Annotated in this window: 182 protein-coding genes, 4 tRNA genes and 1 pseudogene; 102 read left to right on the top strand and 85 right to left on the bottom strand. The window is 44.1% G+C overall.

The features are described from left to right. The first annotated feature begins 188 nt into the window (after positions 1-188). On the top strand, positions 189-725 hold the full coding sequence (locus tag DWZ03_RS03230; RefSeq protein ID WP_117681681.1) for a UpxY family transcription antiterminator: 537 nt from the start codon (positions 189-191) through the stop codon (positions 723-725). A 43-nt stretch (positions 726-768) separates the two neighbouring features. Next, entirely contained in the window at positions 769-1,251 is a 483-nt protein-coding gene (locus DWZ03_RS03235; protein ID WP_120128793.1) for a UpxZ family transcription anti-terminator antagonist, read from the top strand. A 19-nt stretch (positions 1,252-1,270) separates the two neighbouring features. Here the strand turns inward: DWZ03_RS03235 and DWZ03_RS03240 are convergent, their stop codons facing one another. The 3 genes from DWZ03_RS03240 to DWZ03_RS03245 are packed head-to-tail and all read right to left on the bottom strand — an operon-like array spanning position 1,271 to position 2,310. Further along, positions 1,271-1,684 (bottom strand): N-acetylmuramoyl-L-alanine amidase, encoded by a 414-nt coding sequence (locus DWZ03_RS03240; RefSeq protein WP_120128795.1) that lies wholly within the window; start codon positions 1,682-1,684, stop codon positions 1,271-1,273. Between the two features lie 3 nt (positions 1,685-1,687). Further along, entirely contained in the window at positions 1,688-1,795 is a 108-nt protein-coding gene (locus DWZ03_RS19920) for a smalltalk protein (protein WP_151874538.1), read from the bottom strand. A 32-nt stretch (positions 1,796-1,827) separates the two neighbouring features. Then, positions 1,828-2,310, bottom strand: a complete 483-nt coding sequence (locus tag DWZ03_RS03245) for a DNA-binding protein (RefSeq protein WP_120128798.1) — start codon at positions 2,308-2,310, stop codon at positions 1,828-1,830. A gap of 213 nt (positions 2,311-2,523) precedes the next feature. Between DWZ03_RS03245 and DWZ03_RS03250 the strand changes: the two genes are divergently transcribed. Next, a complete protein-coding gene (locus DWZ03_RS03250; RefSeq protein WP_117681711.1) occupies positions 2,524-2,742 on the top strand; it encodes a DUF4248 domain-containing protein in 219 nt (72 codons plus the stop codon). Positions 2,743-2,899: 157 nt separating this feature from the next. Here DWZ03_RS03250 and DWZ03_RS03255 read toward each other — a convergent pair whose 3' ends face one another. After that, entirely contained in the window at positions 2,900-4,717 is a 1,818-nt protein-coding gene (locus DWZ03_RS03255) for a DUF3987 domain-containing protein (protein ID WP_120128801.1), read from the bottom strand. A gap of 19 nt (positions 4,718-4,736) precedes the next feature. Continuing rightward, positions 4,737-5,348: a BT4734/BF3469 family protein gene (locus DWZ03_RS03260; RefSeq protein ID WP_229081911.1), complete on the bottom strand. Its 612-nt coding sequence runs from the start codon at positions 5,346-5,348 to the stop codon at positions 4,737-4,739. A gap of 121 nt (positions 5,349-5,469) precedes the next feature. Between DWZ03_RS03260 and DWZ03_RS03265 the strand changes: the two genes are divergently transcribed. From DWZ03_RS03265 to DWZ03_RS03330, 14 genes and pseudogenes are all read left to right on the top strand, one after another. Next, complete coding sequence (locus DWZ03_RS03265; RefSeq protein WP_120128804.1) at positions 5,470-5,625, top strand: helix-turn-helix domain-containing protein; 156 nt, start codon at positions 5,470-5,472, stop codon at positions 5,623-5,625. A gap of 155 nt (positions 5,626-5,780) precedes the next feature. Then, positions 5,781-7,592: an aminotransferase class I/II-fold pyridoxal phosphate-dependent enzyme gene (locus DWZ03_RS03270; RefSeq protein WP_117681708.1), complete on the top strand. Its 1,812-nt coding sequence runs from the start codon at positions 5,781-5,783 to the stop codon at positions 7,590-7,592. A gap of 96 nt (positions 7,593-7,688) precedes the next feature. Further along, complete coding sequence (locus DWZ03_RS03275) at positions 7,689-8,333, top strand: GNAT family N-acetyltransferase (RefSeq protein WP_120128806.1); 645 nt, start codon at positions 7,689-7,691, stop codon at positions 8,331-8,333. Positions 8,334-8,620: 287 nt separating this feature from the next. Beyond that, positions 8,621-8,747: pseudogene (locus DWZ03_RS20440) on the top strand (LicD family protein); the annotation flags it as partial. Positions 8,748-9,171: 424 nt separating this feature from the next. Further along, positions 9,172-10,668: a flippase gene (locus tag DWZ03_RS03285; protein WP_130080418.1), complete on the top strand. Its 1,497-nt coding sequence runs from the start codon at positions 9,172-9,174 to the stop codon at positions 10,666-10,668. Between the two features lie 57 nt (positions 10,669-10,725). Then, the gene (locus DWZ03_RS03290; RefSeq protein ID WP_120128815.1) at positions 10,726-11,451 is read left to right on the top strand and encodes a LicD family protein; all 726 of its coding nucleotides are present in this window, start codon (positions 10,726-10,728) and stop codon (positions 11,449-11,451) included. A gap of 20 nt (positions 11,452-11,471) precedes the next feature. After that, positions 11,472-12,194 (top strand): glycosyltransferase family 25 protein, encoded by a 723-nt coding sequence (locus tag DWZ03_RS03295; RefSeq protein WP_133303139.1) that lies wholly within the window; start codon positions 11,472-11,474, stop codon positions 12,192-12,194. Position 12,195: 1 nt separating this feature from the next. Next, entirely contained in the window at positions 12,196-13,185 is a 990-nt protein-coding gene (locus DWZ03_RS03300; RefSeq protein ID WP_165859845.1) for a glycosyltransferase family 2 protein, read from the top strand. Then, positions 13,178-14,464, top strand: coding sequence for a hypothetical protein (locus DWZ03_RS03305; protein ID WP_120128823.1), 1,287 nt, complete (start codon positions 13,178-13,180; stop codon positions 14,462-14,464). Before DWZ03_RS03300 ends, DWZ03_RS03305 begins: the two co-directional genes overlap by 8 nt. A 47-nt stretch (positions 14,465-14,511) precedes the next feature. Continuing rightward, positions 14,512-15,474, top strand: coding sequence for a glycosyltransferase (locus tag DWZ03_RS03310; protein WP_120128826.1), 963 nt, complete (start codon positions 14,512-14,514; stop codon positions 15,472-15,474). A 72-nt stretch (positions 15,475-15,546) separates the two neighbouring features. Next, positions 15,547-16,290 (top strand): glycosyltransferase family 2 protein, encoded by a 744-nt coding sequence (locus DWZ03_RS03315; protein ID WP_229081913.1) that lies wholly within the window; start codon positions 15,547-15,549, stop codon positions 16,288-16,290. A gap of 171 nt (positions 16,291-16,461) precedes the next feature. Continuing rightward, positions 16,462-17,097 carry a sugar transferase gene (locus DWZ03_RS03320; RefSeq protein WP_117681131.1) on the top strand — a complete coding sequence of 212 codons (636 nt, stop codon included), beginning with the start codon at positions 16,462-16,464 and terminating at the stop codon, positions 17,095-17,097. Between the two features lie 37 nt (positions 17,098-17,134). Beyond that, positions 17,135-17,350, top strand: a complete 216-nt coding sequence (locus DWZ03_RS03325) for a hypothetical protein (protein ID WP_117681132.1) — start codon at positions 17,135-17,137, stop codon at positions 17,348-17,350. Positions 17,351-17,541: 191 nt separating this feature from the next. Continuing rightward, positions 17,542-18,678, top strand: a complete 1,137-nt coding sequence (locus DWZ03_RS03330; protein WP_016273867.1) for an acyltransferase family protein — start codon at positions 17,542-17,544, stop codon at positions 18,676-18,678. Between the two features lie 80 nt (positions 18,679-18,758). Here DWZ03_RS03330 and DWZ03_RS03335 read toward each other — a convergent pair whose 3' ends face one another. From DWZ03_RS03335 to DWZ03_RS03345, 3 genes are all read right to left on the bottom strand, one after another. Beyond that, entirely contained in the window at positions 18,759-19,202 is a 444-nt protein-coding gene (locus DWZ03_RS03335) for an Hsp20/alpha crystallin family protein (RefSeq protein ID WP_005827646.1), read from the bottom strand. A 246-nt stretch (positions 19,203-19,448) separates the two neighbouring features. Further along, positions 19,449-19,916 (bottom strand): hypothetical protein, encoded by a 468-nt coding sequence (locus tag DWZ03_RS03340; RefSeq protein WP_120128832.1) that lies wholly within the window; start codon positions 19,914-19,916, stop codon positions 19,449-19,451. 35 nt (positions 19,917-19,951) lie between these two features. After that, complete coding sequence (locus tag DWZ03_RS03345; RefSeq protein ID WP_117681135.1) at positions 19,952-21,253, bottom strand: GNAT family N-acetyltransferase; 1,302 nt, start codon at positions 21,251-21,253, stop codon at positions 19,952-19,954. A 205-nt stretch (positions 21,254-21,458) separates the two neighbouring features. Here DWZ03_RS03345 and DWZ03_RS03350 point away from each other — a divergent pair, with 205 nt between their 5' ends. From DWZ03_RS03350 to DWZ03_RS03380, 7 genes are all read left to right on the top strand, one after another. Beyond that, complete coding sequence (locus DWZ03_RS03350) at positions 21,459-23,117, top strand: DUF6377 domain-containing protein (protein WP_008664452.1); 1,659 nt, start codon at positions 21,459-21,461, stop codon at positions 23,115-23,117. A 249-nt stretch (positions 23,118-23,366) separates the two neighbouring features. Continuing rightward, on the top strand, positions 23,367-26,369 hold the full coding sequence (locus DWZ03_RS03355; protein WP_098032344.1) for a SusC/RagA family TonB-linked outer membrane protein: 3,003 nt from the start codon (positions 23,367-23,369) through the stop codon (positions 26,367-26,369). Between the two features lie 14 nt (positions 26,370-26,383). Further along, entirely contained in the window at positions 26,384-27,874 is a 1,491-nt protein-coding gene (locus DWZ03_RS03360; RefSeq protein WP_009038353.1) for a RagB/SusD family nutrient uptake outer membrane protein, read from the top strand. A 19-nt stretch (positions 27,875-27,893) separates the two neighbouring features. Further along, a complete protein-coding gene (locus DWZ03_RS03365; protein ID WP_016273861.1) occupies positions 27,894-29,390 on the top strand; it encodes a SusF/SusE family outer membrane protein in 1,497 nt (498 codons plus the stop codon). A 13-nt stretch (positions 29,391-29,403) separates the two neighbouring features. Next, positions 29,404-31,209, top strand: a complete 1,806-nt coding sequence (locus DWZ03_RS03370; RefSeq protein ID WP_120128834.1) for a glycoside hydrolase family 66 protein — start codon at positions 29,404-29,406, stop codon at positions 31,207-31,209. Between the two features lie 34 nt (positions 31,210-31,243). Continuing rightward, positions 31,244-33,742, top strand: a complete 2,499-nt coding sequence (locus tag DWZ03_RS03375) for a glycoside hydrolase family 31 protein (protein WP_120128837.1) — start codon at positions 31,244-31,246, stop codon at positions 33,740-33,742. Positions 33,743-33,763: 21 nt separating this feature from the next. Then, positions 33,764-35,917 carry a glycoside hydrolase family 97 protein gene (locus DWZ03_RS03380; protein WP_005837230.1) on the top strand — a complete coding sequence of 718 codons (2,154 nt, stop codon included), beginning with the start codon at positions 33,764-33,766 and terminating at the stop codon, positions 35,915-35,917. Positions 35,918-36,260: 343 nt separating this feature from the next. Here DWZ03_RS03380 and DWZ03_RS03385 read toward each other — a convergent pair whose 3' ends face one another. The 6 genes from DWZ03_RS03385 to DWZ03_RS03410 form a co-directional block, all read right to left on the bottom strand. Beyond that, complete coding sequence (locus DWZ03_RS03385; RefSeq protein ID WP_057281038.1) at positions 36,261-37,928, bottom strand: long-chain fatty acid--CoA ligase; 1,668 nt, start codon at positions 37,926-37,928, stop codon at positions 36,261-36,263. A gap of 115 nt (positions 37,929-38,043) precedes the next feature. Next, a complete protein-coding gene (locus DWZ03_RS03390) occupies positions 38,044-39,495 on the bottom strand; it encodes a potassium/proton antiporter (protein WP_005827676.1) in 1,452 nt (483 codons plus the stop codon). A 94-nt stretch (positions 39,496-39,589) separates the two neighbouring features. Then, positions 39,590-40,897 carry a sensor histidine kinase gene (locus DWZ03_RS03395; RefSeq protein WP_005827678.1) on the bottom strand — a complete coding sequence of 436 codons (1,308 nt, stop codon included), beginning with the start codon at positions 40,895-40,897 and terminating at the stop codon, positions 39,590-39,592. After that, positions 40,887-42,257: a sigma-54-dependent transcriptional regulator gene (locus tag DWZ03_RS03400; RefSeq protein WP_117703290.1), complete on the bottom strand. Its 1,371-nt coding sequence runs from the start codon at positions 42,255-42,257 to the stop codon at positions 40,887-40,889. Before DWZ03_RS03400 ends, DWZ03_RS03395 begins: the two co-directional genes overlap by 11 nt. A 308-nt stretch (positions 42,258-42,565) precedes the next feature. Further along, complete coding sequence (locus tag DWZ03_RS03405; RefSeq protein WP_120128839.1) at positions 42,566-43,303, bottom strand: hypothetical protein; 738 nt, start codon at positions 43,301-43,303, stop codon at positions 42,566-42,568. Next, entirely contained in the window at positions 43,278-44,084 is an 807-nt protein-coding gene (locus DWZ03_RS03410) for a metallophosphoesterase family protein (protein ID WP_034525553.1), read from the bottom strand. The genes DWZ03_RS03405 and DWZ03_RS03410 overlap by 26 nt, the downstream gene beginning before the upstream one ends. Positions 44,085-44,368: 284 nt before the next feature. Here DWZ03_RS03410 and DWZ03_RS03415 point away from each other — a divergent pair, with 284 nt between their 5' ends. The 4 genes from DWZ03_RS03415 to DWZ03_RS03430 are packed head-to-tail and all read left to right on the top strand — an operon-like array spanning position 44,369 to position 52,051. Next, positions 44,369-46,687, top strand: coding sequence for an ABC transporter permease (locus DWZ03_RS03415; RefSeq protein WP_120128842.1), 2,319 nt, complete (start codon positions 44,369-44,371; stop codon positions 46,685-46,687). Positions 46,688-46,716: 29 nt separating this feature from the next. Continuing rightward, positions 46,717-47,400, top strand: coding sequence for an ABC transporter ATP-binding protein (locus tag DWZ03_RS03420; protein ID WP_008664472.1), 684 nt, complete (start codon positions 46,717-46,719; stop codon positions 47,398-47,400). Between the two features lie 21 nt (positions 47,401-47,421). Continuing rightward, complete coding sequence (locus DWZ03_RS03425) at positions 47,422-49,725, top strand: ABC transporter permease (protein WP_120128845.1); 2,304 nt, start codon at positions 47,422-47,424, stop codon at positions 49,723-49,725. Between the two features lie 22 nt (positions 49,726-49,747). Next, positions 49,748-52,051, top strand: a complete 2,304-nt coding sequence (locus tag DWZ03_RS03430; RefSeq protein WP_120129102.1) for an ABC transporter permease — start codon at positions 49,748-49,750, stop codon at positions 52,049-52,051. Between the two features lie 129 nt (positions 52,052-52,180). On the opposite strand, the gene DWZ03_RS03435 is transcribed toward DWZ03_RS03430, so the two are convergent. Next, entirely contained in the window at positions 52,181-53,536 is a 1,356-nt protein-coding gene (locus DWZ03_RS03435; RefSeq protein ID WP_005837216.1) for an MATE family efflux transporter, read from the bottom strand. A 118-nt stretch (positions 53,537-53,654) separates the two neighbouring features. Here DWZ03_RS03435 and DWZ03_RS03440 point away from each other — a divergent pair, with 118 nt between their 5' ends. The 3 genes from DWZ03_RS03440 (at position 53,655) to DWZ03_RS03450 (ending at position 56,151) form a co-directional block, all read left to right on the top strand. Then, positions 53,655-54,302: an HAD family hydrolase gene (locus DWZ03_RS03440; protein WP_005827705.1), complete on the top strand. Its 648-nt coding sequence runs from the start codon at positions 53,655-53,657 to the stop codon at positions 54,300-54,302. A 69-nt stretch (positions 54,303-54,371) separates the two neighbouring features. After that, a complete protein-coding gene (panB, locus tag DWZ03_RS03445) occupies positions 54,372-55,193 on the top strand; it encodes a 3-methyl-2-oxobutanoate hydroxymethyltransferase (protein WP_034523185.1) in 822 nt (273 codons plus the stop codon). Beyond that, entirely contained in the window at positions 55,174-56,151 is a 978-nt protein-coding gene (locus tag DWZ03_RS03450) for an MFS transporter (RefSeq protein ID WP_120128848.1), read from the top strand. The genes panB and DWZ03_RS03450 overlap by 20 nt, the downstream gene beginning before the upstream one ends. Here DWZ03_RS03450 and DWZ03_RS03455 read toward each other — a convergent pair. Beyond that, positions 56,127-56,498: a diacylglycerol kinase family protein gene (locus DWZ03_RS03455; RefSeq protein WP_005827712.1), complete on the bottom strand. Its 372-nt coding sequence runs from the start codon at positions 56,496-56,498 to the stop codon at positions 56,127-56,129. The two genes, DWZ03_RS03450 and DWZ03_RS03455, sit on opposite strands and share 25 nt — an antisense overlap. A gap of 16 nt (positions 56,499-56,514) precedes the next feature. After that, positions 56,515-58,734, bottom strand: coding sequence for a RelA/SpoT family protein (locus DWZ03_RS03460; RefSeq protein WP_005827714.1), 2,220 nt, complete (start codon positions 58,732-58,734; stop codon positions 56,515-56,517). Between the two features lie 105 nt (positions 58,735-58,839). Here DWZ03_RS03460 and DWZ03_RS03465 point away from each other — a divergent pair, with 105 nt between their 5' ends. Both DWZ03_RS03465 and purT read left to right on the top strand, forming a co-directional pair. Next, on the top strand, positions 58,840-60,357 hold the full coding sequence (locus DWZ03_RS03465; protein ID WP_119957893.1) for a DUF4301 family protein: 1,518 nt from the start codon (positions 58,840-58,842) through the stop codon (positions 60,355-60,357). Between the two features lie 138 nt (positions 60,358-60,495). Beyond that, positions 60,496-61,662 (top strand): formate-dependent phosphoribosylglycinamide formyltransferase, encoded by a 1,167-nt coding sequence (gene purT, locus DWZ03_RS03470; protein WP_005827720.1) that lies wholly within the window; start codon positions 60,496-60,498, stop codon positions 61,660-61,662. 69 nt (positions 61,663-61,731) lie between these two features. Here purT and DWZ03_RS03475 read toward each other — a convergent pair whose 3' ends face one another. Both DWZ03_RS03475 and ispE read right to left on the bottom strand, forming a co-directional pair. Beyond that, positions 61,732-62,226 carry a PepSY-like domain-containing protein gene (locus DWZ03_RS03475; RefSeq protein WP_005827722.1) on the bottom strand — a complete coding sequence of 165 codons (495 nt, stop codon included), beginning with the start codon at positions 62,224-62,226 and terminating at the stop codon, positions 61,732-61,734. A gap of 83 nt (positions 62,227-62,309) precedes the next feature. After that, a complete protein-coding gene (ispE, locus tag DWZ03_RS03480) occupies positions 62,310-63,143 on the bottom strand; it encodes a 4-(cytidine 5'-diphospho)-2-C-methyl-D-erythritol kinase (protein ID WP_016273799.1) in 834 nt (277 codons plus the stop codon). Between the two features lie 297 nt (positions 63,144-63,440). On the opposite strand from ispE, the gene dnaB reads away from it, so the two are divergent. Then, on the top strand, positions 63,441-65,012 hold the full coding sequence (dnaB, locus tag DWZ03_RS03485; RefSeq protein ID WP_022402387.1) for a replicative DNA helicase: 1,572 nt from the start codon (positions 63,441-63,443) through the stop codon (positions 65,010-65,012). Positions 65,013-65,169: 157 nt separating this feature from the next. Here the strand turns inward: dnaB and DWZ03_RS03490 are convergent, their stop codons facing one another. After that, the gene (locus DWZ03_RS03490) at positions 65,170-69,642 is read right to left on the bottom strand and encodes a translocation/assembly module TamB domain-containing protein (RefSeq protein ID WP_022402388.1); all 4,473 of its coding nucleotides are present in this window, start codon (positions 69,640-69,642) and stop codon (positions 65,170-65,172) included. A gap of 204 nt (positions 69,643-69,846) precedes the next feature. Between DWZ03_RS03490 and tsaD the strand changes: the two genes are divergently transcribed. The 19 genes from tsaD to DWZ03_RS03585 all read left to right on the top strand — a co-directional run bounded on the left by tsaD (position 69,847) and on the right by DWZ03_RS03585 (position 86,846). Next, a complete protein-coding gene (gene tsaD / locus DWZ03_RS03495; RefSeq protein WP_005827731.1) occupies positions 69,847-70,869 on the top strand; it encodes a tRNA (adenosine(37)-N6)-threonylcarbamoyltransferase complex transferase subunit TsaD in 1,023 nt (340 codons plus the stop codon). 13 nt (positions 70,870-70,882) lie between these two features. Further along, entirely contained in the window at positions 70,883-71,350 is a 468-nt protein-coding gene (locus DWZ03_RS03500) for a CinA family protein (RefSeq protein ID WP_022402389.1), read from the top strand. A gap of 121 nt (positions 71,351-71,471) precedes the next feature. Further along, a complete protein-coding gene (rpmB, locus tag DWZ03_RS03505) occupies positions 71,472-71,732 on the top strand; it encodes a 50S ribosomal protein L28 (protein WP_004291052.1) in 261 nt (86 codons plus the stop codon). Between the two features lie 20 nt (positions 71,733-71,752). After that, a complete protein-coding gene (gene rpmG / locus DWZ03_RS03510) occupies positions 71,753-71,941 on the top strand; it encodes a 50S ribosomal protein L33 (protein WP_002560155.1) in 189 nt (62 codons plus the stop codon). 14 nt (positions 71,942-71,955) lie between these two features. Next, a complete protein-coding gene (locus DWZ03_RS03515; RefSeq protein ID WP_005827735.1) occupies positions 71,956-72,114 on the top strand; it encodes a DUF4295 domain-containing protein in 159 nt (52 codons plus the stop codon). A 251-nt stretch (positions 72,115-72,365) separates the two neighbouring features. Next, positions 72,366-73,325, top strand: a complete 960-nt coding sequence (gene ftsY, locus DWZ03_RS03520; RefSeq protein ID WP_005827738.1) for a signal recognition particle-docking protein FtsY — start codon at positions 72,366-72,368, stop codon at positions 73,323-73,325. Then, positions 73,322-74,620: a 30S ribosomal protein S12 methylthiotransferase RimO gene (gene rimO / locus DWZ03_RS03525; RefSeq protein ID WP_005837204.1), complete on the top strand. Its 1,299-nt coding sequence runs from the start codon at positions 73,322-73,324 to the stop codon at positions 74,618-74,620. Before ftsY ends, rimO begins: the two co-directional genes overlap by 4 nt. Positions 74,621-74,698: 78 nt before the next feature. After that, positions 74,699-74,971, top strand: coding sequence for an HU family DNA-binding protein (locus tag DWZ03_RS03530; RefSeq protein ID WP_005827742.1), 273 nt, complete (start codon positions 74,699-74,701; stop codon positions 74,969-74,971). 26 nt (positions 74,972-74,997) lie between these two features. After that, positions 74,998-76,179, top strand: coding sequence for an HU family DNA-binding protein (locus DWZ03_RS03535; RefSeq protein WP_005837202.1), 1,182 nt, complete (start codon positions 74,998-75,000; stop codon positions 76,177-76,179). 193 nt (positions 76,180-76,372) lie between these two features. Beyond that, positions 76,373-77,368 carry an AAA family ATPase gene (locus DWZ03_RS03540; RefSeq protein ID WP_005827745.1) on the top strand — a complete coding sequence of 332 codons (996 nt, stop codon included), beginning with the start codon at positions 76,373-76,375 and terminating at the stop codon, positions 77,366-77,368. A gap of 168 nt (positions 77,369-77,536) precedes the next feature. Further along, a complete protein-coding gene (locus tag DWZ03_RS03545; RefSeq protein ID WP_005827747.1) occupies positions 77,537-78,406 on the top strand; it encodes a DUF58 domain-containing protein in 870 nt (289 codons plus the stop codon). Between the two features lie 7 nt (positions 78,407-78,413). Continuing rightward, complete coding sequence (locus DWZ03_RS03550) at positions 78,414-79,493, top strand: hypothetical protein (RefSeq protein ID WP_035448568.1); 1,080 nt, start codon at positions 78,414-78,416, stop codon at positions 79,491-79,493. 95 nt (positions 79,494-79,588) lie between these two features. Beyond that, positions 79,589-80,572 carry a vWA domain-containing protein gene (locus tag DWZ03_RS03555; protein ID WP_117681144.1) on the top strand — a complete coding sequence of 328 codons (984 nt, stop codon included), beginning with the start codon at positions 79,589-79,591 and terminating at the stop codon, positions 80,570-80,572. Positions 80,573-80,652: 80 nt separating this feature from the next. Beyond that, positions 80,653-81,681: a VWA domain-containing protein gene (locus DWZ03_RS03560; protein ID WP_022402392.1), complete on the top strand. Its 1,029-nt coding sequence runs from the start codon at positions 80,653-80,655 to the stop codon at positions 81,679-81,681. After that, positions 81,678-82,388: a tetratricopeptide repeat protein gene (locus DWZ03_RS03565; protein ID WP_044468212.1), complete on the top strand. Its 711-nt coding sequence runs from the start codon at positions 81,678-81,680 to the stop codon at positions 82,386-82,388. Before DWZ03_RS03560 ends, DWZ03_RS03565 begins: the two co-directional genes overlap by 4 nt. Before the next feature lie 21 nt (positions 82,389-82,409). Beyond that, the gene (locus DWZ03_RS03570; RefSeq protein ID WP_016273794.1) at positions 82,410-84,254 is read left to right on the top strand and encodes a BatD family protein; all 1,845 of its coding nucleotides are present in this window, start codon (positions 82,410-82,412) and stop codon (positions 84,252-84,254) included. A 10-nt stretch (positions 84,255-84,264) separates the two neighbouring features. After that, complete coding sequence (locus DWZ03_RS03575) at positions 84,265-85,110, top strand: tetratricopeptide repeat protein (protein WP_022402395.1); 846 nt, start codon at positions 84,265-84,267, stop codon at positions 85,108-85,110. Between the two features lie 249 nt (positions 85,111-85,359). Beyond that, a complete protein-coding gene (locus DWZ03_RS03580; RefSeq protein ID WP_085929906.1) occupies positions 85,360-85,635 on the top strand; it encodes a DNA-binding protein in 276 nt (91 codons plus the stop codon). A gap of 80 nt (positions 85,636-85,715) precedes the next feature. Beyond that, positions 85,716-86,846: a universal stress protein gene (locus tag DWZ03_RS03585; protein ID WP_005827758.1), complete on the top strand. Its 1,131-nt coding sequence runs from the start codon at positions 85,716-85,718 to the stop codon at positions 86,844-86,846. A 584-nt stretch (positions 86,847-87,430) separates the two neighbouring features. Here DWZ03_RS03585 and DWZ03_RS03590 read toward each other — a convergent pair. The 7 genes from DWZ03_RS03590 to gyrA all read right to left on the bottom strand — a co-directional run bounded on the left by DWZ03_RS03590 (position 87,431) and on the right by gyrA (position 97,338). Then, positions 87,431-88,372 (bottom strand): hypothetical protein, encoded by a 942-nt coding sequence (locus DWZ03_RS03590; RefSeq protein ID WP_133303141.1) that lies wholly within the window; start codon positions 88,370-88,372, stop codon positions 87,431-87,433. A 119-nt stretch (positions 88,373-88,491) separates the two neighbouring features. After that, complete coding sequence (locus DWZ03_RS03595) at positions 88,492-88,974, bottom strand: hypothetical protein (RefSeq protein ID WP_133303143.1); 483 nt, start codon at positions 88,972-88,974, stop codon at positions 88,492-88,494. A gap of 14 nt (positions 88,975-88,988) precedes the next feature. Further along, positions 88,989-90,836 (bottom strand): major capsid protein, encoded by a 1,848-nt coding sequence (locus DWZ03_RS03600; protein ID WP_120128855.1) that lies wholly within the window; start codon positions 90,834-90,836, stop codon positions 88,989-88,991. A gap of 28 nt (positions 90,837-90,864) precedes the next feature. Further along, complete coding sequence (locus tag DWZ03_RS19890) at positions 90,865-92,565, bottom strand: hypothetical protein (RefSeq protein ID WP_165859846.1); 1,701 nt, start codon at positions 92,563-92,565, stop codon at positions 90,865-90,867. After that, entirely contained in the window at positions 92,562-92,870 is a 309-nt protein-coding gene (locus tag DWZ03_RS03620; protein ID WP_120128864.1) for a D-Ala-D-Ala carboxypeptidase family metallohydrolase, read from the bottom strand. The genes DWZ03_RS19890 and DWZ03_RS03620 overlap by 4 nt, the downstream gene beginning before the upstream one ends. Before the next feature lie 667 nt (positions 92,871-93,537). Continuing rightward, complete coding sequence (locus tag DWZ03_RS03625) at positions 93,538-94,779, bottom strand: tetratricopeptide repeat protein (protein ID WP_005837195.1); 1,242 nt, start codon at positions 94,777-94,779, stop codon at positions 93,538-93,540. 30 nt (positions 94,780-94,809) lie between these two features. Beyond that, the gene (gene gyrA / locus DWZ03_RS03630; protein WP_005827761.1) at positions 94,810-97,338 is read right to left on the bottom strand and encodes a DNA gyrase subunit A; all 2,529 of its coding nucleotides are present in this window, start codon (positions 97,336-97,338) and stop codon (positions 94,810-94,812) included. 301 nt (positions 97,339-97,639) lie between these two features. On the opposite strand from gyrA, the gene DWZ03_RS03635 reads away from it, so the two are divergent. The 5 genes from DWZ03_RS03635 to DWZ03_RS03655 all read left to right on the top strand — a co-directional run bounded on the left by DWZ03_RS03635 (position 97,640) and on the right by DWZ03_RS03655 (position 105,053). Further along, on the top strand, positions 97,640-100,168 hold the full coding sequence (locus DWZ03_RS03635) for an ATP-dependent Clp protease ATP-binding subunit (protein ID WP_005837192.1): 2,529 nt from the start codon (positions 97,640-97,642) through the stop codon (positions 100,166-100,168). A 111-nt stretch (positions 100,169-100,279) separates the two neighbouring features. Continuing rightward, a complete protein-coding gene (gene htpG / locus DWZ03_RS03640) occupies positions 100,280-102,328 on the top strand; it encodes a molecular chaperone HtpG (protein ID WP_120128867.1) in 2,049 nt (682 codons plus the stop codon). Between the two features lie 181 nt (positions 102,329-102,509). Then, a complete protein-coding gene (locus DWZ03_RS03645) occupies positions 102,510-104,807 on the top strand; it encodes a patatin-like phospholipase family protein (RefSeq protein WP_120128870.1) in 2,298 nt (765 codons plus the stop codon). Positions 104,808-104,882: 75 nt separating this feature from the next. Further along, a tRNA-Arg gene (locus DWZ03_RS03650) sits at positions 104,883-104,956 on the top strand. A 23-nt stretch (positions 104,957-104,979) separates the two neighbouring features. Then, positions 104,980-105,053, top strand: a tRNA-Arg gene (locus DWZ03_RS03655). Between the two features lie 494 nt (positions 105,054-105,547). Here the strand turns inward: DWZ03_RS03655 and dapA are convergent. Together dapA and ligA are read right to left on the bottom strand one after the other, a co-directional pair. Continuing rightward, positions 105,548-106,441 carry a 4-hydroxy-tetrahydrodipicolinate synthase gene (dapA, locus tag DWZ03_RS03660; RefSeq protein ID WP_005827769.1) on the bottom strand — a complete coding sequence of 298 codons (894 nt, stop codon included), beginning with the start codon at positions 106,439-106,441 and terminating at the stop codon, positions 105,548-105,550. A 103-nt stretch (positions 106,442-106,544) separates the two neighbouring features. Next, complete coding sequence (gene ligA / locus DWZ03_RS03665; RefSeq protein ID WP_120128873.1) at positions 106,545-108,542, bottom strand: NAD-dependent DNA ligase LigA; 1,998 nt, start codon at positions 108,540-108,542, stop codon at positions 106,545-106,547. 89 nt (positions 108,543-108,631) lie between these two features. Between ligA and trmD the strand changes: the two genes are divergently transcribed. Further along, complete coding sequence (trmD, locus tag DWZ03_RS03670; protein ID WP_120128876.1) at positions 108,632-109,309, top strand: tRNA (guanosine(37)-N1)-methyltransferase TrmD; 678 nt, start codon at positions 108,632-108,634, stop codon at positions 109,307-109,309. 93 nt (positions 109,310-109,402) lie between these two features. Here the strand turns inward: trmD and DWZ03_RS03675 are convergent, their stop codons facing one another. The 5 genes from DWZ03_RS03675 to DWZ03_RS03695 form a co-directional block, all read right to left on the bottom strand. Next, on the bottom strand, positions 109,403-110,314 hold the full coding sequence (locus DWZ03_RS03675; RefSeq protein ID WP_120128879.1) for a dihydroorotate dehydrogenase: 912 nt from the start codon (positions 110,312-110,314) through the stop codon (positions 109,403-109,405). After that, positions 110,302-111,078: a dihydroorotate dehydrogenase electron transfer subunit gene (locus DWZ03_RS03680; protein ID WP_005827777.1), complete on the bottom strand. Its 777-nt coding sequence runs from the start codon at positions 111,076-111,078 to the stop codon at positions 110,302-110,304. The genes DWZ03_RS03675 and DWZ03_RS03680 overlap by 13 nt, the downstream gene beginning before the upstream one ends. A 117-nt stretch (positions 111,079-111,195) precedes the next feature. After that, positions 111,196-111,657 carry a helix-turn-helix domain-containing protein gene (locus DWZ03_RS03685; protein ID WP_005827779.1) on the bottom strand — a complete coding sequence of 154 codons (462 nt, stop codon included), beginning with the start codon at positions 111,655-111,657 and terminating at the stop codon, positions 111,196-111,198. Positions 111,658-112,565: 908 nt separating this feature from the next. Beyond that, positions 112,566-113,585, bottom strand: coding sequence for a DNA polymerase III subunit delta (gene holA / locus DWZ03_RS03690; protein WP_044467575.1), 1,020 nt, complete (start codon positions 113,583-113,585; stop codon positions 112,566-112,568). Positions 113,586-113,627: 42 nt separating this feature from the next. Then, the gene (locus tag DWZ03_RS03695; RefSeq protein WP_005837181.1) at positions 113,628-114,404 is read right to left on the bottom strand and encodes an AMP nucleosidase; all 777 of its coding nucleotides are present in this window, start codon (positions 114,402-114,404) and stop codon (positions 113,628-113,630) included. Positions 114,405-114,468: 64 nt separating this feature from the next. Between DWZ03_RS03695 and DWZ03_RS03700 the strand changes: the two genes are divergently transcribed. Further along, on the top strand, positions 114,469-114,918 hold the full coding sequence (locus tag DWZ03_RS03700; protein WP_044467574.1) for a type I restriction enzyme HsdR N-terminal domain-containing protein: 450 nt from the start codon (positions 114,469-114,471) through the stop codon (positions 114,916-114,918). Positions 114,919-114,948: 30 nt separating this feature from the next. Here the strand turns inward: DWZ03_RS03700 and DWZ03_RS03705 are convergent, their stop codons facing one another. The 10 genes from DWZ03_RS03705 to DWZ03_RS03750 form a co-directional block, all read right to left on the bottom strand. After that, positions 114,949-115,839: a CblA family class A beta-lactamase gene (locus DWZ03_RS03705; protein ID WP_120128881.1), complete on the bottom strand. Its 891-nt coding sequence runs from the start codon at positions 115,837-115,839 to the stop codon at positions 114,949-114,951. Positions 115,840-115,976: 137 nt separating this feature from the next. Next, the gene (locus DWZ03_RS03710; RefSeq protein WP_120128884.1) at positions 115,977-119,090 is read right to left on the bottom strand and encodes an efflux RND transporter permease subunit; all 3,114 of its coding nucleotides are present in this window, start codon (positions 119,088-119,090) and stop codon (positions 115,977-115,979) included. A 25-nt stretch (positions 119,091-119,115) separates the two neighbouring features. Next, complete coding sequence (locus DWZ03_RS03715; RefSeq protein WP_120128887.1) at positions 119,116-120,219, bottom strand: efflux RND transporter periplasmic adaptor subunit; 1,104 nt, start codon at positions 120,217-120,219, stop codon at positions 119,116-119,118. Positions 120,220-120,244: 25 nt separating this feature from the next. Beyond that, complete coding sequence (locus tag DWZ03_RS03720) at positions 120,245-121,678, bottom strand: efflux transporter outer membrane subunit (RefSeq protein ID WP_120128890.1); 1,434 nt, start codon at positions 121,676-121,678, stop codon at positions 120,245-120,247. A gap of 93 nt (positions 121,679-121,771) precedes the next feature. Beyond that, a complete protein-coding gene (locus tag DWZ03_RS03725; protein ID WP_098032345.1) occupies positions 121,772-122,554 on the bottom strand; it encodes a porin family protein in 783 nt (260 codons plus the stop codon). A 25-nt stretch (positions 122,555-122,579) separates the two neighbouring features. After that, on the bottom strand, positions 122,580-123,746 hold the full coding sequence (locus tag DWZ03_RS03730; protein WP_098032341.1) for a PCMD domain-containing protein: 1,167 nt from the start codon (positions 123,744-123,746) through the stop codon (positions 122,580-122,582). Positions 123,747-123,891: 145 nt separating this feature from the next. After that, complete coding sequence (locus DWZ03_RS03735; RefSeq protein WP_005827804.1) at positions 123,892-124,731, bottom strand: zinc ribbon domain-containing protein; 840 nt, start codon at positions 124,729-124,731, stop codon at positions 123,892-123,894. Between the two features lie 5 nt (positions 124,732-124,736). After that, entirely contained in the window at positions 124,737-125,831 is a 1,095-nt protein-coding gene (locus tag DWZ03_RS03740) for a Nif3-like dinuclear metal center hexameric protein (RefSeq protein ID WP_044469177.1), read from the bottom strand. A 307-nt stretch (positions 125,832-126,138) separates the two neighbouring features. After that, positions 126,139-126,939: an ABC transporter permease gene (locus tag DWZ03_RS03745; protein ID WP_120128892.1), complete on the bottom strand. Its 801-nt coding sequence runs from the start codon at positions 126,937-126,939 to the stop codon at positions 126,139-126,141. 11 nt (positions 126,940-126,950) lie between these two features. Then, the gene (locus tag DWZ03_RS03750) at positions 126,951-127,574 is read right to left on the bottom strand and encodes an ATP-binding cassette domain-containing protein (RefSeq protein ID WP_005827815.1); all 624 of its coding nucleotides are present in this window, start codon (positions 127,572-127,574) and stop codon (positions 126,951-126,953) included. Positions 127,575-127,666: 92 nt separating this feature from the next. Between DWZ03_RS03750 and DWZ03_RS03755 the strand changes: the two genes are divergently transcribed. From DWZ03_RS03755 to DWZ03_RS03765, 3 genes are all read left to right on the top strand, one after another. Next, positions 127,667-128,203: a ferredoxin domain-containing protein gene (locus DWZ03_RS03755; protein WP_009038385.1), complete on the top strand. Its 537-nt coding sequence runs from the start codon at positions 127,667-127,669 to the stop codon at positions 128,201-128,203. A 138-nt stretch (positions 128,204-128,341) separates the two neighbouring features. Further along, entirely contained in the window at positions 128,342-129,457 is a 1,116-nt protein-coding gene (locus tag DWZ03_RS03760; RefSeq protein WP_005837171.1) for an agmatine deiminase family protein, read from the top strand. Between the two features lie 40 nt (positions 129,458-129,497). Next, the gene (locus DWZ03_RS03765; RefSeq protein ID WP_005827821.1) at positions 129,498-130,385 is read left to right on the top strand and encodes a carbon-nitrogen hydrolase; all 888 of its coding nucleotides are present in this window, start codon (positions 129,498-129,500) and stop codon (positions 130,383-130,385) included. Positions 130,386-130,411: 26 nt separating this feature from the next. Here DWZ03_RS03765 and DWZ03_RS03770 read toward each other — a convergent pair whose 3' ends face one another. The 3 genes from DWZ03_RS03770 to DWZ03_RS03780 all read right to left on the bottom strand — a co-directional run bounded on the left by DWZ03_RS03770 (position 130,412) and on the right by DWZ03_RS03780 (position 133,746). Continuing rightward, on the bottom strand, positions 130,412-130,792 hold the full coding sequence (locus DWZ03_RS03770) for a GtrA family protein (protein ID WP_005827823.1): 381 nt from the start codon (positions 130,790-130,792) through the stop codon (positions 130,412-130,414). Between the two features lie 21 nt (positions 130,793-130,813). Then, positions 130,814-132,571 carry an aspartate--tRNA ligase gene (aspS, locus tag DWZ03_RS03775; protein WP_009038388.1) on the bottom strand — a complete coding sequence of 586 codons (1,758 nt, stop codon included), beginning with the start codon at positions 132,569-132,571 and terminating at the stop codon, positions 130,814-130,816. Between the two features lie 131 nt (positions 132,572-132,702). Continuing rightward, the gene (locus DWZ03_RS03780; protein WP_005827827.1) at positions 132,703-133,746 is read right to left on the bottom strand and encodes a diacylglycerol/lipid kinase family protein; all 1,044 of its coding nucleotides are present in this window, start codon (positions 133,744-133,746) and stop codon (positions 132,703-132,705) included. Positions 133,747-133,953: 207 nt separating this feature from the next. Between DWZ03_RS03780 and spt the strand changes: the two genes are divergently transcribed. The 3 genes from spt (at position 133,954) to DWZ03_RS03800 (ending at position 137,077) form a co-directional block, all read left to right on the top strand. After that, positions 133,954-135,141 (top strand): serine palmitoyltransferase, encoded by a 1,188-nt coding sequence (gene spt, locus DWZ03_RS03790; RefSeq protein ID WP_005837169.1) that lies wholly within the window; start codon positions 133,954-133,956, stop codon positions 135,139-135,141. A gap of 99 nt (positions 135,142-135,240) precedes the next feature. Next, complete coding sequence (locus tag DWZ03_RS03795; protein WP_009038390.1) at positions 135,241-136,047, top strand: M48 family metallopeptidase; 807 nt, start codon at positions 135,241-135,243, stop codon at positions 136,045-136,047. A 343-nt stretch (positions 136,048-136,390) separates the two neighbouring features. Next, the gene (locus tag DWZ03_RS03800; RefSeq protein ID WP_120128894.1) at positions 136,391-137,077 is read left to right on the top strand and encodes a hypothetical protein; all 687 of its coding nucleotides are present in this window, start codon (positions 136,391-136,393) and stop codon (positions 137,075-137,077) included. Here DWZ03_RS03800 and DWZ03_RS03805 read toward each other — a convergent pair. The 12 genes from DWZ03_RS03805 to DWZ03_RS03860 form a co-directional block, all read right to left on the bottom strand. Then, complete coding sequence (locus DWZ03_RS03805; protein ID WP_120129104.1) at positions 137,055-141,407, bottom strand: hypothetical protein; 4,353 nt, start codon at positions 141,405-141,407, stop codon at positions 137,055-137,057. The two genes, DWZ03_RS03800 and DWZ03_RS03805, sit on opposite strands and share 23 nt — an antisense overlap. Then, positions 141,404-143,446 (bottom strand): hypothetical protein, encoded by a 2,043-nt coding sequence (locus tag DWZ03_RS03810; RefSeq protein ID WP_120128896.1) that lies wholly within the window; start codon positions 143,444-143,446, stop codon positions 141,404-141,406. Before DWZ03_RS03810 ends, DWZ03_RS03805 begins: the two co-directional genes overlap by 4 nt. Before the next feature lie 13 nt (positions 143,447-143,459). Then, positions 143,460-143,855: a hypothetical protein gene (locus DWZ03_RS03815; protein WP_022402415.1), complete on the bottom strand. Its 396-nt coding sequence runs from the start codon at positions 143,853-143,855 to the stop codon at positions 143,460-143,462. Between the two features lie 18 nt (positions 143,856-143,873). Further along, positions 143,874-144,164 (bottom strand): RyR domain-containing protein, encoded by a 291-nt coding sequence (locus tag DWZ03_RS03820; protein WP_117990468.1) that lies wholly within the window; start codon positions 144,162-144,164, stop codon positions 143,874-143,876. 159 nt (positions 144,165-144,323) lie between these two features. Continuing rightward, positions 144,324-144,998 carry an ABC transporter ATP-binding protein gene (locus DWZ03_RS03825; protein WP_117990467.1) on the bottom strand — a complete coding sequence of 225 codons (675 nt, stop codon included), beginning with the start codon at positions 144,996-144,998 and terminating at the stop codon, positions 144,324-144,326. 37 nt (positions 144,999-145,035) lie between these two features. Continuing rightward, the gene (locus DWZ03_RS03830; protein ID WP_005837160.1) at positions 145,036-147,393 is read right to left on the bottom strand and encodes an ABC transporter permease; all 2,358 of its coding nucleotides are present in this window, start codon (positions 147,391-147,393) and stop codon (positions 145,036-145,038) included. 23 nt (positions 147,394-147,416) lie between these two features. Then, on the bottom strand, positions 147,417-149,816 hold the full coding sequence (locus tag DWZ03_RS03835; RefSeq protein WP_120128899.1) for an ABC transporter permease: 2,400 nt from the start codon (positions 149,814-149,816) through the stop codon (positions 147,417-147,419). 18 nt (positions 149,817-149,834) lie between these two features. After that, the gene (locus DWZ03_RS03840; RefSeq protein WP_120128902.1) at positions 149,835-152,150 is read right to left on the bottom strand and encodes an ABC transporter permease; all 2,316 of its coding nucleotides are present in this window, start codon (positions 152,148-152,150) and stop codon (positions 149,835-149,837) included. Positions 152,151-152,308: 158 nt separating this feature from the next. Further along, positions 152,309-154,684 (bottom strand): ABC transporter permease, encoded by a 2,376-nt coding sequence (locus DWZ03_RS03845; protein WP_120128904.1) that lies wholly within the window; start codon positions 154,682-154,684, stop codon positions 152,309-152,311. Between the two features lie 11 nt (positions 154,685-154,695). Then, positions 154,696-157,101: an ABC transporter permease gene (locus tag DWZ03_RS03850; protein WP_120128906.1), complete on the bottom strand. Its 2,406-nt coding sequence runs from the start codon at positions 157,099-157,101 to the stop codon at positions 154,696-154,698. A gap of 13 nt (positions 157,102-157,114) precedes the next feature. Beyond that, complete coding sequence (locus tag DWZ03_RS03855; protein ID WP_120128908.1) at positions 157,115-158,365, bottom strand: efflux RND transporter periplasmic adaptor subunit; 1,251 nt, start codon at positions 158,363-158,365, stop codon at positions 157,115-157,117. Positions 158,366-158,534: 169 nt separating this feature from the next. Next, positions 158,535-160,022 carry a TolC family protein gene (locus DWZ03_RS03860; protein WP_057089394.1) on the bottom strand — a complete coding sequence of 496 codons (1,488 nt, stop codon included), beginning with the start codon at positions 160,020-160,022 and terminating at the stop codon, positions 158,535-158,537. 218 nt (positions 160,023-160,240) lie between these two features. Between DWZ03_RS03860 and DWZ03_RS03865 the strand changes: the two genes are divergently transcribed. From DWZ03_RS03865 to DWZ03_RS03880, 4 genes are all read left to right on the top strand, one after another. Then, positions 160,241-161,614, top strand: coding sequence for a sigma-54-dependent transcriptional regulator (locus DWZ03_RS03865; protein ID WP_035448543.1), 1,374 nt, complete (start codon positions 160,241-160,243; stop codon positions 161,612-161,614). Further along, a complete protein-coding gene (locus DWZ03_RS03870) occupies positions 161,611-162,576 on the top strand; it encodes a sensor histidine kinase (RefSeq protein WP_120128910.1) in 966 nt (321 codons plus the stop codon). The genes DWZ03_RS03865 and DWZ03_RS03870 overlap by 4 nt, the downstream gene beginning before the upstream one ends. A 261-nt stretch (positions 162,577-162,837) precedes the next feature. Further along, entirely contained in the window at positions 162,838-164,148 is a 1,311-nt protein-coding gene (locus DWZ03_RS03875) for a tyrosine-type recombinase/integrase (protein ID WP_120128912.1), read from the top strand. A gap of 2 nt (positions 164,149-164,150) precedes the next feature. Beyond that, positions 164,151-164,624: a helix-turn-helix domain-containing protein gene (locus DWZ03_RS03880; RefSeq protein WP_120128914.1), complete on the top strand. Its 474-nt coding sequence runs from the start codon at positions 164,151-164,153 to the stop codon at positions 164,622-164,624. A gap of 146 nt (positions 164,625-164,770) precedes the next feature. Here the strand turns inward: DWZ03_RS03880 and DWZ03_RS03885 are convergent, their stop codons facing one another. Beyond that, positions 164,771-166,432 (bottom strand): hypothetical protein, encoded by a 1,662-nt coding sequence (locus DWZ03_RS03885; RefSeq protein WP_120128916.1) that lies wholly within the window; start codon positions 166,430-166,432, stop codon positions 164,771-164,773. A gap of 159 nt (positions 166,433-166,591) precedes the next feature. Next, entirely contained in the window at positions 166,592-166,885 is a 294-nt protein-coding gene (locus DWZ03_RS03890) for a helix-turn-helix domain-containing protein (RefSeq protein ID WP_120128918.1), read from the bottom strand. A 172-nt stretch (positions 166,886-167,057) separates the two neighbouring features. On the opposite strand from DWZ03_RS03890, the gene DWZ03_RS03895 reads away from it, so the two are divergent. From DWZ03_RS03895 to DWZ03_RS03935, 9 genes are all read left to right on the top strand, one after another. Then, a complete protein-coding gene (locus tag DWZ03_RS03895) occupies positions 167,058-167,363 on the top strand; it encodes a hypothetical protein (protein WP_120128920.1) in 306 nt (101 codons plus the stop codon). A 34-nt stretch (positions 167,364-167,397) separates the two neighbouring features. Then, positions 167,398-167,730: an SH3 beta-barrel fold-containing protein gene (locus tag DWZ03_RS03900; RefSeq protein ID WP_119958441.1), complete on the top strand. Its 333-nt coding sequence runs from the start codon at positions 167,398-167,400 to the stop codon at positions 167,728-167,730. 119 nt (positions 167,731-167,849) lie between these two features. Then, positions 167,850-168,437, top strand: coding sequence for a tyrosine-type recombinase/integrase (locus tag DWZ03_RS03905; protein ID WP_120128922.1), 588 nt, complete (start codon positions 167,850-167,852; stop codon positions 168,435-168,437). 345 nt (positions 168,438-168,782) lie between these two features. After that, complete coding sequence (locus DWZ03_RS03910) at positions 168,783-169,460, top strand: zinc ribbon domain-containing protein (protein WP_073349128.1); 678 nt, start codon at positions 168,783-168,785, stop codon at positions 169,458-169,460. Between the two features lie 3 nt (positions 169,461-169,463). Next, positions 169,464-170,885 (top strand): zinc ribbon domain-containing protein, encoded by a 1,422-nt coding sequence (locus DWZ03_RS20150; protein WP_243634941.1) that lies wholly within the window; start codon positions 169,464-169,466, stop codon positions 170,883-170,885. Positions 170,886-170,907: 22 nt separating this feature from the next. After that, positions 170,908-171,723 (top strand): hypothetical protein, encoded by an 816-nt coding sequence (locus DWZ03_RS03920; RefSeq protein WP_120128924.1) that lies wholly within the window; start codon positions 170,908-170,910, stop codon positions 171,721-171,723. A 93-nt stretch (positions 171,724-171,816) separates the two neighbouring features. Next, positions 171,817-173,136, top strand: a complete 1,320-nt coding sequence (locus DWZ03_RS03925; protein ID WP_120128926.1) for a leucine-rich repeat protein — start codon at positions 171,817-171,819, stop codon at positions 173,134-173,136. Positions 173,137-173,145: 9 nt separating this feature from the next. Next, positions 173,146-173,367, top strand: a complete 222-nt coding sequence (locus DWZ03_RS03930; RefSeq protein ID WP_120128928.1) for a hypothetical protein — start codon at positions 173,146-173,148, stop codon at positions 173,365-173,367. A gap of 1 nt (position 173,368) precedes the next feature. Beyond that, complete coding sequence (locus DWZ03_RS03935) at positions 173,369-173,911, top strand: hypothetical protein (protein ID WP_119958447.1); 543 nt, start codon at positions 173,369-173,371, stop codon at positions 173,909-173,911. A gap of 435 nt (positions 173,912-174,346) precedes the next feature. Here DWZ03_RS03935 and DWZ03_RS03940 read toward each other — a convergent pair. Both DWZ03_RS03940 and DWZ03_RS03945 read right to left on the bottom strand, forming a co-directional pair. Continuing rightward, positions 174,347-174,421, bottom strand: a tRNA-Pro gene (locus tag DWZ03_RS03940). An 86-nt stretch (positions 174,422-174,507) separates the two neighbouring features. Then, positions 174,508-175,215, bottom strand: coding sequence for a tRNA1(Val) (adenine(37)-N6)-methyltransferase (locus DWZ03_RS03945; RefSeq protein WP_005825467.1), 708 nt, complete (start codon positions 175,213-175,215; stop codon positions 174,508-174,510). A gap of 171 nt (positions 175,216-175,386) precedes the next feature. Here DWZ03_RS03945 and lon point away from each other — a divergent pair, with 171 nt between their 5' ends. Genes lon through DWZ03_RS03960 form a run of 3 tightly spaced genes read left to right on the top strand, consistent with a single transcriptional unit; the run spans position 175,387 to position 180,127 of the window. Then, on the top strand, positions 175,387-177,867 hold the full coding sequence (lon, locus tag DWZ03_RS03950; RefSeq protein ID WP_005825468.1) for an endopeptidase La: 2,481 nt from the start codon (positions 175,387-175,389) through the stop codon (positions 177,865-177,867). Continuing rightward, the gene (gene tgt / locus DWZ03_RS03955; RefSeq protein ID WP_120128930.1) at positions 177,864-178,994 is read left to right on the top strand and encodes a tRNA guanosine(34) transglycosylase Tgt; all 1,131 of its coding nucleotides are present in this window, start codon (positions 177,864-177,866) and stop codon (positions 178,992-178,994) included. The genes lon and tgt overlap by 4 nt, the downstream gene beginning before the upstream one ends. Beyond that, complete coding sequence (locus DWZ03_RS03960) at positions 178,991-180,127, top strand: LptF/LptG family permease (RefSeq protein WP_005825471.1); 1,137 nt, start codon at positions 178,991-178,993, stop codon at positions 180,125-180,127. The genes tgt and DWZ03_RS03960 overlap by 4 nt, the downstream gene beginning before the upstream one ends. Positions 180,128-180,400: 273 nt before the next feature. Here DWZ03_RS03960 and DWZ03_RS03965 read toward each other — a convergent pair whose 3' ends face one another. Further along, positions 180,401-180,901 carry a thioredoxin-like domain-containing protein gene (locus DWZ03_RS03965; protein ID WP_005825473.1) on the bottom strand — a complete coding sequence of 167 codons (501 nt, stop codon included), beginning with the start codon at positions 180,899-180,901 and terminating at the stop codon, positions 180,401-180,403. Between the two features lie 276 nt (positions 180,902-181,177). Between DWZ03_RS03965 and serB the strand changes: the two genes are divergently transcribed. Together serB and DWZ03_RS03980 are read left to right on the top strand one after the other, a co-directional pair. Beyond that, entirely contained in the window at positions 181,178-182,407 is a 1,230-nt protein-coding gene (gene serB / locus DWZ03_RS03975; protein WP_005837143.1) for a phosphoserine phosphatase SerB, read from the top strand. Positions 182,408-182,535: 128 nt separating this feature from the next. Continuing rightward, a complete protein-coding gene (locus DWZ03_RS03980) occupies positions 182,536-183,822 on the top strand; it encodes a DEAD/DEAH box helicase (protein WP_044467634.1) in 1,287 nt (428 codons plus the stop codon). A 36-nt stretch (positions 183,823-183,858) separates the two neighbouring features. Here the strand turns inward: DWZ03_RS03980 and DWZ03_RS03985 are convergent, their stop codons facing one another. From DWZ03_RS03985 to DWZ03_RS04000, 4 genes are read right to left on the bottom strand one after another with little or no spacing between them, the layout of a single operon-like run. Beyond that, complete coding sequence (locus DWZ03_RS03985; RefSeq protein ID WP_005837141.1) at positions 183,859-184,659, bottom strand: DUF4738 domain-containing protein; 801 nt, start codon at positions 184,657-184,659, stop codon at positions 183,859-183,861. A 37-nt stretch (positions 184,660-184,696) separates the two neighbouring features. Next, positions 184,697-186,010 carry a UDP-glucose dehydrogenase family protein gene (locus tag DWZ03_RS03990; protein WP_005825480.1) on the bottom strand — a complete coding sequence of 438 codons (1,314 nt, stop codon included), beginning with the start codon at positions 186,008-186,010 and terminating at the stop codon, positions 184,697-184,699. Positions 186,011-186,013: 3 nt separating this feature from the next. Continuing rightward, positions 186,014-186,562: a dTDP-4-dehydrorhamnose 3,5-epimerase gene (gene rfbC / locus DWZ03_RS03995; RefSeq protein ID WP_016273757.1), complete on the bottom strand. Its 549-nt coding sequence runs from the start codon at positions 186,560-186,562 to the stop codon at positions 186,014-186,016. Positions 186,563-186,566: 4 nt separating this feature from the next. After that, positions 186,567-187,985 (bottom strand): capsule assembly Wzi family protein, encoded by a 1,419-nt coding sequence (locus DWZ03_RS04000; protein WP_057258612.1) that lies wholly within the window; start codon positions 187,983-187,985, stop codon positions 186,567-186,569. 233 nt (positions 187,986-188,218) lie between these two features. Between DWZ03_RS04000 and DWZ03_RS04005 the strand changes: the two genes are divergently transcribed. Both DWZ03_RS04005 and DWZ03_RS04010 read left to right on the top strand, forming a co-directional pair. Beyond that, positions 188,219-189,373, top strand: coding sequence for an SPOR domain-containing protein (locus DWZ03_RS04005; protein WP_120128932.1), 1,155 nt, complete (start codon positions 188,219-188,221; stop codon positions 189,371-189,373). A gap of 50 nt (positions 189,374-189,423) precedes the next feature. Further along, the gene (locus tag DWZ03_RS04010; RefSeq protein ID WP_005825486.1) at positions 189,424-189,957 is read left to right on the top strand and encodes an FHA domain-containing protein; all 534 of its coding nucleotides are present in this window, start codon (positions 189,424-189,426) and stop codon (positions 189,955-189,957) included. Between the two features lie 101 nt (positions 189,958-190,058). Here the strand turns inward: DWZ03_RS04010 and DWZ03_RS04015 are convergent, their stop codons facing one another. Both DWZ03_RS04015 and DWZ03_RS04020 read right to left on the bottom strand, forming a co-directional pair. Further along, entirely contained in the window at positions 190,059-191,507 is a 1,449-nt protein-coding gene (locus DWZ03_RS04015; RefSeq protein ID WP_120128934.1) for a tagaturonate reductase, read from the bottom strand. A 39-nt stretch (positions 191,508-191,546) separates the two neighbouring features. Continuing rightward, positions 191,547-192,608, bottom strand: coding sequence for a substrate-binding domain-containing protein (locus DWZ03_RS04020; RefSeq protein ID WP_044467637.1), 1,062 nt, complete (start codon positions 192,606-192,608; stop codon positions 191,547-191,549). Between the two features lie 233 nt (positions 192,609-192,841). On the opposite strand from DWZ03_RS04020, the gene uxaC reads away from it, so the two are divergent. Then, positions 192,842-194,248: a glucuronate isomerase gene (uxaC, locus tag DWZ03_RS04025; RefSeq protein ID WP_044468856.1), complete on the top strand. Its 1,407-nt coding sequence runs from the start codon at positions 192,842-192,844 to the stop codon at positions 194,246-194,248. Positions 194,249-194,290: 42 nt separating this feature from the next. Here the strand turns inward: uxaC and DWZ03_RS04030 are convergent, their stop codons facing one another. Continuing rightward, the gene (locus tag DWZ03_RS04030) at positions 194,291-194,980 is read right to left on the bottom strand and encodes an HAD family hydrolase (protein WP_044468857.1); all 690 of its coding nucleotides are present in this window, start codon (positions 194,978-194,980) and stop codon (positions 194,291-194,293) included. A 207-nt stretch (positions 194,981-195,187) separates the two neighbouring features. Here DWZ03_RS04030 and DWZ03_RS04035 point away from each other — a divergent pair, with 207 nt between their 5' ends. From DWZ03_RS04035 to DWZ03_RS04075, 9 genes are all read left to right on the top strand, one after another. Then, positions 195,188-196,570: an MFS transporter gene (locus DWZ03_RS04035; protein WP_087332424.1), complete on the top strand. Its 1,383-nt coding sequence runs from the start codon at positions 195,188-195,190 to the stop codon at positions 196,568-196,570. An 82-nt stretch (positions 196,571-196,652) separates the two neighbouring features. Continuing rightward, complete coding sequence (locus tag DWZ03_RS04040; protein ID WP_025835841.1) at positions 196,653-197,456, top strand: MBL fold metallo-hydrolase; 804 nt, start codon at positions 196,653-196,655, stop codon at positions 197,454-197,456. 93 nt (positions 197,457-197,549) lie between these two features. Beyond that, positions 197,550-197,622, top strand: a tRNA-Lys gene (locus tag DWZ03_RS04045). 251 nt (positions 197,623-197,873) lie between these two features. After that, positions 197,874-198,431, top strand: coding sequence for an NAD(P)H-dependent oxidoreductase (locus DWZ03_RS04050; protein WP_005825500.1), 558 nt, complete (start codon positions 197,874-197,876; stop codon positions 198,429-198,431). 139 nt (positions 198,432-198,570) lie between these two features. Next, entirely contained in the window at positions 198,571-200,826 is a 2,256-nt protein-coding gene (locus DWZ03_RS04055; RefSeq protein ID WP_120129106.1) for a bifunctional alpha,alpha-trehalose-phosphate synthase (UDP-forming)/trehalose-phosphatase, read from the top strand. Positions 200,827-200,831: 5 nt separating this feature from the next. Continuing rightward, complete coding sequence (locus DWZ03_RS04060) at positions 200,832-202,622, top strand: glycoside hydrolase family 15 protein (RefSeq protein ID WP_005825506.1); 1,791 nt, start codon at positions 200,832-200,834, stop codon at positions 202,620-202,622. 196 nt (positions 202,623-202,818) lie between these two features. Continuing rightward, positions 202,819-204,315, top strand: a complete 1,497-nt coding sequence (locus DWZ03_RS04065) for a 4Fe-4S binding protein (protein ID WP_009038428.1) — start codon at positions 202,819-202,821, stop codon at positions 204,313-204,315. Positions 204,316-204,336: 21 nt separating this feature from the next. Then, entirely contained in the window at positions 204,337-205,737 is a 1,401-nt protein-coding gene (locus tag DWZ03_RS04070) for an aldo/keto reductase (RefSeq protein ID WP_009038429.1), read from the top strand. A 1-nt stretch (position 205,738) separates the two neighbouring features. Further along, positions 205,739-206,155, top strand: a complete 417-nt coding sequence (locus DWZ03_RS04075) for a DUF1893 domain-containing protein (RefSeq protein WP_005825513.1) — start codon at positions 205,739-205,741, stop codon at positions 206,153-206,155. A 24-nt stretch (positions 206,156-206,179) separates the two neighbouring features. Here the strand turns inward: DWZ03_RS04075 and DWZ03_RS04080 are convergent, their stop codons facing one another. Both DWZ03_RS04080 and DWZ03_RS04085 read right to left on the bottom strand, forming a co-directional pair. Beyond that, positions 206,180-207,880 (bottom strand): lipid A phosphoethanolamine transferase, encoded by a 1,701-nt coding sequence (locus tag DWZ03_RS04080; protein ID WP_120128936.1) that lies wholly within the window; start codon positions 207,878-207,880, stop codon positions 206,180-206,182. After that, on the bottom strand, positions 207,867-209,060 hold the full coding sequence (locus tag DWZ03_RS04085; protein ID WP_120128938.1) for a BamA/TamA family outer membrane protein: 1,194 nt from the start codon (positions 209,058-209,060) through the stop codon (positions 207,867-207,869). The genes DWZ03_RS04080 and DWZ03_RS04085 overlap by 14 nt, the downstream gene beginning before the upstream one ends. A 208-nt stretch (positions 209,061-209,268) precedes the next feature. On the opposite strand from DWZ03_RS04085, the gene DWZ03_RS04090 reads away from it, so the two are divergent. From DWZ03_RS04090 to DWZ03_RS04100, 3 genes are all read left to right on the top strand, one after another. Further along, positions 209,269-210,555: an NAD(P)/FAD-dependent oxidoreductase gene (locus tag DWZ03_RS04090; protein WP_120128940.1), complete on the top strand. Its 1,287-nt coding sequence runs from the start codon at positions 209,269-209,271 to the stop codon at positions 210,553-210,555. A 56-nt stretch (positions 210,556-210,611) separates the two neighbouring features. Beyond that, a complete protein-coding gene (locus DWZ03_RS04095) occupies positions 210,612-211,049 on the top strand; it encodes a DoxX family protein (RefSeq protein WP_044468852.1) in 438 nt (145 codons plus the stop codon). A gap of 138 nt (positions 211,050-211,187) precedes the next feature. Continuing rightward, positions 211,188-211,742 carry a DUF3332 domain-containing protein gene (locus tag DWZ03_RS04100; RefSeq protein ID WP_005825518.1) on the top strand — a complete coding sequence of 185 codons (555 nt, stop codon included), beginning with the start codon at positions 211,188-211,190 and terminating at the stop codon, positions 211,740-211,742. Positions 211,743-211,823: 81 nt separating this feature from the next. On the opposite strand, the gene DWZ03_RS04105 is transcribed toward DWZ03_RS04100, so the two are convergent. Continuing rightward, positions 211,824-214,133, bottom strand: a complete 2,310-nt coding sequence (locus DWZ03_RS04105) for a BamA/TamA family outer membrane protein (protein ID WP_120128943.1) — start codon at positions 214,131-214,133, stop codon at positions 211,824-211,826. Between the two features lie 143 nt (positions 214,134-214,276). Here DWZ03_RS04105 and DWZ03_RS04110 point away from each other — a divergent pair, with 143 nt between their 5' ends. Beyond that, on the top strand, positions 214,277-215,038 hold the full coding sequence (locus DWZ03_RS04110) for a TrmH family RNA methyltransferase (RefSeq protein ID WP_008664596.1): 762 nt from the start codon (positions 214,277-214,279) through the stop codon (positions 215,036-215,038). Here DWZ03_RS04110 and DWZ03_RS04115 read toward each other — a convergent pair. From DWZ03_RS04115 to DWZ03_RS04140, 6 genes are all read right to left on the bottom strand, one after another. Further along, a complete protein-coding gene (locus DWZ03_RS04115) occupies positions 214,986-215,321 on the bottom strand; it encodes a hypothetical protein (RefSeq protein WP_005837115.1) in 336 nt (111 codons plus the stop codon). The two genes, DWZ03_RS04110 and DWZ03_RS04115, sit on opposite strands and share 53 nt — an antisense overlap. Further along, a complete protein-coding gene (locus DWZ03_RS04120; protein WP_016273746.1) occupies positions 215,318-216,244 on the bottom strand; it encodes a DUF4296 domain-containing protein in 927 nt (308 codons plus the stop codon). The genes DWZ03_RS04115 and DWZ03_RS04120 overlap by 4 nt, the downstream gene beginning before the upstream one ends. After that, positions 216,241-216,873, bottom strand: a complete 633-nt coding sequence (locus DWZ03_RS04125; protein WP_120128945.1) for a lipoprotein signal peptidase — start codon at positions 216,871-216,873, stop codon at positions 216,241-216,243. Before DWZ03_RS04125 ends, DWZ03_RS04120 begins: the two co-directional genes overlap by 4 nt. 2 nt (positions 216,874-216,875) lie before the next feature. Then, entirely contained in the window at positions 216,876-217,256 is a 381-nt protein-coding gene (locus tag DWZ03_RS04130) for a TraR/DksA family transcriptional regulator (protein WP_004290962.1), read from the bottom strand. A gap of 33 nt (positions 217,257-217,289) precedes the next feature. After that, positions 217,290-220,778 (bottom strand): isoleucine--tRNA ligase, encoded by a 3,489-nt coding sequence (gene ileS / locus DWZ03_RS04135; protein ID WP_120128947.1) that lies wholly within the window; start codon positions 220,776-220,778, stop codon positions 217,290-217,292. Between the two features lie 492 nt (positions 220,779-221,270). Continuing rightward, positions 221,271-222,077 (bottom strand): hypothetical protein, encoded by an 807-nt coding sequence (locus DWZ03_RS04140; RefSeq protein ID WP_005825533.1) that lies wholly within the window; start codon positions 222,075-222,077, stop codon positions 221,271-221,273. Positions 222,078-222,124: 47 nt separating this feature from the next. On the opposite strand from DWZ03_RS04140, the gene DWZ03_RS20350 reads away from it, so the two are divergent. Continuing rightward, complete coding sequence (locus DWZ03_RS20350; protein WP_005837113.1) at positions 222,125-222,253, top strand: hypothetical protein; 129 nt, start codon at positions 222,125-222,127, stop codon at positions 222,251-222,253. A gap of 41 nt (positions 222,254-222,294) precedes the next feature. Here DWZ03_RS20350 and DWZ03_RS04145 read toward each other — a convergent pair whose 3' ends face one another. From DWZ03_RS04145 to DWZ03_RS04165, 5 genes are all read right to left on the bottom strand, one after another. Further along, entirely contained in the window at positions 222,295-223,827 is a 1,533-nt protein-coding gene (locus DWZ03_RS04145) for a carbon-nitrogen hydrolase family protein (RefSeq protein WP_005825535.1), read from the bottom strand. 192 nt (positions 223,828-224,019) lie between these two features. Then, a complete protein-coding gene (gene xylE, locus DWZ03_RS04150; RefSeq protein WP_005837111.1) occupies positions 224,020-225,507 on the bottom strand; it encodes a D-xylose transporter XylE in 1,488 nt (495 codons plus the stop codon). A 114-nt stretch (positions 225,508-225,621) separates the two neighbouring features. Further along, positions 225,622-226,938, bottom strand: coding sequence for a xylose isomerase (gene xylA / locus DWZ03_RS04155; RefSeq protein WP_005825539.1), 1,317 nt, complete (start codon positions 226,936-226,938; stop codon positions 225,622-225,624). Between the two features lie 105 nt (positions 226,939-227,043). Next, positions 227,044-228,522 (bottom strand): xylulokinase, encoded by a 1,479-nt coding sequence (locus tag DWZ03_RS04160; RefSeq protein WP_005825540.1) that lies wholly within the window; start codon positions 228,520-228,522, stop codon positions 227,044-227,046. 47 nt (positions 228,523-228,569) lie between these two features. Further along, entirely contained in the window at positions 228,570-229,301 is a 732-nt protein-coding gene (locus DWZ03_RS04165) for an NUDIX hydrolase (RefSeq protein ID WP_005825541.1), read from the bottom strand. Between the two features lie 398 nt (positions 229,302-229,699). Between DWZ03_RS04165 and fabD the strand changes: the two genes are divergently transcribed. Continuing rightward, positions 229,700-230,587, top strand: coding sequence for an ACP S-malonyltransferase (gene fabD / locus DWZ03_RS04175; RefSeq protein ID WP_005825542.1), 888 nt, complete (start codon positions 229,700-229,702; stop codon positions 230,585-230,587). Positions 230,588-230,686: the final 99 nt, after the last annotated feature.

Here is a 230,686-nt window from a genome sequence, read left to right on the forward strand (position 1 = left end):
GTGTGCATATAACTCATTCGTTTATAGTATCTTATCTGTAAGATAAGTGTACCAGAACAAATTTGGAATAAAAGGAATACTAAAATCCGTTATATTTTATGGTATTCACTTGTAAATGATTGAATTTCAGTTTGATGCGAGAAATTCAAAGCCCCGGAAGAATATCCTTCTATAAGAAAAACAGGAGAATGGAGCAGGAGAAAGAGACCGAAATTTGGCATGCCATGCGTGCCACCTACCGCAGAGAGCTGGATGCTATCCGCCTGCTCGAAAAGGAGAAATTAGGCTGTTTCGTCCCTATGAGATACGAAACTGTTGTCAAGCGGGGAAAGAAAATCCGTGTTCAAGTTCCCGTTATACGCAATCTGGTCTTTGTCCATGCACGTCCTTCAGAGGTGAAGCGTGTCAAGTCTCTGGTCACCTATCTGCAATACATCAACGACCGTTGCACCGGCAGCAAAATCATTGTTCCCGACGAGCAAATGAAACGCTTCATTGCCGTTGCCGGCAGTTACAGCGACCATCTTCTCTACTTCAAGCCCGAGGAGGTGAATCTGAAGAAAGGCACCAAGGTGCGTATCACGGGCGGTGAATTCGAAGGGCAGGAGGGTATCTTCTTGAAAGTGAAAGGTGCACGCGACCGTCGTGTTGTCATCGAGGTGCAGGGTGTTATCGTTGTGGCCATGGCCACCATCCATCCCGACCTTATCGAAGTAATCAGCTGACTTTAATCGTTTTAATTTTTAATTCTTAATTCTTTAATAGTCTATGTCTCTTTCCGAACAAGCGGTCACTCTCCAGTGCCTCGCACACGAACTGATGTATTTAGGTACGGACGGCAGTCCGGTGTATAGTGACGACTTGTCACGTCGTAATGGCGAAGTCTATCGCCTGGCTACGGCATTGTATGCCTCGCGCACAAAAGGTGCCAATCCGGAAGAAACGGCCAACATCTACCTCGCGCTCTTGATGGGTTACAACACCTCTTTCATCGACCACGGTGAGAAGCAGGAACACATACAGCAGGTGCTGGACCTCTGCTGGGACATCCTCGACGCGCTTCCCCCGTCGCTGCTGAAACTGCGTCTGCTCACCGCCTGCTACGGCGAGGTGTTCGACCAACCGCTGGCCGACGAAGCACAAGCCATTATCAATTCCTGGGATTCTGCCACGCTTTCCGTCGAACAGCAGGAGGCGATTGCCGAATTTCGCAATGTGATGGATAATCCGTATCCGTGGGAGTACGTGTGATTGAAAAATAGGGAGCCTTTTACAGCCCCCTATACTCCTTTTCTGCATCGAAACACGGACAATCCTTTTGCGGATTCAAATCATGGTGCCCCACAATCAGTGCGTGTGGAAAGACCCGTTTCAACTCTCGCAGCAGTGCCAGCAACGAAGCCTTCTGTTCCAGCGTGCGGGTATCGGCAGGACAACTTGCGGCATCCAGCCCCCCTTCATAGCAGATGCCGATGGAGTGGCGGTTGTGATGGAGGCAATGTGCACCGATTTTCTCCAACGGGCGACCGCGGTGAATCTCGCCGTCACGGGTGACGTAGAAATGATACCCGATATCCTTGAACCCACGGTGACGGATGTGGTCTCTCCGGCAATCTTCAAAGCCCAGGCTCACGCCCTGAGGCGTGGCCGAGCAATGAACAACAAACAGTGTAACGGTACGCATACGCTACTTGCAGGAACTGAAACCTAAGGCCCCCGCAATAGCGGTTGCCACAGTGATGATTACTTTGAGGACAATGCCCCACACGGATTTTGATTTTTTCGTTTCTCCCATAGTGATTAGTAATTAATAATTTGTAATTATTTTCACCCCAGCGGATTCTCTCCCTGGTCCCCGTCCGAACCTCCGCCCGGATTACCGCCACCGCCTTCGGTGGTACCTCCGTCGGGATTGTAGACTGCCGCCTCCTTCATCTGGCCTTCCAGGTTGATCTGTGCGTTGCTCAACTCCCCCGTGGCACGGGCACGGAGCTTCAGACCCTTCACATTGTCCGCCAGCGTGAAGTCGGCAGCCGATGCCGCCCCTTTCCTGCTGACAATGCCTACGGAGAAGATGGCGAGGTCGTCCAGCTTTACATTCTTGCCGTCAAGGATAAGCTCCTTGATGCACGAAATCATGTCGGTAAGGACACCCTTGACGACACCGGCGGAGTAGGGGGTGTTGTGGTTTGCCATGTGCTTTGCCAGACGTTCGGTGTCATACGTCTCTTCGATGACGGGACGCGCATACCAGAGGCCTTTCAGTGGGCTGTTCTCGCCCGTCATTTGATACTTTTTGTAACGAATCATAAACAATTGAAATTTAAAAGTTAAAAATTAAAATCGGATGTTCTCGGGTTGAATTCAACAATGCAAAGATAAGGGGGTGCCCATAGGCATTTACGGGTTATCGTAGGTTGGTGTCGGTTATGGTCGGTTATCTCCGGTTATTTACCTTCCAGGGTTTGAACATGTCGTGTTTTATGGCTATATTTGTAAGAAATAAATCAAGATACAAGAACCATGAACTCTTTTGTAATCCGTACCTACGGGCGTACCGAACTGGCCCTGCTCTATAGTCCCCATCTTTGCCCCGACGCCGCTTTCCGTAAACTGCGGCAGTGGATTGACCTCTATCCGGGTCTGCGTGAGAATCTTCTGTTACAAGGCGGATCCGCCCGCTCGCGCAGCTACACACCCGCCCAGGTGGGGCTGATAGTGGCTGCGCTGGGCGAACCCTGAAGCTAGGGTTTGCGGACACAGAGTGGAGGTTTACGAACACAGTATAGAGGTTTACTCTGTGCCTTGGTGTTTAAAGGGTGTAAGGTGCAAAAGTGCACCGCCTTCCTTACACACACACGCACACACATACGTGTGTATGCGCGAGGTGCGGCCGGTGTCATGCTTGCGGTTTCCGATAGACACCCTTGTCATCTGTCTTCTCCACCAGTCCGTTCTTGCAGAGCCTTTTCAGCCAGCTGGTGGCAGTCTCGAACTTGATGCCCATCTCTTCTGCCTTCTGCAGATAGGAGGAGCGGGTGAACTCTTCGCCCATGCAGCCTATCAGCTCGTCACGGTCGGCATTGCCGCGGCTGACGACTTCGTTGTTGGGCAGGAAGGAGAGTATGTGGGTGCTGTGTCGGTAAAGGCTTTCGGCTAGTGCCAGCACGGCATGGAAGTCATCGGGAGTGATGGTGAGGTCCCACAGACTGACGATGCGGTCCTTGATATTGTCTGCGGCGGTACCGGGGTCGGGCGAGACGCAGGGAGAGGAAGTGATTGCCCCCCGCTCTTGTGCGCGAAGCATGGCCACCACCTCCATTATGCGGCAGATGTTGATGGCGAGACGCGCCACGCTGCCGGACATCTCGTTGCCGTTGGCAAGTCCGGAGCGGACGAAGAGGGAGGAGAAGATACGGTTGAATTCATCCTTCTGTCCGTCCGTGAGGCGCAGGGTGAAGATGCCGTTCATAACAATCTCCTCCCGCTTCTCTTTCCACTCCCTGCCCAAGGCCCTGAAGGTCTCCTCGAGGTCGTGGTCGTCTTTGTCGAACTGGCTCTGCCAGCGGTGTATGGCGGGCATGTAGTAGAACAGTTCGCGGGAGAATAGTCCGTTCTCGGAACTGGGAATCAGTGGTTTTACTTGTGCCGGAGTGCCGGAAAGCAGTACGGAGAGGTAGGTCTTCTTCACTTCGAGGTATTCCTGGTTGGTGCGTCGGTTGTAGGAGAGGCGGTCGTGGTCGAAGGCCTTGCGCATGGTGTCGCTCCAGTGTCCGTATTCCGAGCCGATGGCGGCGGAGATGGTGTCCGCCTCGCTTTCGCATATCAGTCCGGTGCCGTCGGAGTCGATGATATTTTGCAGGATGCCGGTTCCGGTGTTGTTACCGGAGATAAGGAACATCTTGTTGAGCGGCATTTCGGGTATTTCGGCTTTGCCGCGCTCTTTGCCCATGGCGTCGTATGCGGCTTTTTCGCGGCGGTAGCTCTTCATGCTTTCAGTGACGGCCTGGCGTATTTCGTCGTGGATGGGTTCGGCCAGCAGCCGCACCAGCGAGAGGATGCCTTTGCCTGCTGCCGGCAGCGCCACGACGAAGGTCTGCAGGCTGGGAGACACCATCTTGCCTCCGTAGGAGCTGCGTACGTTGCGCCCCATGCCGGCCCCCAGTACGGTGAGGGCGCCCAAGAGCAGCACGTCGCGCTGCGCAGGTGAAGTGCCCGCCTTCAAAATCTCCTCCAGGGGATAAGGCCAGCCGGAGTGCCCGTCGAAGGTGGGCAGCGAGACGCGCGGGTCGCTGCCCGGCATTTCGGAATTTTCTTCCTCCTTACACGTACACGTGTGTGTGTGAGGAGAAGGTTGCACCTTTGCACCTGCACCTTTTTGCGAAGCAGTGTCTTTTTGAGCGAATGTAGTGTATGTGTCGGACGGAACATCGGAACGTAGCTTTACGCCGCACAGCTCGGCCAGGTGGAAGGCGGTGCCCAGGTGGACGTTGTTCCGTCCGTTACGCAGGGCGTTACTGAAGAGCTTGTCGGCGGCACGTCGGTCGTACTTGGGCGATAGGCTGCACAAGGTCAGGAAATCCTGCCGTCCGACCTCTCCACAATCTGTGGCAATGGCAAAGGCAAGTTGGATGTACTCTTGATAGGTTGGGGCTATGTCGGCTCCGGCACCTCTGACGGCTTCGGTCAGCAGATGCAATGAAGATAATGATTCCATTGTTTTAGTAATTAGTAATTTATAATTTCATCAGCGCCCCCTCATCGTGGCAGAGGAAGCACGCCCGTACCACGTCCTTTCCCGACGTGTCCACCCCTTGTCCGGGTTGCGTGTTTTCGGCGTCGTACATGCAGTGGACGTAGTTCATGGCCCATTGTATCCCCTCGGCAGGATTTTGTCCGTGCGGGCAGGGAACGAATGCCTTTACCCCCCTTCCGGTGGGGCTGACGAATACCAGGGCGGGACAGAGATAAGGGTCATCGAACAGTCTTTGCCGCAGGGCTTCGGCTTCGGCGAGGGATTGGAGGTGGTCCACATCCACTACCACCAGTCCGGAGGTCTCCGTCAGGCAGTCGCTCCGTCGGCGGGTGAATACGCCGCAGGGGGTAACGTAGGGGAGGTTCTCTTGCTTCAGTCGTCGGCAGGCTTGTGTGTCGCCGCTTTCTACAGCCATGCGCACTTGCCCGGTAAGTTGCTTTAGTTGTTCGTTTGTGGTGATGATTTTGTAAACTTCTTGTAAGTCAGTTGTTTTGTAGGGAGTCAGTGTTGCAGGCTTCACTACTTTTCCCGTCTCATCGTCCTTCACCGGTGATATGGGTGCGAGGAAGAGAGACATTCTGAATTCATTCATTATTGCTTTTTGTTTTAAAATTTCCGGTGAAGTTAGACACTCTTTTTCGTAAGGTATTACACCTCTACTGTAACCTTGATACACTATTTGTGTTATTTTTAATTATATTAAACTTAAAATTATGAATTGTTTGATTGAACATTCGCTGGACTCCCTTCTGTGGGGAGAGAAAATCGAGTATGCACGCATGCAGCTGCACATCACGCAAAAGGGGCTTTGCGCAGCCGTACACATGAGCCTCAGTACGTATCAGAAGATTAAAAAAGGGCTGGTATAAGACACGACCGTGTCCTGAAACTCCTTGATTATCTGCAAGAAGCCATGACGGAAGAAGAATTCCGCGAGTTTTGGATGGGGATGGCGGGAGGATAGAAAAACTACTCAAAATCTTCGATAAAGTACATAGAATTCTATTAAATAAGAACTGAATTTATGCAAGTTATTATATTGGCTGCCGGATTGGGCCGCCGCTTGGGAGAGTTGACAAGCAATAACACTAAATGTATGGTAAAGGTCAATGGGATACGTCTCATTGACCGCCTACTGGAACAATTATCGCAGCTCTCCTTGCAACGTATAGTACTGGTTATTGGTTACGAAGGCAAGAAGTTGCGTGACTATCTCGGTACCAGCTATGGTGATATACCTTTGGTATATGTGGAGAATCCCATATACGACCAAACCAACAATATTTATTCACTGGCTCTTGCTAAGAAAGAATTGGCTGAAGATGATACACTGCTGGTGGAGTCGGATATGATATTCTGTGTGGATATATTCAAGCGGATGATAGAGGATAACCGTCCCAATCTGGCCGCCGTAGCCAAATTTGAGAGTTGGATGGACGGTACGGTAGTTCTGCTGGATAAGGATGAAAACATAGTGAACTTTATTCCTAAATCGGCATTCGATTTTAATGACATTAGCCGTTATTACAAAACGGTCAATGTATATAAGTTCAGCAAAGGTTTTTCCAAAGAAAAATACATCCCTTTTCTGGAAGCCTATAGCAAAGCAATGGGAAATAATGAGTATTATGAATCCGTGCTCCGCGTGCTGGCCATGCTGGACAAAACCGGCTTGAAAGGAATACCACTCAAAGAAACGGAAAAGTGGTATGAGGTGGATGATATACAGGATTTGGATATTGCCGAAACCCTATTTGCTGAGTCCGGAGATAAACTGCCTCGCTATCAACAGCGTTATGGCGGTTACTGGCGTTTTCCTCATCTACTGGATTTCTGCTATCTGGTAAACCCGTTCTTTCCTCCGGAAAAGATGAAAAACGAACTGCGTGCCAACTTTGATACATTGCTCACTGAATATCCATCGGGAATGAATGTGAATGCACTGTTGATGGGCAAATATTTCAATATCAGACAACAATATGTTTGTGTGGGCAACGGGGCAGCCGAACTGATAAAAAGCCTGATGGAACACTTGAAGGGAAACGTTGGAGTGATTTATCCTACATTTGAGGAGTATCCCAATCGGAAAGAAACGATGAACATCGTAGCCTATATTCCGCAGAACAAGGATTTCTCCTATACAAGTGAAGACATCCGCCACTTTTTCGGAAATAAGGATTTGGAAGCCTTGTTAATTATCAATCCGGATAATCCCTCGGGAAATTTATTATCAAAAGACGAAGTGATGGTTCTCTTGGAATGGAGTAGGGAACGTGGCATTCGTCTTATTATTGATGAGTCTTTCCTCGATTTTGCCCGTAGTGGAGAAAATATATCGTTACTCAACAACCCGATGTTGGCGGATAATCCTCATTTGGTTGTCATTAAGAGTATCTCTAAGTCGTACGGGGTTCCGGGACTGCGTCTTGGAATGGCAGCGACTTCGGACATGGAGCTGATAAATAAAATGCGGAAGGATGTTTCTATCTGGAATATCAACTCATTTGCAGAGTTCTACATGCAGATTTATGGAAAGTATGAAAAGGATTATCAAAAGGCTTGCCGGGACTTCATTGCTGAACGCGAACATTTTTTCCGGACTCTTCAAGATATTGATTTTCTTCGTGTGATTCCCTCGGAAGCAAATTACTTTTTGTGTGAAGTAATAGGGCGTTTTACATCCCACGACTTGACGGATATACTCCTGAAAGAACATAATATCCTAATAAAGGATTGCGGGACAAAGAAGGCATTTCAAGGAGGAAATTACGTGAGGATAGCGGTGAGGGGAAGAGCGGATAACGAGAGACTGGTGGAAGCGATGAAAAGATTGTGAAAAAGTGGAAAATACTGGCAGAAACAGGTAAGACGCCTTTTTTGGACGCTTACGGGATAGGAATAGTATATCCAAAAGTACTTTATCTACAAAAATATGAAATACGAAATTAAAATCTGTGACGAAGAATTCTTAGTTAATCGTGCTCAGGAATTCTCGGATTTATGTGTGAAAGCATTTGAAGAGCATAAGGACAGGGATATCCAAATGCCCCCTTGTTCTATGACTCCTTCAAAATGGCTGGAATGTATAAAAGGCTGTATTTGTTTTTATATTGAAGACAACAATACAATTATAGCCTTCAAACTTGTCTGCCCTAATCACAATACTAAAATTGCAGAAGGAAGAATCAGTGCCATCGCTCCTCAATATAAAGGTCAACATTTTGGTTATAGGCTATCTACTGTATGTATGGAAAAACTACAAGAGATGGGGATGAATATCTATGTAACTGGTACAAGTATCAAAGCAACACATGTTATTGCCTTTCACAAGAGTTATGGATGCAAGGTGGTTGGAATGGCATCGTGGCCCAAGACAAACTATTATTCGGTGTGCTTTCAAAGGGCTCTACGTCCTGAATTTGAGATAAGCGATGAGGAAGCCGAAAGAAGATTTAAACGTTCAGCTTGGCTCTGCAAATTGAGATATAACGAAGATGGGAGCAGAACTGCATGTGGAGTGGTTTTGTCTTGTCTCCCACCTGCATTAATAAGATGTATTAAACGATTATTTGTATAGTACCGGTTGTATATTACAAGCATTTTTTGAATTCTATAACTACACGAAAATATAAATATATGATGAAAAGAATACTAAAGAAGGTATTACCCATATCTTGGTGCATCAAGTTGCATAACTTGCTTTTATATGTAGAAGCTTGTTTTTTTCGTATGTTTTGTGGTAAAGACACACAATGTACTGCTCATTCTCTGCGTTGTGAATCAGACAAACATTCAAGAAACTATCGGTATGACGTATTAGGAGGCAATATCCCTATATGCTGCGCTTCACATTTAGTGGAATTGATGTTTTGGATAGACAAGGTTTTGCGATGCCATGGGGTTTCTTATCATATAAATTACGGAACTCTATTGGGAGCTGTCAGACATCAAGGAGGCATTATCCCTTGGGATACAGATGTGGATATTAGTATTGATAAGAATGATATGAGTCATATTTATAATATACTGACCTCACAAGCGCAAGAAAGCGGGACTCCTTATCGCATAGCGATAGAATATACAGAACTCTATGGAGATGTGATAAAAATGTTTTTTTCACAGACAAATACTTTGCATGTGGATTTGTTCTGTTATACAATAAACGGAAATGAAGTGGACTACCATGATTTCAAGGCTGCTAAAGATGAAATATTCCCATTGCGAGAAGTCTCTTTTTATGGTAGAAAAGTTTATGCTCCCAATACTTTGTCTCCACTGAATATTTATTATGGAACAGACTGGAACAAACATTATTATGCACAATGGGGGTTGTTTACGAACAAAAGAATGCTGACAGAAGAGAAGCGGACTCCTGCAATAATTGATTATAACTTGATTCATGAATATTGAAATCAATGGAAAAGGGTAGGCAGTCTGTTTCTTTAGTCAAGAACTCCATCTATAAGGGATTACTGAATATTTTCAACTTGATTGTTCCCATAGTAACTATTCCTTATATATATAGAGTGCTTTCGCCGGAGGCTATGGGGAATTTTGAATATGCCAATACTTTGTTCTGTTATTTCAATCTTTGTGGAGCATTGGGTATATATACTTATGGCATAAGGGAGATAAGTCGCATAAGAGATGACAGCGAGAAAGTGAATGAAATTTATTCGTCCTTATTTTCCATTGGAATATTTAGTAATCTTTTCGTATGTGGTATTTTTGTAGCATTAGCATTTGGTGTCTTTCATGATACACCGCTGTTTCGCTTAATGCTGGTTTTCAGTTTGAGTATAATAGCTAATATTTTTTATACAGAATGGATAAATGAGGCATTCGAAGACTTCCGCTTCATTACTATAAAAACAGCTATCATACGTTTGCTCTATGTTGCTGCAATTTTTCTTGTAATCAAAACACCGGATGATTTATGGAAATATGCTGCTTTGATTGTAGTTTCCAACTTTTTAAATTATATATGTAGCTTTATTTATTCTAAACGGTACACTCATTTCAAATTACTCTCTATCCGTTTTTCTCGGTACGATTTGCAGAAATATCTTCCTGCTTTATTCTTTATATTAATTTTGAAGAATAGCAATATGTTTTATACTGTACTGGACCGCATAATGTTAGGTAGCTTTGAAGGCAGTCAAAGCGTAGCCTATTATTCTGTGGGGCAGCGGATAATGGAGATGATACGTGCTTTATTGATTACAATAACCTATGTGTCTTTACCCCGGCTTTCTTATTATCTAAGTAATGATGTCTCGCTCTATCGGGATAATTTGCAAAAATTGGTTCGTGTGGGCTTTTTACTGTCTTTACCCTTGTCTGTGGGTTTATGCTTGTTGGGCAAAGATATTGTGACATTATTTGCCGGTGAGCAATATCTTGCAGCCGTTTATCCACTTAGTGTGTTTGCTGTCCGAATAGTCACTCTTTTAATAGAGAATATTACAGCGACACAGATATTGTTTCTGCACAACAGAGAAAAAATAGTAGTAATTATCAATATTGTATGGGGAATAGGAAATTTAGTTTGCAATTATTTCTTGTTTCGTTGGGGTGTACTTTCCCCTATGACAGCAATACTTTCGACTTTATGTATGGAATTTGGGGTGCTTGTTACTGAATTCTATTATATAAAGCGATATTTACATATTCAAGTTTTGATATTCTGTAAACAGACCTTACGATATTTCTTTTTTGCATTATTGTTTGTCCCTGTAACATACGGAATTAAACACTACTCAACAAATGAATGGTTAAGTTTTGCGCTTTCTATCATTAGTTGCATAATGCTATATAGCTTGTGTCTTCATCTATCGAAAGATGAGATTTTTCAAACGATAGTTCAAAAAGTTAAGAATATAGTTGTCTCTCCGTTTATGTTGCGTAGTTAATCGGACTTGACCTTTAAGACTTTTCTGTGATATTAATTGAATAAACATACTAAAACAATGAAAGATTTCAGCTTTATCTATCGATTGGCAGATAGATTCCATGCAAATAAGGTATTACGTTTCCTATTTTTGAAGCCGTATAGAAAATATAAATATCATGTATCTTTATATAAAAAGAAAGCATTTCATGAGCGTGCTCATACGGTATTGACACTCTTTTATGAGGCATTGAAAGATATTGATTGTTTATGTTGGCTTGATTTTGGTACTCTAATCGGAGCTGTCCGTGAAAACGGTTTTATTGCACACGATGATGATATTGATGTGGGTATGTTTCTAAAAGATCGCCCCAAGAATTTAGAGAAACATCTGGCAAGACATGGCTTCAAAAGAAGTCGCCATATTATGGTAGATGATGGTCAAGAAGCTTTGGAGGAAACTTATACATTGCAAGGAGTTTCTATTGATATTTTCTATTTTCATCTATCAGAATATGGCAATAAGATGTATTGTTATGAATTTGTGACAGATCCAGATAGATTGCCACGTGAGTTTATGGATGAGGTGGGAGGTTTTTGGACTATGAAAGATACGTTTCCATATCAAGGGTTTAGTAATCACAGTTTCTTAGGACTTACAGTGAAAATTCCATCGAATTATGATGAACATCTGAAAGCACATTATGGGAATTATATGGAACCTGATTCTGATTGGGATTCATTTTTCAAAGCACAAAATACAGCATTAATGAAAGATAAAATAGGTACATTAATTTGGAAATAAGATTCCAAAAGGCTGGAAAAATGAGAACATACATCATCAATTTAAAGCGTTCTGTAGATAGACGAATCTACATGGAAGGACAATGCCGAAAACTTCCATTTTTGAATGTAGAGTATATTAATGCTGTGGACGGGAGGAACATGAGTCCGGACGAACGGACAGCAGCGTTTGATGAAAAGGAATTTGAGAAGCGCTACTCGGTAAAAGTCCGTCCGGGCGAAATAGGCTGTACGCTCAGCCACCAGAAATGCTATAAGAAGATTGTGGAGGAACGTCTTCCGTATGCCCTTATATTGGAAGATGATATTTCTTTGTCTGTGGATATTAAAGCCGCATTGGAAAAAATAGGAGAGATGATGCAGACAGACATTCCTACGGTTGTTTTATTGTCGGGGTGGTATTGGTATGGCAATATAACTCATCTGGAAGGAGAGTACAAGCTGGCTAATGTGTATGATGCTTTCTTGACTCACTCGTATGTGATAAACCTCGCTGCGGCAAAGCTTTTGATAGAGACACGCCCTTATATCACTGCGGATGACTGGTATTACATCCGTCATAAAGGTGTGAAACTGCAAGCTGTTTTACCACACCTGATAAATCAGCTATGGGATGGTGATTTGACAACCACTGTCAATGTAGAGCCAGGCAGAAATAAAAGTCTGAAATGGAAATTACTCAATTTACCACGTTTGTCAACAATGAAGTTTTTAAAGTTTATAGGACATTTTGAAGAAGCATAATATGATTAAGGTATCCGTTATCATTCCGGTTTATAATGTAGAAAAATATATAGAGCATTGTGCACGTTCTTTAATGGAACAAACATTAATGGATATAGAATATATTTTTGTAGATGATTGTACTCCCGATCACAGTATGGAAATTCTTCAACGGGTTCTGACAGATTATCCTGAACGGCTGGAAAACATACGGATAATTCATCACACACAGAATTCCGGTTCAGCAGCTGTAAGAAATACGGGATTACAGATAGCCCAAGGAGAGTATATCATACATTGTGACAGTGACGATTGGGTTGAACCGGATATGTATAAGGCAATGTATGCCAAAGCTAAAGAAACGGATGCGGACATTGTAGTTACAGATTTTTATTATGAATGCGCAGACCACACTTCTATTCAAGAGCAAAACTATCCGGACAATCCTTTGTTTTGTGTAAAAAAAATGTTGGCTGGAGAGTTACACTGTGGTACTTGGAATAAATTGGTCAGAAAAGCAATTTATGTAGAGAATAATATATCTTTTCCTGATGGTGTGAATATGTGGGAGGATGTATTGACAACCATCTCGCTTTGCTTCCATTCTGCGAAAATTGTGTATTTGCCTAAAGCTTATTATCATTATGTACAGTTCAATGCAAACTCATATACGCAACGTATGTCTGAAAAATCTCTCCGAAACCAGATAGAAGCAATAAAAAGGCTTGAAATCTTTTTATACGATAATGATTTAGAAGAACTGAATCATGAGCTGTGTTATATGAAATTGACTGTAAGACTATGTCTGTTGTTAAATAGCAAAGGGGAACAACAAAAAAAATGGAGTGATTTATATCCGGAAGCAAATGCTTGTATATTGACCTATAAAGAAATGTCCGGTTATTGGCGTATCGCATTGAAACTCGCATCTTGGAGGATGCTTTTTGCGTTTAATGTGATGGCTTACGGGAGTAGATGGATAAAGATTTGTTTGGCTAAAGTTTATGCTTGAATTTAAAAAGATAGTTACTCTGAAAGAGATAGCATGTGTGGCTACTGTATTTTGCTATGTTTTTTCATTTTATATAATCGGTCCCATCACCAGTTCTGTCATTATAGCCGTCCCTTTTCTTTATCTTTACCTGCATGACAAGGCTTATTTCCATCAAGATGTTTACTCGGTACGTACTTTATCATTTCTTACCCTCATTATTTTTGCAGGATTAGCATATAGTGCTTTACATGTCACTTTTGACTATTCTTATGTGAAAACAATGTTCGGACAGATGATTCATTTATCAATGGGTATCGTTATTGTGACCGAGTTGAGAAGACGCTATCATATAACTGCTTTTGACATTGAGAAATATATTGTATATGCATTTTTCGTACAGTCCATTATAGAAATAGTAGCTTCGGTTACCCCTCCTTTTGCCTCGGCTTTGCTGCCTTTCAATAGGGCTTATGAATTGCAAACAAATGAAGCGGGAAGACGGGGACTGGCATTGGCAGCGGGAACCGGGTGGAGTTTGGGGCTTGCCTTTGGATTGCTATATATTATTTATGTAAAAAGATATTTGTTGGATGGAATCAATGTATATAAAATCATAACAGGGGTTGTTCTTTTGGCAGGAACAATGTTTGCCGGCAGGACTGGCTTTGTCGGTGCACTGTTTGGTGTCATTCTGTTTTTTCTAAATGCCAATCGTGGAGGAATTTACAAGATACTTATAATAATAAAGATACTTCTGTTTATAGTGGTTACTTGTCTATTATTTTATATTTTATTCCCTGCTATATCCATACACTTGGTCGAGAATGTGTTTCCCTTCGCTTTCGAGCCCTTTTATAAGCTATTTTATAATGATGAGTTTTCTACCGGTTCTACGGATCGATTGCAAGAAATGTGGGAGGTAACTATTACTCCTATAGAAGTGCTAATCGGTACCGGATATTTTACAGATCCATTGACTGGTTCCTATTATAAACATATAGACATCGGCGTTATGCGTAATTTGTTTTATTGGGGTATTGTAGGATATATGGTGCTGATTTTATATCAACTTTTTCTTTTGAGCCCGATAAAAGTAATATCTGAGGATAAAAAGTATAAGTGGAATGTAACAATATACAGATTGTGTTTAACTACTTATTTATTTTTGATGGAATTTAAAGCCATGACTATCGGCTTTAATAAGATGGCTGTTTCCATCGTATTTTTATTGGGCTATTTTTATTATTGCGAATATCAGGAACAGAAACATGAATCCTTCTTCTCTCGAAGAAGATAATTAATAACTGTGTTCGTCAAAATAGGGACTAATCTTTATTCTTTCTCATGAATCTCCTTATTTCAATTATTATCCCATGCTATAATAGCGAGCGTTTCATTGCTCCTACTGTTGAGATGCTGATCCGGCAAAATATATCAGACTGTGAGTTGATATTGGTAAACGATGGTTCGAAAGACAATACGTTATCCATCTTGCAACAATATGAAGCAACTTATGAAAATATCCGTGTGATAGACCAACCTAATCAAGGGGTATCTGTTGCCCGCAATAATGGTATGCTTGCAGCACGAGGTAAGTATATCTATTTTTTGGATAGCGATGATACACTGACCGATGGAACCCTCAGCTATTTTAAGCAAGTGGTGACGGAACATTCCGATTGCAAAATGTTTCTATTTGGTTATGAAACGCGTAGAAATGGTATATTATGCAAGAGCTATGTATTCCCTAAATTTAATGGGTTGACTCTCTCCGGACCTATATTACAACATAATTTCTTGTCAAAGAAATTATGTTGTCATATATGCAGTTGCATATATGACAAGGCTTTTATATTAGAAAACGAATTAACACTGAAACCGGGACTCAAAATAGGAGAAGATGTACTTTTTCTTATGCAATTAATGTTCAAGGTTGATAAAGTATATTACTCGGCAAGACTCTCTTTTATTTACCAGATACGGGATGATTCGGTAATGCAGGGATATAAATCATATAGCAATGCTCAATACGAAGCGTATACGGAACAACGAAATTTTTTACTTCCCATTGCAAACCAAGATAATTCTATCCGTAAATACATAAATTTCTTTTTACTATTTTCTTACGTTTCCAATTTGCGGTATTATTTATGTTCCAATGTGAAGAGCAAAGAACTGAATGCGCGTTTCATCTCTGATGGAACTATTCGTTATAGGAAAAATTTTATAGGGAACATTCCCTACGGGATTGTTATGAAAATGGTGATGTTTGTACCCGTCAGATTAATCTTAAAATTACTGAAATAGTGATGTTTGATATTGTACATGTGTCATAAAACACAAGTATCTGAAAAAGTCGAATTTATAAAATTATTTTTGATGGTTTCAATTATTATTCCTACTTATAATTCTTCTTTTTTTATTTCCCAAGCTATCGAGTCCGTATTGGTACAAACATATAAGGATTGGGAAGCATTAGTAATTGATGATTGTTCCACAGATGATTCGGCCAATATCATAAAGTCTTATTGTCAGAAAGATGAGCGTATTAAGTATTTAAAAACAGAATATGCTTCAGGCTCTCCTACATTACCACGGAATATTGGAATAAAGAATTCGCAGGGACGCTATATTGCTTTTTTAGATAGTGATGATATATGGTTACCCAATAAGTTAGAAACACAATTGCATCTGTTTAGTGACAATAAAACAGCCATTGTCTATTCTAATTATGAAAAGATTGCAGAAAATGGACAACGTAATAGCCGAATTGTAGTAGCGCCTTTTACAATGGATTATCAACATCTACTTTTAGGAAATGTAATAGGTTGCTTGACTGCAATTTACGATACGGAAAAAGTTGGAAAAGTATATTTTTCAGATTATCCGCATGAAGATTATATAATGTGGCTCTCTATATTGAAGAAAGGATATATAGCTCGGAATACGAATACAGTGACTGCATTATATCGTGTAAGATATAACTCTGTTTCATCAAATAAACTAAAAGTAATTTCATGGCAATGGGAAATTTATAGAAGTGTGGAAAAGTTAGGATATTGGAAATCTGTACTTTTTTTTATTAGTTATGCCTATAAAGCATTTAGGAAATCGTTAGTTTAAATAAGTCTTGATTTTCACACTGCTTAAGAATCATCTGTTTAAATAATATTTTAGGGATATTTTATAGTCTCTGCCTTACTTGATAATCGTTGCATAAAGTACATCTAAGAGGTTTTAAAGTGTTTTCGACTACCCGCTAAAGAATTAACTATTAAGTATTGTAAATCATATATGGAAATTATTGAAAACGACAGCCATTTCATCCCCGATGGCATGAATGGCTTCGAACGCAATGTAAAGCGTATAATGGACTGCTTTCTTGCATTTTGTGCCCTTATCGTATTCTCACCTCTGTTCCTGTTCTGCTACATTGCCGTGAAGCGCGAGGACGGAGGACCGGCTATTTTCAAGCAAGAACGTATAGGTAGATTCGGGCGTCCTTTCTACATCTATAAATTCCGTAGCATGACGACGGATGCCGAGAAGCATGGTCCTGCCTTGTACAACACCGGTGGTGACCATCGACTGACCAAGATAGGACGTTTCCTGCGCGACCATCATTTGGACGAACTTCCCCAGTTGTGGAACGTGTTTCGCGGTGACATGGCTTTTATCGGTCCTCGTCCCGAGCGGAAATTCTATATAGACCAGATTATGGAAAAAGATCCCCGATACCGTTATCTCTATCAGATCCGTCCGGGAGTGACTTCGTATGCCACCCTTTACAATGGCTATACCAATACGTTGGAGAAGATGCTCCGCCGTTTGCGGTATGACTTGTTTTACCTGGAGCACCGCTCTTGGGGATTTGACTTCAAGATACTTTTTATGACGTTCATGAGGATAACGTTTGGGAAGAAATTCTAAGAAATAGTTTATAATTGAACATTGATGAAAGAAAGATATGGACGTAAACTATAAAATTATTGATACCCGGCGTATTATGGATTATATATCTTCTTGCCCGGAGGCTGTTCTCGTAGAGGATATAATCCGTCACTCTGGTGCTGATAAGTTACGTGTCTATCCCGCTCTATTCGAGTTGGAGCAAAGCGGATGGCTGGAAGTGACGGAGAGGGAGGAACTGGGCGCCCCCATGATGGTGCGTCAGCAAAGATAATGACAGGTAACAGCGGTTACTGTTTTAGGCGGCAGCCGGGATTGCTTCGAAAGAGGTGGTTCCGGCTGCTTTTGTTCACTGCTTGATGCTTCATGAAAATATAGTAAATTGCATTTTGGTTTCTGAGAACATGAAGCACTTGGAAAAAAATCTTATCTTTGCACGCGAATAAATAAATATCTTATACCAAAATGAATACACAGACTACTTATCTTGCCTCGAAACCGCATTATGAGATTCTTGACGGACTTCGTGGCGTGGCGGCTGTCATGGTTATTATCTTCCATCTTTTTGAAGCACATGCAGGCGGCAGTCATCTTACTCAAATTATCAATCATGGCTATCTGGCAGTGGATTTCTTTTTCATGCTTTCCGGTTTTGTTATCGGTTATGCTTATGATGACCGTTGGAACCGGATGACCGTGGGCACTTTCTTCAAACGCCGTATCATTCGCCTGCATCCTATGGTGATTATGGGAAGCATTGTGGGCGCTGCCTTTTTCTATTTTCAGGAGTCGCCTTGTTTTCCACCTATCGAGAATACGTCCGTTGGAACCATGCTGCTGGTAATGTTACTGGGCTGTACTTTGCTTCCCCTTCCGCTGAAGTTTGACATTCGTGGCTGGACGGAAATGCATCCGTTGAATGGCCCGGCGTGGTCGCTCTATTATGAATATATCGGTAATATTCTGTATGCGTTGTTTGTACGCAAGTTCAATAAGGTGGCCCTGTCGGTGCTGGTATTTGTGGCAGGGTGTTTTACGGTATACCGTTGTCTGACTGCTCCTGCCGGCGATATTGTGGGTGGTTGGGCCTTGAACTGGGAACAGCAGTATGTGGGTATGGTCCGGCTGATGTATCCGTTTTTCGGCGGATTACTTCTGTCACGCCTCGGCTGGCTGATACGGCTTGAAAAGCGTGCTTTCTGGTGGTGCAGCCTGCTGATTGTGGTGGTTCTTTCCATTCCCCGTATCGGAGGTGAGGACGGCTACTGGATGAACGGGCTTTACGAGGCTTTCTGCATTATCTGCGTCTTCCCGGTCATTGTTTCAATGGGAGCGGGCGGCAAGGTGACCGGTAAGCGCTCTACTGCCGTATGCAAGTTCCTGGGAGACATTTCCTATCCGATTTATATTACCCATTATCCATTGGTATATACTTATACGGCTTGGGTATGCAACAATAACGCTACAATGGTGGAAGGTATCCCTTATATGATACTTACTTTCGTGGGAGCCGTTGTCCTTGCTTATGCTTGTTTGAAACTCTATGATGAACCGGTGCGCAGGTGGTTGACAGACCGTTTTCTGAAAGGGAAAAAGAAATAGTTCCGCATAGCTATGGATATAAAAAATCTCCCGTTGCATTATCTTGTGCAGCGGGAGATTTTCTTTTTAATGGTCGGGCGTTATTTTACGTCGATGAATTTCTTGGCCTTTTCTTTTTCTGCTTCTGTAAACTTAGGCAATGTAATGTTCAACACGCCGTTTTCTACATGGGCACCAATCTTTTCCTTATCGACATCGTCCGGAAGAATCATGGTTTGCTGGAACTTGGTGTATGAGAATTCGCGGCGCAAGTAGCGGCCTTCCTTCTTTTCGTCCTTGTTGTTCTCTTCCTTGCTTTCTGTTTTCTTTTCCATGCTGATGACCAGGTTGTTTTCTTCGTCGATGTGAACGTTGAAGTCTTCTTTTGTCATACCGGGAGCAGCCAATTCAACTTTGTACTCTTTTGCTGTTTCGAATACATTGATGGCAGGGGCGGTGGCATTTGCTTTTACCATCCAATCATTGTCAAAGAAATCATTAAAAATACTCGGTAACCAATTTTGGTTTCTTCTTACAGGCATCATAGTTATAGTCTCCTATTGTTTAAGTTAAACATGCTATTTAGTTTTGAACTCCGGTTCTTTGTCTTCGGGTGTCTGCCTTTTGGGCTTTTCACCGTCCGTTTCTTGAACCGTCGTTCGCTAACTATATTGCAAACCTTATGCCAACCGGTTTTTGTTGACTCTATTGACTATTTGTCATTAAAAATCTGACTTATTTGCTTGTTTAATGCCATTTTGCTATCTTATTTATTTAAAATTGATAGATTTTTAGACTAATTTAAAACGCATTCTCCAACGCTTGGCTTCTTCGTTCCAATCGTGGCTGATGATTTTGAAGGTTCCGATTTCTGATGTGTTTTCTACATGTACTCCAATGCAGAGACATTCGTCGTAATCGCCTACTTTCACGACACGTACCGTTTCCGAAGCATCATCGGGCAGGCGTTCCAAGTCGAAGCGTCCTTGAGCTTCCTCTTGCGTAATGAATTCTGTTGTGATGGGCAGCTGTCGGGCGATTACCTCGTTTACGACCTCTTCCAGCTTCTTTATTTCTTCTTCCGTGGGGCAGGCGGCAAGACGGTAGTCCAGCTTGCTTTTCTTCCGTTCTATGTGTGCTGATATGGAGCGGCCGCAACCGAATAACCTTATCATGGTTTGGTTGATGATGTGCTCCGTTGTATGCATAGGAGGGTACTCCTGCTTGTTGTGGTCATTGAGATGAGGTTGTTGTTCCATGTATAATTTCAATAGTTGATATATAATTTGATATTTTATCGTTTGAGGTTGGCCAGCACTTCTTCTTTCAAGATGCTGTATATATGTATGTCTGTATATTCTCCAGAAGCCAGCAGTTCTCCGCAACGTTCTGTTCCCTCATGGATGAAACCGAGGCGAACCGGTACCGCGTTACTGGCTGCATTGCCCACGGCACAGCGAATTTGTATCCGCTTTATCTCTTTTTCTTGTACGGCCCACAGACACAGCTTGCGGACACTTTCAGTAATGATGCCCCGGTGCTGGTATTCCGGCAGTAGCCAATAGCCGAGTTCTGTACGGTGGTTGTCGAAATCGGAGAAATGGAAACCTATCAGTCCGCAGATTTCATGCTGCTGGTTCCAAATACCGAATATAGGTTCATTTCGTTCGGCAGGAGCAGATAGTACCTGACGTAAAAAAGCTTCTTCATCAGCTGTTGTGCGCATATTATCCACAAATGGCAGCCATGTTCTTAAGTAATCCCGGTGTGTGTCGATGGCATGGTAGATGGCTGCGGCATCTTCTATTCTGATTTCCTGCAGATAAATGTCCGGAAGGATGGGGAAGGAAATGGGAGAGGAGAGGATATGCACGTCCCTTGATTGGGAAAGCTGTATCCTTTCCCTGATTTTTCCCCAGGCATGTGTATCGAACAGACAGCTTTCACGCATGGTGTGATACATCTCCTTGAACCGGGACATGGGGATAGTGAAGCTCAATAAGTCCGCTTCGAAGTATGGGCGGACGGAGGGGTCGAAGAATCCCAGGAAAGTGCGTTTCCCTTGTTTCCGGTTTTCAATGATGGTTTGGGTAATGACGGAGCAACAGCCGGAGCCGAATGGGGCTGCCACGGCATCCGATGCATTGTTGTCGAAGAAGGTCCATGTCGCCAGTCCGGATAGAATGTCGGGAGTTGGCAGGAACAGCAGTCCTTCCACTTCATCAAAGGAAGGTATCTTGTCTATGCGGGCAAAATGCAGATAGGTTTTGTCAGTTCTGGAAATCTGTAGCTCATTGACAAAATCTACCACCATTTCGGGAGTCTTCTTGTATTTCTCTTTCAAGGAGACAAAACCCGGGACGCGCTCGGGCATTTCTGTAAATCCGGTATAGAACTTGCCTCCTCCGCAGGTGATTGTTTCGTTGCTGAGACTGACGGTTTTGCCGTCTCTGACTTGTTTCATGCATTTGAAGAGACAACCGGTTACTTTCTCTGTAGATGCCCCCATTCGGTCTGAATACCAAAAGGCGATGGGGAGTTCGGCGTGTTGGCCGAAAGCTTCCTGATAATTGGCAATAAATGTGTGTATATTCATGATGCTCGGATGATATTATGATATGGTCTTTCTTTGGATTTTCCGTAAAGGTAATTCAATATTTTGATTCTTTTGCTTGCAGTATGCCTTTTTATCACTCTGCTTTCGAGCTTTTAATGATAGTAGAATAGGTTTTTATGGTATTTTAATTACTTTTGCATGAGGATTCTCAAAAAGTATTGCCTTTAACTAATCGGAAAGCCGGATGAAAAATATAATCATATTCTTGTGTCTTTGTACCATCTGTATGTGCCGCCTTCATGCTGCAGACAGCAGCCGGGCGGATTCTTTGCTGCTGAAACTGGACCAGGCGATAAAGGAGCGTCCCATATATATGGAGCAGAAGGAGCTGAAACTGGTGGAATTGAAAAGACAGTTGCATCGGCAGATACCGGATGAAGAACGTTTTGCCATTCTTGGCACATTGCTGGATGAGTACCGTTCGTTCAATACGGATTCTGCATTGCACATGGCCGAGGAAAGGGAACAGATAGCCATACGTCTTGGAAACCGGGAATACATAGACAATGCCCGCATGAATAAAGCAGATGTTTTGGGAATGACCGGTATGTATAAGGAAGTTATGGATTTGATGCGGAATATCCATATAGACCGGTTACCGGTGGATATCCATCCATATTATTACCATATCTACCGTACGGTCTATGGCCTTATGGCCGATTATGCCGTGACGGCATATGAAAAGAAGCTTTATACGGAGCTTACGGACAAATATCGTGATTCGTTGCTGTTGGTCAATAAAGATAATCTTCTGATACATACCTTGATTCAGTCCGACCAGTATAATGTACGCAATGAATATGACAAGGCCATCCGTTTGCTGACGGATTATCTGGCGCTGCAGAAGGACTATGAACACGACGTTGCGATTTGTGCCTATACTTTATCAGAGTCTTACCGGCTGAAAGGGGACAAAGAGAAGGAAAAGGAATACCTGATTGTATCTGCTATGGCGGATATGAAAACCGCTGTCCGTGAATATATCTCTTTACGCAAGCTCGCCGTACTGCTTTACCAGGAAGGAGACATCGAGCGTGCCTATTCTTATGTAAAGATATGTATGGAAGATGCAGCCGCCTGCAATGCCCGGTTGCGCAAGCTGGAGATTCTGGAAATCTTTCCTATCATTAATGATGCTTACCAGCAAAAGACGGAGAAGCAGCAGGAGCAGATGAAATGGGCACTGGTATCTATCAGCCTGCTTTCACTTTTTCTGTTGCTTGCCATATTTTATGTATACAAGCAGATGAAGAAAGTGGCTGCCGCCCGCAGGGAAGTGATTGACGCCAACAAACGGTTGAAGGAGCTGAATGATGAGCTTCACCTTTCCAATGCACAACTCAAGGAGGCCAACCACAGCATTGCCGAAAACTCCTATCTGAAGGAGGAGTATATCGGCCGTTATATGGACCAGTGCTCGGTCTATTTGGAAAAGATGGACAATTACCGCCGGTCGCTGGGAAAGATTGCCGCTACCGGAAATGTGGAGGAACTCTACAAGAACATCAAGTCTTCTAAATTCATAGAGGGGGAATTAAAGGAATTCTATACCAACTTTGATAATACCTTCCTGCAGCTGTTTCCTACTTTTGTAGAAGACTTCAATGCCCTGCTTGCCGATGATGAGCAAATATCCTTGAAAGCCGGCGAACGGATGAATACAGAGTTGCGCATCTTTGCATTGATACGTTTGGGTATTACTGACAGCGTGAAGATAGCCCAGTTCCTTCGATATTCTGTTACCACCATTTATAACTATCGTACGAAGGTTCGCAACAAGGCTGCCGGTGACCGCGACTTGTTGGAACAGGAAGTGATGACAATTGGCAAGTCGAAGAACTGAGAATAGGGGTTTTGAAGCTTGGAAGTGTCTCTTTTACGCTTATATTTTCACTACTTTTTTAGTTGGGCAATAATTTTATATATTATTGGTATATAGTGGTTTAAGCCTTTTTGAATGATGTAAACCACTACTTTTTTACTCTTTCCTCCACTATTGGCTTCTCTTATCTGATACATTTGCATTGTTCCTCTTCGGAAAGAGTGACACATGTGATTTATGTTTTTATTATTAACTTTAAATTCTTATATTATGCAAAAGTACAAAATGCCAATCAGCAGGCTACGGATGATGGTTTGTCTGATAGGAATGTTACTTCCGATGTGCATGTTCGCACAGCAAATTACAGTACAAGGTGTAGTGAAAGACCAGACCGGTGAAACGGTTATTGGCGCCAGTGTAATGGAAAAAGGAACCACAAATGGGACAATAACCGGTATTGACGGTGATTTCTCTTTGAACATGTCTCCGAACGGTACTCTTGTCGTTTCATTTGTAGGCTATAAGACTCAAGAGGTGCAGGTGAAGGGACAGAAACAGCTTCAGGTAGTTTTGTCTGAAGATGCCGAAATGCTGGATGAAGTGGTGGTGATAGGGTATGGCACCATGAAGAAAAGCGACCTTACAGGAGCAGTGTCCTCCATCGGTAACAAGGATATCAAGGATTCCCCCGTATCCAATTTGGGACAAGCCATCCAGGGAAAAATCTCAGGTGTGCAGATTGTAGATGCCGGTAAACCGGGAGACAATGTATCCATCAAGATTCGTGGTTTGGGTTCTATCAACAACTGCGACCCGCTGGTCGTGATTGACGGAGTGCCTACCGACTTGGGCTTGTCTTCCTTAAATATGGCCGATGTGGAACGTTTGGATGTATTGAAGGATGCTTCGGCCACAGCCATCTACGGTTCCCGGGGAGCTAATGGAGTTGTGATGATTACCACCAAACGCGGTACGGAAGGAAAAGGAAAACTTGCTGTATCTGCCAATTACTCTTTCCAGAATGCTACGAACGTACCTTCTTTATTGAACGCGGCGCAGTATGCCGAGTTGAGTAATGACATGATGGTGAACAGTGGACGCAATCCTAATCCGGAATGGGCCAATCCTTCTGAATTGGGTGCAGGTACCGACTGGATGGATGAATTGCTCCGTACGGGTGTGATGCAGAACTATACGGTAAGTTATTCCGGCGGTAACGAGAAATCCCATTATTATGTGTCCGGTGGTTTTCTGGATCAGTCCGGTATCGTGAAGAGTGTGAATTACCGTCGCTTCACATTCCAGTCCAACAGTGATGCGCAAGTCTTGAAATGGTTGAAGTTCTCCAATAACATTACGTTCAGTGCCGATACGAAGAAGTCGGGCAGCTATAATATAGGTGATGCGCTGAAAGCGCTCCCCATTTATCCGGTGAAGAATGAAGATGGCAGTTGGAGTGGTCCTGATGGTAACTCGGAATGGTATGGCAGCACGCGCAACCCCATTGGACCGACGGAACTGAACAAGAGTCAGACTGATGGATATAACTTCCTGGCCAACCTGACGGCAGAACTTACTTTTACCAAATGGCTTAAGTTTAAAAGTACTTTCGGCTATGATGCCAAATTCTGGTTCATAGACAACTTTACCCCCAAGTATAACTGGAAACCCACTCCCACAGAGGAGACTTCACGTTATAAGAGCGATAACAAGTCGTTCACTTATTTGTGGGACAACTATTTCCTATTCGACCATACTTTTGCAGAAAAACATCGTGTGGGATTGATGGCCGGTATGTCTGCCCAATGGAACACCAACGACTACCTGAATGCGCAGAAGAATGTGTTTATGTTCGACAATGTGCACGAAATGGATAATGGCGAGGAAATGTATGCCATCGGTGGAAACGAGACAGAGTGGGCATTGCTCTCTTACATGGCACGTGTCAACTACTCTTACGAAGACCGCTATTTGCTGACTGCAACCATTCGTCGTGACGGTTCCAGCCGTTTCGGTAAGAAACATCGCTGGGGTACTTTCCCTTCCGTATCTGTGGCATGGCGTGCCTCTCAGGAAAAGTGGTTTCCAAAAAACGACTATATCAATGACCTGAAAGTGCGTGCGGGATACGGTGTGACCGGTAGCCAGGCAAGTGTTGGAAACTACAGCTATCTGGCATCCTACAATACTAGTGTATATCCTTTCGGCATTTCGAGCGGCAATCAGACAGCGCTGGTTTCTTCTACTCTCGCCAACCCGTATATCCATTGGGAAGAGGTGGCACAAACCAACATCGGTTTTGATGCCTCACTGTTCAATTCACGCGTTATGTTCTCGTTCGATGCTTATCTGAAGGAGACGAGAGACATGCTGGTAAAGGCGTCTATCCCCATCACATCGGGATTTGAAGATACTACAACCACGTATACCAATGCCGGAAAAGTACGTAATCAAGGTATTGAAATGAGTCTGCATACCATCAATCTTACCGGTGAACTGGGATGGGAAACGAACCTGACCGCCACTTACAACAAGAATAAAATTAAGGATTTGAACAGCGACGTTCCTTATTACATTAACCAAATCAATAACTCCTATGTAACGATGCTGACAAAGGACTATCCCATTAATGTCTTCTACGGCTATGTTACGGACGGAATCTTCCAGAACCAGTCTGAAGTGAATACACATGCCGTGCAGCCGGGAGCTGAGCCGGGTGATATCCGTTTCAGGGATTTGAACAACGATGGTGTCATCAATGATAGTGACCGTACCGTCATCGGTAACCCGAACCCAAGTTGGCTGTTCTCCATGAACAATAGCCTTTCCTATAAGGGTTTCGAACTTTCTGTTTTCTTACAAGGTATAGCCGGAAATAAGATATACAATGCCAACAATATCGACAATACCGGTATGGCAGCTGCCTATAACCAGACTACCGACGTACTGAAGCGTTGGCAAGGAGAGGGGACCAGCAATTCGATGCCGCGTGCCGTGTTCGGCGACCCCAATCAGAATACACGCGTGTCGGACCGCTTTGTGGAGAATGGTTCTTATCTGCGTTTGAAGAATATCACACTTTCATACACTTTCCCGAAGCAGTGGTTACAGAAAGCCCAGATTGAGAATGCACGCCTTTCCCTATCTTGTGAGAATGTGGCTACCATCACCGGATATTCCGGTTTCGACCCTGAAGTGGGTATTAACGGAATAGACCAGAACCGTTACCCCATTTCCCGTACGTTCAGCTTAGGATTAAACTTTAACTTTTAATGATTGACTCGGATATGAAAAAGATAACAAATTTACTATATATGCTGGCAGTATTGCTGCTGGCTTCCTGCAGCGACTTTCTGGACAAGTCTCCTAAAAATACGGTTGACCCGGAAACGACGGTGACCGATGATGTGGCCATTGCTCTGACCAATGCCTGCTATCGCACCCTTCAGTCTTCCAATATGTACAACCAGCGTATCTGGACACTGGATATTGTGGCGGGTAACAGTCTGGTGGGTGCCGGTGGCGGTACCGACGGCCTTGAAACGATACAAGCTTCTAACTTCATAACGCAGAGCGACAATGGCATGGCATTGTACATGTGGCGTTCTCCCTGGGTGGGGATAGGACAATGCAACATTGTGTTGAATAGTCTTCTGGAGGCTGAAGCCGTGTCAGAGAAAATCAAGAACCGCTGTCTGGGAGAGGCTTATTTTCTCCGTGCACATTATTACTATGTATTGGTACGTCTGTACGGTGGTGTTCCACTGCGTTTGGCTCCTTATAATCCGGGAGAACCGACAGACATTGCACGCGCTACAGTCGAAGAGACTTATGCCCAGATAATTTCCGATTGTAAGAATGCGGTTGACCTGCTTCCTGCCAAGTCTTCTTACGACGACGAGAACGTGGGACGTGCCTGCAAAGATGCAGCTTTGGCCATGTTGGCAGATATTTATCTGACGCTGGCTCCTAATCATACGGAATATTATCAGGAGGTGTCTGATTTGTGTGATGAGATAACAAATTTGGGGTATGACCTTTCTTCCTGCAAGTATGAGGACAATTTCGATGCATTGGTCAATAACGGGCCGGAATCTTTGTTCGAGGTCCAGTATTCGGGCAATACGGAATATGATTTTTGGGGAAACAATCCGCAGTCTTCCTGGCTTTCTACTTTCATGGGTCCCCGTAATTCGGACTTTGTTGCCGGCAGTTATGGCTGGAACCAGCCTACAGAAGAATTTGTGGGTCAATATGAGAGCGGTGACAAACGTAAGGATTTGACCGTGCTTTATGCCGGATGTCCGGATTTTGACGGTAAGGCTTACAAAAGCTCTTATTCCAATACGGGATACAATGTACGCAAGTTTCTGGTGTCGAAAACGGTTTCTCCGGAATACAATACCAATCCTGCCAACTTCGTGATTTATCGTTATGCGGACGTCCTGCTGAAGAAGGCCGAAGCTTTGAATGAAATGGGACGCCCTGACCAGGCTGCCGTGCCTTTGAATATTGTACGTAAGCGTGCCGGACTGCCGGAGGTTTCGGGCTTGTCACAGGAAACCATGCGTGAAAAGATTATCCATGAGCGCCGCATGGAACTAGCTTTCGAAGGGCATCGCTGGTTCGACATGATTCGTGTCAACAATGGAGAGTATGCCATTAAATTCCTGCATTCCATTGGAAAGAGCAACGTGAACAAGAACCGCTTGCTGTTCCCTATTCCGCAGACGGAGATGGATGCTAATACCTTAATGGTGCAGAACCCGGGTTATTAATTAATTTAATCAGAAGAATATGAAGAAATATATTTCACACCTTGTATTTGCCTTACTGGGCTGTGCAGCCTTATCTGCTTGTGTAGATGATGATTACATGGAATTGGATAAAGGACAGAATGAACTTGTACTGACGGCCAGCAAGACGGAAGTTGTTTTGAATGAGCAGGCACATGCCGATGATGCCCTGGAGCTTTCCTGGACTACGGGAACCAATTATGGGACGGGTAATAAAATTTCTTATACGCTGGAATTGGCCAAGACCGGCAGTGATTTTGCAGATTCTTATGTAGCTGTGGAGAATGCCGTACAAGAATACTCATGGAAAAAGAGCGTGGAGGAATTGAATGACATCCTGCGCAACCATTTTGGGGCAACTGCCGGGGAGAACATTTCGTTGGAAGCGCGCTTGACAGCTACTGTAACGGAACGGGACGAAAAACAGGTGTCTACCACTGCTTTCAGTGTTACAGCCTATAAACCGCTCACATCCACCCTTTATCTGATAGGTAGTGCCACTCCGGGCGGCTGGAGTGCCGATGATGCGACAGAGATGACCCGCAAGGACAATGGTATCTTTACATGGACGGGCCGGCTTGTGGCCGGTGAATTTAAGTTCATCACGACCTTAGGCTCATTCCTGCCCTCTTACAACAAAGGAACAGATGGATTGCTGGTTCTTCGTAGCAGTGATGACCAGCCGGATGAACCTTTTGTTGTCGAAGAAGACCATAATTACATCGTCGAGGCCAATCTGTTTACCGGTGTTCTTACATTGACCCAGACAGAGACGTTGGCACCTGCCTACGACCAGCTTTATTTTGTGGGTAACGCTACGGATTGGGGATTCGTGAAGATGAAACAAGATGTGCTCGACCCATACTTGTTCCGCTTCGGCAAGTTCTTTGAAGTGGGCAAAGGAGGGGAATTCAAGTTCGGAACCTCCGATGGAAGTTGGGAGAACATGTATAAGGCCAAGAATGCCGATGCTGCTTATACCGATACAGAAGTGGTGTTTGTGAAAGGGTTCGACCCGGACAATAAATGGGTGCTGAAAGACGGGGAATGCGGCAAGGCCTACAAGATTTGCATGGATATCCGTAGTGGTAAGGAACGCATGATGATGAGCGAATTTACTCCGTATGAGATGATTTATATGGTAGGTGATGCTACTCCGGCCGGTTGGACGATTGGTGATGCTACGCCGATGCAGACAACGGATAATCCGTATGTGTTTACTTGGAAAGGTACGCTGAATGCCGGTGAGTTGAAATTTACTTGTGATAAGCAGGAAGATTGGAATGGAGCCTGGTTCATGCCGGCTGTAGCAGACAAACAGCCTGCAGGAGAAACAGAACCGATGCTTTTCCTTGATAAATCAGACGAAGCGTTCAAAGCGCAATATCTGGACGTGATGGTAGGCGGCATCGACCAGAAGTGGAAGATTACGACAGCAGGTTCCTATCTGATTACTTTGAATCAGCTGGAAGAGACAATTTCAATCGTGAAACAATAGGTATCTACAATAGATGAAGAAGATAGTTTATACAACACTGGTAGCCTTGCTGCTGGTTGCATGCAGCAAGGAGAGTGATGATACCGGCAGCGGTACCGGTGGAGGCGGAGAGAGTGGAGGGGTTACGGAAGTAACCCCAGTCACCTCGGACTTGACGGTCAACCTCACTACCGACAAGGCATGTTACCGGCCGGGCGAGAGTGTTTCTTTTACAGCTGACGCCCTTCCTGCCGGAGCTAAAATCCGCTACCGGACAATGGACAAGGTTGTATCGGAGCAGGCTACTGCCGGTACTACTTGGACTTGGACTGCTCCGGCAACCGATTATACCGGTTATCTGGTGGATGTGTACCGTACGAAAGAGAATGGAACAGAGGTTATTCTTGGTACTATTGCCGTAGATGTATCCAGTGACTGGACACGTTTTCCACGTTATGGTTTCGTTGCCACTTTTGATGCTTCGAAAAAGATGGATGGAGTGATAGAGAAGGAGATGGCTTTCCTGAACCGTTGCCACATTAACGGAGTACAGTTTCAGGATTGGCACAACAAGCATCATTGGCCGTTGGGCGGTACGCGTGAGCATCTGGACGAGGTCTATAAGGACATTGCCAACCGGGAGGTCTATACCGAGGTAGTGGAGAAGTATATCTCTACACAACACAGCCTGGGCATGAAGTCCATGTTTTACAATCTATGTTTCGGAGCTTTGGACGATGCCGTTTCCGACGGGGTAAAGGAAGAATGGTACATATTCAAGAACACGGGACGCATGGATAAGGATTCGCATGACTTGCCCTCCAGTTGGAAAAGTAATATCTTCCTGCTCAATCCCGCCAATACGGAATGGCAGGCATATATTGCCCAGAAAAACGATGATGTTTATGCCAATCTGGACTTTGACGGTTATCAGATAGACCAACTGGGAAACCGGGGTGACCGCTATGACTATGATGGCAATAAGGTAAATCTGCCTAAGGGATATGCCTCGTTCATCGAAGCCATGAAACAGAAGCATCCGGACAAGCGTTTGGTGATGAATGCCGTCTCCAGCTATGGAGCTTCCCAGATAGCTGGTACGGGTAAAGTGGATTTCCTTTATAATGAAGTATGGGGCGATGAGGCAGGCTTCAAGGATCTGCACACCATTATCAAAGCGAACGACCAGTATGGCAACCATGCCTTGAAAACGGTGTTTGCCGCATATATGAACTATGACAAGGCAGGTAGCAGTACCGGTGAGTTCAATACACCGGGTGTGCTGCTGACGGATGCTGTGATATTTGCTTTGGGAGGCTCTCATTTGGAATTGGGTGACCACATGCTATGCCGCGAGTACTTTCCAAGCACGGCTTTGCAGATGAACGATGTACTGAAAACAGCCATGATTCGTTATTATGACTTTATGACGGCTTATCAGAACCTGCTTCGTGATAAAGATACGGAGGCGGAGATTTCCGTTTCTCTGAACTGTACGGATGCTGCGCGGAATCTTTCTCTGAATGCATGGCCGCCGCAGAAGTCTGCCATCACTGTATATGCCAAGAATGTAAATGGCAGGCAAGTCATTCATCTGCTCAACTTCCTCAATGCGGATAACTTAAGCTGGAGGGATTTGAACGGAACAATGCCCGAACCGCGTCTGGTGTCCGACGTGCCGTTGAAGATGAATGTTTCCGGTAAAGTGAACAAGATATGGGTTGCATCGCCCGATTTCCATGCCGGTGCTTCGCAGGAACTGTCATTCGAACAGAAGGACGGCACGGTTACCTTTATCTTGCCCTTGCTGAAGTACTGGAGCATGCTTGTGATGGAATAAGAGTATCCAATAAAGGAACAAACAGATTATAGTAATGAAGAAATATATATTTTTATTTTTTGCCGTCTGTGCATTTTCAGTATATGCGAATGCACAGAACCGCACCGGAGACTGCACTTCCTATACCAGTGACGACCGGAGTGTGACCTTCTATTTAAATGACAGTTCTGCCATACAATTACGTCTGTGTAGCCAGTCTACGGTACGTATATGGTTTTCTCCCGACGGTAGTTTCCAGCGGAATAATCCTTCCTTTGCCGTCGTCAATGAGGACCTGGAGGATGTCGGTACCGTCCATGTGGACGAACAGAATGCCTGCTACGAGATTTTTACCCCTAAACTCCGTATCCGGGTAAACAAGTCTCCGTTTAACTTACAGATATTCGACAAGTATCAGAAACTGCTGTTCAGTGATTATGCCGATAAGGGGCATATCAGTAACGGGCAGCGCAAATTGGAATACAAGACCCTCCGTCGTGACGAACACTTCTTCGGCTTGGGAGAAAAGACCGGCAAGCTGGACCGTCGCGGCGAAGCCTACAAGATGTGGAACAGTGACAAGCCTTGTTATAGTGCCGTTGAGGACCCGCTCTACAAGAGTATTCCGTTCTTTATGAGCAGTTATCGTTATGGTATTTTCCTGGACAATACGTATAAAACCGAATTTAAGTTTGGTACGGAAAGCCGCGATTACTACAGTTTCGAGGCTCCTGGGGGAGAGATGATTTATTATTTCATCTTCGGGAAGGATTATAAGGAAATCATGAAACAATATGTCGACCTAACGGGAAAACCCATAATGCCTCCTAAATGGGCATTGGGCTTTGCACAATGCCGGGGACTGCTGACGAGCGAGAAATTGTCTTATGAAATAGCTGAAGGCTATCGTAAGCGTGGAATTCCTTGTGATGTTATTTACCAGGACATAGGCTGGACACAGTATTTGCAGGATTTTGAGTGGCGGAAAGGGAACTACGAGAATCCGAAAAAGATGCTTGCAGACCTCAAGGATATGGGCTTCAAGGTGGTGGTTTCGCAAGATCCGGTCATTTCACAAGCCAATAAGCGGCAATGGGAGGAAGCCGATAGGTTAGGGTATCTGGTAAAGGACTCCACCAACGGCAGGAGTTATGACATGCCCTGGCCCTGGGGTGGTAATTGTGGAGTAGTGGACTTCACCCTTCCTGCTGTGGCAGACTGGTGGGGAGCTTATCAGCAGAAGCCCATTGATGATGGCATTGCCGGTTTCTGGACTGATATGGGTGAACCTGCCTGGAGCAATGAGGAGCAGACGGAACGCCTGGTGATGAAACACCATTTGGGCATGCATGATGAGATTCACAATGTTTATGGTCTTACGTGGGATAAGGTGGTGAAGGAGCAGTTTGAAAAACGGAATCCTAACCGTCGCGTATTTCAGATGACACGTGCCGCTTTTGCGGGCTTGCAACGCTATACTTTCGGCTGGACCGGTGACTGTGGAAACGGTGATGACGTGACGCAGGGCTGGGGACAGATGGCCAATCAGATTCCGGTACTGTTGTCTGCCGGTTTGGGAATTATTCCTTTTACTACTTGTGACATTACCGGTTATTGCGGAGATATAGAGGATTATCCTGCGATGGCTGAACTTTATACGCGGTGGATACAGATGGGCGCTTTCAATCCCCTGAGCCGCATTCATCATGAGGGCAACGTGGCTGTGGAGCCGTGGCTGTTCGGCGAAGAGGCCGAGAAGAATGCCAAGGCAGCCATCGAATTGAAGTATCGTCTTTTGCCTTATATCTATACGTATGCCCGCGAAGCACACGAAACGGGGTTGCCTCTCATGCGACCGATGTTTCTGGAATATCCGGCAGATATGGAAACGTTCTCAACGGATGCCCAGTTCATGTTTGGCAGCGAACTGCTGGTTGCTCCGGTGGTAAAGAAAGGAGCGCGAAACAAGAATGTGTATCTTCCTGAAGGAACTTGGATTGACTACAACAACAAACACACAGCATATAGCGGTGAGCAATGGATGACGGTGGATGCTCCCCTCAATACTATTCCTATGTTTGTAAAGCAGGGAAGTATCATGCCTCAAATGCCGGTCATGAACTATACGGATGAGAAACCGGTCTATCCGGTTACGTTTGAGATATTTCCTGCTGCAGCGGGCAGTGAAACTACCTTCTCGCTTTATGAAGATGCAGGAACTGATTTAGGATATTTGCGTGGAGAGTTCATGCGCACTCCTATTACTTGCCAGACTACCGACACAGGCTATACGCTGAAAGTAGGTACACGGACCGGTGAGAAATATAGCTTACCCGGCCAACGAAATCTGATGTTCTGCATCTATACGGAACAGATGCCGAAAACAGCTTTGCTGGACGGTCAGAAAATCAAGAAAACGAATGTCGGAAAGCTGGAAGAAAATCGGGAGACAGAGTTTACGATAACTGCCTGGTGTCCCGACAAGAAGCAGGGGACCTGCCTGCTGAGGTTGCCGGATGATGGAAAGGAACATATCATTGAGTTTATCTATTAACACAAAAAACATATCATTATTATGAAGAAATTTGTACTTAGCGCGGCTTTGCTTTTTTCTGCCCTGGCGGGGAATGCTGAAGGCATTTCATCCCCTTCGGGCATGGTGAAGCTGGATTTTGAACTGACAAAAGACGGGAGACCAGCCTATCAGGTGGATTATAAAGGGGCTCCTGTCATCAATCCCAGTACGTTGGGATTGGAACTGAAAGGAGCTACCAGCCTGATGGATGGTTTCAAAGTAGTAAGGACTTCTACTTCCACTTTCGATGAAACCTGGCAACCGGTGTGGGGGGAAACAAAAGATATCCGCAACCACTACAACGAATTGCTGGTAGAACTTGAACAACCGTCTACCACTCGTTTTATGAATATCCGTTTTCGGGTATATGATGACGGCGTGGGATTCCGTTATGAGTTTCCGCAACAGAAGAATCTGGTTTATTTTGTGATAAAGGAAGAGCATTCCCGGTTTGCCATGACCGGCGACCATACTGCCTGGTGGATTCCGGGAGATTATGATACCCAGGAATATGATTACACGGAGTCCAAACTCTCTGAAATCCGTGGACTGCTGCAGGGAGCTGTGAGTGACAATGCATCACAAACTGTCTTTTCGCCGACGGGTGTCCAGACTTCCATACAGCTTAAAACAGCTGATGGAGTGTACCTTAACCTGCACGAGGCAGCCTTGGTAGACTACTCTTGCATGCATCTCAACCTGGATGACAAGAACCTCGTTTTTGAATCCTGGCTGACTCCGGATGCCCAAGGAAATAAAGGGTATATGCAGTCTCCCTGCCATACTCCCTGGCGTACGGTCATAGTCAGTGATGATGCCCGCGAGATACTGGCCTCCAATTTGATTCTCAATCTGAATGAGCCTTGCAAGTATGACGATACCTCCTGGATTAAGCCGGTGAAATATGTCGGCGTATGGTGGGAAATGATTGCAGGGGGAAAGCCCTGGGCATATACTTTTGACCTCCCTTCTGTGAAACTGGATGATACGGACTATTCCAAGGTGAAACCGAACGGCATTCATCCGGCCAACACGGCTAATGTGAAGAAGTACATAGACTTTGCTGCCGAACACGGTTTTGACCAGGTATTGGTGGAGGGTTGGAATACGGGTTGGGAAGACTGGTTCGGTAATTCCAAGGATTATGTTTTCGATTTCGTGACTCCTTATCCCGATTTTGACATCAAGTATCTGAATGAATATGCCCATTCCAAGGGCGTCCGTCTGATGATGCACCATGAAACATCGGCTTCCGTCCGTAACTATGAGCGGCACATGGAAGCTGCCTACCGTCTGATGAATAAATATGGATATAATTCGGTAAAGAGTGGCTACGTAGGCAATATGATTCCCCGTGGCGAGCATCACTATGGACAATGGATGAACAACCATTACCTATACGCCGTGACCGAAGCTGCCAAACACAAGATAATGGTCAATGCCCATGAAGCGGTACGTCCGACTGGTTTATGCCGTACCTATCCCAATCTGATAGGCAATGAATCTGCCCGAGGCACGGAGTACGAGGCTTTTGCTGGTAACAAGCCCTTCCACACAACGGTACTTCCGTTTACCCGTTTGCAGGGTGGTCCGATGGACTATACGCCCGGTATCTTTGAAATGGACATCAATAAGTTGAATCCGAACAGCCATACGCATGCCAATACTACCTTGACGCGTCAGCTGGCACTTTATGTCACTATGTACAGCCCTCTACAAATGGCTGCCGACCTTCCTGAGAATTATGAGCGTTTCATGGATGCTTTCCAGTTCATCAAAGATGTGGCTGTGGATTGGGACGACAGCCGCTATCTGGAAGCTGAGCCGGGACGTTACATCACTGTTGCCCGTAAGGCAAAAGGTACGAATGACTGGTTTATCGGTTGTACCAGCAGTGAGCACGGACATGCTTCAACTCTGAAACTGGACTTCCTGGATGCAGACAAGCAGTATATTGCAACCGTCTATGCCGATGCAAAAGATGCCGATTATAAAACAAATCCGCAAGCTTATGTTATCCGTAAAGGTATCGTTTCTCCCAAAACGGTCTTGAAACTGAAAGCTGCTTCCGGTGGTGGCTATGCCATCAGCATCATGGAGGTGAAAGATAAATCTGTATTGAAGGGACTGAAGAGGCTTTCCGGGAATATCTGATTTACGGGCATAAAAAAAGGAGTACCGCTGTACTCCAACCTTTGTTAACCTTAAATCTAATACTATGAAAAACACATTGCAAAGATACGTACTTTTGATAAATCTGCAAATTATCCAACTAAAAAAGTATGTTTTATAACACTTATTAGCCGTTTATTCCTTTGCTTCTATTTTTGTTAACAAAAAGGATGCGAATGTGTCAAAAGCACATGAAGACTTTTATAATGTTATAATATTAGGCGCGGATTACGCGGAATAATGCGGATTCAATAAACTAAATCCGTGAAATCTGCGTCATCCGCGCCTAAAATAAAGCGTTAAAGAAGGTTTTGACACATTCCCCTTACCCTTTTACTTCCTGATACATAAATCTTTTAATGCTCTTCTTTGCCGTTTTCTCGAACTCCTCGAAGTGTATCTTGACTTTTGTTATCTGGCAGTAGGCCGGTAATTGCAGATTCAATTCATTCCGATTGTCCTCCATAACCTTTTCGATGTCCGATTGTTCCATACCATGGGCGAATGCATCGTCAAAATCCGGATAGATAAGAGCCACGAGCTTGTCTTTCTGCAATACGATCAGTGATTCGGACACATAGGGCATGTTGTTCAGTTTGCTTTCAATCTCCTCGGGGTAGATGTTCTGACCACTGGCTGTGAGCAACATGTTTTTGCTGCGTCCGCGGACAGTGACATATCCTTCGGTATCCATCGTTGCAAGGTCGCCGGTGTGCAGCCAGCCGTTTACATCGATGATTTGGGAAGTCGCTTCGGCATTTTTGTAATAGCCCAGCATCAGATTGGCACCTTTACAGATTATTTCTCCTGCCACGTTCTGAGGGTCGGGAGAGTCTATCTTTACTTCCATGCGGCTGGTTGCCTTGCCACAAGAGGCCAGTTTCAATGTTTCCCAGCGGCTGGAACAAATGATGGGGCCGCATTCCGTCATTCCGTATGCAATGGTATAGGGGAAGCCTATCTGCTTCAGGAAGCGTTCCACTTCGGCATTGAACGGTGCTCCTCCGATGATTATTTCATCGAAATTACTGCCGAATACTTCCATTGCCTTTTTGCGCATGTCGGCCTTGATTTTATCGTTGACAATGGGCATCCGCAACAGCAGCTTGCCTATTTTATTGTCTATCCGGGGCAGGATGTCCTTCTTGATAATCTTCTCTACGATAAGCGGTACACACGAAATGATCCGTGGCCTGATTTCGGAGAATGACTGTGCAATAATCTTGGGAGACGGCATACGGGTAAGGAAATACAGATGGGCGCCTGCGGAAAAACCGTATAGAAAATCGTACACCATACCAAATACATGTCCCAGAGGCAGCATGGATACAATATGGTCGCCCGGACGTACGGGAAGCATCTCATGGCAATATGCAACATTGGACCAAAGGCTGCGATAGGGGAGCATGACCCCTTTGGAATATCCCGTGGTGCCCGAAGTATAGTTGATGACAGCCAGTTCTTCGGGTGATTCCTCCTTGCGGTAGCTGATATGCTCGGGACGGAAATTCTTGGGGAAACGTGTGCCATAGAGGACGTTGCGATGTTCGAAAGCCTCCATCAGCTGCTCGTTGCGGCAAACTACCGGAGTGAAGTCCGTCAGCAGTACGATACCCATCAGCAGGGGCATTGCCTCTTCATTGAGGTTTTCCCATGCCCGGTCGCCGACAAACAGCAGCTTGGCTTCGGAATGATTGACGATGTTGTGGATATTGTCGGCCTTGAACTCATGCAGAATGGGAACAATGACAGCTCCATAGGTAACTGTAGCCAGAAAAGCGACTGCCCAATGTGCACTGTTACGTCCGCAAACGGCAATCTTGTCACCGGGCCTGATGCCGGCGCTTTCCAATACGATATGGAATTTGGCTATTTTCCGTGCTACATCTTTGTATTGCAGTGTAATTCCTTTGTAGTCTGTCAGGGCGTTGCGATCCCAGTTTTTAATAATGCTTTGTTCTATATAATCGATGAACCCTTGTTCTTGTTCCATTCAGCTGTTGCACACTTTAGTTAAAACTGCGCAAAGATAGGTCTTATAGTGATGCAAAGCAAATAGTTTCCGCTTTTTTCTTGCCCTGAAACGGATAGAAACTTATCTGTAATTCTTATTCCTTGCTATTTTCCGAAATAAGAAGCAGCTTGTCACCGGCATGAAGTTTTAATGTTCCGTTCGGAATGAGGTACTCATCGCCACGTTTTACAATCATCACCAGTGTGCCTTTGGGCAGGTTCATGTCTTTCAGGGTGTCTGCCTGCTCCAGCATTTCTTGTGTAATGGTCATGTCGTGCAGGTTGGAGTCAATCTCTTCGGGCAGTTCAACTCCGAAATCATTTCCGGTCTTTTCCAGCGGGGTGGAGAGGCCCAGCAACCGGGCTACCCAGGAGACTGTGGTACCCTGGATGACCAGTGAGACGATGGTTATGAAAAATACGATGTTGAAGATGACATGGGCACCGGGCACATTAGCCACCACGGGATAGGTGGCAAAGATAATGGGTACTGCGCCACGTAATCCTACCCACGATACGAATAGCCGTGACTTGAGGGTGATTCTCTTGCCAAAAGGCAGCAGGCAGAGAAAAACACTGAGAGGACGTCCCACGACAATCATGAAGACGCCGATGAGCAATGCCACGACTGCAACTTCCAGCATCTCATGGGGGTTGACAAGCAGACCGAGGCAGAGGAACATGATGATTTGGAAAAGCCAGGTCAGTCCATCCATAAAAGTATAAATCTCTTTCCGGTGCATGATTTTGTTATTGCCTACCATCATTCCGGCGATATACACGGCCAGGTAACCGTTGCCTTTCAGCAGGTCGGTGATGGAGAAGGTGAAGAATACAAAGGACAGCAACAGGATAGGATAGAGTGCCTGGTTGTCTATATTCAGCCGGTTCAGCATAAGGATGGCCAGCTTTCCGAGGAAATAACCGGTTGCGGCACCGACAATGAACTGTATGGCAAAAGAGCCCAATATCTGGGGAACTCCCATTCCGGAGGACTGGATGAATTGAATCAGCACGATTGTCAGCATATATGCCATCGGGTCGTTACTACCGCTTTCCAGTTCCAGCATGGGGCGCAGATTATGCTTCAGGTTCATTTTTTGTGAACGCAGAATGGCGAATACAGAGGCTGAGTCGGTAGATGACATGGTGGATGCAAGCAAAAGGGAGGTTATCAATGGCAGGTGGATGTTGGTCCAGCTCATGCCGGACAGCCACCAGATAAATAATCCGGTAAAAAGGGCCGTGAGCAGCACTCCTGCAGTTGACAAAACAATGCCGGGAGTCAATATGGGCTTTATCTCCGTAAACTTGGTGTCCATGCCACCGGAGAACAGAATGATGCTGAGTGCAACCATGCCGATGAACTGTGCTTCCTTGGCGTTGTGGAACTGCAATCCCAATCCGTCACTGCCGAACAGCATGCCGACGACAAGAAAAAGCAATAATGCAGGCACTCCGAAACGGTAGCCGGTCTTGCCGACAATGATGCTGACGAAAAGTAATATGGAACCTATAAGTAGTATGTTTCCTGCTGTAAATATCATAAATTCTATGCTATATAGTTTGAAATGTGATGTTTCTTATGTCTAATAGTACAAAGATATGCATTGTGTTTAACAAATACAAATCTAAAATAGTTCAATTGAACTTTAAAATAAAGGTGGTTTCTTTACCGGGCAATAAGGATAAATTTCCGCCGGAAAGCCTCATTATTTGCCGGGAAATACTCAATCCAATACCGCTTCCACCCTCTTTGGTCGTAAAGAAGGGGATAAATATGTGTTCGGCAATGTCATTGGGAATGGCAGGTCCGTTGTTGGAAATTTCTATCAGTATGGCTTCCGCTTCATTGCAGTAGGCACGTATGTTGATATGTCCTTCTTTATCTGTATTTTTATCCGATTCGATGGCTTGTATGGCATTTTTCAGTAAGTTGATGACTACTTGTGATACCAGGTTCTCATCGGCATATAGAATAAGGTCGCTTGGCGCGATGTCCGTATGAAAGGTGACCCGGACATCGGGGTGCTGGTGACGGGCGAGTTCGACCATCCGCTCGATAAAACTTTTTACATAGAACAAGGATGGTTCGGGGGTGGGAATACGGGTGAATTTCCGGTATGATTCCACAAAAGAGAGCAGGCCCTTGCCCGTGCTGCTGATAGTCTGCAGGCCGTTTCTGATTTCTTCTTTGGAAACTTGCGCTTCGGTCAGTCCCAGCAGTGTATCGCTTAGGGAGGTTATGGGAGTGACGGCATTCATTATTTCGTGCGTCAGTACGCGGGTAAGCCTAATCCAGGAATCTATTTCCTTTTCATCCAGCTCGTTGTTGATGTCGTTCAGGGCGAGGATGCGAAGATGCTCTTTACGGACTGTAATGTCGCTGACGCGGACAGACATGTTTACAGTGCCTCGTTCGTTGTTGAAAGGCATTTGCAATTTGTCTCCCGGGCGGCAATTGGCAAGAAGGGACGAAAGACGCGGGTCCACGCGGTTCAGCTGGCTGACGTGGGTAAAGACATTGAGGCCCAGCAAACGGAGGGCTTCGCTGTTTTTCTGATATACGGCACCATTGTCGTTCAGGACAAGGATACCGGTATTCACGCAGTCCAGGATGAGTTCGTAGTACTTTTCTTGCTGGGCTGTTTCACTTTTCACATTATAAAGTATATGGGCAACCCGGTTCAATGCACGGTTCACGAGGCGTGCGTCGGCAGTGTTTTCCGTTTCGGAGAAGTGGATGGCATTGTCGTTGTTTTCGATGGCGTCGAGCATGAAAAGCACCTTCCGCACATGATGGCGGTATAGCTTCTGCTGCCAGTACAAGGCTATGGGAAGCAGCGCAGTGCAGAACGCGCCCCAGAATACGTCGACAGTCCACATCACCCCTGCAAGGAGCGCTACTGCCAGACTGACGGCAACGCGGAATGAATAATTAAAGGCCATACTTCTTCATTTTGTTGTACAACGTCTGGCGGGTGATACCCAGCTGTGCGGCGACGGCAGAGAGATTTCCGCTACATTTGTCGAGCGTCTTCCGTATCATCTGCATTTCCATTTCTTCGAGCGTGGATGCGGCTGCTTCGGGAGTGCCGGTTCGCCGTGCCAGCTGGAACAGTTCTGCGGGAAGGGTTTCGTTGTCACAGATAATAATGGCTTTTTCGATGGCATGTTCCAGTTCGCGGATATTGCCGTACCAGGGGTGGAGCGTAAGCTTCTCGCAGGCGCCGTCCGTCAGCTTGACGGGGGGCTTGTCATATTGCTTGCAGAAGCGGGCGATGAAAAGTTCTGCAAGGGGGATGATGTCTTCGGGCCGCTCGCGCAACGAGGGTATCTCGAGGTGTATCGTATTGATGCGGTACAGCAAGTCCTCGCGGAATTCGCCTTTTGCCACCATCTCGGGCAGATTGCGGTTTGTGGCGCAAATCAGCCGTATGTCTACGGGAATGGGAGTGTTGCTGCCTACACGGACAATGCTGCGGCGTTGGATGGCGGTCAGCAGTTTGGCTTGCAGGTGGTAGGGGAGATTGCCTATTTCATCGAGAAAGAGGGTGCTGCGGCTGGCTGCTTCGAACTTGCCGGCACGGTCGGCATGGGCATCGGTGAAAGAGCCTTTCACGTGGCCGAACAGTTCGCTTTCGAAAAGGCTTTCGGTGACTGCACCCATATCCACACTTACCATCTCCTGCCGGTTGCGCGGTGAAAGGGAGTGAATTTCGCGTGCCAGCATCTCTTTACCGGTACCGTTCTCGCCCGTAATAAGGATATTGGCATCGGTAGAGGCCACTTTTTCCACCAAGAGGCGAAGTTGCTGCATGGCGGAGCTGTTTCCCCAATACATGTTGCGGATATCCGCAAGCAGGTGGTTGTTTTCTGCCGTACGTCTGGCATTTGGGCCGTTGGCCGGAGATTTTGTTTCAGAAGCTGATACGGCATTCAGTAAGGTTTCCACCAGTTTCTGATTGTTCCAGGGTTTCACGACGAAGTCTGTGGCTCCTTCCTTGATTCCCCGTACGGCAAGGTCAATGTCGGCATAAGCGGTAAACAGCACTACGGGCAGGGTGGGACATAGCTTCTTTATTTCATGGAGCCAGTATAGTCCCTCGTTGCCGGTGTTGATGCCCGAGGTGAAGTTCATGTCAAGAAGAACCACTTGCCATGACTTTTCCCGCAATACGCTGGGCAGGGTTACGGGAGAGGGAAGTGTGATTATCCCTTCAAAATATGGCTTTAACAAAAGCTGCAAGGCGGTAAGTACGCCTCGGTTATCATCGACAATCAGGATGTTTCCGTTTTTTTTTGCCATAAACTATTTCTGTTTTCTGCAGGCAAAGTTAATGATTTATCTGTATTATATTCGGTAAATCTCTCAGTTTTCAAAGTATTAAGATTCTCCTTCTCATTTAGCAAATCCTTATGCCGCTTTATTTTATATTTTTGCTTACTAAGAATTAATCGTCCGACAGTTGTTGAATTATCGTCCGACAGCTGTCGGACGATAATTCAACAACTGTCGGACGATAATATAACGATTATGGGACGAATAGATTTAAGTAAGATAGAAATTAGTTTGTAGCAACTTCAGTAAGAGCTCATGGCGGTACTGAAAAAAAATTATAGCAGTTGCAGTTTGATGCCAAATGACAAGCTCAGATAATCCTTGGGTTTCAGATACTTGTTGGTGAAGGCGCTGACTACATATAGGTCACATGTACTTATTTCATAGAAGAAAGTGATTTCTTTGGCCGTGAACCGTCGTTGCGGGTCGATGTCGTAAGTGATGCGCTGTCCTAAGAATGCATGGATGCGTACCTTAGAGGAGAAACCATAATATCCTTTAGGGTAGCGTTCCGGTTCATTGACCCAGAACTCATCGCCGAATACCGTGTTCAGATACATACCGCAAGCCAGCGGTTCTACAGAAAAACGGCTCTGTTTTATTTGCAGGCTCCAGGGAAGGTAGTTCTGCTTGACGGTGAATGTCAGCTTGGTACGTTTGGAGTCATATTTGGGCAATACTCCGAAGAATACGTCTGTTTCCCATTGGTTTCTTCTGCCGTAATCCCATCCGGTACCGAATGACAGCAACCCCATATTGCCGGCAAACTGAATTTTTGTGTGCGTCGGAATCAGGGCCTCCCAATGCCTGCGGTAGCGGTGTACGCGGCGGTCATAACGGTTCTCCCTGGTTCGGCTTTCAATGACGGCATCCGGTTGCGGGTCCATCCATACAGTATCGTGTTCTATGATGAAGATGGTATCTCTCTCTTGTGAAAAAGCAGAAAAAGAGCATACCGACAAGAAGACGACGGCGCATGCCAGGTGATTAATAATATGCCACTTCGCGTTCATATCCGTCGGGGGTTATGGTGAATATATAGTAATTGCGGTTCTTCATGCAGTCGCTCATGTAATACATTATCCCATCTTCAAAGAGGTCTTTCTCGAAACGATGGTGTTCGTGTGCGGATGTACAGAACTGCAGTCCGGGAAATTCCTTGATGTAACGCTGGAATACGTGTGCCACATTATTGTTGAACTCGTTGCAGAACGGGCGTATATGCATGGACACAACGGTTTTATCGAATTCCTCTTCACGGTCGCGTATCTGTGCGGCAAGAAACTCGAAGTCGGGAATGGGGCGGGAGTAGTCGAATTCGATGGCGTTGGTATTCAGGCAGACAAACTTTACCCGTCCTGCAATGAAGGAGAAATTGGGGTCTCCGAATATTGCACGATAAGTCTCTTCGCCCGTGCCCAGGCAGTCGTGGTTGCCGAGAAGTACCACATAGGGTATCTTGAGTTTGTTCATAATGTCCCGTTGCCAAAGGAACTCGTCTGTTACACCGAAGTCACTGACGTCTCCGCCATGAATGACGAAATCTATGTCGTCCCGCTTGTTGAGGTGGCTTACAAAGTCGTCGGTCTCGTCATACCAGCGCTGGGAATCACCCATTGTTACGAACCGGATTGTTGTCTTGTTCTGGCAGTTCTGCTCTATTTGGGCAATGTTGTGGGCATTGACATCGGTTTCACCGCTGATGTGTACATCGTAAGGGTGATAATCTATCATGTCGCAGCCGGCTATAAGCAGGCATAGGAATGAAGGATATAAGAGTTTGGGGAATTTCATGTGCAGGTGCTTCATTTAATGTTTATACTCTATCTTTAGAAAACTGTGGGCAAAGGTAAAGTTTTCATTCTTATGGATTCTTTTCTAATTTCCCTTTTTTTTGTTCTATGAGGCTGAACAGAGATTCGGCCTCTGTCTAATTTTTAGACGGGAGTGTCTAAAAATTAGACACCTTTGTCTTCTTCTGAAATACGATATGCGCTGATAATCAGGTTTGTGCATTCTTTGGCACGCTTTCTGCAATATGAAAAGCAAGAAAATAAATCTAATAAACGATAAACGGAATGAAACAAATCTATTATGTAATTCAGACTTTACTGCGGGGACGCGGTTCGAATATCATCAAGGTCATTTCTTTGGGATTGGGATTGACGATGAGTATTCTGCTTTTCTCCCGCGTGGCATATGAACAGAGTTTTGACACTTGCTTTAAGGATTATGACAACCTTTATCAAGTGTGGTCGGTGTTCACCACTAATGGCGAGCGGCACGAGCCGCAAGAACAGAACAGCGGTCCCGTGGCGGGAGCCATTCTCGAGAACTTCCCCAAGGAGGTGGAGGCTGCTTGCAGCGTAGGTCGGTGGCCGGCGTCGAAGCCGCTCTACAACGGTAATGTGCGTTTTAACGACTTGAAGGTGGTGGCCGATTCGCTGTTCTTCCGCACCATGGGTATCGGGGTACTGAGCGGTAATCCGGAGCGCGACCTTGTGCAGCCCGACGTCATCTTCTTGAGTGAACGTTTTGCAAAGAAGATTTTTGGCGACGAAAGCCCCATCGGAAAGCAACTCAGCTACGACCACCAGCTGACCTTGACCGTGAGGGGGACGTATGCCACCATCCCCGAGAATGCCACGATGCATCCCGAGGGAGTGATTTCGATGCCCACGGCATGGAGCCGCAATTGGGGAAACTATTCGTGGAGCGGTGGAGACAGCTGGACGGAGTACATCCGTTTCCGTCCGGGTGCCGATTGTTCGGTAGTGAACAAGCGCATCGACGCGATGATTGAAAAGTATCGCCCGGCAGAGGATAAGAAGACATTCGGCTACACCGCCTTTGTACAGCCCATCCGCGATACTTACCGCGACTACGAGGACGTGCGCCGCATGACGGGCATCATGAGCATCCTCGGCTTTGCCATCCTCTTCATTGCCACGCTGAACTATGTGCTTATCTCCATCTCCTCGCTGGCGCACCGCGCCAAGGCGGTGGGCGTGCATAAGTGCAGCGGTGCAGGTGGGGGCACGGTGTTCGGGATGTTCCTGCTGGAGACAGGGATTATCATCTTCTGTGCTTTGCTGCTGATGGCGGTGTTGCTGCTCAACTTCCGCGACTTTGTGGAAGACACCACTGCGGCGAAGCTTTCCATGCTGTTTGCGCCGGAGCGCATCTGGGTGCCGGTATCGGTAGTGGCGGTGCTGTTCGTGGTGGGCGGCATGCTGCCAGGGCGGCTCTTTGCCGGCATTCCCGTGTCGCAGGTGTTCCACCGCTACACTGAGAGCAAAAAGGGGTGGAAGCGGCCTTTGCTCTCCATCCAGTTTGCGGGTGTGGCGTTCATCTGCGGATTGATGTGCGTGGTGATGATGCAATATCGCTATGTGTTGGACAAGGATATGGGCTATAATCCCAAGAACTTGGCGGTGGGCGAGCTTTACATGGACGACGAGGCTTCGCGCGATGCGGCCTACCAGTTCTTCAAGGGTTTGCCATACGTGGAGGAGGCGAGCAGTGCCAACGCTACGCCTATCTATGGTTACAGCGGGAACTTTGTCTATGACGATGCCGGCAATTCGCTCTTTTCCACCCGTTTCTCCTATTATATGCTTGAAAATTATCCGGCACTGATGGGCATGACCTTCAAGGCAGGACGCATGGCGCACGAGAAGCATGAAGCCATCGTGAACGAGACTTTTGCCGAAAGGATGCACTGGGGCGACGACGTGATAGGGCGCAGCATCAATATGGGCGAAGGCGAAATATACAAGGTGGCAGGCCTGCTGAAGGATTTCCAGATGGAAACTTTCACTAACGGGAAGAGGCCTTTCATGGCTGTACCCAACAAGGCTTTCTATGGCACGGTACACATCCGGCTGAAAGAGCCTTTTGCCGACAATCTCCGGAAGCTGAACCACGAGGCGAAAGAGGCGTTCCCCGACAAGACGGTGGACTTTGAGGGCTATGAACAGGTGATTGTGGAACAGTACAACAGTGTCCGCGTGTTTCGTAACGCCACGCTGCTTGCAGCCGTCACCATGTTCTTCGTCATGCTGATGGGTCTGATAGGTTATACCACCGACGAAGTACGCCGCCGCAGCAAGGAGATTGCCATCCGCAAGGTGAACGGCGCGGAAGCGGGCATGATACTGGAACTGCTGTCGCGCGATGTGTTCTATGTGGCAGCCCCGGCGGTGCTTGTCGGCATTGTTGCTTCGTGGTATGTCAACGGCATCTGGATGAACCAGTTCGCAGAAAAGGTTTCGTTCGGCTGGGCGGTGTATGTGCTGCTTGCTCTTGCAAACCTGGCGGTTATCATCGGTTGCGTGCTGTGGAAGTCGTGGCGGATAGCCAATGATAATCCCGTGAAGAGTATAAAGAGTGAATAAATTCAATAACAATATAAACATTAGACATTATGATTGAGATTAACAACATCAGCAAAGTATTCCGTACTTCGGAAGTAGAGACAGTAGCATTGAACCACGTCAGCCTCGATGTAAAGGAGGGGGAGTTTGTAGCCATTATGGGACCGTCAGGTTGCGGCAAGTCCACCTTGCTGAACATCCTCGGGCTGCTGGACAATCCTACGGAGGGCAGTTACAAGCTGCTCGGTCAGGAAGTAGCGGACTTGAAGGAAAAGGAACGTACCCGTGTGCGCAAGGGCAAGCTGGGATTCGTGTTCCAGAGCTTCAACCTGATAGACGAACTGAACGTCTACGAGAATGTGGAACTTCCCCTTACGTACCTCGGCGTGAAGGCAAGTGAGCGCAAACGCATGGTAGAGGATATTCTGAAGCGGATGAACATCAGCCACCGTGCCAAACACTTCCCGCAACAGCTTTCCGGCGGTCAGCAGCAGCGTGTGGCGATAGCCCGTGCGGTCGTAACCAATCCCAAGCTGATACTCGCCGATGAGCCTACCGGTAACTTGGACTCCAAGAACGGAGCTGAGGTGATGAATCTGTTGACAGAACTGAATAAAGAGGGTACTACGATTATTATGGTGACCCACAGCCAGCACGACGCCTCGTTTGCACACCGCACGATACATCTTTTCGACGGTAGTGTGGTGGCAAGTGTGGCAGCGCAGGATTTGTAACGGACTTTTAAAACAACTTCCATGAGACAACTATATTACACTCTCCAGACATTGATACGAGGAAAAGGCTCCAACCTCATCAAGATTGTTTCCCTGGGACTGGGGTTGGCAGTCAGTATCCTCATTTTTTCCCGTCAGGCATTCGAGCTCAATTATGATACCTGCTACAAGGACCATGAGCGTTTGTGTCTTGTCAAAACAGTATGGTATTACAACAACGAGTATCATCCTTCGCACATAACTCTTGGACCGGTGGCTGGTACTATTGCCGAAAACCTGCCTGACGAGGTGGAGAGTGTTACCGTCACCCAGCAATGGTGGAGCAATTCGGCTTGGTTTGCCAATGAACGCCGTTTCCAGACCAATGCCATGACGGCCGATTCTTGTTTCTTTGCCACTATGGGCATTGATGTTGTCAGTGGAGACCCTCGCGAGCTGAATAATCCGGAGGTGGTCTTCATCAGCAGGGAGCTGGCCGGCAGCATGTTTGCCGATAAGAATCCCATCGGGCAGACGGTGGTCTATAACAAACAGATGCCAATGACCGTGAAGGGCATTTTTGAAGATTTTCCCGAAAACTCCAGTTTCTATGGAAGTGGTGTCGTGATGTCTCTGGCTACCTCCTTCAAGCATCATTGGGGATACTGGGGGTGGGGAGGTGGAGACAGCTATATGTCCTTTGTCCGTCTGCGCCCGGGGGTGCAATTGGACGATGTGAACACCCGAATAGAGAAACTTGCCGAGCAGGTGCGCAAGAGCGATGATGTGTTTATCAGTCTGGTTCCGATAAAGGACTACCGTATGGAATTTGGTATCAGTACCATGCGTATGGTATGGATTCTGTTGACGCTGGGAACCGCCATACTTTTTATTGTGGCGATGAATTATGTGCTTATTTCCATCTCAGCCATGAACCGTCGTGCCAAAGCTATAGGCGTACATAAATGTAGTGGGGCAAATACGGGAACTATTTTCGGTATGTTCTTATGGGAGACCGGAGTCATCATGCTTTCTTCCTTGCTGCTCGTAGCGCTGCTTCTATTTAATTTCCGTGAGCCGTTGGAGGACATGCTCGACGTTAGTCTTGCCGGTCTTTTCTCTTGGGAAAACATTTGGGCACCGCTTTCAGTGATAGTCATTTTGTTTATGATAGGCGGCATGTTGCCCGGGCAGCTTTTTGCCCGCATTCCGGTGACGCAGGTTTTCCGCCGGTACACCGAAGGCAAGAAAGGCTGGAAACGTCCGCTCTTGTTTGTGCAGTTTGCCGGTACCTCTTTTATTTTCGGCTTGTTGGGGCTGGTGCTTATGCAGAGCCATTACATCACCAATAAAGAACGTGGATTCGATTACCACCGGGTGGCTTATGCTTCGGGCGTATCCTTTGACTCGGATGCGGAAAGCGATGCAAATCGTAGTGTGATGCTTTCTTTGCCTTATGTGGAAGATGGAGCTTGTAGCGGTAATCTTCTTACAGACGGATTGAGCGGAGAAGGGGTTACGACTGATAACGGGCAGTGGATGAGCATGCGTTGGGTGGAATTTGGCAAGGACTATGCCCCGTTTATGAAGTTGGAATTTGCGGAAGGCAAGAATATGGATGCCCCTGGGCAGATATTGGTCAATGAAACATTTTTGAAAATGATGCATTGGGAAGATAAACCGATAGGCAGGCAAGTGCGCAACGGCGATCGCATAGCGGGCAATATTGTAGGTGTACTGAAAGACTTTGCTACATCCAATGCCGCTTATGTGGCGGTGCAACCTATGTATGCAACTTATCTTGACCGATTTTCCGGAAACATCCAATTACGTCTGAAAGAGCCTTTTGACGATAACCTCAAGCGTTTGAATGAAGACATGGAAAAGCTGTTTCCTACCCGTGACATTGTATTTTCCTCGTTTCACAAGGTCATTGACGACCAGAACAGTACCGTCACGGATTTCCGTAATGCAGCTTTACTGGCTGCCATAACCATCCTTTTTGTTACGTTAATGGGGTTGATTGGCTACATCAATGACGAGATACAACGCCGCAGCAAGGAAATTGCCATCCGCAAGGTGAATGGTGCGGAAGCGTCATCCATTCTCCGGCTTTTCTCGAAGGATATATTCTGGATATCCTTGCCGGCCGTTTTTCTTGGAGGGCTGGGAGCCTGGTATATAGGCGGTGTCTGGATAGAGCAGTTTGTGGAGGGAGTGGATTTTGGTATCTGCGGATTCTTGCTTATTGCATGCATTGTACTATTGTTCATCATCGGTTGTGTAGTATTCAAGGCATGGCGGATTGCCAATGAGAATCCGGTAGACAGTATTAAGAGTGAATAAAGAATAACTTCAGGAAATTATGATGAGTAGTCACATTTATTATACATTGCAAAGTTTATTGCATAGACAGGGGACCAATGCCATTAAAATCGTATCGTTAGCATTGGGACTGTTGATGTCCGTATTCCTATTTGCGCGGATTGCATTCGAGTTGAATTTTGATAGCTTTTATCATGATCCGGATAACCTTTATATTGTGAAGACGGGTTGGATGAAGAATGGTGTATTGGAAGGAGGAGAGAGTTTCTACACCATTATTCCGATTCCTGGCATTATAGCTGAAGAATTTTCAGATAAGGTGCAAGGGGCTACGGTCAGTTGTTCACTATTCGATGACGATTATAAGTTGGGTAACCGTCCGTTGGAATTGAAGACAGTGATTGCTGATACGCTCTATTTTTCTGTTCTCGGTTTGGATGTAGTGAAAGGAAATCCGCAGGATTTAGCGAATCCAGATGTAGTTTTCCTTTCAGAAACGGCAGTACGGCAGGTATTTGGTGATGAAAATCCCATAGGTAAGACTGTGTCATACGATTTCTGGGGGCATGAAGCTACTTTGCTTGTTAAAGGCATCTTTCAGGATGTTCCTCCGAATACTTCTTTGTATAAGCGTCCCGAAGCAGTTGTGTCTTTCTCGAATATAGAGAAGTACACGCAGTGGGGAATGGGATGGCAGAGTGGTGGGAATTATGACGGTTTCGTTCGGTTACGCAGTCCGCAGGATGCCGATTGGTTGAACGAACGGATATCAGCGGCTGTCGCACGTCACTTGCCATCGGATAGCGGGCTGGAGCTGTCGGTCCATATTGTACCTATCCGCAGTGTGCATCTGGGTGAAGCGCAAGTCCGCAAAATGGTTTGGATTATGTTTTTCTTGGGTGTTGTGTTGCTTTTCACCACGACGTTGAATTATGTATTGATTTCCATTTCTTCATTGACACAACGCGCCAAAGCGATAGGCGTACATAAATGCAGCGGCGCATCAGGTGGCAGTATCTTCTGTATGTTTCTGGTGGAAACGGCGATAGTAATAAGTGCGGCGTTGTTGGTAGTCGGAATATTGGTCTATGTCTTCCATGAGCGGATGGAGGAATTGGCGGCGGTCCCTCTTGCCGTATTGTTCGATTGGCAGCATTTATATGCACCTTTGGCGGTAGTGGCGGTCTTGTTTGTTTTTGGAGGATGCTTGCCTGCCATGCTTTTTGCCCGTATTCCCGTGACGCAAGTATTCAGGCGTTACACTTCCGGCCGCAGGGGATGGAAGCGGGTATTGCTTTTTATACAGTTTATGGGTGCAGCATTCATTGTAGGTATGATGCTGATGGTGTTTTTGCAATACCGCTATATGGTAGGGCGCGACCGTGGTTGGCGACCGGAACGTGTAGTATCTATCTTCCAGAGAAAAGTGAATGCTGAGCTATTACGTACACAACTTCGTAACTTGCCTTATGTAGAGGCGGTTGCCTCGGCCGAACGCTCTATAACGGGCTTTGGAGCCAATCGCCCGATACTCGACGCCCAAGGCAACGAGATGTTTTATCCGCGTAATTCGTGGTTCGATAGTGATTACTTGCCTTTCATAGGTTTGAAACTGAAAGAGGGACATAACCTGACTGGGAAACACCAACTGCTGGTCAACAGCACGTTCTGTGAGAAAATGCATTGGACGGATAGTCCTATTGGCAAGCAGGTGAATGATTATGGTACAGTGGTAGGTTTGTTGGATAGTTTTGCATTTGTCGGCTGTATCAACGACAGTGAAGCCGTTATGATAGAATGGTTTGAAGGCACAGCCTTTTGTCTGGAGGCCCGCCTTAAAGAACCGTTTGATGACAACCTGCGCCGATTGAACGAGGATATGAGCCGTCTATATCCACAAGATGACCTTGTATTTCGTTCTATGGAGCAAATGTTGGACAATTATGCCGAATCTGTGCGTGTCTTCCGTGATGTCACTTTATGGGCATCTGTCACCATTCTTTTTATCATTTTGATGGGGCTGGTGGGATATGTGGATGATGAAATACGTTTACGTTCCAAAGAGATTGCCATTCGTAAGGTGAATGGAGCGGAAACATCCGGTATATTGCGATTGCTGTCGCGTGATGTGCTTTGGATTTCCATACCGTCTGTAGTGCTTGGAACACTTGTAGCTTACGAGGTAGGGCAAATCTGGATCAGCCAGTTTAGTGATGTGGTGCTACTGCCTATCGTCGGATATATCAGTATCGGCTTTTTGTTGCTTGCATTTATCGTGGGATGTGTAGTGATGAAATCATGGCATGTTGCCAATGAGAATCCGGTAAATAGCATCAAGAGTGAATGAAATATCCCGAAATACTTGACATCGGCTTCTGGATGCTGTATCTTTATAAAGTGATTTTATAAACACTTCAATTTTAAATTAGCGTAAAAGGAGAGGTATGGCTTCTCCTTTTCTTTTTCCTATAATCTTTTAATCTTTCGTAAATCTGCTCTTGACAGATAACCGGGTATTATATATCCACAGTGCCACCGCCGCCGTCACAAAAGCAAAGAAGTCCGATACCGGCATACATATCCAGATGCCGTCCAGCCCAAAGTAATGCGGGAATATCAGTAGTCCCGGCAACAAATACAGTAATTGGCGTGTCAGCGACAAGAAGATACTGATTTTCGCCTTCCCGATGCTTTGGAAGAAATTGCCGATGACAATCTGTGCACCTACCAGCGGGAATATGGCTACGGCAATGCGTACGCCTCTGGAAGCAATATCTATCAACTCTTCATCACTGGTAAAGATGGCAGATATGGCATGGGGGAACAATTCGCAGATAAGGAAGCCTGTACTGGTGATACATACTCCGGCAATGATGGTCAGGCGCAGGGTAGCCTTCACACGGTCGTGCTTTTGCGCACCGAAGTTATAGCCTACAATCGGTTGCATTCCCATCGTCAGCCCCAATACAATCATTACATAGAGTACCAGCAGTCGGTTGATAATGCCATATGCCCCGATGGCCATATCGCCTCCGTACTGTTGGAGGCTGTTGTTTACGATAATCACAATGACACATGCCGTGACGTTCATCAGAAACGGTGACATACCGATGGATAATATACTACTGATGATACGTTTCTTCATCTTCCAGAACCCCCGTTGCAGACGTACCACACTTGTCTTTTGCAGGAAATGGCTCACTACCCACACCATGCCGATGAACTGCGAGATGACCGTTGCCGTTGCAGCTCCCCGTATTCCCCAGTCAAATTGGAAGATGAAAATGGGAGCGAGGATTATGTTGCAGACTACCGTTACCATAGACGTGAGCATCGCTTTCTTGGGATATCCCGTGGCACGCATGATATTGTTTAGGCCAATCATGGTATAAGTGACGGGGGTACCCAGTAATATCACCTGCATAAAGTCGCGGGCATATGGCAACGTATCATTGCTGGCACCGAAGAAGCGCAGGATGTCATCCAGAAAGATGAATGAAACACTGCCGAATATGAATGCGTTGACCAGGCAGAACATCAGTGTGTTTCCCAATACTTCCGTTGCTCCGTCCAGGTCTTTCTGTCCCAACCGGATGGACGAAATGGTGGAGCCACCTGCCGATACCATCGTACAGAAAGCCACGACCAGATTCATCAGAGGGAAAGTAATGGCGAGTCCGGCAATGCCCATAGGACCTACGCCATGACCGATGAAAATGCTGTCGATGATGTTGTACAACGAAGTAATCGTCATGCCTATAATGGCCGGAATGGAGTACTGCACAAGCAGTTTGCCAATACGTTCGGTTCCTAATATATGCGCGTTGTTCATTTGATATGAGTCAATTAAGGAGCACAAAGGTATAAAATATTTGTTTGATTCGCAGATTATTCCCACCTTTGTACGCTATAATGTTTTGGTATTAACAGATTTAGGTAAAAGAAAGTTTATGGACACAACAAAAGCAACCGCCGTACTTTTTGATTTTGACGGCGTGGTGGTAGACACGGAAACACAGTACAGTCACTTCTGGCATGAAATGGGAAAGCAGTATTTGGGTATGGATGATATTGAAGGCAGGGTGAAGGGCCAGACGCTGGTCTATATTTATGATACCTTTTTTCCGGGCATGGCGAAGGAACAGGCCGAAATTACCGAACGGCTGAACCGCTTTGAACAGGAAATGTCATTCGACTTTATTCCCGGAGTGCTTGACTTCATTGCCGACCTACACCGGAATGGGGTGAAGACTGCCGTAGTGACCAGCTCCAACGAAGCGAAGATGGCAGCTGTCTATCGGGTTCATCCCGAAATAAAGACTCTTTTCGACCGTATCCTTACGGCCGAGATGTTTACGGCTTCCAAGCCTGCACCGGATTGTTTTCTGTTGGGTATGGAGGTTTTCGGCACAACTCCCGACACCACATATGTATTCGAGGATTCTTTCAACGGGCTGAAAGCCGGCATGGCTTCAGGAGCTACCGTTATAGGGTTGGCAACCACCAATTCCCGTGAAGACATAGCTCCGTTGTGTCATTATGTATTGGATGACTTTCAGGGATTCACTTACGATAAATTAACTCAATTGCACAAGTAATCAGAAAAAGGATTACCTTTGCGCCGAAAATTAAATTGAGTAATTGTAAATTGCCAAATTGTAAATACTATCATGGGTTATATTTCAGACGACACTCGTAAAGTGACTACACATCGCCTTATCGAAATGAAGCAGAGAGGCGAAAAGATATCAATGTTGACATCATATGACTATACTATGGCGCAGATTGTGGACGGTGCCGGGGTAGACGTGATTCTGGTGGGAGATTCCGCTTCCAATGTAATGGCAGGCAATGTCACCACGCTTCCCATCACGCTCGACCAGATGATTTATCATGGCAAATCCGTGGTTCGCGGTGTGAAGCGTGCCATGGTCATTGTCGACATGCCTTTCGGCTCTTATCAGGGCAACGAACTGGAGGGATTGGCTTCCGCTATCCGTATTATGAAAGAAAGCCATGCCGACGCCCTCAAACTGGAGGGAGGCGAGGAAATCATCGGTACGGTGAAGCGTATCCTCAGCGCCGGTATTCCCATCATGGGACATCTCGGACTGATGCCCCAATCCATCAACAAGTATGGAACATATACGGTCCGTGCCAAGGATGATGCCGAAGCCGAGAAACTGGTACGCGATGCGCATTTGCTGGAAGAAGCCGGATGCTTCGGACTGGTATTGGAGAAGATTCCTGCCGCATTGGCTGCCCGCGTGGCAAGCGAGCTGACTATACCCGTTATAGGCATCGGTGCCGGTGGCGATGTGGACGGCCAGGTGTTGGTGGTTCAGGATATGCTGGGTATGAATAACGGTTTTCGTCCCCGTTTCCTGCGTCGCTATGCCGACCTGCATACAGTGATGACGGATGCCATCAGCCGTTATGTATCCGATGTGAAGAATTTAGATTTCCCGAATGAGAAAGAACAGTACTAACAAACTCATGACACTCAATTTTTGGCGGATGTGTACGGCAAATCTGTTGCTGTTCATATCCGTCTATATGCTTTTCCCTTTGCTTCCTTTTGTGATGGGAGAGCAGTTGGGTGTTTCCGTCGGGCAGGCGGGCAGCATGTTTCTGGTCTTTGCGGTGGCCATGTTTACTGTCGGTCCTTTCCATGCCTATCTGGTCGATGAATATAAAAGGAAACACGTGCTCCTTTACTCCGCACTCATTATGCTGGCGGCTGTTCTGGGATATGCCTTTGTGGATGGTTATACGAAATTTCTGCTGCTTGCCGCTGTGCAGGGAGCATGTTTCGGGCTGGCAACCACAGCGGGCATTACGGTGGCCATCGACATAACGACTTCCGCGCGCCGCAGCGCAGGAAACATGGTATATGCATGGGCTGCACGCTTGGGCATGCTGGTGGGTGTTGTGTTGGGCATTGGAATGTATAAGATGTATGGTTTCCGTATGGTGACCTATCTGTCCGTAGCGGCCGGACTGGCTAGCATATTTTTCGCATCGAGGGTATATGTGGCTTTCCGTGCTCCGATAGGCGTGTCGTTGTGCAATATGGACCGCTTCTTATTGCCGCGTGCATGGGTACCTGCCATCAATGTGCTACTGATTGCTTTTGTACCGGGAGCGTTGCTGCCACTGATGTTTGTGGGCGATTACTGGTCATTGGCGGCATTGGCTGTATTGGTGTTCATTACAGTCCCGTTCATGAAGATGTTCGTCAAGCTGTCGCACCATTGCCAGCGTGGAACGGCAAACACCACTTGTCATTTGTCTATGGAGGCAGGGCTGCTGGTGGGCATGACTGTGGCTTGCCACCTGATGGACAAAGCGCAGATATACCATGTGGCGTCTGTTGCTGCTATGCTTGCCGTATTTTTCTTTGTACTGCTGACCTATCCTTATTATAAGAAGAAGCGGGTGAGGTAAGGGATAAATACAATCAATCCTATAATGGCCGCCGTTGCAGCACATACCAGTACTGCTCCGGCGGCTATGTCTTTTACTTGCCCTGCCACGGGATGCTGTTGGGGAGACACCAGGTCGACCAGCTTCTCAATGGCGGTATTGAACAGTTCGGCTGCTATCACCACTCCGATGCAGAGAATGATTATCATCCACTCCATGCGGGTAATGCCTAAAACGAATCCTGCAATGACTACCACAGCCGTAGCTATCAGATGGAAGCTCAGGTTCTGTTCTTTTCCTATGCAACACCGGATACCTTTCCAAGCATATCCGAAACTGCGCAACTGCTTTTTAAAGTCGTACTTCATGGATTATAGTTGTTGCTTAATTCCTTGAAACCTGTTTCACTCCCTTTACTGTTCTCAGTTTCTTGACAAGTGCTTCCAGATGTCCCGTATCGCTCACCATGATGGTCAGTGTTCCGGAGAACAGCCCGTCATGCGAGTCAATGCCGATGCTTCTCAAAGTAATACCCGTTTCTTTGGAAATGATGGAAGTGATGTTGGTCACGATGCCGATGTCATCGTGTCCCACTACGCGCAGGGTGATGGGGTACTGTGTACCTTGTGACTTTCCGGCCCAGCGTGCCTTCACGATACGGTAGCCGAAACGTGAGTGCAAATCACTGGCATTGGGACAATCGCAACGGTGTATCTTGATACCTCCCGTCACACTGACAAAGCCGAATACATCATCTCCATAGATGGGATTGCAGCAGCGTGCCAACTTGAAATCCAATCCTTTCAGATTTTGATCAATGACCAGTACATCTTCTTTGGTACCTATCTCTTCCGGTATGCCTTGTTGAAGGTTATAGCCTTCAGCACTGCGGTAGACAATATCGTCGCGCGTATCATTTTCCCGTCTTTGCTGTTCCTGGTATTTGTCTATAATCTCGTTGACATCCAGTTCTTCATCGGCTATGGCTTGATAGAAGTCGGTCACTATCTTGAAACCGAGGCGCTTGATGAGGCGCATCATGGTTCCTTCATCATACTCTATCTTCCGGTTCTTGAACTTGCGTTCCAGGGTTTCCTTAGCGAAGGCGTGCTGGCGTGCAGCCATTTCCTTCAATGCCTGGCGTATTTTGGTGCGTGCCTTGGAGGTGGTTACGATGTTCAGCCAGTCCTGCTTGGGCGTCTGCGTATTCGATGTCATTATCTCCACCTGGTCACCGCTATGCAGCATTTGCTTCAGCTGTACATTCTTGCCGTTCACTTTTGCACCGATACATTTGCAGCCCAGTTTGCTATGGATGTGGAACGCAAAATCGAGCACGGTGGAGCCTTTGGCAAGTTTGAACAAATCACCTTTGGGGGTAAATACAAATACCTCGTCTTCGTACAAATCCAGTTTGAACTGGTCCATCGTTTCCAGTCCGTTGCTGTCCGAGCTCTCTAAGGCTTCGCGTACGGAAGTCAGCCATTCGTCAAGACCAGATTCACCTTTCACTCCTTTGTATCGCCAATGGGCGGCCAGGCCTCGTTCGGCAATATCATCCATGCGTTCGGTACGTATTTGTACTTCCACCCATTTGCCTTCGGGGCCCATCACGGTGATGTGCAGTGATTCATATCCGTTGCTTTTAGGTACGGACAGCCAGTCGCGTAGCCTTTTCGGGTTAGGCTGGTACATATCTGTTACGATGGAGTAGGCCTGCCAACATTCCAGTTTCTCCTTTTCCAGGCAAGAGTCCAGGATGACGCGGATGGCGAACAGGTCATACACGCCTTCGAAGGGGCATTTCTGCTTCTTCATTTTCTGGTAGATGGAGTGGATGGACTTGGTGCGTCCTTTGATATGGAACTTCAGTCCGGCTTCTTCGAGCTTCTTCTGTACCGGTGCAATGAAGGCGGCAATGTACTTGTCACGCGATGCCTTGGTCTCATTCAGTTTTTCCTTGATATGGTAGTAAACTTCCTTTTCTGTATATTTCAATGAGAGGTCTTCCAGTTCCGACTTCAATTTGTACAGACCCAGCTTATGGGCAAGGGGCGCATAGAGATAAGCCGCTTCGTTGGCTACCTGCCGACGGGCTTCATCGTTCTTGCAATCTTTTATCTGCCGCATGATGTTTACGCGGTCGGCAATCATAATGAGAATGACACGCATGTCCTCAGCGAAAGTCAGCAACAAGTTGCGGAAATTCTCGGACTCGATGGTAGGACTTTTGGAATAAAGTTCGTTTACACGTATCAATCCCCGGATGATGCCTGCCACATCCTCGCCATAGATTTGCTCCACTTCCAGAGCGGTGCAAGTGCCGCAGCGCACGGAGTCGTGCAGCATGAGCCCCAGGATAGAAGCACGCTTCATTCCGATTTCTTCCGCTACAATGACAGCCGTCTGCATATCTTTGATGACGGGATTCAAACCGAATATATCACGCTGGATACGGTTGTTCTGTATAGTATTGACAAGATGTGTTTTCAGCTTTTTGCAGTCCCCCTTCTGGAGGGTTTCTCCGGAAAGTTGCAACAGTTTGCGGTAGAGCGAGAAGAGTAAATCTTTCTCTTTGATAGTGAAAAATTCATCAGTTTCCATAATCGTCCGTATTTTATGCTTCAAAGGTAAGTTTTTTCTTCATTTTCTTGACGGCAGTTCTGCTTTTTTTGTATTTTTGGGCATGAATTAATAAAACAAGATATTATGATAACACCGCAAGACAAAGAGTTGCTCGAAAATAAAGGCATCTCCGAAGAACAAATAGCTGAACAGTTGGCTTGTTTCGAAAAAGGTTTTCCATACTTGAAGCTGTCTGCCGCCGCTTCTGTAGAAAAGGGTATACTGGCTCCGGATACGGATGAACAGAAGAAATACCTGGATGCCTGGGAGGCATATACACAAACCGATAAAGTGGTGGTGAAGTTTGTGCCTGCTTCGGGTGCTGCCAGCCGTATGTTCAAGAACTTGTTTGAATTTCTCGGGGCAGACTATGACACTCCCCAGACAAACTTTGAAAAGACTTTCTTTGAGAAAATAGAGAAGTTTGCCTTCTATGATGACTTGAATACCGCTTGCCAGAGGACTGCCGGAAAGGATATACCGACTTTGGTTGCCGCTGGAAACTACAAGGCGGTTGTTGCTGCCTTACTCGAAGGGGCCGGACTGAACTATGGTGCTCTGCCCAAAGGATTGCTTAAGTTCCATAAGTATGAAGACGGTAGCCGCACGCCGCTGGAAGAGCACTTGGTAGAAGGAGCATTGTATGCTGCCAATAAGAACGGTAAGGTGAATGTGCATTTCACGGTTTCGCCCGAACATCGTGCCTTGTTCAAGGCTTTGGTAGACGAAAAGGCTGCCGCTTATGCAAAGAAGTATGGGGTGGATTATAACATCTCTTTTTCGGAACAGAAGCCGAGCACCGATACCATTGCCGCCGATATGGAAAACAAACCCTTCCGCGACAATGGCAAATTGTTGTTCCGTCCCGGCGGTCATGGCGCCTTGATTGAAAACTTGAATGACCTTGATGCGGATATTATCTTCATAAAGAATATAGACAATGTGGTACCCGACAAGCTGAAAGGTGACACCGTATTATATAAGAAACTGATTGCCGGTGTACTGGTAGCGTTACAGCAGAGAGCGTTTGCTTATCTGCAGTTGCTTGACAGCGGTAAGTATACACACGAGCAAATTCTTGAAGTTCTGCAATTCCTGCAAAAACAACTCTATTGCAAGAATCCGGAGACAAAGAATTTGGAAGATGCCGAGTTGGTTATATATCTGAAAGAGAAGCTGAACCGTCCGATGCGTGTTTGCGGTATGGTGAAGAACGTAGGCGAACCGGGTGGAGGTCCGTTCCTGGCATACAACAGTGACGGTACTATCTCTCTGCAGATTCTGGAAAGTTCGCAGATTGATATGGACGACCCGGAAAAGAAGGAAATGTTTGAAAAAGGTACCCATTTCAATCCGGTGGATTTGGTTTGCGCCGTACGTGACTATAAAGGACATAAGTTCAATCTTGTGAAGTATGTGGATAAAGCGACGGGGTTCATCTCCTATAAGTCCAAGAACGGCAAGGACCTGAAAGCGCTTGAACTTCCCGGTTTGTGGAACGGAGCCATGAGTGATTGGAACACAGTATTTGTAGAAGTGCCTCTGACTACATTCAATCCGGTAAAGACGGTGAATGACTTGTTGAGAGACCAGCACCAATAAGAGGATTTACTATTAGACGATTTACGATGTACGATTGGGATTGCTTTGGCTTGTGGCGGTTTATTGTCTAAAGTAACTCTAATCGTACATCGTACGTCGTCAAATCGTAAATATATAAAATTGTAAATAAAAGAATTGATGAAAAAGATTTTATTGTTAGGTTCCGGTGAGTTGGGCAAGGAGTTTGTTATTTCTGCCCAACGTAAGGGCCAGTATATCATTGCTTGCGACTCGTATGCCGGAGCGCCTGCCATGCAAGTGGCAGATGAATGTGAGGTATTCAGCATGCTCGATGGAGATGCTTTGGAACGTGTAGTACGCAAACACCAGCCGGATATTATTGTTCCGGAAATTGAGGCTATCCGTACGGAACGTCTGTATGATTTCGAGAAAGAAGGCATTCAGGTAGTGCCCAGTGCACGCGCCGTGAACTTTACCATGAACCGTAAAGCCATACGTGACCTTGCAGCTAAAGAGCTGGGATTGAAGACTGCTAAATATTTTTATGCCAAATCTTTGGATGAACTGAAAGCTGCTGCTGAAAAGATAGGTTTCCCGTGTGTGGTGAAACCGCTGATGTCCTCTTCCGGTAAAGGCCAGTCTCTCGTAAAGAGTGCCGACGAACTGGAGCATGCCTGGGAGTATGGCTGTAATGGTAGCCGTGGAGACATCAAAGAACTTATCATTGAAGAGTTCATCAAGTTCGACAGTGAGATAACACTGCTCACCGTAACACAGAAGAATGGTCCGACCTTGTTCTGCCCGCCTATCGGCCATGTACAGAAGGGTGGGGACTATCGTGAAAGCTTCCAGCCTGCCCATATTGACCCTGCCCATCTAAGGGAGGCGCAGGATATGGCAGAGAAAGTGACCCGTGCCTTGACCGGTGCCGGATTGTGGGGAGTGGAATTCTTTCTCAGCCATGAGAACGGTGTCTATTTCTCCGAACTCTCTCCACGTCCGCACGATACGGGTATGGTAACCCTGGCCGGAACCCAGAATCTGAATGAGTTTGAATTGCACTGTCGTGCGGTGCTTGGTCTGCCTATCCCTGGCATCAAGCAGGAGCGTATAGGAGCCAGTGCTGTCATCCTTTCTCCGATAGCCAGTCAGGAACGTCCCAATTATCGTGGCATGGAAGAGGTTACGAAAGAAGAGGATACTTATCTGCGTATTTTTGGTAAGCCTACTACCCGCGTAAACCGCCGTATGGGTGTAGTGCTGTGTTATGCACCTCTTGACAGTGATCTTGACACGCTGCGCGACAAAGCGAAGCGTATTGCTGATAGGGTAGAGGTATATTAATGATTAGTGATGAATGATTGGTGATTTGTTGATGAATGGATACCATCAACAAATCACCAATCGTCAGTATTAATCATTGAAAAAGAGTCCGGGATAAATCTCTCCTCCAAGTTCTGTTACATCGAGGCTTTGTAATAGTTTTCCATCCGGAGCATAGAACAGTTGGAATTCTTCATCGGAATTGTATTGTTCCACCTCAATTATTATCACTGTGGGATGTTTGGGAAAGGTGATGATTCTTATATCCCTTAATCTCATGCCGGTCATTGTACTGCTCATGAATGCTTCTGCCACGGGAGCCGGCACTTTTTCCAGTGACTCTACATCCGTTTCAGTCATAACCCACTCCGCTTGTTTATTGAACCAGACATCAATTTCCTGACCATCTGCAATAAATTCTGCCACGTAGCAACCGGCCATTTGCTCCCATTCCACATCCGTTGCTTGAGGATAGAGCGTTTGAAAAGCTGTTTGTATATTTGCAGGAAGACGTCCTTCCGCAAAAGCGGACACCGACAGCAAGGCAAGTAGTCCTGCCAGAATACAGAATTTGAACTTTTTCATAATCAAGGTTGTTTTGAGTTTTCTGTAAGAACAACCTTGTTGTATTTTTGTTTCCGGAAATCAGTATATTGGTTGATGCATTTTTAAATATCAGTGAACTGGCCTTTGTATACAAAAGTTTTTTCTCCGAAATCCACTTCCGGTAATACGGCATCTTCCTTGAATAATCCGTAAACAGATGACCCCGAACCACTCATGGAGGCATATACAGCTCCTTGCCGGTACATCTCTTCCTTGATTTCTCCAATAGCCGGGAATTGGGGGAATACGCTTTCTTCAAAGTCATTGACCATTCGTCCGTTCCATTCTTCTACGGGAAGTTGGGCAATTTCTTTCAGGGACATTTCCGGATGATGCGGTTTTATTTTTGCAAAGGCATCCCGTGTAGAGACGAAAATGTCCGGCTTCACCAACCATATCCGATATCCTTTCAGTGAGAGGGGAAGGGGAGAAAATATGTTTCCGATACCTTCTGCGTAAGTCGGACGGTTTTTGATGAAGAAGGCACAATCGGCACCCAGCTTGGCGGCATACTCTTCCAGAGTGTCATCCGGCAGTCCGAGTTCAAACTTATTATTCAGAAGCTTCAGCATGAAGGCTGCATCGGCCGAACCGCCACCCAGTCCGGCTCCCGAGGGAATATGCTTGAAGAGATGAATATCTACCGGAGGAAGGTTGAACCGGTCATCCAGTAACTTGTAGGCTTTCACTACCAGGTTACTCTCTGCTTCTCCCTCAATTTCCAGACCTGCTTGATGCAGACGGAACTTTCCGTTTCCTTCGTTCAAGATATTGATTTCCAAAGCATCTTCTATGGGAACCGGATAGAAAATGGTTTCCAGATTATGGTATCCGTCCGGACGCTTTTCTGTGATATTCAGTCCCAGGTTTATTTTGGCATTTGGAAAAGTCAGCATGGCGTTGAAAATTAAGAATTAATAATTTAAAATTAAAAGGAGAAGCTATTGGAGTGCAGCTTCCGAAGACAAAGTTAGTGATTTCTGTTCATAGTAGATTGAAAACTTAACAATGATTTATTTACTGCTTATAAATAAATTCGCTTATCTTTGCCATACGAGCGAAGATAGGCTGCACCTCAACATAACTTTTTCATGCAAGCATGAAAGTTATGTATTCGGTTTGCACTATCTTTGCTTTCCCTTTCTAAAAGGGAAATTCATTTAATTTTTAATTTTCAATTATTAATTCTTAAAGTGGCAGAACAAAGAAGAACATCCCGTACTCCGAAAGGAAAGGCACCACAGCCCGTAACAGACTACGGACGTATCCAGCCGCAAGCGCCGGAGCTGGAAGAAGCAGTCTTGGGAGCCTTGATGATTGAGAAGGACGCTTATTCGCTGGTAAGTGAAATTCTTCGTCCGGAGTCATTCTATGAGCATAGGCATCAGTTGATATATTCCGCTATTACCGATTTGGCTGTAAATCAGAAGCCGGTCGACATCCTCACCGTGAAGGAGCAGCTTTCCAAGCGGGGAGAACTGGAGGAAGTGGGCGGACCGTTCTATATTACCCAACTCAGCAGTAAGGTGGCATCTTCTGCGCACATCGAATATCATGCCCGTATCATTGCGCAGAAAGCTTTGGCACGTGAATTGATTACTTTTACCAGTAATATCCAGAGCAAGGCTTTCGACGAGACGCTGGATGTGGACGATTTGATGCAGGAGGCCGAAGGAAAACTGTTCGAGATTTCCCAGCAGAACATGAAGAAGGATTATACACAAATTAATCCCGTCATTGCCGAAGCCTATGATTTGATTCAGAAAGCTGCTGCCCGTACCGATGGTTTGAGTGGCTTGGAAAGTGGGTATACCAAGCTGGACAAGATGACTTCCGGATGGCAGAAGTCCGACCTCATCATTATTGCAGCCCGTCCTGCCATGGGTAAAACGGCGTTCGTACTTTCCATGGCGAAAAACATTGCCGTGAATTTCCGCAATCCCGTAGCGCTGTTCTCGCTTGAAATGAGTAACGTGCAGCTGGTGAACCGTTTGATATCCAACGTGTGCGAGATTCCGAGTGAGAAAATCAAGAGTGGTCAGTTGGCGGACTATGAATGGCAGCAGTTGGATTACAAACTGCGTGACTTGCTGGATGCTCCGCTTTATGTGGACGATACGCCTTCTTTGTCGGTATTCGAACTCCGTACGAAGGCACGGCGTTTGGTACGTGAGCACGGAGTAAAGATTATCATCATCGACTACCTTCAGCTGATGAATGCAAGCGGAATGTCTTTCGGTAGCCGTCAGGAAGAAGTTAGTACCATTTCGCGCTCATTGAAAGGTTTGGCCAAGGAGCTGAACATTCCTATCATCGCTCTGTCGCAGTTGAACCGTGGTGTGGAGAACCGTGAAGGCGAGGAAGGCAAGCGTCCCCAGTTGAGTGACCTTCGTGAATCCGGTGCCATCGAGCAGGATGCCGATATGGTTTGCTTCATCCACCGTCCCGAATATTACAAGATTTATACTTCTGCCGATGGCAGTGACTTGCGCGGTATGGCGGAAATCATCATAGCAAAGCACCGTAACGGTGCCGTGGGGGATGTGCGTCTGAGGTTTATCGGACAGTACACCCGTTTCCAGAATCCCGAGGATGATATGGTTATTCCACCTCCGACGGAGGGTGGAGGAGCTACATTTGGTTCACGTATGAATGCGCCTATCGGAAGTACGGCAACACCGCCACCTCCATCGGCTGCTGATTTTCCGCCACAGACGGACAACCCGTTTGGAGGTGTGGGGGCGGACGGGCCATTGCCTTTCTGATGTATTTTTATGGCTACACCCTTTGCCTTGAATGCCTATACTATCGTAGAGTGATGGCTACACCTTTAGGTACAAAGGGTGTAGCCATTTAAAATGCTGTATTCGGGCCTATTTGCTTATTCTAAAACCTTCAATGTGGACAGTAAGAACGTCAATCTTATTTTTGCTCCCTTTTCCGTTTTGATTGTGCCTCGGGCATCTGCTGTTCTGTGTTTATTTTATCAGTGGATAGGGTATCTTGCTTTATTTCTTGTTCCTTTCTCAGCCGCTTGAGTTTCCATCTGTTCCAGAAAAGGAGCTCACTCCATTTGTTGAAATCCTTTTTGAAGATAATGCCAATACCTTGTGTTGTCAGATTTGTCCGGGTGTAGTAGCGGTCGTTCGTTTCGTTGTACGCTTTCAGGCGGATGTCTCCGGAACGGTTGACGAGCCATTCCGCTTCAAAGTCTCCCACAAAATTGGTATTTGCCATCGGATTATCACGATAACCAAAATTACCATTGATAAGTAGTCGGTTATTCAATAATTGTCCTGAAAGCATAGTCTCGAACTCCATGTCTGTCCAGCCTCTTTCACCGGTACTGAAATTGGTGCCGAAGTTCCAGTTATTGACATCGAGAATGTTCGATAAAGCGTTATTCAACTGTCCGGAAAGGGTGGATGAAACAACACTGGACATCATATTCGAATTCTGGGTGGCTCCTAAGTTTTCCGGGGTATAGAACTTGCCGATAGCCAACAGATAGAGTATCTGCATGTTCATTTGCTCGTCGGTAGGAATATAGTTACGGACAATGGCCTGCACTTCATCGCGTTCGTTGGGCAGTTCGATGTCGAATTTTACATCGGGTGAAGTCAATTGTCCGGTAAGGTCCATCATACAGTTCACTTTTACATTTGTCTGGCTGATGTAGCCGGAGGTTGCCTCGTTGGGCATTAGGTCATTTAAGGATGCTGAGTTGACCGTATAACCTGCTTTTATGTCCAGAGTGGCATCCAGTGGCGAGCCGTTGAATGTAATGGAACTTCCATCCCTGATAATAAAGTCCTTTCGGATAACCTCTTGCAGACTGAATTTATAGACTCCCTGGCTTATCCGGTAACTGCCAAACATCTTTACATCTCCTTTATTGAAGAACTCAGTACGGATATTTCCAGTTCCCCGTCCACTGATATAGTCGCCAGCGATAGGGTCCATGATAATCTTCATGGTAGCGTCGGGAGTGGCGTCTATCAAGAGATTCAGCCGGATATCAGTGTCGCTCTCTCTTTCTTCCTCGATTTCCTTTTGGGCAATTTCGTAGTCGGAAAGGCGGATAGAGTCTTGTACGGCACGGCGTGGTGTCTTGTCCACAAACTTGATGAACTGGTTGCTGACTGCTGTAGATACGTTATCTTTTATATAGGTAAAGGTAGTGTTGCGATTGGTAGTCATTGCAACATCAATGTTAACGCCATCTTGGGCATTACCGGCAATAGTGGCATTTCCCGTACCGTAGACGGTGCCGTAGAAGGGATAGTCCGGTGATTCTTTGGTATTCATCACCAGCATGTCGTTGACATTGAAATTGAAACGGTACTCCAGGTTCTTAAAATGCTGATAGTGCAGATAGCCGCTCATACTTCCTTGATGCCCTTGCGTGTCGAAAATGCGGTTGTTGCGGAAGGTCAACCCGCCGGGCTCGATGTAGATGCTGTCTTTGACGGAGAAAGTGGTGTTGAGCACGTCTACCTTCATAGAAGCATCGCCGAATACACGCCCTTCCATGGTGAGAGCCTTGAATTTGCCATAGAAATGTACATGGCCGGTAGCACGTCCGTTGAATTCGGGCGTGATGCTACTCATATAATGATGTATAAACTTCAAGTTGGTACCGTCCGCTTCAATTTGGAGATCCAATGAACTAGTGGGCTTCAAAGGATAGATATAGCCATACACATGGCTTTTGGCAATATCTTTCTCCCGGATATGGGCATCCAGATAGATGCCCTTCACGTCGTGGTGCCATTCTCCGTGTATGTTGGCATCACCCAGCAAGCCTTCGTTCAATCCGAGGTTGCGGATAAACAAGTCGGTGCTCATGACGGGGTTTTCCAATACTCCGCTGGCGAAAGCCGGACCGGTGGCTTCTCCTTTGAAATTGACTCCGAGGTCTGCAATGTCGAACACATAACCGATGTTGATTTCCTTCAAATCCAGACGTACTGTATCTTCGGGTTGTGGTGAAACGATACCATTGATACGCAAGTGCCGGTCTTTATGGCTGAAGTAGAAATCATTGACATACACTTTGCCGGAGTCGAGTACCACTTGGGAGGGATGTATATCCCATAGCGTATCGTTCAGTATCACGTTGGTGGGCTGGACATCAATGACGGTTTTTAAGGGGGGAAGTTTCCTCTTGTTTTCATTCGCTTCGTTCTGTTCACGGATGAAGTGGGCGACGGCGGCGAGTTTCCCGCTGTAGGTTACAGTGCTACTGTTACCCCAATTCAGCGTGGTCTGTATGTTATTGTTCCGGGCTTGCGCTTCTAAAGCTATATTGACAGCGCCGTTTGATTTGCGGTTGCTGAAGCGTAGGCGTGTATGGAACTGGTCACCGGGATTCTCGCAAAGGAACATTCCGGATTCGATGAATTTGTTTCCATAACGGAGACGGGGAAAATAGCCTTCTACGCGGAGCCGCTGTGCCTTGTCATTGAAGTATCCCTTAATGGTGGAATGGGTATATACTTTTACCGGAATCTGAAAGACGGTGGAGAACAGTTCCGTATTGTAAATGTGCATGTCAAAATGGAAATTGTTCTCTGTCTCTATGGGTTTCTTGTCTGGCAGAATCAGGGCGGGGATATAACGTCGCATGATATTCAGTACACTGGCAGGCAGGGTACGATAAGAGTAGTCACCTTCTATGCTACCTTGGAGAAAGTTGGATTGGATGGTCAGCCGTTTCTGGCCTTCGCTTTCTCTTATGGCAGATATCTTCAGATTGTCCAGGAAGTATTGTGTTTCCGGAGCTGCGAATAGTAAGCTGTCAACGTTGATTTCACCGTTCATCTCGTCAATGGAACCGCCGGTGAAGTCTGCCTTGACTTTGACTGATATTTCCGTATCTTCATAGTTGGGTGTAAGATGTAGGGCATGAGGACGAAATTTGTCGATGCTTGCCTGAAAGTTGAAAGTCGGTACCCGACTGGCGGTATTGATGGTGCCGTTCAAAATAACAGAACCATTGGTGTCATCCAAGGCGACTTTTCCCGTGAAGCCTCCCTGCTTGTATTCTCCATCCAGGGTGATATTTTCGTAATTGTAGTCGCTGTAATCAATGGAGGCAACCAGCCCTTTCAGCAGTACGGACGGGTATTGGTTTTCGTAATGGTTGCTGTTGACATCTAGATTGAAAGTTACTTTACCCAGTTTCTTGTTGCCCAGCATCTTGCCTAGCTCAAACTCTTTGGTTTTCACTGCACCGGAATAGGCAAAATAACCTTTATCTTTGTTAGAACTTAGTTTTACGTCAGTTTGGATGGTTCCGATGTCAGTGCGTACTTGTCCGTAAGTTACGAGGTCTGTGAAGTAGCCCGAGACTTCTCCACGGAAGGAAACCGTTCCTAAGTGTTGCAGGACGGGAGGTACTCCATTGTAGTTCTTGCTGAAATTCCGGACAAAGAAGGCAATTCCTTCCGGGTCTGCGTACAAATTGGACAAATTACCGAATACATAAGCATTTTCCGGATGGGAAAGGTCTTGTAGAGATACGTCTCCCCTCAGATAAAAATGATTTCCGACAGAGACGGAAAGGTGCGGGCAATTCAGTTGATTGATGGTGCCGTCCGTCTGTACCTCTACTTGCAATTTTTCCTTGAAAGAACCAAAAGCCGGAACAAAAGCCGATAAATCCTGCAAGGCGATTTGAGAGGGCAGCAAATGGAATGAGAAACGGACATCTTGGGCAAGATTGTCAAACGCCCCCAGACTGTCATAATCCATGTGTATAGTATCCATTGCCAAAGAGGTGTTGGGGAGGTCGATAGCGAAATTTTCGATTTTCATCCGTTGGTCATTGCCGATAACCTTTAGACTTAGTTTCTTCAATTCAAATCCGGAATGTTCTTCTTCGATGCTCAGACGCTTGATGGCGGCATTGATAGAATCATTTTGTAATGCTTTTAGGGAGATGTTTGCAATAATGTTACGTAAACGGAGATGCTGTGGATTGAATTTTCCCGGAGTCTCTTTCTCGGACAGCACATCATACGAAACCTTTCCGCGGCGTATCAGTAAGGAATTGATACGGAGATCCAGGTTGTTTTTCTTTTGAACTGTATCTTTGGATGCGAATGCGTCGAGTACAAACTGAAAATTAGGTTTATCCTTGGGAGTCTGCTTGCTTAGATTGATGTTAAAGCCGAACAATTGTATGTTACTAATGGATATTTTGCCGCTGAATAGGGGGAGAATATCGAATTTGGCAGAAAGACGGGTCACTTTCAGCATTTCCTTGCCGGATTGGTCGTCCAGGAGCAGGTCGTCGATGATGATGCGGTTCAACAATCCTATGTTTATTCGCCCGATGGAAATCTTGCTGTCCAGTATGGAAGCCAGTTCATTGGCAACAAATACAGACATTTGTCGCTGAACGGATGGAATGTTCAGCAACAATATGGTACCAATGTACAATCCCAATACAATACCGAGTACCCAGCGTACTGTTTTTTTTAGCTTTCTGATAGGCGGTTAATTTTTATAATCAGCCAACAAAAATATGAAATAATACGTTATGAATCGTACTTTTATCACTACTTTTGCAGCGTTTAAACGTAAATAAACATTATGAGTACAATAATCTTGGGAATAGAATCTTCTTGTGATGACACTTCTGCAGCTGTCATCAAAGATGGTTATCTGCTTTCGAATGTGGTGGCCAGCCAAGCTGTGCATGAAGCATACGGTGGGGTAGTGCCTGAACTGGCTTCCCGCGCGCACCAACAAAATATAGTTCCGGTAGTGCATGAGGCATTGAAACGCGCCGGAGTAACCAAAGAGGAATTGAGTGCTGTGGCCTTTACGCGTGGACCGGGATTGATGGGATCATTGTTGGTGGGGGTATCTTTCGCCAAAGGGTTCGCCCGTTCATTAGGCATTCCAATGATTGATGTTAATCATTTGACCGGTCATGTGTTAGCTCATTTTATTAAAGCAGAAGGTGAAGATAATGTGCAGCCGGAATTTCCTTTCCTCTGCTTGCTGGTTTCCGGTGGAAACTCACAGATTATCTTGGTGAAAGCCTATAACGATATGGAAATTTTGGGGCAGACTATTGATGATGCCGCCGGTGAAGCCATTGACAAATGCTCGAAGGTAATGGGATTGGGATATCCGGGTGGTCCGATTATTGACAAACTGGCTCGGCAAGGTAATCCTAAAGCCTTCTCGTTCAGCAAACCGCATATTCCAGGGTTGGATTATAGTTTCAGCGGACTTAAGACCTCGTTTCTTTACTCTCTGCGCGACTGGATGAAGGACGACCCCGATTTCATCGAACATCACAAGACGGATTTGGCGGCATCACTGGAAGCTACCGTTGTAGATATCTTGATGGATAAGTTGCGCAAAGCTGCCAAACAATATAAAATAAAGGAAGTGGCTGTTGCAGGAGGCGTTTCTGCCAATAACGGATTGCGTAATGCTTTCCGTGAGCATGCCGGGAAGTATGGTTGGAAAATATTTATTCCGAAGTTCAGCTACACAACGGATAACGCTGCCATGATTGCCATTACCGGATACTTCAAGTATATGGATAAGGATTTTTGTCCGATGGAAGCACCTGCTTATTCACGCGTAACTTTAGGATAATATATAATAAGGTATGAAGTTGGAAGAAAAGGTAGGAGAGCTGCTGAAAGCAAAGAAATTGTCCCTTTCCACCGCAGAAAGTTGTACGGGTGGAGGGATTGCCGCTCTGATTACTTCCGTTCCCGGCAGTTCGGAATACTTTAATGGTAGTATAGTGGCGTATTCCAATGAAATAAAGATGTCTTTGTTGCATGTATCTGCCGAAACATTGGAAAAATATGGAGCAGTAAGTCGTGAAACTGTTACAGAAATGGTGAAAGGTGCGATGAAAACGCTGAAAACAGATTGTGCAGTGGCTACTTCCGGTATTGCAGGTCCTGGAGGTGGGACTCCGGAAAAACCAGTGGGTACGGTGTGGATAGCTGCTGCCTATAAAAATGAAATAGTTGCCATGAAGCAGGAGGGGGACGAGGGAAGAAAGGGAAATGTGGAAAAAGCAATTCAAAATGCCCTTTTGTTGCTTTGTGAGAAGCTGAAATGAGGAAAAAATGCTATCATACAGTGAATTATTTTAAGAAAAACTTGTTTGGTAACGATAAAAGTGCTTACTTTGCGCTCTGTTTGAAATAGGCAAAAAAGAAAACTATAAAATTAAGATAGAAATGTCAAAGATTTGTCAAATTACCGGAAAGAAGGCCATGATTGGCAACAATGTTTCACACTCAAAGAGAAGAACAAAGAGAACCTTTGATTTGAACTTGTTTAACAAGAAGTTCTACTATGTAGAGCAGGATTGCTGGATCAGCCTTAGCATTTGCGCTAATGGTTTGCGCATTATTAATAAGAAAGGACTGGACGCTGCTTTGAAAGATGCGGTAGCTAAAGGTTATTGTGATTGGAAAAGCATTAAAGTTATTGGCTAAAGTAGAGGAGAATACTGATTATGGCAAAGAAAGCAAAAGGTAACAGAGTACAGGTGATTCTGGAATGCACAGAACACAAGGATAGCGGTATGCCGGGTACTTCTCGTTATATTACGACGAAGAACAGAAAGAATACCACAGAGAGATTGGAGTTGAAGAAATACAATCCGATTCTGAAGAGAGTGACAGTACATAAAGAAATTAAATAATAAATCTATAACTTATGGCAAAGAAAGCGGTAGCAACCTTGCACGAAGGAAGCAAAGAAGGACGTTCTTATACAAAGGTTATCAAAATGGTGAAGTCTCCTAAGACTGGTGCTTACATCTTTGATGAACAGATGGTCCGTAATGAAGATGTTCAGAACTTCTTTAAGAAATAAGATAAATACAGTGGCTGTAAAGCGCTGATGACTTATAAAGATCCCCCTTGTCGGTATTTCCGGTAAGGGGATTTCTTTTTAAAAAGAGGACGAAGTTTTTAATATTCGTCAGTTTTGTTATATCTTTGCTGAAAATGCGAAGATAGGCTGCACCTCGGCATAAAAAATGAACGGGTTCATTTTATTCTGCATCCGGTTTGCACTATCTTTGCAGGGAATGCGAAAACAGGTTGCATAAAAATAATTAGTGTATGGGATTTTTTAGTTTTTTCTCCAAGGAAAAAAAGGAAACATTAGATAAAGGATTATCTAAGACCAAAGAAAGTGTGTTTGGCAAGATTGCGCGTGCTGTGGCAGGAAAGTCAAAAGTTGATGATGAAGTATTGGATAATCTGGAAGAGGTGTTGATAACTTCGGATGTGGGCGTGGAAACGACACTGAAAATTATTGAACGTATCGAAAAGCGTGCAGCAGCCGACAAATATATGAATGCCACTGAGCTGAATCATATTTTACGTGATGAAATCGCAGCGTTGCTTACAGAGAATAATTCGGAGGATGTGGATGACTTTGAAGCACCGATTGCGAAGAAACCATACGTCATTATGGTAGTGGGCGTCAATGGTGTAGGGAAGACTACTACGATTGGCAAACTGGCTTATCAGTTCAAGAAAGCCGGAAAGTCTGTTTATCTGGGTGCTGCCGATACTTTCCGTGCTGCTGCTGTGGAGCAGTTGGTGATATGGGGTGAACGGGTAGGTGTGCCTGTTGTAAAGCAGAAAATGGGTGCTGACCCGGCTTCTGTCGCTTTTGACACACTGAGTTCCGCAACTGCCAATAATGCCGATGTGGTAATTATAGATACGGCAGGACGCCTTCATAATAAAGTCGGTTTGATGAATGAACTGACGAAAATCAAGAATGTGATGAAGAAGGTTGTTCCTGATGCTCCGAATGAGGTGTTGCTTGTGTTGGATGGCTCAACCGGACAGAATGCATTCGAACAAGCCAAGCAGTTCACTCTGGCAACGGAGGTTACGGCAATGGCTGTTACAAAGTTGGACGGAACAGCCAAGGGTGGCGTAGTCATCGGCATTTCAGACCAGTTTAAAATTCCGGTTAAATATATTGGATTGGGTGAAGGAATGGAAGATTTGCAGGTGTTCCGTAAAAAGGAATTTGTTGATTCACTGTTCGGGGAGAATGCATGAAACGGAAGACTATAGATATCATCACTTTAGGATGTTCTAAAAACCTGGTGGATTCGGAACATTTGATGCGTCAGTTGGAGGAAGTGGGATTCCATGTGACACATGATGCGGAAAGACCGAAGGGACAGATTGCCGTAATCAATACTTGCGGTTTCATCGGTGACGCCAAGGAGGAATCCATTAATATGATTCTGGAATTTGCGCAGGCCAAGGAGGAAGGAAACTTGGAGAAGCTTTATGTAATGGGTTGCCTTTCGGAACGTTATCTGAAGGAATTGGCCGTTGAAATTCCCCAGGTGGATAAATTCTATGGTAAATTCAATTGGAGAGAGTTGCTGCAGGATTTGGGAAAGGCCTATCATGACGAGCTGCACATAGAGCGCACATTGACCACTCCCAAGCATTATGCCTATTTGAAGATATCCGAAGGGTGTGACCGTAAATGTTCTTATTGCGCTATTCCCATCATTACGGGAAGGCATGTGTCGCGCCCGATGGAGGAGATACTTGACGAGGTGAAGTATCTGGTTGCACGGGGTGTAAAGGAATTCCAGGTTATAGCCCAGGAGTTGACCTATTACGGAGTAGATTTATATAAGAAGCAAATGTTGCCCGAGCTTGTTGAGCGGATTTCGGATATTCCCGGAGTGGAGTGGATACGCTTGCATTATGCCTATCCGGCACATTTTCCGGCTGATTTATTCCGTGTGATGCGCGAGCGTGACAATGTATGCAAATATATGGATATTGCCCTGCAACATATCAGTGACAATATGCTGCAAAAGATGCGTCGCCATGTGACGAAGGATGAGACGTATAAGCTGATAGAACAATTCCGTGAGGAGGTTCCCGGTATTCATCTCCGTACTACACTGATGGTGGGGCATCCAGGAGAAACTGAAGCCGATTTTGAGGAGCTGAAAGAGTTTGTCCGTAAAGTGCGTTTCGATAGAATGGGGGCTTTTGCGTATTCGGAAGAAGAAGGGACGTATGCCGCTGCTGAATATGAGGATTCTATTCCCCAGGAAGTGAAACAAGCGCGCTTGGATGAGTTAATGTCTATTCAACAAGGCATTTCAGGGGAGTTGAGTGCGGAGAAAGTAGGCAGGCAGATGAAAGTAATCATTGACCGGCTGGAAGGCGAATATTATATTGGACGTACAGAATTTGATTCTCCCGAAGTGGATCCTGAGGTTTTGATTGAGCGTGGAGACAGGGCGTTGCATATAGGTAACTTTTACCACGTAGAGATAGTAAATTCCGATGATTTCGACCTTTTTGGACGAATAATTTAAAGATTTTTCCTTATCTTCTTGCATATGTGAAGAAGATTTGCTAATATAGCACCGTAGTTCAATTTAAAGGCTTACATTTTGAATAACAAAGAGTTTACTTCTGAATTGTCGCGGAGGTTAGGGTACACATTGAAAGATACTTCTGAGCTGGTTGCTTCATTGCTGGCAGATATGACACGGCAGTTGGAGGAGGGGAATATTATCTCTATACAAGGGTTCGGTACATTCGAAGTGAAAAAGAAGGCAGAGCGTATATCTGTGAATCCGACTACAAAGCAACGTATGCTGGTGCCTCCCAAATTGGTGTTGACCTATAAGCCGAGTACATTGTTAAAGGATAAGTTTAAGTAACCGGCTTTTAAAAAATCTCCCGTATTATGAATGAGAAACTGAACATACAAGACCTGATTGACACGCTGGCTGAAAGGCATGGCATGAGCAAGAAGAATGCGGATAGTTTTGTGAAAGAATTCTTCCAGCTGATTGAGGAGTCTTTGGAGAAGGACAAATATGTGAAGATACGAGGTTTGGGGACTTTCAAGCTGATAGATGTCGGGAGTCGTGAAAGCGTTAATGTGAATACGGGGGAAAGGTTTGAGATACAAGGGCATACAAAAGTGTCGTTTACACCGGAACCGGCTTTGAAAGATATTATCAATAGACCATTTTCGCATTTTGAAACTGTAGTTTTGAATGACGCTACGGTGCTTGAGGACACCCTGCAGGAAAATGACAGTGAAGATGATGAAGATACTGAAATCAAAACTCCGGAACAAGAGGTGGAGGAGAAGGTTGCCTTAGTGGAAGAAGCCACGATAGAAGAACCTTTGGTGGAAACTGTAGTCGAAGAGCCGTTAGTTGAGCCCGAACCGGAAGTTGAAGAGGAGAAACCGGAAAAAACTGAACCTGAAGCAATGCCTGAAAATATAGTTGCTGTTGAACCGGAACCGTCTGAGCCAGTGATAAAAGATACGGCAGATTCTTCGACTATGAAATATTTTATAGGCATCGTTGTATTTGTAGTGTTGTTGTGTGGTGGTGCCGTAGCTTTCATGTATTATCCGGACTTGCTTGACAAACTTACTGCAAAGCCTCTTGTAGAAGAGGTTGCAGACTCGGATGTGAAGGAATCTGTTACTGAAAAGGTGGATGTCCCTGCCGGTCAAGACAATATTGCCTTGACAGACAGCATTGTTTCAAAAGATGTTGTAGTTCCTGCCCGGACAGATACTGTGGCAGAAACTGTTGCTACAACAACTCCTGCGCTTACAACAACTCCAAAGGAAAATGTACAGGCACAGTCTCCCGCTCCTAAAAAAGAGCAGAAAAAGACAGTTGCACCGTTTGAACCGGATTCTGTGGGGTATACGATTGTGGGAACAGAAACCACTTATACCATCAAGGAAGGGGAAACGCTGACTAGGGTAGCGCTTCGTTTTTATGGGACAAAAGCTCTTTGGCCTTATATCGTGAAGCATAATCCCGGCGTAATCAAGAATCCGGATAATGTACCTTATGGTACCACTATCAAGATACCGAAATTAGCCAAGAAGCAGTAAAAAATTACTGCTTCTTTTTTGTTAAATACTAAACTCTATGAAAGTAGTTTAATCTAAAAGGTTTCGCATAGTTTTTTAATAAAAATTAGTTGGTATGGTTAATTTATTCCCGTACTTTTGGGAGCGAAAAAAATAATTGCCGGTTCAAAACCGGATAAATGAAGAAATTAAACATTAAAAAATAGATTGATTTATGGCTGAAACAATTGACATCCGCGAACTGAATGAGCGGATTGAAAGACAAAGTGCTTTCGTTACCAATCTTACCACAGGTATGGACCAGGTCATTGTAGGACAAAAGCATCTGGTAGAGTCGTTGTTAATTGGTTTGTTGTCCGATGGACATGTGTTGTTGGAAGGTGTGCCCGGTTTGGCAAAGACTTTAGCTATCAAGACGCTTGCTTCGTTGATTGATGCGCAATACAGCCGCATTCAGTTTACGCCTGACTTGTTGCCTGCCGACGTAATAGGTACAATGGTTTACAGCCAGAAGGATGAAACGTTCCAAGTAAAAAAAGGTCCGGTCTTCGCAAACTTTGTTTTGGCTGATGAAATCAACCGTGCTCCGGCCAAAGTACAGAGTGCTTTGCTGGAAGCCATGCAGGAACGTCAAGTTACTATCGGCAATGAAACTTTCGGGTTGCCCAAACCATTCCTGGTGCTTGCCACACAGAATCCTATCGAGCAGGAAGGTACTTATCCGCTGCCCGAAGCGCAAGTGGACCGTTTCATGCTGAAAGTCGTAATAGACTATCCGAAGCTGGAAGAGGAGAAACTGATTATCCGTCAGAATATCAATGGTGATAAATTTGAAGTGAAGCCCATTTTGAAGGCAGACGAAATTATTGAAGCTCGTAAAGTGGTTCGCCAGGTGTATCTGGATGAGAAAATAGAAAAATATATTGTTGATATTGTATTTGCTACCCGTTATCCGGAAAAATATGATTTAAAAGAACTGAAAGACATGATTGGTTTCGGCGGTTCGCCCCGTGCTTCCATCAACTTGGCCTTGGCTGCCCGTAGCTACGCGTTCATCAAGCGTCGCGGTTATGTCATTCCGGAGGATGTGCGCGCTGTGGCACACGACGTACTTCGCCACCGTATCGGCTTGACTTACGAGGCGGAAGCCAGCAATATGACATCTGATGAAATCGTCAGCAAGATACTGAACAAGGTTGAAGTGCCCTAACGCATAATAGAGGTTTTCGTAAACTTGAGGTTTACAATCCTATACCTGAGGTTTAGCGTCGTAAACCTTAGGGTTGAGTACCGAAAACCTCACCCCTTTTCATAGGGAAGTTTCTGTTATAAACTAAATTGCGCTTGTGTGCTTAAATGAGATTATTAAAATAAATCAATGGAAACAACAGAACTTTTGAAGAAAGTCCGTCAGATTGAGATAAAGACGCGCGGATTGTCCAACAATATCTTTGCCGGGCAGTATCACTCTGCCTTCAAGGGTAGAGGTATGGCATTCTCCGAGGTGCGCGAGTATCAGTTTGGCGATGACATACGCGACATTGACTGGAATGTGACCGCCCGCTTCAACAAGCCTTACGTCAAGGTGTTTGAGGAGGAGCGCGAATTGACAGTGATGTTGTTGGTAGATGTTTCCGGTAGTTTGGAGTTCGGTACGGTAAAGCAGATGAAGAAGGATATGGTGACGGAAATTGCCGCTACACTGGCATTCTCTGCCATTCAGAATAATGACAAGATTGGTGTCATCTTCTTTTCGGACCGGATTGAGAAGTTTATTCCGCCCAAGAAGGGACGTAAGCATATACTTTACATCATCCGCGAACTGATAGATTTTCATGCGGAAAGCCGGAGGACGAACATCCGTTTGGGATTGGAATATCTGACGAATGTGATGAAACGCCGTTGCACGGCATTTGTCTTGTCCGACTTCATCGACCAGGAAAGTTTCAAGAACGCCATGACCATTGCCAATCGTAAGCATGACCTGGTTGCCGTTCAGGTGTACGACCGTCGTGTGGAAGAATTGCCACCCGTGGGACTGATGAAGATTAGGGATGCCGAGACGGGACATGAGCAGTGGATTGACACCTCCTCGCGTGCCGTGCGCCGTGCCCATCATGATTGGTGGGTGAACAAGCAGGCGGAATTGAATGAAACGTTTACCAAGAGTAATGTCGACAATGTGTCGGTACGTACCGACCAGGATTATGTCAAGGCATTGATGAATTTGTTTGCGAAACGAAATTAATCGGAAAATGAAAAGATATTTATTTCTGATAGCGTTATTGATAGCATGGTCGGGAAGGGTAGTAGCCCAGTCGGTAACGGTAGATGCTACGATTGACTCTTTGCAGATTCTTATTGGAGAGCAGGCAAAGATAAAGCTTCAAGTATCTCTGGATGCCGATAAGCGTGCCATATTCCCGGTATATACCGATACGCTGGTGAATGGGGTTGAAATTATTGATGTGGCCAAGCTGGATACGCAACTGCTGAATGATGGCCGGCGTGCATTGATAACTCAAGAGTATACAGTTACCTCTTTCGACTCGGCTCTTTATTATCTGCCGCCTATGGAAGTGACAGTGGATAATGAGAAGTATCGCTCCAAAGCGTTGGCCTTGAAAGTATATTCGGTGAATGTCCCGTTAGATCCGGAGAATCCGGAACAGTTCTTCGGTCCCAAAACAGTGATGCAAGCGCCTTTTGCCTGGGAAGACTGGTATGGTCTTATGGCTTGTGGTGCGCTGATTATCCCGATAGGGATATTACTTGTCTATCTGATAATGCGCTTCTTCGACAATAAGCCTATTATCCGTAAGGTGAAGGTAGAACCTAAGCTGCCTCCCCATCAGTTGGCTATGCAGGAGATAGAACGTATCAAGAATGAGAAGGTATGGCAGAAAGGGGAACCGAAGGAATATTATACGGAATTGACTGATGCTCTTCGTACATATATAAAAGACCGTTTTGGTTTCAATGCTTTGGAAATGACTTCTACGGAAATCATAGATAAGTTGCTGGAAATGAAAGATAAGGAAGCTATATCAGATTTGCGTGAATTGTTCCAGACTGCTGATTTGGTGAAATTTGCCAAGCATAATCCATTGATGAACGAAAATGACGCTAACTTGATTAATGCCATTGACTTTATTAATGAAACCAAGGAGAAAGAAGAGGAGAATGCCAAGCCGCAGCCTACTGAGATTACCATTATCGAGAAACGTTCTTTGCGTACCAAGATTTTGCTGGGAGCGGGTATTGTGGTGTTGGCTGTAGCTCTTGCCTGTTCATTGATATATATCGGATTGGAGTTGTATAATTATTTTGCTTAATGCTGGAAAAGTGACTTCAATCGGATATACATGAGTGAAAAATGAAGGATGTTTGGAGCGAAGCTGAATTGTAAATCGTTAAATCGTACATAAATATGGTTTTTGCCAATATTGAATATTTATTTTTGCTGCTGTTGCTTATACCTTATATAGTATGGTATATTATGAAGCGGAAGAGTAGTGAAGCTACGCTTCAGATTTCGGATGCCCGTGTGTATGCCCATACCCCTAAAAGCTATAAGAACTATTTGTTGCATGTACCGTTTGTATTGCGGATAATTGCCTTGATACTGATTATTCTTGTTTTGGCACGTCCGCAAACCACCGATAGCTGGCAGAACAGTGAGATTGAGGGTATTGATATCATGCTTGCTATGGACGTTTCTACCAGTATGCTGGCCGAAGACCTGAAACCTAATCGGTTGGAAGCGGCGAAGGATGTGGCGGCAGAGTTTATTAACGGACGTCCGAATGACAATATAGGTATAACTTTGTTTGCTGGAGAAAGCTTTACGCAATGTCCGTTGACAGTAGACCATGCCGTATTGTTGAACTTGCTTAAAGATATGAAGTGTGGGCTGATTGAAGACGGAACGGCAATCGGTATGGGTATTGCCAATGCCGTTACCCGTTTGAAGGATAGCAAGGCAAAGTCGAAAGTCATTATTCTGCTGACGGACGGTGTCAATAATAAAGGTGATATTTCTCCTTTGACGGCTGCTGAAATAGCCAAGAGTTTTGGCATTCGCGTTTATACTATTGGGGTAGGAACCAATGGTATGGCTCCTTATCCTTATCCGGTAGGCGGAACAGTGCAATATGTCAATATGCCCGTCGAAATTGATGAAAAGACTTTGACACAGATTGCCGGAACAACGGAAGGTAACTATTTCCGTGCCACCAGCAACTCGAAGTTGAAGGAAGTGTACGAGGAGATAGACAAGCTGGAGAAAACAAAATTGAATGTAAAAGAATACAGCAAGCGCCAGGAAGAGTACCGCTGGTTTGCGTTGGCTGCTTTCTTGTGTGTATTACTGGAGGTACTGTTACGCAACTCTATATTGAAGAAGATACCGTAAAAACGGAGAATGTCTTTTAGTGTATCAGTCATTGCGTAGCCAAATTGTAAATTGTAAATTGCTAAATTGTAAATAAAAAGATGTTTCGATTTGAAGAACCTGCATATTTGTACTTGTTGCTGCTGCTGCCTTTATTGGCGGCCTTCTACTTGTACTCCAATTATCGGAGGAGGAAAGCCATTCGTAAATTTGGTGACCCTATACTGATGGCACAGCTAATGCCGGATGTTTCCAAATACCGTCCGGATGTGAAGTTTTGGTTGGTTTTTGCGGCTATCGGGTTGTTCACGGTACTGCTGGCACGTCCGCAGTTTGGTTCCAAACTGGAGACGGTAAAACGCCAGGGAGTGGAAGTGATGATTGCGTTGGATATATCCAATTCCATGCTGGCACAAGACGTACAGCCAAGCCGCTTGCAGAAGGCAAAACGGCTGGTGGCGCAGTTGGTAGATAAGATGCAGAATGACAAGGTCGGTATGATTGTTTTTGCAGGTGACGCATTTACCCAGTTACCTATTACGAGTGATTATATTTCTGCCAAGATGTTTTTGGAGTCCATCGACCCTTCGCTGATTTCCAAGCAAGGTACGGCAATTGGAGCTGCAATAAATCTGGCTGCCCGGAGTTTTACACCTCAAGAAGGAGTGGGACGTACTGTTATTGTCATCACCGACGGTGAAAACCATGAAGGTGGTGCCGTAGAAGCTGCTAAGGCTGCTGCAGAGAAAGGTATCCAGGTCAATGTATTAGGGGTAGGTATGCCCGAGGGTGCCCCCATTCCAATAGAGGGTACTAATGATTATCGTCGTGACCGTGAAGGTAATGTAATCGTTACTCGCTTGAATGAGCAGATGTGTCAGGAAATTGCTCAGGCAGGAAATGGTATTTATGTGCGCGTAGACAATACCAATGGTGCACAGAAAGCGATTAGTCAGGAAATCAACAAGATGGCAAAGGCAGATGTGGAAACACAGGTGTACACGGAATTCAATGAACAGTTTCAGGCAGTGGCATGGATTATTCTGCTGTTGTTACTGACTGAGATGTTGATATTGGAGCGCAAGAATCCTCTGTTCCGCAACATTCATTTATTCTCTAATAAGAAATGATGCGTATGTTACAGAAAAAATATATTGGAATAGTTTTGCTGCTGTTAGTGGCAGCTTCAGCTTCTGCACAGAAGGCGGAACGCGATTATATCCGTAAGGGAAACCGTTTTTTTAAGGATAGCGTATATGTGGATGCAGAAGTGAACTATCGGAAGGCTTTGGAGGTAAACCCGAAGTCAACGGTTTCCATGTTCAACCTGGGAAATACATTGACCCAGCAGAACAAGCTGCAGGAAGCGATGGAGCAATATGTGGGAGCTACCAAGATAGAAAAGGACAAATCGAACTTAGCACAGATTTATCATAATATGGGAGTCATCTTTCATTCTCAGAAGGATTATGCAAAGGCGGTAGAAGCCTATAAGGAGTCGTTACGCAATAATCCGAAAGATGATGAAACGCGCTATAACCTTGCTTTGGCACAGAAACAATTGCAAGACCAGCAGCAGAACCAGGATCAGAATCAAGATCAGGATAAACAGGACCAACAGAAGGAGCAGGATAAACAGCAGGATCAGCAGAAAGACCAGCAACAGAATCAAGACCAGCAACAACAACCTTCTCAGCCGGAAAAGAAAGATAATGAGATGTCTAAGGAAAATGCCGAGCAGCTGTTAAACTCTGTCATGCAAGACGAGAAGGATGTGCAGGATAAAGTGAAAAAGCAGCAGGTACTTCAAGGAGGTCGTCTGGAAAAAGATTGGTAACAAACATAATAGGAATAATATATGAGAAAAATAGTTTTCTTATGGATAGCACTGATTGCAGTCAGTATGAATGCCTTTGCCGATGGCAAGGTATCGTTTACTGCGTCCGCTCCTGACGCTGTGGCGGTAGGAGACCAGTTCAGACTGTCGTATACGGTGACTACACAAAAGGTAAGGGACTTTCGTGCTCCTTCTATGAAGGGATTTGATGTGTTGATGGGGCCCAGCCGCTCGCAACAGAGTAGCGTGCAGATGATTAATGGGCAGACGACTTCAACCAGCAGTATTACATTCACTTATATTTTAATGGCGACTGCAGAAGGTGATTTTACTATTCCAGGAGCCACTATCACTGCTGATGGTAACCAAATGGTTTCGAATTCTGTACAAGTAAGGGTTCTTCCGGCAGATCAGGCTGCTAATGGAGCTTCTGGAAATGGTGGCAAACAGAGTGAGGGCACTGCCAGCCGCGCTTCTTCCGGGACATCTGTATCGAATAGTGATTTGTTTATTACAGCTACTGCCAGTAAGATGACGGTGTATGAACAAGAGGCTTTTCTGCTGACATACAAGATATATACCTTGGTGGACTTACGTATGTTTGATAATGTGAAATTGCCTGACTTCAAAGGATTCCATTCTCAGGAAGTAGAATTGCCTAATGACAGAAGATGGGGATTGGAGCATTATAAAGGTAGAAATTATCAGTCTACAATCTATCGTCAGTTTGTGTTGTTCCCGCAACAAGCCGGTAAGCTGACAATTGATGCAGCACGCTTTGATGCTTCCATTGCAAAGGCTACACAAGTTGCTGATCCGTTCGAGGCATTTTTCAATGGAGGAAGCAATTACGTAGAAGTTAAAAAGACAATTTTGACTCCGCAACTGACAATTGACGTAAAGCCCTTGCCGGCAGGTAAGCCAGCCGATTTTTCGGGAGGAGTGGGAGAGTTCAATATAACTTCTTCTATCAATAGTACAAATGTCAAGACCAATGATGCTGTTACTGTCAAACTTGTCATTTCTGGTACCGGTAATCTGAAATTGCTCTCTAATCCGGAAGTTAAATTCCCCGAGGATTTTGAAGTATATGATCCGAAGGTGGACAATAAATTCCGTCTGACAAATTCGGGCCTCTCCGGTAGCAAGGTCATTGAGTATCTGGCAATTCCTCGTAATGCGGGAACTTATAAGATTCCTGCCGTAAAGTTCAGTTATTTTGATATTAATTCCCGTTCGTATAAAACGTTGACTACGGAAGAGTATGAATTGCATGTGGAAAAGGGAGCAGGCAATGCTGCTCAGACTATTGCAAACTTTACAAGCAAGGAAGAGTTGAAAGTATTGAACGAGGATATTCGTTTTATCAAGCAGAATAATGTTACTCTGTCTCCCAAAGGTGATTTCTTCTTCGGTTCGTTGACGTATTGGTTACTTTATTTGATACCGGGTATTGCATTCATTACATTCTTTATCATCTATCGTAAGCAAATAGCAGCCAATGCAAATGTAGCAAAGATGCGTACCAAGAAAGCCAATAAAGTGGCGGTGAAACGTATGAAGCAAGCTGGTAAATTATTGGTTGAGAATAAGAAAGATGCGTTTTATGATGAGGTTTTGAAGGCTCTTTGGGGGTATATCAGTGATAAACTGAACATTCCGGTATCCCGTTTGTCTAAGGATAATATCGAAGAGGAACTTCGTAATTATGGTGTGAATGATGCGTTGATAAAGGAATTCCTCGATGCATTGAATAACTGTGAGTTTGCCCGCTTTGCTCCGGGTGATGATAACCAGGCTATGGATAAGGTATATTCAGCTTCTTTGGAAGTTATCAGTAAAATGGAAAACTCGATAAAACATTAATCAGGAGGAAATGGTAATGAATAAAATATTGTTTTTTACTCTTAGTCTAGTGATGGCAATTACTGCCTATGGGCAGAATTCTGCATCTGTAGATACATTACAGACTGCTAGTGACTCTACATCCGTCGGTTCACATGCGGAATTCTCTGCTGCAAGGCAAGAAAGCAATGTGACAAAGGCTGAAGGTGACAGCGCTTATATACGGAATGATTATGCTTCTGCCATTCAAATATATGAGAATCTGTTAAAGAAGGGAGAGGCTGCAGAGGTCTATTATAATCTTGGCAACAGTTATTATAAGGCAGATGATATAGCAAGAGCTATATTGAATTATGAGCGTGCCTTGTTGTTGGAACCTGGTAATGCTGATATTCGTGCAAATTTGGAGATAGCACGTTCTAAGACAATCGATAAGGTAATCCCAATTCCTGAGGTTTTCTTTGTATCTTGGACTAAATCGTTGATTAATTGTCTTAGCGTAGACGCATGGGCTAAGTTGGGGATTGTGTTCTTTGTACTATTACTCGTTTCGTTCTATCTCTTTTTCTTTTCAAAACAGATTACGGGAAAGAAAGTGGGATTTATTGCAGGAATAGTATTCCTGGTTCTTGTTATATTGAGTAATGTGTTTGCTGCTCAGCAAAAAGGCGAACTGATGGAACGTAACGAAGCTATAGTGTTGGCACCTAGTGTCACAGTGCGTAGTACTCCCAGTGAAAGTGGTACAAGTCTGTTCATTCTTCATGAGGGACGTAAAGTTGAGATAAAAGACAACTCTATGCGTGAATGGAAAGAAATTCGTTTGGAAGATGGTAAAGTAGGGTGGGTTCCAGCTTCTGCCATAGAAGGTATTTAAATTTTCCCTGTATTCTAAAAACAGCTCGTATAAACCCGATAATTCTGCTTTATACGAGCTGTTTCTGTCTATTTTTAGGAGCTTTTTCTCTGTACTTATAATTCTGCATACTTGAAAATGATTATTTTTTGGAGAGGCAATATTCTTTTTGAAAAAAGATAAAGAAATAGTTTGTTTTATCCTTTTTTTTCCTTAAGTTTATAGCGTGATAATAAAAAGTACAGAGTATTAACCATTAAATTTATGAATATGAGAACAATAACATTTAATGAATTACGTAAGATTAAAGACTCATTGCCTAGTGGTAGTATGCATAGAATAGCCGATGAACTTGGACTGAATGTTGACACTGTAAGAAATTTTTTCGGTGGACACAATTTTAAGGAGGGGAAAAGTGTTGGGATTCACTTGGAACCTGGACCAGATGGTGGATTGGTTATGATTGATGATACTACTGTTTTAGAGCGAGCTTTAAAAATTTTAGATGAAATGGCAGGTAAGACTGAAGAAGCTGTTCGAGCTTAAGAAGAGAAAGTTAGATAGAATCCCAATTGCTGACAACAATTGGGATTTCTTGTTTGTTTTAATCTCAAAATCAATGATATATGGAAGATAAATTAGTTACTTTGGCAATCTTAACGTACGCGAAAGCTCAAATATTGAAAAATGTTCTTGAAAATGAAGGTATTGAGACTTATATTCACAATGTAAACCAGATACAACCGGTTGTTTCTTCTGGCGTACGTGTACGTATTAAGGAGAGTGACTTACCTCATGCTCTGAAAATTACTGAAAGCTCTGCGTGGTTATCTGAAGAGGTAGTGGGGGGGAAGTCACCTAAACTGGAGAAGGTTAGTAATAAAGTGCTGATTCCAGTGGATTTTTCCAATTATTCTTTGAAGGCTTGCGAGTTCGGTTTCAATTTCGCTCAGAATATAGGTGCAGAAGTTGTTTTGCTACATGTTTATTTTACTCCTATATATGCAACTTCTTTGCCATACGGAGACGTATTTAACTATCAGCTAAGTGATGAGGAGAATGTAAGGAGTATCTTACAAAAAGTTCATGCTGATTTGAATGCATTATCTGATAAAGTAAAAGAGAAGGTAGCTTCCGGCGAGTTTCCAGATATTAAATATACTTGTGTTTTGCGTGAAGGTATTCCTGAAGAAGAGGTACTCCGCTATACCAAGGAATATCGGCCACGCATTATCATAATGGGAACTCGTGGTAAAAGTCAGAAGGATATTGATTTGATCGGCAGTGTAACGGCTGAAGTGATTGAACGTAGCCGTGTACCGGTATTGGCCATTCCTGAAAATACTCCATTCAAGCAATTTTCTGAAGCTAAGCGTATTGCATTCATTACTAATTTTGATCAACGTGATTTAATAGCTTTTGATTCGCTAATAAATAATCTGAAATCATTTAAATTTTCAGTGTCTCTGATACATCTTTCAGATGTTCAGAATACATGGAATGAAATAAAACTGGCTGGTATTAAGGAATATTTTCAAAAACAATATCCACAATTGGAAATATACTATGATGTGGTAAAGAACGATAATCTGCTTAGTAGTTTAGACAGTTATATCAAAAGTAATCATATTGATATTATAACATTAACTTCTTATAAAAGAAATATATTTTCGCGCTTATTTAACCCTGGCATTGCCAGAAAGATGATTTTCCATTCTGATACACCATTGTTGGTAATTTACGGAAGACCGAATTAGGTGTTGAATATAGGTATATATGGTTTCTATTCAATATCAGCAGAATGTTTAATACAAATAAACACTTTACAGTTGTGATTAACAAATAAAAACAATTACAACTATAATAATACAGTGGTCTGTGAGTTTGCGTATATAAGACAAGAAGGTACTGAAAGCGATGAGGTAAATCGCTTTCCCTTCGGGCAAACTCATGTAGGCTTCGCCAAATATCCAGAGACTTTAAGGAATTCTGATTTTTATGCTCGCTGTGCTCGCGCGTTCTTCACTGCGTTCATCACTTGGACGATTCTTCTTCCTTCGGACTTGAATCGTTTTAAGTAAATCGGCCAAATGGGGTCGCAAGCGACAGGGTGTTTAGCAGCGAAGGGAGAGAGAAGATTTACGGAAAATTGCTTACGCGTTGCAGACATCAAGCTTTTAGGATGGCAGTACTATAGCCTTCGGCTCTGATTTCAGTCCTAACGTCCCGAAATTCAGTGGGTGTATAACCACGCTACGCGCGGTTGCCAGAAATTACTCCAAGCAACAAAACCCGACGCGCATCACTGCGAACCGGGTAAACACATAACAAACAAAAAGTTCTACCAAGGTAAAAAATTTCCTATAGTATTACCAATAGACGTACCATAATGAACAGCCTTATCAGAATCGTAATATTTATACTTTTTACCTTCATTACGAGAACGATACCAATCCTCAATACTACGAGAACGAGCACGTTCACGATTAAATTTAGAAGCTTCGAGCTCAAATTCAGCATTTGAATGGTTAGAAGCATTAGAAGCACGAATAAAAGAATCAGCAGTAGCTTCAGCTATCTTATTAGAAATACGCTTACCTTTTACCTCTGCATAAGTCAATATTTCATCAGCAAGAACTTTCTTGGCTTGATTATAATTCAAATGTCCATGAGACATCTGATTATAATACTCGGCAGCTTTAGCACTCAAGTCAGCCTGCTGCTGTTGGTCAAGATACTTGTTAAGGACAGTCTTAGCTTCAGCATCAAGCAACTGGGTAGTACCTTGAGCCTGGAGAAGACGTCCAGCAAAAGCCATATTATCAAGTTCCTGCATTTCCTTAGAATAACCAAGCTGGGCACGAGCCAAACCAGTAGCTTTCAGATACTCACGGGTTTCTTTCGTCATTTTAGACCAATCAACATTGGAAAGAGCCTGCATAGCCTGAGCATCCGCAAGGTTCTTCTGTCCTTGTAACTGTGAAACCTGGGCTTGCTGAACCTGGGACTGAAACACAGAACCGATAGCCTGCTGAACACCGGAATAATCAGCCTGGAAAGGTTGCATGACAGCAGAACCAGCAGAAGAGGCAGAAGCACCAGTACCAACAGATTGTGCAGTTCCGGCAGAACCACCATTCATCATCAGATAAGGATTTAAACCAGCTTCCTCGAGACGTTGACGTTGCGCGGAGGCAGTATTATATGCGTTTTCCTTATTCCACATACTTTCCTGGAAATCGCGCTGCTGCATAGCCATACGTTCATTAAACTGGTTATTCATCTGGTTTATCCTATAGTTCATCTGATTGGTCTCCCGGACATTTTGTCTATTCTGTGAATTCTGAATCGCAGAAGAACCAATGCCAAAAAGACCACCAGCGATTGAACCAAGAAGACCCATTATTCAGAGGAAGCAGCACCAGCGGAAGCAGCAGCCGCCTTTTCTGCTTCTTGTTTAACATTTTCAGCATCAATCAATTCTTGTGCTTGAGACTCAAGATTTTCAGCATAAGCCGACAATTCCTTAGACCAGGCAATAATCTCAGAAGGAGCTTGAATATGTCGGGAACGAACCGTTGCCAAAAGGTCATCATCAGACATTTTATCCATAATCTGTTGAATCTGAGAAGCAGATTGTTTACTTTGTCCGAACTTGGAAGCAACAGCAAGACCAGCACGGGAAGCCAAGTCCTTAGTATGAAGAATCAAGCGAACATCAGAAGTATAACGCACCGGACGAGTCTCATCAGATTCATCGATTTCTACACGAAGTTCCTCCGTAGAATCAAACTGGGGAGCAACTGCAAAAGCATCCGGCTCAACATTGGGAATAGATTCGGAACCTTGTTCCAAACTTTTCAAAGAATTAAACTTTCCAATCATAATTAAAACAAAATTTAATAAGGTACACCATCACGAGACAAATTACGCGCAACATAGCAACCGATATAAGAATTAACTAAAAGTTGGTCGGTATCCCAAGTAGAGTCAGCATTAACACCAAAAATAGGGTCAAGAACAGCAGGGTTAACCTTGAAGAATTTATAATTCAAGACAACACGAGTATTCTCGTTAACATCTCCTTCTTGATAACCAAAACCAAACCATCCAGAAAGAAGAGACTCGGTAACAGGAGAAACCCAAGACTTAAGAGTCGTAGTAAACGCACCATTGACAACATCGAGTTTTGTCTTCCAGTTGAAATAACGAGGATTATACCCAGCATTAAACAGGTTAACAATAGACGCTTTAGGAGAATTGAAAATTTGTGTCATAGGAAGAACCTCCATACCTATATTATCAAACTCCGGAATCGGAAGAGACTCGGCATCAGTTACAAGCAACTGACCGTCTTGCCCAGTAATCGTATAATCAAGCAAAGGCACAGCATGATAAATACACATAACGACACAATGCTCATTAGTCATATAAGTAAATGAACCATTACCAGTACCGACACCTTTACCAGCAATAACAGCAGTATCACCTTCAGAAGCAAGATTATTGTTCACAACTTCGCTAATATCAAGATTACGGGAAATACCACCAATATAAGTACACATATTGGAGAGAGCTTGAGGTAAGTTCACACCAAAATGTTTACGAATCTGCTCACGATAATCGGAATCACCAGACTGACTGATTTCTTTCCAACGTTGAAGTGCTTCAGCTTGACGAAGAGCAAGAACTGTAAACTTAGAAGCAATATCCTTTACATTAGTAGTAAAATAAGAACCAGCATTTATAGTCTGACCGGAAGACAGATGAACACCAATAGGAGAAGTAGCAATCCCAGAAGTCATAACAGTCGCAGTTCCAACAGGATGAAGAGTACCAGAGGTATCAGCAACCTGGAGATTAATACCTTCAGAAGGAAGGTCGATTACAGCAACATCACCAAACTGAGAATTCGGGAGAACACCCATTAACATATCCTTATTCCAATTACAATACTTAAGGTCAAACATAGTATCAGATTTCCAATAATCTGAAGAAGCTTCAGGAAGTGCAGAAACCAAAGAAGGAGAAACACCAGAAAAATAATCCACATTATAAGAAGAAGGATTCGCATTCTCCCACTGAGACCAACGGAAAAAATCCTGGTATATCTTTTGATAAGCCAATAAGGGGAAAATATTTACAGTATTATTTTGAATAAACTGCTGAGTATAAGTAGAATTATCGTCAGCATATTTCAAAGAAGTAGACCACCAACGAGAATTAGAATTAGGATGAGAACGGATAAAGTTCCCATAACCAAGATAATTTAATAACTTATAAGACAAATCAGCGCGATAAAAACCGAAAGCATTTACTAACGCAGAAGAATTACCAGGAGAAAAATAATCACCAGCCAAAGAATAAATAGCAGAAGAAAGAGAATTCAAACCCAACGAAGGCAAATAAGTACCTAAAGCCAAATTCTGAGTCAAAGACAAAGCCTGAATCTGGTTGATATCCTGCATTTGTGTCAATACAGACGGTGCAGACTTCCAGAGAAGACGCAACGGAACAGCATAAAAATCAAAATATTCACGCAACCGAGTATAAGCAGAAGTTTCAACTGGCTGAGTACGAGTAAAATACTCAATATTGAATTTGTACTTATCACCAGGCATAGAAATATCCCAGTAGACGGGAAGAAGCTCACCAACCTTCGCAGTAAATGCATTTTTACGTCCAATGTCAAATCCAGAACGGTGAGGGTGGTTCTGGAGATTGGACATTCCAATGTAAGAAGCCATAAAAAAAATAGTTAAGGTTTAAGTATTATCAATCTTGATACGAAAAAATACCGAATGAATCGTTAACCTTCTTATGTTTAACCTTATCTCGACATTTCATCAATGACGCAGCAGCCAAACGACGAACAAGAGGGAGAGATTTATAAGGTAATTCATTATCAAATACAGATTTATCATAGCGAAAGGAGTAGTTACGAAGCTCAAAGTCAAGCAAATCCTTATCATTAGAGTCTTCCAAAGTCTGATAAAAATCAACAAGACGATTATAATCGTAACGGCTCCAGAATTCGACTATCTTCTCGGAGAGGACTCGTAGAGCTCTTTGGAATCCAATTCTTGACGAAGAGCCTCCGGCATATCGTCCAAGTCCGGAGAGGGATGAGCCATCTGATATGTATATTCGTAAACTTTTCGCAATTCCGAGAAAAAAGCGGTATAATCGGGTTGTGCGATGAACAGTTTCCAAATCAACACCATCATACAAACGACATTCAGACAAAATGAGAATATCACTATGCGGTAAATTTTCTTTAGGTGAGAGAACATTTCGTTCGTCATTTCTTTTTCCATAATTGTCTACATAATTTAAATACTGTTTACAAAAAGATAATATACTTTGCTTGGAAGACTCGTTAAAAGGGTCACAACTCAAATCAGCACATCCGCTACGAATGACTCGTTCGGGCGCTGTGAACGCAGCAGAAAGTAACTGGTAAACGTTCGATGAAGATTGACGAATAGCATCCGAAAATCTGGGGAATAATCGAAGGAGATACGACCATGAAGGCTTAATTGTCCGAAAATAGCCATCGCGTTCAACGCGGACTCCATTAAGGCACTTATCGGTAACTTCATCAATTTCGGTAATTCGTACCTTTCGAGGAAAGAGATTTGACTCTGTAAATCCAATGGAATGGAAGGATTTAGGTCGCACCACTTTTGGCATCTGAGTATAAAAGTCGGGTAAAGAGACAAAGCTATTAACATACGACGCAACATACGGTGCTGCGAATCCTCGCGAGAGTGACGCATCACAACGTCCGTAAGACCAAGCTTTAGATACATTTTCAAGAACAGTTTGCGAGAATCGCTCGGAATTGGAAAACAATAACAGATGCCAATGCGGGCGGTAACTCGTGGGTCCATATTCTGATACAGCGTAGTAACGTAGTTTTTCATCGGGGTAGTAACTTCTTAAACGTTTTAAAAATAAATCAAGGTCACGATTACAAACATAAGGAATTCTATTTGGAACATTATGCTTAACTTTGTTAAGAATAGATAATAATTCCTTGGGAGTCATAGGGTAGGAGAACGCTACATCGGGGTCTTTGAATGTACGCTCGACGGTAGAGTTCTTTAACTTGACAGAAGCGGAACGAGGAACGCTGCGAAAACCAAACAAATAAGTATTAGGGTCACGAGCATCCAAGTCATTAATATCGGGAACAACGGAAACATCCGCAATATCATCCGTACAAGTTTCAACAACCGAAACTTCCAAAGTAGGAAGGAAACAAGGAGCATAAGTAAGAGTAACAAAATATACATAACGAAACTGAGCAGAATAAGAAGTAAGCAGATTAGTCTGAATACCGGAACGACGGAGAATACAAGAAGGACAGGAACCACAAGAAACAACAACGGGCTCATGTGTATATCTGTTGACAACCGTACGAGGGTTCTGACAACGAGTTACTAACTTATTCTGTAATTCCTTGGTAATCATTTTCTATCAGTAAAATCTAATTCCATTTGACGAGACTTACGGTCACGAGCAAAAGAAATATGAACAAAAGTTCGATACTTTATAAGTTGGTCAAATACAAAACCAGAATTTTTAATTTTCAAAATAAAACCATCTACTGAAGAATCAAGAGGTTTTAAATCAACAGCATCACCAGTCAAATGCTGAGAATTATTAGAGCCTCCACATGCTTCATTTTCAGAAATAGAACGAAGAGCGGAAGTAACAGCAAACCTAACATTATTCCGAAGAAGCCATCCAATGAATTTCATTAATTCTGCATTCATAGCTTACGAAAATATTTGTGCAATAGACGTAAGAAGACTAACAGCAGCTGCAATAATTGCAGACCAGATTTTAGATTTAGTTTCACTTTTCATCAGAAATAGCTTTAAAAGTTGAACACTGAGAAATGATAATCACACAGTCGGGACGAAGATTAGAAGAAAAAAACTCGGAAACTTCATCAACCGACACAAGAACGGTTTCGTTCTGATTAGGATTTACCTTTGATTGAATAGAACACAAATAATACTTTTCCATAATACACAAAAAAAATTAACGTTGAACAATAGAAATATCTAATAGTGTCCAGTTGTTTACTGAACAAAAAACAGAAGCAATGTATTTAACGTCATTGAGAGACGCATAGGGAAAGGAACGACGAACCGTATAATTACCGGAAGTCAGAAAATAAGCGCGAATCAACACGCAACGAGTGTCGGGAGTTAAACGTTTCATGATATCTGCTTTTGAATTACAAAGGCAAATATATAGAATTAAAATCAAGAAGTGATTAATATCAGCATTATGTTTAATATAGCGCTGGAATAATTTAATCTAATTTTAATTTCTTCTCTCCCTCACTTAAGAAATAACATTCTTTACTTAATGATATAACAATAATAAAAGCCTAATTAATAATTTAATTAGGCTTTTATTATTATGAAAGTATTACATCAACTTTTCAATTTCTTCGAATTCAGGGCCCATTTGCAAATTATAATACACTCTATACAGACCATTTAACCACAAATCTTTTTGATCAGGTTTCAGTTCTCTTGCCTTTTCATAATAAGGTTTTGCCTTTTCATAGAAAGTCTTCAGAGTAGCCTGGTCTTCTTTATACTTCGGATCATTAATATCTGTAGTTGCTTTTTCTGAGAAATCTTGTGCTTGTAAGCAGTAAATCAAGCCTAAATTAGAGTATGCTTCTGCATAATTAGGATCTACTTCTATAGTTTTTTTATAGAATTCAATAGCTTTATCATAGTCCTTCATATTGTGATAAAGGTAGCCTTTTACATACAAATAGAATGTATTGTTAGGATCTTTAGCCAACATATCATCAGCAAACTGCATAGCTTCGTCATATTTGTTGTTATTGCTATAATAATCAATCAAGTGACCGAAGAAGAATGAATGTTCAGGATATTTCTGGATACCTTCTTTTAAAGAAGCAATCCATTTAACAGTATCACCTTCAGCTTTCAATGCAGTAGAGATAAATTCCATTGCGTATTTCCCAACTTCTTTATCATCTTGCGCATAAGGAGCATACTTCAAAATACTAGGATAATCTTCCATCTTAGCAGCTGCTAAACTTGCATAATATGCTATTTGGGGTAATACAGTATCTGTTTGTAATAGATTTTCCTTTTCAAACATCGGGTTGATAGCAATATCAATGTATGTTGCAAAGAAATCTAATGCTTTTTTATTGTCTTCATTGGCTGCATCGCCTTCTTTCTGTGAGGCCAAATTAAAGAATTGGATACCGCCATTGATCAGATTACCGCGTTCTGCTAAAATTGTAGCAGAATTAGATTTTCTATATTTATTCTTGATTTTGCCCTTTTCATTGGGAATTTGTGCCAATTCGTCACATTTGAAGTAGAATTTACACATGTTCAATGCGCTATTATATACCTGAAGAGTGTCATAAGGTTTTCTCAGATAGGCATTTTCCATTTCTTTCTCACTTCTTTTTCTTTGGATAAGACCTGCTACATCCCACGTTTCGGCATTGTCCTTTGTTTCGGGATTGGTTAAAGCCTGATTTATCAGTTCCTCTGCTTTGGCAAAGTCAGGATTTACTCCGTTAGCAATACTTTTAGCCTCTTTTACGTTCTTTTCTTGGGCGAAAGTAAAGCTTGCGACAAGTAGTAAAACCATTGAAAATAATACTCTTTTCATGATTGTAGAAAATTTAAATTAATATTATGTCTATTCTTCATTTTCATTGTTTACCTCGTTCTGAGGGCTTTCAAGGGTATTTTCTTCCCCCTCCTCTATAAGTTCCTCTTCATTTTCTGAAGTGACTTTACATACAGAGCCGATTTCGTCATTACGTTTCTCAAGGTTGATTAGACGCACACCTTGTGTAGCACGTCCCATGATACGAACATCGGCGACTTTCAGACGGATGGTAATACCGGATTTATTAATAATCATCAAGTCATTTTCATCTGTAACAGACTTGATAGTTACTAATTTACCCGTTTTATCGGTGATATTCATTGTTTTCACACCTTTACCTCCACGATTGGTCTTGCGATAATCTTCAATATCCGAACGTTTGCCATATCCTTGTTCCGATACAACCATAATTGTTTCCGCTTCAGGATCTTTGATGCATATCATACCTACTACTTCGTCTTGACCGTCTTCATCCAATGTCATACCACGTACACCGGTGGCAGTACGTCCCATAACGCGCACAGCACTTTCATGGAAACGAATGGCACGTCCGTTACGGTTGGCAATGATGATTTCATTGTCGCCGTTTGTCATACGCACTTCGATTACACGGTCGTCTTCACGGATAGTGATAGCATTTACACCATTTTGGCGAGGACGTGAATACTGCTCAAGCAATGTTTTCTTAATGACACCATTCTTAGTACAGAACAATACATAATGGCTGTTGATAAATTCTTGGTCGTTCAAGTTCTTCACGCGCAAATAGGCGTTTACAGCATCGTCAGAGTCGATATTCAACAAATTCTGGATGGCACGACCTTTCGAATTCTTAGTACCTTCGGGGATTTCGTATACCTTCAGCCAGTAACACTTACCTTTCTGTGTAAAGAACATCATGGTATTATGCATGGTTGCAGGATAAATATGCTCTACAAAGTCTGCATCGCGGGTTTCGGTACCTTTGGAGCCTACCCCACCACGGTTTTGCGCACGGAATTCGCTCAGCGGTGTGCGTTTGATGTATCCCATGTGCGAGATGGTGATAATCATTTCATCATCTGCATAGAAGTCTTCCGGATTGAATTCTTCTGATGAATAGACAATTTCCGAGCGACGTTCGTCACCATACTTCTCTTTTACTTCAATCAGTTCATCTTTAATGACTTTGCGGCAGAGTTCGTCATTGACAAGGATTTCTTCCAAATAAGCAATCTGCTTCTGAATTTCCTCATATTCGGCGTGCAGCTGGTCTTGCATCAATCCTGTGAGCTGACGCAAACGCATTTCAACAATGGCACGTGACTGAATTTCACTGAGTTGGAATCGCTCCATCAAACCTGATATAGCATCATTCGGGGTTTTAGCAGCACGGATAATCTTGATTACTTCGTCGATATTATCAGATGCAATGATTAATCCTTCCAGAATATGTGCACGTTCTTTGGCCTTGCGCAAATCATACTGAGTACGGCGGATGACTACGTCGTGTCTGTGCTCAACGAAGTGTTTTATCAAATCTTTCAGATTCAACAGACGTGGACGGCCATGTACCAATGCAACATTGTTCACACCAAAAGATGTCTGCAGCATTGTCATCTTGTAGAGCTTGTTGAGTACAATGCTGGCATTTGCATCACGTTTTACATCAATAACGATACGCATACCTTCACGGTCGGATTCGTCATTAGCATTGGCAATACCTTCAATTTTCTTTTCGTTGGCCAGATCGGCTATATTCTTAATCAATTCAGCTTTGTTGACACCATAGGGAATTTCTGTCACAACGATTTTATCGTGCGTCGAACCAGTCTCAATTTCGGCTCTAGCACGCATTATGACACGTCCGCGTCCCGTGAGATAGGCTTCGCGAACACCGCTCATACCGTATATATAGCCTCCGGTCGGGAAATCAGGAGCTTTGACATACGTCATCAGCTCTTCTATATCGATGTCATTGTTTTCGATGTATGCAATACAAGCGTCAATAACCTCAGATAGATTATGGGTCGGCATATTGGTAGCCATACCTACGGCAATACCAGATGCACCATTTACCAAAAGATTCGGAATACGGGCCGGCATGACGGTAGGCTCTTGCAAAGAGTCATCGAAATTGTTCTGCATGTCAACAGTCTCTTTCTCAAGGTCTGTCATCATGTCTTCACCAATTTTTCGCAAACGACACTCTGTATAACGCATGGCAGCAGCACTGTCACCGTCTACTGAACCGTAGTTACCTTGTCCATCTACCAACATGTAACGCATTGCCCAAGGCTGAGCCATACGTACAAGAGCTCCGTAAACGGACGAGTCGCCATGAGGGTGATATTTACCTAATACTTCACCTACAACTCTGGCTGATTTTTTATAAGGTTTGTCGGAGGTATTTCCTAATCCCATCATTCCGAAAAGAATTCTTCGGTGAACGGGTTTAAAACCATCTCTAACATCCGGAAGGGCACGTGAAACAATGACCGACATAGAGTAGTCAATGTACGATGACTTCATTTCCTCCTCGATGTTAATCTTTATAATTCTGTCTTGTTCAAGCATTTAAAAAGATTATTAATTATACATTTTCGGGTTCGTGAAAAACCACGCTAAAGTACTGCTTTTTTACGATATACAAAAGTTTTCCTCCATAAACTTTGTTGCCTGCAACATAAATATGGAAGTACTCCCTCCATTCCTCACCAAATTGCTATTAATATATAAGGTATAAAGTGGAAAAACAGATTTGAAATTTATGGCACGGGATTTGTATACTATTAAATCAGTTAAATATGATACGCTGAATTAATAAATGCGTATCTTTGTCGTGGATAACCTTTTTAATTGAGGAGAATTATAAAATATGAACAATCAATTTTCACAAAGAGTTTCAGACATAATTACTTATAGCAAGGAAGAAGCCAATCGATTGAGAAATCGCTATATTGGTCCGGAACACCTTCTGCTCGGCATGCTGCGTGATGGCGGAGGAAAAGCTATTGAAATATTGTTGAAACTTGATATAGATTTAAAACGAGTAAAAAGTCGTCTGGAGGGTTTCCTAAAGGATGCCGAGGACGATACTCTCTTGCCGGACGCTGAAGTGCCCTTGTCCCCGATGACGGCTAAGATATTGAAGATGTGTATGCTTGAAGCGCGTTTGCTGAAAAGTGCAACTGCCGATACGGAACATGTATTGCTGGCTATCTTGAAAGATGGCGACAATCTTGCTGCAACTGTTTTGGAAGAACACCGGGTGGATTATCAGGCTGTATTTGAACAGCTTTCGATGAAATCGACCAATCCGAATGCGGGAATGGGATTCACCGAGGATGATGAAGAGGATGAAGAAGATATGAATATGTCCCGCTCCTCCCGTACTGGGGGAGCTGGTTCGGCTTCGGCTGCACAGGCTGCATCCAGAAAGCCGTCCAATGATACTCCTGTGCTGGACAATTTCGGCGTAGACATGACGCGGGCTGCCGAAGAAGGCAAGCTGGACCCGGTTGTGGGTCGCGAACGCGAGATTGAACGTCTGGCGCAAATCTTGAGCCGCCGTAAGAAGAACAATCCGGTGCTTATCGGTGAACCTGGAGTCGGAAAATCTGCCATCGTAGAGGGTTTGGCATTGCGTATTGTGCAAAAGAAAGTTTCGCGCATTTTGTTTGAAAAGCGCGTGGTGATGCTTGATATGGCCTCTGTGGTGGCGGGAACAAAATACCGTGGTCAGTTTGAGGAACGTATCCGCTCTATCATCAACGAGTTGCAGAAAAATCCGAATGTCATCCTTTTCATCGATGAAATCCATACGATTGTAGGTGCCGGTGCTGCTGCCGGTTCCATGGATGCTGCCAATATGCTGAAACCAGCTTTAGCGCGTGGTGAAATCCAGTGTATTGGAGCTACCACTCTCGATGAATACAGAAAGAATATCGAGAAAGACGGTGCTTTGGAACGTCGTTTCCAAAAGGTGATTGTAGAGCCTACCACAGCTGAAGAAACGCTTCAGATATTGAAGAATATCAAGGAGAAGTATGAAGACCATCATAACGTGAGCTACACGGATGAAGCCCTGGAAGCATGTGTCAAGTTGTCAGCACGCTATATAACCGACCGCAACTTCCCGGATAAAGCTATTGATGCTTTGGACGAGGCGGGTTCGCGTGTGCATTTGACGAATATTAATGTTCCGAAAGAAATTGAGGAACAGGAAAAGCTGATTGAAGAGGCACGTAGCCTGAAGGCTGAAGCTGTAAAGTCACAGAATTTTGAGCTGGCTGCCAGCTACCGCGACCGTGAGAAGGAACTTTCTGTCCGCTTGGAGGAGATGAAGGTTGAGTGGGAAGCCCGTTTGAAGGATGACCGCCAAACGGTAGGTGAAGAGGAAATAGCCAATGTTATTTCAATGATGTCCGGTGTACCCGTACAGCGCATGGCGCAGGCAGAAGGACTTAAACTGGCCGGAATGAAGGAAGAACTACAGGCGAAGGTGATAGCTCAAGATGCTGCGATAGAGAAACTTACCAAAGCAATCTTGCGTAGCCGTGTAGGGTTGAAAGACCCGAACCATCCCATCGGAACCTTTATGTTCCTTGGCCCTACTGGTGTGGGTAAGACGCATTTGGCAAAGCAATTGGCAAAATATATGTTTGGCTCTGCCGATGCCTTGATACGTATCGATATGAGCGAGTATATGGAGAAATACACCGTATCTCGTATGATTGGTGCCGCTCCGGGATATGTGGGCTATGAGGAAGGCGGCCAGTTGACTGAAAAGGTGCGTCGCAAGCCGTATTCCATTGTCTTGCTGGATGAGATTGAGAAAGCCCATCCGGACGTGTTCAACATCTTGCTCCAGGTACTGGATGAAGGTCGTTTGACTGACAATTATGGCAGAACCATCGATTTCAAGAATACGGTTATCATTATGACCTCCAATATCGGTACGCGGCAGTTGAAGGAATTTGGCCGTGGCGTAGGTTTTGCGGCGCAAAACCGCACGGATGACAATGAACATTCGCGCAGCGTGATACAAAAGGCTCTGAACAAGACCTTTGCTCCCGAATTCTTGAATCGTTTGGATGAAATCATTACTTTCGACCAGCTCTCTTTGGAGGCCATCACAAAGATTGTGGACATTGAGCTGAAAGGTTTGTACGAACGGGTTGAAGCAATTGGTTACAAGCTGGTTGTGGAGGATGATGCAAAGACATTCCTTGCTTCGAAAGGGTACGATGTACAGTTTGGTGCGCGCCCATTGAAGCGCGCCATTCAGAACCACTTGGAGGATGGACTTTCCGAGCTGATAGTGGCGGAGGAGTTACAGCCGGGTGATACGGTAAACGTATCAGTAGACAAAGAAAAAGACGAGCTGAGCATCAGGAAGGCATAAGCTGTTCTTTATAAAAACCGTCAAAATGTCAGTCCTTATGGGCTGGCATTTTTTTTGTGCTATATCTGCCGGAATAATTAAAAATATAAATCTAAAAAATATAAATGTAGTATGCAAAAAGGTAATATTGGGGTAACTACTGAGAATATCTTCCCCGTCATTAAAAAGTTCTTGTATAGTGATCATGAAATTTTTCTCCGTGAGTTGGTTTCTAACGCGGTTGATGCTACACAGAAGCTGAAAACACTCTCCTCTATCGGTGAGTTCAAGGGTGAAGTTGGCGATTTAACCGTACATGTCTCGCTGGGAAAAGATACCATTACGGTGTCCGACCATGGTATAGGTCTTACGGCTGAAGAAATAGACAAGTATATTAACCAGATAGCTTTCTCTGGCGCCAATGACTTCCTTGAGAAATATAAAAACGATGCCAACGCCATCATCGGCCATTTTGGATTGGGTTTCTATTCGGCTTTTATGGTTGCCAAGAAAGTCGAAATCATCACTAAATCCTATCGGGAAGGCGCCCAGGCTGTAAAGTGGACATGCGATGGCAGTCCGGAGTTTACGATTGAAGACACTGATAAGGCAGAACGTGGTACGGATATCGTTCTTTACATAGACGATGACTGCAAGGAATTCCTTGAAGAAGCGCGCATTTCCTCTTTGTTGAAGAAGTATTGCAGCTTCCTCCCTATCCCGGTTGCATTCGGCAAGAAGAAAGAATGGAAAGACGGCAAGCAGGTTGAAACTGCCGAGGATAATATCATCAATGATTCCAACCCGTTGTGGACGCTGAAACCCAGCGAATTGAAAGATGAAGATTATAAGAAGTTCTACCGTGACCTTTATCCTATGTCCGACGAACCTTTATTCTGGATTCATCTGAATGTGGATTATCCGTTCCACCTTACCGGTATTCTGTACTTCCCCAAAGTGAAGAGCAACATCGAGTTGAACAAGAATAAGATTCAGCTCTATTGCAACCAGGTATATGTGACGGATTCGGTGGAAGGTATTGTTCCCGACTTCTTGACCCTGCTGCATGGTGTGCTCGATTCACCGGACATTCCATTGAACGTTTCCCGTTCTTATTTGCAGAGCGATGCCAACGTGAAGAAGATTTCTACATATATCACGAAGAAGGTGTCAGACCGTTTGCAGTCTATCTTCAAGAATGACCGTAAACAGTTTGAGGAAAAGTGGAATGACTTGAAAATCTTCATCAACTACGGAATGCTTACGCAGGAAGATTTCTATGATAGAGCCAAGGATTTTGCCCTTTTCACCGATACAGACAGCAAATATTATACTTTCGAAGAGTATAAGACGTTGATTAAAGATAACCAGACGGATAAGGATGGAAATCTGATTTATCTGTATGCCAACAATAAAGATGAACAATACAGCTACATAGAGGCCGCTACGAATAAAGGATACAATGTGCTGTTGATGGATGGACAGCTGGACATTGCGGTGGTGAGCATGTTGGAACAGAAGTTCGAAAAGGTTCGCTTCACTCGTGTAGACAGCGATATTATTGATAATCTGATTGTCAAGGAAGACAAGAAGAATGAAGCGTTGGAAACCGGCAAGCAGGAAGTTCTTTCTTCCATCTTCAAGAGCCAGTTGCCCAAGATGGATAAGACGGAGTTCAACATCACGGCGCAGGCTTTGGGCGAAAATGCCACTCCTATCATGATAACTCAGAGCGAGTACATGCGCCGTATGAAGGAAATGGCGAATATCCAGGCTGGAATGAGCTTCTATGGCGAAATGCCGGATATGTTTAACCTGGTATTGAATTCAGACCATAAGCTGGTAAAAGAAGTTCTGGCAGATGAAGATAAGGAATGTGCTGCTGCCGTTGCTCCGGTTCAGGCAGAGATGGATGAAGTGAACAAGCAGCGTACTGACCTGAAAAAGAAGCAGGAAGGCAAGAAAGATGAGGATATACCGACTGCCGAAAAGGATAAAGTGAATGAGCTGGATAAGAAGTGGGACGAACTGAAAACACAGAAAGAAGGCATCTTCGCCGATTATGCTGCCAAGAATAAGGTTGTCCGTCAACTGATAGATTTGGCACTGCTGCAGAATGGTATGTTGAAAGGTGAAGCTTTGAACAACTTTGTCAAGAGAAGCATTGACCTGATAAAATAAGCCCCTTTAAATTTGCATTTAATATATGCAAGGGTATTGTGATTCTTCAGAGTCGCAATACCCTTTTTTTATTCATTTTCACCAATCAAGGTGTGATTTTCTTCGTTGAATACGGCATTTTTGGAAACTATTGTTTATATTTGGGGCAATGAACATTTATCTTACTCGGAATCGCATAGTTATGAAAAGAGTTTTATTGTTTTTTTCGTTTCTTCTATGTACCCTTATTTTACAAGCCCAGAAAGTGGGACTTGTATTGAGTGGCGGTGGAGCAAAAGGCATGACTCATATAGGCATTATCCGGGCTTTGGAAGAGAATAATATCCCCATTGATTATATAACCGGAACCTCTATGGGAGCTATCATCGGTTCTCTGTATGCTATGGGGTATTCCCCGGACGATATGGAGGCGCTGTTGCGCTCTCCCGACTTTAAGCGTTGGTATTCGGGCAAAGTGGAGCCTAAATACGAGTATTATTTTAAGAAGAATCGTCCTTCACCGGAATTTTTTAATATCCGTTTTGCTTTTAGGGACTCGCTGCATATGAAGCCCCAGATACTTCCCACAAGCATGGTCAACCCCATACAGATGAACCTGGTATTTGTGGAATTGTTTGCACGTGCTACGGCTGCATGTGGCGGTAATTTCAACAAACTGTTTGTTCCTTTTCGCTGTATAGCATCCGATGTGTACAATAAAAAGCCATTGGTATTGAGTAAAGGGGATTTGGGAGATGCGGTACGTGCTTCCATGAGCTTTCCATTTGTCTTCAAACCGATAGAAATAGACAGTACGCTTGCTTATGATGGCGGCATTTACAATAATTTCCCTACGGATGTGATGCGGGAGGATTTTCATCCGGATGTCATTATTGGCAGTGTGGTAGCGGCCAATCCCGGTAAGCCGAAGGAGAATGACCTGATGAGCCAATTGGAGAATATGATTATGCAGAAGACCGATTACTCCATTCCGGACTCGTTGGGCATAGTCATGACCTTCAAGTACGATGATGTCAACCTGCTGGATTTTGACCGTCTGCAGGAATTGCACGATATAGGCTACAACCGTACTCTTAATATGATGGATTCCATCAAAAGCCGTGTTCACCGTAGGGTGAATGCTGATAATGTGCGTTTGAGGCGCCTTGTCTTCCGGAGTAACCTGCCTCAATTCCGTTTTCGGGATATTATTATTGAAGGGGCGAATGCCCAACAGCAAGCCTACATCAAAAAAGAGTTCCATGATGAAGAGCATGAAGTCTTTACTTATGAAGACTTGAAGCGCGGGTATTTTCGTTTGCTGGCAGATAATATGATTTCGGAAATAGTTCCTCATGCTGTGTATGATTCGGAATCCGATTTGTATGAGCTGCATTTGAAGGTGAAGATGGAGGATAATTTTTCCGTGCGTCTGGGGGGCAGTGTCTCTACCACGAGCTCAAATCAAATCTATTTGGGAATAGGATATCAGAACTTGAATTATTATTCCAAGGAAATCACTTTTGACGGTCAGTTGGGTAAGATTTATAATAATGCCCAGTTGATGGGTAAGATTGATTTGCCTACCAACATACCTACGTCCTTTCGTTTTATTGCTTCAATCAGTACCTTCGATTACTACAAGAAGGACAAGCTGTTTTCCAGGAATGACAAACCTTCATTCAATTCAAAGGACGAACGTTTTGTGAAGTTGATGGTTGCCTTGCCGTTTTTGGCCAATAAGCGTGCGGAGTTCAGTCTGGGATATGGCCAACTGGAAGATAACTACTTTCAATCCAGTGTAATAGATTTCGATAAGGACCGTTCGGACAGAAGTACCTACAAACTTTTGGGAGGTTCCATCGGTTTCTATGGGAGTACCCTGAATACGCGGCAATACGCGACAAAAGGCTATCTGGAGAAACTGATAGCCCAGGTATTTACCGGGAGGGAAAGATTTGAACCGGGGAATCCGCAAGAAGGGTACAGTCCTTCTCCGCAAGAGCGGCAATCATGGTTACAAATCTCTTATATGAAAGAGGCATATCACACTATGGGGCCGAAATTCACCCTGGGATGGATGGCAGAAGCACTATATTCATCGAAGAATTTCTCTGAGAATTATACGGCAACCATGATGCAGGCAGGAGAATTTGCACCGACTCCGCATAGTAAACTGATGTACAATGAAGCTTTTCGTGCCAACCAGTATGTGGCTGCCGGTATCAAACCCATATATGTTTTGAACGACATGTTCCAGTTCCGGACAGAATTTTATGGCTTTACACCGATTTTTCCGATAAAAAAGAATGCATTGAATAAAGCATATTATGGAAAAGCATTCTCCCGCTTTGAGTATATGGGAGAAGTTTCTGTTATTTGTCATTTGCCCTTCGGAGCCATCTCTGCTTATGTAAATCATTATAGCTCACCGAGAAGGGAGTGGAATGTGGGGATGACCATCGGCTGGCAGTTGTTTAATTATCGCTTTGTCGAATAAATTTCTTCAAAAAAAGTTTGTATATCGTTTGCTAATTCGGAAAAAGTACGTATCTTTGCACCCGTTAAACAAAGAGGCCGCGTAGCTCAACTGAATAGAGTAGCTGACTACGGATCAGCCGGTTACAGGTTTGAATCCTGTCGCGGTCACAAGTTTTCATAATTTTTTTAAGGGTCGCGTAGCTCAACTGAATAGAGTAGCTGACTACGGATCAGCCGGTTACAGGTTTGAATCCTGTCGCGATCACAAAGAACCTCCGCAAGAAAACTTGCGGAGGTTCTTTGTTTTTACAGCAATGGCATATAGTTGATGTTCTCCCCTTGTATGGCACTGGCGCGTGTTCTCCATAATGAAACAAACTGTTTCCCTTAACTAAACACTTTGTTTCATTATGGAGAACACTTTGTTTCCCTTGACAGAACACTTTGTTCCATCATATAAAAACAAAGTGTTTTTCTCTGCTGAAACAAAGTGTTCAGTGTTGTGAACTAATAGATTAGCTGAAATAATAGTCTTGTCTTGATTGAGCTAGAGATGTCTTTTTCTCGATTTAACCAGATGTCTTTTTGCTTTATAACGTAATCAGTAGACTGTTTTGGGATTATTGTACTGATAAATATAGTCACATAGGAAAAAAAGAAGGAGTTAATTCCGTGTTTCCACAAAATTAACTCCTTGCATATCTGATATTAATATGTTGTATACTGGAAATTAATATCCTATAGGGGCGGTATAAGACCTTAGCATTTGATGTTCAATTCATCCAGAATCTTGCGCATGGCTTCGAAAGTAGTGATTCTGGTCGGCACCAATGGCAGGCGGAGCTTGTTCTCAATCATTCCCATTACATTCAGCATGGCTTTTACTCCGGCAGGGTTGCCGTCTACAAACAGAAGCTTGAATAATTCGGCAAATTTGTGGTGAATGGTCAATGCATTGGCATAGTCCCCTTGCAGTGCCAGACGTACCATACGGCTGAACTCACGTGGGAACGCGTTTCCGATGACCGAGATAATGCCGACGGCCCCCAGGGTAATCAGAGGGAAGGTGATGCCGTCATCGCCCGAAATAACGTCGAAATTGGCCGGTTTGTTTTTGATGATGTCGTCCATCTGCGTGATGTCGCCCGAAGCTTCTTTGACGGCTATCACATTCTTGAAATCACGTGCAATGCGCAGGGTTGTTTCTGCCTTCATGTTCACGCCGGTACGACCGGGGACATTATAAAGCACAATCGGCAAATCCGTTGCTTCAGAAATGGCCTTATAATGCTGATATATACCTTCTTGCGATGGCTTGTTGTAATATGGAACGACGGATAGAATGGCATCTACTCCGGTGAAATCGTCATTTTTCAGTGTTTCCACTATGGCCCGGGTGTTGTTTCCACCTACGCCCAGCAGGATAGGAATTCTTCCGTTCACTCGCTCGATGACCATTTTCTTGATTTTCTTTTTCTCTTCTTCAGTCAGAGTCGGAGTTTCTGCCGTGGTGCCGAGCACACATAAAAAGTCGGTATTGTTTTGAAGTTGATAGTCTACCAAACGCATCAACGCATCGTAATCAACGCTTTCATCCTCTTTAAATGGAGTAATCAGCGCTACCCCCATTCCTTTCAATCTTGTCTGTATCATGAGTATTATAAAGTAATCTCTAATTAAATGACTCGCAAAAGTACGAATTTTTTCGATTTACCCTACAAATATAAGCCATAAAAAAGCTTTTTGTGGAAATTTGTTAGGATAGCAATGCCAAAAACTCATCTTCGCTCATAATCTTTACTCCCAGTTTCTGCGCTTTCTCCAGTTTGGCAGGTCCCATATTTTCTCCGGCCAGGATAAAGCTGGTTTTGGAGGAGATACTGCCGACGTTTTTCCCACCGTTCTTTTCAATCATCTCTTTGTATTCGTCCCGTGAGTGGTGGGTGAATACGCCGCTGATGACGATGGACTGGCCCGCCAGTTTGTCGGTGTATCCGCTGAGGTCTTCTTCCGTCCGGTGGAGTTGCAGGCCGTTCGATTTCAGCCGTTCCACCAGCTCTCTGTTGGCAGGATTGGAGAAGTAAGTTATAATGCTCTGCGCTATTTTTTCACCGATTTCATCGATGTTTTTCAGCTTTTCGAGGTCTGCGTTTTCCAGCTCTTCGATGTCCGTAAAGGACTTGGCTATTTTCTTGGCAACCGTTTCTCCCACGAAGCGTATGCCCAGTGCAAAGAGCACTCTTTCGAATGGCACTTCTTTACTTGCCGCAATACCGTTGACTATGTTTTCTGCTGATTTTTCGCCCATCCGTTCCAGGTTCTTGATGTCGTCGGTTTTGAGCCGGTATAAATCTGCAGTATCCTTTATCAGCCCCAATCGGTAGAACATGTCTACGGTTTCAGGTCCCAGTCCGTCTATATTCATGGCTTTGCGGCTGATGAAATGCTCTATTTTCCCTTTAATCTGCGGAGGACAAGCGGTTTCATTGGGGCAATAGTGGGCTGCTTCTCCCTCATAACGTATCAGTTTGCTGCCGCATTCGGGACAATGGGTGATGAACTTCACTTTTTCACCGATAAGCATACTGCGGGCATCCTTATCGACACCGGTTATTTTGGGGATGATTTCACCGCCTTTTTCCACATATACCATGTCGCCTATGTGCAGGTCCAGTCCCTCGATAATATCTGCATTGTGCAGGGAGGCACGTTTCACAACGGTGCCGGACAGTTGTACGGGGTCCAGATTGGCAACCGGAGTCACTGCGCCAGTGCGTCCTACCTGGTAGGTGACCTTGTTCAAGCGTGTCAGTGCCCGTTCTGCCTGGAATTTGTATGCGATGGCCCACCGGGGGGACTTGGCTGTGAATCCCAAATTCTTTTGTTGTCTCAAGCTGTTGACTTTTAGCACAATACCATCAGTAGCCACCGGAAGGTTCTTACGCTCCGTGTCCCAATAATTGATGTATTCGAAGACTTCCTCCAGGCTGTGGGCTTTTCTGGTGTGCTCTGATGTTTTAAATCCCCAGCCGGCGGCGGCTTGCAGATTCTCGTAATGGCCGTCGCAGGGCAATTCCTCTCCCAATAGATAGTAGAGATAAGCATCCAGCTTTCTGGATGCTACGATGGCGGAATTCTGCAACTTCAAGGTACCGGAAGCAGCGTTGCGCGGATTGGCGAAAAGCGGTTCCTCACGTGCTTCCTTTTCCCGGTTCAGTTCTTCGAAAACCACCCAGGGCATCAGGATTTCCCCTCTGATTTCGAATGATTTAGGATAATCCCCATGGAGGACCAGTGGAATCGTTCGGATTGTCTTTACATTGTCCGTCACGTCATCGCCCTTTTCGCCGTCGCCACGGGTGACGGCACGCACCAGTTTGCCATCCTCGTAAGTCAGCGAGATGGAAGTACCGTCATACTTCAGCTCGCAGCAGATTTCAAAATCCTCATTCAACGCTTTCTTTACCCGTTCGTAGAAGTCGGTCACTTCACTTTCGGAATAAGTGTTTCCCAATGAAAGCATGGGATATTTGTGTGCCACTTGTGTGAAGTTCTTATTCAAATCACTTCCTACACGCATCGTGGGCGAATTATCATCTTGGTATTCAGGATGTTCTTTCTCTAAGTCTTGTAGCTCGCGCATCAGGTCGTCAAACTCCTTGTCGGATATTTCAGGAGCATTCAGCACATAATAATTGTAGTTGTGCTGGTGTAATTCCGCACGGAGCCGGTCTATTTTTTCTTTTACAGTCATAGGGTTTCCGGATTGTTTGAACGCAAAAATACGGGTTTCTCCCCGAATATTTGTACTTTTGCAGCTTGAAATAGCTAAAATAAAGTTATATGCGTATTGACATTATCACAGTTTTGCCGGAGATGATTGAGGGATTCTTCAACTGTTCCATTATGAAACGTGCTCAAAATAAAGGGCTTGCAGAGATACATATCTATAATCTTCGTGATTATACGGAAGATAAGTACCGTCGTGTAGACGATTATCCGTTTGGCGGCTTTGCCGGAATGGTCATGAAGATAGAGCCGATAGAGCGGTGTATCAACGCCTTGAAGGCCGAGCGGGATTACGACGAGGTTATCTTTACGACCCCCGATGGTGAGCAGTTCAATCAGCCGATGGCAAATACTCTTTCCCTTGCCCAGAATCTCATCATTCTCTGCGGGCATTTTAAAGGGATAGATTACCGGATTCGCGAGCATCTCATCACCAAGGAAATCAGTATCGGCGACTATGTGTTGACTGGTGGAGAACTGGCGGCGGCTGTCATGGCAGATGCCATCGTCCGTATCATTCCGGGAGTGATTTCCGATGAGCAGTCTGCACTTTCAGATTCTTTTCAGGACAATCTGCTGGCCGCACCGGTCTATACACGTCCCGCTGATTACAATGGATGGAAGGTTCCGGATATTTTACTCTCCGGACATGAGGCCAAGATTAAGGAATGGGAGCTGCAACAGTCGTTGGAAAGGACCCGTAGATTGCGTCCGGATTTGTTGGGAGAGTAAGTTTACTGATGTAAATAAAAAGAAAAAGGACATTCGTCAATGAATGTCCTTTTTTATGAATATATATTGCGAATGGCAATCTCTTGTTATTCTTTATACCTCGAGTGCACCAATAATATCCTTTATAGACTGATAACCGTGTCTGTCAAGATAGTCATTTATTCCTTCTACCACTTTCACTGTAACCGCCGGATCAATGAAGTTTGCCGTACCAATCTGGATGGCAGAGGCACCTGCAAGCATGAATTCCACAGCATCTTTCCAGTTCATGATACCTCCCAAGCCTATGACGGGGATTTTTACCGCTTTGGCTACTTGCCATACCATACGTAAGGCAATGGGTTTCACGGCCGCACCGGACATGCCACCGGTTACAGTGGAGAGTATCGGACGCCTGCGTTCCGCGTCTATAGCCATTCCCAGCAGGGTATTGATGAGGGAAACACTGTCTGCACCGCCATTTTCGGCTGCGCGGGCTATTTCAGTGATGTCGGTAACGTTCGGGGAGAGCTTTACGATAAGTGTCTTTTTGTAAACTGAGCGCACGGCTTTCACCACTTCTTCGGCGCCCTTGGCGGTAACACCGAATGCCATTCCTCCTTGCTTCACGTTGGGGCAAGAGATGTTCAATTCTATGGCAGGAATTTTGTCAAGTTCATTAATGATTGCGGCTGTTTCGGCATAGTCTTCGATGGCAGAACCCGAAACATTCACAATCATGTTGGTCTGAATGTCCTTGATGCGGGGATAGATGTGTTCAACAAAGTAATGAACACCCTTATTTTGCAGTCCCACAGCGTTTAACATACCCGAAGGAATCTCTGCCATGCGCGGATATGGATTGCCTTCACGTTTGTGAAGAGTGGTTCCCTTTACAATAATACCGCCTATTCGCGATAGTTCGATGAAATCGGCGAATTCTTCACCATATCCGAATGTTCCGGATGCAGTCATCACCGGATTATTCATTTGTAATTCACCAATATTTACACTTAAATCTGCCATAATAGTTTGTTTATATTAAAAACCGGACCTTCTTTACATACGCACAAATGACCTTCCGTGGTATTTTCTACACAGCATAGACAAGCGCCTATGCCACACGCCATCATATTTTCCAAAGATACTTCGCAACTGATGCCTTTACTTTTGGCATACTTTGCTACTGCCATCATCATCGGTTTGGGGCCGCAAGTATATATCTGCTCAAAGCACACCTTATTTAATATGGAGTGTTGTGTTACGTATCCCTTCTCTCCGTGGCTGCCATCTTCGGTGGTGGTATACACCTCGCCATAGGCGGCAAATTGTTCCAATTGAAGCAAATCTTTGTCACTTCTGGCACCCAGCAGGAATGTTGGCTTGCAACCTTTCTTGGCGAGCTGTTCGCCTAAATATAACATAGGAGCTGTACCTACACCTCCACCTACCAATAAGAGCTTGTCTGAGGGCTTTTCAGGCATTGTGAAGCAGTTTCCCAACGGAAGCACTACATTGATTATATCGCCTGCTTTTGCTTCTCCTAATCGCTTGGTTCCGTCGCCTACAAGTTGGATTAAGAACCAGACCTCGTTCCGTTGTCTATCTACATAATTGATGGAGATGGGGCGGCGCAAAAAAGTGGTAGGTGAGCCGTCCACGCGAATCTCTGCAAATTGTCCCGGAAGCATTTCCGGAAGTGGGGATGGAGAAGTCAGCTTCAACAACACGTAGTTGGCATGCAAGCGGAGGTTCTCTGTCACTGTCAGATCTAAAATATACTTTTTCATATCTATAAAGAGGGATGTTTTTCTTTCGGGTGCAAAGATAGTGTAAACCGAGTGCAGAATAAAATGAACCCGTTTCTTTTTTATGCCGGGGCGTTAGTCTATTTCCATTCTCATTCCTTAATTTTCCGGTTTGAAAGTCTCGTAGGTATTGTCATCAAAGAAAATTCTTATTTCTGTGATTTTTCTGGGAGGTCTTTCTTTGTAGATAATCTCTTGTTTTACAATCTCTTTAGGCGATTTTAGGGCTGTCTCTAATGCAATTTCCTTGCGATTTTTAGATTCTTCCGGCCCGTTGGACAGATTTTCCGGATTCTCGGCGAATAAAGGATAGTCGAATCCATCGTTTTCGGGTGAATCCGGATTATTACTCATATTACCTTTTCCGGTAAGCAGCCACTCCAAGTTTATGTCGTTGTATCGTTGATGCAATCGGAGAATGACTTCCGTACTTGGATATTTGTTACGCGGACCCAAGATGTGAGAAATGGTGGCTTGGGCCACGCCGATACTCTCGGCAAAAGCTCCTGCTGTCAGTTTCTCCCGGTCCATAACCATTTTGAACCTGTCTTTTATACTCATGGTTTATGTGTTATTACAATTGTACATGTTATTTATTGGATTACAAAAGTAAAAAAACGACATCACAAAAGCAAATTAAAAATGTAATATTTTAAAGTTCACAAATGAAATACTGTTATTACAATATTCATCATTACAAATGCTATAATACAAATTACGAGTAAAATAGGTGTTTATCGTAAGTTTAATAAAATAATATATTTGTCTAGTTATTAGCATATTATATAGTTATTTTTTGATGGTAAATGCTGTATTACATTTGTTTGTCGCTCATTTTATATAATATATAATTTAATAATTTGATTAATCGTCGTATGTAATTGATATATACATATTTATTGCTTATAATTATATGGGTTAACCCCTACTCTATTATTTTTGTAAACCATCAGTTTGCGATATTAAATATTACTTATTACATTTGTGTTTTCAAGTATAATATTACATATGTTATAATACACCCGTCATATAGATATTTATGTAATGTATTAAATTCACAATAGTCAATTATCCTAGTTGTGTATTACAACTATTGTACTCTTGAAAAGTGTAACAGATTTCATATATGACGATTTAAAGCTGAATTGCTCCATCTCTTCTTTTTACTAAAGGAGAAAAGATGTGACATAAATAAGAAAATAAGATGCTTTATTTATTTTCTAGTCTTCAAGACTTAAATCCTTGCTTTATTTCTGTATAATTGGTCGATTCGTTATAAAAACACGATTCTCAGAGCTTATAAATGAACGTAATTTGCTGTAAATATGATTATTATCTCCTATTTTACTGTCTATGCTAAGGACCGAAATAGAAAAAGGGGGATAAATCCCCCTAAAAATGACATAATGATATCAAATCAGTCTGTTTTATGCTTTTCCCCTTTTATGGAAAAGGATGCTGTATGGAAGTTAATGTAGAATCTTAAAGACCAATTCCCGGAGGATATCTCCATCGCTTAGGGAGGAATTTCCTACTCCTTTGGATTTGGCATCTGCATATCGAATTTCTCCGATTATCTGCATGGTCTTTACTCCGCTGTAACGGCGCATGGCACTTAGGTATTCGCGCGACTGCCAGGGAGTCTTTAATCCTATGAAACTGGCAATACCCTGCTCCGTCTTTTCGGGTGCATAATAAGTCAACATCAAGTTGGAGAAGAAGCCGAAAAGTAAAGATAAAGTCATCTGGATAGGGTTTGTTTTCGGATTTTCTTCAAAATATTTTATTATTTTATTGGCCTTTAGTATGTCTTTTTCTACAATGGCACTGCGAAGTTCAAAGTTATTATAATCCTTACTGATTCCGATGTTACGTTCTATCTGTTCGGGGGTGACGCGTGTCTGACCTTTTGGAAGAGTTATAATCAGTTTTTCCAGTTCTCCTGTAAGGCGGCTGAGGTCCGTACCTACGAAATCGGCAAGCATGGAGGTGGCTTTAGGATCCAAGTCTACACCTTTGCGCTTCATGTATGAGGTGATGAATGCCGGTAACTGGGCATCCTTCACCTTCTTGGATTCGAATAGAACTCCCACCTTCTCTATTTCGGCCGCCAGCTTCTTTCTTCTGTCCAGCACCCCATGTTTGTGGCATAGAACAAGAATGGTGGAGTTCAACGGTTTTTGCAGGTAGTATGAAAGCTCCTCCATGTTGCGGATGGCCTGCGCTTCCTTTACGACTACGACCTGGCGTTCGGACATCATCGGATAGCGCTTGGCCGCATTGATGACAGTGGCTATATCGACATCTGCACCGTAGACTACGGTCAGGTTGAATTCCTTTTCGGTGTCAGTGAGAACGTTGTCTACAATATAGTCGGAGATGAGGTCTATGTAATACGATTCCTCGCCCATGAGATAGTAGACGGGGCGGTATTGCTTGGCTCTCAACTCTTTTAGAATATCATCACAGGTTGTTTCTTGTTTTGCCATATAATAAAGTAAGTGCTATACGAGGGGATGTCCCGTAACGGATTACCAGTCGAACTTCAAGTGTTTTACGGTTTTCTTTTCATCAATAATCATGCGCAAGGATGCGATGCCGATTTCAACATGCTCCTTTACATAATTCTGGGTCACCAGATTGTCGCTTTTATCGGTTTTTACACCTTCCGGAATCATCGGTTGGTCTGAAACCAGCAGAAGGGCTCCCGTGGGAATATGATTGGCAAAACCGCAGCTGAATAGGGTTGCTGTTTCCATATCGACAGCCATGGCACGGGTTTTCTTCAGATATTCTTTGAATTCCTCGTCATGTTCCCAAATGCGGCGGTTGGTGGTGTATACGGTACCGGTCCAGTAGTCACGGGCATAATCGCGGATGGCAGAAGAAACGGCACGTTGCAGCATAAATGCCGGGAGTGACGGGACTTCAGGTGGGAAGTAGTCGTTGGAGGTACCCTCGCCACGGATGGCGGCAATGGGAAGGATGAGGTCCCCTATTCTATTTTTCTTGTCTATACCGCCGCACTTACCCAGAAACAGACATGCCTTGGGCCTGATAGCACTCAGCAAGTCCATGATAATGGCGGCATTAGGACTTCCCATACCAAAATTAATGATGGTCATTCCTTCTGCACTGGCAGATATCATGTTGGCATCTTTACCGAGAATGGGAACATTGAACTTTTCTGCGAAAATCTCTACGTACTTGTTGAAGTTGGTCAACAGAATGTACTCTCCAAAATCCTCCAGGTTACGCTTTGTGTAACGGGGCAGCCAATTGGCTACGATTTCTTCTTTTGTTTTCATAAGATTTCATTAAATTTGTGTTCCCAAAAGACGGGAACCATTATTTAACTTACAAATGTAGTAAATGTTATCGTTAAACCTACCAGCATTCGATGCTAAAATTGCCGCAAGGAACGGAAAAAATGTTATTTTCGATATAATCCGTCGTCGTTATGTCGCCTTGACCCCTGAAGAATGGGTGCGGCAGCACTTCGTCCACTTTCTTCTTGCTCACAAGGGGTATCCGCAGGCGCTTATGGCAAATGAGGTGCAGGTACAGCTGAACGGTACAAAGAAACGCTGTGATACAGTGCTCTATCGGCGCGACCTTACCGCCCGGATGATTGTGGAATACAAGGCGCCTGAAATAGAAATCACCCAAAAGGTTTTCGACCAGATTACCCGCTACAACATGGTGCTGAAAGTGGATTATCTGATTGTCAGCAACGGGCTTCAGCATTATTGTTGCCGCATAGATTACGAGCACAACAGCTATACTTTTCTGCAGGATATACCCGAGTATCAAAACTTATAGGAGGAGCTACCAATAGCCCCCTTGCCTCTCTCATCTCATCGCATCATATACCATGCGTGATATGCGGGCGATGATGTTCGCATTGTCCTCATCTGTCTCGTATGAGTCCATGACGAAGGCGGCAATGTAGTATTTCCGGCCGTCGGGAAGGATAACGAGGCCGGCATCATTATCTGCAGTTTTCATACCGTCGGCATTGCGGTCGGAAGAGCCGGTCTTGTGTCCTACCACGGTTTTGGCTGGCAACATACCTTTCAGTTTGTTGGCACCGGTTTCAGTATCTATCATGGTCTGCCACAAGAAGTCTTTCAGCTCCTTGTTGGAGAACAACTCTTTTTCATCGGCCGTTCTCAGTAGTCGGGCCATAGCGGAAGGAGTACTCCAGTTGCGGTATACAGCCTCGAAGCTGGAGTGCATGCCGTCTTCTGTTTCCGAGAGGTTGAAGGAGTCGATACTCAACCGGTGGATATAGTCATTGATATGTTTGATGCCTCCTGCATATTCTATCAAGATGTCGCAGGCATTGTTGTCGCTTTGGGAAATGCTGTATTGCATCAGTTCCCTAAGCGTAATCGTGAAATCCTGGTCGGGAAACTTCTTCCGCAGGGGGCTGTAGGTATTGGGCAGCATTTGGGATGCCTTTATGGAAACAATGCTGTCCAGACTGATGCTTTGCTTATCCATCTTGTCCAGTACGGCCAGTGCCACATGGAATTTGAATACACTGAGCAAGGGGAAGTGTACATGGTCGTTATACCGGAGCATGTCTCCTTTGTCTGTCCATACGGCTATACCAACGGTGGCTTTCTTGCCATTGAGCAGACTGTCAATCCGGTTTTCAAGTTCAGACATTTGCTGCGCCCGGACGACGGTAGCTATACAAGTGAATAAGGTAAGTATGGCGATGAAATATGCTTTCATAACTTCAATTTCTTTAAGAGGCAATTCGCACGCAAAGATACAACTTTTAGCAGCAAGTTGCTAAAATGAGTTATGGATTATGGGTTATAAATGTGATAGCTTATACCCCATAATCCATAACTTGTAGCTCATCCTCCCTATTGTTTCTTACTGAACCTCTCCTGCAACTTCTGCATCAATTCGTAGAAATTCGGGATATAGACCGTGGCGAGCAATGTGTTCAGCGCCATACCAAATACTACGGCAGCTCCCAGTGCAATACGGCTTCCCGCCCCTGCTCCGGTGGCAAAAAGCAACGGCATAACCCCGAATACGAATGCAAGCGATGTCATCAGAATAGGCCGCAGACGGATATGCCCTGCCTGGAATGCCGCATCACGGATTGAATTGCCTTGTGCACGGAAGTCACGTGCAAACTCCACAATCAGAATACCGTTTTTGGCAGACAAGGCAACCAGCAGGATGATGCCGATTTGTGTGTAGATGCTGACCGGAGTACCCATGACATAGCATCCCAGCATGGCACCGAGCAGCGCCACCGGAAGTCCCATTACGGCGGCCACCGGACTAGTCCAGCTTTCGTATTGTGCGGCGAGCACAAGGAAGGCAACCAGCAGCGCCATGACGAATACGACGGTCGTAGTGGTTCCTGCCTGCGTCTCCTGATAGGCCACCGAAGTCCATTCGTAGCCGAACTCATCTCCGAGATGCTCCTTGATTAGACTTTCCATTTGCCGGATACCCTCTCCCGAACTACTGCCCGGAGCCACATTGCAGGTCACGGCTGCTGTGGAGTACATGTTGTAGCGGTTTATCTGGTCCATGCCAAGCTGTTCTTCCACCCGGGTGAAGGAAGAGAAAGGTACCATTTCGCCCGATGCATTGGGAACGCTCAGTTTCAGGACATCGTCGATGACACGCTGGGCACGGTCACCTGCTCCCAGCTTCACTTGGTAGATGTGGCCGAACTGCACATAATCATTGACGTAGGCCTCTCCCATATAGTAGCCCAGGGCGGTGAATACGCTATTTAGCGGAATGCCCATCAGTTGCACCTTGTCGCGGTCGATATTCAGGAAATATTGTGGTACGTTGGCCTGGTACTGGCTGCTGACCGATGCCAATGCCGGATAATTGCGGTAGTGCTCCATCAAGGTCTCTACGGCACGCTGCATCTCGGTGGCACCGAGGTTGTGGCGGTCTTCCAATTGGAGTTGCAGGCCTCCGGTGGCTCCCAGCCCGGGGATGGCAGGTGGAACCATGGCAAATATCTCTGCTTCCTGGATGCCGTACACTTCCATATTGAAGCGTTGCACTACGGCTTCAGCCGTATGTTCCTTTCCCTTGCGTTCATTCCAGTTTTTCAGTACGATGAAGTAAGTGGCCGCATTGCTTTGCTCTCCACCTCCCATCACGGAGAAGCCGGATATGCCGATGTAGTCCTTTATTTCGGGGTAAGAATCGAGAATCTTATTTATCTGCTTTCCTACGGCTTGGGTGCGCTCCAGGCTCGATGCAGGGGGAAGCTGTACCACTGCGAGGAAATAGCCGTCATCTTCTTCCGGAACAAATGTGGACGGCCATTTGACAAACAGCAGGACAGCAATCAATGTGAAAACCGCATATGAAACGATGGAAGCGACAGGGCGTTGGAGCAGGTACTCCACTATCCGGTCGTAGACTCCTTGTGTCTTGTCGTACAGATGGTTGAACCCCCGATATAGGGGATTTTTGGAAGGCCGGGTAGGTTGCAGCATCAAGGCACAGAGTGCCGGAGTAAGGGTCAGTGAGTTGAATCCGCTAAGTACGGTGCTGGCTGCAATGGTCAAGGCAAACTGTTTATACAGTTGTCCTGATATGCCGCTGACGAGTGTTGTCGGGATAAATACGGCAAGCAGCACCAGCACTACCCCGACAATGGGTCCGGTAATCTCTCCCATCGCTTCGGTCACAGCCTGGCGGGAGGTGTAGCGCCCCGTGTCCAGCAGACGCGTGGAGTTCTCCACCACCACAATGGCATCATCCACCACGATGGCCACGGCAAGTATCAGTCCGAATAGTGTCAACGTATTGATGGAGAAGCCGAACAAGGACATGACGGCCAGTGTGCCGATGAGTGATACCGGAATAGTGATGCAGGGAATGACGACCGCCCGCCAGTTCTGCAGGAACAGGAAGATGACGAGAACTACCAGCAGGGTTGTTTCAAGGAACGTCACCATCACTTCGTCTATGGAAGCATGAATGACATCCGTAGTGTCCAGGGTTACATTGTATTGTATGCCTGCAGGGAAATTTTGCGAGAGTTCCTGCATTTTTGCCTTTACTCCTTTGGAAACGTCCAGCGAGTTGCTGCCAGGTTGCTGATAGATAGCGATGGCAGCGGTGGGTTTCCCGTCCAGTTGGGATACTACGCTGTAAGAGGCCGAGCCCAGGTCGATATGCGCCACGTCGCGCAGACGGAGTATCTTCCCTCCGGTTTCGGTACGCAGGATAATGTTGCCGAACTCTTCGGGTGAGGTAAGGCGCCCTTTTACGGTCAGGCTGTATTGATAGGCATTTTTATTGTCTGTGCCGATGGGTTGCCCTACGTTACCTGCGCTGACCTCCACATTCTGTGATTGGATAGCTTGGTATACATCGGCCGGCGAAAGATAGCGGATGCGCATGGCGGCAGGGTCGAGCCAGATACGCATGGAGTAGTCCCCTGCTCCCATCACATTGACGGCGCCTACACCGGGCACGCGTGTTAACTGGTCTACGAGATTCAGCTTGGCATAGTTGCTGAGGTAAAGTCCGTCGTAGTCTTTGCTGTCCGACGTCATCGTGAGGAACATCACGATGTTCGATGACTGTTTCTGTACAGTGACGCCTTGCACCACAACGGGAGTAGGCAGTGACGACTGGGCCACGCTTACCCGGTTCTGGACCTGCACGGTAGCCATATCAATGTCCGTGCCTACGGCAAAAGTAATGGTAAGCGAGTAAGCGCCCGATGAGCTGGAGTTGGAGGACATGTAAAGCATTCCGTCCACTCCGTTGACTTGCTGCTCGATGGGGATGCCGACGGTTTGTGCCACCGTCTGCGCATTGGCTCCGGGATATACGGCACTGACTTGCACGGTGGGTGGTGTGATGTCCGGATATTGGGCAATGGGCAGGATGCCCAGTGTGACCAGTCCTGCTACGACGATGAGCAGTGCCAATACAGTAGCAAAGATAGGACGGTCTATGAAGAATTTTGAAAACATAGGCTTTGGTATTAATCAATTCATATTAGTTGTCAATGGGATGTACTTTCATTCCATCCCTTACCTTCATCAGTGCTTTGGTGACATAACGTTCCCTGGGAGTGATGCCTGCCCTTATCTGGCGCAGGCTATCCCCTATCAGTTGTCCGGTTTCTATATGGCGGTAGCGCACTATATTCGAATCGTTGACTACGTATATGTATTTCCCCAACTGGTCGGTGCCGATGGAGGCATCCGGCAGCAGGATGGCCTGCTGTTGCTCTCCGTAGGGCAAGGTGATGCTGACGTAGAGGCCGCTTTTCAGGAGTCCTTTAGGATTGTCGAGACGGGCGCGGATGTTCAGAGTTCCGGTGTTCAAGTCTACGTTGGGCGAAAGATAATCCAGTTGTGCAGGATAAGTGAGAAGCCCGTCTTTGCCCAGGCTGACGGTTACTTGCCGGGGAATACTGTCTCCTTGCTGCATCAGCATGGAGAGCCATTGGTTGTCTGCTACATTGAAGTACGTGTACAAATGGTCGTCTTTGTAGATGGTTGCCAGTGTGACGGGCTGCACGCTGCCGCCTACATAGCCTCCGGCATCCACCAGGTTACGGCTTACGGTGCCGTCGAAGGGGGCACGGACGGTGCAGTAGCTCAGATTGGTGCGTGCCGTGTTCAGGGCTGCTTCCGCATTGCTCACTGCAGCCTGCGAGGTTGCCACGTCGGATTGTGCTTGCAGCACTTGTATACGGCTTACAGCATCGCTTTTCACGGCCTCCTGCATACGTGTGTAGTTGTTTTGGGCGTATTCCAGGTTGGCGCGGGCAGTGTTGAGTTCTGCTTCTGCCTGCCGCACATTGTCTTGATAGACTGTCGGTTCGATGACAAAAAGCACTTGTCCCTGGCGTACCCGGCTGCCGGGAGCGTAAGAGATGGTCTGTAAGGTTCCGCTGACTCTGCCTACCAGGTCTACGGTCTTTTCAGAAGTCAGGTAGCCCGGATATTCTTTTGTCAGCGTGATGTTCTGCACTGTCGGACGGGCCACGCTTATCTCGGGAATGGGCATCGTTTGTGCCGTTTCTTTCCTTCCCCCGCATCCCGTTGCCAGCAATGGCAGGATGAGCAGGGTGATGTACATTTGATTTTTCATATACGGTTCGGTTTAGTTTATATTCTTATTTCTGATTCATTTCATATCCGCCTCCCAATGCCTGGTATAAGGCTATCAGATGCAGCAAGGAGCTGCCTTGTGCCTGCACCAGTTGATTTTCGTATGTCAGGAGTGAGCGTAGTGCGTCCAGTACGTTCTGGAAGGGAGTAAGCCCTTGTTTGTACAAATCGAGGGAGAGCTTTAGCGTTTCTTCTCCCTGGTTGCATACTTCGCGCATGGCAACAATCTGTTGGATGGAGTTGCGGTAGGAGTTCATGGCATTATCTGTTTCCTGCACGGCGGTAAGCACTGTCTGGTTGAACTGGTGAATGGATTCATCGAGCTGGGCACGTGCCAGACGGGTAGCGTTCACCAGTTTGGTACCGCTGAATAAGGTCCAGCTGATGCTTGGAGCAATTTCAAATGTCATACTGTTCCGTTTAGTCAAGTCCTTCAAGTCATGGGAGGAATAGCCGATGGAACCTTTCAGGAACACTTGCGGCAGCCAGTCACTTTGGGATGCGCCAAGTGTTGCCGCCTGCGCGTTGACTTGGCGTTCGGCTTGCCGTATATCGGGGCGGCGGAGCAGCAGGTCGGCAGGAATACCGATGCCTATGGGTTCCATATAGTCGGGCAGTTTGCCGGGCTTCTCCAATATGGGGCGGATATGCTGGGGGTAAGTACCGAGTAAGATTGCGAGTGTCGTGATGTATTGATTGATGCCTGCCTCCAGTTGTGGGATGGAGGCTTTGGTACTGTAATATACGGATTTGGCTTGCGAGACGTCCAGCTTGGATACCAGTCCGGTTTTGTAGCGTACTTCGGTGATGTTGAGTACGGCTGCCTGGGTATGGCAATTGTGGGTCACTACACTTAGTTCTTGCTGCAGTTCGCGGAGTCCGATGTAGGCAGAGGCTATCTGGGCACAGAGGGAAATCATGACGGAGGTATATTCCTCCTTGCTTGTCATGAAGGTTTCCCGCTGTGCCTTTACCCGTTGGCGGATACTTCCGAATACGTCCAGTTCCCAACTGGCGTTGAGCGAGGTGCTGTATGCACCGGTAATGGATTGCGGAAGTGCGTTGACATTGCTGCTGCTTTGCTGCCGTGCCCATCCTCCGTCCAATGAGATGGAAGGGAAAAAGCTGCCGCGTTCTATCCGCAGGTTGGATTTAGCCATATCCATACGGTCCATGGCAGAAAGTACGGAATAGTTTTGAGTGGAGGCTACCGTAATCAATGAATCCAGCATCGGGTCATCGAATGCTTTCCACCACTTGTCGTCAATGGGGGGTATCTGTTCGCTGAACAGATTATCATCTCCGGGAATGGCATGGGAGGCGTCCCTTCCCCAGCCTTGTGGGAGTGGCTTCTCAAGATAGCGGTTGGCTTTCTGTGCCATAGCCGCAGGACATAGGCATAATATGAGCAACGCAGTGCTCCAAGCTTTTATATTCATAAATAAAGGTTTAGGTGGTTATCTTTTTATGGGATTGATAACAACCTAAACCTTTATTTGTTTATGAGTATTTACTCGGTATACCCGAGTATCTTAGAAGGCATACCCGAAACCCACATTCAAGTAGATGGGATACATGGCAAAGGTAATGGTATTGAAATCCTTCTTGAAAATATCATTCAATCCCCATGTAAGGTCGGCAAATACACTCAGATGTTTGAAGGCACGCCAGTCTACGCCTGCCTGCACGCCCCAAGCGAACTTGCGCAAGTCATCCGAAAAGTCGTAAGTGGCAATGGCACCGTCGGAGAAGTTGACTTTCTTTCCGGTAGGATTACCTTCACGCAGATAACCTTCATATACATATCCGGAGAATTCCTCATCCATCAGGTAGGATACATATGCACCTGCTTTGGCTCGCAATCGTGAGTTGACTTTATATGCTCCAAGTACGGGGACAGTAATGTAGGCATTGCGTACTTTGGTTTTTACTCCTCCCGTCCAGTTACCTTTCAAGCGGTTACCGTCATTTCCTATGATTTCCATGCCATAGTTCTTTACTGTCGCTTTGGTAATCATATTTTTGGTTTCCAGTCTTACACCGGTTATTACTCCCCATTTTTTAGTTTTTCCCAACCACTTGATGGCATTTCCTTCCAGCATAAGAGCTAAAGTAGGATTGTAGGCATCGATACTCCGTATTTCTACGGGCAATGGAAGCGGAGAAGTACCACCGATGCTGACACCGGCTCTTATCTCATATTCCCATCCGTGCAGGGCAGCGTTTATAAGCGTACGATTCTGATTCTCTTGAGCGTATATGGCAGTTTGCATACAACCTACCAATGCGATGAATGCTAATATTTTCTTTATCATGTTGTATTCCAATTCTACAGGGTTCTTATTCGAAAATCAGTTCCACGTCATCCACTAAAAGGGTACTTCCGGGCGCACCTTCAAAAGTTGCCCCGTCCTTGCTGGATGCAAAAATGATACTTAGTTTATATTTTCCTTTTGCCAGTTTGGTTTCATCTATTTCTTTTCCATATCTCTGATAGTCAAAAGGAATGTCGAAAGCTTCCCAATCATCGGTTTCGTGGGGATTGGATATTAGAGCTAAAGCTACCATACTGGGATGTTCATAGTTCTGGTTTGGCAGATTTCCATCCAATATTACTTCCGTAACTTCTCCTGCTTCGTTGTAACTTTCGCCTTCATAAAAGATTGCATAGATGTTCATCACATCTTTACGGTCGGTGTATCCGCCGTTTTCATAAAAACGTTCACCGGCTTTGTACTTGTACCAACCTTTTAGACGTGAGGGCTTATAACAGAAAGGAGTGCCGAAATGTGTGGCTTTCAATGGGCTGGTGAGAGCATTCGTCATATCAAACTCACCGATAAACAAATTTCCGGCAGCTATCGGCATACCTACCATTGCTCCCAGAGAGCCGGTAAGCCGAGTTTCTAATTTGGCACACTTTCCGTTTTTACCATTGTCATATTGTGACGTAGGGTAATTTTCAGTAGCTGATGAACTGGCTGCCCAGTTGAATCCTTCATTTCCACTGGCCCATGTCAGTTCCAATCCGTCTTGTTCTTCATAGAACTCCTGATATTTGTATTTGGGGTTAATTCCATTGATAAGTCGTATGTCTTCAAAATGGAATTCATTTGGGATGTCTGATACCGATTGTTCGCGTACACCGATGGAATATACTCGCTGCCAAGCCTTGTTCTCGGAAGTTACGGTATACTTTACCCTTTTTCCGTCAGAGAAATCGTGTTCACTACCACTTTCCGGACTAATGGTAGCGCCCGGCGTCAACTCAAACAGGGGGGATAGTTTGTTTAAAGGAGTGCCCTCTTTTACTTTTACTAATATGGGGTAGGCCTGCAGATTATCATTGTAAGACGGATTTAAATTGAAACGAGCGCTTGCCAGTACATCTTCTTCAAAAGAGATGCCTGTTATATCAGCTTCAGCATTGGGTGCTTCATCTTTTATGCACGATGCCATCAATATTCCGAAAAGTGAATAGAGTATGAATAATTTGTTTAGTCTCATGCTTTTTAATTTAATTCTATTAATTTTTCAAGCAACAAAACTACTTCTTTTTTCTCTAATAGCAGGTTTTTATGAGCTTATTTAACAAAAAAACGGCAATAGGTGCTTTACTATTGCCGTTTTATATATAGAAAATGTTCTATTTTTAATTATCTGAGCCGATATGTACGATTTTTCTTTTGGCTCTTACTGGCTTTTCCTTTACAACTTCCACTTTCTGTTCGGGAGTTATACCTGCTAATTCCGGGTCAATCATGATACGGCCACAATATTCGCAAACGATAATTTTCTTGCGTGAGCGGATGTCCAATTGTCTCTGGGGCGGAATCTTGTTGAAGCAACCACCGCAAGCATCACGCTGTACGTATACAATACCCAGTCCATTGCGTGAATTCTTACGGATACGTTTGAAGGACTGAAGCAGACGGGGTTCAATCTTTGTTTCCAGTTCTTTGGCTTTGTCTCTCAGCTTCTCTTCCTCTTGCTTGGTCTCGGAGATGATTTCGTCCAGTTCGCTCTTCTTTACGTCGAGGTCTTTTTGTCTTTCTTCCAGAGCAGCAGTGCTTTCTGCTACTTCCTGAGATTTTTCTTCCTCTTGTGCGGCAAATTCCTTGATACGCTTTTCGCAGAGTTCGATTTCCAATGTCTGGAATTCGATTTCCTTGCTTAAGAAGTCATATTCGCGGTTGTTGCGTACGTTGTCCTGCTGGTCTTTATATTTAGCTACAGAAGCCTTTGCGGTTTCAATTTCAACTTTCTTTCCTGCAATGGAGGATTTCAACTCGGCAACTTCTGCCTTGATTCTGTCTATACGGGTACTCAGACCGGCTATTTCGTCTTCCAAGTCCTGTACTTCCAGTGGAAGTTCACCTCTCAACGTCTTGATTTCATCGATTTTGGACAGCATTGTCTGCAATTGGAACAAAGCTTTCAACTTCTGTTCTACGGTTAATTCCTGAGGATCTTTTTTTGCTTCTTTAGCCATTTTACTTACATGTATTTTATGGGGTTTGTATTCACTTTGGTCATCTGAACCTCAAAATGAGGAAACAAATCCCGGATTATTGTATAAAATATTTCTTTCGTATATTGCTCACTTTCATAATGCCCTATTTCAGCCAATAATATATCGGTATCATGTCCGAAATAGTCATGGTATTTTATCTCGCCGGTGATAAAGACATCTGCACGGTTGCGGATGGCAAGCGGCATTAGGAAAGCGCCGGCGCCGCCACATAATGCAACAGTCTGTATTTCCCGCCCGAGGAGTTTGTTATGTCTGAGACACCCTACTTCGAAGGTTTTCTTTATCCGTTTCAGGAATTCAAGTTCTGTCTCCGGTACTTCCAATTCGCCAATGACACCGGCTCCGGCTTGTGGCCATGAGTTTTGCAAGGGATAAATATCATAGACCGGTTCTTCATATGGATGTGCCGCAAGCAGTGCCTTGACAGTTGCCGCTTTTTTGTAGGCGGGTATGATTGTCTCAATACGTACTTCACGTTCGGTATGCAGCTCCCCTATCGCTCCACAGTATGGGGTGGCACCTTCCCGGGCTCGGAATGTCCCCTCGCCTTCCATGTTATAACTGCACAAATCATAGTTGCCGATATTGCCGCATCCAGCGTCGAACAAGGCTTTCCTCACGTCTTCCGCTTGGGCGGTCGGTACAAATGTAGTCAGCTTTACCAGCGCATTTTCCTTGGCTTCCAGGATACGGACATTCTTCAAACCGATTTTCTCGGCAATCTTGAAGTTCACTCCTCCCGGTGCATTATCCAGGTTAGTGTGCGCAGCATAAACAACGATGTCATTCTTGATGGCTTTCAAGATACAACGTTCCACATAATCCTTGCCCGTGATGGATTTATACCCTTTGAAAATGAGAGGGTGATGTGATATAACCACATTATATCCCAATGCAATGGCTTCATCCAGTACAACTTCAGTAACGTCAAGACACAACAAAGCCCCTGTTGCTTCCGCATCTGTCAATCCGATTTGCAGGCCGGCATTGTCAAATCCGTCTTGCAATGGCAGAGGCGCGAACCGTTCAAGGGCGCTTACTAATTCCTTAATTTTCATTGTGAACAGAAAATTTGGTTGCAAATATACGAAAAAGCAATGGATTAAAAAGAATTCCGGTTAAAAAAAGTCTTGTAGACTCACGGCTTTTTTGTTTAATGGAGTTATTGGGAGTTAGAATCCAATAATTCTGTTTTACTTTCTTTATAGAATGTCATGGGGACTCATTGTTATCAGGTACCTGGTTCAACCGGTAAGTCGGATATGATTCATACGGTATGATTGATAATTGAGTCATAAAGATAGCATGAATCATTTATATAGTGTGTAGGGCTAAGGTATTTTTAGAGTTATCCCATCGTTGAATTTATTTCTGCTCCTTCTTCTCCACCATCACCGGCAGTAGCTTGCCGTAGGCGTCGAATGACTTGCGGGAAGCCAGGGAGATTGTAATCATCAGTGACAGCATGGAGGCGGTAAAGGTGATGACCATAATCATCATCTGATATTTGATGGCCACATTCGGGCTGCTGCCACCCAATATCTGGCCAATCATGGTTCCCGGAAAAGCAACCAGCCCCATCACGGATATATTGGCAATCAGCGGACTGAAGGATTTGATGATGGCTTGGCGGATGAAAGGTGCCTGTGCTTCCGCTTTTGTAGCACCATTGCCGAGAAGATACCGGTAAAGCTGTTGTTCCCGTTTCAGTCCACTATAATAGGTGTTGAGGGCTATGACGTTACTGGATAGCATGTTGCCCATCAGTATGCCGAAAATAGGGATGAAATACCGGGCGCTGAATACGTTTTCCACTCTCAGTACTATTCCGATAAAGTACAAGCCTACACATACTACACTGCATAAGAAACCTGCGGATATGGGCAGGAGCAGAATCTTCCTCTTCAATTGCGTTCGTGCCAATGCCGTCTGCGATGCTACAAATATCATGACAATTACCCATAGAAAGTTTATCCACGGGTTATCCCATAAAAAGAGGTAGTTCAAGTATATGCCGATGAAGAACAACTGGACAATCATGCGTGCCGTACCTATCACAGTAGCGCGCAACAGTCCGGTCTTGAACTTCCAGATGTAAAACAGCGGTATTAATAATAGCAATAATCCGATGCCCAGGCTGAGGTATGATATATCTATGGTTCCCAATAGTGTGTATGTTATTTCATGATTATATGTCGGTCACATCCGTTGGCGAATCTTTTGTCATGGGATACGGTCAGTATGGCACTTCCATTTTCTGTCTGCCTGCGGAAGAAAGAGAGTACTTTTTCCGCGGAACCGGAGTCGAGAGCGGAAGTCGGTTCATCGACAATGGTCAGTGGTTTGCCAATCATTGAGGCTACGGCTATCATCATCCGTTGGCGTTGGCCTCCGGATATTTCGTTCACCCGTTTGTAATATAACTCTTGTTCCAGACCCAAATCCTCGAAACATGCAAATAAACGGGTTTCAGAAAAGGGTGTACCCCGGTTTGCCTTTAAACCGAAGGGCAATTGTACCATGTCCTTTACCCATTCCAGCGGCAATGCCAGTTCTTGTGGAATCCATGCAGTCTGCTTACGGACAACGTCGACGTTTCCTTTATCCAGCAGAATGCCGTTCAAGACGATGCGTCCTTCTTTTAACGGAGTAAATCCAAGTATGGCATTCAGCAGTGACGACTTTCCGCATCCCGAAGGGCCGGAGATACTGGCTATCTCTCCCCTTTCCAATTGCAGGTTGAAACCCGAGAAAAGTATATCGTTGCCGTAGGCGATACTGGCATTTTCTATTTGCAGCATGGTGTTCCTTTAATCTTTCTGTTCTGCAAAGATAGTGCAAAAAAATATTTGTGCTATCTTTGACGCACTAATTAATTCAGGAAAGAAAGACTATGATACAGAATGAACGGGATTGCCGCCACGAACATGTGCTTGACGTGGCAAGGCAAATGCTGACTGCTGCGCGCACGGCACCGAAAGGAAAAGGTATTGATGTGATTGAAGCTGCGCTGGTTACGGGTGAAGACATTAAGAAGCTGTCTGAAAAGATGGTCGCTATGGTTGAAGAGCACGGTATGAAGTTCTTTCTCCGTGATGCGGACAACATTTTGCAGGCTGAATGTGTAATTATAATAGGTACGCGCGAGCAGACGCAAAGTTTGAATTGCGGACACTGCGGTTTTCCCACTTGTGCCGGTCGTCCGGAGGGAGTACCTTGTGCTTTGAATACGGTGGATGTAGGGATAGCTGTAGGTTCGGCTTGTGCCATGGCTGCCGATTTGAGGGTGGATACCCGTGTCATGTTTTCTGCCGGACTTGCCGCTCAGCGTTTGGATTGGCTGAAAGGATGCAAGACTGTCTTTGCCATTCCGGTGAGTGCATCCTCCAAGAATCCATTCTTCGACCGGAAACCGAAGGAAGATAAGTGATAATTGACGAGTAGAGGTTTACAATCATAGAGTAGAGGTTTAGAAGTCTGAAGTAGAGGTTTGGCAATTCTAAACCTAAGGTTTATTCTCCCTCTCTCTGCTAACTTAAAAAGTAACGAATTAGAAAAGATAAATAATATGGGATATTTTGTAGGACTGCCGCTGGGTGGTGCCGCAGAGAAGGACTGTCAGGTGCGTTTTGGCAAGAATATGACTTTTCAGGTAGAGACACGTGCTCCCCACTTGCCTGCCGAATGGGCTTTGCAAAGCGGCATACAGCTTACATGGCCCCATGCGGGTACAGACTGGACCTATATGTTGGACGAAGTGCAGGAATGTTTTGTAGCCATTGCCCACGAAATAGCCGCCCGGGAGACATTGCTGATTGTAACCCCAGAACCGGATGAGGTGAAGAAACAGATTCTCGGCAGGGTGAATATGGAAAATGTCCGTTTCCTGAAGTGTGAGACGAATGATACTTGGGCACGCGACCATGGAGCCATCACCCTACTGGATGCTGACGGTGTATCTCTGCTCGACTTTAAGTTCAACGGGTGGGGATTGAAGTTTGCATCCGATAAGGATAATTTGATTACGCGTCGTGCGGTGGAGTCGGAAGTGATGAAAGGAAAGTATGTAAATCGCTTGGGGTTTGTCCTTGAAGGCGGTTCCATCGAAAGTGACGGCATGGGTACGTTGCTCACCACCTCCGAATGCCTGCTTTCGCCTAACCGGAACGGACAGATGAACCGGGTGGAAATTGAGGAATATCTTCGTTCCGTTTTTCACCTGCAACGTGTTCTTTGGCTGGACCACGGTTATTTGGCAGGTGACGATACGGACAGTCATATAGACACGCTGGCCCGTTTCTGCCCTGCCGACACGATAGCCTATGTACAATGCAAGGATGCGGATGATGAGCATTACGAAGAACTGCATCGCATGGAGGAGCAACTGAAGACTTTCCGTACGTTGAAGGGGGAACCTTACCGTTTGCTGGCTTTGCCCATGGCCGATAAGATAGAAGAGGAAGGGGAACGGCTTCCTGCCACTTACGCTAATTTCTTGATTCTGAATGATGCAGTGCTTTACCCCACCTATCGCCAGCCGGAGAATGATGCCCGCGCGGGGGAAGTGTTGCGGGAGGCTTTTCCCGGTTATGAAATTATCGGGATAGATTGCCGTGCTTTGATTAAGCAACACGGCTCTTTGCATTGTGTTACCATGCAATATCCCGTAGGGGTGTTGAAGTAATGTCGATTATACATAGTAAAACAATAAACCATAGAATAAGATGACAAGAAAAATAAAAGTAGGTATTATCCAGCAGGCCAATACCAAGGACCTCAGGACTAATTTAATGAATTTGGCCAAAAGTATAGAGGCATGTGCGGCGCATGGGGCTCAATTGGTTGTTTTGCAGGAGCTGCATAACTCTCTGTATTTCTGTCAGACGGAAAACACGCAGTTGTTCGACTTGGCAGAACCGATTCCCGGTCCTTCTACGGGATTCTATTCAGAGTTGGCTGCTGCCAACGATATTGTGCTGGTCACTTCTCTGTTCGAGAAACGCGCTCCCGGATTGTATCATAACACAGCGGTTGTTTTTGAACGTGACGGCAGCATTGCCGGGAAATACCGGAAGATGCATATTCCTGATGACCCCGCCTATTATGAGAAATTCTATTTTACTCCCGGTGATATAGGCTTCGAACCTATTCAGACATCTTTGGGCAAATTGGGAGTTTTGGTGTGCTGGGACCAATGGTATCCGGAAGCAGCACGTCTGATGGCGCTGAAGGGAGCTGAAATACTGATATATCCTACGGCTATCGGTTGGGAAAGCAGTGATACGGATGATGAAAAGGCGCGTCAGCTCAATGCTTGGATTATTTCCCAGCGTGGACATGCTGTGGCCAACGGCTTGCCGGTTGTTTCAGTGAACCGTGTGGGACATGAGCCGGATCCTTCCATGCAGACCAATGGTATCTTGTTTTGGGGAAATAGTTTTGTGGCCGGACCGCAAGGCGAGTTCCTGGCCCAAGCAGGAAACGAACGGCCGGAAAATATCGTTGTAGAGGTGGACTTGGAACGTTCGGAAAATGTACGCCGTTGGTGGCCTTTCCTGCGCGACCGCAGAATTGATGCCTATGCCGGATTGACAAAACGATTTCTTGACTGATAACGACGGGGATCTCTGGGGGAGAACTAACGGAATGTCACCCGTTTGTTCATCAGGAAATTGACACTTCCGTAGATGAATAATCCCAGGAACTGGGCAAGGTATTCGTTGCAGTCCAGTCCCTCCACCAGCCCTATGAGGAAAAGGAATTGCGCTCCGTAAGCCATTCCGAAAGCTATAGAAAAGAGCAGCACTTGTCGCCAAGTGTTGCTCTTTTTTTCTGTAGGGAATATCCAATACTTGCACCAGATGAAGTTGTGTATCTGTGCAAGTATATATGCGGTTACATTGGAGAGCATATAGTTGATGTCCAGTTCGTCCATCATTACCCAAACGGTAACAGCCATAATCAAGGCATTCAGCGTGCCGATTACCGCAAAACGAAAAATGCGTGCAGACTCTTTCACTCTCCTACTCTGTATCTGCTTTTACTCTTTCACTTCAACAGTCAGATTCAGTTCGTCCAGCTGCTTCTGGTCAATAGCCGAAGGTGCATCCAGCATTACATCGCGTCCACTGTTGTTTTTGGGGAATGCAATGCAGTCGCGGATACTGTCGAGACCTGCGAAGATGCTGACCCAACGGTCCAGACCGTATGCCAGACCACCGTGAGGAGGTGCACCGTATTTGAAGGCATTCATCAGGAAGCCGAACTGCTCCTGAGCCTTCTCGGGAGTGAATCCGAGAATCTCGAACATTTTGGCCTGCAACTGTGCATCGTGGATACGGATGGAACCTCCACCCACTTCAATACCGTTGCACACCATGTCGTATGCATCGGCACGGACAGCTGCCGGGTCTGTATCCAGCAAAGGAATATCTTCGTCTTTCGGATGGGTGAACGGGTGGTGCATAGCCATCAGGCGGCCTTCTTCATCGCTCCACTCAAACATCGGGAAGTCAACCACCCAAAGGCAGACGAACTTGTTCTTGTCGCGCAATCCCAGTTGGTTACCCATTTCAAGGCGCAACTCGTTCAGTTGCTTGCGGGTCTTCATGGCGTCGTCACCGCTCAGAATCAGAATCAGGTCACCCGGCTTGGCGTTGAAAGCAGCCTTCATTTCCTGCAATACTTCCTGCGCATAGAACTTGTCGACACTTGATTTTACGTTGCCGTCTGCCTCTACGCGCGCGTATACCATACCTTTGGCACCGATTTGCGGTCTTTTCACGAATTCGGTCAGTGCATCCAGCTGTTTGCGTGTATAGTGTGCGGCGCCTTCTGCGCAGATACCGCCGATGTAGGCGGCATTGTCGAATACCGGGAATCCGTGTCCCTTCATGATGTCCATCAGTTCCACGAACTTCATGCCGAAACGGAGGTCGGGCTTGTCGCTGCCGTAATATTTCATGGCGTCTGCCCATGGCATGCGCATGAACGGCTCGTTCATCTCTACGCCACGGATTTCCTTGAACAGATATTTGGCCATGCCTTCGAAGAGGTTGATGACGTCATCCTGCTCCACAAAAGACATTTCGCAGTCAATCTGTGTGAATTCCGGCTGGCGGTCAGCACGCAGGTCTTCGTCACGGAAGCATTTGGCTATCTGGAAGTAACGGTCGAAACCGGAAACCATCAACAACTGTTTCAGTGTCTGCGGGCTTTGAGGCAAGGCATAGAATTGTCCCGGGTTCATGCGTGAAGGAACGACGAAATCGCGTGCACCTTCGGGTGTGGAGCCTACCAGAATCGGAGTTTCCACTTCGATGAATCCCTGGCTGTCCAGGTATTTGCGTACTTCAATTGTCATTTTATGGCGAAGCTCCAGATTGCTGCGTACATTGGCACGGCGCAGGTCTAGATAACGGTACTTCATGCGGATATCGTCGCCACCGTCCGTATTTTCCTCGATGGTGAAGGGAGGGGTCAGCGATGAGTTCAGAACATCCAGTTCCGATACGATGATTTCAATGTCTCCCGTCGGGATATGCTGGTTTTTACTGAAACGTTCGTTGACGGTACCCTTAACCTGGATTACGAATTCACGGCCCAAGCGGTTGGCACGCTCGCAAAGTTCGGCATTCACCTCTTCGTTGAACACTAATTGGGTAATTCCGTAACGGTCGCGGAGGTCAATGAAAGTCATGCCTCCCATCTTACGGCTGCGCTGTACCCAACCTGCCAGCGTCACTTGCTTGTTAACATCGGAGATACGGAGTTCTCCGCAGGTGTGTGATCTATACATCTTTTTATTTACTGTTTGACGATTTACTTATTTACTATTTTGAACATGCAAAAATACATAAAACATATTATATGGCGCATCAAAAGGGGAAAGTTATTTTCAGAAACTCCTTTAGTACCTTTTTTACAACATTACATTTTTGTCAGTTTCTTGAATTGCCTTTTGCCTTTATCCAGTATCATCTTGTTTTTATGGGCGATGTCTTCCACAAAAGCATCATTAATTTGTTTCAGTCCGTTGATATAGTCTTGTGCCCGCTGCAAGACATTCGAAGTGTCTTTTTCCGCATCCCGGGGAACAATGACCTGCAGTCCTTTCTTCATAATCTTTACATCTACATTCTCTCCCATCATCATCGGGTCGCCGTCAAAGTGGACTACCCCTGGTTTAGAACGGTGAATACGGAGTGTCTGGCAACGGAACGTCTTAATCCGGCTGTTCTGGTCAATGGTCTTGTTGAAGAGCTGGAAAGAGAGCGACGGTACATCGAGCACAGTGAACGGCTCGAGTATGGTGACGTCCAGCAGTCCGTCGTTCAAGGTGGCTTGTGGGGCAATATACGCATTGTTTCCATATTGCGATGCGTTTCCGCAGGCTATCAGGAACGCCTTGTATCGCAGGGTGCTGCCGTCCATTTCCAGTTCATAGGTTTCCGGACGGTACTTCAGGCTTTCGAGCAGAGTCTTTTCCAGATAAGTGAGTGGTCCTCTCCTTCCCGCCTTGGAGAATTGCAGGCTTACAAATGCGTCGAATCCCACGCCGCAGGTGCAGAAGAAAGGCACATCGTTGATTTTTCCGTAGTCAATGATGTCTATCAGTCCGTCATTGATGATGTCGATGGCCTTTTTCGGCTCCATCGGAATCTGCAGATGGCGGGCAAGTCCGTTGCCGGAACCGCAGGGAATGATGCCCAAAGCGGTTTTTGTATGTACCAGTGAGCGGGCTATCTCATTGATGGTGCCGTCTCCTCCTATGGCGATGACGGCATGTGCATCTTCTTGTGCCTTCTGTGCCGCTATCTCTACGGCATGGCCTGCCCGTTCGGTATAAATCACTTCTTGTGCATACCTTTCCTTATCCAGCTTTTCATCGAGCCACTTCAGTATCTGCTCCTTACTCTGAGTGCCGGATATGGGGTTTATGATAAATGCTATTTTCTTCTTGTTTTCGTTCATGCAAGGGTTGTTGCTATGCAGGTTTTCCAACTGGCAAAAGTAATATAAATATCTGAAAAATTAACCACATAATTCTTTTTAAAATAAGTATAAGTAGTTTTTTTAATGTAAATAGAACATATACCGACATATTTTGCTATCTTTGCCCCCTGTTTTTTAAGACTTGTATTTAATAGAATTAAATATTCATTATATAAAAGATATTTCATGGGTTTACTACAAGACAAATTTGCGAAATACGACCTGCCGCAACAGTTTATGGCAAAAGGCGTATATCCTTATTTCCGCACAATTAACAGCCATCAGGATACAGAGGTAATGATGGATGGTAAAAAGGTTCTGATGTTCGGCTCTAATGCATATATGGGACTGACATATGACAAGCGTATCATTGATGCCTCGATAGCTGCCACAGAAAAATATGGCACCGGCTGTGCAGGTTCCCGCTTTCTGAACGGAACACTCGATATACATGTTGAACTGGAGAAGGAATTGGCTGAATTCGTAGGAAAAGATGAAGCACTCTGTTTTTCTACCGGATTTACTGTAAACGAAGGTATTATTCCTGCTGTTGTGGGCCGTGGGGATTATATCATTTGTGATGACCGTGACCACGCTTCCATTGTAGACGGCCGCCGTCTTGCATTTGCCACTCAGTTGAAGTACAAGCATAACGATATGGAGGCTTTGGAAAAAGAACTCCAGAAATGCGAACCGGATGCTGTAAAGCTGATTGTTGTGGATGGAGTATTTTCCATGGAAGGTGACTTGGCCAATCTGCCCGAAATTGTCCGCCTGAAGAAGAAATACAATGCCAGCATTTACGTGGACGAAGCTCACGGCTTGGGTGTATTCGGAAAACAAGGCCGTGGTGTGTGCGACCATTTCGGTGTTACCGAAGATGTAGACCTGATTATGGGTACATTCAGCAAGTCATTGGCTTCTATCGGTGGTTTTGTTGCTGGAGACAAGGCGGTAATCAATTGGCTGCGCCACAATGCCCGTTCCTATATATTCCAGGCAAGTAGCACACCTGCTGCTACGGCTGCAGCCCGCGAGGCGCTTCACATCATCAAGTCCGAACCTGAACGCATCCAACGTCTGTGGGACATCACTAACTATGCCTTGAAGAAGTTCCGCGATGCAGGCTTCGAAATCGGTGAGACAGAATCTCCTATCATTCCTCTCTATGTGCGTGATACAGAGAAGACATTTATAGTAACGAAGCTGGCTTTTGACGAGGGTATCTTCATCAACCCCGTTATTCCACCTGCATGTGCTCCACAAGATACACTGGTGCGTGTAGCGTTGATGGCTACCCATACGGTCGAACAAGTGGATTATGCTGTAGAAAAATTGACTAAATGTTTCAAGGAATTGGGTATCATCAAGTAAACTTGATTTAAACAGATATTCGGAAAACCGTTTAATAATGATTAGGCGGTTTTTTTTATAGACAAAGCGAAGTAGGATTAAAATTAAATCGTAAAGTACATGAAAAAGAACTTCTTCATCATTACTGCTGTAGTATGCGGAATGAGTTGTACCACCACTGCCTATGCGCAGTTCAAAATCGGTGGAAAGAAAATCAATGTGACCAAAGTTGTCCAAGCCGGTACAGATGCCGTCAAGGCCATTTCATTGTCCGATGCTGACATTGCAGCGATGAGCAAGGAATATATGGAATGGATGGATACGCACAATCCGCTGACAAAGCCCGATACGGATTACGGCAAGCGTCTGGAGAAGCTGACCGGAAATATCAAGGAAGTGGACGGCTTGAAGGTGAACTTCGGTGTTTATGAAGTAATAGATGTGAATGCCTTTGCGTGCGGTGATGGTAGTGTACGCATCTGTGCCGGACTGATGGACATCATGACGGATGATGAAGTGATGGCAGTTGTCGGCCACGAGATAGGTCACGTCATCCATACGGATTCCAAAGATGCGATGAAGAATGCTTACCTTCGTTCGGCTGTGAAGAATGCTGCCGGTGCGGCAAGTTCTACGGTATCCAAATTGAGTGATTCTGAACTGGGTGCCATGGCCGAGGCATTGGCAGGTGCTCAATACTCCCAGAAGCAGGAGACGGAAGCGGATGATTACGGCTTTGAATTCTGCATCAAGAATAATCTCGATCCGTATGCCATGTACAATGCTTTGAACAAATTGCTTGAACTTTCAGCGGAAGCACCGAAGGAATCCAAGTTCCAGAAGATGTTCTCTTCTCATCCGGATACAGCCAAGCGCGTGGCACGTGCCAAGGAGAAAGCGGATGAATATATGAAGGATAAGAAATAACTATCCGTTGCTTACTATGATGAAGTGGGATCAGAGGTTTCTCTGAATCCCACTTTTTTTGTGCCGAGACTATGATATGGGCTTCTGAGGGAGCTAATGGGATAGTTCGTTAGTTCACAGTGCTGAACACTTTGTTTTAGCTATAGAAAACAAAGTGTTTTTCTATTTGAAACAAACTGTTCTTTTAAGGGAAACGAAGTGTTCTCTTTAATGAAACACACTGTTCGGTTAAGGGAAACACTTTGTTCTGTTTGGTAAAACTTCTTTTATTTACTTATTTGCTTTTAAATTAGAATAATTTTAGTATGTTTGCCACATTATTTATGAAAAACATGACTTTTGTATGAAAAAACAAGACTTCCTCTTTGTTTTTGTTCTGGTGATAATATTCCTGCCATTCTTTGTGAGTGAATCCATCTACGATTGGTATAAGTCTTTCAACGCTGCACATGGCATGGTGATGAGTTTCATTAAATTTGGAATTCTTGCTACACTGGGTGAGATGCTGGGACTTCGTATCAGTGCCGGAGTCTATAACCGAAAAGGATTTGGCGTACTGCCGCGTGCCGTAGTGTGGGGACTGCTGGGAATGGGTATCAATGCGGCCATGATAATCTTCTCGAAGGGTGTACCGCAATTCATGGAATATATGGGAATGGCAAATGCCGCCGCCATTATAAACGGGGAATTCTGCCTGGACAAATTATGGATAGCCCTCGCCATTTCAGTTGCTATGAATACCATTTTCGCTCCGGTATTCATGACATTCCATAAGATTACGGATACGCATATCCTGGATTGTGGAGGTTCGCCTCGCAGCCTCCTCACTCCTATCCCGATGACCCGCATCATTACGCATCTGAATTGGGATGCACAATGGAATTTTGTCTTCAAGAAAACAATTCCTTTCTTCTGGTATCCGGCACACACCATCACATTCCTCCTGCCGGGAGAAATGCGGGTGCTGTTTGCAGCGATATTGGGTGTGGTGCTCGGGGTATTGCTGGCTATTGCGGCTCGGATGAAATAATCCGGCCTATATATTCTCGAATGATTTCAAGCAAGTCTTGCGGATAAGGTATAAAGAACTTCTCTATCATTTTCGGATACTGAGGTACAAAGGGTTTGGGTATCATTGTGACAAGGGTATCCAATTCTGCCTTCCGTTGCTCTTCAGTCTCTGAGACGGCGTAGCGGATAGTCCACCAGAACAAGAAAGTCTGGTTAAGATACCCTTTTGGGGTGATGACTTGCAGTTGCTTGTAGCGCTCGGACTGTAACATGATTTTAATTCTTTTCTCCTGCTCTTTCTCACTGATGGAACATAGAATGTCATACCATTCATCAAACTCCTGACGCAAGCAGGCGACAAATGCCCATTCGGCAATTCTATATTTGGTAAATTCTGGAATCTTCTTTAGAAGTACGAAGATATGTCCTATATTCAATTCGCCTTTATATAAACCTTTGACTTTTGTATAGTCTTCAATGGAAGTGATTGTGTGTAAAAGGGAGTAATATATTTCCGGACTCATCGGCACATGGTGTTCATCAATGAATTTCAGAGTATTCTGAAGCACCAGTTTTTTGTTTGTTCTGTTGTTGGCCATGCGGCTGATGACATTGTTCCAGTAGATTTGTGTGCGTGCAATGGAAATATGTAAATCATCTTCCATCTCTTTTATACGGCTTTCGGCTTCTTCGAAGGTCATGCCGCGTTCCCGCATTTGATAGCATATGTCCTTCATAATTGGATAATGTTCGACAAATAGGTAGGGTTTAGGAATGACGGCTCCTACCTTTTTCAACATACAATATGAATCGTAATTGATAAAAACCTTTTTACTGATTGCTTGCTCTTGCAGCCGTTGGGCGTTTTCCTTATCATTCTGACGGAGCAATGCCTTCATGCAACAGAAGATAATTCCTCCATCATATACGCCCACGTCCAGCAGACAATACACATATTCCAGAATAGTGCTTTCTTTAATTTTCCACCCTTCCGATGTATAAATGGGAAAAGGCTGCGGAACGTTGTCTTGTGCTCTTCCGGCATAGTATCGCTGGATAAGCATTTGCTTCAATATATCCTTTGGCGCATCCAGACTTTTCATTATTTCCTCATTTATAATCAGTTGTATTTCTTCCGGAGGAAGTGAACCTTGGGTGTGGTTGGTCAGGTGATAGAGTAAATGTTTATGTGTATAACTGTTCTGTTGTACGGTGTATTTTTCGGACATCCGCTTTATCATGTCCACTTTTTGTTCATAATAGGGATATATGAACCGGTTATTGATAATGATATTCAAGATATTGGCATCAGGATGATTGAGCAGTGACTTGTCCAGCCGGTTCTCGAAGAAATCCCTTGCGACTCCTCCTTCTTCCGGAGTCTTTACCTTATTGAACATTTCGGAGACAACGTAGGGCGAATGATTCAAAATCTGTTGTTCTTCCGGAGTAATACAATCGGGAGTTTCTCCGAACAGTGCCTGATACGCCTCTTCATAATTTGATATTTTCAGAATGAATTGTACGATTGTTCTTATATTTCGAGATTCATCGCCGTTTTGGGGACGATGTCTCTTCATATGTGCCTTGATTTCCTTTAGGGTCATGCGTTGGTATAGGATACCTTGTGTGTGCTGGCTCGGGTAATCCAGTAAAGACTGGTCTGCTTCCAGTAAATGGTATTTATGGAACAGTTCCTCGCATTCCTTAATCCCGCTATAAGTGGAGGTCGTATCCAATAAGTCGTTCAGGTAGATTTCACCCACTTTCAGTTTGGTCTTGTTTTCTTCTTCTTGCTGCTCCAACCTTTCCATAAAAGTGTTGAAGATTCCTTTGGCTTGCTCAAAATTTTTAGCCTTTTGGAGCATAAAGTTCAATGAGTAGCCATCACAGTTATTCCCCATACGGTTCCATAAATCATAGGCATAAGAGGACGGTATGTTTTCGAGTGCTCCATTCAACACTTCGGTCTTGTTCAGGAACATACTGGTATCCTCTTTTTTGTCGACAGACAGTTCTGTCAGTTCGTTGAAGAATGCAACCAGCTTTTCCGGCTGGCTGAATCTTTTGAAAACTTCCAGCCAGGTGTAGGGAGCAATAAAGTTGAAGAAAAAGACTGCATCGTCGTGGGGAACTACCCCTTTATCATTCTTCTGCAAGAAGTTCTTGATGTCGTGTATGTCAGCCAGAGTCTGTGCTTTATGCATAAGCTGCCTGGCGAAATTACGTATTCTTTTCTCTTTCAGTTCTGTCAGATAAGTCTCATTGTTGCTTTCCTGCCCATGGGCGCTCTCTGCAGAATCGGAGAAGAAATCATCTATGTCGTCATCATCGGCACTTGGGGAAGCTTCGTATATAAAGGAAGCGTTGAGGTATATTTCTTTGGCTTCGTCCATGTCGAGGAACCGTACCAATTCTGTCTGAAATTCAATATACGAGTTTTCTATATACTTGTCTTGCATTTGCCCTTGTTCATTGAGCAAATCCTTGTGTACAATGTCCTTATCTTGTTGTGTCTGCAGTCTGGGCAAAAGCCACCGCAGCACATTCAGCTCTCTCCTATTATATTTTTTTGTTAATTTCCAAATATGGATGGCCTCTGCATTGGTAGGAGCAAAATTGGCTATATTGCCAATATAGGCGTCCACCCAATCAATGGAAACGCCTTCCGGGTTTGTTCCCAGTTCCTTACTTGTATATAGCGTTTGTTCGTTTTTATAAATGCGGCTTACAACATCATTGATGATATACTGTTGGAGTTCGGGGGCATTTACCGAACAGTTTTTCACCCGATGCAGGATCTTGGTTGTATTTTTGAAAAAGTTCGGTCTGTCTTTGTAGTAGATATAGCGGAATATGCCCTTTATGGCTTTCTTTTCAGTTGCCAGTAGGTCATCGGACGGTTCACTGCTATAGTACTGGAAAACCTGGGTTACTATGATGTCTTCAACTTCAAATGTGTCCTTTTCAATGTCCTGATAATAAATCAAATCATCTACTTTGCCTGCCAATTCACAGATGGTGCTTCTGTCGGCCTTTTCGTAACTGTTCTCATAGGTGAATTTGAGGAAATCGAGCAATAGGTCTATTTTATTGCGGCTTCTCTTTTTCCACATCCACAAACATTTTATGGCGTGGCAGAGTTGTCGAAGCATGGATTTCTGCAGGTTGCTTAAATTGCTGTTCTGGAACTGGTTGTTATATCTGGTCTTGATTCTGTCTATGTCGAAAAACAAGGAACCGATAGTCATGCCGGCTTCGGGTCGGAGTTTAAGATAGCCGTATGTCCTAAGCTCGCGGGCATATTCATTTATTTTTTTGAAGGATAAAGGTTTGATGCCCACTTCGACTATGGCCGGAGGAACCATTTCATTGAAAGTAAGCATGGATTTCACTTCCTTGAAGCTATAGCTTGTAGTGGCAATAACCTTGAAGTCCGGATTGCCGATGTGAAGGATTTCCGATAACTTGCGAAGTAATTCTCTGTCAATGGGTATCGGCTTTTCATTCTCTTCTTTCCAAAACAACAGCTGCAAATCGTCCAGTAGAAGAATCTTTTTGCCATGCTGGAATTGGGATACAGAAAGCCGTTCTAACTGTTCTTTGGTCGTATCGGCATTCAAAATGACCACATAATATTCCTGAGGGAGCTTTTTCAGCATTCGGCAAACGGCAATAGTCTTTCCCGAAGTGGATTGACCGGTGACGATGATTGTCTTGTTTGTGCTGTCAAACTCCTCTTTAAGTTTGTTGTCTACTTCCGGACGGATAAAATAGTAGTCCAGGTTGCCTCTGCGACGGTTGGCTTGGCTGTTGGGAATAATTTTATCATACTCCATCTTATGGCAAGAGATTGCGCAAAAGGGATTATTGAGAAAACTTTCACGATCCTTGACCAACGCGTCCCTTAGCTGCTCCAGCGTATTGCACTGCTTCTCATACCGCTCGATAACGGTATCGTCGTCCAGGTGCTTTTGCATGTATTCCGCATAGAAGTCTTTCCATAAAGTAGTGTTTGTCCAGTCTTCTTGGGTGTATTCCAATGTCGGATTCTGATAGAAATAGATATGTTTGTTGGATGCATTTTCGATGGCAACATTAAACTCTCCGATGGTCTTGGAGCGTATCCAGTTTCCGGCGAAGAAGATGATGACGTCACATTGCCTTATCTCTGAATTTATGATTTCCTGCGTATCGCCTTTAGCTATATCGTTGTCTCCATTTTTTTCGTGCCGGTGCACTACAATATTGAGTTCGCTGTTGTTTCTTTCCGTCAGGACTTTTTCCATTAAATCCCTTTCTTTCTGAAAACTCAGCGAAGAGGCTATAAATACATGGTATGTTTTCATAATATAGTGTTGGTTACTTTCCATGTGTTGTTGTTTATGACTAACGGAATGCCGGCTGTGATACATCTGTCATACGCTTTTGAGCTTTCCTTCAATTCATCATACGGACGTATATCGGGATGCACAAAGCGTTTCTTTTTGAAGATATCTCCCATTTCCTTGCTGCCATAGATTAACTCTTCTTCTTCGGCGGTGGGTTTACGGAAGCCAAGCAGCAGTTTCTCCATGTTCCAACGGTTATGTTCGACTTCGGCAAGCAATGATATCTGGTCGTTGTCCAGTTTCACGTAACCATCCGTAATACCTATGGAGCGTAGCTTGGGACCAATGGAATATGCACTGTACAAGTTGGACCACTGAAGGGATACGGACAGTTTGTTCCATGAGTCTTTCAGCTCATTGTCAGGTGGGCATGATTGAGGCACATTTCCATATTTATTCTTGAAATCGTATATATAATTGATGATTTGTCCCTCCCTCCGGCTTTTTTTGTCCAGGTCGTAACAGTTGTCCAGCATTCCAAAAGGAAAAACATGGGAATATTTATGAATCGCTTCATCTTTCTTTTTACTGTTAAGCATATTGAGCAGTGCACTGGAGGTTTCCTGACGGACAAAAACTGGGATATTTTCATCATATACATCGTCCGGCAGATATAATCCCATTGCCATGCTTTGAGGAGGATAATTGAGGCAGACGGCAATCGTCAATACCTGGCCTGAGTCATGTACCCATTCTTTAATCAGATTCTGGATGGCAGGAGTTTCCGCACGGCCTTTGATAAATTCGAATTCCACATCCAGAAAGTCTGCATCTTTTCCTTTAAAACGGGTGGGAAGGACAAATCTCTCGTGCCTTTCGTCCTTGCTCATGTCGTAATAATGGGTAGACGATATCTCGAAATAATGGCGGTATCGTCCACAAAAGAAATTCATTTCCCGGTCGGCATTTTCATCAATGAAGGTAATGACACTTTTTATGTTCTTGTCCCGGCAGAAGTTTGGAAAATGCAACAGATGGGCAGCTTCCACTCCTATTGCCACTCCCATACGGCTCATACCGATGATAACAAGATGAACATGTTTTTCGCTTTCGTAGGTTATTGCCTCACGGTCGAGAGGAGGATATTCAATACAGTTCTCCCCTTTTCCATATCGCCGGCTTACCAATATCTTTTGGGCCCAGCCCTCGTAGAAGTTAAAGGGATGGAATTCTATATATTTTCTCCATTCGGCAGACAAATCGGTCAGTTGGAAAGCGGCAAAAGTAGTCTGATATTCGAAAAGGACGGTGAATGGTATGAGGGAACATTTATTGCATCGTTTATGAATGTCAACTATCTTTTTCAGGCAGTCTATGTTCAGTGAGTCATGGTCATGTTCGTCTCTCTCTCCGATAAGGAATACTTCGCGCGCTTTGGTAGTATAGAGTTTTTCCAACTCCTCGATAGAGTCGCGCCGGGCACGCAGCACCACAATTCTTTTTTCGTTTTTGGCATCCAGTTCCGTATGGATTTTGCTACGGATTTCTTGTGCCGGTTGGGTACTCTGAATCAGAATATGGCAATTCCCATAATGTGTGTCATCGCAAATTTGCTGGATAAGAGTGGGGACCATGTTGTCAAAACCGATAATGACGATGTGGTTTTGCAAAGGGTAAACGATATCGCCTTCACGATATCGCTCAACTCTGCGTTCCAGCATATTGGAGATTACGGATATCAATAATCCGCAGAACAAAATTAATCCCAGCACTACGACCAATAGAGAGAACCAACGCAGATAAGGTGGTACTTCCACAATATTCCCCGGATCGATGAACAGACAAATCAACTGAAGCAAACGCCCCATAGGTACGTCTTTATCAATACCGGTCCATTCTTCAAGAGACGGCTCAGGAAAGATAAATGCAAAACTTACCAGATATATCAATAAGAAAACAGTTACTATGACTCCGAAAAGCCAAGCAAGCTGCCTCCATCCTTTTCCGGAAAAAGAGCGGTCAAAATGAAGGGCAAAAAGTCTTGTTAGCAGATTCATATTCGTTTTGTCATTAGGCAGTTTCCTTTTTTTCAGTTTCTTGTTTCAATTCTTTTCTGATATTCTCTTTCAGTTTATTGATTTCTTTCTCATCGTTATTGATAATCTCCCGTTTTTCTTTTTCCTGGTACAAGGATGCAAGAATGTTTCTTTCTTGTTCCAGATTCAGTGAGAATACATCTATTAATCTCTTGATACATAGAAAAAAACAGATGCATACGCTAAGGGAAATGATGGCATGGAGTGTCATCAGGTAGGTCATTCCACGCGATGGAAAGAATTGAATAAGGTTTTGGAATGTAGTGCATGTCACAATCAATGCTGCAACCAGAAAGAGAATGATAAAGGCAGGAATAACGAATTTCCACCAGTGCCGGATAGGATAATATTTGTTCTCACTCGTCCTCATAGTACTATAGATATTGGATTATTGTTTCTTCTGTATGTCGAATCCCAGTTTCATAATCAGCTTCAGTGTCTGTATGGCTGTTTGCCGGTCGTATTCCCGTTCTGAGTCCGGTAACTCTTCGTATGGTACAAGTCCGGGATGTGTCTTTAATTCATCATTGCGTGTCTCTCCGTATTTCCATCCTTCTTTCACTCTTCCCAAAGCCCATACTTCATGCACATTGCGTGCCATGGCTTCTGTGAGTTCTGTCAAATTATCCGGTAAAGTGATATTTTCTGCGTTCAAAGGGGACGGTGTGTATGTTTTCATTTTCTGTTATTTAAAATGTGGAAGTAAAAAGTTTATTGGTAGCAATATTAGGCATTTCGGACGACAGAAACAAAAAAAAGGAAAGCTATTTCCAAAAAAACATGCAGATTACAATGGAAAAAACATTGCAACCTGCATATAAATCGGGAGAAGCGTGAATTATAAGTTAGCTTCCGTCACTACCTGCCCGTCAAACAGATTGATGATACGTCCGGCAAATCCGGCATCATGTTGTGAGTGTGTCACCATGACAATCGTAGTGCCTTCCTTATTCAGTTCATTCAGTAGTTCCATTACCTCTTTTCCGTTCTTTGAATCGAGGTTACCGGTAGGCTCATCGGCAAGTATCAGTTTAGGGTTTGATACGACTGCACGGGCGATTGCCACGCGTTGCTGTTGTCCGCCGGACAGTTGTTGCGGGAAGTGCTTGCTGCGGTGCATGATTGCCATACGCTCCATAGCGGTTTCCACCCGGCGCTTGCGTTCGGTGGCAGGAATGCCCATGTAGAGTAGCGGCAGTTCGATGTTCTCGTATACATTCAGCTCATCAATCAGGTTGAAACTTTGGAATACAAAGCCGATGACTCCTTTACGCAAGTTGGTACGTTGGGCTTCTGTATATTTGGATACTTCCGTCCTATTCAAGTAATATTCTCCGGATGTAGGATTGTCCAACAGACCGAGGATATTCAGTAAAGTGGATTTTCCGCAGCCTGAAGGTCCCATGATAGCAACAAACTCCCCTTCTTTCACTTCAATGTTTACGTCGTTCAAAGCCAGAGTCTGTACTTCCTCGGTCTTGAAAATCTTCTGTAAGTTTACTGTCTTAATCATAATGCTTTGTTTTTATGGGTTATAAATATATTATTTCTTACTCGGATTTGATGCAGTCAATCGGATTTGTTTTGTTCAGCAAATAACTTTGCAGACACACTGTGACGGCAGATATTATCCAGACAATACATAGTGGCAATAGAAAGTCCATAACGGTGAAGGGGGCTTTATAGGCAAACTGTTCATGCCAATGGTGCATGAGCCAATAGACAATGGGGACAGCTAGAATATATGCAAGCAGAATTTGCAGGCAGAATGGTTTATTCAGCAACAGCACGATTTGTCGGGATGTTGCTCCATGAATCTTGCGAATGCTGATTTCGCGGATACGCTGGCGAGTGGCATACCATGAAATGCCGAATAAGCCGAAGCAGGTCAATATCAAGCCAATCAGAGAATAGGCGATAAGGAGTTTGGAGAGAGACAAGACTTTACCATTGCGTTTCATAAAGTCTTGGTGCATGTCTGTGTATTGAAATATCTCCCCTTCATTCATCTTTTCCCATATTTGGGCTATTTGATGTAGTGTTTCTTGTTTATTGCTTTCAATCAGCTTAATCTGCAGATAGTTGGCACCCGACATTCTCTCTGTAGGTGGAAGGTAAAGTATGACCGGGGTAATTTCATTTTCCAATGAACTGAACGGGAAGTCCTCTAATACACCGCCGATGATGTATAAAGAATCGGCAGACTGGTCAAATTCTTTCAAAGGTTTTCCAATGGCATTTATTCCTGCTGGAATCAGCATTCTGACATAGCTTTCGTTGACCAGTGCAGGATAGGCATATTGTTTTTGCAGTTGTTCGGGAGCGTTGCCGGACAAGAGTTTGAACCCCATCGTTTTTACCAGATTGGCATCACTATACAGCATTAATAGGTAGGAACTTTTTTCCGTACCGTCGGCTTGTTTGATGGATAGCTCACGTATCCATGAATTCAATATGGAGCCTTGTGACAGGGCGATGGACTCTATTCCTTGTACATGTTTCTCCAGCTCTTCTTTAAGTATTGTAGCCGGTGCGGCATTGAAATCTCCTATTTCAATCCGATTTTCGTAACAGTAGGCCCGTTCCTTGATGAGATTGATTTGTTCATTGGCAACGAGAGTAGCGAATATCAGCCCTATAGAAATGGAAAACTGAAGAATGACCAGCAAAGCTATGAAACGTTGTTTCTTTTTACCTCCGTAAAGTGTCTTGTATTCGCTGAATGAGAGTTGTGAAAGTCTATGGCTGATATACCAGGCAGGGACAATGGACATAACTAGTACAAAGAGCACTAACAAGGGTAGCATCTGTAGGCTGAAAAAGAAATGTACGTTTAAATGGGATGCAAATAATCCATTGAAAAAAGACAGACAGTCGTTGATGATGAGTAAAGATAATCCGAATGCCAGCAGCACAGTGAGGAATGCATCACCAAACAGTTGGATGCGGATATCCTTCAAGCTGCTTCCCATCAGTTTCTCCACATGTATCATTTTGAGCTGTTGCAATACACGGCTCAGGCTCATGTTGGTATAGTTGCAGCAGGCTATGATAAGTACCAACAAGGCGGCAGCAAGGCTGATATACAATAATTGCACATTACTTTGATTGATATACGGCAGAGGTTGTTGTGTATCGTAGTCCGGTGTAGTAAAGTAGATGTCGGACAGAGGGTCGACGTAATATTGTGTCTTTTCCGGAATCAAAGTGGGAATCTTGTCGTGGTTGATTTTTTCGGTAAACTGTTGGGCATCGGTATTTGGAATTAGTTTCAGAAACGTCATTCCACCCCAAAAGTCTTTGTTATTCCCGGTAATCATGTCGAATTGGAGCAATGATTGTGACCGTGACTTTAATATGGCTGCCACTTCATAACTTTGGGTATCAGTCATGGTTTTTATTTCCAGCAATTCTCCTAATGGATTTTTATCTCCAAACAGTTTATGTGCAAAAGCTTCACTGAGTGCTACTTTGCCCGGTTGTTCCAATACTTGCTTTAAACTACCGGCAATGGGATGATAGTGGAAGAAATGTTGCAAAGTAGTATCGGCAGATATAAAGGTTATATCGTGGTAAATCTCCCCTCCATATTTACAATATTGTGGAACCAGAGAATTGATACGCAGGTAGTCTTCCACTTCTGCATATTTTTCTTTCAGCATAGGGGGAATATTGGCATCAGCATAGGCCACCTTGCTTCCGTCCTGCATCGGATTATCCTGACGCAGACAGAAAATACGGTTCTTGTCCCGATTGCCACTCTCTATATTGTAATCATGTACATAATAGGTGAACAGCAAGTTTGTACATGCTAGCCCTATAGCCAGACTGACTATAGAAATGAAGAAGAAAACTTTGTTTCTCCACCAACTGCGGGTAATTATTTTTAGGATTGTAAGTATGGTCATAATCTTTAGGTAAATATATTTTCTTATTCGTTTTTAATGACTTCTGCCGGATTTGTCCTTGCTATTTTCAGAATACGGAAAATAATAGTCAGAGTAGTAATGACAGCTACGATTATGAAGATTGAAATCCAAAATAGCGGGCCGTCATTAAAGAATACGATATACATGTTTTTCCATAACTGCAGTATGGCATAACATAAAGGAAATGCCATTGTTGCCGAGAGTACAAGCTGATAAATATACGTACGGGCAAACAATATGATAATCTGTTTCAATCCTGCACCATTTACTTTACGGATTGCCACTTCCTTTTGTCTGCGTTCCGTATCCAGTGTGATTGCCGAATAGACGCCTAATAAAGTGATTATAAGGCTGACAAATGAGAAGAATAAGATTATCCCTTTCATGTTGTTCTCGATGGCTTGCGCTTGGTGAATGTCTTCCTGCAAGGTCGAAATGTGTAATTGTATACTTGGTGGAAGATTCTCTTCCAGCATTTTCTTAACGAAAGCCTCTACTTCTTCTGCTTTTCCGGGTACACACTTCAAATAGCAATGACCTACATAATATTTGAAATCACAAGGCAGAAAGACGAAGCCCTGGCTCTGATTGTAAGTGTCGGCTACAAAATCGGAACAAATGCCGCATACCGTGTAGCTATCTTGATAATTGTACAAGGTGGTTCCCAGTAAATCCTTCTTCATACGTTCTGCCAATTTACGGTCTACTACCATGTCACTATTTGTCTTCAGGGCATGCCCGGAGAGAATAGGGATATTCATAAACTCGAAAAAGTTATTAGGAACATTCATTATATTGACTTCAAGGCTACTTTCCCGGTTATCTTTTTCTGTCTGCATGCTTGTTCCCGAAATACCTTTCAGATAATTAATATCTGTCAGCATTTTATCTTTTATATCCGGATGCTGACTGATGCGCTCTATGAGAGCAAGCTTTTCGTCATTTTTTAGAAAACGGTAATCCATAGGAATACTGATGATTTCGGACTTTTCTTTTTCTGTCAGTGTGTTGAACAGTGTGGAACCGGTCTTGTTAGCCTGCAAATATAAAGCGACTGTAAAGACTATGAATAACCAACAGATGAAAAATTGGATACCCAAAAGACAATTTCGTATCTTCTGTTTGTGGCGTTTGGATTTGTTCTTGTAAATACTTGACTGGATGGAGGCATGCTTCATCCTCCATACGGTAAACAAGCAGAGTAATAAGCATAGCAAAATAATGCCTGCCATATATTCTATTGTCTGTATCAATAATAGGTCCCGTTCAATGACTAATGTGAAATCAAATAAAGAGAATGAAAGGTAGGGGTTAAATATTTCTATCAGACAGAAAGTCAATAAGAAGGTTATGAACGAAATGATAATGGCTTGGGTAAAAAGTAACCAGAATAGTTTGTTGCCATTACTTCCATTCACTTTACGAATGCCGAACTCGTGCGAACGGTTCAGATAACTCCCCGTCAAAAAATGAAAAAAGTTGAGTAGACCAGTCAGTAGAATCAAAAGGCCGACAATGAATGTGATTCCGGCAAAGTAAGGGGCAACGGATTTCTCCCGAAAAAGTTTTCCGAAATTCGAGGCTGATACGGTATTTTTCTCATTGAATATTGTGTGCTTCAAGTCCATTGCACGGAAACTTGCTTCGAGTTGTGCGGATGTTTTGCCCGGACGAAGAAGAGCAAAAGTAAGTCCACCGGTCATACTGTCTCGTCCATCGAATTGTATAAGTCCTTCGCTATCGTTCAAGATTAACATATCAATCTTTTGGAGAAAGCTAAGGCTGGTATTCAATGGAATATCTTCTATTATCGCTTGTATGGTATAGATGGTACCTCCTGTTCGTGGTGTGGTATCAGGTGAAGAGAAAAGCCGTTGTGCTAAGGTCATTCGCTTTCCTATCGGATTCTCTCCGAGACCAAATATCTTGTGTGCCAGAGAGCGTGTCAGTATCACGGCATTGGGAGTTTGCGATGCTACAGCCCATGAACCTTGTAATACTTCCGGGGTGAACACGCTATGGTAGGCTGTATCTACTTCCATAGCATATAAATCTTCGTAAGGCAGTTCTTCCTTGTCGATAGTTTCCACATTGTAGCTACGTGGGCGGGGATAGGCAACAAAAGTAAATGCTTCTACTTCTTGGAATTGCAATTGGCGCAGACTCTCAAACAACGTAGCGGGAGTTCCGGAATAAAGTTCTTCTGCTGGAGTGTATAGGTTTATGTCTGCAATGCGTTCCCAATGGGTAAAGCACTTGTCGGTAGAATTTATATAGCGGCTGCAATATAGGCAGATACTGAAACAAAGTATGCCTACCGACAGTCCGATGATAGAGATGATATTCTGTGCCTTGTACTTTAATAGGTTTCTGAATGCTGTTTTAATATAATGTCTTATCATAATAGTATCATTATTGTATTATTCGCTTTTGATGACTTCCGCCGGATTCTGTTGTGCTGCCTGCCATACTCTCCACCCGATACAAAGTAAGATAATAATAGCTATGCCTGCAAAGATGGTAGTATAAATCCATAGATTAATGCTTGTACGCCTTACATAGCTCTCTAACCAATGGTTCATCAATACATAACCTATTGGGAATGCTATAGTAGAAGCAAATATTAATAATAACATGTATTCTTTGATAAACATTGTCATGATATTTTTAGCTGTAGCTCCATTTACTTTGCGCACGGCAATCTCTTTACGTCGTTGTTCACAACTTAGCGTAATCAATGAAAAGATGCCGAATATGGTAATCAGAATACATACCATTGATACGAAAGATATTAATTTCATCAATACTTTTTCTGATTTTAGATATTCTTCGTAGCCTTCTTCTACATTCACGAATTTATATCTTGTAGTGGGATAGGATTGACTGAACAAATTCTCTATCTCATTCTTTAATTCTTTCCATTTGCCTTCATGGAACTTTACTAATATATCCCCTCTTCCACCCCAAAATTTATGAGAGAAGCCATGATTCCCAATCAGCATTATTGGATTTACGGGTATGGTAGGAGCCGTTATATGAAAATCCCTTACGATGCCAATAATCGTTTTGACATTTCCTTCATTCAAATAAAGTTTTTTTCCGATGGGATCGGTCATACCTAAAAACTTCACAGCTGTTTCATTTAATATTACCTTATCCGTTTCTTCTTCTTTCATTGCTTCTCCTTCTATAAGGTCAAGATTGTAAAAATCTATAATTTCTTTTCCTTCGATTATACTTTGTATCTCAAATCCTTCTGCTCCTTCAATTCTACCGTCCCAATCTTTGATTTGCAAACTTAAACCGACGGTGCGTGGGAAGAGTCCGTGGTGTCCTTTCAATACTTCGGAGGTACAAGGTATTTGAGCTATTTTTTCTGCAATTTCGTCATAATTGTCATGAGGATAAATAAGTGGAAAAGCTGCAATATTATGGCGTTCCCATCCCAAATCAGTATGGGTGAGGTGATATATCTGTTTCAGCAGAATACTCATACCAAAAAGGAAGAGTATACTGATAAATATCTGGAATAGGATACTACATCGATAAATAAAGAAGCGTTTATCTTTTCTTTGTTTTACTGTACGACGCAGTGCAAAGGGAAGTAACAGAATGAGTGACAATAATAAAAGTCCGATGAAATAGAGCAGCGATTCATAATAGATGTTTCCCGTAATGCCGGACATTTCTCTGAATATTGGTAAAGTAATCTCTACCAATGCCATGCCTATTACTCCTGCAAGTAAAATCATAGTGCCGTATTCAATCATGAAAAGTGCAAGAATGCCTCTGATTGAAGACCCACACATCCGTCTTAATTCCAATTCTTTATTACGGATGTTGAGTCGGGTTATAAACAAAGACAGATAGTTGAAGAGTGAACATGAAATGACCAGCCCACCTATGATAGAAAAAAATATCAGATATAGGAATTTGATAGATTTCTTTTCATTTATTTCGGAATAATGGTATTGAGTAAGGGGCATTAGTCCGACACCTTCAAATAGTTTATTAGGGTCTCGTGAATCTCCCTTATATTCGCTGGCATTAAGCTTTCTTTGGAAATTTTCGGCTGAGATACCTTTTTTGAGTTTTGCGCAAATTTGAAAGCTTGCATGGCCCCAATAATCTTGCCATTGGTGGAAATAGGCACCTCGTCCCCAACAGCCGAAAGCGAGATTGCTATGTTGCAATCCTTCCAATATAGCTTCAATGGTTACAGTGTTGTCAGCAACAGTCAGCTCCTTACCCAACACGTCAACACTTCCAAAAAGCTTCATTGCCATGTCCTTTGTTAAAGCTATCTGTGAATCATTATGCAGAAAGTCCATATTTCCGGCTAAAAGAGTAATTCCGAACATTTTCATAAAACATGAATCTGCCAATAGCATTGATGTGTTAATAGTGGGACTACCTTCAAGTTTTAGTTCAGTATCATCCCATATCATATACGCACAAGCATCTTCCACTTCGGGAAAGTTTTTCTTCAAGATATTCGATGTTGGATAGGGCATTCTGGTTGAATAACCTGTATCATTGAGCAAATCTTTTTTGTAAAGCAGGTAAAAGCGGTCGGCTCCATCAAACTGACAGTCATAGGTCATTTCGTAATGTATCCATAGATTGGCAAGTGCGAAGCAAGCAAAGCCTATTGCCAGTCCAACAATGGAAATGATACTTTGAGTCTTGTATTTCAGCAGGTTTCTAATTGCTACTTTCAGATAATGTATAATCATGTTTTCTCTTTTTATTTGTCTTCAATAGTCTTTCGTTATAATCTTAATTCAAATATTATGCCAAATAGTTAAGTGTTTTATAATTAGATTATTAAATCTTGTAATGCCATACTGTATCTGTGCGATATAGCACATGTGTTGTGCGAAAATACACGCTTTTATTCACTCTTTATTACTTCTGCCGGATTCTGCCGTGCAACCTTTTTTACTTGATAAACCAATGTTAATATGGAAATTAATGATATGATGATTGCTGCAACAATGAACAACCAACTGCTGATGTTGGCTTTGTAGGCAAAATCTTTCAGATAAATGGTTATTCCCCAATAAGATATAGAAATGGCAATCAAAAATGACATTGCTAATATGATAATGTATTTTTTGAGTAATAACAATAAAATTTCCTTATGTGTAGCGCCATGTACTTTTCGTATAGCTATTTCCCGGTATCTTTGCTGTATGTCAAATAAGGACAATCCAAACAAAGCTATTGAGGATATTAAAATGGCCATAAAGGCGAAAAAGGAATAGGTAATGGTTATTTGCTTGTCTGACCTATAGAGATTCTCAACTTCCTGTTTTGCAAAAGTATAATTGAAGGCTCCATCAGCATTGTCGTTGTGTAGGCTTTCCAAGAAGGCAACGGCATCTTTTTGATGTCCTGGAGCAATTTTAGCTTGCAAAGGAATTTGTGAAAGATATGTTTCACCGTATATAAAAGCTATAGGAAGAACCGGTTGGGATAAATGTCCACAATAAAAATCTTCGACGATACCTATAATCTGATAAGGGCTCAAATCCCTACGCGGCCATAAAGGTTGTTGAGGTTCCAGCCGGGCATTGATTGTGCTTCCGAGTCCGAAGAGTTGCATGGCTTTTTGATTGAGAATCAGTTTGGCTTCACCTTCATGGTCGATGTCGGCATCCCATAAACGTCCCTGGGATAAACGGAAGCCATGAAATTTTATTTCTTCTTCTGTAATGGGAATGCAATACAATTGTTTGAAATTGGTTTCTCCGAGCTTACGGAAAAGTACCGGAGATTCGGTGAAATATTCATAGGGGGATAAAGAGTAATTCCATGCCGTGAATAAAGGAGAGGCATTCATTGCAGTGGATATATTTTCTTTGGAGGCTTTGCGCAGGGAGGTCTGTTTCAGATATTCTGCTTCAGTGGTAGGCTGTTTGCGTTCATAGCGTTCAAAATAGACTTTAACGATAGAGCCTGTGTCATAGCCTAAATCTATGTGAGTCATTTCATACAGTTGTTTAGCGAAGAACATGGAAACAACTATTAGAATGAATGCCACGGTATACTGAATACTCAGATAGAGGTTTCTTACAACAGACGATTTTTCACCACTGCCTATTTTCCGTAATGAATGGATAGGCGTGTTGTATTTGAATTTAAAAAACGGATAGATTGAAGCTGTCAATGGCAGCAAAATCAGGATAGCTATGGTTATTCCGATGTCAAATATACCATTAGGCTGTTGAATGACATCAAAATATTTATTTAAGGGAAAGGTGGAAATTTCGACAAAGAACCAGGCTATAAACAATGATACAAGTGTCAGACAGAAATTCTCGATATATAGTTGGGAGAATAGCTGTGCTGAATTGTTTCCAAAAACTTTCTTTAGTCCGAATTCTTTGCTTCGTTTCAATAATACAACCGTATAAAGACTCATAAAATTGAAGATGCCTACAATTAAAATTAGTACAGCAACAAGTGCCAATAGATGTAGCTGTGGTAAATTCCCCCTTTGCAGCATGTCCTGCCAAACATCAATGGCTGGATGAAAATACACTTCACGCATGGGAAGCAGTTGATACCTGAATTCAACATCCGCAGTACGTGGAGATTGCCGGAACGCTGCATGCCGTGCATTTATCTTCGTAAAGGAAGCCCCTTTATGAATTAATGCCATTTTCATCGGGAAACGGAACTCCCAATCCTCCTGCAATGTTTCAGGAACAAGCAAGTCGAAATGAAGCGAGCGTTTCCCTCCGTCTTTGCTGATAACTCCGGTCACCGTAAGAGGGTCACCGGTAGAGTATTCAATGGTTTTGCCGATAGGATTTATGTTCCCGAAGAGTTTCTCACTCAGCTCTTCTGTGATAAAGGCGGTTTGTGGAGACGCCGCCCATGATTCGGCTTTTCCATATTTCATGGGAAAATCAGTCACTGTTAGAAACAAGCTGTCTGCTACAATCGTTTCTACATCAATATGTTTTTCTTCCTTTATGATATAGTCTTTATTGAACCATACGAAAGTGGACATCGCTTCTATGTCTGCATCTTCGAGGGGCCCTCCGATAACTGCCGTTTTATTGTTGTCATCTTTGTATTCCTGCACCATGATGCCTATCCGGTCTTTGTTGGGACTATAACAATCTACATCATTTTCCTGCTTCACGTAGCGGAATATAATAATGACACAAGCCAAGCTCAGTGCCAGTCCGATAATATTGATTACCGTATATACTTTAAACCTACTTAATGTTCGGATATATAATAGTATGAGTTTCATATTCGTGTCTTTTATTCGTTTTTCATAATGCTTGCCGGATTGATGTTGGCAGCCTTGCTGATTTGCCCAATAATAGTCAACAAGGAGATGGCAGTTGTTATGGCTACTGCTATGGCAAACAAGTCGAATGTCAAAGGGGCTTTGTGGGCAAAATCCTGCAAATAGAGGGTAATGGCAATCCATGACAAGGGTATGGATAGCAAAGTGGCGACTCCCATGACCGAAAGATACTTTTTGATGAGCAAGGGATAAATATCCTTTGCTTGCGCACCGTTCACTTTGCGTAAGCCTATCTCACGGTAACGTTGCCGAATATCGAACAAGGATATTGACAATAATCCCAATGAAGAGATAAAAATGGCTATTCCGGCAAAGAGCGTATAAATGTTCACCACTTGACGGTCTTCACGATACATCTTTTGGAGCTCATCTTCTATCAGCGTATATTCAAAGTCGGTTCTTCCCGTAGATTCTTCGTATAAGCGGCGCAGGAAATCAATGACTTTGGCTTTATTCTCGTGCTTATACGAGGCTGTAACAGTATAAATTCCGCCTATGCTTGCATCGTGATAATAGATGACAACCGGTTGGGTGGATTGTGAAAGGTGCCGAACATTGAAATCCTTTATGACCCCTACTATCTCGCAAGGTGGATTGTAGAAATCCGGTAAGCTGCTTGAGGCGTAGTGTGGTTCTTCAGGTTGCAGCTTGTCTTTGGTGATGTCTTTTATTCCATAGACTCTTTTAGCGGTTTCGTTGATAATTACCTTGAAACTGTTTTTGGTGAACGCTTCATCTATGGAGTCGTTCCATAGGCGCCCCTCTACAAGCTGAAAATCGTATATTGCCATGGAATGGCTCGTTAAATGTGCGCGCAATGCCGGATGGAAACCGTTTTCGGCTCTGTTGAGCGCAAAGCTGTCAAAACGGAAGTCAGTGAACAGCAAGTTGTTTCCTCTGCTCCAATGCTCAAACAGAGTGCTTTCACTCATTCGTTTATTGACCAAAGCATTACTTATATATTGTCTTTTTCCTTCATCCAATCCATCCTCTTTAGTTGTTTTATAAAGACCTAATTTATCGACATACATCCGGCAAGTTATCACATCGTGCGAGCGGAAACCAAGGTCAGCGCAGAGCATATATTCCAACTGCCGCACAAAAAATAGAGAAACGGTTATTATAAAGATAGTTACGACATATTGAAAACACAGTAATATCATACGTGACCGTGTGGAAAAGCGTGAAGATGCCAGCTCGCGTATGGAGTTGACGGGCTTGCTGCATGTGTATTTCAAGAACGGATAAACAGTAGTCAGCAATGGCAATCCTAAAAGTACGATGGCAGAGACCTTCCGGTCAAAGCCGGAGTCTGTTGTGGTAGGTATATAAAGTTCATGGAAAAAGAAAAACTTGGTTATTTCTATTAAAGCCCAGCAGAGGAGTAATGCCAGTCCCGTCAATAAGATGTTCTCGGCATATATTTGCAGGAAAATGTCTGTCCTGCCTGCACCGAACACCTTTTTCACCCCGAACTCTCTTGACCGCTTGGACATGATGACAGTGTAGATGTTGATGAAGTTCAGCAGCCCTATGATGCCTACCAGGAAGGCTACTACCATCAATACCCGGACATAGCTTTGGTTGCCATATTGATAGTTCTTGTTTTCTTTTCCGTGGTCTTTATCGTAATATAAATCTTTCAAAGGCAAATACTGATAGCGTACTGTCTCATAAGTGCTCCATTTGCTGCGGGGGTGTTCTTTTGAATACTTTTTATTCAGCAGTGCGATGTCTGTATCCGGTGCCATCAGCATGGCGTATATAGGGTCGAAAAAAAGGAATTCGTCCAATTCATCCGACATGAATATATCCGGCATCCATGATGTCTTGGTATCGGGGTCGTCCACCACTCCTATAATAGTGAATTTATTCCCTTTTGTGTTTTTGAAAGTAGCGCCTATGGCATTCTTTCCTCCCAGCTTCTTCATCCAAAAAGAACGGGTGATGACAACATCCCTCGGGCGGACTATTCTTCCGCTTCCGGCAATCACCCTATATGGAAAGATTTTGAAGAAGGTGCTGTCTACAGAAAAAGCGTTCGCTGCAATTTCTTGTTCTCCGAACAGAACGGGCATATCCGATATTTGATAAATCACCGTAAATTGTTCTACGGCAGGATCCTTTTCCAATCCCGACCGGTAGCCTCCCAAGAAGTTTTCACCACTGCTGGTAGAGGTTTTTATCAGGCAAATACGTTTATATTCAGGGAAGCACCGGTTCACTGTATTTTCTTGGTGGATGTATCGGGTTACGGTGAGTACGCAAGCCAAACTGCACGCCAATCCCAATACATTGATAAGGGTGTATGCTTTGAATTTCAGCAATGCATTGATGGCTAAGATTATTTGTCTCATAGTGCGCGTTGTTTTATTTCAGTATCAATTCTTCCGCCTCGCCAAAGGTATCATATCCCGTTGTAATTACCCAATCTCCGGGCTGCAAACCTTCCGTAATCTCGTATTGTTGCGGGTTTTGGCGACCGATGCCAAGCGGCACACGCACGGCTTTTGTCCTTGTGGCGTTCAGTTTGTAAATCCATTGTCCGCCGGTACTCTGGTAGAAGTTGCCGCGCGGGATGATGAGCGCCTCTTCCGGCTGGCCTAACTCAATCTGTACCCGGAAGCTCTTGCCTACACGTACGTTGTCGGGCATGTCACCGGTGAAGACGAGGTCTACGTCGAACGTGCGGTCTTTGACTTCGGGAACCACTTTCGTGATGCGCAACGGGTATTTTCTTCCCTGATAATTGATGGTGGCAGGCAATCCGGTGATAATGCGGTCGATGTAGTATTCGCTTAGGGAAGTATGCACTTTATATTGGTCCAGCACCTTGATTTCCGCAATGCTTTCGCCGGAAGCGACCTGCTGTCCCGGAGTCACCTTGACAAAGCTGAGCTGGCCGGCGACGGGAGCTTTCACCACCAGGTTGCCGAGTCGTTCGCAGGCGCGTTCATACTTCTTCCGTTCCCGTTCGCGGTCGTTCCTGATGAGGTCTTTGCGGATGACGGTGACGGCAGAGTCATGACGGAGGCTTTCCCTTTGAAGATGGGCATTTTTCACTTTATAGTTGTATTCGTCCTCGGAAACTTCGAGCTGCGCCTTGCTCTTGATGCCCATGCGGTACTCCTCCTTGTCAAGGGCAAAACTCTTGCGCAGGCGGTTGAGGTCATAATCGGTCTGCAGGGCTTGTTGTTGCAGGTTCAGGCTTTTCTGCTCCATTTCAATTTCTTTTTCGCGGTAGGTGATAAGTTGCTTTTCCCAGTCGTCGCGCTGGTCTTCAATGCTGCGCAGCAGGTCGGGGTTTTCCATGACGAGGATGGTGTCTCCTTGCCGGAGCAGGCTCCCCTCCTCTCCTATGATGCGTTCCACGCTTCCGGTTTCACGTGCATTGACCTTGATGGTAAGGATGGGCTGAATCACTCCCTCCACATCTACATATTCCATAAATTTGCCGTTTTTGACTTCGGCTATCTGTATGTTGTCTTGCTCGATACGCAGTTTGCTGGGACCCAGCGAAAGGGTGACTACATAAATCAGGAAGGCAAGGAAGGCAACGCCTCCCGCCAGATAGTAGCGGTAACGGATGTACCAGGGTTTCTTTTCAAGTTTTATATCCATAATGCAATATTTTATATACTCTTTTTTTACTTTTCAGATACCCCCTTCAGAAGTTCTTCTGAATAAGGGTTCCGAGTTTTACTAAAACTTCACCGGAGATTTAGTAAATCGTCACCGGAGTTTTAGTAAATCTCCGGCCAGCTTTTACTAAAACTATTCCACGATTTTATTACTGTATAGATTCTTCATTAGTAACCCTTTCCAAGTCTTCTGCCAGTGGCCTCTCTTTTTCAAAGTCATATAGCGTGATGCTTCTCAGTGTATAGTACAAACTCCAATAGTTGTACAAAGCCGTTATATAGCTTCTCCGGGCCGTATCTTTTTCCGTGATGGATGCATTGAGGTCGAGTACCGAGGACTTGCCGAGCAGATAGAGTTTTCGGGCTACTTCGGCGCGTCGTTGGGCTGTATGGTCCGTGCGGGCGGCTATGTTTACCCGTTGCGCCTGCAGGTTGAATTGCTTTACGAGTTTCCGCACGTTCAAGTCGAAATCCGTCTTGTCCTGCTCTACCTGCGTGTAGACAAGGTCGCGGTTGGAACGCGCTACGCGTACCTGTCCCCTTCCGCGCCCCCAGTCCAGGATGGGGAGGGTAATGCCCAGGCTGACGTACTGCTGGTCCAGCGGATTCCGGTAGGCATCTTTCAGCTTGTCGGCAGTTTGTGTCAAGCCGAAGCGCAGGTAGATGTCTGCTTTCAGTCCGGCATTGGCCTTGGCGCGCGACACGGCACTCTCGCTTTCCACCTTGCGGCGTAGCATGTTCTGTATCTCCGGACTGTTTTCGTTGGCAAGCATCAGCGCGGCATCCAGGTCGATGTGCAGGTCGGGCACGCGGTTGTCTATTCTCACCTTTATAAGGAGGTCTTCTTGGATGCCGAGGTAGGAACGGAGTTCCTGCATGCAGTTTTCCACTTCGATGCGGGCATTCATGCAGTTGGTTTCTTCGGTCAGTTTGTTGAGTTCGAGTTGCAACATTTCGTTTTCGCTGATGGTGCCGATGTTATATCGTCCTTGCGCATATATATATAAGGTGTCGGCATTGGCGTAGTTGGCGTTGGCTATTTCGTAGTTGCTTTGTGCTTTGGCCAGGTTGAAGAACTTCTCTGTGGCATTGGCGGCAACAAGCTCAAGGGTTTCTACGTAGGTTTTCTTGGCTTCGCGATAACGGATAGGTTCGATGCGCCGGTCCCACTTCAGGCTGTTGTAGCCAAACAAGGACTGGCTGTATCCGATGTTGACGGGTGAAGTCTGCCAGGAATAGGTGTCACTGCTGAAAAGGTCGAGGCGCTGCGCAGCCGTTTCAATGAAAAAGGTTCCTCCGGTCCACGGCACGTTTTGTGTCAGGCTCAGTGTCAGGTCAGTGCTCAGCAGGTTCTGCTCTATGAACTTGACGTTGCCATCGCTTTGGGTCACTTTGTTGATAGCACGGTCCAGATAGGGATTGGAAGTAAGCTTGAGCGTCGGCAGGTAGTTGGCACAGTAGTATTTGTAGTTCCAATAAGCGGAACGGAAGCTATGGCGGGCATTTTGGGCGTCGGGCGACTGCTGGCGGGCCTGCTCGATGGTTTCTTCCAAAGTCAGCTCCAACGTGTGCTCTTGGGCAACGGCACTCGACGTCAGACTGAATGTAATAAGCAATAAAAATATATTCCGGTGCATAGTTGTTTTCTTTACTCTATAAAGTTCAAATTCTATGCCATAAGTATAAGTTATTGTATTATAAGTGTTTGTTGTGGTTCGAAGCTTTCCAAACGTGTGCAGTTGCGCACAAAAATAGTGCGATAATGCACGCACAACACATGGATATTATACTTATCTTTGCCCGTACAAGAGATGTGGGATTGTGTAGGCCTTGCCTGCACGAAAAGAAAACAGATATGGAGCAGTTTGGTAAAATATTGATTGTAGATGATAACGAGGATGTCCTTTTTGCGCTGAACCTTCTTCTCGAACCCTACGCCGAGAAGATAAAAGTGGCAGTGACTCCCGACCGCATCGAGCATTTTATGACCACTTTCCGTCCGGACATTATTCTGCTGGATATGAATTTCAGCCGTGATGCCATCAGTGGTCAGGAAGGTTTCGACAGCTTGAAGCAGATTCTGAGTATCGACCCGCAAGCAGTGGTCATCTTCATGACTGCCTACGCGGATACGGACAAGGCAGTGCGTGCCATCAAAGCGGGGGCTACGGATTTCATTCCCAAGCCGTGGGAGAAGGAAAAATTGTTGGCGACCCTTTCTTCGGGCATGAAGCTGCGTCGTTCGCGGACCGAGATAAATCTGCTGAAGGAGCAGGTGGAAGTTCTGAGCAATGCCACAGCGGGAGGCTCCGAAGAGGTTATTATCGGTGATTCTCTTGTCATGCAGCAAGTCTTCTCTACAGTGGAGAAGTTGCGCGATACGGATGCCAACATACTTATATTGGGTGAGAATGGAACCGGAAAGGATGTGATTGCCCGCCTGCTGTACCGCAATTCTCCCCGCTATGGAAAGCCGTTTGTCACGATAGACCTCGGCAGTATTCCCGAACAGTTGTTCGAAAGCGAGTTGTTCGGCTACGAGAAAGGCGCCTTCACCGATGCACGGAAAGCGAAAGCTGGACGTATGGAAGTGGCAACCGGCGGTACGCTTTTTCTGGACGAGATAGGTAACCTTTCCCTGCCCATGCAGGCCAAATTGCTGACTGCCATCGAAAAGCGTTGTATCAGTCGTTTGGGAAGTACGCAGGCTACGCCCATTGATGTGCGGCTCATCTGCGCCACCAATGCAGACATCCGTCGGCTGGTGGACGAAGGAGACTTCCGCCAAGACCTGCTGTATCGCATCAACACCATCGAGTTGCATATTCCACCTCTGCGGGAACGCGGAAACGACATCCTCCTGCTGGCAGAGTATTTCCTGCAACGGTATGCCCGCAAATATCAGAAAGAGATGCGCGGGCTGACCCGGGAGGCGAAAAACAAGTTGTTGAAATATGCCTGGCCGGGTAATGTACGTGAGTTGCAGCATACAGTGGAACGTGCTGTCATATTGGGAGACGGTTCTCTGCTTCGTCCGGAGAACTTTATGTTCCAAGCTTCTGTTTCCCGTCAGAAGAAGGAAGAAGAAGTCCTCAACTTGGAGCAATTGGAACGGCAGGCTGTGGAACGTGCCATGCGGCTCAGTGAAGGAAATGTGACCCGTGCCGCCGAATACTTGGGCATTACTCGCTTCGCCTTGTACCGGAAACTTGAAAAACTGGGCTTATGAAACGATATTCATTGATTGTGGCACTGCACATCATCGGCATAGCCTTCCTTTCGGTCGGCGTTTATCTGCTGGTGGATGCCGGACTGTGGTTCAGTGCACTGATGGCTTTTTTGATATTGCTGGCGATTGCCGTTCATCTGTACCGCCTGCAGATGATGCAGGTGCGCATGATGCGCCATCTGGCAGAGAGCCTGCGCTATGACGACATGATGCTGTCGTTCCGTTCTCCCTACAAGAACCGGTCTATGGAGGATATGGTGGACGAGCTTTCCGAAGCGATGAGGAATTTCCGTACCCGCGTGCTGGAACGCAATGAGATGGAAGCGTGGCAAAAGCTGATACGTGTGCTGACGCACGAAATAATGAATTCAATCACTCCCATCATCTCCCTCTCCGAAACCTTGAGCGAGCGGGAAATGTCGGAAAAGAACTATCCCGTCATGCGGCAGGGAATGCAGACTATCCACCGCCGTAGTAAGGGGTTGTTGGAGTTTGTGGAGAATTACCGGAAGCTGACAAGACTTCCCGCCCCCGTCCGTCGTCCGGTTGCCGTCCGCGAGCTGTTGCAGGATTTGCAGAAGCTGTTTTCGGAAGAGTATATCCGGATAGAGCTTCCGGAGGCCGACCGCATACTCCAGATAGACCGGACACAGATAGAACAAGTACTGATTAATCTGATTAAAAATGCCAAAGAGGCATGTAGCAGGAAAGAGCATCCCCGGATAGAAGTGAAGATGCTACCCGCCCTCTCGTGGCAATGCCTAATCACTGTCAATGACAATGGTGAAGGCATTCTGCCGGAAGTGCAAGATAAGATTTTTGTACCGTTCTTCACCACCAAGCCTTCCGGTTCGGGCATCGGGCTCAGTTTATGTAAACAAGTGATGAACCGGCATGGAGGGAATATCACGGTGCAGTCTGCTGTGGGAAAAGGGAGTTGCTTTACGCTGCTATTTGGATAAGTGGGAAAGAGGGTATATACAAAAATAAGCTACTGAAAAATCAGTAGCTTATTAATTTCTGTCGGGGTAGCGGATTTAGAAATTATTATTTTATCATATTAATCACTCATAAATATTCTTGCCTATTTGTATGTAAACCATTGGTATATAGATGTATATTTTATAATTAGGATAAGATAGGATTGTTTGGTAATCAACAGTATTTGTTATATCTTTGCAAATACAGAGAAAAATACAGAGAAATATAAATAAGAAAATTCAATGGGAAATGTTTCTTCAAAAATAAATTCAGTCTTGAACTTGGCATATTATAAGGGTAATATAGTATTCTCCTATGCTTATTTCGGAAAAACATTCCGTTATAATGCTTTCAAAGTTCCTAAAGACTGCTTCAATGCTAAGACCAAACATCTTAAACAACAAGATGATTTGTATGATTATTTGTTTGAGATTGAAAGAATTGAAAATTTGGCAAAGTCCGTCAATACAGCAATAATTGAATTAATGAAGGATAAATCTTCCAACTTTTCTCTAACAAAAAAGTTAGTGGACGAATGCATTCTTCGTTTGGAAAAAAGTAAATTGAAAGCTAATTCGCAAAGTGGACTTATTACAGATTTTGAAGAATGGATAGAAGCATACAAAGAAAAGAAATACAAAGAAGAAGTTTTAAAAGGACGAGAAGGACGGAAAAATCACCCTTCTTCAAAAGATTATACTTCAACTAAGAATCTATTGATTGATTTTGAATATGACAACTATTCAAGACCGATTCAACCCCAAGATATTGATGAAGATTTCCTTTTAGAATTAATAGAGTACTGTTACCTTCCTCGTGAAAGTACTAATACACATAAATACAAAACTGAGGGAGAAATGGTGAACAAGACAATACAAAAACGCTTAGATTCATTGTTTACTTTTTTGGTTGGTAAATATGGTGCTGTTCCTAATGGAATAAAAAAACCTCATTTAGATATTGAAAAGAAAAAGGTAATTCGATTGGATAGAGAGGAATTGAAAGAGTTAGAAAACCTTGATATAAAAGAGGAGCGATTTGTTAAAGTCAGAAACTATTTTCTATTTTTATGTTATACGGGATTACGGTTTGGGGATTTTGCTAAATTAGATAAGACTTATTACGATAAAGAAAACAATGAACTCGTGTTAACTACCAATAAAACAAATATCAATTGTCGAATTTACTTATTTGATAAGGCAAAAAGAATTGGAGAAAAGTACAATTTTTCATTTAAAGGCTATACAAATCAAGCACTAAACCGTGCTATAAAAGAAATGTTGCAACATTATAATCTCTATACCAATGTAATTACAGTTGACTATATGCAGAAGGAACGAAAAACAATAGAATTGCCTAAAAATGAATTTATCTCATGCCATACGGGGCGCAAAACTTTTATATCAATTATGATAGAGTATGGACTTGACACTTATGACTTAATGTCTATGACGGGACATAAAAAAATTGATACTCTAAAATATTACATTGATTTATTTGGAATAAAAAAGAGAGAAAAATTAAAAATGATAAATGCAGAATTGGAAAAATAGTTATGAAAAGGAAAACAGGCAAACTTGAAGATGATTTGAAACCATTGTATGAAAATTTGTTGGATTTAGTTTTAAAGTCTAACCCCTCCGATTTTGGCTCATCGACATTCACTTCGGGGTATTTCGTTCTTGAAGATAAACTGTCTGAACTTACTACGGAGCAAAAAATAGAACGTTGTAAACATGTATGTGAATTTTCAATCAGTTTATTATCTGCTTCCCAAAGATTATTATTGGAAATAGTGGATGAACAATCTAAAGAGTTGACACGAAAAATGTCCGCACCAATTACTGTTGAAAAGAAAAAGCAAACATTCAATAGTAAGGAGGCTCAAGAAATTACGGGAATAAAAAGCAAAGATACTATCAATAAATACTTAAATAATGGTAAGATAAAAGGTAAGAAGGATGCACGTGGGCAGTGGATTATTCAAAGAGAAGATTTGATGGAATATGTAGGGCATGATAATTTTTAACGCTGTAACCCCTCTCTTGGCTACCCCTCTTTGGAGGAAGGGGGGGGCTAAATTGCCAACGGGTAGTTCCTTTTTCCATAAAATTTTCTCCGCAAAAATGACTTTCTTTCAGAGTGGAGATAAGTTTGTAAAGGAGACTTTGCTTGCTAAGTGGAAATGTTGTGCCACACAAATTCGTTTGTAGCATGGTTAATATAAATTTCTGATGTCCCATCTTCCAATTCTTTTAGTATATCTCTGCAAGTTTGACACCTTGAATGGGATTCATCCTTGGCTATTGCTTTAAAGGTATCTATCAATTCGTTTATTTCTTTCATGTCTTGTTCCTCTTGTCGCAGTTCCCTTGCTACATTCTCCAATGAATAGTAATCAACTGATGTATTGGGAAACAGACCAATCCGCAGGTATTCTTTTTCGATAATTGAGTGCATAAGTTCGGGAGTACATTGGTCGTTAGCTTTCGTATCTAAAACTACAACTGCATCATGTATTGTCAGCACTTTAAATCGTTTGGCGTACAGTTTGGTTAATATACTCCTGAATATATCACTTTCAATTCGCATCATTTGATTAGCCAAGAAAGTACGGTCTTCTCTTTTACTTTCCTTCACCAATTTATAAACACTCGGATATTTCCTTTTAAACACTTTGGCAAAGTCTTTTCCTTTTGTCGTCAGTGTCTTGGAATAAAAGACTTCATGGAACAATGCTACTTTTATGTCAGAACGTAATAATCGTTTAAACTCATTCAATCTTATAAAATCGTCCCAAAATATCCCTTTTGAAGTTTTATAAATGTATTCCAAAATATCATTAGGAATATTTGCAATTTTCCCTTTTTCTATTCCATTGTTTACCAACAATTTACGGAGTTGTTTGCTAACAGAATAGTAAGAGTTGTCTATATTAGAAAGATTATTATATAATATATGTAAGATATTATCATTTATATTATATCTTTCTATTATTAGTTTGTTAAATAACAAAGGGTGACTATTATGAATATCTATAGAAAATTTTATATTAAGAAAATTTTTAAATATTCTTGGTGATTGGGTCAGTATGGAGTAGGTACGTAAGTTCTTATCAACAGATAATATATTAAAGTTTTCTTTGCTATATTCATTTAGAATATAAGTAAAATATTCTTTTGATTTCAAACTTATAAAATGATGCCTATCCTTATAATCTTCCGCTTCGTCTCTATGTACTAATTTGAGCATTCTCAACGATTTTGTAAAATTATCATATAAGCTATCCCCCATTTCAGATTTTATCTTCTGAATTTGTATCTGCTCATATTTTTTCAATTCTTGTTGCATCTTGTCGGAATATTCTTCAATATAAGATGAATATTTCATTTCCGATACAGTGAGTAAATTAGGATTAAGTTCTATTAAACGAGCCTGAATAGATGGTATATAACTACTTGATACTTTTATAATACTCAACACCTCCAATGTGTTCAACATGTCAATATAAACATGTCCTAATACAGTTTGCAATATTTTGGAATTAAAGCGGGTGAAGTTTACTTCTTTATTGGATTTACACCGTTGAATAAGCCGATGGATAAGGAACGCATATTTCTTATATAATATTTGCTTTCTTGGCAATGATTTGTTTGCTCCCTCGACAGTTTCGATTTTGGCGATAAAACTACTGTCACAAGTGACCTCATTGAAGTTAGTAATAGTTCGTTGAGGTTGATTTCGGTTCTTCAACAACTCTATATGTTTCTCAATTATTGCATCAATACTTATATCCTTGAAAGTATATATAAGTTGCTTCATTGGTAACTTTCCCATATTTTTGTTTATTTATTGCATTTTTATTCATCTTTTAAGCAAGTATGGTAATAAGCATACAAATTCAATTACACGCATTATACCATTGAATATCAATTATATAAATCAAATTTCACACCATTATACATAGACATGAAACAGTTGGCTATATGATTTTTTTCATTTTGCAGGCTGTTTGTAACGAGTAAGCAGATTTTCCATGTCTTGAAGGGAAGTGACTTTAAAGATTTCATTCCCAATCTCAATATATCCGTTGACATTTTCATTCTTTTCTTTTTCAAACAATTCTTGTATCGACACTTCCAATGCAGCAGCAATCTTTTCCAATACTGCAACTGATGGATTTCCATTTATATGATTGGATAGTCCTACTCTGTTAATCCCCATTTTATCCGCTAATGTTTGAACGGTCATACCTTTTTCTTTGATAATCTCTTTAATTCGTAGTACCATAAATATTCATTTTTATTATAAATACAAATATACGTTTCTTTTTAATATGTATATTGATAGATATACATAAAATAAGTTAATGTAGTTCTAAAAATATACGATTTTATTTGTGTATGTATATTAAAAGCACTACATTTGCAATGCAATAAGAAATCAATAACACTACAATAATATGAAACGATACGATAAAAAACAAGTGATGAAAGACGCTCACAGAATTTACAGCAACGATTTTCAACGCAAAGGGCGCACGTGGGCAGAGTGCCTAAGAGCAGCTTGGAGTTGGGAGCGGAATGCTGTTAAGACACGAGAAGAAAAGGCTGCAAGGCTTGATGCAATGATTGCCGCAAGTTGGAAAGCTCACAACGAAAGAAAAGAAGCCAAGACAAATGAGAATTGGTATAAAGGAATTGATTCAGAAACTCTTTCTTATGCAATGGGATATGGAAGAGGCTGCAATTTCTATTGCGGTGATTGATTAAATAGAATATTAACTAATAAACTATAAAGATATGCAAGCAATTATTTTGAGTTCAAATACTGCGATTAGAGCTAAAGTTATTACTATCCGTACTAATGCACGCAAAATTGATGGGATTTCCAAGGCTATTTTGATTGAACAGTTGAAAGAGAAGTTGAAGAGTGGTAAAATCGTAAAATTTGCTTATTTGAAAAATAATGGTGAGGTTCGTGTGGCGTTTGGTACAACTAACTCCGATTTCATTAAAGACAAAATTTGTGGTTGGGGGGAAAGTCGTGAAAGTTATGCTACTACTGCATATTTTGATTTGGAAAAATGCGCATGGCGTTCCTTTCGATGGGAAAATTTGATAGCTGTGTTTTAATATTCACTAATGCACAAAGTGAATATTATATTGAATATCAACAACTTAAATAATTTTGCTATTTTGAGATATTGATATGATATTCACTTTTATTTAATAACTAACAAAATTGAACATTTATGAGCTTGAAATATAGTCAGACAACAAGTGATTATTTGGAGTGGAAAGAAGCAATGAATTTAATTCGCACCCTATATAGGGATGGCAAGTTTCAAATGTCTTTGTTTGTTTCAATCGGTTGTTTTTGGGGACTAAGAGTTTCCGATATATTGGCTTTACGTTGGAAGCAGATTTTGCATGTGGATGAATTTTGTATTATTGAGAAGAAAACGGGAAAAAGTAGAACCATACGGATTAATTCGCAATTGAAAAGACACATATCGGACTGTTATCGGCAAATTCAGCCTATTGGCGTGGATGCTCCCATACTTATCAGTCAAAAGGGCACTATATTCACAGTGCAACGCATCAATGTAATTCTGAAAGAGATAAAAGTAAAATATGGCTTGTCAATTAAAAATTTCAGTTGTCACAGCTTGCGCAAAACTTTTGGTCGTCAAGTTTATAATATGAATGGTGATAGTGCGGAACTCGCTCTAATAAAGTTGATGGAATTATTCAACCATAGTTCCGTAGCCATTACCAAACGATATTTGGGGCTTCGTACAGAAGAATTACTCCAAACCTATGATTGTTTGACCTTTTAGTATATATTTGCCTTATAAACAGCTCACAGAACGTTGTCAAATTCGCTTTTAATGTATATCTTTGCATTGCCGTTGATTTGCAATGGCAGACATAGTATATAAGGAAGCGTTTGGCTTTATTCTGAATCAAGGAATCTCGACAATTCATTGTACAGTAGGAATAGAAAAACGTTCTCCCTTTGGCGTGTTATATATGTACCATAACATATAATCGTCAAGGGTGGAGCTGTTTATTTATCTTCTGTACGGGCAGTCGAGAGCCTCTTGATGAGATAAACAAAACAGACTCCACTTCCTTTTTTTGTAACCCTCCCTTTTGAGTCTGTGGGAATATTTCTATTTCGTATGGCACTTATTGATTGTTCCAATTGTGGTGCGCAAATTTCCGATAAATCGGGAACTTGCATACATTGTGGTACGCCAATACCCCCTAAGAAAGTTATGAAACCTTGTCCTGAATGTTCTACAATGGTGGAAGAAAATGTTTATGAATGTCCTGAATGTGGTTATCCTATCAAAAAGAAACAAGAAGTTCTGCCTACAAAAACAAAAGCTACCGAGATTAGCGGTAATGAAGCTAAAGAAAAATCTTCTTTTCATATTTCAGGAAGTGTTATTGGCATTATCGTAGTTTCAATTATAGCTTTTTGCTTGTTGACTTGGATAAATAATTTAAGTTATGATGCGTCAGGAGAAGAGGGCTTAAATTGGTCTTTATCAGGAAGAATTATTGCGTCAATCAATATAGGTTTTCTTTTGGGAAGTGGTAAAATGTTAATAACCATGCTCACCGCTTCATTTGATTTTGGATGGTGGATATGTCATGACCACTCTTTGCTTTGGGGTATAGTGGCAGGAGTGATATTTTTTATTGTAATACTAATCCGATATGAATTTGATAAGGTGGAGGAAATGGAAGATGCAAGAATGATGCGTGAAGACCCGAATGGTTATAGAATACTTCAAGAGAAGAGGAAACAAACAAGAGAATTGGAAGAAATCAATAGAAAATTAAAACGGTGATTTATGGCTTTAATTAAATGTGAAGAATGCGGACACATGATGTCTGATGCAGCCCAACGATGTCCGAAATGCGGGTGTCCCGCTTCAATACATTTCATGGAAATTTATTATGAAGGGAGTTCTACTTTTAGAGTAAAAGGAACTATAAAACTGAAAATAAACGGAGAAGAAATTAATCATGGTGGTAATTTTAAAGATGGTTTATCAACAAAGATTCTTTTGAAAACAACTCCCGTTGTAATAGAATTGTCGACTTTTGGAAAATTACGAAAGGTTAATTTTACATTGGATGTTAATCCTGCTAAAAATAGTCGGCTTGAACTTAAATATGATGCTGTTATTGGATTTTTCACAGAAGCAGAATATATAGTAGAAGGTGGTGAAGTAGTTACAATAAAAGCTTCCAAAGGTGATAAAAGAAGGGTTTATCTTTTTTGTTTTATTTTTTTAGTGCTTTTTGTAGGCATACAAGTGTATTTTATAAACCGCAGGAGTCGAGAAAATACGGATGAATTTAATCGCCATTTCAACGAATTGATACAAAAACAAAAAGAGAAAGCAGAAAGTGAAGCTATACCACTTTCGGAAGAACCTGATAATACAGTCAAGTCAAAATTAGAATTAACAGAAGCACATGTAAGAGAATGTTTTTTACGTCATTGGCAACATTATAAAGGGGATAGGGAGCTTATTCCATTGGAAGAATGCAGCGAAGGATATAAGGTTTTTATAAGTGATTTGAATGGTGATGGTATAAATGATGCAGTGGTGAATGCGTATGTTACTCCAAGTTCGGAGGAGATAGCTAATAACAAAACGGAAAACAAATCATATATTTTTTGTTTCGTGAATGATGGCGAGCATTGTAAACTTGCTGCTGCTACAAAATTATACGCTATGTTCTTTGTCGATAACATAAACAATGAAGAAATACATGCACATCGTATCGAATATATGAAAAGGGTAAATGATGGGCAAAGAACTGCTATAAAAGATAGCCATATTTTTAAATATGATGGTGATAAGTTGGTGGATTTGGGTGGAACTAAACGACTTGTTGATGACGAAGAAAATCCCTCAATAGAGCGAAGAAGCGAAAATGCAGGATTAATAGAAGGATATTTTTACCGTTATGAGGGTGATATGAAAGGTTTTCCCATAAAGGTGGATTTTGGAGTTTTGTCAAATGGCATGATAAATGGTGAATACCAAAATGTAAAGTATGGTACGGTGTTAGATTTGACGGGACAGTTAATATCCGATAAATCATTACAGTTGGTTGGCGAAAACCAAAATGAGAAAATTGTCTTTGAACTTTCTTTTTCTTCTCCTAAGCATTTAAATGGATATGGGAAAATGGAAGGTAATTCATTAGAAATCAGATTAAAACTAATTTCAAGTGAGGTGATGAACGATAATCATTAATGAACATTTAAAAAGATAAGGCATGAAAAATATTTTAACTACACTCGTTTTAATAAGTATTAATATATGTGTATTCGCCCAAAAAACAAATAGCAGAGGTGAATATTTGGTGAAAAGCATACATTGGGTTAATGCTTTTACTCAAAAAGAGGTTGGCAACAAAGGGGATAAGTGGTATCATTTCAAGTATGATGATGATGGAAACCTGATTGAAGTACGGAAAGAGTATTATCAGAATTTCAAATATAAAGCTGTGGAAACATTTACCATCATCAATAATCGGTATCAATTCATTTCTTATGTGAATGGTAAGCAAGTCCTCAACTCCAAATGTGAATTTACTTTTAACAAACAAGGATATATGACAAGGTTGTATATCTATGGATTAAATGGGGAACGTGTTACAACTGTTGGTACACTTACATATTATGATAGTGGGGTGTTGAAGAGTATTGACCTTATATCTGAGGAAAAAGGTGGTAATCGGTATAAAATCCATAACTACGAGGAATATACTTGGGAAAATGGCAATATGATTAAGTACCATTATACCAATGACGATAATATTACACAGACTTTTGATATTCATTATGGTAATAAAGCCAATAATACCAACATTAATTTATCATCATTGATAAAGCATTATAATTCCCCTTATAATGAACATATACTGTTTGCAACTGAATGGTGTGGCAATAAGCCAAATAATCTTATTTCATATCAGGATATGAAAGATGATACTTTCGATTACATTTATGAAGGTAATCTATTGAAGAAAATCAATAAGAAGAATAGCTCTTACTCCAAAGGATATTACTTGATTGAATATGTGTATTGACAAAATGTAATACAAGATGTAGTACAAAATGTACCCACAACAATAGATAATATAGACAGTATAAATAATATATAACTTTTAAATTAATATTATATGATTAAGAAACTGCTTTTTACATTGCTCTTTGGAATGCTTGTGCTTCCATTGATAAATGCACAAACTTCGTCCATGAAGATTGAAACGTACAAGATTGATAATGTCAGCACAAGAGGGCTAAATCCGAATACAAAAGGGGATGAAGAATTTGACCTTGGTGATTTTCATTATTTTGGAACTACATTAATTTTCATGGGTGAAGAATATCCGCATAAACCTTTCATTCAAAGACTAAAAGAATTTTGGAATCCCAACCGATATGAAATATTTTATAAGGTAGGACTTGAACCTGATTATGAACTTTGGAAGAGAAGTATTACTGACATTATAATACAAGATAAACAGAATCCCGAAGATGGTACTTGGCATCATACATACCTGACAGCAGAGGACTTCAAATTCATGCGTGACAGCCTTCCAAACTTGTATGAAGTTAGAATGTGTGGTGATATTGAAATTCGTGGTTATAAGGGCGAAAATGGTACTCTAAACGGCTATCATGAATATCCTGATGGTGAGCTGCCACCTTATGCCTTTGATAAAAGTTATAACAACAAGAAATTAAACAAGAAACCTCAATATAAGACAATCATCTTACCGAAGAATATAACTTCAATTGGTGAGTATGCTCTTGCGAACATCATTGACCTTTACTTGGATTCAGAAGAACAATGGGATGATTCGTTTCACAATGGTAGCGGAAATCCTGATAAACCAAACGCAAAACGTTTTTGGAACGACTTATTTGATGGTTATATCTACCTCTCCAACTTGAAGAACCTTAAAACGATTAAGGATAATGCGTTTGTCAATACCATATCAACAAGAATTTATCTTCCTGAAAATCTTGAATCCATTGGCGAGAATGCTTTCAATTCTGACATCATCAAGGACAGAGCAATAAATACCAATCTTGACAGCATCATTGTAACCTCTGCAACGCAACCAAAGATTGCGGAAAATTCATTTGGCATGAAGTTTAAGGATGCAAAGATTGTCGCACCAAGCAAGAAATATTATTTGAATTATAAGTATGACAAACAGTGGGGGTTATCCAAGAACCTGACATACTTTGGTTATGTGTCACCCAATCCCATTGACATTCGTTTGGATAAGGGAAAGTTAATCATCAATATAAAGGATAATGCAACGGAAACGGGAATTGTTTCATGTTTCCAAGACGGAAGAAAGGTCAGTGACATAGAACTGAATACGGGAAACAACATTGTGAACCTGAATCCCAAGATGGAATATAAGATTTCAGTGGAAGCGGAAGAATTTAATTTGAAACCATATAGAGTAAATACTAAAAGATAGAATATTATTATGAAGAAGATACTTTTATTGACTGCATTATTTGCAACGCTTTTTACGGCTTGTAGCGAAGAGGAAAATACACCTGAAATACCTGAATACATTATACCTGAAAATGATATAAATTCAGTGAAAGAACGCATTAGCTTGGAAGATAATCAGGAGTTGGTTACTTATAGCATAATAAGTAAGGATAGCATTTGGGGGTTATCAAAAGATATAACTATAAATTAGTATGAACTTTATAGAAGAAATATGTGGGATTTCCACTAATAATAAACAACCGTTGGTTTTACTTGACGAAATGACAGTTAAGAATCTATGGAACTGTTTACAACATGGATTTGTGCTGATAGGAATTCGTGAAAGTAATTGTATGCAGAAGGAGTTAATAAAAAAACTTCAAGCGGATATTATAAAAAATGATTTTCGCTATTGCCCAATATTCGGATGTTGCGTGAATGGTAATGGAAGCGTATATTATTTGTCTGCCTTTGTTGTCGCTAATTTAAACAAGGCTAAAGAACCATGTGATTTTACAGCTTTAAGATTGTTTGCCGATGAAATTTCGCCTAAATATAGGCAACAAGTATCTATCTGTGAAAATTCTTCATGTACTTCCGTAATTTCTTTGATTGATGCTTTCTTTGAAGATTGCTTAAAGGAAAATGGTTTGCCTCACGTATGTAGGGGTTATTATCTCAATCCCCCACCAATGTGTTATTCTGAACGGTACATACGTGATATAAAAAAGAACGAGATATTTATTGGTATATGATATGAGTAAGATTTACTTATTCAAAGTTATATATATGATTCTTTAAACATTAAGAAGTATGGCGATACTTCATTTATTCATTATCTTTTTGAGGGAGTAATCTCGTTTTTCGAGGTTACTCTTTTTATTGTCCTTGCGCAAATTTAGGTGCGCAAAAAAGTGCGTAAATTTAGGTGCGTAAGATAAGTGCGTAATTATGATTTTTTTAGTATATTGTTTAACTTTCTGTATTATAGTTGATTAATTAAGAATATGTTCATTTAGACAGTATGCGTAAATTGATTTGTGCAAATATGGAATTTATTACTAATCCGAACTATTCCTATTACATCCTATTATGAAGTATGGTATGGTGTTATTCTAAGAATGCAGAGAAAAATACAGAGAAAGAAAAATGCAACCAACTATAAATTAGTTGATTGCATTTTCTTTTTGTCGGGGTAGCGGGATTCGAACCCACGACCCCCTGCTCCCAAAGCAGGTGCGCTAACCGGACTGCGCTACACCCCGAATACTTTACTTCTGAAAAGCGAGTGCAAAGGTAAAAACAATTCTGATACCAACCAAACATTTAGGCAAGTTTTATGCAATTAAAATTACATTTTCAGATAGAAATCTTTCGTTAAAGCTACATATTCAGGGGTAAACTCATTGTGATTCACCTCAATACAGAGTTTCTCTTCTCTACACTCTTTTGCTTCAAAACCAAAGTTCAGCAATACCCGTCTGCACGGTTTTCCGGGCTTGGTGAAGACTTGCACACGATGCAATGGAAACAACTTATGGTTCCAAGCTGTATCCACAACCGTTTTTTCAGCTTCCGCTGGAATAATGATGCTTACGACTCCTTGCTCTTCAAGCAAAGATGCCGAACGATGAAACAGTAAATCGTAATTCAAATTGCCCGCATGCCGTGCTGTGCACCTTTGTTCGTCAGGACATTTCAACGCATCTATAAAATAGGGAGGATTGGAAACGATGAGGTCAAATCTGTTTTCCGGCTGATAATCTCGGAAATCATGACATATGACCTCTACTCTATCGGCCCATGGAGAGTGAGATACATTTTCTGTGGCTTGTCCGGCTGCAGCCGCATCTATCTCGATTGCAGTAATCCGGGCATGCGGATTCCTTTGCGCTAACTGTAAGGCTATTAATCCGGTACCGGTTCCAACGTCCAGTATACGCTTTGCTTTGTCTGCCGGGGCCCATGCCCCAAGTAGTACACCATCTGTGCCGACCTTCATGGCGCATTTATCATGAAATATGGTAAATTGTTTAAACTTAAAAGATGATTTTGGCATGTTTATCTTCTTTAATTGGGCTCAAAAATAATCAAAGCCTGCATATTTGTCATAAAATTGGCACTGTTTTTGTCTTTTTAAAGGGTGAAGAACGTTTATTTATGAAGAAATAGCTTAACTTTGCAGGCGCTTTATTGGCCTGCCAATATGACATAAACTAAAAAGAAAGAAATGAAGAAAAGAAATTACCTGAGTGATGTCGAAGATAGAAGCGGAAACGCTTTCTCTGTAATTGCTGATTTTGAGGGGAATGAAGAACAATTGATGGACATTGAGGTAGAAGAGGTTTTACCGATATTGCCTCTCCGAAATATGGTATTGTTCCCTGGGGTGTTTATGCCGGTATCTGTAGGAAGAAAATCTTCCCTCAAATTGGTGCGTGAAGCAGAAAAGAAAAATTCTTATATAGCTGTTGTATGCCAAAAGGTGGCTGAAACAGAGACACCTCTGTTTGAGGATTTACATACCATCGGTACAGTTGCCAAGATAGTACGTGTGCTTGAAATGCCAGACCAGACGACTACAGTCATTCTGCAAGGCTCCAAACGTATGGAACTGAAGGAGATTACGGATACGACTCCTTATCTGAAGGGACGGATAGCTACGCTGAATGAAGAACTTCCGGAGAAGAATGACAAGGAATTCCATGCATTGGTAGAGGCGTGTAAAGACTTGACAGTACGCTACATCAAGTCATCCGATATGTTTCCGCAGGATTCGGCATTTGCCATCAAGAACATTACCAATCCAATGTTTTTGGTAGACTTTATCTGTACGAACCTGCCACTCAAGAAAGACGAAAAGATAGAACTGCTCCGTATCGACTCTTTGCGGGCGCGTACCTACCGCCTGCTTGAGATTCTGAATCGTGAAGTGCAGCTTGCCGAAATCAAAGAGTCTATCCAGATGCGTGCACGTGAGGATATAGACCAGCAGCAGCGTGAGTATTTCCTGCAGCAGCAGATTAAAACCATTCAGGATGAGCTGGGTGGCGGCGGTCAAGAGCAGGAAATAGAGGAGATGCGTAAGAAGGCGGAGACCATCAAATGGAATGATGAGGTGAAGGCTACGTTCCTGAAAGAGGTGGATAAGTTGGAACGTACCCATCCCCAGTCTCCCGACTATAGCGTGCAGCTGAACTATCTGCAGACGATGCTTAGTTTACCGTGGGGCATTTATACGACGGATAATCTGAGCCTTGTCAATGCAGAAAAGACACTGAACAAAGACCATTATGGTTTGGAGAAGGTGAAGGAACGCATTCTGGAACATCTTGCTGTATTAAAGCTGAAAGGCGATATGAAATCACCCATCATCTGCTTGTATGGCCCTCCGGGTGTGGGAAAAACCTCTTTGGGGCGTTCCATTGCTGCCGCCTTGAAGCGTAAGTATATCCGTATGTCGCTGGGAGGCGTGCATGATGAAGCTGAGATTCGCGGTCATCGTAAAACCTATATCGGTGCCATGCCGGGACGGATTATCAAGAATCTGATAAAGGCAGGTTCCTCCAATCCGGTATTTATTCTGGATGAAATAGACAAGGTGAGTGCCGACCGCCAGGGAGACCCCTCCTCTGCCCTCCTCGAAGTGCTCGACCCGGAACAGAACACTACATTCCATGATAACTTTCTGGATGTGGACTATGATTTGTCCAAAGTGATGTTCATCGCTACTGCCAATAATCTGAATACCATCCCCGGACCGTTGCTGGACCGTATGGAGCTGATTGAGGTAAGCGGCTATATCACGGAAGAAAAGATTGAGATTGCCCGCCGCCATCTGGTTCCGAAGGAATTGGAGGCAAACGGTATGAAAAAGAATGATATCAAGATTCCGAAGAACACACTGGAAGCCATTATAGAGAATTATACCCGTGAGAGCGGCGTGCGCGAACTGGAAAAGAAAATCGGAAAGATACTCCGTAAATCTGCACGCCAATATGCTACGGACGGTTATTTTGCGAAGACCGAAATAAAACCGGGAGACTTGTATGAATTCCTGGGTGCACCCGAATATACCCGGGACAAGTATCAGGGTAATGAGTATGCAGGGGTGGTGACCGGTCTGGCGTGGACTGCCGTAGGTGGTGAAATACTTTTCGTGGAAACCAGCCTGAGCCGTGGCAAGGGTGGACGTTTGACATTGACCGGCAATTTGGGTGATGTAATGAAAGAGTCGGCCATGCTGGCATTGGAATACATCAAGGCGCATGCCTCCCTGCTGAATCTTGACGAAGAGATTTTTGATAACTGGAACATCCATGTCCATGTGCCCGAAGGCGCCATTCCGAAAGACGGTCCGTCTGCCGGTATCACGATGGCTACTTCCCTCGCTTCTGCCCTCACCCAGAAAAAGGTGAAGGCCAATCTTGCCATGACGGGAGAGATAACACTTCGCGGTAAGGTACTTCCGGTAGGAGGCATCAAGGAGAAGATACTGGCTGCCAAGCGTGCCGGTATCAAGGAGATTATCTTGAGCGACGAGAACCGCAAGAATATAGAAGAGATACAGGATATATATCTGAAAGGACTGACTTTCCACTATGTGAAAGATATTAAGGAAGTGTTTGCCATTGCGCTGACTGATGAAAAAGTAGCCGATGCCATCGACTTGTCCGTAAAGAAAGAAAAGACCGAAAAGAAAGAGGAATGACATTCGAGTTACAATATACAGACAGCAAGACCAATGCACGTGCCGGACTGATTACTACTGACCACGGGCAGATTGAGACACCTATCTTTATGCCGGTAGGTACAGTGGGAACAGTGAAAGGCGTGCATCTGCCTGAGCTGAAAGAGGATATAAAGGCGCAGATTATATTGGGTAATACCTATCATCTTTATCTGCGTCCGGGACTGGAAGTGATAGAGAAAGCCGGTGGACTGCATAAGTTCAACGGCTTTGACCGTCCTATGCTGACAGACAGCGGCGGTTTCCAGGTATTCTCGTTGTCCGGTATCCGCAAGTTGCGCGAAGAAGGTGCGGAATTCCGTTCACACATCGATGGTAGCAAGCATATCTTTACACCGGAGAAGGTGATGGATATAGAACGGACTATCGGTGCAGACATCATGATGGCCTTTGATGAATGTCCTCCGGGGGATTCGGACTACGAATATGCCAAAAAATCACTGGGACTGACACATCGCTGGCTGGACCGTTGTATCAAGCGTTTTAATGAAACGGAGCCGAAGTACGGTTATCAGCAATCCCTATTCCCCATTGTGCAGGGCTGCGTCTATCGCGACCTCCGCGAGCAGTCGGCAGAATTTGTTGCCTCTAAAGGTGCTGACGGTAATGCCATCGGAGGTCTGGCTGTGGGCGAGCCTGTAGACAAGATGTACGAGATGATTGAGTTGGTGAACGGGATTCTTCCCAAAGACAAGCCTCGCTATCTGATGGGAGTCGGGACTCCGGTAAATATCCTGGAAGGCATTGAACGCGGTGTCGATATGTTCGACTGCGTGATGCCTACCCGCAACGGACGTAACGGCATGCTGTTTACCAAGGACGGTATCATGAATATGCGCAACAAGAAATGGGAAACGGATTTCTCTCCCATTGAAGCAGACGGTGCCTCCTACGTAGATACCATGTACAGCAAGGCATACTTGCGCCATCTGTTCCATGCACAAGAGCTGCTTGCCATGCAGATAGCATCTATCCACAACTTGGCTTTCTATCTGTGGCTGGCAGGCGAGGCACGTAAGCATATCATTGCAGGCGACTTTGCTACCTGGAAACCGATGATGGTGAAACGCGTATCGACAAGATTATGAGAAAAATGAACTGGAGGATATGGAAGAATATAAAGCTGCCGAGAGGTAAATTCCTGAAGCGGCTGGACTGGTACATTATTAAGAAGTTCCTGGGTACATATGTCTTTGCCATCGCATTGATTATCTCCATTGCGGTGGTGTTCGACTTCAACGAGAAGATGGACCGCTTCATGTCTCATGAAGCGCCGTGGAATGCTATTGTCTTTGATTATTATCTGAACTTCATCCCCTACTTTGCCAATCTGTTCAGTCCGCTGTTTGTATTTATCGCCGTAATCTTCTTTACTTCCAAACTGGCGGAGAACTCGGAGATTATTGCCATGTTCTCTACGGGAATGAGTTTCAAGCGTATGTTGCGTCCTTATATGGTATCTGCGGCAATCATTGCGGTAGTGACGTTCTGCCTCGGGTCTTATGTCATTCCCAAAGGCAGTGTGACACGTATCAATTTTGAGGACAAGTACTACAAACCCCGTAAGGCGAATACGGCACGGAACATCCAGCTGGAAGTGGATTCGGGGGTAATTGCCTATATCGAACGTTTTGAAGACTACAGCAAGACCGGTTATCGCTTTTCTTTGGACAAGTTCAATGACAAGCAACTGGTCTCCCACCTTACAGCCCGTTCCATTACCTACGACACGACGGCCGTGCATAAGTGGAAAATCAAGGATTATATGATTCGCCAGATGGATGGCATGAAGGAGAGTATCACGAAGGGTGACCGCATAGACACTACCCTTTTTATGGAGCCTGCCGACTTCCTGATTATGAAGAACCAGCAGGAGATGTTGACCAGCCCTCAGCTAAGCGAGTACATCAACAGGCAGCGGCAACGCGGCTTTGCCAACATTAAGGAATTTGAGATAGAGTACCACAAACGCATTGCCATGTCGTTTGCCTCCTTTATCCTGACGCTGATTGGAGTGTCTTTGTCTTCCAAGAAAACGAAAGGTGGAATGGGATTGCATTTAGGTATAGGCTTGGCATTGAGCTTCTCTTATATTCTGTTTCAGACCATTGCTTCCACATTTGCCGTGAACGGCAACATGCCTCCGGTCATCGCTGTGTGGATACCGAATATAATGTATGCCTTCATTGCATTCTATCTATATAGGAAAGCGCCGAAATAAGCATTCTAAACCTCTACTTCAGCTTGCTCAAGTTGAGGTTTGGCGTACTAAAGCAGAGGTTTAGGATGTTTGTCTCTGGAAGCCCATTAAAATAAGAAGCCCTTCCCACTCTTGCGTTGTACAAGTGCGGGAGGGGCTTTTTGTTGTATTCATTTTCCTCTTTTGTTCTGTTCCCTTTTTTGCCGGAAAGAGACGTCGGTTTCTAGGGAACACCCTCACTTTCGTCTTACAGGTTTTTTAAGTTGCTGTTGTATGCACCGGGCATCAGCAAGCTTAATTCAAGTAAGCGGAAAGTTCTGCAGCAGAGATGTTTTTGGCAATAATTACACCATTATCATCCAGTAAATAGTTAGTGAATCCGCGGCCTAAGCGATATTTCTTAAAGAGGCCGGAATATTCGCCTTTAGTTTCCACGAAACAAGTGGGCGTAACTATTTGGTCCTTACGGATGGTTTCTTCAAAGATTGACTGATACTCATCGAATGAAACTGAAACCATCTTCACATTGTTGCGGGCAGTAGAGCGAAGCGCATTGCTCAAACTTGCGTTTTGCATCCGGGACTGCGCGTCGTAACTTGCCCAAAAACTGAGCAATACATACTTTCCTTTCAAGTCTGAAAGTTCGGTTTGGGATTGCTCTGCCGACATGGTTTGGATTTTGAAATCCGGGGCCATGTCACCCACATTCAAACCTCCGGTAGGTTTGTCTTTTTCTACAAAAGAAGTCAAGGAACTTATTAGTAATACAACAAAAATCCATTTTGCATATTTCATGCGGCACGGTTTTGGTTAATACTATCCGGGACTGTCCTTCAACAGTGATTTCTTCCCGGAACATCGTCTTGTCAAAGCCTTGAATAGTGATAAAGACACTGATAATCAAAGCTTTTAATTCTGAAATCGGGTGCAAAGGTAAGTAATTCCTAAACAAACTTCCAAATAAACAAGCATTTTTCTCACTTTTTAGAGGTATATTTTTATGTTATTTAGCATAAATAGCGGGAATTTTCCTTACTTTTGTAGCCTATTATTCTATCAAAAAGATGACTTATGCAACCATTGAACACTGAACTCATCCTGATACGTATTACGGGTGAAGACCGTCCGGGACTGACAGCTTCCGTGACGGAAATTCTGGCGAAATATGATGCTACCATTCTGGATATTGGCCAGGCAGATATTCACAATACTCTTTCGTTGGGCATTTTGTGCAAGACGGAAGAACAACACTCGGGGTTCATTATGAAGGAACTGCTTTTCAAGGCTTCCTCCCTGGGAGTGACTGTCCGTTTCTACCCCATTACTACCAAAGAGTACGAGGATTGGGTGAATATGCAGGGAAAGAACCGCTATATTCTTACTTTATTGGGGCGTAAGTTGTCTGCCCGTCAAATATCTGCCGTTACCCGTATTCTTGCAGAGCAAGGCATGAATATCGATGCCATCAAGCGCCTTACAGGACGTATCCCGCTGGACGAATGCGAATCGCGTACACGCGCCTGCATCGAATTTTCCGTTCGTGGCACTCCGAAAGACCGTATTGCCATGCAAGAACAGTTAATGAAACTGGCAACCGAACTGGAAATGGATTTCTCTTTCCAGTTGGACAATATGTACCGCCGGATGCGCCGCCTCATTTGTTTCGATATGGACTCTACGCTGATTGAAACAGAAGTAATTGATGAATTGGCCATACGTGCGGGTGTGGGCGACCAGGTGAAGGCCATTACCGAACGCGCCATGCGTGGTGAGATAGATTTCATTGAGAGCTTTCGCGAACGAGTGGCTTTGCTGAAAGGATTGGATGAGTCCGTGATGCAGGAGATTGCAGAGAATCTTCCCATTACGGAAGGTGTGGATCGCCTGATGTATGTTTTGAAGAAATACGGTTACAAGATAGCTATTCTTTCGGGAGGGTTTACCTACTTCGGGCAGTACCTCCAGAAGAAGTACGGTATAGACTATGTGTATGCCAACGAGCTGGAAATAGAGGATGGCAAACTGACCGGCCGCTATCTCGGTGATGTAGTCGACGGTAAGCGTAAGGCGGAGTTGCTGCGTTTGATAGCTCAGGTGGAGAAAGTGGATATTGCGCAGACTATTGCTGTGGGCGACGGTGCCAACGACCTGCCCATGCTGGGAATTGCCGGCCTTGGAATCGCTTTCCATGCAAAGCCCAAAGTAGTTGCCAATGCCAAGCAATCCATCAACACCATCGGCTTAGATGGCGTACTTTACTTTCTGGGATTTAAGGATTCATACATTGATATTCCCCGTTGAAGGCAGATGCTTGAAACAAATTTGCAAGCCCTTGAGATAATTATTGTCCCAAGGGCTTATTTTTTTACTGTAAGAGTCTATTTTATAAGTCTTTTTCCTATCTTTGTACGCAAATTTAAAAGAGATACATGAAGTTTTCAGAACTACATTTAAATGGCGATGTGCTGGAGGCACTGGATGCCATGCGCTTTGAAGAGTGCACCCCCATACAAGAAAAATCAATTCCCGTCATACTCGAAGGTCGAGATTTAATAGCAGTGGCACAAACCGGAACGGGAAAAACAGCCGCATATTTGTTGCCTATATTGAACAAGCTTTCAGAGGGCGGACACCCTGCCGATGCCATCAATTGCATTGTCATGGCTCCTACCCGCGAGTTGGCGCAACAGATAGACCAACAGATGGAAGGTTTCTCTTATTTCATGCCGGTTTCCAGCGTGGCTGTGTATGGCGGTAATGACGGAATACTGTTCGAGCAGCAGAAAAGAGGGTTGACACTGGGTGCTGATGTCGTTATTGCTACCCCGGGGCGTTTGATAGCCCATCTTAGCCTTGGTTATGTAGATCTTTCCCGTGTCTCTTATTTTATTTTGGATGAAGCAGACCGGATGCTGGATATGGGATTCTATGATGACATTATGCAGATTGTCAAGTTTCTCCCTAAAGAGCGGCAGACCATTATGTTCTCTGCTACCATGCCTGCCAAGATACAACAGTTGGCTGGCAACATTCTGAACAATCCCGCCGAAGTGAAGTTGGCGGTTTCCAAACCAGCGGAAAAGATTGTGCAGGCAGCCTATGTCTGCTACGAGAATCAGAAGCTGGGCATCATCCGTAGCCTCTTTGCAGAGGAGACGCCGGAACGCGTCATCATCTTTGCTTCTTCCAAACTGAAAGTGAAGGAAGTGACCAAAGCCTTGAAGCAGATGAAACTGAACGTTGGTGAAATGCACTCCGATTTAGAGCAGGCACAGCGCGAAGAAGTGATGTACGAATTCAAGGCAGGACGTATCAATATCCTGGTAGCTACAGATATCGTTGCGAGAGGTATTGATATCGATGACATCCGTCTGGTGATAAACTATGACGTTCCCCACGACAGTGAAGATTATGTGCACCGCATCGGACGTACGGCGCGTGCCAATAATGACGGCGTAGCCATCACTTTCGTTTCCGAAAAGGAGCAGGGGAACTTTAAGAATATCGAAAAATTCCTGGATAGGGACATCTATAAGATACCGGTTCCCGAGGAGCTGGGCGAAGCCCCCGAATACAAGCCGAGAGCATTTGACGGAGGAAGACGGGGCGGCCGTGGAAACGGACGTAAGCCAGGAGGAAACAAGAACGGCCGTAACAACAGTAAAGGTGGAAAGCCCAGAGCCAAACGTCCACAGAATGGCGGCGAGAAGAAATAAACATTGTGGTGAAGAAAAGAAATAGAAAAAGCGGATTTATTCCGCTTTTTCTATGTTCATTGTATTGTCAAAACCAATAATCATATTTACCAAATTGTATACGGAACTTTCGGGTATGCCGAGGGTTGCCTGATAATGGTACCCCTTACTATCCACACCCATGAAATTCATATCGGCAAGAATGGCCTGGTCCAGCATTTCGGCAGGGAATATATCCGCAAACATCTTTTTAGTGATGTCCTGGCCATAAAGCATCTTCTTTCCTTCGTATACACAGATGTGGATTACATTATCATAATACACATTGTCCACACTGATTCCATTTTCAGAATAGGAAGTCTTGAAAACCTTCATCTTTGAGGGGTTGATATATACATATCCCCTATATCTTGTATTCTTGTATGTTACGATACTGTCTTTCTTTATCACTTCCGGAGTAGTAGAAATGACCTCCACTTCTCGACTGGTGAAAACCAAAGAATCTTCCGCATTCTCTGATTTATGCAGTTTAATTACTTCGTCGGCCAGCGAGTGGAACCAGAAGCTGTATTCCGTTTGACGGTCTATCTTATAGGCCACCGGTTCATTGCTGTATATGTAGATTGTATCGTGAACAACCTTGAAAGGTACGGGAGCGCTTTGCGGGTTGGCATAATATACCGTATCCCCTTCGATGCGCATCAACGGCATTTCTGTTTCATCGTTCACCCAGATGCCTTGTAACAGTTGTTTTGCAATGAGGTCTTCCTTTACGGAAACCTCTCCTGTTTGTCTGTTGCTGCATGAGGCCAATGAGACAACAAGTACAATGAGAATCGCACTTCCTTTTATTGTCATAACGTCCCTATTTATTTCTTTTCTTTTTTCTGCAACTTTATTTTCCGATGCAATGATATGTGAAACCTTGTTCTTCCATATCTTTCTTGTCATAAATGTTACGTCCGTCCAATACCAACGGCTGCTCCATAGTTTTCTTGATGACTGCCCATGAAGGCAGGCGGAATTCTTTCCATTCGGTCACCAGCATCAGTGCATCTGCATCCAGCGCAGCATCATACATATCTGTCGCATAATAAATACTTTCTCCTATGCGGCGTCGGCATTCGTTCATGGCAGCCGGGTCGTAGGCACGTACTTTACAACCGGCCTTCAGCAACTCGTCAATCAATACCAGAGCCGGGGCTTCACGCATGTCATCTGTTTCGGGTTTAAAGGCCAGCCCCCAAATGGCAATGGTCTTTCCCTCCAAATCATTATTGAAATGCTTCTGCAACTTTTCGAATAAGATACTCTTCTGTTTCTCGTTCACCTCCTCTACTGCATGGAGTACACGCATCTTGTAGCCGCTCAGTTCAGCCGTTTTAATCAGTGCCTTTACATCCTTAGGGAAGCATGAACCGCCGTAACCTATCCCCGGATAGAGGAACTTGCGTCCGATACGGGTATCCGAACCGATACCACTGCGCACCATGTTTACATCCGCTCCCACCAATTCGCACAAATTGGCAATGTCGTTCATGAAGCTGATGCGGGTGGCAAGCATGGAGTTAGCTGCATACTTTGTCATTTCTGCAGAAGGGATGTCCATAAAGATGACACGGAAGTTGTTCAGCAGGAATGGTTTGTAGAGCTTGCTCATTATCTTCTTGGCTCGTTCGGACTCTACTCCCACCACTACACGGTCGGGACTCATAAAATCGTTGATAGCATTACCTTCTTTCAGAAACTCGGGATTCGAAGCGACATCGAAGTCAATGTTCATCCCTCTCTTATCAAGTTCTTCTTGAATGGTAGCCCGCACTTTTCTGGCAGTACCTACGGGAACGGTACTTTTGGTTACCACCAACACATATTTCTGCATATTGCGTCCAATGGTGCGGGCAACTTCCAGCACATAGCTCAAGTCGGCACTTCCATCCTCATCGGGTGGTGTACCTACGGCACTGAATACCACTTCCACCTCATTCAGACAACTCTCCAGAGACGTGGTGAATTGCAGGCGTCCTGCTTTCACATTCCGGCTAACCATTTCTTCCAGTCCATTTTCATAGATAGGAATAACACCCTTTTTCAGTGACTCTATCTTTTCACTGTTCGTGTCTACGCAAATAACGTTGACACCGATTTCCGCAAAGCAGGTTCCGGTTACCAAACCGACGTATCCTGTACCGACAATGGCTATTTTCATATTTTATTCATAATAGACCGCATCCTTGAACGATACGGCATGTCCGTCTTTATCTGATAATAGAAGCTGTTCCGTAGCAACGGGCCATTCAATACCGATGGTTTCGTCGTCAAAACGGATGGATGCCTCGGATTGTGGTGCGTATACGTTGTCTACCTTGTATGTAAAGACAGCTTCATCGCTCAGCACCAGAAAACCGTGGGCAAAACCACGCGGAATGAAGAATTGTCTTTTGTTCCCCTCACTTAGCTCCACACTGACATACTTTCCGAAAGTGGGAGAAGATTTTCTTAAGTCGACAGCCACGTCCAGCACTTTTCCCTTAATGACACGTACCAGTTTGGCCTGGCTGCAATCACCCTTCTGGTAATGAAGACCACGTAATACACCGAAAGAGGATTTGGACTCATTGTCCTGGATGAAGTGAACGTTTCCGACATGTGCACGGAACTCTTCTTCCTTAAATGCTTCCATAAAGTATCCGCGGGCATCATGGAATACTTTCGGCTCAATCAGCCATACGCCGTCAATCTCTGTTTGTATGTAGTTCATTTTCTTAAAATGTTTTATGTACTTTCAGTTGGAATCCAAAATTGTCTCCATATATCTCTCCCATATCCAATGCAAGGGACGCGTTGAAGCACCAGCCCTTCCATTTACGGGGAATATAGTAAAACGATGCAAAAGTAGAAAAATTTTCTAATATATCGGGTATTGGACGATGAGGAGTTCCCCAAGTTCTGTTGTGGGACAATTTTGCCACATATCTCCACTCACTGCTGATGTCGCCGCTCCATCCCAGATGCAGGGCCTTAACGCGATTGTACTTGAAACTCATATCGCCATCCTTATTATAGATAGGCGATGCTATCAACGGATTGGCTATCGCCATACCCCAATGTGCCCATCCTGGGTAGTAACCGTTGTTGTAGTAGTTGTCGGCTCCTCCGGTCTTACCTACTACAGAATTTTGCAAACCGTGCAGTGGACCGCTCATATTGGTAGTCTGGAGATATTCGATAACGATTCCGTTGATGGCTTGTCTATGGTTGGATTTATATTCCACACCCCATAAGCCATCCCAACCGTTGAGTTTGGCCATGGCGGAGAAGTCATCAAAATGATTGTCCAGATAGGCGCTGATGGAGAAATCTTCCTTAGGACGATAAGTCATTTTGATATATTCGCTACCCAGAAAATTGCCTTGGAAAGCCAGATGTTCACCTACCGGTCCGTCCTCACGCCCGTGGCCGGGGAAGAATACGCGTACGTAATCCTTCCATCCGTTGCCCAAGTCTCCCGATTCGGAACCTCCAATCTTGTATCCTCCGAATTGGGTGTCGAGGGTCATTCCGAGTTCCAGTTGCCATTTTCCTTTGGGTATGCCGATACGCAGGAACCCTTCTTTATGATGGTATTTGATACTCTTGGTGTACCAGTATTTTTCTCCGACTTGCTCCCGCTGGTATTTGTTGTCTGTAAACCATCCGTACGAGATTTCTCCTTTCAGGCCTAAACGGGGCAGCAACTGTACATACTCGGGTATGCCTATCTGTACTTGTGGGATGGGACGCGCATTGCCCGACCAGGTCATGCCGCCACTGCTCAGCTCTTGATTCAGCAATGGAGAATTCTGTTCCCGGCTTCCGGCAAAGAATCCGAACCACTTGTAACGGATGTCTACGTAAGCCTGCTGTACAATGAAGGAGGTCGTGCTGAATCCGGCTGCTGCAACCAAATCCAGTGCTTCTTCAAACTTCCATTTTCCAAGTTGGTGTTTGTAGGATATTCCTCCACGTATGTAAGTATTGTTGTCGAGCGAAGTGAGTCCTTGCTGGTTGCTGACCTGCCAAAGAGGGGTGTTGTCACCGGTATGCAGGGTTGTTCCATATTCTACGAATGAGGACAGTTGTTGTGCCAGCATCGTGTTTTTTCCTATGAACAAGAAAACCATCAAACAGAAGATAATACGCATAATAGTCTTTTGTTAAGTGTTTAGGTTTGTATACTCTTGCGAGGGCAATTGTCCTTCTATTCTTGACAAGCATAGCTAAACGGTACAAAAGTAGAAATTTTTCCGGTAAAAATCCCTTCTCTTGCCGAAAAACCTTTTTCAAATACATTTTCAATGTGCAATGTTCATAATTTGTTGATAAGAAAAAAGCTCTGAAACTAGCGTATATCCGATATTTCCGCTACTTTTGTAGCATGATTGAATTAGCACAGCACATAGAAGTATTGTTATTGGAGAACGATTGTGTCATTGTTCCCGGTTTGGGAGGATTTGTAGCCCATTATACTCCGGCAATGAGAGTAGCAGAAGAGAATGTTTTTCTGCCCCCTACCCGTATTATCGGTTTCAATCCTCAACTGAAGATGAATGACGGCTTACTTGTACAATCTTATATGGCTGTCTATGATACTGATTTTTCTGATGCTACGCGGATTGTAGAAAAAGAAGTGGCGCATATATTCACTGCTCTCCATGAAGAAGGTAAGGTGGATTTGCCCAACATTGGCGAATTGCGTTACTCCATTCATGGTATTTATGACTTTGTTCCCTATGACCACAAGATAACCACTCCTTACTTATATGGGTTGGATAGTTTTGAAATGCAGGAACTGGCGGAACTGAAGAAACCGTACATGGAAAAGACCATCCGTTATTCTGTTCCAGTTGTGCCGGAAGACAAAAAGCGAAGGTTTGAGATTAAATTCAACCGTTCCTATTTGTCGAATGCGGTTGCCATGATTGCAGTGGTTGCCTTGTTTTTCTTTTTGTCTACACCGATAGAGAATACGGAAGTGGTTGAAGGAAATTATGCGCAATTACTTCCGAATGAACTTTTTGAGATGATAGAAAGGGAATCCCTTGCCATTAATCCGATTGTTGTTAGCCGGAAGGCCGACACTCCGAAAGCGTCGGCTCAAAAAAACACGGGGCAGAAGGCAAAGAAAAAGGTGGTTCCGGTTGCCGTAAGAGAGGTTAAGGTGGGCCAAGCTAACGCGCAGAATGCTCCGGTTGTTTCTCAGCCTAAGCAGCAGGCGGCAGAAGTGTCCTCTTCAACATCTGTAACAACAAAGAGTGAAATTCAAAAGACCACAGCAGGGACTGTCGCCCCGTCACTTGTCTCTGCACAGAAATACCACGTCATCATTGCCAGTGTAGGTACTGAGAAGGATGCCGAAGCAATGGCAAAGCAACTGATTGAAAAAGGTTACCCTCATGCAAAAGCAATTGTTGGAGATGGTAAAATGCGTGTCAGCATTGAGTCTTGTGGCACAGAAACAGAAGCATATCAGGCATTGAACAGAGTTCGCCAGAATGAAACGTATAAGAACGCTTGGGTATTAAAGAAGTAGAAAGTAATCTACCCTTGCTTTATTTTTTAATTCTTTAATTTTTAACTATCATGAAGCGTATCCGTTGTCCCAAATGTGAGAATTACTTAACATTCGATGAAACCAAGTATACCGAAGGCCAATCACTGGTCTTTGTATGTGACCAGTGTAAGAAGCAGTTCAGTATCCGTTTAGGTAAATCAAAGATGAAAGCCCCTCAAAAGGAAGAACGTCCGGATGAAGCGGAGTTTAAAGAGGCTTTTGGCAGCATCACGGTCATTGAGAACGTGTTTGGTTTTAAGCAGGTACTTCCATTGCAAGAAGGTGACAATATCATAGGCCGGCGTTGCGTGGGGAATGTTATCGATGTGCCGATTGAGACTTCGGATATGAGTATGGACCGGCGTCACTGTATCATTAATGTAAAGCGCAATAAGCAGGGAGTGTTGATTTATACCTTACGCGATGCTCCCAGCCTGACGGGAACTTTCCTTAATAATGAAATTTTGGGTGACAAAGACCGCATTCGCATTGAGGATGGAGCCATTGTAACTATTGGTGCCACTACTTTTATATTGCGAGCGGCAGAACAAGAGAGCCTTTAGACAAAAAAGAAAACTGTGTATTTCCCATTAAATGTGGTATAAATAAAGCAGACCGTACAAAAAAAGTTTTTGTACGGTCTGCTTGTTTAAAGTCATAGGAATTAAAGAATGCCTTTTACTGTTTCTGACATACCTTTTTCTTGGATGGATTTTAAGAAGCAGGTAATCATGTCTGTCAATCCTGGAACGGTATTCAAGTCTCCGTGTTCCCCCCAAATAAGGTCTTTGGCTGCCAATACGCCTTCTGCCACTTTGTGAGTATCCCCCGTTGCCCAAAGGTCTTTCAATAACTGCATGATTTCGGGAGCATCATTCGGGATGATTTCTGTGCCGTCTGCGCGGGTACCTCCTTTGTAGTACGTGATGATGGCAGCCAGTCCCAATGCCAGACCTTTCGGCAGTTCTCCTTTACGTTTCAAGTAGGTTTTTAGGCCGGGAAGGTCACGGGTTTGGTATTTAGGGAAAGAGTTCAGCATGATGCTGGTTATGGCATGGTCAACAAATGGATTGTTGAAGCGCTCCAATACATCTTCTGCAAACTTTTTCAATTCGTTTTTCGGCAGGTTCAACGTTTCCATCAGCTCGTCAAACATCACTTTATGGATGTATTGTCCGATTATAGGATGCTGGCAGGCATCGCGTACAATATTTACCCCCGACAGATAGGCTACCGGAGACAGTACGGTATGAGGTCCATTCAGCAAGGTTACTTTTCTTTCGTGGTAAGGTTTTTCGGAAGGAACAAACAATACATTCAGTCCGGCTTTGTCGGCAGGGAATTCTTCGGCGACTTTTTGCGGAGCCTCGATGACCCATAAATGGAAAATTTCAGCCTGCACTACCAAATTGTCATCGTACTGTATCTTTTCTTTTATAGCGGCAATGTCTTTGCGGGGGAATCCTGGAACGATACGGTCTACTAGTGTTGCATATACACCGCAGGCTTCCTCAAACCAAGTTCTGAACTCATCACCCAACTGCCATAATTCAATGTATTGATAGATTGTCTCCTTCAACTTGTGGCCATTCAGGAAGATGAGTTCGCAAGGGAAGATAATCAGTCCTTTGCTCTTGTCGCCGTTGAATGTCTTGAAGCGGTGATACAACAGCTGTGTCAGTTTGCCCGGATAAGAAGACGCCGGTGTATCTGTCAGCTTACAAGCAGGGTCAAAGGCTATACCTGCTTCCGTCGTGTTGGAAATGACAAAACGCATTTCCGGTTGTTCGGCCAATTTCATGAACTCATCGTTTTGAGTATAGGGGTTTAAGGCACGGCTGATTACATCTATCATAGTCAGACTGTTGATGGTTTCTCCTTTATCCAGACCTTGCAGATTTACATGATAAAGGTCATCCTGGGCATTCAGCATGTCAACCATACCTTTATCAATGGGTTGGACTACTACCACATTGCTGTTGAAATCGGTCTTTTGATTCATGTTATAAATAATCCAATCCACAAATGCGCGAAGGAAATTACCTTCGCCAAACTGGATAATGCGTTCCGGGCGTTGTGCTTTGGGAGCAGTTTCTTTGTTTAATGCTTTCATTTAAAAAATGATTTAAATGGTTGATATGTAATTTTTTAATTATTCAAACTCAAAGTAAAAGTCTATGTTTTCCTTCATCAATATGTCGATGGGCATGTATTTCACTGCAGTGACCGGTCTTTTAAATACCACGTGGTTGCATAAAGTCTTTACGCCACAATAGCCTTGCAGGCTTGGACGTTGACCGATGAGAAAGGTTACTTCACCGGTTTTCAGGAACTCTGTATTTTTGTGTAAAAGGTCATATCCCACAAGTCCTGCCAGCTTCCACCCCTTTTCGTGCAGATAACTTGCCACTTGATAAACACGGGAATTAAAAACAGCTCCCAGTACGGCTTGGGGATGTTCTTTAAAAAAAGCATCCAATATCCGTCTGTTGCCGTCAGTATCTTCCTTGTGCAACACAATGTCATGGATAGTCAAATCCTTATGTTCCTCGGAAAGGTATTGCATGAACCCCTCGAGGCGGCGTTGCATCTGGATTTCTGCCGGATTGTTTTTCTGATTGCTCAGGAATAACACAAGCTCCTGCCCTTTTTCATAGCTACGCATCAGAATCTTGGCAGCAATGTATCCGCTGGTTTTGGAATCTTGTCCGATATAACACAAGGCATGCGTCTGTTCAATATTGAAGTCTATGAATGCATAGGGAATATCCGCTTCCTCCAAATAAGTAGTGAGTTTTATGGTCTCCTCTCGGAAATTCGGGGCAACAAGTACGGCGTCGGCATTTTCCTCCCGGAGCACAGCACATGCTTCTTTATAGGAGGATTTGTCCGCATGCCGATAGTACAGATAGCTAACCCCAACATTGAACGGCCGTAATTCTTGTGCGGCACGGTCAATTCCCGCTGCTACAGCATGCCAATAATCATGTTCTATATAATAAGGTATAATGCAGACAATATGATAGCGCTTTTTAGCCGCCAGCCCGATGGCAAACATATTGGGATGATAATCTATCTCGTCGAGTACTTTCTGGACTTTTTCCCTACTGGAAACGGATACGTCTCCGCGGTTGTGCAGTACGCGGTCTACAGTGCCGGCAGAGACGCCGGCCATGCGTGCTATGTCTTTAATGGTATAGTTCTTGTTTTCCATCTTGAGGTATGCTGCCTAAGGCGGTAAAGGTGAGACGTCTGAAGCTTAAATATTATAAATATTCGCCGCAAAGATACGAATTATTTTGTTTCTCCAAGTAAAATTTCTACTTTTGTGTTCGATAACGGTTAATAAAACTAAAAACAATTATACGACCTATTAGCTTTACAATCAATACTATATAGGTGTAATAAATAGAAAGTAATATTTTTAGATACTTAAAACACAAGAAGATGAAAAACTTTATGGACGGAAACTTTCTGTTGCAAACGGAAACATCACAGAAGTTGTACCACGAGCATGCGGCTAAAATGCCGATTATCGACTATCATTGTCACTTGATTCCTCAAATGGTGGCGGAAGACTATCAGTTTAAGTCACTGACTGAGATTTGGTTGGGAGGTGACCACTACAAGTGGCGTGCCATGCGTACCAATGGTGTGGACGAACGTTTCTGTACCGGTAAGGATACTACAGATTGGGAAAAGTTTGAAAAGTGGGCCGAAACGGTACCTTATACTTTCCGTAATCCGTTGTACCACTGGACCCACCTTGAATTGAAGACCGCTTTTGGAATCGATAAAATTCTCAATCCTCATACGGCCTGTGAAATTTATGATGAATGTAATGAGAAGCTGAAACAGCCTGAATATTCCGCCCGTGGCATGATGCGCCGTTATCACGTGGAAGTGGTTTGTACTACAGATGATCCTATTGATTCCTTGGAATATCATATCAAGACACGCGAGAGCGGTTTTGAAATCAAGATGTTGCCTACTTGGCGTCCGGATAAGGCAATGGCGGTGGAAGTTCCTGCCGATTTTCGCGCATATGTAGAAAAGTTGGCCGAAGTGAGCGATGTGGCTATTTCCTGCTTTGACGATATGGTTGCTGCCTTGCGTAAGCGTCACGATTTTTTCGCGGAACAAGGATGTAAACTGTCTGACCACGGAATTGAAGAATTCTATGCCGAGGATTATACAGGAGCGGAAGTTAAGGCTATCTTTAACAAGGTATATGGCGGTACTGGATTGACGAAGGAGGAAATTCTGAAATTCAAGTCGGCCATGCTGGTTGTGTTCGGCGAAATGGATTGGGAGAAAGGTTGGACACAACAGTTCCATTATGGTGCTATTCGCAACAACAATAGTAAGATGTTCAAACTGTTAGGTCCTGATACCGGTTTTGATTCCATTGGCGAATTTACTACAGCAAAAGCTATGGCTAAATTTCTCGACCGCTTAAACTCCAATGGTAAGCTGACCAAGACTATTCTTTATAATTTGAATCCATGCGCCAACGAAGTCATTGCTACTATGCTGGGTAACTTCCAGGATGGTACGGTTGCCGGTAAGATTCAATTCGGTTCCGGTTGGTGGTTCCTTGACCAGAAGGATGGTATGGAAAAGCAGATGAATGCCCTTTCTGTACTGGGCTTATTGAGCCGATTTGTTGGTATGCTGACCGATTCCCGTTCCTTCCTCTCCTATCCGCGCCATGAATATTTCCGCCGTACATTGTGTAATCTTGTAGGCCGTGATGTAGAAAATGGTGAAATTCCTATTTCCGAGATGGAACGCGTAAACCAGATGATTGAAGATATCAGCTATTATAACGCTAAGAATTTCTTCCAATTCTAAAAAGCAATAGTAAGCTATAAGTTATGCAGTTTCACCCATAACTTATAGCTTATCTAATATTCCTTTGATACTATCCAATCGTATAAAATTGGGATGTCGTATTTCCCCTTCATGTTGCTCGTATGCCCAAGTCACGTGGTATGGTACATGGGCAGCGTATCCCCCAAGTTCCAATACCGGAAGTATGTCTGATTTTACAGAATTACCTATCATCAGGAGTTTTTCAGGCGGACAGCCCAATGTATCAATCAGCCTCTGGTAATCATCGATTTTCTTGTCACTCATAATTTCGATATGATGGAAATATTCTCGCAGTCCGGAAGCTTCTATTTTTCTTTTCTGGTCGAACAAGTCCCCCTTAGTGGCCAACACCAATTTATATTTCCCATGAAGTGACGATATGGTCTCCTTCACGCCTTCCAGTAGTGTAACCGGTTTCTGCAGAAGCTCTTGTCCCCATCCTATTACTTCATCTATAAGATGCATATTCCCGTTTCCGTCTGTCACTTTGCAGATGGTTTCAGTCATACTGAGCATTATGCTCTTCAGCCCATAGCCATACATATGCAGATTCTTCATTTCTGTTTCAAAAAACCTTTGTGATATGGATGAAGCAGGCAGATATTGCCTTAAAAGGTTACAGAATTTGTGCTCGAACTCCTGAATATAAAGTTCGCTTTCCCACAGTGTGTCATCAGCGTCAAAAGCTATAAATTCGATTTTATCTTTCATGAATGGTCGTTTTATAAAAGCGTCCAAAGATACGGAGTATTCTATATAAATGAAAAGATAAATAGTGATAAATGGGAAGTTAATATCTTGTCTGCAACTTATTAATATTGTGTTTGCAGAAAATTAATATCTTGCAAACACAATATTAATTTCCTATTTTTGCACTTATTTTTTCATTTAATACATAAATTTTAATCGCACAAAAGGATGATGACATCACCCCAACCCGCTTCCAAAGGCTTCAGCAGAGCTTTTTGGGTAAGCAGTACAGTAGAACTGTTCGAACGCATGGCATATTATGCTGTATTTATTGTTCTTACCATTTATCTTTCCAATATTTTAGGTTTCAATGATTTTGAGTCAAGCATGATTTCCGGTCTGTTTTCGGGAGGGCTCTATTTGTTGCCTATCTTTACGGGCGCATATGCCGATAAGATAGGTTTCCGAAAGTCGATGATTATTGCTTTCTCACTGCTTTCCATCGGGTATTTGGGCTTGGGATTGCTTCCCACCCTACTGGAAGCAGCCGGTCTGGTGGAGTATGGCGAGACAACCCGTTTTTCAGGATTGCCGGATAGTAATGACCGCTGGATGATTGTCCCCGTATTGTTTGTTATCATGGTAGGAGGTTCGTTCATCAAGTCTATCATATCGGGATCGGTGGCTAAGGAAACAACAGAGGCTACCCGTGCTCGCGGCTATTCCATCTTCTATATGATGGTGAATATAGGAGCTTTTACCGGAAAAACGGTGGTCGACCCTCTACGGAATGTTATCGGTGAGCAAGCTTATATTTATATCAATTACTTCTCGGCTACCATGACGGTGCTGGCATTATTGGCTGTCATCTTATTGTATAAATCGGCACATACAGCAGGTGAAGGGAAAAGCATGCGTGAAATTGGGCAAGGTTTTCTGCGTATTATCACTAATTGGCGTTTGTTGATTCTTATCCTCATCGTAACCGGCTTTTGGATGGTGCAGCAACAGCTCTATGCAACTATGCCCAAATATGTCATCCGTATGGCGGGTGAAACAGCCAAACCGGGGTGGATAGCCAATGTAAACCCGTTTGTAGTGGTTTGCTGCGTAAGTTTTATCACCCGGTGGATGGCAAAGCGCACAGCTATTACTTCTATGAATATAGGCATGTTTCTTATTCCGGTATCGGCATTGCTGATGGCATGCGGTAATTTGCTGGGCAACGATATTATTTCCGGCATGAGCAATATTACTTTGATGATGGTGTTTGGTATTGTTGTGCAAGCTTTGGCAGAATGTTTTATCTCACCGCGTTATCTGGAATACTTCTCTTTGCAGGCCCCCAAGGGCGAAGAAGGTATGTACCTCGGTTTCAGTCATCTTCATTCATTCCTCTCTTCTATTTTCGGATTCGGTATTGCGGGGGTGCTTCTGACAAAATATTGTCCTGATCCAGTCTTGTTTGAAACCCGCGAAGCGTGGGAAGCAGCTAGTGTCAATGCACATTATATCTGGTATTATTTCGCTGTTATAGGATTGGTTGCGGCAATAGCATTATTCGTTTTTGCCAAAACTACCGAATTCATCGACAAAAAGAAGAAGGCATAAGGTTTATATATTGCATACTTTTTGTATATTTGCCGTCACTTTTTTTAAAAGCGACGGCTTTTTTGTAATTAAGGAGATTAGGATGAAAGTAAAATTTATAAGCCTTGCCAGTGGAAGCAGCGGTAACTGTTATTATATAGGCACAGAAAAATATGGAATACTCATCGACGCCGGCATTGCAGTACGGACGATAAAAAAAGGACTGAAAGAAGCAGGTATCAGCATGGAAATGATACGTGCGGTATTTGTTACGCACGACCATGCAGATCATATTAAAGCGGTAGGTGGATTGGGTGAGAAACAGAATATTCCTATTTATACAACTGCCCGGATTCATGAGGGTATCAACCGGAGCTATTGCATGACAGAAAAGTTATATTCGTCTGTCCGTTACCTGGAAAAGCAGCAACCCATGCAGTTGGAAGATTTTCATATCGAATCTTTCGAGGTACCTCATGATGGCACGGACAATGTGGGCTATTGCATTGAGATAGACGGAAAAGTGTTTGCCTTTCTTACAGACCTTGGTGAAATTACTCCTACGGCCGCAGAATATATCAGAAAGGCCAATTATCTGATATTGGAAGCCAACTACGATGAGGAAATGTTACGCATGGGTACCTACCCCCAATACCTGAAAGAACGGATTACCAGCCGCACCGGACACATGAGTAATATTGCTACTGCTGAATTTCTTTCGGAAAATATGACGGAACATTTACAGTATATTTGGCTTTGTCATTTGAGCAAGGACAACAATCATCCTGAATTGGCATATAAAACAGTGGAATGGAAATTAAGGGAAAAAGGAATTATCGTAGGAAAGGATGTACAGTTGTGTGCTTTGAAGCGTACTACTCCTTCTGATTTATACGAGTTTGAATAAAAAATCCCATTTCATCGCAAAAAATACACCGTTTTGTTTGCACGAATAAAATAAAAGGACTACTTTTGCACCCGCAAACAAGAAATAAGGAATGCACTCTTAGCTCAGTTGGTAGAGCAACTGACTCTTAATCAGTGGGTCCAGGGTTCGAATCCCTGAGGGTGTACTTAAAAAAGGAACAACTACTGTTGTTCCTTTTTTAATTTGTCTTAACAAGAACATGCTTTGATGGGTATAAGCTCCTCATACGGAATCACTAGTAAATCTATATGGGGATGATACATTATTTTTCGTCACATTCGAAAATATATGTCAGAAATGAAAGTAGGAAGAAAACTTTTATTTCCTCCTACTCGTATATCTATATTTTGTATATTTGTACACACATCAATGATTTTAAACTAAAAGAAAAACAATATGGATAAAGATTCAAAGCAAGTAGTAGTTCTTCTGACACATCCCAATATAAAAGAGTCGCGAGCTAACAAGGCATTGATGGATGCTATTAGTGACATGGGAGAGGTAGCCATATACAATTTATATGAGATGCGTATGGAAGATGCTTTTAATGCAGAGATATGGAGCACTATCATATCGCATGCATCTGCGCTTGTATTTCAGTTTCCGTTCTATTGGATGTCGGCTCCTTCTTTATTGAAGAGATGGTTGGATGAAGTATTTACTTATCTGGCAAAAACTCCTGCTGTGGCTGGTAAGACATTGATGGTGGTCACTACTGCCGGCTCTGAACATGATGCTTATAGAAGCGGAGGAAGAAATCGTTTTACGGTGGATGAGTTGTTAAGACCTTATCAAGCAAGTGCTGTACATGCTGGAATGATATGGCAAACTCCTCTTGTAGTCTATGGAATGGGGACTTCGGAAGCTAGTAAAAATATAGCAGAAGGGATAAATTGCTATAAGCAAAGAATTGAAGCATTGGTGAAGAAAGACATTTTCAGTGATAATTGGTAATAGTAGGACCATATCGAAATGGAACATTCTTTTTCATTTTTGAATGTTTGTTTTTCTCTTTATCTTTTTCTAAAATACTGATTTTAAGCAATAAATAAAATATTGTATGAATTGGCATATTTCTTGTGTTAACTCATACATGAAACTTTATATTATATCAAACAGATTACCCGTTAAGGTTACCAAAGAGGATGAAACGTTAGTGTTTTCACGAAGTGAAGGTGGACTGGCTACCGGTTTGGACTCACTTCAGATTTCCTACGAAAAACATTGGATTGGATGGCCTGGAATATGCGTTGACAACGAAGAAAGTAAAGAGGAAATCACTTCTAGATTGGAAGGAATAAATTTCCACCCAGTATTCTTGTCCGAAATACAGATAAAGAATTATTATGAAGGCTATAGTAATAGTACTATCTGGCCATTATGTCACTACTTTTTTGTTTATACGCTGTATCGGAACTCTTTCTGGCAATCGTATCAGGAAGTGAACCAGTTGTTCTGCGATGCCATTTGCCGCGTGATACGTCCAGGTGACAAGGTGTGGATTCAAGACTATCAGCTAATGCTGCTTCCCGGAATGCTTCGGAAGGTTTACCCGGATTTGAATATCGGATATTTCCATCATATCCCTTTCCCTTCCTATGAACTTTTCCGGATATTACCGGAGCGTGCAGAAATCCTGAAAGGATTATTGGGTGCTGACTTTATAGCTTTCCATACTCATGACTATATGCGGCATTTTATCAGTGCTGTCGAACGGGTATTGCGTATTGACTTTAAACTGGACGAAGCACAACTCGGGAATAGAGTAGTTAGGACCGATGCTCTTCCTATGGGAATCAACTACGGACTGTATCACAATGCTTCTTCCAGACCGGAAGTACGGCGGGCGATAGACCGTACACGGAAATTTTTCGGGAATCATAAGTTGATTCTTTCTGTAGACCGCTTGGATTATAGCAAAGGCATTCTGCACCGTTTATGGGGATTTGCTGCTTTTTTAGAATGTCATCCTGAATATTGTGGAAAAGTTACATTGGCAATGGTCATTGTTCCATCACGTGACCATGTAGATAGTTATGCTGAGCTAAAAACCAAGATTGACGAAGAAATAGGTTCTATAAACGGACAGTATTCTACGATGGACTGGACTCCGGTTTGCTATTTCTATCACGGTTTTTCATTTGAAGAACTGGTGGCAATGTACTATATAGCTGATGTAGCTTTGGTAACTCCACTTCGTGATGGCATGAATTTGGTTGCCAAGGAATATGTAGCCTCGAAAAATAATAATCCGGGTGTTTTGATTTTGAGTGAAATGGCAGGTGCAGCTATTGAGATGACGGATGCATTGTTGATTAACCCCAATGACACTGAGGAGATAAAGCAGGCCATTTGTCGGGCTTTGGAGATGCCCGAACAGGAACAACTGAAACGCTTGCAACACATGCAGAAAATTATTTCCGTACAAACGGTTAATAAGTGGGCGGCAGACTTTGTAAGTGAATGGAGCGATACGTGCCGTAAGAATGAACAGCTTCGTAAGAAAAGGATATCCGCCGGTATTATTGGTGCCATCAAAATGAAATATAACCAGGCTAAGCAACGGCTTATCTTGCTGGATTATGACGGAACGTTGGCGTCGCTCAAGACACGACCGGAAAATGCTAAGCCCACCCCTGAACTCATTACCACATTGCAGAAGCTGGTTTCCGACCCGGCCAACCATGTTGTTGTGAATAGTGGTCGCGACCATTTTACTTTAGAAAAATGGTTGGGAAATTTACCTATTGCAATGGCTGCGGAACATGGTGCTTTCTATAAGGAAAATGGCATCTGGCACAAAAACATAAACAAAGCGGAATGGAGTTCCGGATTGGTGTCCATCTTGAAGCTTTTTGTCGAAAAGACGCCTCGTTCCCACCTTGAAGTCAAGGAAACGGCTTTGGCATGGCATTACCGGGAAAGTGATGCATGGTTAGGAGCTTTGCGGGCACAGCAACTTATCAATGTGCTGGTTAACATCTGTATACAGCAAAAGCTGCAAATCATACAAGGAGATAAAGTGGTGGAGATTAAGTCTCCCGATTATAATAAAGGTTCCGAAGTGAGACGCCAGTTGGAAAAGAAACATTATGACTTTATCATAGCTATGGGAGATGATACTACGGATGAAGATATGTTCAAAGCTTTGCCGGTGAATGCAGTGACAATCAAGGTGGGATATGTGTCGGAGGCAGCAAGCTATAATATGCCATCACAAACGGAAGTCCTGCCTTTTCTTCAAATTCTGGCGAACAAGAAAGACATGAAACAACCCATTGGCGAGAATGTCAAAACAAGCTTGAAAGGGGTATTCGATTTTTTCAGAGACTTGTTAAAAACAAAATAGTAAAAATGAGTAATTTAAATTATGGGGTAGTAGGCAATTGTCGGACTGCCGCACTTATATCCGAAAAAGGCAGCATAGACTGGTTGTGTTTTCCCGATTTTGATTCTCCGTCTATCTTTGCATCACTACTTGATCGGGAAAGAGGAGGAAGTTTTGGATTTGACGTTACAGAAGACTATCATATCTCACAATCTTACGTTCCTCACACTAACATATTGTCTACTTCTTTTTCTTCGAAAGAGGGAGAATTTGTCGTACTTGATTACATGCCTTATTACCGTTCCTGCGAAAATGCCCATTATCTTCCGGCAGAATTGTATCGATATGTGAGGTGGATAAAAGGTAAGCCCCGTTTCAAAGTAAACTATGTCCCTGCTCCCAATTATGCGCAAGGTAAAGTGATTCATAATGTCACTTCTGAATTTATAGAAAGCTATTGTTCTTCTGATAATAAAGATAGACAATATTTGTATTCTTCCCTTCCTTTGCAGAACATCGAACAGAAAAAAGAAATTATATTGGAAAAAGATGAGTTCTTTCTTTTGTCATACAATGAAAAGGTCATTCCGGTGGACATTGAACGGGAAAAAATTGAATATTGCCGTACTTTGGTTTATTGGCTTAATTGGACCAACCGTACTAAGAAATATTCTCTCTATAATGATGTGATAGAAAGAAGCATGCTGGTTTTGAAACTGATGTCTTACTATAACGGAGCCGTACTGGCCGCCCTTACTACCAGTTTGCCCGAATCCGTCGGCGAAGTACGTAATTGGGATTATCGGTTCTGTTGGTTGAGGGATGCCTCCATGTCTATCGAAACTTTGTTCCAGATAGGCCATATAGGAGCAGCAAGACGTTTTATGAAGTTCATACAGTCCACTTTCGTATCCAAGCACGAATCCTATCAGATAATGTACGGCATTCGGGGAGAAAGGCAGCTGACCGAGATTATTCTGGAGCATTTGTCCGGATATAAGAATTCCAAACCAGTACGGATAGGTAATGATGCTTACCATCAAAAGCAGAATGACTCGTTCGGTTATCTGATGGATTTGATTTACCAGTACTATCGGCTGATGCCCGGTACATTAGACGAAATAGAGGATATGTGGGAAATGGTAAAGAGCATTCTTTCCACGGTAATGGAAGATTGGAAGAAACCAGATAAGGGGATATGGGAAATCAGAGGAGAAAGCCGCCATTTTGTTTCATCCAAAGTGATGTGTTGGGTGGCTTTGGACCGTGGTGCAAAGATAGCTTCCATGCTCAATAAATACGGTTATAGTGAACGTTGGCAAAAGGAAGCTGACAAGGTATGGCAGGATGTAATGACATATGGATGGAAGGAAGAACTTCAAAGTTTCTCGCAGACTTATGATAATATGGCAATGGATTCCTCTTTGCTGTTGATGGAACCTTACGGTTTTATTGCAGCAGACGATATCCGATACCATAAGACAGTGAAGGCTGTGAAAAAAGCTCTTTTGCATAAGGGATTGATGTACCGGTATAACAGCGAAGATGATTTCGGGCTTCCTTCCTCGGCTTTTACCATTTGCACTTTTTGGCTGATACGTGCGCTTTTTGTTATCGGAGAAAAGGAAGAAGCCCGTTGTTTGTTTGATGATGTTCTGACATATTCCAATCATTTGGGATTATTCAGTGAGGATATTGATTTTAATACGAAGGAACAACTGGGGAATTTTCCACAAGCTTATTCGCATTTGGCATTAGTCAATACGGCTATTCTGTTTGCAGAAGAAAATAAGAGATTGGCTTTTATCCGGCCGTAACGAGGAGGGGAACTTAATTAATACTGCAAATGGGAGCATTTTGTATTTGTCCTTCTTTCTTTCGTTTTTAATTCCATTGAATGATGATACCTTTCTTTTTTTATGTATTTTTGCATAAATAAAATTTCACTATTTCGGCAGTTGTTTTGTACTCATATCGCTGATATAGTTTAGGAACTCAAAATAAAGGATTATCATGTTACGGAAGATTAGACTGACTTTTGCAATGATTTGCTTTGTACTCATCACCTTGTTGTTCCTTGATTTTACGGGAACGTTGCATGGGTGGTTCGGCTGGTTGGCCAAAATCCAGTTTTTGCCGGCTGTATTGGCGCTAAATGTGGGAGTGATATTGTTTCTTGTAATTCTCACTTTGGTATGCGGGCGTATCTATTGTTCTGTGATTTGCCCCTTAGGGGTATTTCAGGATATACTGGCATGGCTGGGCCGGCAACCTAAAAAACGCAGGAAGCTTCCTTACTCTTATTCTCCGGCCTTATCTTGGCTGCGCTATGGCGTATTGGGTGTGTTTATCATTGCTTTGATTGCCGGAATTGGTTCATTGGCTGCTCTACTTGCACCCTATAGTGCATACGGACGTATTGCCAATAATCTTTTTCAACCTATATGGCAATGGGGCAACAATCTGCTTGCTTATCTGGCTGAACGGGCAGACAGTTATGCCTTTTATGAAACGGATGTATGGTTGAAGAGCCTGCCGACTTTTATTATTGCTGCCGCTACTTTGGCTGTGCTTGTTGTTCTGGCCGGACGCAACGGACGAACCTATTGTAATACGATTTGCCCGGTAGGAACGGTCTTGGGCTTCCTTTCACGTTATTCGCTTTTCCGCATCACAATAGATTCGGAAAAGTGCAACCAATGCAGTCTTTGTTCACGCAACTGCAAGGCAGCCTGCATCAACTTTAAGGAGCATCAGATTGATGCAAGCCGGTGTGTGGTTTGCATGAACTGCATTGAGAAGTGCAAGCATGGAGCCATTTCCTACAAGTATCATCCTTTCGGTAAACCTGCTGCGGGCAAGGCAGATTCGGAACAGATAAACGAAACCCGCCGCAGTTTTTTCACAGCAACGGCTCTGGTTGCAGCCACTTCTGTTTTAAAAGCGCAGGAAAAGAAAGTAGACGGAGGACTGGCAGCCATTGAAGATAAGAAGATTCCTGAGCGAAGCACTCCCCTCACTCCTCCCGGCTCATTGAGTGCCCGCAATATGGCGCAACACTGCACGGCCTGCCAGCTCTGTGTGTCGGCATGTCCCAATCAGGTTCTTCGTCCTTCTGCAGACTTAAGGAAATTGATGCAACCGGAAATGTCATACGAACGCGGCTATTGTAGACCGGAATGTACAAAATGTTCGGAGGTATGTCCTGCAGGGGCTATCCGTCCGATAACCAAAGCTGATAAATCATCCGTTCAGATAGGGCATGCCGTGTGGGTAAAGAAAAATTGCATACCACTGACGGATGGTGTGCAGTGTGGCAACTGTGCACGCCATTGTCCGACGGGAGCCATACAAATGGTGCCGAGTATACCTGAAGACAAGGATTCTCCAAAGATTCCGGTAATCAATGTGGAGCGTTGTATCGGCTGCGGGGCATGTGAGAATCTTTGTCCGGCCCGTCCGTTCAGTGCCATCTATGTGGAAGGACATGAAAGACATCGAATTATATAACAAAGTAGAATTTCTATAAGTATGGAAGAACATCATAAAAACAATATGAACCGTCGTGATTTCTTGAAGATAGTGGGAATTACAACCGCCACATCTACTGCTGCCCTCTATGGATGTGGTTCTAAGGAAGGAAGCAGTGAAGGCAGTAAAGTATTGGGCCCCATTCCGACGGATAAAATGACCTATCGTAGTTTTCCTGGTTTGGGGAGTGACAAAGTTTCTATTTTAGGATATGGCTGTATGCGCTGGCCTACCGTTCCTGCTCCGGATGGAAAAGGGGAAATGATAGACCAGGATGCTGTAAACGAACTGGTGGATTATGCCATTGCCCATGGCGTGAATTATTTCGATACGTCTCCGATGTATGTACAAGGATGGAGTGAGAAGTCTACGGGAATAGCTCTGAAACGCCATCCACGCGAATCGTTCTATCTTGCCACCAAACTATCCAATTTTCATCCTGATACCTGGACTCGCGAGGGTTCCATCGCCATGTACCGTAAGTCGTTCGAGGATATGCAGGTGGACTATATAGACTACTATCTGCTACACATGATTGGTGGTGGTGGCATGGAGCAATTCCGCAAACGCTACATAGACAACGGTATGATTGATTTTCTTGTCAAGGAGCGTGAAGCAGGACGCATCCGCCGTTTGGGATGGTCGTTCCACGGAGATATCGAAGTCTATGACTATGCCTTGCAGATGCATGACCGTGGTGAAGTTCATTGGGACTTTGTACAAATACAGTTGAATTATGTGGACTGGAAACATGCTTCGGGCAGCAACTTCAAGGCAGAGTATCTGTATGACGAGCTGGCCAAGCGTAAGATCCCTGCTGTCATTATGGAGCCTCTGCTGGGTGGGCGGCTCTCCAATGTCCCCGACCATATTGTGGCACGGCTGAAGCAGCGCGAACCCGAACGCAGTGTGGCGTCTTGGGCATTCCGTTATGCCGGTTCTCCCCAGGATGTACTGACAGTGCTGAGCGGCATGACTTATATGGAACATTTGCAGGATAACATCCGTACTTACTCTCCATTGGTACCACTCACAGAAGAGGAAACTCAGTATCTGTATGATACGGCAGATTTGATGATGGAGTACCCCACCATACCTTGCAACGACTGCAAGTACTGCATGCCTTGCCCGTATGGAATTGACATTCCTGCCATCTTGATACATTACAATAAATGTGTCAATGAAGGAAATGTGCCGGAAAGCAGCCAGGATGAGAATTATCGGAAAGCACGCCGTGCTTTTCTCGTAGGATATGACCGAAGTGTACCCAAACTGAGGCAGGCCGACCATTGTACCGGGTGCAACCAGTGTTCTCCGCATTGCCCGCAAACGATTGATATTCCCAAAGAACTGCATCGTATTGACAAATTTGTAGAACAGTTGAAACAAGAGACTTTATAAAATGGAGAGTATCATTGACATACTGCACAAGGGAGGATACTCTTGTGTTATGAAGAACCGGGAGGAAGTCCGTACTTTCACCCAACGGGGAGTAGCGGATTTGTATGATTTGTACCAGGCAGATTCTGCATTTATGAAGGGGGCTGCCATTGCCGATAAGGTTATAGGGAAAGGTGCCGCTGCTTTGATGGTACTGGGAGGCTTTAAAACGGTCTATGCCGATATAATCAGCACTCCTGCGCTGGCATTGCTGTGCGAAGCAGGAATTGAAACGACTTTTGCCCAAGAGGTTCCCCATATCATTAACCGTGACAAGACCGGCTGGTGCCCGTTGGAGACGGCTTGCATGGAGCTGAATACGGTAGAGGAGATGTATCCGGTGATTCAGAATTTTATATCAAGAATCAGGGCAAAATAGCAACAGCCTGCTCTCTTTCCCTGATTACCTGATGCCTTTCTCTTCCAGCATCTTGAAGTCTTCCTTGAGCATACCGACATCATCCAGTGTGCGGGCTTCATTGTGGTCGTTCAGATAGACTCTGGGTCTTTCGATAAACAGAGCGCTGGTGACAGATAAAGAGTCATTCCGGTATGGGGTCTCCACTCCACCTATTTCCAGCATTGTCTGGAAGAATGAGGCACTGGAAGATACATTCTTCTGCCTATTGGCTTGTGCGGCCTCCAATAACGATGGGTATCTCTGCCGGTAGTTTTCGGACATCCAAATAAAGAATGGCACATGTATCTGATAATAGGAAGGTACCGGTGAAGCATGCAGAAAGAGATGCCGGTTGTCATCGAAAATATCTTCTCCATGGTCTGAAGTGTATATCAGGGCAGAATTGACATGTTGTTCTTGAAGCATATCTATCAGACGAACCAGAAAATTATCCGTGTAGCGGATAGAATTGTCATAGGCATTAATCAGGTTGTCTTTGTATTTCACTTCCGCATCAACGGGCATGTCCGGCAGGAAGAAAGCCTGCTCTGCCGGATAGCGCTCTTTATAATTGAAATGAGAACCGTAAGTGTGGAGAACTATAAATTGCCTGGAAACTCCTTTGCCCAGTTCTTTTGCTACCAGTTTCAACAGTTCGTTATCAGAGGGGTTGTAATTGGAATCCCCCACATCTTCTTTAATGAAATCATACGTGTCGGCTTCTTTGCCGAAGAAGTCTATAAATGAGTGGTTATAGCGCTGGTTCGAGAAAAAGGCGGTCTGGTAACCGGCTTCCTTGAATGCTGTGATAATCCCTTTTTGATAATAGATGGAATCAAAACTGGAAGCACTGACCGGTGACAGCAACATCGGAACACTCTTGTGGGTAGTGTTTGATTCTGTCAGCACATGGCTGAAAGCTGTCAGTCCGCCAATGCCCGACAGTCCCGGGTTAGTCTCCCGTTCGTAGCCGTACAAAGCCCAGTTGCATGCCCGTGAGGTTTCTCCCACCACCATTACATATACTTCCCTTTCATCAGCCTGATGAGTACTTCTAGCATGAAAGGTAAAATCTTTAGAGGTCTTGTGATAATTCCGCGTCTGGGCCGTCCGTTGAAAAGCAAGTGCTATGTTGTAGCATACGTTGGCAGGATACAGTTCGGATTTCGGCTCATACCGGTTATCTGTCAAATAAGCAGTGCCTAAGGATAATATTCCGGCAGACAACACATACAGAGTGCGACGGCGAGCTTGCCGGATGAATGCTTCGGACAGTCTGCGTTTGTGTACAATGGATATGGTTGCCAGAATTAATGCAGGTATATAGAGCACTACCACAATAACGATGGCAGGTATCAGATTGTCCAGCAGTTCCAGCGCCTCGCTCGAATTGGTTGTCACCAGATTCAGAAACATATCCACTGCGATAATGGACTGACCGAAAAGATACAGCAATACAAGCTGGAAGGCTCCGAAGAAGATGAACGGAAATAGCAGCCAGAATGTCCTGCCACAGTTTCTCGACCAAGCCATTACAGCATAATATATAGAAAGGGGTAGCAGGATATTACATATCTTTGCCGTCCATGATATGGGTTCTGTAAAGCATAGCACTACATTGGGCACTATCAGAATGACCAGAAACAGATAGAACAAATGTTCCTGATTGTCGAACCATTTTTTTATGTCTCTAAAAAGCTTCATTGATATTGAATATAAATCCGGTCTGGTGTTTGCCAAAACCTAAATCCAAACGTACGTTTACTCTCTTTTTGAACTCCCAGCGGTAGCCGAAACCATAATTAGGAAGAATATGCCTGGCCTCCAATTCCGAGAAATTCGGGAATATGGTTCCCGCCCCTACCCATACGGAAACTCCATTTCGCTTCCATACATGTTGGCGTAGTTCCAGCTGGGCATCCATTGCACACTTGTCACGGTAGCGCCCCTCATAATAGCCACGCATAGAATAGGAACTTCCCAATGTTGCCATCAGTCCCCAGGGCGGATTTCCGTAGTTCAGCAGAGTATGGAACTGGCCTGCCAACACCCCACCCTTCCACACGGACTGGTAATAGCTGGTCGTCAGTTCCGTATTGCTGAATGCATATTTATTTCCCAAAAAGGCCGGACTGAAGCGCTGGTCTATCCGTAGGTAATATCCTTTATAGGCATTTGTCAGAAAATCGCGTGAATCATACAACAAGGAAAACCCCAAGCTCACGTTGGTGCTACGCGCTTTCATTCCTTTCCATAATTCCGGTTTTTCAAAGTCATGTCCATACACGTAATCAAATGCTGTCATCGGACCGATATAAAAGTTACGTGCCATCCGGAACATGAAGTCCACCTTAACCTGCGCCTGAAAGCGATCGTATTCACTCTCATTGTCATCATTGGCTCCATTGTCATATCCTTGTCCCCAGTAAAGGCTTGGGAAAGAATAGAAATACAGATTGTAGTTCAACCGGTATTTGTCTTGGGGAAACAGATGGTTTCCACGTACTCCCAGCAAATAGAATCCCACTGTGGAGACATCCCCATACAGAGAGACATTGGACGGAGGGAGAATACTATCGTTCCGGTCGGTACGGTAGAGTCCTGCCGCCACCAGTCCGATTCCAAATTTGGTGTCACTGGAATAATGAGGCCCGCCTATAATGCTGAAATCAAATTTCTTGTTTTTCTTTTCTTTGTTGGCATCGTTGAAGTAATTCAAAATTTTTCCGAAAAAACTGCGTTTCTTGGGAAGCGAGTCTATCGGATACGTAGAAATTGAGTCCACAGAGTTTTTTGCTTCTGCAAGGTGTGTTTGTGCATGAACAGCCGTTTCTGTAATCAGCATCAATATTGGTAATATCCATTTTGTCAATTTAGTGTCCATTTACTTGTAGAAAACTTCCGTGGCAAAGTTAGTTTTTATGTTCTTCATTACAACAATGTTACTGTTCTTTTTGTTTCCAATTTTTCTCTTTTAATGTTCATTTCTACATTGCATGTGGGGTTCACTCTTTTTAACTACATCATTTATAGAACTTTCCTCGATTTATACTGTTATTTTAATATTACAAAGAACAACATGATATTGAATTATGAAAACAGCAATGGACATTCCCGATAAAGAGGGACAGAAACGACTGGTAATCGTAGGCGGCGGCTTTGGCGGATTAAAGCTGGCACGAAAATTGAAAAGCAACAAGTTTCAGATAATTTTACTGGATAAGAATAACCATCACATCTTCCAACCGTTACTCTATCAAGTGGCCACAGCAGGTATTGAACCGAGTGCCATATCATTCCCATACCGAAAAATCTTCAAAAAAAGAGAGCATTTCCATATACGTATTTGTGAAGCACAGCAAGTCTTCCCGGAACACAATCTGCTGGAGACTTCCATCGGCACGCTGGCATACGACTATTTGGTCATTGCCACCGGCTGCAACACAAATTATTTTGGAAACGACGGGCTGGAAAAACAGACCATGGCACTAAAGAATACTTCGGAAGCCTTGTTCAACCGAAACCAGATATTGGATAGTTTTGAACAAGCCCAGAACACCGGTAATAAAGAAGAGCGCAGGCGTCTGATGACCTTTGCCATTGTAGGCGGTGGAGCTACGGGAATAGAGTTGGCTGGTGCTTTGGCCGAGATGAGGAAGTTTGTCCTTCCTCAAGACTATCCGGACTTGAATATCAATGAGATGCGTATCATCTTGTTGGATGGCTCTTCCCGGCTCTTGTCTGCTTTTTCAGAAGAGTCTTCCAAAGAAGTGGCCGATTATCTGAAGAAGCGTGATGTGGAAATCAAATTGAACCAACGGGTGATGGGATACGAGAATTATCAATTGGCATTGAATGACGGGACTGCCATCGATACCAAAAATGTATTCTGGGTGGCCGGTGTCAAGGCAAACAGCCTTCAAGGATTGCCTGCCGATGCCTATGGACCGGGAAACCGCTTGAAGGTGGACACTTATAACCGTCTTTCTCAATATCCCAATATTTTCGCTATCGGGGATACGGCCCTTATGATTTCTGAGGAGTATCCCAAAGGACACCCGCAAGTGGTGCAACCAGCCATCCAGCAGGCCCGCAACTTGATAAGGAACTTGCAGCGTGCAGAAACAGGCCTGCCGTTGCAGCCGTTTATATATCAAAACAAAGGCTCCATGGCGACCATTGGCCGCAATCATGCCGTAGTCGAGCTTAAGAAACTGCGTTTTGGCGGTTTTCCGGCATGGGCTGTGTGGCTATTCATCCATTTGATGAGTATTGTGGGTGTAAAGAACCGTCTTTTCATCTTCGTAGACTGGATGTGGAGTTACTTTACCTATGACCCGTCTTTACGGATTATCATCAAACCCTTGAAGCGGGAGTAAACTTTTATTGAGTAATATTTGTTATAGTTCATATACGAACTTAAAAACGAATGAATATGTTAAAACGACTTTTATTTCCTGTCAAACCGGACGGAACGGCAACATCTGCTATACTATTGATTGCAAGAATTGTATTCGGTATATTATTAATGAACCACGGCATCCAGAAGTGGACTAACTTTCAAGAGCTGTCGGCTGTTTTCCCTGACCCGCTGGGTGTAGGCAGTCCGCTGTCTTTAGGACTGGCTATCTTTGGTGAATTGGCATGTTCCATGGCATTCATTATAGGTTTTCTCTATCGTTTGGCTATGATACCAATGGTGTTTACAATGGCTGTTGCCTTTTTTGTAATTCATGGCAATGACCCGTTTGCCACGAAAGAGTTGGCTTTTGTGTATCTGGTAGTGTTCATATTGATGTATATCATAGGTCCGGGCAAGTTTGCCGTTGACCGCTGGATAGGAAAAGCTCTTTTCCAAAAGGCTCGTAAATAGACACTTCCGTTTTACTGAAAACAGATTTTAAGCTCAAATAGGATGTATTTTCGTAAAAAATCCTATATTTGCGGATGCTTAAAATAACTCGATGAGCTATAAAGCTAATTAAACACAGTAAAATAAAAAAGAGTGATTATGAAAAAGTTCAATTTGAAGATGGCTGCGACCGTAATGATTTGCGGCTCGTTTCTTTTCAGTTCTTGTATCGGTTCTTTTGGACTGCATAGTAAACTGGTCAGCTGGAATCAAGGTATTGGTACCAAGTTTGTAAACGAACTGGTTTATCTGGCATTCAATATTATCCCGGTATATGGCGTTTGCTATCTGGCCGATGCATTGGTCATCAACTCCATCGAATTCTGGAGTGGTTCAAACCCTATGGCCAGCATTGGTGATGTAAAGAAAGTGAAAGGCGAAAACGGTGACTACCTGGTAGAGACACTTGAAAACGGCTATTCTATCACCAAAGAAGGTGAGACTGCTTCTATGGAACTCATTTACAACAAAGAGTTGAATACTTGGAATGTTGTTGCCGATGGTGTCAGCACAGAATTGCTGCAAATGAACAATGACGGCACTGCACAAATGACCCTTCCGAACGGTGAGGAAATGACAGTGACGCTGGATGCCCAAGGTGTGGCAGCAGCACGTCAAGCGACGATGATTGACAGCTATTACGCTTTTAATTAAAAGTTGAAAATGGAAAGGTGAAAGTTGAAAATGGCTGGGTGCATAGATGCCCAATAACCATTTTCACCTTTCCACTTCCCATTAGAACGGATATCCCACAGCAAAGTGGAAGGCAAAATCGCGGCTGAATTTAGGATGGATAATGGGATAACGGTCTTTTTTCTTCTCATACGCCGGATTGACGGCCTTCATACCCCCGTCGAAACGCAATACAAAGAAATCCAAGTCAAGACGCAATCCTAAACCATATGCCACGGCAATCTGTTTATAGAACTTGTCAAATTCAAACTGACCTCCCGGCTGGTCTTTATAATCCCGTATTGTCCAGATATTCCCGGCATCTACAAAGAGGGCTCCTCTGAATTTCCAGAACAACCGTGTGCGGTATTCAATGCTGGCATCCAGCTTGATGTCTCCCGACTGGTTCATGAAGTTATTATCGCCGGGGAAAGAACCGGGCCCCAAATCACGTACAGACCATCCGCGCACACTGTTGGCGCCGCCGGAGAAGTAGCGCTTCTCAAATGGAAGCATTGTTGCATTGCCGTATGGAATGGCGATACCGGCACCAAAATGAAATGCCAATGAATTGCGGTTGTCAATGACCAGATTCTTGGCAAAGTCAAAATCGCCTTTCAGGTATTGGGCAAAAGGAATGTTCAACAAAGTGTATTCCCCCGATGCATTCTTCTTCATTCCTCCGAGCTTTGCCACAGCATACAACAAGTTACCCGCCGATTCAAAATTGAGGCGGATGGTATAGGAATTTCCGATACCGGAGTTATTCATCAATGCTCTTCCGGCACTGTTGTAGATATAGCTATAGCCGGTGCGGACAATAAAGCGGTCTTCATAATTGTATTTGAGGATGTAGTTCTCGTCTTTCTCCAGATAATCCTCTTTGAATGTCTGGTCTATGCTGGGCATATACAGATAGTTGATGTCCAGCAAATCAATGCGATGCTGCGAACGCTGTTGTTGTACCCCCCATTTGTAGCTCCATCCGGCAGATGCTACAATGCGCGTGAATTCGGGTCTCATCTGGTAGTTATATTGCAATCCGAATTCTGTAGTAGCCCTTATCCTCCGCTTGAAATCGCTGGATACAAAGGGAAACATAAACCGTGGGAAGTTGATGGTTGCTTCCGCACCTAATTCTATGTAGTCTTGATTCAAGGAGCTCTGCAAACCGGACACAGCCTCGTATGCCCCACGTAGCTTGAACATGAATGTTTCGGAACCTTTGAACATGTTGCGGTGCTGAAAAGCCACCGAAGCGGCAGCTCCCAAATCGCCGGCAGAGTTTGTGCCTTCCACCTCAAAAGATACGGACTGATGCTTGCCTCTGGTCAGCATCACATAGGCGTTGAGCTTTGCACTGTCACTCTGTTGCACTTCAAAAAAACGGATATTGGTATATTTCAGGGCTTGCAGGCGTCCGTAGTTGGAGTAGGTACGCTGCACGTTCTGCTCGTTATAGAGAGTTCCCGGAGTGATGCGCAGATTGTTGGTCAACACTTTGGGACGCAGATAAAGCTTGTCTTTGTAGTAGATGGGGAATCCTTTGTAGTGCAATGAATCATTCACCTCAATGCTGTTCAAGGCAGATGCCTGCAACACATTATAGTCGGTAATGAAACTCACTTTATTGATAGTGTATTGCCGGTGATTCTGCGGTGTATCCTCGTTGTGCTGCCTGTATGGAGCCAAGTGCAACGTCAAATCTACCAGATAAGAATTACGGACAGTATCTGCGGTATAGGATATGTACTCTTTGTTGAACTTGTAATATCCATTCTGAAGCAGTTTGTTTGTGATACGCTGGCGTTCTGCATCCAGTACATTGACATCAAAATACATGCCTTCGGACAATAGGGTTACTGCGGAATCCTGCCGCATGTATTCCTTTATTTTACTGTCCCGGATATCATATTTCAAGGTACGCACTTTATAGGGCTTACCGGTCGTCACCTTATAGACCAACTTCATCTTTTTCTTCTTGACTTGGCGTACCGGTTCCACCAGGGCGCCCATATAGCCCATATTCTGCACAGCCTTAGTGATTTCTTCCCTGGTCCGGTTGGTTTCCTCCTCACTGTATATGACCGGGGCATCCCCTAATTTCCTCAATGTACGGTTTATCCAGCGTGTAGAGTCCCGTCCGGACCAGTTGTAGACATACAACTGGGTCTTTATCAGGCTGAACCACTTCGCATTGGGATTCTGGCGGATGTACATGGAGAGATTGGATGGTTTTACTTCCTTATTATCAGTATGTATGCGCACTTCATCCAGCAAATACGAGCCATCCGGCACATATTTGGTAGAAGAACAGGAAGCCAACAAAAGTACGATAGTAGTAAGTATCGCGTAGCGGAAACCTTTATTCATACCGAGTCATTAATTGCGCATAAACAGCTACAAATATACTTGTATTTTTTTGTTCCCGAAATAAAAAACGCCGGAAGAGTGCAGAGTTTTTGATTATATTGAAATAATCACGTATTTTTGTCAAATGATAACATGTGTGTCCTATGGCATTAAGTAAAAATCGCATTAAATATATCCACTCGTTGGAGCAGAAAAAGAACCGGAAGGCCGACAAGGTATTTCTGGCAGAAGGACCTAAACTCGTAGGGGATTTGTTGGGACATTTTCCTTGTCAGTTCTTGCTGGCAACTTCAGAATGGCTTTCCCGGAACCGCCCTCTCTCCACCGTAACGGATGTCACGGAAGTATCGGAGGAGGAACTTTCGCGTGCCAGCCTGCTGAAAACTCCCCAACAAGTGCTGGCTGTGTTCCGGCAGCCGGATGAGGAGACGGATATTTCCGTCATCAGTCACTCCCTCTGTCTGGCTTTGGATGATGTGCAAGACCCCGGTAACCTGGGAACGATTGTCCGCCTTGCTGATTGGTTTGGGATAGAGCATATTTTCTGTTCGCCCAACACGGTGGATATCTATAATCCCAAAACTGTGCAGGCCACGATGGGAGGTATCGCACGCGTCAGACTGCATTATACTCCCCTACCCGAGTTCATCCGCTCACTGAAGGATATTCCCGTTTACGGCACTTTCCTGGACGGAGAGAATATGTACGGACAACCGCTTTCGAAAAATGGGCTGATTGTGATGGGTAATGAAGGAAATGGCATCGGAAAAGAAGTGGAGGCACTCATCAACCGCAAACTATACATACCGAATTATCCCGCCAGCCGTGAGACCTCGGAGTCATTGAACGTGGCTATTGCCACAGCAGTAGTTTGCGCTGAGTTCCGGCGCCAGGCTGCATTGTAGTAAAATCAAAAGGAAAAAACAACCAGGGAATCAAATAAGGCAATTCTTCCTCGATAACCGGAGGGATTGCCGTCAGTATATTGCAGCACGTATCAAAATGAGGATAGTCTGTTTCCACCTCCGTAAGCAAAGCTATGACTCCCGGTAGCCATTCCGTATTCTCCACCTCTTCTGTCAATGGGAAGATACGTGATACACATTGTCCTTCACCTATCTCCACCACATATTGTTTCAGATAGCCATGCCCGGGAAGAAACAGAAAATGGGAAGCGTAGCGTTTCATGCTTTCGGACGGGGACGTATGGTTCTGGGAGTCGTGGTATTTTCCTGCTCCTGAATTTCCAGAGGTTTCAATTTCTCAGGTTTTCCGATACTGTCTTTGCGAAGGGAGTCTGTCGCCTGCTGAAGGCTGTCCTTTGGGGCAATGACCAAGCTGTCCGTGGCGTGATAGCGCATCAGTGAGATACGGTCTGCCAGCAAAGGCTGTGGAGTCTCCTGCTGCGGATAATAGATGAACCCGCGTATTTCCTTGATTTCTCCTAAAGTATCGGCAAACAAGGTGAGCGTTTCCACACCTGTGTCTTGTACTTTCCGAATGGCACTGATGACACTGTCATTCTTTTCGTAAAGAACCTGCATCGCCATCAACGGAGCATGTATGCTGTCCGGTGCACCGTTGTGGAAACGGAAGCGCACGCTCCAGCGCAGCGTGTCACGGTCGTGGAAATTGGTGTCTGATGGCAACGTAAACGTTATCTTGTTGTCCAGGGGCATACCCGTCAACTGATAGATATGCTGCCATATCCACACGTCGATACTGTCTCCGGGAAGTGATTCTTTCGGCTTGTTGTCACGCAGGGCAATCAAATGGTTGATACCGTCTCTCTCGGCTTTCAACCGTACATTCACTTTCTCGTAGATTTTGGTAAGTACTTCCGGGTTACGGGCAAACCAGACCATAGAAGAGTCAAAATCGGCCTGAGTAATGCCATATTTCTTGAAAACCGATTCAATGTATAGCACCCGCTTATAACTTTCGTTATACGGCACTTCTTCACCCATAGCTTTGGCTATGTGATAATCATAAAGCACGTTTTCCATCTTGGCATCCGGAAGGACGGTTTCAGGTCTTTTCACCTTACAAGCCGTCAGACTGAACACCAGAAGGACTACGCTACACCATTGAATTCGATTTATTCCTTTCATGATTTCTTTATGGCAGCATGATAGGCATCATTGAAGTCCTTGCCGTAGAACAACAGCAAAGCAATGATACCGCAACTGATTGCTGCATCCGCAAAATTGAATATCGGGCTGAAGAAAATGAAATGTTCTCCACCGACAAACGGCATCCATGCGGGCCAGTTTGTATCAATGATGGGGAAATAGAACATATCCACCACCTTGCCATGGAACCACGGGCCATATCCCCCTCCTTCAGGCATGAAGGAGGCTATCTGCGAATGGGTGCTTTCGTTGAACAGCACGCCATAGAACACACTGTCGACAATGTTTCCCAAGGCTCCCGTCAAGACCAAAGACACACAGATGATAAATCCGGTCTTCATGCCTTGCTTCACGAACTTGTACAGAAACCAGCCAATGACCGTGACTGCAGCAATGCGGAACAAGGTCAGGAACAGTTTGGCGAATATTTCCATACCGAAAGCCATACCACTATTCTCGGTAAAGTATATATAGAACCAATCCGTAATCCGGATACTCTCATGCCAGTACATGTGGGTCTTTATCCAAATCTTGATAATCTGGTCTATAACCAATACCGAAAATATGATAAGGCAGGCTATCCGGCCCTTCGTAAAGAATTTACCCATTTTTATTTCTTGCCGTTGTTTTTAGCTTCGATGCTCAAAGTGGCATGGGGCACTGCACGAAGGCGCTCTGCCGGTATCAGTTTGCCGGTTTCGCGGCAAATGCCATATGTTTTGTTCTCAATGCGCACCAAAGCAGCCTGCAATCCTTGGATGAACTTCAACTGGCGTTGGGCCAGACGTGTGGTTTCTTCCTTGGATAAGGTGTTGGCACCTTCTTCCAGTACTTTGTACGTAGGAGATGTATCGTCGGTGTCATTACCGTCTGCACCCGTCAGGCTGGCCTTTAACAGTTCATAGTCACGTTGTGCCAACTCTAACTTCTCCATAATGATAGCGCGGAATTCTTCCAATTCAGCATCTGAGTATCTAGTCTTTTCTGCCATAACTTTTACGTGTTAATCAGGGTTAGTATTTAATTATTCTTTCACTACGCTCACGTACAGCGAGAAATCGTCGAAGTTCAGTTCTGTACCATTTTCTACGTTGTCTGCCAGCGTCAGTGAAGTTCCTAAAACTTGGTTGCGAATATAGTCATTATATTCATTTACCGCATCATCTGTTTGAGGATTTTTTGATAATGTAATCTTTATTTTATCTGTTATCTCAAAACCGCTCGACTTGCGGATATTCTGAATGCGGTTTACCAGCTCGCGTGCAATACCCTCACGGCACAGCTCTTCGGTAACGGTAACTTCCAGAGCCACGGTCAGTTTGCCCTCGTTGGCAACCAGCCATCCCGGAATATCCTCACTGAAGATTTCCACATCTGCCGTTTCAATCACGGCTTCTGCACCGTCCAGATTGAACGTATAAGAGCCTTTCTTCTCCAGCTCGGCAATGGCTTCCTGGGACATTTCTGCCACAGCAGCAGCCACGGCTTTCATCTGCTTACCGAATTTCGGTCCCAGCTTCTTGAAGTCGCATTTCACTTTCTTTACCAGTACACCGGCAGCACCGTCCACAAACTGGATTTCTTTTACATTCACCTCGTTCATGATAAGTGTTTTCACAGCCTCGATGTGTGCACGCTGTTCTTCATCCACTACCGGTATCATGATGCACTGAAGCGGTTGGCGGACTTTGATGTTCACCTTGCGGCGCAATGCCAATACCATGGAAGTGACGTCTTGTGCCATCTGCATGCGGACTTCCAATCCCTTGTCTATCATTTCCTCCTTATATTCGGGGAACTTGGCAAGGTGTACGGAAACCACATTGTCGCGTCCCGTAGCTGCAATCAGGTCGGAATAGAGCATATCAGCATAGAACGGAGCGATGGGTGCCATCAGCTTGGCTACAGTTTCCAAGCAGGTATAGAGTGTCTGGAATGCAGAGAGCTTGTCCTGCGTCATACCACCGCCCCAGAAACGTTTGCGGTTCAGGCGGACATACCAGTTGGAGAGGTTGTCGTTCACGAATTCGGAAATGAGACGTCCTGCCTTTGTAGGCTCGTATTCATTGTAGCAGGTATCCACGTTCTTCACCAGCGTATTCAGCACGGAGAGAATCCAGCGGTCTATCTCGGGACGTTCCGTCATGGGCACGTCGGCTTCCTTGTATTCAAATTCGTCCACATTGGCATAGAGGGCGAAGAATGAATAGGTGTTATAGAGTGTTCCGAAGAACTTGCGGCGCACCTCTTCCACGCCATCCACGTCGAACTTGAGATTGTCCCACGGAGAAGAGTTGGTGATCATGTACCAGCGCAACGGGTCGGACCCGTATTTCTCGATGGTCGAGAAGGGGTCTACGGCATTGCCCAGACGCTTGGACATCTTGTTACCATTTTTGTCGAGCACCAAGCCGTTGGAAATGACAGCCTTATAAGAAATACTGTCGAACACCATTGTAGCGATGGCGTGCAACGTGAAGAACCAACCGCGTGTCTGGTCCACCCCTTCGGCGATGAAATCGGCAGGATATACCTGGTGGCTATCCAGCAGTTCCTTATTCTCGAACGGATAGTGTATCTGTGCATAAGGCATGGCACCGGAATCGAACCAAACGTCAATCAAGTCCGTTTCGCGTTTCATCGGCTTGCCGTCTTTAGAAACAAGGATGACATCGTCCACGTAAGGACGGTGCAAGTCTATCTTGTCGTAATTCTCTTTGGTATATACACCCGGCTGGAAGCCCTTCTCCTTGTAAGGATTGGACTGCATCAAGCCGGCAGCTACGGATTTCTCTATTTCGTTGTAAAGTTCTTCTACAGACTCGATACACTTTTCCTCGCTATTGTCCTCTGTACGCCAGATGGGCAGCGGAGTACCCCAGTAGCGCGAACGGCTGAGGTTCCAGTCATTCAGGTTTTCCAGCCACTTGCCGAAACGTCCCGTACCGGTGCTTTCCGGCTTCCAGTTGATGGTCTTGTTCAACTCTATCATACGTTCTTTGCAAGCGGTGCTGCGGATAAACCAGCTATCCAGCGGATAGTACAATACGGGTTTGTCCGTACGCCAGCAGTGCGGATAATTGTGTACATGCTTTTCTATCTTGAATGCCTGGCGGGCGGCTTTCATCATCATGCAGAGTTCGATATCCAATGATTCGGCAGCTTGTGCAGCCTGCTCATCATACTTGCCGTCTACAGTGAATTGAGGGTCATAGGCATTCTTTACCCACTTGCCCTGATAGTCTTTGTAAAGGTCTGCATTGACACATGCCTTTACAAACTCCTCGTCCAGTTCGTCAATCAAGAAGAACTTACCGGTGAGGTCTACCATCGGGCGGGTCTCACCCTTCTTGTTTATCATGAACAAGGACGGTATACCTGCAGCGCGTGCCACAAAAGCATCGTCCGCACCAAAGGTCGGGGCAATGTGTACGATACCCGTACCGTCTTCAGTCGTCACATAGTCACCAGAAATTACACGGAAACCTTTGTCGCTGGGAGTCCAGCTACCGTCTTCGGCAACGTCTATCGGCTTCACCCACGGGATGAGCTGTTCGTACTCCATGCCTATCAGGTCCGGGCCTTTATATTCGCCCACCACCTTGAACGGTATCAGCTTATCACCCGGCTTATAGTCCTCTAATGCAATGCCTTCCGCTTTTTTGTTGAAGTGGGTATAGAGCAGCGCCTTTGCCAGGACGACGGTCATTTTCTCGCCGCTATAGCCGTTGTAGGTCTGCACGGCAACGTAGTCTATCTTAGGCCCTACACAGAGCGCGGTATTGCTGGGCAATGTCCACGGAGTGGTAGTCCATGCCAGGAAGTAGGGAGTCCCCCACTCTGCCATTTCCGGCTTCGGGTTCTTTATCTTGAACTGCCCCACCACGGTCGTGTCTTTCACGTCGCGGTAGCATCCGGGCTGGTTCAGCTCGTGCGAGCTGAGTCCCGTACCGGCAGCGGGAGAATACGGCTGTATGGTATATCCTTTATAAAGCAGTCCTTTCTTGTAGAGTTGCTTCAACAGCCACCACAGGGTTTCGATGTAGCGGTTGTCGTAAGTGATGTAGGGGCTCTTCATGTCCACCCAATAGCCCATCTTGTGAGTCAGGTCTTCCCACTCTTTGGTGAACTTCATGACGTCCTTGCGGCAGGCGGCATTGTATTCCGCTACGGAAATAGTCTTGCCAATATCCTCTTTCGTAATGCCGAGTGCTTTTTCCACACCCAGTTCCACGGGCAGTCCATGAGTATCCCATCCGGCCTTACGCTTTACTTGGAACCCCTTCATCGTTTTGTAACGGCAGAAAATGTCCTTAATGGAGCGAGCCATTACGTGGTGAATGCCCGGCATACCATTGGCCGAGGGAGGTCCTTCGAAAAATACGAAAGAAGGACAACCTTCACGTTCTGTCATACTCTTGGCGAAAACCTGGTTTTCGTCCCATTTCTTCAACACTTTTCCGTTCACTTCGGAAAGGTCGAGCTTCGAATATTCGGCAAACTTCTTACCCATCTTGATATTTACTATTTGACAATTTACAATTTACGATTGAAGATACTCTTGATAGGCATTTGGTACGTCAAAAGCTACCTTCTCCATTTTAAGGGTGCAAATTTACAAAAAACTTAAATACAAGAGACTTTTTAAGAACAAAAAAATATGCAGGTACGATTTTAAAAAATATTCGCTCACTCAACACTGTCCCTCTTTTCTCTTTTCCCGAATTAGTACATAGAAGTGCATCTGTAGATGTCGTTTGGGGCAATGCAGGGTTCCCTAAGCAAAAAACGACAAAAAACGCAGAATTTGCCAAAACTTACCCCCTGAAAACTACGTTGAAAACAACAAATGAGAGGGCTATTTTGCTGAGTTCAACAAATGGTATGTAGAATTCTGCGAATGCTATTGCCGCAATCAGCAATAAGCGTGCAGAGAACAGCATGGGAAAGAATAATAAAGTATTATATTAAAAGAAATAATAACAGCATCATCAGCGGATAGACTTCAACTGTTGCTGCTGTAACTATAATGCAAGGTGAAATAATTAAGGTAATGATTCACCACTCCGAAACAATCCGATGTCTCATCGAAAGAGAGAAAGTAATACATCAGGTTTTCGGGTTCTTTCTTTTGGGTCAGGATTTCGTCCACATAGGCAAGAAAGGCGTTTTTGATGCTGTTATCGTTGTAGTAGTCTGCCAACTTTGCCAGTTTACGTTCTATGGGTTTGTTATGCTGCAATTGCATGGCAGATTTCGAGCGTTCAGGCTTCACATCTCCGGTCAGTCCCCCATCATTATAGTATTGGCGGCGCTCGTCATAGACTTGGCTCAGCAGTTGATAGATTCGGGCGGCAGCCTCGTGATTTATGGCGGAGGCAGGCTTCAGTTGTTCTTCCTTGCTCTTCTTCTGCATAGTGGCGTGGTAGGCAAAGTAGAGGATGAAGTCACGGAAGAGCGTGGTTTGGGGCATGATGATTTCTACCAGGACATCCACGTCGGCAAGTACACTGAAGTCCACGGAGTAATAGCGGACACGTCCACGGGTGACGGAATTGACCTTTATGTCGGTTTTCAAGAAGCCCAAGGCCGAGAATTGCTTAATGATGACTTCCTGCCGGGTACGGCGGATACGGGTTTCTTCCTCTACACGCGCCTGGGAGTAATGGAAAGGCTTGTATTTAAAAGAAATCTGTTTTACTGTAAGCCAGTCGAACAGAATCAGCTCGTCGGGAGCCAGACGGTAGTTAAGTAATCGCAACACATTGATGCAGAGAGGTATTTCGGGAGCAGAGAGAGCTTTCTTGGCCATTGTTTCTGTTTTTTAGAATAAAAGTTTTGTAAAGATACGGATAAACTATGGAATTACCATCCGAAATGCCATACTTCATCGTCCCGGATGCCACACTTCAGCAGCTGAAATGCCACACTCCGTTGTCCGAAACCTATGGCATTCCGGACGATGAAGTGTGGCATTTCGGAGAATAAGGTGTGGCATTGGAGGCAACCGAGTGTGGCATTCGGGAAAGTCATCTTTTCATCTTCACCTCGTACAAATCGCCTCTCCGGTCTTTCAGGTTGCGTACACTGCCGTAGGTATGCAGTTCATTCAGCAAGTCCAGATCCACATCCGACACAAGAATCATTTCGGTATTCGGAGTGGCTTCCGCACGCTTGCCGTCTGTGGGGAAAGCGAAGTCGCAGGGAGTGAACACGCCGGACTGGGCATACTGGATGTCCATGTTGTGCACGCGGGGAAGATTGCCTACACTGCCGGCTATCACTACAAAGCACTCGTTTTCGATGGCACGAGCATGGGCGCACACCTTTACGCGGCTGTAAGCATTCTGCGTATCGGTAAGGAAAGGAACAAAGAGTATCTGCATGCCTTGGTCCGCCATGATGCGGCTCAGTTCGGGGAACTCTACATCGTAGCATATCAGCACGCCTATCTTAGCACAGTCCGTATCGAAAGTTTGGATGGACTTGCCTCCGCTCAGTCCCCAGGACTTTATCTCGTCGGGAGTGACATGTATCTTTTCGTACATTTCATAACTTCCGTCACGTCGGCAGAGGAATCCTACGTTGTATAGCAGCCCGTCTTCCTTGATAAGCGGCATACTGCCCGTAATAATGTTGATGTTATAGCTGATGGCGAGCTTGACGAAACGCTCCTTGATTTCCTCGGTATAGGCCGCCAGCCCGCGGATAGCCTGCGACTCGCCCTCGTTGTTGAATTTTGCCATCAACGGTGCGTTGAAGTATTCGGGAAAAAGGACAAAGTCACTCTTGTAGTCGCTCACGGCATCCACAAAAAATTCCACTTGCTCAAAAAGGTCATCCAGTGTCTTGTAGGTACGCATCTGCCATTGTACCAAGCCTACGCGGACAGTGGTTTTGGGGTTTACATAGTCTTGTGTGGGAGCCTGATAGTAGATATTGTCCCATTGCAGCAGGCAGGCGTAGTGCTTGGACTCCTCATCATTGGGAAGGTAGTTGCGCATCACCTTGCGCACGTGGAAGTCGTTAGAGAGCTGAAAGGTCAGCACCGGGTCGAAGATTTCCTTTTGCTTCACCTTATCTATGTACTCCTTGGGGCGGATTTGATCGGCATATTTGTAGTAGTTGGGGATACGTCCGCCAAACATGATTGCCTTCAGGTTCAATGTCTCGCAAAGTTCCTTGCGGTATTCATACATACGGCGTGCCAGACGCAGGCCACGGTATTGGGGATGGATAAAGACTTCGATGCCATAAAGTATGTTGCCTTTCGGATTGTGGGTGTTGAAAGTCTCCTTGCCCGTAACCTGGGCGTAAGTGTGGTCGTTCTTCACATCATCGTAGTTCACTATGATGGAAAGCGCACAGCCCACGATTTTCTCGTCAACCACCGTCACAATCTGCCCCTCGGGGAAGATGCGTATCAGTTTTTCTATTTGTTTGTGCGTCCAGAACACATCGCTTCCGTCTGAATAAACGCGCGTAAACGATTGTGCCAACTGGTCATAATCTTCAATCTGCAGATTGCGTATCTGCACCTTATTGATTTTCATTGAATCCATAACTTTCTTGCTATTCCTGATTAAAAACAGTGCAAAGGTACGGTTTATCCTTACATGTTATCTTCCCCTCCGAAGATTTTTCTTTCCCATCTTGAACGGATAAGGGAAAAGATACGGAATTGATAACAAAAAGAGGAGGCATTCATCAGGCCTCCTCTTTCCCGTCTTATATGGACAGTTTCAATGACGGTCTTATCTATTGTTTCTTCTATTCTTCCACAGCTTGGTCATGTCTTCCAGTGTCTTGCCTTTCGTTTCGGGAACAAGCTTCCAGACAAACAGAGCAGCCACCACACAGATGATTCCGTATAAGCCATAAGCAAACATGTGCCCGAACTTGTCTCCCATATCTCCCAAACTCATATTGTACATAGGTACGAAGGTGGAAGATACAATGAAATTGAATATCCATTGGAAGGCTACGGCAATGGCTACTGCAGCGCCACGGATGGTATTCGGGAAGATTTCAGCAATCAGTACCCAGCAGATGGGGCCCCAGCTGAACATGAACGAAGCACTGTAGACCATGATGCTGACAACAGCCAACATGGGAGGAAGCCCTGCCACAACGTTGCAAAGAGCTACTCCGAAAGCACCTATCGCCATGCCGATAGACCCCGAGATGAGCAGCGGTTTACGTCCCCATTTCTCGACTGTAAAGACAGCCAGCAACGTGAACAGAATATTGATGATACCCATGATGACGGTTTGAACCATCGGGTTGCCCATTCCCATCGTTTCGAAGATACGCGGTGCGAAATAGAGTACGGCGTTGATACCTACCGCTTGCTGGAATACACTCAGCATGATACCGATAAAGATAACCATCCAGCCATAAGTGAAAAGCTTTTCCGTCTTTTCCTCTGCCGTGGCTTTGATTTGAGACAGAATAACCTTTGCCTGAGCCAAGCCGTTGATACGGCTTAACACCTGGAGTGCCTTATCATCCTTGCCACTCATGGCAAGATAGCGTGGCGTTTCGGGAACAAACAGTACGAGCAACGCAAAGACTCCTGCAGGAACAGCCTCACTGACAAACATCAGACGCCATCCTGTCTCTGTGGTCCATGCTGCCGCTTCGGGATTCAGAATCTGGTTGACTCCTTCAATGGCCTTTATCACCGGATTTGAATTCTCGCCCAGAATGAGGAAGTTCACGAAGTAAACCACCAACTGGCCGAAGATAATGGCAAACTGATTCCATGATACCAGAGTCCCGCGAATGTTGCTCGGCGCAATTTCCGCAATATACATCGGGCAGATGGCCGATGCCAAACCTACGCCGATTCCTCCCAATACACGGTAGAAATTGAATGCCACGAGCAAGGAATAGGAAGGAACACCATAGTCGAAGAAAAGGAATTCCGGGTAGTAGGAGCCCAATGCCGACAGAAAGAACAAGACGCCGGCTATGAAAAGAGAATTCTTACGTCCCAGATTGGATGCGAAGAATCCCGAAAGAGCACTACCGATGATACATCCGATAAGTGCACTGGAAGAGGTAATGCCGTGAATCGTATCTGTGTAGACAAAATCGGAGGCACCCATAAAAAATGCCTGAAGCCCTTTATCGGCACCGGATATGACTGCTGTATCGTAGCCGAAAAGCAAGCCCCCGATGACGGCTACCAGCACAATAGAGAAGAGGTAGAGTTTACTGCCTTTTTCTGTATAATTCATGATATTAATGATTAATGGTTAATGATTAGCGATTAATGATTAGCGATTAATGATTAATATTGAAACACCTCATGCGCAACTTATTAACCACTAATCACTAAACATTGATCATTATTAGCAGTACATATTCACGATTGCCTCATACAATTCCTGCTTGCCGCTGGTCTGTTTCGGCTCACCGTTGGCTTTTGCGTAAGCTACCAAATCCTCCAGTGTCAGTTTGCCATCTTCAAATTCCTTGCCTTTACCACTGTCGAAGGAAGCATAGCGGTCGGCCAGCATCTTCTTGTAAGGAGACTCTTCAAGCAGTTTGGCTGCACTTTCCAGTGCACGTGCCATCACGTCCATACCGGCGATGTGGGCAATGAAAATGTCTTCCAGGTCGGTGGAGTTGCGACGGGTCTTGGCATCGAAGTTTGTACCGCCATTGCCAAAGCCTCCGTTACGGATGATTTGCATCATTGCCTGGGTCAGTTCGAAGTTGTCAATGGGGAACTGGTCTGTATCCCAGCCGTTCTGGTAGTCACCACGGTTGGCGTCGATGGAGCCGAGCATACCGTTGTCTACGGCTACTGCGAGTTCGTGCTCGAAGGTGTGGCCCGCCAAAGTAGCGTGGTTCACTTCGATGTTCACCTTGAAATCTTTGTCCAGATTGTGAGCCTTCAAGAAGCCGATAACGGTTTCGGTGTCTACATCATACTGGTGTTTTGTAGGTTCCATCGGTTTCGGTTCAATCAAGAAGGTACCTTTGAAGCCGCGGGCACGTGCATAGTCGCGGGCGATGGTCAACATCTGTGCGAGGTGCTCTTTCTCACGCTTCTGGTCTGTATTCAGCAAGGACATGTAGCCTTCGCGACCGCCCCAGAATACATAGTTTGAACCTCCCAGTTCGATGGTAGCGTCGATGGCGTTTTTGATTTGGATGGCGGCACGTGCCACTACATCGAAATCGGGGTTGGTGGCTGCACCATTCATGTAGCGGGCATGGCCGAATACGTTGGCAGTACCCCACAACAGTTTGATGCCGGTTTCTGCTTGTTTCTGCTTGGCATACGCTACGATTTCCTTCAAGTTGGCTTCGTATTCTTCAATGGTCTCGGCTTCTTCGCAGAGGTCTACATCGTGGAAGCAGTAGTATTCGATACCCATTTTCTGCATGAATTCAAAGCCGGCGTCCATTTTGTTCTTGGCAGCCTGAACCTTGTCAGCCTCACCGTTCCAGGGGAATTTCTTTGTTCCGCCACCGAATTGGTCACCACCTTCTGCGCAAAGAGTGTGCCACCATGCCATGGCGAACTTCAGCCATTCGCTCATTTTCTTACCCATGATTACTTTATCGGCATCGTAATAACGGAATGCCATCGGGTTCTTGCTCTCTTTACCTTCGAATTTAATCTTTCCTATTCCGGGAAAATACTCTTTTGTTGCCATAAGAATTTAATGTTTTAATGTGAGAATGTGCCAATGACAGACACATTCATCACGGGGTTAATTATTAATTTATTGTTTTAACGTGCTAACGTTTTAATGTGCACATTAGCACATTACCCAGTGTTTCCAGCGCGCATATGCGTCGGCATAAGCCTGGCGGTCTGCCACTTTCGGCTCTATCACCTCGAGCTTCTCAAGCGTGGCAAATGCTTCGTTGTTGTCCTTGTATATGCCCACACCGATTCCGGCGCCTTTGGCGGCACCTACAGAGCCGTCGGTATCATACAGTTCGATGACAGCTCCCGTCACACCGGCCAATGTCTCGCGGAACAGCGGGCTGAGGAACATATTAGCCTTGCCTGCATGAATTTTCTGCACGGGAATGCCCATTTGTTCCATGATGTCGATTCCATATTTAAAGGAAAAAACGATGCCTTCCTGCGCTGCACGGATGATATGCTGTTTGCCGTGCTGGTTGAAGTTGATGCCATGAATGGAGCAGCCTATTTCCTTGTTCTCCAGCATACGCTCCGCACCGTTTCCAAAGGGCAGGATACTGATACCGGCACTGCCGATGGGAGCTTGCGCCGCCAGCAGATTCATATCGCTGTAGGAGATGCCTTCGGGAGCAACGGTGCGTTTTACCCATGAATTGAGAATGCCCGTACCATTGATGCACAGCAGAACACCCAGACGGGTTTGCCCGGCAGCATGGTTGACGTGTGCAAAGGTGTTGACACGTGACTTGGGGTCGTAGTTCACCTCACCGTTCACGCCGTATACCACGCCGGACGTTCCGGCGGTGGAAGCTATTTCACCCGGATTGAATACATTCAGGGAAAGGGCATTGTTGGGCTGGTCGCCGGCACGGTAAGTGATAGGCGTACCTTCTTTCAGACCCAGCTCTGCGGCTGCAGCAGCATTGACACGTCCCTGCTCGGAGAAAGTCGGTTTGATGTCGGCAATCAGAGAGGAGTCGAATCCATAATAGTCCATCAGAAAGTCGGCAACCCGGTTGTTCTTGAAATCCCAGAACATCCCTTCGGACAAACCGGACACCGTGGTACAGATGGTACCGCTCAACTTCATGGCGATATAGTCGCCTGGCAGCATTATCTTATGAATCTTTTCGTAAACGGAAGGCTCATTCTCCTTAATCCAAGCCAGTTTGGAGGCCGTGAAGTTGCCCGGAGAATTCAGCAAATGTGAAAGGCAAGTCTCCTCTCCCAATGTTTCGAAAGCCTTTTGTCCGTAGGGCACGGCTCTGGAGTCGCACCAGATAATGGCAGGACGCAACACCTGCTGGTTTTTATCTACACATACCAAGCCATGCATCTGATAAGAGATACCGATCGCCTTGATGTCTTCTGCGTTTACTCCGGATTCTGCCAATACCGCTTGTGTGGCCAGTTTCAAGTTTTCCCACCAGTTTCCGGGGTCTTGCTCTGCCCAGCCGGGCTTCACTGCGATAATTTCCGCTTCAGTCTTGGGGAAGAAGGCAGACGATACACACTTGCCGCTTTCCGCATTTACCAGACTCGCTTTTACAGACGAGCTGCCGATGTCATAACCTAATAAATACATTTCTATCAATATTAAAATGAAAGTGATATGAAGAATTTACAATCCGGCTACCGTCGGATTTTATTGTATATCTTTTTGTCGAAACGGTAGTAGCGTGCCGCCCGGTGGGCCACGCCCTGCTGTTTTTCTTCCAGGGGGACGACATACTCCATCAAGGCAATTTTTTTATGGAAATTGCGTACGTCGTACTGCTTGTCATACACCAGTTCGTACAAAGTGCGAAGCTGGGATGCGGTGAACTTACGCGGCAACAAGTCGAACAGTGAAGACGGGTTGAACTCGACGTACTGACGGACATAGGTAATGGCTTCCTTGATAATCAGGTTGTGGTCGAATGCCAGAGCCTTTATATCCGGCATGGCTACCCAACTAGCTTGATAATTGTCCAAATCACGGTTCAATGCGCGGTCTATCTTCACCAGGGAAAGATAGGCTATGGTGACAATACGCTCTACCTTGGACTGCATGGCACGTTCCAGCCAATGTACATCTCTGGGGTCCTTCGTACGGTTTTTTGAGCCGAATGCCTTGAATTGCATCAGATTGACGTTCTTCAGCCCCGTCAATTCATTCAACACCCGTTTGGCAGCTTCATCCAAATCCTCATCCATGTAAATCAAACTTCCGGGAAGCTTCATATCATGAAAGATTTCTCCTTCTTCCTCTCCTGCACGCTTAATTAGCAGAACCTTTAGCTGTTCTCCGTCAAAACCAATCACTACACAGTCCACAGAGATATGATTGTTTGCCAACGGCGTTTTTTGTTCTATGTTTTGCATAATATATCTCGTTAAGCGCTGCAAATATAAATAGGTTTTTCTAATTTGCAATAAAGGAAAAGAATATTTTTATAATGTTATAAAGCATTATTTTTCAACTGAATACATATCTTACTTTATACAATATCATTTTCAGTTGTTATCGTATGGAATACAATATGTAATTTACAAGAATATACAAGAGGTCTAATTGTAGGAAGTACAATAAGGAGAAAGTGTTTCATTTATAAGTATTTCAGCCTCCGGATACCACAGAAGGCCCAAGCATACATATTGTATTTTAGCTTCCCTCCTTAAAGTAAGGGCATTGCACAAAAAACATCCGTTTGTGCGGTGAATATCAGAAAAACCTCTACCTTTGCAGCACTTTTTATTTAAACACTAAAAAACGAGTAAATATGAAAGCATTTGTATTTCCGGGTCAAGGTGCCCAATTCGTTGGCATGGGAAAGGACCTGTACGAAAATTCGGCATTAGCCAAGGAACTTTTTGAGAAAGCAAATGATATCCTCGGGTATCGTATTACTGATATTATGTTCAACGGAACAGATGAAGACCTGCGCCAGACTAAAGTTACCCAACCTGCCGTGTTCCTTCATTCCGTTATTTCCGCCCTCTGCATGGGCGATGACTTTAAGCCGGAGATGACCGCCGGTCACTCATTGGGCGAGTTCTCTGCCTTGGTTGCTGCCGGTGCACTGAGCTTTGAAGATGGTCTGAAACTGGTGTATGCCCGTGCCATGGCTATGCAAAAGGCTTGCGAGGCACAGCCCTCCACTATGGCAGCCATTATTGCCCTGCCGGATGAAAAGGTTGAGGAAATCTGCGCTCAAGTAAGTGCTGAAGGTGAAGTTTGCGTGGCAGCCAACTATAACTGCCCGGGACAGATTGTAATTTCCGGTTCCATAGAAGGTATCAACAAGGCTTGCGAACTGATGAAGGCTGCAGGTGCAAAGCGTGCTCTGCCGTTGAAGGTAGGCGGTGCGTTCCACTCTCCGCTGATGAACCCTGCCAAAGTTGAACTGGAAGCAGCCATCAATGCAACAGAAATCCATGCTCCGAAGTGCCCCGTATATCAGAATGTAGACGCTATGCCTCATACTGACCCGGTAGAAATCAAGAAGAACCTGGTGGCTCAGCTGACAGCATCGGTACGTTGGACGCAAACAGTGAAGAACATGGTTGCCGATGGTGCTACGGACTTCACAGAGTGCGGTCCTGGTGCAGTGCTGCAAGGTCTTATCAAGAAGATTGCACCGGAAGCTACGGCTCACGGGATTGCATAATTCCTTAAATAGAATATTTTCAAGGCTGTCTTTCTTCAAATAGACAGCCTTTCTTGTTTTAGTAGGCCATTTCCTTTATATTTGCCACTCACAACAAAA

Source organism: Bacteroides sp. AF29-11 (assembly GCF_003602895.1).
GTDB lineage: Bacteria > Bacteroidota > Bacteroidia > Bacteroidales > Bacteroidaceae > Bacteroides > Bacteroides uniformis.

Coding starts and splice junctions, on each gene's coding strand:
- DWZ03_RS03705 (WP_120128881.1), bottom strand. CDS start 115,839: ATGAAAGCATATTTCATCGCCATACTTACCTTATTCACTTGTATAGCT.
- DWZ03_RS04160 (WP_005825540.1), bottom strand. CDS start 228,522: ATGTATTTATTAGGTTATGACATCGGCAGCTCGTCTGTAAAAGCGAGT.
- DWZ03_RS03290 (WP_120128815.1), top strand. CDS start 10,726: ATGAAAGATTTCAGCTTTATCTATCGATTGGCAGATAGATTCCATGCA.
- DWZ03_RS04065 (WP_009038428.1), top strand. CDS start 202,819: ATGTTACGGAAGATTAGACTGACTTTTGCAATGATTTGCTTTGTACTC.
- DWZ03_RS03910 (WP_073349128.1), top strand. CDS start 168,783: ATGGCACTTATTGATTGTTCCAATTGTGGTGCGCAAATTTCCGATAAA.
- DWZ03_RS03825 (WP_117990467.1), bottom strand. CDS start 144,998: ATGATTAAGACAGTAAACTTACAGAAGATTTTCAAGACCGAGGAAGTA.
- DWZ03_RS03535 (WP_005837202.1), top strand. CDS start 74,998: ATGAATGAGAAACTGAACATACAAGACCTGATTGACACGCTGGCTGAA.
- DWZ03_RS04105 (WP_120128943.1), bottom strand. CDS start 214,133: ATGAATAAAGGTTTCCGCTACGCGATACTTACTACTATCGTACTTTTG.
- DWZ03_RS03230 (WP_117681681.1), top strand. CDS start 189: ATGGAGCAGGAGAAAGAGACCGAAATTTGGCATGCCATGCGTGCCACC.
- dapA (WP_005827769.1), bottom strand. CDS start 106,441: ATGATACAGACAAGATTGAAAGGAATGGGGGTAGCGCTGATTACTCCA.
- ileS (WP_120128947.1), bottom strand. CDS start 220,778: ATGGGTAAGAAGTTTGCCGAATATTCGAAGCTCGACCTTTCCGAAGTG.
- DWZ03_RS03990 (WP_005825480.1), bottom strand. CDS start 186,010: ATGAAAATAGCCATTGTCGGTACAGGATACGTCGGTTTGGTAACCGGA.
- DWZ03_RS04040 (WP_025835841.1), top strand. CDS start 196,653: ATGAAAGTAAAATTTATAAGCCTTGCCAGTGGAAGCAGCGGTAACTGT.
- DWZ03_RS04140 (WP_005825533.1), bottom strand. CDS start 222,077: ATGGCCAAGAAAGCTCTCTCTGCTCCCGAAATACCTCTCTGCATCAAT.
- DWZ03_RS04085 (WP_120128938.1), bottom strand. CDS start 209,060: ATGGACACTAAATTGACAAAATGGATATTACCAATATTGATGCTGATT.
- ftsY (WP_005827738.1), top strand. CDS start 72,366: ATGGGATTTTTTAGTTTTTTCTCCAAGGAAAAAAAGGAAACATTAGAT.
- aspS (WP_009038388.1), bottom strand. CDS start 132,571: ATGTATAGATCACACACCTGCGGAGAACTCCGTATCTCCGATGTTAAC.
- DWZ03_RS03725 (WP_098032345.1), bottom strand. CDS start 122,554: ATGATAAAGAAAATATTAGCATTCATCGCATTGGTAGGTTGTATGCAA.
- DWZ03_RS03500 (WP_022402389.1), top strand. CDS start 70,883: ATGAAGTTGGAAGAAAAGGTAGGAGAGCTGCTGAAAGCAAAGAAATTG.
- DWZ03_RS03555 (WP_117681144.1), top strand. CDS start 79,589: ATGGTTTTTGCCAATATTGAATATTTATTTTTGCTGCTGTTGCTTATA.
- ligA (WP_120128873.1), bottom strand. CDS start 108,542: ATGACTGTAAAAGAAAAAATAGACCGGCTCCGTGCGGAATTACACCAG.
- DWZ03_RS03890 (WP_120128918.1), bottom strand. CDS start 166,885: ATGGTACTACGAATTAAAGAGATTATCAAAGAAAAAGGTATGACCGTT.
- DWZ03_RS03435 (WP_005837216.1), bottom strand. CDS start 53,536: ATGAACAACGCGCATATATTAGGAACCGAACGTATTGGCAAACTGCTT.
- DWZ03_RS03875 (WP_120128912.1), top strand. CDS start 162,838: ATGGGAAATGTTTCTTCAAAAATAAATTCAGTCTTGAACTTGGCATAT.
- DWZ03_RS03285 (WP_130080418.1), top strand. CDS start 9,172: ATGGAAAAGGGTAGGCAGTCTGTTTCTTTAGTCAAGAACTCCATCTAT.
- DWZ03_RS03925 (WP_120128926.1), top strand. CDS start 171,817: ATGATTAAGAAACTGCTTTTTACATTGCTCTTTGGAATGCTTGTGCTT.
- DWZ03_RS03450 (WP_120128848.1), top strand. CDS start 55,174: ATGAGAAAGAACAGTACTAACAAACTCATGACACTCAATTTTTGGCGG.
- DWZ03_RS03410 (WP_034525553.1), bottom strand. CDS start 44,084: ATGAAATTCCCCAAACTCTTATATCCTTCATTCCTATGCCTGCTTATA.
- DWZ03_RS04030 (WP_044468857.1), bottom strand. CDS start 194,980: ATGAAAGATAAAATCGAATTTATAGCTTTTGACGCTGATGACACACTG.
- xylE (WP_005837111.1), bottom strand. CDS start 225,507: ATGAATTATACAGAAAAAGGCAGTAAACTCTACCTCTTCTCTATTGTG.
- fabD (WP_005825542.1), top strand. CDS start 229,700: ATGAAAGCATTTGTATTTCCGGGTCAAGGTGCCCAATTCGTTGGCATG.
- DWZ03_RS03695 (WP_005837181.1), bottom strand. CDS start 114,404: ATGAAAACAAAAGAAGAAATCGTAGCCAATTGGCTGCCCCGTTACACA.
- DWZ03_RS03405 (WP_120128839.1), bottom strand. CDS start 43,303: ATGAACGCGAAGTGGCATATTATTAATCACCTGGCATGCGCCGTCGTC.
- DWZ03_RS03365 (WP_016273861.1), top strand. CDS start 27,894: ATGAAGAAATATATTTCACACCTTGTATTTGCCTTACTGGGCTGTGCA.
- DWZ03_RS03710 (WP_120128884.1), bottom strand. CDS start 119,090: ATGTTTTCAAAATTCTTCATAGACCGTCCTATCTTTGCTACTGTATTG.
- DWZ03_RS03580 (WP_085929906.1), top strand. CDS start 85,360: ATGAGAACAATAACATTTAATGAATTACGTAAGATTAAAGACTCATTG.
- DWZ03_RS03270 (WP_117681708.1), top strand. CDS start 5,781: ATGCAAGTTATTATATTGGCTGCCGGATTGGGCCGCCGCTTGGGAGAG.
- trmD (WP_120128876.1), top strand. CDS start 108,632: ATGCGTATTGACATTATCACAGTTTTGCCGGAGATGATTGAGGGATTC.
- ispE (WP_016273799.1), bottom strand. CDS start 63,143: ATGCTGACTTTTCCAAATGCCAAAATAAACCTGGGACTGAATATCACA.
- DWZ03_RS03545 (WP_005827747.1), top strand. CDS start 77,537: ATGGAAACAACAGAACTTTTGAAGAAAGTCCGTCAGATTGAGATAAAG.
- DWZ03_RS03345 (WP_117681135.1), bottom strand. CDS start 21,253: ATGAATATACACACATTTATTGCCAATTATCAGGAAGCTTTCGGCCAA.
- spt (WP_005837169.1), top strand. CDS start 133,954: ATGGGTTTACTACAAGACAAATTTGCGAAATACGACCTGCCGCAACAG.
- DWZ03_RS04010 (WP_005825486.1), top strand. CDS start 189,424: ATGAAGCGTATCCGTTGTCCCAAATGTGAGAATTACTTAACATTCGAT.
- DWZ03_RS03715 (WP_120128887.1), bottom strand. CDS start 120,219: ATGAAAAATCAAATGTACATCACCCTGCTCATCCTGCCATTGCTGGCA.
- DWZ03_RS04070 (WP_009038429.1), top strand. CDS start 204,337: ATGGAAGAACATCATAAAAACAATATGAACCGTCGTGATTTCTTGAAG.
- DWZ03_RS03340 (WP_120128832.1), bottom strand. CDS start 19,916: ATGGAACAACAACCTCATCTCAATGACCACAACAAGCAGGAGTACCCT.
- DWZ03_RS03585 (WP_005827758.1), top strand. CDS start 85,716: ATGGAAGATAAATTAGTTACTTTGGCAATCTTAACGTACGCGAAAGCT.
- DWZ03_RS03335 (WP_005827646.1), bottom strand. CDS start 19,202: ATGATGCCTGTAAGAAGAAACCAAAATTGGTTACCGAGTATTTTTAAT.
- DWZ03_RS03800 (WP_120128894.1), top strand. CDS start 136,391: ATGAAAAAACAAGACTTCCTCTTTGTTTTTGTTCTGGTGATAATATTC.
- DWZ03_RS03575 (WP_022402395.1), top strand. CDS start 84,265: ATGGTAATGAATAAAATATTGTTTTTTACTCTTAGTCTAGTGATGGCA.
- uxaC (WP_044468856.1), top strand. CDS start 192,842: ATGAAAAACTTTATGGACGGAAACTTTCTGTTGCAAACGGAAACATCA.
- DWZ03_RS03595 (WP_133303143.1), bottom strand. CDS start 88,974: ATGATTGGAAAGTTTAATTCTTTGAAAAGTTTGGAACAAGGTTCCGAA.
- DWZ03_RS03455 (WP_005827712.1), bottom strand. CDS start 56,498: ATGAAGTACGACTTTAAAAAGCAGTTGCGCAGTTTCGGATATGCTTGG.
- DWZ03_RS03930 (WP_120128928.1), top strand. CDS start 173,146: ATGAAGAAGATACTTTTATTGACTGCATTATTTGCAACGCTTTTTACG.
- DWZ03_RS03400 (WP_117703290.1), bottom strand. CDS start 42,257: ATGGCAAAAAAAAACGGAAACATCCTGATTGTCGATGATAACCGAGGC.
- DWZ03_RS04055 (WP_120129106.1), top strand. CDS start 198,571: ATGAAACTTTATATTATATCAAACAGATTACCCGTTAAGGTTACCAAA.
- DWZ03_RS03325 (WP_117681132.1), top strand. CDS start 17,135: ATGGACGTAAACTATAAAATTATTGATACCCGGCGTATTATGGATTAT.
- DWZ03_RS03935 (WP_119958447.1), top strand. CDS start 173,369: ATGAACTTTATAGAAGAAATATGTGGGATTTCCACTAATAATAAACAA.
- DWZ03_RS03420 (WP_008664472.1), top strand. CDS start 46,717: ATGATTGAGATTAACAACATCAGCAAAGTATTCCGTACTTCGGAAGTA.
- DWZ03_RS03590 (WP_133303141.1), bottom strand. CDS start 88,372: ATGAATAACCAGTTTAATGAACGTATGGCTATGCAGCAGCGCGATTTC.
- DWZ03_RS04060 (WP_005825506.1), top strand. CDS start 200,832: ATGAGTAATTTAAATTATGGGGTAGTAGGCAATTGTCGGACTGCCGCA.
- DWZ03_RS03905 (WP_120128922.1), top strand. CDS start 167,850: ATGAGCTTGAAATATAGTCAGACAACAAGTGATTATTTGGAGTGGAAA.
- DWZ03_RS03985 (WP_005837141.1), bottom strand. CDS start 184,659: ATGACAATAAAAGGAAGTGCGATTCTCATTGTACTTGTTGTCTCATTG.
- DWZ03_RS03430 (WP_120129102.1), top strand. CDS start 49,748: ATGAGTAGTCACATTTATTATACATTGCAAAGTTTATTGCATAGACAG.
- DWZ03_RS03460 (WP_005827714.1), bottom strand. CDS start 58,734: ATGGAAACTGATGAATTTTTCACTATCAAAGAGAAAGATTTACTCTTC.
- DWZ03_RS04050 (WP_005825500.1), top strand. CDS start 197,874: ATGGATAAAGATTCAAAGCAAGTAGTAGTTCTTCTGACACATCCCAAT.
- DWZ03_RS03395 (WP_005827678.1), bottom strand. CDS start 40,897: ATGGCCTTTAATTATTCATTCCGCGTTGCCGTCAGTCTGGCAGTAGCG.
- DWZ03_RS03900 (WP_119958441.1), top strand. CDS start 167,398: ATGCAAGCAATTATTTTGAGTTCAAATACTGCGATTAGAGCTAAAGTT.
- DWZ03_RS03680 (WP_005827777.1), bottom strand. CDS start 111,078: ATGAAAAAGTATATTTTAGATCTGACAGTGACAGAGAACCTCCGCTTG.
- DWZ03_RS03675 (WP_120128879.1), bottom strand. CDS start 110,314: ATGGCAGATTTAAGTGTAAATATTGGTGAATTACAAATGAATAATCCG.
- DWZ03_RS03965 (WP_005825473.1), bottom strand. CDS start 180,901: ATGAAATATGCAAAATGGATTTTTGTTGTATTACTAATAAGTTCCTTG.
- DWZ03_RS03465 (WP_119957893.1), top strand. CDS start 58,840: ATGATAACACCGCAAGACAAAGAGTTGCTCGAAAATAAAGGCATCTCC.
- DWZ03_RS03945 (WP_005825467.1), bottom strand. CDS start 175,215: ATGCCAAAATCATCTTTTAAGTTTAAACAATTTACCATATTTCATGAT.
- DWZ03_RS03895 (WP_120128920.1), top strand. CDS start 167,058: ATGAAACGATACGATAAAAAACAAGTGATGAAAGACGCTCACAGAATT.
- DWZ03_RS03570 (WP_016273794.1), top strand. CDS start 82,410: ATGAGAAAAATAGTTTTCTTATGGATAGCACTGATTGCAGTCAGTATG.
- DWZ03_RS03865 (WP_035448543.1), top strand. CDS start 160,241: ATGGAGCAGTTTGGTAAAATATTGATTGTAGATGATAACGAGGATGTC.
- DWZ03_RS03740 (WP_044469177.1), bottom strand. CDS start 125,831: ATGAAAATTAAGGAATTAGTAAGCGCCCTTGAACGGTTCGCGCCTCTG.
- DWZ03_RS03960 (WP_005825471.1), top strand. CDS start 178,991: ATGAGAAAAATGAACTGGAGGATATGGAAGAATATAAAGCTGCCGAGA.
- DWZ03_RS03295 (WP_133303139.1), top strand. CDS start 11,472: ATGAGAACATACATCATCAATTTAAAGCGTTCTGTAGATAGACGAATC.
- DWZ03_RS20150 (WP_243634941.1), top strand. CDS start 169,464: ATGGCTTTAATTAAATGTGAAGAATGCGGACACATGATGTCTGATGCA.
- DWZ03_RS03275 (WP_120128806.1), top strand. CDS start 7,689: ATGAAATACGAAATTAAAATCTGTGACGAAGAATTCTTAGTTAATCGT.
- DWZ03_RS03350 (WP_008664452.1), top strand. CDS start 21,459: ATGAAAAATATAATCATATTCTTGTGTCTTTGTACCATCTGTATGTGC.
- DWZ03_RS03625 (WP_005837195.1), bottom strand. CDS start 94,779: ATGAAAAGAGTATTATTTTCAATGGTTTTACTACTTGTCGCAAGCTTT.
- DWZ03_RS04075 (WP_005825513.1), top strand. CDS start 205,739: ATGGAGAGTATCATTGACATACTGCACAAGGGAGGATACTCTTGTGTT.
- DWZ03_RS03620 (WP_120128864.1), bottom strand. CDS start 92,870: ATGAATGCAGAATTAATGAAATTCATTGGATGGCTTCTTCGGAATAAT.
- DWZ03_RS03765 (WP_005827821.1), top strand. CDS start 129,498: ATGACAAGAAAAATAAAAGTAGGTATTATCCAGCAGGCCAATACCAAG.
- DWZ03_RS04130 (WP_004290962.1), bottom strand. CDS start 217,256: ATGGCAGAAAAGACTAGATACTCAGATGCTGAATTGGAAGAATTCCGC.
- DWZ03_RS03840 (WP_120128902.1), bottom strand. CDS start 152,150: ATGATTATACATTATCTGAAAGTAGCAATTAGAAACCTGCTGAAATAC.
- DWZ03_RS19890 (WP_165859846.1), bottom strand. CDS start 92,565: ATGATTACCAAGGAATTACAGAATAAGTTAGTAACTCGTTGTCAGAAC.
- DWZ03_RS04165 (WP_005825541.1), bottom strand. CDS start 229,301: ATGCAAAACATAGAACAAAAAACGCCGTTGGCAAACAATCATATCTCT.
- gyrA (WP_005827761.1), bottom strand. CDS start 97,338: ATGCTTGAACAAGACAGAATTATAAAGATTAACATCGAGGAGGAAATG.
- DWZ03_RS03320 (WP_117681131.1), top strand. CDS start 16,462: ATGGAAATTATTGAAAACGACAGCCATTTCATCCCCGATGGCATGAAT.
- rpmG (WP_002560155.1), top strand. CDS start 71,753: ATGGCAAAGAAAGCAAAAGGTAACAGAGTACAGGTGATTCTGGAATGC.
- DWZ03_RS03260 (WP_229081911.1), bottom strand. CDS start 5,348: ATGAATGAATTCAGAATGTCTCTCTTCCTCGCACCCATATCACCGGTG.
- DWZ03_RS03250 (WP_117681711.1), top strand. CDS start 2,524: ATGAACTCTTTTGTAATCCGTACCTACGGGCGTACCGAACTGGCCCTG.
- DWZ03_RS03235 (WP_120128793.1), top strand. CDS start 769: ATGTCTCTTTCCGAACAAGCGGTCACTCTCCAGTGCCTCGCACACGAA.
- DWZ03_RS03685 (WP_005827779.1), bottom strand. CDS start 111,657: ATGAGTATAAAAGACAGGTTCAAAATGGTTATGGACCGGGAGAAACTG.
- DWZ03_RS03370 (WP_120128834.1), top strand. CDS start 29,404: ATGAAGAAGATAGTTTATACAACACTGGTAGCCTTGCTGCTGGTTGCA.
- DWZ03_RS04090 (WP_120128940.1), top strand. CDS start 209,269: ATGAAAACAGCAATGGACATTCCCGATAAAGAGGGACAGAAACGACTG.
- DWZ03_RS03475 (WP_005827722.1), bottom strand. CDS start 62,226: ATGAAAAAGTTCAAATTCTGTATTCTGGCAGGACTACTTGCCTTGCTG.
- tgt (WP_120128930.1), top strand. CDS start 177,864: ATGACATTCGAGTTACAATATACAGACAGCAAGACCAATGCACGTGCC.
- DWZ03_RS03755 (WP_009038385.1), top strand. CDS start 127,667: ATGATACAGAATGAACGGGATTGCCGCCACGAACATGTGCTTGACGTG.
- DWZ03_RS04095 (WP_044468852.1), top strand. CDS start 210,612: ATGTTAAAACGACTTTTATTTCCTGTCAAACCGGACGGAACGGCAACA.
- serB (WP_005837143.1), top strand. CDS start 181,178: ATGCAACCATTGAACACTGAACTCATCCTGATACGTATTACGGGTGAA.
- lon (WP_005825468.1), top strand. CDS start 175,387: ATGAAGAAAAGAAATTACCTGAGTGATGTCGAAGATAGAAGCGGAAAC.
- DWZ03_RS04020 (WP_044467637.1), bottom strand. CDS start 192,608: ATGGAAAACAAGAACTATACCATTAAAGACATAGCACGCATGGCCGGC.
- DWZ03_RS04145 (WP_005825535.1), bottom strand. CDS start 223,827: ATGGATTCAATGAAAATCAATAAGGTGCAGATACGCAATCTGCAGATT.
- DWZ03_RS03305 (WP_120128823.1), top strand. CDS start 13,178: ATGCTTGAATTTAAAAAGATAGTTACTCTGAAAGAGATAGCATGTGTG.
- rimO (WP_005837204.1), top strand. CDS start 73,322: ATGAAACGGAAGACTATAGATATCATCACTTTAGGATGTTCTAAAAAC.
- DWZ03_RS03880 (WP_120128914.1), top strand. CDS start 164,151: ATGAAAAGGAAAACAGGCAAACTTGAAGATGATTTGAAACCATTGTAT.
- DWZ03_RS04120 (WP_016273746.1), bottom strand. CDS start 216,244: ATGAAAGGAATAAATCGAATTCAATGGTGTAGCGTAGTCCTTCTGGTG.
- DWZ03_RS03820 (WP_117990468.1), bottom strand. CDS start 144,164: ATGAAAACATACACACCGTCCCCTTTGAACGCAGAAAATATCACTTTA.
- DWZ03_RS03415 (WP_120128842.1), top strand. CDS start 44,369: ATGAAACAAATCTATTATGTAATTCAGACTTTACTGCGGGGACGCGGT.
- DWZ03_RS03490 (WP_022402388.1), bottom strand. CDS start 69,642: ATGTCTGTATTTGTTGCCAATGAACTGGCTTCCATACTGGACAGCAAG.
- DWZ03_RS03560 (WP_022402392.1), top strand. CDS start 80,653: ATGTTTCGATTTGAAGAACCTGCATATTTGTACTTGTTGCTGCTGCTG.
- DWZ03_RS03425 (WP_120128845.1), top strand. CDS start 47,422: ATGAGACAACTATATTACACTCTCCAGACATTGATACGAGGAAAAGGC.
- DWZ03_RS03845 (WP_120128904.1), bottom strand. CDS start 154,684: ATGAAACTCATACTATTATATATCCGAACATTAAGTAGGTTTAAAGTA.
- DWZ03_RS03860 (WP_057089394.1), bottom strand. CDS start 160,022: ATGCACCGGAATATATTTTTATTGCTTATTACATTCAGTCTGACGTCG.
- DWZ03_RS04035 (WP_087332424.1), top strand. CDS start 195,188: ATGATGACATCACCCCAACCCGCTTCCAAAGGCTTCAGCAGAGCTTTT.
- htpG (WP_120128867.1), top strand. CDS start 100,280: ATGCAAAAAGGTAATATTGGGGTAACTACTGAGAATATCTTCCCCGTC.
- DWZ03_RS03735 (WP_005827804.1), bottom strand. CDS start 124,731: ATGGCTAAAGAAGCAAAAAAAGATCCTCAGGAATTAACCGTAGAACAG.
- DWZ03_RS03810 (WP_120128896.1), bottom strand. CDS start 143,446: ATGAATCTGCTAACAAGACTTTTTGCCCTTCATTTTGACCGCTCTTTT.
- DWZ03_RS03600 (WP_120128855.1), bottom strand. CDS start 90,836: ATGGCTTCTTACATTGGAATGTCCAATCTCCAGAACCACCCTCACCGT.
- DWZ03_RS03550 (WP_035448568.1), top strand. CDS start 78,414: ATGAAAAGATATTTATTTCTGATAGCGTTATTGATAGCATGGTCGGGA.
- DWZ03_RS04125 (WP_120128945.1), bottom strand. CDS start 216,873: ATGGGTAAATTCTTTACGAAGGGCCGGATAGCCTGCCTTATCATATTT.
- DWZ03_RS04100 (WP_005825518.1), top strand. CDS start 211,188: ATGAAAAAGTTCAATTTGAAGATGGCTGCGACCGTAATGATTTGCGGC.
- DWZ03_RS03255 (WP_120128801.1), bottom strand. CDS start 4,717: ATGGAATCATTATCTTCATTGCATCTGCTGACCGAAGCCGTCAGAGGT.
- DWZ03_RS03385 (WP_057281038.1), bottom strand. CDS start 37,928: ATGGAACAAGAACAAGGGTTCATCGATTATATAGAACAAAGCATTATT.
- DWZ03_RS03440 (WP_005827705.1), top strand. CDS start 53,655: ATGGACACAACAAAAGCAACCGCCGTACTTTTTGATTTTGACGGCGTG.
- DWZ03_RS03310 (WP_120128826.1), top strand. CDS start 14,512: ATGAATCTCCTTATTTCAATTATTATCCCATGCTATAATAGCGAGCGT.
- DWZ03_RS03635 (WP_005837192.1), top strand. CDS start 97,640: ATGAACAATCAATTTTCACAAAGAGTTTCAGACATAATTACTTATAGC.
- DWZ03_RS03700 (WP_044467574.1), top strand. CDS start 114,469: ATGTTATCGTTAAACCTACCAGCATTCGATGCTAAAATTGCCGCAAGG.
- DWZ03_RS03850 (WP_120128906.1), bottom strand. CDS start 157,101: ATGAGACAAATAATCTTAGCCATCAATGCATTGCTGAAATTCAAAGCA.
- DWZ03_RS03240 (WP_120128795.1), bottom strand. CDS start 1,684: ATGCGTACCGTTACACTGTTTGTTGTTCATTGCTCGGCCACGCCTCAG.
- DWZ03_RS03980 (WP_044467634.1), top strand. CDS start 182,536: ATGAAGTTTTCAGAACTACATTTAAATGGCGATGTGCTGGAGGCACTG.
- DWZ03_RS19920 (WP_151874538.1), bottom strand. CDS start 1,795: ATGGGAGAAACGAAAAAATCAAAATCCGTGTGGGGCATTGTCCTCAAA.
- DWZ03_RS03835 (WP_120128899.1), bottom strand. CDS start 149,816: ATGATAAGACATTATATTAAAACAGCATTCAGAAACCTATTAAAGTAC.
- holA (WP_044467575.1), bottom strand. CDS start 113,585: ATGGCAAAACAAGAAACAACCTGTGATGATATTCTAAAAGAGTTGAGA.
- DWZ03_RS03360 (WP_009038353.1), top strand. CDS start 26,384: ATGAAAAAGATAACAAATTTACTATATATGCTGGCAGTATTGCTGCTG.
- DWZ03_RS03760 (WP_005837171.1), top strand. CDS start 128,342: ATGGGATATTTTGTAGGACTGCCGCTGGGTGGTGCCGCAGAGAAGGAC.
- DWZ03_RS03920 (WP_120128924.1), top strand. CDS start 170,908: ATGAAAAATATTTTAACTACACTCGTTTTAATAAGTATTAATATATGT.
- DWZ03_RS04110 (WP_008664596.1), top strand. CDS start 214,277: ATGGCATTAAGTAAAAATCGCATTAAATATATCCACTCGTTGGAGCAG.
- DWZ03_RS20350 (WP_005837113.1), top strand. CDS start 222,125: ATGGAATTACCATCCGAAATGCCATACTTCATCGTCCCGGATGCCACA.
- DWZ03_RS03730 (WP_098032341.1), bottom strand. CDS start 123,746: ATGAGACTAAACAAATTATTCATACTCTATTCACTTTTCGGAATATTG.
- purT (WP_005827720.1), top strand. CDS start 60,496: ATGAAAAAGATTTTATTGTTAGGTTCCGGTGAGTTGGGCAAGGAGTTT.
- DWZ03_RS03355 (WP_098032344.1), top strand. CDS start 23,367: ATGCAAAAGTACAAAATGCCAATCAGCAGGCTACGGATGATGGTTTGT.
- DWZ03_RS03375 (WP_120128837.1), top strand. CDS start 31,244: ATGAAGAAATATATATTTTTATTTTTTGCCGTCTGTGCATTTTCAGTA.
- xylA (WP_005825539.1), bottom strand. CDS start 226,938: ATGGCAACAAAAGAGTATTTTCCCGGAATAGGAAAGATTAAATTCGAA.
- DWZ03_RS03540 (WP_005827745.1), top strand. CDS start 76,373: ATGGCTGAAACAATTGACATCCGCGAACTGAATGAGCGGATTGAAAGA.
- DWZ03_RS03390 (WP_005827676.1), bottom strand. CDS start 39,495: ATGATATTTACAGCAGGAAACATACTACTTATAGGTTCCATATTACTT.
- DWZ03_RS03805 (WP_120129104.1), bottom strand. CDS start 141,407: ATGAAAACATACCATGTATTTATAGCCTCTTCGCTGAGTTTTCAGAAA.
- DWZ03_RS03720 (WP_120128890.1), bottom strand. CDS start 121,678: ATGAATATAAAAGCTTGGAGCACTGCGTTGCTCATATTATGCCTATGT.
- DWZ03_RS03815 (WP_022402415.1), bottom strand. CDS start 143,855: ATGAGGACGAGTGAGAACAAATATTATCCTATCCGGCACTGGTGGAAA.
- DWZ03_RS03380 (WP_005837230.1), top strand. CDS start 33,764: ATGAAGAAATTTGTACTTAGCGCGGCTTTGCTTTTTTCTGCCCTGGCG.
- DWZ03_RS03565 (WP_044468212.1), top strand. CDS start 81,678: ATGATGCGTATGTTACAGAAAAAATATATTGGAATAGTTTTGCTGCTG.
- rpmB (WP_004291052.1), top strand. CDS start 71,472: ATGTCAAAGATTTGTCAAATTACCGGAAAGAAGGCCATGATTGGCAAC.
- DWZ03_RS03330 (WP_016273867.1), top strand. CDS start 17,542: ATGAATACACAGACTACTTATCTTGCCTCGAAACCGCATTATGAGATT.
- DWZ03_RS04005 (WP_120128932.1), top strand. CDS start 188,219: ATGATTGAATTAGCACAGCACATAGAAGTATTGTTATTGGAGAACGAT.
- DWZ03_RS04015 (WP_120128934.1), bottom strand. CDS start 191,507: ATGAAAGCATTAAACAAAGAAACTGCTCCCAAAGCACAACGCCCGGAA.
- DWZ03_RS03645 (WP_120128870.1), top strand. CDS start 102,510: ATGAAAAGAGTTTTATTGTTTTTTTCGTTTCTTCTATGTACCCTTATT.
- rfbC (WP_016273757.1), bottom strand. CDS start 186,562: ATGAACTACATACAAACAGAGATTGACGGCGTATGGCTGATTGAGCCG.
- DWZ03_RS03830 (WP_005837160.1), bottom strand. CDS start 147,393: ATGACCATACTTACAATCCTAAAAATAATTACCCGCAGTTGGTGGAGA.
- tsaD (WP_005827731.1), top strand. CDS start 69,847: ATGAGTACAATAATCTTGGGAATAGAATCTTCTTGTGATGACACTTCT.
- DWZ03_RS03855 (WP_120128908.1), bottom strand. CDS start 158,365: ATGGATATAAAACTTGAAAAGAAACCCTGGTACATCCGTTACCGCTAC.
- DWZ03_RS03795 (WP_009038390.1), top strand. CDS start 135,241: ATGAAAAAGAACTTCTTCATCATTACTGCTGTAGTATGCGGAATGAGT.
- DWZ03_RS04115 (WP_005837115.1), bottom strand. CDS start 215,321: ATGAAACGCTACGCTTCCCATTTTCTGTTTCTTCCCGGGCATGGCTAT.
- DWZ03_RS03515 (WP_005827735.1), top strand. CDS start 71,956: ATGGCAAAGAAAGCGGTAGCAACCTTGCACGAAGGAAGCAAAGAAGGA.
- DWZ03_RS03245 (WP_120128798.1), bottom strand. CDS start 2,310: ATGATTCGTTACAAAAAGTATCAAATGACGGGCGAGAACAGCCCACTG.
- DWZ03_RS04080 (WP_120128936.1), bottom strand. CDS start 207,880: ATGAAGCTTTTTAGAGACATAAAAAAATGGTTCGACAATCAGGAACAT.
- DWZ03_RS03750 (WP_005827815.1), bottom strand. CDS start 127,574: ATGCTGCAAATAGAAAATGCCAGTATCGCCTACGGCAACGATATACTT.
- DWZ03_RS03885 (WP_120128916.1), bottom strand. CDS start 166,432: ATGGGAAAGTTACCAATGAAGCAACTTATATATACTTTCAAGGATATA.
- DWZ03_RS03300 (WP_165859845.1), top strand. CDS start 12,196: ATGATTAAGGTATCCGTTATCATTCCGGTTTATAATGTAGAAAAATAT.
- DWZ03_RS03870 (WP_120128910.1), top strand. CDS start 161,611: ATGAAACGATATTCATTGATTGTGGCACTGCACATCATCGGCATAGCC.
- DWZ03_RS03780 (WP_005827827.1), bottom strand. CDS start 133,746: ATGAACGAAAACAAGAAGAAAATAGCATTTATCATAAACCCCATATCC.
- DWZ03_RS03315 (WP_229081913.1), top strand. CDS start 15,547: ATGGTTTCAATTATTATTCCTACTTATAATTCTTCTTTTTTTATTTCC.
- DWZ03_RS04000 (WP_057258612.1), bottom strand. CDS start 187,985: ATGCGTATTATCTTCTGTTTGATGGTTTTCTTGTTCATAGGAAAAAAC.
- DWZ03_RS03265 (WP_120128804.1), top strand. CDS start 5,470: ATGAATTGTTTGATTGAACATTCGCTGGACTCCCTTCTGTGGGGAGAG.